At 71.5% G+C, this 227,168-nt stretch carries 213 protein-coding genes (1 of these 213 running past the window's edge); 91 read left to right on the top strand and 122 right to left on the bottom strand.

Going from position 1 to position 227,168, the window contains the following annotated elements:
- The 5 genes in view from M8542_RS24910 to M8542_RS24890 are tightly spaced (each overlapping or abutting the next) and all read left to right on the top strand, a layout consistent with a single transcriptional unit that may run on beyond the window.
- Positions 1-641 carry the end of a sodium:solute symporter family protein gene (locus M8542_RS24910; RefSeq protein ID WP_257922646.1) on the top strand. The gene continues 805 nt to the left of window position 1, outside the view, so only the last 641 of its 1,446 coding nucleotides appear in the window; its start codon lies off the left edge, out of view; the stop codon is at positions 639-641.
- Positions 634-1,578, top strand: a complete 945-nt coding sequence (gene speB / locus M8542_RS24905) for an agmatinase (RefSeq protein ID WP_257922645.1) — start codon at positions 634-636, stop codon at positions 1,576-1,578. Before M8542_RS24910 ends, speB begins: the two co-directional genes overlap by 8 nt.
- On the top strand, positions 1,575-3,218 hold the full coding sequence (locus tag M8542_RS24900) for a thiamine pyrophosphate-binding protein (RefSeq protein WP_257922644.1): 1,644 nt from the start codon (positions 1,575-1,577) through the stop codon (positions 3,216-3,218). Before speB ends, M8542_RS24900 begins: the two co-directional genes overlap by 4 nt.
- Positions 3,215-4,573, top strand: coding sequence for an aminobutyraldehyde dehydrogenase (locus M8542_RS24895; RefSeq protein ID WP_257922643.1), 1,359 nt, complete (start codon positions 3,215-3,217; stop codon positions 4,571-4,573). The genes M8542_RS24900 and M8542_RS24895 overlap by 4 nt, the downstream gene beginning before the upstream one ends.
- Positions 4,570-6,018, top strand: coding sequence for a purine-cytosine permease family protein (locus M8542_RS24890; protein WP_257922642.1), 1,449 nt, complete (start codon positions 4,570-4,572; stop codon positions 6,016-6,018). Before M8542_RS24895 ends, M8542_RS24890 begins: the two co-directional genes overlap by 4 nt.
- 1 nt (position 6,019) lies before the next feature.
- On the opposite strand, the gene M8542_RS24885 is transcribed toward M8542_RS24890, so the two are convergent.
- Genes M8542_RS24885 through dxs form a run of 3 tightly spaced genes read right to left on the bottom strand, consistent with a single transcriptional unit; the run spans position 6,020 to position 10,284 of the window.
- Positions 6,020-7,144, bottom strand: coding sequence for a tetratricopeptide repeat protein (locus tag M8542_RS24885; RefSeq protein ID WP_257922641.1), 1,125 nt, complete (start codon positions 7,142-7,144; stop codon positions 6,020-6,022).
- On the bottom strand, positions 7,141-8,349 hold the full coding sequence (locus M8542_RS24880) for an ATP-binding protein (protein ID WP_257922640.1): 1,209 nt from the start codon (positions 8,347-8,349) through the stop codon (positions 7,141-7,143). Before M8542_RS24880 ends, M8542_RS24885 begins: the two co-directional genes overlap by 4 nt.
- A 9-nt stretch (positions 8,350-8,358) precedes the next feature.
- Positions 8,359-10,284, bottom strand: coding sequence for a 1-deoxy-D-xylulose-5-phosphate synthase (gene dxs / locus M8542_RS24875; RefSeq protein WP_257922639.1), 1,926 nt, complete (start codon positions 10,282-10,284; stop codon positions 8,359-8,361).
- 187 nt (positions 10,285-10,471) lie between these two features.
- Here dxs and M8542_RS24870 point away from each other — a divergent pair, with 187 nt between their 5' ends.
- Positions 10,472-11,941 carry an aldehyde dehydrogenase family protein gene (locus M8542_RS24870; protein WP_257922638.1) on the top strand — a complete coding sequence of 490 codons (1,470 nt, stop codon included), beginning with the start codon at positions 10,472-10,474 and terminating at the stop codon, positions 11,939-11,941.
- An 85-nt stretch (positions 11,942-12,026) separates the two neighbouring features.
- Entirely contained in the window at positions 12,027-12,449 is a 423-nt protein-coding gene (locus M8542_RS24865) for a hypothetical protein (protein ID WP_257922637.1), read from the top strand.
- Between the two features lie 529 nt (positions 12,450-12,978).
- On the opposite strand, the gene M8542_RS24860 is transcribed toward M8542_RS24865, so the two are convergent.
- From M8542_RS24860 to M8542_RS24850, 3 genes are read right to left on the bottom strand one after another with little or no spacing between them, the layout of a single operon-like run.
- Complete coding sequence (locus M8542_RS24860; protein WP_257922636.1) at positions 12,979-13,542, bottom strand: TIGR03086 family metal-binding protein; 564 nt, start codon at positions 13,540-13,542, stop codon at positions 12,979-12,981.
- 34 nt (positions 13,543-13,576) lie between these two features.
- Positions 13,577-14,764 (bottom strand): class I SAM-dependent RNA methyltransferase, encoded by a 1,188-nt coding sequence (locus M8542_RS24855; protein WP_257922635.1) that lies wholly within the window; start codon positions 14,762-14,764, stop codon positions 13,577-13,579.
- Positions 14,761-16,794, bottom strand: a complete 2,034-nt coding sequence (locus tag M8542_RS24850) for an APC family permease (RefSeq protein ID WP_257922634.1) — start codon at positions 16,792-16,794, stop codon at positions 14,761-14,763. Before M8542_RS24850 ends, M8542_RS24855 begins: the two co-directional genes overlap by 4 nt.
- Positions 16,795-16,887: 93 nt before the next feature.
- Here M8542_RS24850 and M8542_RS24845 point away from each other — a divergent pair, with 93 nt between their 5' ends.
- Together M8542_RS24845 and M8542_RS24840 are read left to right on the top strand one after the other, a co-directional pair.
- Positions 16,888-17,553 carry a potassium channel family protein gene (locus tag M8542_RS24845; RefSeq protein ID WP_308210284.1) on the top strand — a complete coding sequence of 222 codons (666 nt, stop codon included), beginning with the start codon at positions 16,888-16,890 and terminating at the stop codon, positions 17,551-17,553.
- Positions 17,550-18,206 (top strand): potassium channel family protein, encoded by a 657-nt coding sequence (locus M8542_RS24840; protein ID WP_257922633.1) that lies wholly within the window; start codon positions 17,550-17,552, stop codon positions 18,204-18,206. The genes M8542_RS24845 and M8542_RS24840 overlap by 4 nt, the downstream gene beginning before the upstream one ends.
- Positions 18,207-18,330: 124 nt before the next feature.
- Here M8542_RS24840 and M8542_RS24835 read toward each other — a convergent pair whose 3' ends face one another.
- Positions 18,331-19,053 (bottom strand): DUF3159 domain-containing protein, encoded by a 723-nt coding sequence (locus M8542_RS24835; protein WP_257922632.1) that lies wholly within the window; start codon positions 19,051-19,053, stop codon positions 18,331-18,333.
- A 9-nt stretch (positions 19,054-19,062) separates the two neighbouring features.
- Complete coding sequence (locus M8542_RS24830) at positions 19,063-19,443, bottom strand: OB-fold nucleic acid binding domain-containing protein (RefSeq protein WP_013224481.1); 381 nt, start codon at positions 19,441-19,443, stop codon at positions 19,063-19,065.
- A 135-nt stretch (positions 19,444-19,578) separates the two neighbouring features.
- Here M8542_RS24830 and M8542_RS24825 point away from each other — a divergent pair, with 135 nt between their 5' ends.
- Positions 19,579-20,262 (top strand): alpha/beta fold hydrolase, encoded by a 684-nt coding sequence (locus M8542_RS24825; protein ID WP_257922715.1) that lies wholly within the window; start codon positions 19,579-19,581, stop codon positions 20,260-20,262.
- A gap of 45 nt (positions 20,263-20,307) precedes the next feature.
- Here M8542_RS24825 and M8542_RS24820 read toward each other — a convergent pair whose 3' ends face one another.
- Positions 20,308-20,973, bottom strand: a complete 666-nt coding sequence (locus tag M8542_RS24820; RefSeq protein ID WP_257922631.1) for a DUF3710 domain-containing protein — start codon at positions 20,971-20,973, stop codon at positions 20,308-20,310.
- On the bottom strand, positions 20,973-21,467 hold the full coding sequence (gene dut, locus M8542_RS24815) for a dUTP diphosphatase (RefSeq protein ID WP_257922630.1): 495 nt from the start codon (positions 21,465-21,467) through the stop codon (positions 20,973-20,975). Before dut ends, M8542_RS24820 begins: the two co-directional genes overlap by 1 nt.
- A 24-nt stretch (positions 21,468-21,491) precedes the next feature.
- On the opposite strand from dut, the gene M8542_RS24810 reads away from it, so the two are divergent.
- Entirely contained in the window at positions 21,492-21,974 is a 483-nt protein-coding gene (locus M8542_RS24810; protein WP_257922629.1) for a DUF3093 domain-containing protein, read from the top strand.
- Positions 21,975-22,111: 137 nt separating this feature from the next.
- On the opposite strand, the gene M8542_RS24805 is transcribed toward M8542_RS24810, so the two are convergent.
- Complete coding sequence (locus tag M8542_RS24805; RefSeq protein WP_257922628.1) at positions 22,112-22,420, bottom strand: DUF4193 domain-containing protein; 309 nt, start codon at positions 22,418-22,420, stop codon at positions 22,112-22,114.
- A gap of 508 nt (positions 22,421-22,928) precedes the next feature.
- Between M8542_RS24805 and cei the strand changes: the two genes are divergently transcribed.
- The gene (gene cei, locus M8542_RS24800) at positions 22,929-23,612 is read left to right on the top strand and encodes an envelope integrity protein Cei (protein WP_257922627.1); all 684 of its coding nucleotides are present in this window, start codon (positions 22,929-22,931) and stop codon (positions 23,610-23,612) included.
- 532 nt (positions 23,613-24,144) lie between these two features.
- On the opposite strand, the gene M8542_RS24790 is transcribed toward cei, so the two are convergent.
- Positions 24,145-24,963, bottom strand: coding sequence for an inositol monophosphatase family protein (locus tag M8542_RS24790; RefSeq protein WP_257922626.1), 819 nt, complete (start codon positions 24,961-24,963; stop codon positions 24,145-24,147).
- 64 nt (positions 24,964-25,027) lie between these two features.
- On the opposite strand from M8542_RS24790, the gene ppgK reads away from it, so the two are divergent.
- A complete protein-coding gene (ppgK, locus tag M8542_RS24785; RefSeq protein ID WP_372508595.1) occupies positions 25,028-25,795 on the top strand; it encodes a polyphosphate--glucose phosphotransferase in 768 nt (255 codons plus the stop codon).
- Positions 25,796-25,992: 197 nt separating this feature from the next.
- Entirely contained in the window at positions 25,993-27,387 is a 1,395-nt protein-coding gene (locus M8542_RS24780) for an RNA polymerase sigma factor (protein ID WP_257922625.1), read from the top strand.
- Between the two features lie 60 nt (positions 27,388-27,447).
- On the opposite strand, the gene M8542_RS24775 is transcribed toward M8542_RS24780, so the two are convergent.
- The 13 genes from M8542_RS24775 to M8542_RS24715 form a co-directional block, all read right to left on the bottom strand.
- Complete coding sequence (locus tag M8542_RS24775) at positions 27,448-28,635, bottom strand: hypothetical protein (RefSeq protein ID WP_257922624.1); 1,188 nt, start codon at positions 28,633-28,635, stop codon at positions 27,448-27,450.
- A 40-nt stretch (positions 28,636-28,675) separates the two neighbouring features.
- The gene (locus tag M8542_RS24770) at positions 28,676-29,068 is read right to left on the bottom strand and encodes a hypothetical protein (protein ID WP_257922623.1); all 393 of its coding nucleotides are present in this window, start codon (positions 29,066-29,068) and stop codon (positions 28,676-28,678) included.
- Between the two features lie 186 nt (positions 29,069-29,254).
- Complete coding sequence (gene glgB / locus M8542_RS24765; RefSeq protein ID WP_257922622.1) at positions 29,255-31,462, bottom strand: 1,4-alpha-glucan branching protein GlgB; 2,208 nt, start codon at positions 31,460-31,462, stop codon at positions 29,255-29,257.
- Positions 31,463-31,466: 4 nt separating this feature from the next.
- Positions 31,467-32,840: a maltokinase N-terminal cap-like domain-containing protein gene (locus tag M8542_RS24760; RefSeq protein ID WP_257922621.1), complete on the bottom strand. Its 1,374-nt coding sequence runs from the start codon at positions 32,838-32,840 to the stop codon at positions 31,467-31,469.
- 5 nt (positions 32,841-32,845) lie between these two features.
- Positions 32,846-34,654, bottom strand: coding sequence for a maltose alpha-D-glucosyltransferase (gene treS / locus M8542_RS24755; protein WP_257922620.1), 1,809 nt, complete (start codon positions 34,652-34,654; stop codon positions 32,846-32,848).
- Positions 34,655-34,692: 38 nt separating this feature from the next.
- Positions 34,693-36,675, bottom strand: coding sequence for an alpha-1,4-glucan--maltose-1-phosphate maltosyltransferase (locus tag M8542_RS24750; protein ID WP_257922619.1), 1,983 nt, complete (start codon positions 36,673-36,675; stop codon positions 34,693-34,695).
- A 249-nt stretch (positions 36,676-36,924) separates the two neighbouring features.
- On the bottom strand, positions 36,925-39,072 hold the full coding sequence (gene glgX, locus M8542_RS24745; protein ID WP_257922618.1) for a glycogen debranching protein GlgX: 2,148 nt from the start codon (positions 39,070-39,072) through the stop codon (positions 36,925-36,927).
- 50 nt (positions 39,073-39,122) lie between these two features.
- Positions 39,123-40,814, bottom strand: a complete 1,692-nt coding sequence (gene treZ, locus M8542_RS24740) for a malto-oligosyltrehalose trehalohydrolase (protein ID WP_257922617.1) — start codon at positions 40,812-40,814, stop codon at positions 39,123-39,125.
- Complete coding sequence (gene treY / locus M8542_RS24735; RefSeq protein ID WP_257922616.1) at positions 40,811-43,087, bottom strand: malto-oligosyltrehalose synthase; 2,277 nt, start codon at positions 43,085-43,087, stop codon at positions 40,811-40,813. The genes treZ and treY overlap by 4 nt, the downstream gene beginning before the upstream one ends.
- Complete coding sequence (gene glgX, locus M8542_RS24730) at positions 43,084-45,204, bottom strand: glycogen debranching protein GlgX (protein ID WP_257922615.1); 2,121 nt, start codon at positions 45,202-45,204, stop codon at positions 43,084-43,086. The genes treY and glgX (M8542_RS24730) overlap by 4 nt, the downstream gene beginning before the upstream one ends.
- 91 nt (positions 45,205-45,295) lie before the next feature.
- Positions 45,296-47,227, bottom strand: a complete 1,932-nt coding sequence (malQ, locus tag M8542_RS24725) for a 4-alpha-glucanotransferase (RefSeq protein WP_257922614.1) — start codon at positions 47,225-47,227, stop codon at positions 45,296-45,298.
- Between the two features lie 882 nt (positions 47,228-48,109).
- Positions 48,110-48,307, bottom strand: coding sequence for a hypothetical protein (locus M8542_RS24720; protein ID WP_257922613.1), 198 nt, complete (start codon positions 48,305-48,307; stop codon positions 48,110-48,112).
- Positions 48,304-48,843, bottom strand: coding sequence for a hypothetical protein (locus M8542_RS24715; RefSeq protein WP_276587014.1), 540 nt, complete (start codon positions 48,841-48,843; stop codon positions 48,304-48,306). Before M8542_RS24715 ends, M8542_RS24720 begins: the two co-directional genes overlap by 4 nt.
- A 145-nt stretch (positions 48,844-48,988) precedes the next feature.
- Between M8542_RS24715 and M8542_RS24710 the strand changes: the two genes are divergently transcribed.
- From M8542_RS24710 to M8542_RS24700, 3 genes are read left to right on the top strand one after another with little or no spacing between them, the layout of a single operon-like run.
- On the top strand, positions 48,989-50,176 hold the full coding sequence (locus M8542_RS24710) for a sensor histidine kinase (RefSeq protein ID WP_257922611.1): 1,188 nt from the start codon (positions 48,989-48,991) through the stop codon (positions 50,174-50,176).
- Positions 50,173-50,856, top strand: a complete 684-nt coding sequence (locus tag M8542_RS24705; RefSeq protein WP_257922610.1) for a response regulator — start codon at positions 50,173-50,175, stop codon at positions 50,854-50,856. Before M8542_RS24710 ends, M8542_RS24705 begins: the two co-directional genes overlap by 4 nt.
- A 41-nt stretch (positions 50,857-50,897) precedes the next feature.
- Positions 50,898-52,349 carry an amino acid permease gene (locus M8542_RS24700; protein ID WP_257922713.1) on the top strand — a complete coding sequence of 484 codons (1,452 nt, stop codon included), beginning with the start codon at positions 50,898-50,900 and terminating at the stop codon, positions 52,347-52,349.
- Here M8542_RS24700 and M8542_RS24695 read toward each other — a convergent pair.
- From M8542_RS24695 to M8542_RS24685, 3 genes are all read right to left on the bottom strand, one after another.
- The gene (locus M8542_RS24695; protein WP_257922609.1) at positions 52,327-53,109 is read right to left on the bottom strand and encodes a DUF6885 family protein; all 783 of its coding nucleotides are present in this window, start codon (positions 53,107-53,109) and stop codon (positions 52,327-52,329) included. The two genes, M8542_RS24700 and M8542_RS24695, sit on opposite strands and share 23 nt — an antisense overlap.
- Positions 53,110-53,158: 49 nt before the next feature.
- On the bottom strand, positions 53,159-54,511 hold the full coding sequence (locus M8542_RS24690; RefSeq protein WP_257922608.1) for a type I glutamate--ammonia ligase: 1,353 nt from the start codon (positions 54,509-54,511) through the stop codon (positions 53,159-53,161).
- Positions 54,512-55,285: 774 nt separating this feature from the next.
- Positions 55,286-56,083: an EamA family transporter gene (locus M8542_RS24685; protein ID WP_257922607.1), complete on the bottom strand. Its 798-nt coding sequence runs from the start codon at positions 56,081-56,083 to the stop codon at positions 55,286-55,288.
- Positions 56,084-56,425: 342 nt separating this feature from the next.
- Between M8542_RS24685 and M8542_RS24680 the strand changes: the two genes are divergently transcribed.
- Positions 56,426-56,605, top strand: coding sequence for a DUF7455 domain-containing protein (locus tag M8542_RS24680; RefSeq protein ID WP_191316871.1), 180 nt, complete (start codon positions 56,426-56,428; stop codon positions 56,603-56,605).
- A gap of 107 nt (positions 56,606-56,712) precedes the next feature.
- On the opposite strand, the gene M8542_RS24675 is transcribed toward M8542_RS24680, so the two are convergent.
- The 5 genes from M8542_RS24675 to M8542_RS24655 form a co-directional block, all read right to left on the bottom strand.
- Positions 56,713-57,894, bottom strand: a complete 1,182-nt coding sequence (locus M8542_RS24675) for an ROK family transcriptional regulator (protein ID WP_257922606.1) — start codon at positions 57,892-57,894, stop codon at positions 56,713-56,715.
- Between the two features lie 11 nt (positions 57,895-57,905).
- Entirely contained in the window at positions 57,906-59,369 is a 1,464-nt protein-coding gene (locus M8542_RS24670; protein ID WP_257922605.1) for a sugar ABC transporter permease, read from the bottom strand.
- A gap of 20 nt (positions 59,370-59,389) precedes the next feature.
- Positions 59,390-60,163, bottom strand: a complete 774-nt coding sequence (locus tag M8542_RS24665) for an ATP-binding cassette domain-containing protein (RefSeq protein ID WP_257922604.1) — start codon at positions 60,161-60,163, stop codon at positions 59,390-59,392.
- An 89-nt stretch (positions 60,164-60,252) separates the two neighbouring features.
- Complete coding sequence (locus tag M8542_RS24660) at positions 60,253-61,392, bottom strand: sugar ABC transporter substrate-binding protein (RefSeq protein WP_257922603.1); 1,140 nt, start codon at positions 61,390-61,392, stop codon at positions 60,253-60,255.
- Between the two features lie 588 nt (positions 61,393-61,980).
- Positions 61,981-63,717, bottom strand: a complete 1,737-nt coding sequence (locus M8542_RS24655) for a DEAD/DEAH box helicase (protein ID WP_257922602.1) — start codon at positions 63,715-63,717, stop codon at positions 61,981-61,983.
- Positions 63,718-63,940: 223 nt separating this feature from the next.
- On the opposite strand from M8542_RS24655, the gene M8542_RS24650 reads away from it, so the two are divergent.
- Positions 63,941-65,086 (top strand): YihY/virulence factor BrkB family protein, encoded by a 1,146-nt coding sequence (locus M8542_RS24650; RefSeq protein ID WP_257922601.1) that lies wholly within the window; start codon positions 63,941-63,943, stop codon positions 65,084-65,086.
- An 88-nt stretch (positions 65,087-65,174) separates the two neighbouring features.
- Positions 65,175-68,321 carry an efflux RND transporter permease subunit gene (locus M8542_RS24645; protein ID WP_257922600.1) on the top strand — a complete coding sequence of 1,049 codons (3,147 nt, stop codon included), beginning with the start codon at positions 65,175-65,177 and terminating at the stop codon, positions 68,319-68,321.
- A gap of 86 nt (positions 68,322-68,407) precedes the next feature.
- On the opposite strand, the gene M8542_RS24640 is transcribed toward M8542_RS24645, so the two are convergent.
- On the bottom strand, positions 68,408-69,244 hold the full coding sequence (locus tag M8542_RS24640) for a hypothetical protein (protein WP_257922599.1): 837 nt from the start codon (positions 69,242-69,244) through the stop codon (positions 68,408-68,410).
- A 166-nt stretch (positions 69,245-69,410) separates the two neighbouring features.
- The gene (locus M8542_RS24635; RefSeq protein ID WP_257922598.1) at positions 69,411-69,653 is read right to left on the bottom strand and encodes a DUF3039 domain-containing protein; all 243 of its coding nucleotides are present in this window, start codon (positions 69,651-69,653) and stop codon (positions 69,411-69,413) included.
- Between the two features lie 67 nt (positions 69,654-69,720).
- On the opposite strand from M8542_RS24635, the gene M8542_RS24630 reads away from it, so the two are divergent.
- The 5 genes from M8542_RS24630 to M8542_RS24610 are packed head-to-tail and all read left to right on the top strand — an operon-like array spanning position 69,721 to position 73,119.
- Positions 69,721-70,509 (top strand): sporulation protein, encoded by a 789-nt coding sequence (locus M8542_RS24630; protein ID WP_257922597.1) that lies wholly within the window; start codon positions 69,721-69,723, stop codon positions 70,507-70,509.
- The gene (locus M8542_RS24625; RefSeq protein WP_257922596.1) at positions 70,509-70,727 is read left to right on the top strand and encodes a hypothetical protein; all 219 of its coding nucleotides are present in this window, start codon (positions 70,509-70,511) and stop codon (positions 70,725-70,727) included. The genes M8542_RS24630 and M8542_RS24625 overlap by 1 nt, the downstream gene beginning before the upstream one ends.
- A complete protein-coding gene (locus tag M8542_RS24620; protein WP_257922595.1) occupies positions 70,724-71,335 on the top strand; it encodes an HD domain-containing protein in 612 nt (203 codons plus the stop codon). Before M8542_RS24625 ends, M8542_RS24620 begins: the two co-directional genes overlap by 4 nt.
- A gap of 9 nt (positions 71,336-71,344) precedes the next feature.
- On the top strand, positions 71,345-72,250 hold the full coding sequence (locus M8542_RS24615; RefSeq protein WP_257922594.1) for a pseudouridine-5'-phosphate glycosidase: 906 nt from the start codon (positions 71,345-71,347) through the stop codon (positions 72,248-72,250).
- Entirely contained in the window at positions 72,247-73,119 is an 873-nt protein-coding gene (locus M8542_RS24610; protein WP_257922593.1) for a carbohydrate kinase family protein, read from the top strand. The genes M8542_RS24615 and M8542_RS24610 overlap by 4 nt, the downstream gene beginning before the upstream one ends.
- Positions 73,120-73,194: 75 nt before the next feature.
- Here the strand turns inward: M8542_RS24610 and M8542_RS24605 are convergent, their stop codons facing one another.
- Together M8542_RS24605 and M8542_RS24600 are read right to left on the bottom strand one after the other, a co-directional pair.
- Entirely contained in the window at positions 73,195-73,509 is a 315-nt protein-coding gene (locus M8542_RS24605) for a DUF3099 domain-containing protein (RefSeq protein WP_257922592.1), read from the bottom strand.
- 38 nt (positions 73,510-73,547) lie between these two features.
- Complete coding sequence (locus tag M8542_RS24600) at positions 73,548-74,813, bottom strand: amidohydrolase (protein WP_257922591.1); 1,266 nt, start codon at positions 74,811-74,813, stop codon at positions 73,548-73,550.
- 28 nt (positions 74,814-74,841) lie between these two features.
- Here M8542_RS24600 and M8542_RS24595 point away from each other — a divergent pair, with 28 nt between their 5' ends.
- The 4 genes from M8542_RS24595 (at position 74,842) to M8542_RS24580 (ending at position 80,345) form a co-directional block, all read left to right on the top strand.
- Positions 74,842-76,344, top strand: coding sequence for a DUF7782 domain-containing protein (locus M8542_RS24595; RefSeq protein WP_257922590.1), 1,503 nt, complete (start codon positions 74,842-74,844; stop codon positions 76,342-76,344).
- The gene (gene dtd / locus M8542_RS24590; protein WP_257922589.1) at positions 76,341-76,766 is read left to right on the top strand and encodes a D-aminoacyl-tRNA deacylase; all 426 of its coding nucleotides are present in this window, start codon (positions 76,341-76,343) and stop codon (positions 76,764-76,766) included. Before M8542_RS24595 ends, dtd begins: the two co-directional genes overlap by 4 nt.
- A 289-nt stretch (positions 76,767-77,055) precedes the next feature.
- Positions 77,056-78,087, top strand: a complete 1,032-nt coding sequence (locus M8542_RS24585) for a sigma-70 family RNA polymerase sigma factor (protein ID WP_257922588.1) — start codon at positions 77,056-77,058, stop codon at positions 78,085-78,087.
- A 584-nt stretch (positions 78,088-78,671) separates the two neighbouring features.
- Entirely contained in the window at positions 78,672-80,345 is a 1,674-nt protein-coding gene (locus M8542_RS24580; protein WP_257922587.1) for a fumarate hydratase, read from the top strand.
- Between the two features lie 57 nt (positions 80,346-80,402).
- On the opposite strand, the gene M8542_RS24575 is transcribed toward M8542_RS24580, so the two are convergent.
- The 13 genes from M8542_RS24575 to M8542_RS24515 form a co-directional block, all read right to left on the bottom strand.
- Complete coding sequence (locus M8542_RS24575; RefSeq protein ID WP_257922586.1) at positions 80,403-81,053, bottom strand: SCO2207 family protein; 651 nt, start codon at positions 81,051-81,053, stop codon at positions 80,403-80,405.
- Between the two features lie 101 nt (positions 81,054-81,154).
- Positions 81,155-82,558 (bottom strand): MFS transporter, encoded by a 1,404-nt coding sequence (locus M8542_RS24570; RefSeq protein WP_257922585.1) that lies wholly within the window; start codon positions 82,556-82,558, stop codon positions 81,155-81,157.
- Between the two features lie 66 nt (positions 82,559-82,624).
- Positions 82,625-83,062, bottom strand: coding sequence for an SRPBCC family protein (locus M8542_RS24565; RefSeq protein ID WP_257922584.1), 438 nt, complete (start codon positions 83,060-83,062; stop codon positions 82,625-82,627).
- A gap of 14 nt (positions 83,063-83,076) precedes the next feature.
- Positions 83,077-83,592, bottom strand: coding sequence for a hypothetical protein (locus M8542_RS24560; RefSeq protein WP_257922583.1), 516 nt, complete (start codon positions 83,590-83,592; stop codon positions 83,077-83,079).
- 231 nt (positions 83,593-83,823) lie between these two features.
- Positions 83,824-84,315, bottom strand: coding sequence for a hypothetical protein (locus tag M8542_RS24555; protein ID WP_257922582.1), 492 nt, complete (start codon positions 84,313-84,315; stop codon positions 83,824-83,826).
- Between the two features lie 36 nt (positions 84,316-84,351).
- Positions 84,352-85,149, bottom strand: a complete 798-nt coding sequence (locus tag M8542_RS24550; RefSeq protein ID WP_257922581.1) for an ABC transporter permease — start codon at positions 85,147-85,149, stop codon at positions 84,352-84,354.
- Positions 85,127-85,978: a 2-aminoethylphosphonate ABC transporter permease subunit gene (locus M8542_RS24545; RefSeq protein WP_257922580.1), complete on the bottom strand. Its 852-nt coding sequence runs from the start codon at positions 85,976-85,978 to the stop codon at positions 85,127-85,129. The genes M8542_RS24550 and M8542_RS24545 overlap by 23 nt, the downstream gene beginning before the upstream one ends.
- Positions 85,975-87,024 (bottom strand): ABC transporter ATP-binding protein, encoded by a 1,050-nt coding sequence (locus M8542_RS24540; protein ID WP_257922579.1) that lies wholly within the window; start codon positions 87,022-87,024, stop codon positions 85,975-85,977. The genes M8542_RS24545 and M8542_RS24540 overlap by 4 nt, the downstream gene beginning before the upstream one ends.
- Positions 87,021-88,028, bottom strand: a complete 1,008-nt coding sequence (locus M8542_RS24535) for a 2-aminoethylphosphonate ABC transporter substrate-binding protein (RefSeq protein ID WP_257922578.1) — start codon at positions 88,026-88,028, stop codon at positions 87,021-87,023. The genes M8542_RS24540 and M8542_RS24535 overlap by 4 nt, the downstream gene beginning before the upstream one ends.
- Positions 88,025-88,672 carry an HAD family hydrolase gene (locus M8542_RS24530; RefSeq protein ID WP_257922712.1) on the bottom strand — a complete coding sequence of 216 codons (648 nt, stop codon included), beginning with the start codon at positions 88,670-88,672 and terminating at the stop codon, positions 88,025-88,027. The genes M8542_RS24535 and M8542_RS24530 overlap by 4 nt, the downstream gene beginning before the upstream one ends.
- A gap of 17 nt (positions 88,673-88,689) precedes the next feature.
- Positions 88,690-89,808 carry a TIGR03364 family FAD-dependent oxidoreductase gene (locus M8542_RS24525; protein WP_257922577.1) on the bottom strand — a complete coding sequence of 373 codons (1,119 nt, stop codon included), beginning with the start codon at positions 89,806-89,808 and terminating at the stop codon, positions 88,690-88,692.
- A 105-nt stretch (positions 89,809-89,913) separates the two neighbouring features.
- A complete protein-coding gene (locus M8542_RS24520; protein WP_257922576.1) occupies positions 89,914-90,294 on the bottom strand; it encodes a DoxX family protein in 381 nt (126 codons plus the stop codon).
- A 57-nt stretch (positions 90,295-90,351) separates the two neighbouring features.
- Complete coding sequence (locus M8542_RS24515) at positions 90,352-91,125, bottom strand: GntR family transcriptional regulator (protein ID WP_257922575.1); 774 nt, start codon at positions 91,123-91,125, stop codon at positions 90,352-90,354.
- Positions 91,126-91,194: 69 nt separating this feature from the next.
- Here M8542_RS24515 and M8542_RS24510 point away from each other — a divergent pair, with 69 nt between their 5' ends.
- Both M8542_RS24510 and M8542_RS24505 read left to right on the top strand, forming a co-directional pair.
- On the top strand, positions 91,195-92,397 hold the full coding sequence (locus M8542_RS24510; protein ID WP_257922574.1) for an APC family permease: 1,203 nt from the start codon (positions 91,195-91,197) through the stop codon (positions 92,395-92,397).
- 125 nt (positions 92,398-92,522) lie between these two features.
- On the top strand, positions 92,523-93,329 hold the full coding sequence (locus tag M8542_RS24505) for a S1 family peptidase (protein ID WP_257922573.1): 807 nt from the start codon (positions 92,523-92,525) through the stop codon (positions 93,327-93,329).
- A gap of 42 nt (positions 93,330-93,371) precedes the next feature.
- Here the strand turns inward: M8542_RS24505 and M8542_RS24500 are convergent, their stop codons facing one another.
- Both M8542_RS24500 and M8542_RS24495 read right to left on the bottom strand, forming a co-directional pair.
- On the bottom strand, positions 93,372-94,472 hold the full coding sequence (locus M8542_RS24500) for an NAD(P)H-dependent flavin oxidoreductase (RefSeq protein WP_257922572.1): 1,101 nt from the start codon (positions 94,470-94,472) through the stop codon (positions 93,372-93,374).
- A gap of 13 nt (positions 94,473-94,485) precedes the next feature.
- Entirely contained in the window at positions 94,486-96,102 is a 1,617-nt protein-coding gene (locus M8542_RS24495; RefSeq protein WP_257922571.1) for an acyl-CoA synthetase, read from the bottom strand.
- A gap of 62 nt (positions 96,103-96,164) precedes the next feature.
- Here M8542_RS24495 and M8542_RS24490 point away from each other — a divergent pair, with 62 nt between their 5' ends.
- The 5 genes from M8542_RS24490 (at position 96,165) to M8542_RS24470 (ending at position 100,952) form a co-directional block, all read left to right on the top strand.
- Positions 96,165-96,953, top strand: coding sequence for a crotonase/enoyl-CoA hydratase family protein (locus M8542_RS24490; protein ID WP_257922570.1), 789 nt, complete (start codon positions 96,165-96,167; stop codon positions 96,951-96,953).
- A 213-nt stretch (positions 96,954-97,166) separates the two neighbouring features.
- Positions 97,167-98,144 (top strand): Zn-ribbon domain-containing OB-fold protein, encoded by a 978-nt coding sequence (locus M8542_RS24485; RefSeq protein WP_257922569.1) that lies wholly within the window; start codon positions 97,167-97,169, stop codon positions 98,142-98,144.
- 7 nt (positions 98,145-98,151) lie between these two features.
- A complete protein-coding gene (locus M8542_RS24480) occupies positions 98,152-99,165 on the top strand; it encodes a thiolase family protein (RefSeq protein ID WP_257922568.1) in 1,014 nt (337 codons plus the stop codon).
- Positions 99,162-100,325, top strand: coding sequence for a thiolase family protein (locus M8542_RS24475; RefSeq protein WP_257922567.1), 1,164 nt, complete (start codon positions 99,162-99,164; stop codon positions 100,323-100,325). Before M8542_RS24480 ends, M8542_RS24475 begins: the two co-directional genes overlap by 4 nt.
- A 15-nt stretch (positions 100,326-100,340) precedes the next feature.
- Positions 100,341-100,952: a TetR/AcrR family transcriptional regulator gene (locus tag M8542_RS24470; protein ID WP_257922566.1), complete on the top strand. Its 612-nt coding sequence runs from the start codon at positions 100,341-100,343 to the stop codon at positions 100,950-100,952.
- Here the strand turns inward: M8542_RS24470 and M8542_RS24465 are convergent.
- Positions 100,927-101,946: a YhjD/YihY/BrkB family envelope integrity protein gene (locus M8542_RS24465; RefSeq protein ID WP_257922565.1), complete on the bottom strand. Its 1,020-nt coding sequence runs from the start codon at positions 101,944-101,946 to the stop codon at positions 100,927-100,929. The two genes, M8542_RS24470 and M8542_RS24465, sit on opposite strands and share 26 nt — an antisense overlap.
- Before the next feature lie 59 nt (positions 101,947-102,005).
- A complete protein-coding gene (locus tag M8542_RS24460; protein ID WP_257922564.1) occupies positions 102,006-102,797 on the bottom strand; it encodes a transglutaminase-like domain-containing protein in 792 nt (263 codons plus the stop codon).
- 35 nt (positions 102,798-102,832) lie between these two features.
- Between M8542_RS24460 and M8542_RS24455 the strand changes: the two genes are divergently transcribed.
- Entirely contained in the window at positions 102,833-103,414 is a 582-nt protein-coding gene (locus M8542_RS24455) for a dienelactone hydrolase family protein (RefSeq protein WP_257922563.1), read from the top strand.
- Here M8542_RS24455 and M8542_RS24450 read toward each other — a convergent pair.
- On the bottom strand, positions 103,386-104,612 hold the full coding sequence (locus M8542_RS24450; RefSeq protein WP_257922562.1) for a cytochrome P450: 1,227 nt from the start codon (positions 104,610-104,612) through the stop codon (positions 103,386-103,388). The two genes, M8542_RS24455 and M8542_RS24450, sit on opposite strands and share 29 nt — an antisense overlap.
- 232 nt (positions 104,613-104,844) lie before the next feature.
- Here M8542_RS24450 and M8542_RS24445 point away from each other — a divergent pair, with 232 nt between their 5' ends.
- From M8542_RS24445 to M8542_RS24430, 4 genes are all read left to right on the top strand, one after another.
- On the top strand, positions 104,845-106,002 hold the full coding sequence (locus tag M8542_RS24445; protein WP_257922561.1) for a steroid 3-ketoacyl-CoA thiolase: 1,158 nt from the start codon (positions 104,845-104,847) through the stop codon (positions 106,000-106,002).
- Between the two features lie 50 nt (positions 106,003-106,052).
- A complete protein-coding gene (locus M8542_RS24440; protein WP_257922560.1) occupies positions 106,053-106,850 on the top strand; it encodes an alpha/beta hydrolase in 798 nt (265 codons plus the stop codon).
- Positions 106,851-107,028: 178 nt separating this feature from the next.
- A complete protein-coding gene (locus M8542_RS24435; protein WP_257922559.1) occupies positions 107,029-108,030 on the top strand; it encodes a hypothetical protein in 1,002 nt (333 codons plus the stop codon).
- Positions 108,031-108,048: 18 nt separating this feature from the next.
- On the top strand, positions 108,049-108,993 hold the full coding sequence (locus tag M8542_RS24430; protein WP_257922558.1) for a TIR domain-containing protein: 945 nt from the start codon (positions 108,049-108,051) through the stop codon (positions 108,991-108,993).
- A 6-nt stretch (positions 108,994-108,999) separates the two neighbouring features.
- On the opposite strand, the gene M8542_RS24425 is transcribed toward M8542_RS24430, so the two are convergent.
- From M8542_RS24425 to M8542_RS24410, 4 genes are read right to left on the bottom strand one after another with little or no spacing between them, the layout of a single operon-like run.
- Positions 109,000-110,202, bottom strand: a complete 1,203-nt coding sequence (locus M8542_RS24425) for a metal-dependent hydrolase family protein (RefSeq protein ID WP_257922557.1) — start codon at positions 110,200-110,202, stop codon at positions 109,000-109,002.
- On the bottom strand, positions 110,199-111,611 hold the full coding sequence (locus tag M8542_RS24420) for a sodium:solute symporter family protein (RefSeq protein WP_257922556.1): 1,413 nt from the start codon (positions 111,609-111,611) through the stop codon (positions 110,199-110,201). Before M8542_RS24420 ends, M8542_RS24425 begins: the two co-directional genes overlap by 4 nt.
- Positions 111,608-111,805 carry a hypothetical protein gene (locus tag M8542_RS24415; RefSeq protein ID WP_257922555.1) on the bottom strand — a complete coding sequence of 66 codons (198 nt, stop codon included), beginning with the start codon at positions 111,803-111,805 and terminating at the stop codon, positions 111,608-111,610. The genes M8542_RS24420 and M8542_RS24415 overlap by 4 nt, the downstream gene beginning before the upstream one ends.
- Positions 111,806-111,810: 5 nt before the next feature.
- The gene (locus M8542_RS24410; protein ID WP_257922554.1) at positions 111,811-113,004 is read right to left on the bottom strand and encodes a M20 metallopeptidase family protein; all 1,194 of its coding nucleotides are present in this window, start codon (positions 113,002-113,004) and stop codon (positions 111,811-111,813) included.
- Between the two features lie 68 nt (positions 113,005-113,072).
- On the opposite strand from M8542_RS24410, the gene M8542_RS24405 reads away from it, so the two are divergent.
- Positions 113,073-114,137 carry an Lrp/AsnC family transcriptional regulator gene (locus tag M8542_RS24405; protein ID WP_257922553.1) on the top strand — a complete coding sequence of 355 codons (1,065 nt, stop codon included), beginning with the start codon at positions 113,073-113,075 and terminating at the stop codon, positions 114,135-114,137.
- 874 nt (positions 114,138-115,011) lie between these two features.
- Here the strand turns inward: M8542_RS24405 and M8542_RS24400 are convergent.
- From M8542_RS24400 to M8542_RS24390, 3 genes are all read right to left on the bottom strand, one after another.
- Positions 115,012-116,481 (bottom strand): DUF1996 domain-containing protein, encoded by a 1,470-nt coding sequence (locus M8542_RS24400; RefSeq protein ID WP_257922552.1) that lies wholly within the window; start codon positions 116,479-116,481, stop codon positions 115,012-115,014.
- Positions 116,482-116,753: 272 nt separating this feature from the next.
- Positions 116,754-117,539 carry a zf-HC2 domain-containing protein gene (locus tag M8542_RS24395; protein WP_257922551.1) on the bottom strand — a complete coding sequence of 262 codons (786 nt, stop codon included), beginning with the start codon at positions 117,537-117,539 and terminating at the stop codon, positions 116,754-116,756.
- Between the two features lie 7 nt (positions 117,540-117,546).
- A complete protein-coding gene (locus M8542_RS24390; RefSeq protein ID WP_257922550.1) occupies positions 117,547-118,110 on the bottom strand; it encodes a sigma-70 family RNA polymerase sigma factor in 564 nt (187 codons plus the stop codon).
- Positions 118,111-118,338: 228 nt separating this feature from the next.
- Here M8542_RS24390 and M8542_RS24385 point away from each other — a divergent pair, with 228 nt between their 5' ends.
- The 5 genes from M8542_RS24385 to M8542_RS24365 are packed head-to-tail and all read left to right on the top strand — an operon-like array spanning position 118,339 to position 121,975.
- Positions 118,339-118,923 carry a hypothetical protein gene (locus tag M8542_RS24385; RefSeq protein WP_257922549.1) on the top strand — a complete coding sequence of 195 codons (585 nt, stop codon included), beginning with the start codon at positions 118,339-118,341 and terminating at the stop codon, positions 118,921-118,923.
- Positions 118,907-119,704, top strand: coding sequence for a DUF4142 domain-containing protein (locus M8542_RS24380; protein WP_257922548.1), 798 nt, complete (start codon positions 118,907-118,909; stop codon positions 119,702-119,704). Before M8542_RS24385 ends, M8542_RS24380 begins: the two co-directional genes overlap by 17 nt.
- Positions 119,697-120,314, top strand: coding sequence for a ferric reductase-like transmembrane domain-containing protein (locus tag M8542_RS24375; protein WP_257922547.1), 618 nt, complete (start codon positions 119,697-119,699; stop codon positions 120,312-120,314). Before M8542_RS24380 ends, M8542_RS24375 begins: the two co-directional genes overlap by 8 nt.
- A gap of 1 nt (position 120,315) precedes the next feature.
- On the top strand, positions 120,316-120,546 hold the full coding sequence (locus M8542_RS24370; protein ID WP_257922546.1) for a ferredoxin: 231 nt from the start codon (positions 120,316-120,318) through the stop codon (positions 120,544-120,546).
- Positions 120,539-121,975 (top strand): NAD(P)/FAD-dependent oxidoreductase, encoded by a 1,437-nt coding sequence (locus M8542_RS24365; RefSeq protein ID WP_257922545.1) that lies wholly within the window; start codon positions 120,539-120,541, stop codon positions 121,973-121,975. Before M8542_RS24370 ends, M8542_RS24365 begins: the two co-directional genes overlap by 8 nt.
- A gap of 385 nt (positions 121,976-122,360) precedes the next feature.
- Here M8542_RS24365 and M8542_RS24360 read toward each other — a convergent pair whose 3' ends face one another.
- A complete protein-coding gene (locus tag M8542_RS24360; protein WP_257922711.1) occupies positions 122,361-123,764 on the bottom strand; it encodes an MFS transporter in 1,404 nt (467 codons plus the stop codon).
- A gap of 114 nt (positions 123,765-123,878) precedes the next feature.
- On the opposite strand from M8542_RS24360, the gene M8542_RS24355 reads away from it, so the two are divergent.
- The 8 genes from M8542_RS24355 to M8542_RS24320 all read left to right on the top strand — a co-directional run bounded on the left by M8542_RS24355 (position 123,879) and on the right by M8542_RS24320 (position 130,979).
- Positions 123,879-124,763: a LysR family transcriptional regulator gene (locus M8542_RS24355; protein ID WP_257922544.1), complete on the top strand. Its 885-nt coding sequence runs from the start codon at positions 123,879-123,881 to the stop codon at positions 124,761-124,763.
- A gap of 176 nt (positions 124,764-124,939) precedes the next feature.
- A complete protein-coding gene (locus tag M8542_RS24350; RefSeq protein ID WP_257922543.1) occupies positions 124,940-125,383 on the top strand; it encodes a helix-turn-helix transcriptional regulator in 444 nt (147 codons plus the stop codon).
- Between the two features lie 10 nt (positions 125,384-125,393).
- Positions 125,394-125,804: a VOC family protein gene (locus M8542_RS24345; protein WP_257922542.1), complete on the top strand. Its 411-nt coding sequence runs from the start codon at positions 125,394-125,396 to the stop codon at positions 125,802-125,804.
- A gap of 10 nt (positions 125,805-125,814) precedes the next feature.
- Positions 125,815-126,060: an AraC family transcriptional regulator gene (locus M8542_RS24340; RefSeq protein ID WP_257922541.1), complete on the top strand. Its 246-nt coding sequence runs from the start codon at positions 125,815-125,817 to the stop codon at positions 126,058-126,060.
- A gap of 16 nt (positions 126,061-126,076) precedes the next feature.
- On the top strand, positions 126,077-128,455 hold the full coding sequence (locus M8542_RS24335; protein ID WP_257922540.1) for an ATP-binding cassette domain-containing protein: 2,379 nt from the start codon (positions 126,077-126,079) through the stop codon (positions 128,453-128,455).
- Between the two features lie 185 nt (positions 128,456-128,640).
- Entirely contained in the window at positions 128,641-129,657 is a 1,017-nt protein-coding gene (locus M8542_RS24330) for a fatty acid desaturase family protein (protein ID WP_257922539.1), read from the top strand.
- Between the two features lie 9 nt (positions 129,658-129,666).
- Complete coding sequence (locus tag M8542_RS24325; protein WP_257922538.1) at positions 129,667-130,728, top strand: MBL fold metallo-hydrolase; 1,062 nt, start codon at positions 129,667-129,669, stop codon at positions 130,726-130,728.
- Positions 130,725-130,979 carry a Smr/MutS family protein gene (locus M8542_RS24320; RefSeq protein ID WP_003092780.1) on the top strand — a complete coding sequence of 85 codons (255 nt, stop codon included), beginning with the start codon at positions 130,725-130,727 and terminating at the stop codon, positions 130,977-130,979. Before M8542_RS24325 ends, M8542_RS24320 begins: the two co-directional genes overlap by 4 nt.
- A gap of 53 nt (positions 130,980-131,032) precedes the next feature.
- On the opposite strand, the gene M8542_RS24315 is transcribed toward M8542_RS24320, so the two are convergent.
- The 8 genes from M8542_RS24315 to M8542_RS24280 all read right to left on the bottom strand — a co-directional run bounded on the left by M8542_RS24315 (position 131,033) and on the right by M8542_RS24280 (position 138,292).
- Complete coding sequence (locus M8542_RS24315; protein ID WP_257922537.1) at positions 131,033-131,260, bottom strand: hypothetical protein; 228 nt, start codon at positions 131,258-131,260, stop codon at positions 131,033-131,035.
- Positions 131,261-131,365: 105 nt separating this feature from the next.
- Entirely contained in the window at positions 131,366-131,965 is a 600-nt protein-coding gene (locus M8542_RS24310; RefSeq protein ID WP_257922536.1) for an Rv1733c family protein, read from the bottom strand.
- 121 nt (positions 131,966-132,086) lie between these two features.
- The gene (locus M8542_RS24305; protein ID WP_257922535.1) at positions 132,087-133,148 is read right to left on the bottom strand and encodes an alpha/beta fold hydrolase; all 1,062 of its coding nucleotides are present in this window, start codon (positions 133,146-133,148) and stop codon (positions 132,087-132,089) included.
- 58 nt (positions 133,149-133,206) lie between these two features.
- Positions 133,207-133,746, bottom strand: a complete 540-nt coding sequence (gene hsaB, locus M8542_RS24300; protein ID WP_257922534.1) for a 3-hydroxy-9,10-secoandrosta-1,3,5(10)-triene-9,17-dione monooxygenase reductase subunit — start codon at positions 133,744-133,746, stop codon at positions 133,207-133,209.
- Positions 133,743-134,654, bottom strand: a complete 912-nt coding sequence (gene hsaC, locus M8542_RS24295) for an iron-dependent extradiol dioxygenase HsaC (RefSeq protein WP_257922533.1) — start codon at positions 134,652-134,654, stop codon at positions 133,743-133,745. Before hsaC ends, hsaB begins: the two co-directional genes overlap by 4 nt.
- The gene (hsaD, locus tag M8542_RS24290) at positions 134,654-135,496 is read right to left on the bottom strand and encodes a 4,5:9,10-diseco-3-hydroxy-5,9,17-trioxoandrosta-1(10),2-diene-4-oate hydrolase (RefSeq protein ID WP_257922532.1); all 843 of its coding nucleotides are present in this window, start codon (positions 135,494-135,496) and stop codon (positions 134,654-134,656) included. Before hsaD ends, hsaC begins: the two co-directional genes overlap by 1 nt.
- A complete protein-coding gene (hsaA, locus tag M8542_RS24285) occupies positions 135,496-136,659 on the bottom strand; it encodes a 3-hydroxy-9,10-secoandrosta-1,3,5(10)-triene-9,17-dione monooxygenase oxygenase subunit (protein WP_257922531.1) in 1,164 nt (387 codons plus the stop codon). The genes hsaD and hsaA overlap by 1 nt, the downstream gene beginning before the upstream one ends.
- A gap of 34 nt (positions 136,660-136,693) precedes the next feature.
- Positions 136,694-138,292: an FAD-binding protein gene (locus M8542_RS24280; RefSeq protein ID WP_257922530.1), complete on the bottom strand. Its 1,599-nt coding sequence runs from the start codon at positions 138,290-138,292 to the stop codon at positions 136,694-136,696.
- Between the two features lie 100 nt (positions 138,293-138,392).
- Between M8542_RS24280 and kstD the strand changes: the two genes are divergently transcribed.
- The 6 genes from kstD to M8542_RS24250 are packed head-to-tail and all read left to right on the top strand — an operon-like array spanning position 138,393 to position 143,814.
- Positions 138,393-140,057 (top strand): 3-oxosteroid 1-dehydrogenase, encoded by a 1,665-nt coding sequence (kstD, locus tag M8542_RS24275; RefSeq protein ID WP_257922529.1) that lies wholly within the window; start codon positions 138,393-138,395, stop codon positions 140,055-140,057.
- Positions 140,054-141,190 (top strand): 3-ketosteroid-9-alpha-monooxygenase, oxygenase component, encoded by a 1,137-nt coding sequence (locus tag M8542_RS24270; RefSeq protein ID WP_257922528.1) that lies wholly within the window; start codon positions 140,054-140,056, stop codon positions 141,188-141,190. The genes kstD and M8542_RS24270 overlap by 4 nt, the downstream gene beginning before the upstream one ends.
- Positions 141,187-141,444, top strand: coding sequence for a hypothetical protein (locus M8542_RS24265; protein WP_257922527.1), 258 nt, complete (start codon positions 141,187-141,189; stop codon positions 141,442-141,444). The genes M8542_RS24270 and M8542_RS24265 overlap by 4 nt, the downstream gene beginning before the upstream one ends.
- On the top strand, positions 141,437-142,465 hold the full coding sequence (locus tag M8542_RS24260) for a ferredoxin--NADP reductase (protein ID WP_257922526.1): 1,029 nt from the start codon (positions 141,437-141,439) through the stop codon (positions 142,463-142,465). The genes M8542_RS24265 and M8542_RS24260 overlap by 8 nt, the downstream gene beginning before the upstream one ends.
- 10 nt (positions 142,466-142,475) lie before the next feature.
- The gene (gene chsH3, locus M8542_RS24255) at positions 142,476-143,324 is read left to right on the top strand and encodes an enoyl-CoA hydratase ChsH3 (RefSeq protein WP_257922525.1); all 849 of its coding nucleotides are present in this window, start codon (positions 142,476-142,478) and stop codon (positions 143,322-143,324) included.
- Positions 143,325-143,358: 34 nt separating this feature from the next.
- Positions 143,359-143,814, top strand: a complete 456-nt coding sequence (locus tag M8542_RS24250; RefSeq protein ID WP_257922524.1) for a riboflavin kinase — start codon at positions 143,359-143,361, stop codon at positions 143,812-143,814.
- A 4-nt stretch (positions 143,815-143,818) separates the two neighbouring features.
- On the opposite strand, the gene M8542_RS24245 is transcribed toward M8542_RS24250, so the two are convergent.
- The 6 genes from M8542_RS24245 to M8542_RS24220 form a co-directional block, all read right to left on the bottom strand.
- Complete coding sequence (locus tag M8542_RS24245; RefSeq protein ID WP_257922523.1) at positions 143,819-144,367, bottom strand: DUF5134 domain-containing protein; 549 nt, start codon at positions 144,365-144,367, stop codon at positions 143,819-143,821.
- 72 nt (positions 144,368-144,439) lie between these two features.
- Positions 144,440-145,615: a lipid-transfer protein gene (locus tag M8542_RS24240; RefSeq protein ID WP_257922522.1), complete on the bottom strand. Its 1,176-nt coding sequence runs from the start codon at positions 145,613-145,615 to the stop codon at positions 144,440-144,442.
- Complete coding sequence (locus M8542_RS24235) at positions 145,612-145,998, bottom strand: MaoC family dehydratase (RefSeq protein ID WP_257922521.1); 387 nt, start codon at positions 145,996-145,998, stop codon at positions 145,612-145,614. Before M8542_RS24235 ends, M8542_RS24240 begins: the two co-directional genes overlap by 4 nt.
- Positions 145,995-146,903 (bottom strand): bifunctional MaoC family dehydratase N-terminal/OB-fold nucleic acid binding domain-containing protein, encoded by a 909-nt coding sequence (locus tag M8542_RS24230; RefSeq protein WP_257922520.1) that lies wholly within the window; start codon positions 146,901-146,903, stop codon positions 145,995-145,997. The genes M8542_RS24235 and M8542_RS24230 overlap by 4 nt, the downstream gene beginning before the upstream one ends.
- Positions 146,900-148,054 (bottom strand): acyl-CoA dehydrogenase family protein, encoded by a 1,155-nt coding sequence (locus M8542_RS24225; protein WP_257922519.1) that lies wholly within the window; start codon positions 148,052-148,054, stop codon positions 146,900-146,902. Before M8542_RS24225 ends, M8542_RS24230 begins: the two co-directional genes overlap by 4 nt.
- Before the next feature lie 4 nt (positions 148,055-148,058).
- On the bottom strand, positions 148,059-149,105 hold the full coding sequence (locus M8542_RS24220) for an acyl-CoA dehydrogenase family protein (protein ID WP_257922518.1): 1,047 nt from the start codon (positions 149,103-149,105) through the stop codon (positions 148,059-148,061).
- 87 nt (positions 149,106-149,192) lie between these two features.
- Here M8542_RS24220 and M8542_RS24215 point away from each other — a divergent pair, with 87 nt between their 5' ends.
- Positions 149,193-150,047, top strand: coding sequence for an alpha/beta fold hydrolase (locus tag M8542_RS24215; RefSeq protein ID WP_257922517.1), 855 nt, complete (start codon positions 149,193-149,195; stop codon positions 150,045-150,047).
- Here the strand turns inward: M8542_RS24215 and M8542_RS24210 are convergent.
- Positions 150,044-151,435 carry a WS/DGAT/MGAT family O-acyltransferase gene (locus M8542_RS24210; protein ID WP_257922516.1) on the bottom strand — a complete coding sequence of 464 codons (1,392 nt, stop codon included), beginning with the start codon at positions 151,433-151,435 and terminating at the stop codon, positions 150,044-150,046. The genes M8542_RS24215 and M8542_RS24210 overlap by 4 nt on opposite strands.
- Positions 151,436-151,500: 65 nt before the next feature.
- Here M8542_RS24210 and M8542_RS24205 point away from each other — a divergent pair, with 65 nt between their 5' ends.
- Positions 151,501-152,733, top strand: coding sequence for an alpha/beta hydrolase (locus tag M8542_RS24205; protein ID WP_257922515.1), 1,233 nt, complete (start codon positions 151,501-151,503; stop codon positions 152,731-152,733).
- Here the strand turns inward: M8542_RS24205 and M8542_RS24200 are convergent.
- From M8542_RS24200 to M8542_RS24190, 3 genes are all read right to left on the bottom strand, one after another.
- Positions 152,727-153,887, bottom strand: a complete 1,161-nt coding sequence (locus tag M8542_RS24200; protein WP_257922514.1) for an SWIM zinc finger family protein — start codon at positions 153,885-153,887, stop codon at positions 152,727-152,729. The two genes, M8542_RS24205 and M8542_RS24200, sit on opposite strands and share 7 nt — an antisense overlap.
- Positions 153,887-156,772, bottom strand: a complete 2,886-nt coding sequence (locus M8542_RS24195; protein ID WP_257922513.1) for a DEAD/DEAH box helicase — start codon at positions 156,770-156,772, stop codon at positions 153,887-153,889. Before M8542_RS24195 ends, M8542_RS24200 begins: the two co-directional genes overlap by 1 nt.
- Before the next feature lie 249 nt (positions 156,773-157,021).
- Positions 157,022-159,085: an acyl-CoA dehydrogenase family protein gene (locus M8542_RS24190; RefSeq protein ID WP_257922512.1), complete on the bottom strand. Its 2,064-nt coding sequence runs from the start codon at positions 159,083-159,085 to the stop codon at positions 157,022-157,024.
- 140 nt (positions 159,086-159,225) lie between these two features.
- On the opposite strand from M8542_RS24190, the gene kstR reads away from it, so the two are divergent.
- Both kstR and M8542_RS24180 read left to right on the top strand, forming a co-directional pair.
- Positions 159,226-159,864 (top strand): cholesterol catabolism transcriptional regulator KstR, encoded by a 639-nt coding sequence (kstR, locus tag M8542_RS24185; protein WP_257922511.1) that lies wholly within the window; start codon positions 159,226-159,228, stop codon positions 159,862-159,864.
- A complete protein-coding gene (locus M8542_RS24180; RefSeq protein WP_257922510.1) occupies positions 159,861-160,553 on the top strand; it encodes a maleylpyruvate isomerase family mycothiol-dependent enzyme in 693 nt (230 codons plus the stop codon). Before kstR ends, M8542_RS24180 begins: the two co-directional genes overlap by 4 nt.
- Here M8542_RS24180 and M8542_RS24175 read toward each other — a convergent pair.
- Complete coding sequence (locus M8542_RS24175; protein ID WP_257922509.1) at positions 160,507-161,337, bottom strand: LLM class F420-dependent oxidoreductase; 831 nt, start codon at positions 161,335-161,337, stop codon at positions 160,507-160,509. The two genes, M8542_RS24180 and M8542_RS24175, sit on opposite strands and share 47 nt — an antisense overlap.
- Positions 161,338-161,414: 77 nt before the next feature.
- Between M8542_RS24175 and M8542_RS24170 the strand changes: the two genes are divergently transcribed.
- Positions 161,415-162,098, top strand: a complete 684-nt coding sequence (locus M8542_RS24170) for a class I SAM-dependent methyltransferase (RefSeq protein ID WP_257922508.1) — start codon at positions 161,415-161,417, stop codon at positions 162,096-162,098.
- An 18-nt stretch (positions 162,099-162,116) separates the two neighbouring features.
- The gene (locus M8542_RS24165; protein WP_257922507.1) at positions 162,117-162,668 is read left to right on the top strand and encodes a hypothetical protein; all 552 of its coding nucleotides are present in this window, start codon (positions 162,117-162,119) and stop codon (positions 162,666-162,668) included.
- A 29-nt stretch (positions 162,669-162,697) separates the two neighbouring features.
- On the opposite strand, the gene icmF is transcribed toward M8542_RS24165, so the two are convergent.
- On the bottom strand, positions 162,698-165,931 hold the full coding sequence (icmF, locus tag M8542_RS24160; protein ID WP_257922506.1) for a fused isobutyryl-CoA mutase/GTPase IcmF: 3,234 nt from the start codon (positions 165,929-165,931) through the stop codon (positions 162,698-162,700).
- 137 nt (positions 165,932-166,068) lie between these two features.
- Between icmF and M8542_RS24155 the strand changes: the two genes are divergently transcribed.
- From M8542_RS24155 to M8542_RS24140, 4 genes are all read left to right on the top strand, one after another.
- Positions 166,069-166,398, top strand: a complete 330-nt coding sequence (locus M8542_RS24155) for an ArsR/SmtB family transcription factor (protein WP_257922505.1) — start codon at positions 166,069-166,071, stop codon at positions 166,396-166,398.
- The gene (locus M8542_RS24150; RefSeq protein ID WP_257922504.1) at positions 166,391-166,828 is read left to right on the top strand and encodes an SRPBCC family protein; all 438 of its coding nucleotides are present in this window, start codon (positions 166,391-166,393) and stop codon (positions 166,826-166,828) included. The genes M8542_RS24155 and M8542_RS24150 overlap by 8 nt, the downstream gene beginning before the upstream one ends.
- Positions 166,825-167,463: a DUF899 domain-containing protein gene (locus M8542_RS24145; RefSeq protein ID WP_257922503.1), complete on the top strand. Its 639-nt coding sequence runs from the start codon at positions 166,825-166,827 to the stop codon at positions 167,461-167,463. Before M8542_RS24150 ends, M8542_RS24145 begins: the two co-directional genes overlap by 4 nt.
- 77 nt (positions 167,464-167,540) lie before the next feature.
- Positions 167,541-168,101 carry a dihydrofolate reductase family protein gene (locus M8542_RS24140; RefSeq protein WP_257922502.1) on the top strand — a complete coding sequence of 187 codons (561 nt, stop codon included), beginning with the start codon at positions 167,541-167,543 and terminating at the stop codon, positions 168,099-168,101.
- A gap of 38 nt (positions 168,102-168,139) precedes the next feature.
- On the opposite strand, the gene M8542_RS24135 is transcribed toward M8542_RS24140, so the two are convergent.
- Genes M8542_RS24135 through M8542_RS24120 form a run of 4 tightly spaced genes read right to left on the bottom strand, consistent with a single transcriptional unit; the run spans position 168,140 to position 173,804 of the window.
- Positions 168,140-168,751, bottom strand: coding sequence for a GTP-binding protein (locus M8542_RS24135; protein WP_257922501.1), 612 nt, complete (start codon positions 168,749-168,751; stop codon positions 168,140-168,142).
- Entirely contained in the window at positions 168,732-169,451 is a 720-nt protein-coding gene (locus M8542_RS24130) for a DUF742 domain-containing protein (protein ID WP_257922500.1), read from the bottom strand. The genes M8542_RS24135 and M8542_RS24130 overlap by 20 nt, the downstream gene beginning before the upstream one ends.
- Positions 169,452-169,458: 7 nt before the next feature.
- On the bottom strand, positions 169,459-169,911 hold the full coding sequence (locus tag M8542_RS24125) for a roadblock/LC7 domain-containing protein (RefSeq protein ID WP_155542171.1): 453 nt from the start codon (positions 169,909-169,911) through the stop codon (positions 169,459-169,461).
- Positions 169,908-173,804, bottom strand: coding sequence for a sensor histidine kinase (locus M8542_RS24120; RefSeq protein ID WP_257922710.1), 3,897 nt, complete (start codon positions 173,802-173,804; stop codon positions 169,908-169,910). The genes M8542_RS24125 and M8542_RS24120 overlap by 4 nt, the downstream gene beginning before the upstream one ends.
- A 1,017-nt stretch (positions 173,805-174,821) precedes the next feature.
- Between M8542_RS24120 and M8542_RS24115 the strand changes: the two genes are divergently transcribed.
- Together M8542_RS24115 and M8542_RS24110 are read left to right on the top strand one after the other, a co-directional pair.
- Positions 174,822-175,277: a DUF485 domain-containing protein gene (locus M8542_RS24115; protein ID WP_257922499.1), complete on the top strand. Its 456-nt coding sequence runs from the start codon at positions 174,822-174,824 to the stop codon at positions 175,275-175,277.
- Entirely contained in the window at positions 175,274-176,866 is a 1,593-nt protein-coding gene (locus M8542_RS24110; RefSeq protein WP_257922498.1) for a monocarboxylic acid transporter, read from the top strand. The genes M8542_RS24115 and M8542_RS24110 overlap by 4 nt, the downstream gene beginning before the upstream one ends.
- Before the next feature lie 33 nt (positions 176,867-176,899).
- Here M8542_RS24110 and M8542_RS24105 read toward each other — a convergent pair whose 3' ends face one another.
- Positions 176,900-177,466, bottom strand: coding sequence for a TetR/AcrR family transcriptional regulator (locus M8542_RS24105; RefSeq protein ID WP_257922497.1), 567 nt, complete (start codon positions 177,464-177,466; stop codon positions 176,900-176,902).
- 135 nt (positions 177,467-177,601) lie between these two features.
- Here M8542_RS24105 and M8542_RS24100 point away from each other — a divergent pair, with 135 nt between their 5' ends.
- Complete coding sequence (locus tag M8542_RS24100) at positions 177,602-179,026, top strand: MFS transporter (RefSeq protein ID WP_257922496.1); 1,425 nt, start codon at positions 177,602-177,604, stop codon at positions 179,024-179,026.
- On the opposite strand, the gene M8542_RS24095 is transcribed toward M8542_RS24100, so the two are convergent.
- From M8542_RS24095 to M8542_RS24075, 5 genes are all read right to left on the bottom strand, one after another.
- Complete coding sequence (locus M8542_RS24095) at positions 179,004-179,348, bottom strand: DUF3817 domain-containing protein (protein WP_257922495.1); 345 nt, start codon at positions 179,346-179,348, stop codon at positions 179,004-179,006. The two genes, M8542_RS24100 and M8542_RS24095, sit on opposite strands and share 23 nt — an antisense overlap.
- A 10-nt stretch (positions 179,349-179,358) precedes the next feature.
- Complete coding sequence (locus tag M8542_RS24090) at positions 179,359-179,757, bottom strand: hypothetical protein (protein WP_372508587.1); 399 nt, start codon at positions 179,755-179,757, stop codon at positions 179,359-179,361.
- A 64-nt stretch (positions 179,758-179,821) separates the two neighbouring features.
- Entirely contained in the window at positions 179,822-180,736 is a 915-nt protein-coding gene (locus tag M8542_RS24085) for a lytic transglycosylase domain-containing protein (RefSeq protein ID WP_257922494.1), read from the bottom strand.
- 122 nt (positions 180,737-180,858) lie between these two features.
- The gene (locus M8542_RS24080) at positions 180,859-181,341 is read right to left on the bottom strand and encodes a helix-turn-helix transcriptional regulator (protein WP_257922493.1); all 483 of its coding nucleotides are present in this window, start codon (positions 181,339-181,341) and stop codon (positions 180,859-180,861) included.
- Positions 181,342-181,701: 360 nt separating this feature from the next.
- Entirely contained in the window at positions 181,702-181,869 is a 168-nt protein-coding gene (locus M8542_RS24075) for a hypothetical protein (protein WP_257922492.1), read from the bottom strand.
- 103 nt (positions 181,870-181,972) lie between these two features.
- Between M8542_RS24075 and M8542_RS24070 the strand changes: the two genes are divergently transcribed.
- Together M8542_RS24070 and M8542_RS24065 are read left to right on the top strand one after the other, a co-directional pair.
- Positions 181,973-182,746, top strand: coding sequence for a crotonase/enoyl-CoA hydratase family protein (locus M8542_RS24070; protein ID WP_257922491.1), 774 nt, complete (start codon positions 181,973-181,975; stop codon positions 182,744-182,746).
- Between the two features lie 204 nt (positions 182,747-182,950).
- On the top strand, positions 182,951-183,481 hold the full coding sequence (locus M8542_RS24065) for a GNAT family N-acetyltransferase (protein WP_257922490.1): 531 nt from the start codon (positions 182,951-182,953) through the stop codon (positions 183,479-183,481).
- Here M8542_RS24065 and M8542_RS24060 read toward each other — a convergent pair.
- Positions 183,478-184,614: a CaiB/BaiF CoA transferase family protein gene (locus tag M8542_RS24060; RefSeq protein WP_257922489.1), complete on the bottom strand. Its 1,137-nt coding sequence runs from the start codon at positions 184,612-184,614 to the stop codon at positions 183,478-183,480. The two genes, M8542_RS24065 and M8542_RS24060, sit on opposite strands and share 4 nt — an antisense overlap.
- 13 nt (positions 184,615-184,627) lie before the next feature.
- Positions 184,628-185,779 (bottom strand): acyl-CoA dehydrogenase family protein, encoded by a 1,152-nt coding sequence (locus M8542_RS24055; RefSeq protein ID WP_257922488.1) that lies wholly within the window; start codon positions 185,777-185,779, stop codon positions 184,628-184,630.
- A 94-nt stretch (positions 185,780-185,873) separates the two neighbouring features.
- Here M8542_RS24055 and M8542_RS24050 point away from each other — a divergent pair, with 94 nt between their 5' ends.
- The 3 genes from M8542_RS24050 to M8542_RS24040 all read left to right on the top strand — a co-directional run bounded on the left by M8542_RS24050 (position 185,874) and on the right by M8542_RS24040 (position 189,272).
- The gene (locus M8542_RS24050; RefSeq protein WP_257922487.1) at positions 185,874-186,491 is read left to right on the top strand and encodes a TetR/AcrR family transcriptional regulator; all 618 of its coding nucleotides are present in this window, start codon (positions 185,874-185,876) and stop codon (positions 186,489-186,491) included.
- 82 nt (positions 186,492-186,573) lie between these two features.
- Positions 186,574-187,569 (top strand): hypothetical protein, encoded by a 996-nt coding sequence (locus M8542_RS24045; protein ID WP_257922486.1) that lies wholly within the window; start codon positions 186,574-186,576, stop codon positions 187,567-187,569.
- Positions 187,570-187,661: 92 nt separating this feature from the next.
- Complete coding sequence (locus tag M8542_RS24040; RefSeq protein ID WP_257922485.1) at positions 187,662-189,272, top strand: succinic semialdehyde dehydrogenase; 1,611 nt, start codon at positions 187,662-187,664, stop codon at positions 189,270-189,272.
- Between the two features lie 99 nt (positions 189,273-189,371).
- Here M8542_RS24040 and M8542_RS24035 read toward each other — a convergent pair whose 3' ends face one another.
- The 7 genes from M8542_RS24035 to M8542_RS24005 form a co-directional block, all read right to left on the bottom strand.
- Positions 189,372-192,386, bottom strand: coding sequence for a helix-turn-helix transcriptional regulator (locus M8542_RS24035; protein ID WP_257922484.1), 3,015 nt, complete (start codon positions 192,384-192,386; stop codon positions 189,372-189,374).
- A gap of 62 nt (positions 192,387-192,448) precedes the next feature.
- Entirely contained in the window at positions 192,449-192,658 is a 210-nt protein-coding gene (locus M8542_RS24030; RefSeq protein WP_257922483.1) for a hypothetical protein, read from the bottom strand.
- A gap of 174 nt (positions 192,659-192,832) precedes the next feature.
- Complete coding sequence (locus M8542_RS24025; protein WP_257922482.1) at positions 192,833-193,036, bottom strand: DUF397 domain-containing protein; 204 nt, start codon at positions 193,034-193,036, stop codon at positions 192,833-192,835.
- 12 nt (positions 193,037-193,048) lie between these two features.
- Positions 193,049-193,951 (bottom strand): helix-turn-helix domain-containing protein, encoded by a 903-nt coding sequence (locus M8542_RS24020; RefSeq protein WP_257922481.1) that lies wholly within the window; start codon positions 193,949-193,951, stop codon positions 193,049-193,051.
- 381 nt (positions 193,952-194,332) lie between these two features.
- Complete coding sequence (locus tag M8542_RS24015) at positions 194,333-195,229, bottom strand: acyl-CoA thioesterase (protein WP_257922480.1); 897 nt, start codon at positions 195,227-195,229, stop codon at positions 194,333-194,335.
- Positions 195,230-195,265: 36 nt separating this feature from the next.
- Complete coding sequence (gene pyk, locus M8542_RS24010; protein WP_257922479.1) at positions 195,266-196,690, bottom strand: pyruvate kinase; 1,425 nt, start codon at positions 196,688-196,690, stop codon at positions 195,266-195,268.
- Positions 196,691-196,782: 92 nt separating this feature from the next.
- Positions 196,783-197,448, bottom strand: a complete 666-nt coding sequence (locus tag M8542_RS24005) for a DUF2461 domain-containing protein (protein WP_257922478.1) — start codon at positions 197,446-197,448, stop codon at positions 196,783-196,785.
- A gap of 64 nt (positions 197,449-197,512) precedes the next feature.
- Here M8542_RS24005 and M8542_RS24000 point away from each other — a divergent pair, with 64 nt between their 5' ends.
- Positions 197,513-197,905 carry a DUF1801 domain-containing protein gene (locus M8542_RS24000; protein ID WP_257922477.1) on the top strand — a complete coding sequence of 131 codons (393 nt, stop codon included), beginning with the start codon at positions 197,513-197,515 and terminating at the stop codon, positions 197,903-197,905.
- A gap of 48 nt (positions 197,906-197,953) precedes the next feature.
- Here the strand turns inward: M8542_RS24000 and M8542_RS23995 are convergent, their stop codons facing one another.
- Positions 197,954-199,177 carry a glycoside hydrolase family 18 protein gene (locus M8542_RS23995; protein WP_257922476.1) on the bottom strand — a complete coding sequence of 408 codons (1,224 nt, stop codon included), beginning with the start codon at positions 199,175-199,177 and terminating at the stop codon, positions 197,954-197,956.
- A gap of 157 nt (positions 199,178-199,334) precedes the next feature.
- On the opposite strand from M8542_RS23995, the gene M8542_RS23990 reads away from it, so the two are divergent.
- Positions 199,335-199,637 carry an ArsR/SmtB family transcription factor gene (locus M8542_RS23990; RefSeq protein ID WP_257922708.1) on the top strand — a complete coding sequence of 101 codons (303 nt, stop codon included), beginning with the start codon at positions 199,335-199,337 and terminating at the stop codon, positions 199,635-199,637.
- Here M8542_RS23990 and M8542_RS23985 read toward each other — a convergent pair.
- Positions 199,634-199,969, bottom strand: a complete 336-nt coding sequence (locus tag M8542_RS23985; protein WP_257922475.1) for a winged helix-turn-helix transcriptional regulator — start codon at positions 199,967-199,969, stop codon at positions 199,634-199,636. The two genes, M8542_RS23990 and M8542_RS23985, sit on opposite strands and share 4 nt — an antisense overlap.
- 67 nt (positions 199,970-200,036) lie before the next feature.
- Between M8542_RS23985 and M8542_RS23980 the strand changes: the two genes are divergently transcribed.
- Positions 200,037-200,516, top strand: coding sequence for a group II truncated hemoglobin (locus tag M8542_RS23980; protein WP_257922474.1), 480 nt, complete (start codon positions 200,037-200,039; stop codon positions 200,514-200,516).
- Positions 200,517-200,550: 34 nt separating this feature from the next.
- On the top strand, positions 200,551-201,987 hold the full coding sequence (locus M8542_RS23975) for an aromatic amino acid ammonia-lyase (protein WP_257922473.1): 1,437 nt from the start codon (positions 200,551-200,553) through the stop codon (positions 201,985-201,987).
- Positions 201,988-202,012: 25 nt separating this feature from the next.
- Here the strand turns inward: M8542_RS23975 and M8542_RS23970 are convergent, their stop codons facing one another.
- Positions 202,013-203,038 (bottom strand): 6-phosphofructokinase, encoded by a 1,026-nt coding sequence (locus tag M8542_RS23970; protein WP_257922472.1) that lies wholly within the window; start codon positions 203,036-203,038, stop codon positions 202,013-202,015.
- A gap of 279 nt (positions 203,039-203,317) precedes the next feature.
- Here M8542_RS23970 and M8542_RS23965 point away from each other — a divergent pair, with 279 nt between their 5' ends.
- Positions 203,318-204,397 (top strand): 3-deoxy-7-phosphoheptulonate synthase, encoded by a 1,080-nt coding sequence (locus tag M8542_RS23965; protein ID WP_257922471.1) that lies wholly within the window; start codon positions 203,318-203,320, stop codon positions 204,395-204,397.
- A gap of 599 nt (positions 204,398-204,996) precedes the next feature.
- On the opposite strand, the gene M8542_RS23960 is transcribed toward M8542_RS23965, so the two are convergent.
- Together M8542_RS23960 and M8542_RS23955 are read right to left on the bottom strand one after the other, a co-directional pair.
- Positions 204,997-205,485, bottom strand: coding sequence for a polyadenylate-specific 3'-exoribonuclease AS (locus M8542_RS23960; RefSeq protein ID WP_257922470.1), 489 nt, complete (start codon positions 205,483-205,485; stop codon positions 204,997-204,999).
- 17 nt (positions 205,486-205,502) lie between these two features.
- Positions 205,503-206,264: a lysophospholipid acyltransferase family protein gene (locus M8542_RS23955; protein ID WP_257922469.1), complete on the bottom strand. Its 762-nt coding sequence runs from the start codon at positions 206,262-206,264 to the stop codon at positions 205,503-205,505.
- A 209-nt stretch (positions 206,265-206,473) separates the two neighbouring features.
- On the opposite strand from M8542_RS23955, the gene M8542_RS23950 reads away from it, so the two are divergent.
- From M8542_RS23950 to M8542_RS23940, 3 genes are read left to right on the top strand one after another with little or no spacing between them, the layout of a single operon-like run.
- Positions 206,474-207,241 carry an alpha/beta hydrolase gene (locus M8542_RS23950; protein WP_257922468.1) on the top strand — a complete coding sequence of 256 codons (768 nt, stop codon included), beginning with the start codon at positions 206,474-206,476 and terminating at the stop codon, positions 207,239-207,241.
- Complete coding sequence (locus M8542_RS23945; protein WP_257922467.1) at positions 207,238-207,756, top strand: hypothetical protein; 519 nt, start codon at positions 207,238-207,240, stop codon at positions 207,754-207,756. The genes M8542_RS23950 and M8542_RS23945 overlap by 4 nt, the downstream gene beginning before the upstream one ends.
- A gap of 10 nt (positions 207,757-207,766) precedes the next feature.
- On the top strand, positions 207,767-208,906 hold the full coding sequence (locus M8542_RS23940) for a glutamate--cysteine ligase (RefSeq protein WP_257922466.1): 1,140 nt from the start codon (positions 207,767-207,769) through the stop codon (positions 208,904-208,906).
- On the opposite strand, the gene M8542_RS23935 is transcribed toward M8542_RS23940, so the two are convergent.
- Positions 208,903-209,745, bottom strand: a complete 843-nt coding sequence (locus M8542_RS23935) for an NUDIX domain-containing protein (protein ID WP_257922465.1) — start codon at positions 209,743-209,745, stop codon at positions 208,903-208,905. The two genes, M8542_RS23940 and M8542_RS23935, sit on opposite strands and share 4 nt — an antisense overlap.
- A 26-nt stretch (positions 209,746-209,771) precedes the next feature.
- On the opposite strand from M8542_RS23935, the gene M8542_RS23930 reads away from it, so the two are divergent.
- On the top strand, positions 209,772-210,248 hold the full coding sequence (locus M8542_RS23930; RefSeq protein ID WP_257922464.1) for an SMI1/KNR4 family protein: 477 nt from the start codon (positions 209,772-209,774) through the stop codon (positions 210,246-210,248).
- A 1-nt stretch (position 210,249) separates the two neighbouring features.
- Here M8542_RS23930 and M8542_RS23925 read toward each other — a convergent pair whose 3' ends face one another.
- The 6 genes from M8542_RS23925 to M8542_RS23900 are packed head-to-tail and all read right to left on the bottom strand — an operon-like array spanning position 210,250 to position 214,457.
- On the bottom strand, positions 210,250-211,188 hold the full coding sequence (locus tag M8542_RS23925) for an ROK family protein (protein ID WP_257922707.1): 939 nt from the start codon (positions 211,186-211,188) through the stop codon (positions 210,250-210,252).
- 15 nt (positions 211,189-211,203) lie between these two features.
- On the bottom strand, positions 211,204-211,647 hold the full coding sequence (locus M8542_RS23920; protein ID WP_257922463.1) for a hypothetical protein: 444 nt from the start codon (positions 211,645-211,647) through the stop codon (positions 211,204-211,206).
- A complete protein-coding gene (locus M8542_RS23915; RefSeq protein WP_257922462.1) occupies positions 211,644-212,771 on the bottom strand; it encodes an ArsA family ATPase in 1,128 nt (375 codons plus the stop codon). Before M8542_RS23915 ends, M8542_RS23920 begins: the two co-directional genes overlap by 4 nt.
- A 4-nt stretch (positions 212,772-212,775) precedes the next feature.
- Positions 212,776-213,210, bottom strand: coding sequence for an SRPBCC family protein (locus M8542_RS23910; protein WP_086678751.1), 435 nt, complete (start codon positions 213,208-213,210; stop codon positions 212,776-212,778).
- A gap of 27 nt (positions 213,211-213,237) precedes the next feature.
- A complete protein-coding gene (locus M8542_RS23905; protein ID WP_257922461.1) occupies positions 213,238-214,032 on the bottom strand; it encodes a metallophosphoesterase family protein in 795 nt (264 codons plus the stop codon).
- A gap of 14 nt (positions 214,033-214,046) precedes the next feature.
- The gene (locus M8542_RS23900; protein WP_257922460.1) at positions 214,047-214,457 is read right to left on the bottom strand and encodes a polyketide cyclase / dehydrase and lipid transport; all 411 of its coding nucleotides are present in this window, start codon (positions 214,455-214,457) and stop codon (positions 214,047-214,049) included.
- 127 nt (positions 214,458-214,584) lie between these two features.
- Here M8542_RS23900 and M8542_RS23895 point away from each other — a divergent pair, with 127 nt between their 5' ends.
- Positions 214,585-216,381 carry an AMP-dependent synthetase/ligase gene (locus M8542_RS23895; protein WP_257922459.1) on the top strand — a complete coding sequence of 599 codons (1,797 nt, stop codon included), beginning with the start codon at positions 214,585-214,587 and terminating at the stop codon, positions 216,379-216,381.
- Between the two features lies 1 nt (position 216,382).
- Here the strand turns inward: M8542_RS23895 and M8542_RS23890 are convergent, their stop codons facing one another.
- The 4 genes from M8542_RS23890 to M8542_RS23875 are packed head-to-tail and all read right to left on the bottom strand — an operon-like array spanning position 216,383 to position 220,846.
- Positions 216,383-217,747, bottom strand: a complete 1,365-nt coding sequence (locus tag M8542_RS23890) for a GH1 family beta-glucosidase (RefSeq protein WP_257922458.1) — start codon at positions 217,745-217,747, stop codon at positions 216,383-216,385.
- Between the two features lie 16 nt (positions 217,748-217,763).
- Entirely contained in the window at positions 217,764-218,648 is an 885-nt protein-coding gene (locus M8542_RS23885) for a carbohydrate ABC transporter permease (RefSeq protein WP_257922457.1), read from the bottom strand.
- Between the two features lie 9 nt (positions 218,649-218,657).
- Positions 218,658-219,578 (bottom strand): carbohydrate ABC transporter permease, encoded by a 921-nt coding sequence (locus M8542_RS23880; RefSeq protein WP_257922456.1) that lies wholly within the window; start codon positions 219,576-219,578, stop codon positions 218,658-218,660.
- A complete protein-coding gene (locus tag M8542_RS23875; protein ID WP_257922455.1) occupies positions 219,578-220,846 on the bottom strand; it encodes an ABC transporter substrate-binding protein in 1,269 nt (422 codons plus the stop codon). Before M8542_RS23875 ends, M8542_RS23880 begins: the two co-directional genes overlap by 1 nt.
- Before the next feature lie 161 nt (positions 220,847-221,007).
- Here M8542_RS23875 and M8542_RS23870 point away from each other — a divergent pair, with 161 nt between their 5' ends.
- Complete coding sequence (locus M8542_RS23870; protein ID WP_257922454.1) at positions 221,008-222,054, top strand: LacI family DNA-binding transcriptional regulator; 1,047 nt, start codon at positions 221,008-221,010, stop codon at positions 222,052-222,054.
- Here M8542_RS23870 and M8542_RS23865 read toward each other — a convergent pair.
- From M8542_RS23865 to M8542_RS23855, 3 genes are all read right to left on the bottom strand, one after another.
- The gene (locus M8542_RS23865) at positions 222,041-223,141 is read right to left on the bottom strand and encodes an FAD-dependent monooxygenase (protein WP_257922453.1); all 1,101 of its coding nucleotides are present in this window, start codon (positions 223,139-223,141) and stop codon (positions 222,041-222,043) included. The two genes, M8542_RS23870 and M8542_RS23865, sit on opposite strands and share 14 nt — an antisense overlap.
- Positions 223,142-223,220: 79 nt before the next feature.
- Complete coding sequence (locus M8542_RS23860; RefSeq protein WP_257922452.1) at positions 223,221-224,189, bottom strand: ferritin-like domain-containing protein; 969 nt, start codon at positions 224,187-224,189, stop codon at positions 223,221-223,223.
- A 116-nt stretch (positions 224,190-224,305) separates the two neighbouring features.
- On the bottom strand, positions 224,306-225,553 hold the full coding sequence (locus M8542_RS23855) for an aspartate aminotransferase type Ic (protein WP_257922451.1): 1,248 nt from the start codon (positions 225,551-225,553) through the stop codon (positions 224,306-224,308).
- Positions 225,554-225,616: 63 nt separating this feature from the next.
- Here M8542_RS23855 and M8542_RS23850 point away from each other — a divergent pair, with 63 nt between their 5' ends.
- A complete protein-coding gene (locus M8542_RS23850) occupies positions 225,617-226,096 on the top strand; it encodes a hypothetical protein (protein WP_257922450.1) in 480 nt (159 codons plus the stop codon).
- A gap of 553 nt (positions 226,097-226,649) precedes the next feature.
- Here the strand turns inward: M8542_RS23850 and M8542_RS23845 are convergent.
- On the bottom strand, positions 226,650-227,168 hold a 519-nt coding region (locus M8542_RS23845; RefSeq protein ID WP_257922449.1), incomplete at its 5' end, for an HNH endonuclease signature motif containing protein.

Here is a 227,168-nt window from a genome sequence, read left to right as displayed (position 1 = left end):
GCCTGGCCGGCGCCCTGATCGGCACCGCGGCGCACACGCTCTACCCGGACCTCGCGAGCGCGCAGGACGCCTTCGCGACGATCGTCGAGCGCCTGCTGCCCACCGGCGTCCGCGGCCTGGTGCTGGCCGCCGCGCTCTCGGCCATGATGTCGACGGCGAGCGGCGCGCTGATCGCCTGCTCCACCACCACGACGTCGGACCTGCTCACCAAGCTGGGCCTGAAGAAGGGCGGCGAAGTCAGCCGCAACCGGATCGCCACGCTGGTACTGGGCCTGCTCGCCATCGGCATCGCGATGATCGTCGACGACGTCGTCAACGCGCTCACCATCGCCTACGACATCCTGGTCGGCGGGCTGCTGGTGGCGATCGTCGGCGCGCTGTTCTGGAAGCGCGGCACGCGGCAGGGCGCGTACGCGTCGATGATCGCCGGCACGGTGTTCGTGATCGCGTTCATGATCATCGACGGCGTCGACGCCAACACCCCGATCTACTGGGGCCTCGGCGCGAGCCTGGTGGTGTACCTCGCCGTCAGCTTCGCCACGCCCCGCACGGCCGACGCGATTCTTTCCCTTTGGACCCGCCGCCTGGCCGGCGAAGACACCACCACCGAGACCCGGGAACAGGAGCCCAGCAGTGCCTAACATCGGACCCCTCGACTCGTCGCGCGTCCCCCGGTTCGCCGGTTTCGCGACCTTCGCGCGGCTGCCGCGCATCGACCAGGTCGAGCACGCGGACGTCGCCGTCGTCGGCGTCCCCTTCGACTCCGGGGTGTCCTACCGGCCCGGCGCGCGGTTCGGCCCGGCGGCGGTGCGCGAGGCGAGCCGGCTGCTGCGGCCGTACCACCCGGAGCTGGATGTCTCGCCGTTCGAGGCGAAGCAGGTCGTCGACGCCGGGGACATCGCGGTCAACCCGTTCAACATCGGCGAAGCGATCGAAACCCTGCAGCAGGAAGCCGAAGCACTGCAGGCGAACGGGACGCGGCTGGTGACCGTCGGCGGCGACCACACCATCGCGCTGCCGCTGCTGCGCGCGGCGGCGAAGCAGCACGGACCCGTGGCCCTGCTGCACTTCGACGCGCACCTCGACACCTGGGACACCTACTTCGGCGAGCCGTACACCCACGGCACCCCGTTCCGCCGCGCGTCCGAGGAAGGCATCCTCGACACGAGCGCGCTGTCGCACGTCGGCACGCGCGGCCCGCTGTACGGCAAGCGTGACCTCGAAGAGGACCGGCGGCTCGGCTTCGGCATCGTCACCTCCGGCGACGTCCTGCGCCGCGGGGTCGCCGAGACCGTCGACGCGCTGCGCCAGCGCATCGGCGACCGGCCGCTGTACGTCTCGGTCGACATCGACGTGCTCGACCCGGCCCACGCGCCCGGCACCGGCACCCCGGAAGCCGGCGGCATGACCAGCCGCGAGCTGCTGGAGATCCTGCGCGGCCTGCGGGACCTCAACCTGGTCGGCGCGGACGTCGTCGAGCTCGCCCCGGCCTACGACCACGCCGAGATCACCGCCATCGCGGCCTCCCACGTCGCCTACGACCTGGTGAGCCTGCTGGCCTTGGAGAAGAACGCATGACCCGCATCGGTGGCGACGTCGTCGTCGAAACCCTCCGGGCGCTGGGCGCCGACACGGTGTTCGGCCTGCCGGGGCAGCACGCGCTGGGCCTGTTCGAGGCGTTGCGGCGGGCCGACGACGTGCGCGTGATCAGCGGGCGCGTCGAGAACAACCTCGCCTTCGCCGCCGACGGGCACGCCCGCGCGCGGCTCGCGGCGGACCCCGACGGCCCGGTGCCGGTGACGCCCCTGATCGTCTCGACCGGCCCGGGTGCGTTGCTGACCTTGGCTTCCCTGCAGGAGTCGCGGGCGGCGTCGGTGCCGGTGCTCGGGATCTCCAGCCAGGTCCCGGTGCCCGGGCTCGGCGGCGGCCGGCACGGCTACCTGCACGAGCTGCCCGACCAGCAGGCGAGCTTCCGCGACGTCGTGAAGTCGGTGCACGTCGTGCGCCGCGCGAGCCAGATTCCTACGGCGTTGCGCGAAGCATGGACGTCGGCTGCGACCGCGCCCTACGGCCCGGTGTGGGTCGAGATCCCCCAGGACGTGCTGCTCGGCCCGGCCGGGATCCCGCCGATCACCTCGGTGTCGGCGACTCCCCCGGTTCTGGAACCGCTGCCCGAGCTGGTCACCGCGGCGGCCGACCTGCTGGCCGCCGCGTCGAACCCGGTGATCCTCACCGGCGGCGGTGCCCTGCGCTCCGGTGCGCACGCCGAGCTGACGGCCCTGGCCGAGGCGTTGCGCGCGCCGGTGGTCTCGACGTTCGGCGGCAAGGGCGTCTTCGGCTGGGACCACGAGCTGTCCGGGCGCTCCTGGATGGAGGACTGGCACACCACGGAGTTCCTCGCGGACGCCGACGTGCTGCTGGTGCTCGGCTCCGGCCTCGGCGAGCTGTCCAGCAACTACCGCGAGTTCGCCCCGCGCGGCCGGGTGATCCAGGTCGAGGCCGACCTCGGCAAGCTGGAGTCGAACTACCCGGCGCTGGGCATCCACGCCGACGTCCGGCGCACGCTGCAGGCGCTGCTGGAGTGGGTGCCGATGCGGGCCTCCGACGGCCGGGCGGAGGCCGCGGTTTCCTCGCTGCTCGCCGCGGTCGAGTCCCGGTTGGACGGTCAGGACCTGGCCGTCGAGCGGAAGCTGATCGACGACATCCGCGGGGCGCTGCCCGAAGGCACGCAGACGTTCTGGGACATGACGATCGCCGCGTACTGGGCCTGGTCGGCGTGGAATCCCGAGGGCGCGCCGATCCACACCGCGCAGGGCGCGGGCGGGCTGGGCTACGGCCTGCCGGGCGCGCTCGGCGGCGCGGTCGCCGGCCGCCCGGCGCTCGCGGTGTCCGGGGACGGCGGCGCGATGTACGGCGTCGCCGAGCTGGCCACCGCGGTGCAGCACGGCCTCGACGTCACCTGGCTGGTCGTCGACGACGGCGGCTACGGCGTCCTGCGCGAGTACCTCACCGGCGCCTTCGGCCACACCACGGCCACCGAGCTGGCCCGGCCCGACTTCGTGGCACTGGCCGAGTCGTTCGGCGTGGCCGCGACACTGTCCACTCCGGACACCGTCGGCGCGGACCTGGCGAAGGCGCTGCGCACGCCGGGGCCGTCCGTGGTCGTCCTGCCCGTCCTGCTGAAGCTGTTCGCGCCGACCCACCTGGAGAAGGCATGACCCGCACGCTCGACCTGACCGACCCGGCGACCGGCGAGGTGTTCGGCACCAGCCCGATCGCCGGGCAGTCCGATGTGGACAACGCGATGGCGGCCGCCGCGCAAGCGTTTGCGGTCTGGCGGCGCACCACTCCGGCCCAGCGGCAGCTGGCGCTGCTGAAGATCGCCGACACCCTGGAAGCGCGGGCCGCGGAGTTCGCGGACCTGGAGGTGCGCGAGACCGGCAAGATCCGCTCGGTCGTCCTCGACGAGGAGATCCCGGAGTCCGTGAGCGCGCTGCGGTTCTTCGCGGGCGCCGCGCGGCAGCTCGAAGGCACCGCCGCCGGGGAGTACGCGCCGGGTCACACGTCGGTGATCCGCCGTGAGCCGGTCGGTGTCTGCGCGCAGATCGCGCCGTGGAACTACCCGCTGATGATGGCGGTCTGGAAGATCTCGCCGGCGCTGGCCGCGGGCAACACCGTGGTGCTCAAGCCGGCCGAGACGACGCCGTCGACGGCCGTGCTGCTGGCCGAGGTCGCGGCCGCGTTCCTGCCGGCGGGCGCGTTCACCGTGCTGACCGGCGACCGCGACACCGGCCGCGCGCTGGTGCGCCACCCGAGCACGGACCTCGTCTCGATCACCGGCTCGACGCGCGCGGGCATCGACGTCGCCACCGTCGCGGCCGCGGACCTCAAGCGCACCCACCTGGAGCTGGGCGGCAACGCGCCGCTGCTGGTGTTCGGAGACGTCGACCTCGACGCGACGGCCGAAGGCATCGTGGGTGCGGCGTTCTACAACGCCGGGCAGGACTGCACCGCGGGCAGCCGGGTGCTGGTGCACGCGTCGATCCACGACGGCTTCGTCGCCGCGCTGGCCAAGGCGGCCGCGGCGCAGACCCCGGGTGTCGACTTCGGGCCGCTGAACAGCGCGGCGCAGTTCTCGCGCGTCGAGGGCCTGATCACGCGGCTGCCGTCGCACGCGCGGATCGAAACCGGCGGGTCGCGGCACGGCTCGGCGGGCTTCTACTTCGCCCCCACCGTGGTCTCGGGGCTGCGGCAGGACGACGAGCTCGTCCAGGAGGAGATCTTCGGGCCGGTCATCACGGTTCAGTCCTTTTCGGACGAAGCCACCGGCGTGGCGCTGGCCAACGGTGTCCCGTACGGGCTGGCGTCGTCGGTGTGGACGAACGACCTCGGCGTCGCCGCGCGGGTGTCGGCCGAGCTGGACTTCGGCTGCGTGTGGGTCAACACGCACGGCCCGCTGGTCGCCGAGATGCCGCACGGCGGGTTCGGCCACTCCGGCCACGGCAAGGACCTTTCGGCGTACGCCTTCGCCGAGTACACGCGCGTCAAGCACGTCATGACGAGGTTCGCATGAGCGCGCGCGTGACGGAGGTCGAGCACAACGGCATCGCCCCGATCCCGCCGGAGGAGCAGACGTCGCGCCCGCGTGACCTGTTCCGGATGGCGTTCGGCGGCGCGAACACGTTCGCCACGATCATCCTGGGCACGCTGCCGATCGCGTACGGGCTGAGCTTCCGCGACGCGGCGCTGGCCACCGCGCTCGGCGTCGTCGTCGGCGGGTTGGTGCTGGCGCCGATGGCGTTGTTCGGGCCGCGCACGCGGACCAACAACGCGGTGTCGTCCGGCGCGCACTTCGGCGTGGTCGGGCGGTGCGTCGGGTCGTTCCTGTCGCTGCTGACGGCGATCACGTTCTTCGCGATCTCGGTCTGGGTCAGCGGCGACGCGGTGGCGGGCGCGGCGCAGCGGCTGTTCGGCTTCGACGGCGGCGCGGTGCTGCGCGGCGTCGCCTACGGCGTCATCGCGATCGCGACGCTCGTGGTCTGCATCTACGGCTACCGGTTCATGCTGCTGGTGAACCGGGTCGCGGTGGTGCTCGGCACGGTGATCATGCTGCTGGGGATCGTGGCCTACGGCGGCTCGTTCGACCCGGGCTACGGCGGCACCGGGACGTACGCGCTGGGCACGTTCTGGCCGACGTTCACCCTGGCGGCGCTGACCGCACTGGCGAACCCGATCAGCTTCGGCGCGTTCCTCGGCGACTGGGCACGCTACATCCCTTCGCGGTTCAGCAAGCGCTCGCTGCTGACCGCGCCGTTCCTGGCCCAGGTGGCGACGCTGCTCCCGTTCGGCTTCGGCATCGCGACCGCGACGCTGGTGGCGGACCCGGCGGACTACATCACCGGCCTGACCGCGATTTCCCCGCTGTGGTACGCGATTCCGCTGATCGTGGTCGCGCTGATCGGCGGCCTGTCGACCGGGACGACGTCGCTCTACGGCACGGGCCTGGACTTCAGCTCGATCTTCCCGCGGCTGTCGCGGGTCCAGGCGACCCTGCTGATCGGGACGCTGAGCGTGGCGTTCATCTTCGTCGGCAACTTCGTGCTGGACATGGTGTCGAGCATCAACGCGTTCGCGACGCTGATCGTGCTGTGCACGTCGCCGTGGATGGTGATCATGATGATCGGCTTCGTGCAGCGGCGCGGCTTCTACGACGTGGCGGACCTGCAGGTGTTCAACGAGGGCCGGCGCGGTGGGCGGTACTGGTTCGCCCGCGGGGTGAACTGGCGCGCGATGGCGGCCTGGATCCCCGCGACGACGCTGGGCCTGCTGTGCGCGAACACGCCGATGATCGCGGGACCGTTGCGCGACATCGCGGGTGGGGTGGACATCAGCCTGCTGGTCACCCTGGCGACCGCGGCGGTGGCGTACCCGGTGCTGGTGAAGCTGTTCCCGGAACCGCCGGAGGTGTTCGCCTCGGCGCCGCTCCCGGTCACCGCCGCGCTCCCGGCCGAAGCCTGAGTCAGCGCCGGAGGCGCTGCGCGAGTTCGAGCCAGGCGTCCCGGCGCAGCAGGGCGGTGCGGTCGCTGAGGTCCTGCAGCTTCCGGCGGGCCACGCCCGCCGCGACGCCGTAGCCGACGAGACCGGCGATCGCCGTCAGGCGGCCGATCGTCGAGCTGGCCCACGGCACGGCCACCGCGAGCAGCCCGCACAGGGCCGCCCAGGCGATCCCGGCGAGGTACGGACGCAGGAGCTCGTCGTGGCGCAGCAACCGCCTCGCGGCGGGACGCATCGCCGGCGGGAACGCGCGGCGAGGCCGGGAAACCAGCACGAACCACGCGGCCGCGACGAGCAGCACCGAGCCGGCCACGCGGACCACCAGGCCGCCGGTGGCCCCGAGCACGGGCGCGGCGGACGCCATGACCAGCGCGCCCGCCAGCATCCCGACCACGACGAAGTGCGTGCGCGCGAACAGAATCCAGGTGGCGAGGGCGAGGTTCCGGGCCGCCACCGCGTCCTGCGGGTCGAGCGTCAGGACCTCGGCGAAGCCGTGGACCGCGCGAACCGCCCGGCGGCAGCGGAGGTCCACCAACGCCTGCAGGCGCAGGGCTTCGGTGTTGTCCGGTTCGAGCGCCAGCGCCGCCCGCACCGGATCCGCGGCGTCCCGGGCGGCCGCGGCGTCCGAGCGGGCCAGCAGCACAGTCGCCTGCGCCAGCAGGGGCCGCGGCGAGCCGGGCGCGAGTTCGCAGGCGCGCCGGGCGTGTTCGAGCGCCCGCGTGCGGACGTCCGGCGGTGTCTGGTCGCCGCCCACGACCAGCGCTCGCGCCAGGCTGCTGTGGGCCTCGACGGTGCCGGGGTCCACGCCGAGTGCCGCTTCGAAGGCCGCGACGGCGGCGCCGGGCCGGTTCAGCGCGGCCAGGATCCAGCCGTGGTGCACGAAGGCTTCGGCGCGCGGAGGCCCGGCGGCGAGAACACGTTCGATCGAAGCCAACGCCGCTTCCTGGGCGCCCGAGCCGTGCTGAGCGAGGGCCAGCAGGTGCCACAGGGCACTCGAGTCCGGGTCCGTGGCCAGGGCCGCGGTCGCCTCCCGGATCGCCCGCTCGAACTGCCGGGCCTGGACGAGGGCGGCCACCCGGCGCGTCGTCACAGCAGTTTCTTCCGCTTGAGGTAGCCGGCCAGCTCGTCGTAGGCGCCGTCGGCGTTCGCGTAGAGCACGACGTTGCGCGCCGCGGCGAACCAAGCCGCGGCGGACGGCCGGATCTCCGGCAGCGCGCCGAGCAGGTCGGCCATCCCGATCTCCCGGGGCACGCCGCTCTCGACCGAGGCCAGCAGGGCGCGCTCGCTCGCGGTCTCGCACAGGTGCGCGAGGTCCGCGCCCGACCAGCCGTCGGTCCGCTTCGCCAGCTGCTTCAGGTCGATCCCCGCCACCGGCCGGTCCCGCAGGTGGTACTCGAGGATCGCGGCCCGGGCGGGCTCGTCGGGCGGCAGCACCAGCAGGGTCCGGTCGAACCGGCCGGGGCGGCGCAACGCGGTGTCGACGTCCCACGGCGCGTTGGTCGCGGCGAGCACGAAGACGCCCTCGTTGTCTTCGGTCACCCCGTCGAGCTCGACCAGCAGCTGGGCGACGACGTTGCGGGCCGCGGCGCCGGCCAGCCGGGACCGCTTCTGCCCGATCGCGTCGAGCTCGTCGAAGAACACCACGCACGGCGCGGCCCGGCGGGCGGCGAGGAAGAGCTCGTGCAGGTTGCGCTCGGAGTTGCCGAGCCACATGTCCAGCACCTCGTCGAGCCCGACCGCGAGGAACCGCGCCCGCAGCTCGCCGGCGACGGCCTTGGCGAGGAACGTCTTCCCGTTGCCGGGCGGGCCGTAGAGCAGCAGGCCGCCCCGCAGGCTCTTGCCGTACAGCTTGCGAAGCTCGGGATTGCGCATCGGCGCCAGGAACGCGGCGTCGAGCCGCTTCTTGACGTCGGTCATCCCGCCGACGTCGGCGAGCGTGACGCGCGGCTGTTCGACGTCGGCGGTGAGCTCGGCCGGCGCCGGCCCGGTCGGCACCGCTTCGGCGCCGTCGACGAAGCGCGGCGAAACGACGTCGGCGACCTGGCTTTCGGCGGCCGCCCAGTCGAAGCCGGGCTTCGGCTCGGCCACCGGCGTTCCGGTCAGCGCCCTGGCCATCAGCTGGGCGGCTTCGGCGTTGCCCGGGTCCTGCCCGAGCAGAGCGCCCAGGTGCGCGACGGCCTCGTCCCGCCCACCGCGTTCGAGGAGCAAGCCGGCCAGGTGCAGCCGGAGCGGAACGTCGCCGGGCGCCGCCGAAACCGCGGCACGCAGGCTGTCGAGCAGGGGGTCGGGAGTCACCCGCCGAGGCTACCGGGGCCCTTCGCCGCGCGAAGCCGATTTCTCCGGCGCCGCTTCCGAAGCCGAGCCGAGGCGGGAAGCCCACTCGGTCACCCGGCGGGCCACGTCCTGTGCCGTCAGGCCGATCCGGCCCAGCACCTCGTCGCGGCTGCCCAGGTCGTGGAACGACTGCGGCACGGCCAGGTCCCGCAACGGCACGTCGCACTCCGCGTCGCGGAAGACCGCCGCCAGCGCCGAGCCGAAGCCGCCGTGGCGGCCGCTGTCCTCCACCGTCACCACCAGCTTGTGCTGGGACGCCAGCGCGACCAGCTCCGCCGGCACCGGCAGCACCCAGCGCGGGTCGACGACCGTCACGCCGATGCCCTGGTCGGCCAGCCGGGCGGCGGCCGCGAGGCCCAGCGTCGCGAACGGGCCGACCGTGACCAGCAGGACGTCGGCGCCCTCCTTCGGGCGGCGCAGCACGTCGACCGTGCCGATCCGCTCGACCGCGGGGACGTCGGCGCCGACCTTGCCCTTCGAGAACCGCAGCGCGGTCGGGCCGTCGGACACCGCCACCGCTTCACGCAGCTCCTCGCGCAGTGTCGCCGGGTCGCGGGGGGCGGCCACGCGCATGCCCGGCACCATGCCCAGCAGCGAGAGGTCCCACATGCCGTGGTGACTGGGCCCGTCCGGGCCGGTGATGCCGGCCCGGTCCAGCACCAGGGTCACCGGCTGGCGGTGCAGCGCGACGTCCATCAGCACCTGGTCGAACGCCCGGTTGAGGAACGTCGAGTAGATCGCGACGACCGGGTGGCGCCCGCCCATCGCCAGCCCGGCGGCCGACGTCACGGCGTGCTGCTCGGCGATGCCGACGTCGTACCAGCGGTCCGGGAAGGCCTCGGCGAACTTGTCGAGCCCGGTCGAGCGCAGCATCGCCGCGGTGATCGCGACGACGTCCTCGCGCTCGGCGCCGATCTTCGCGAGCTCCTCGCCGAAGACGCCGGTCCAGCTCGGGCCCTTGACCGGAGGGAGGCCGGTCTCCGGGTCGATCGGGTCGGTCTGGTGCATCTGGTCGGCCTGGTGGTTGACCGCGGGCGCGTAGCCGTGGCCCTTCTCGGTGACCACGTGCACGATCACCGCGCCGCCGAACGCCTTCGCGCTCTGCAGGGCCTTCTCGAGTGCCACCTGGTCGTGGCCGTCGACCGGGCCGAGGTACTTCAGGCCGAGGTCGGAGAACATCGCCTGCGGGCTCAGGGCGTCCTTCAGCCCGGCCTTCGCGGCGTGCAGCGCGGCGTAGATCGGCTTGCCGACGACCGGGGTGTGCTTGAGGATCTCGCGGCCGCCGTCGAGCAGGCGCTCGTAGCCGGGCTGCAGGCGCAGCGCCGCGAGGTGGTCGGCGAGGCCGCCGATGGTCGGCGAGTAGGAGCGGCCGTTGTCGTTGATGACGATGACGACCGGGCGGTCGCGGTGCGCGGCGATGTTGTTGAGCGCCTCCCAGCACATGCCGCCGGTGAGCGCGCCGTCCCCGACGACGGCGACCGCGTGCCGCTCGCCGCCCTCGAGCGCGAACGCCTTCGCCAGGCCGTCCACATAGGACAGTCCGGACGAGGCGTGGCTGCTCTCGACCCAGTCGTGCTCGCTCTCCGCGCGCGACGGGTACCCGGTGACGCCGCCGGTCTGGCGCAGGCGGTCGAAGCCCTCGGCGCGGCCGGTGACGATCTTGTGCACGTAGGCCTGGTGCCCGACGTCCCAGACGATCGCGTCGCGCGGCGAGTCGAACACGCGGTGCAACGCCAGCGTCAGCTCGACGACGCCGAGGTTGGGCCCCAGGTGCCCGCCCGCGCGGCGGACCTTGTCGACGAGGAAGTCCCGGATCTCGGCGGACAGCTCGCCGAGGTCCTCGACACTCATGCGCTTCAGGTCCGCCGGTCCGTTCACGGACTCCAGCAACGTCACTCGTCTCCACCTCACTAGTTCGCACGCGCCCCGCGTCCGGCCCAGTCTACGGAGGACGGCCACCTCGCTTCCGCCCGCCGCGTCCGGCGTCACAACCGGAGCGCGACCAGGAGTCATCACGCGGGGTGAACATCGTCTCCCCGGCGCGCTGTGGCGGTCACCCCGCGTGGCCGTGAGAATGGGTGCCATGGCGGACTTCTTCATCGGTGGCGAATGGGTCGACGCGGCGGACGGCGCCCGCCGGGAGATCCGCTGCCCGGCCGACGGTTCCCTGGTCGCGACGGTCGCCGAGGGCACGGCGAAGGACACCGAAGCGGCTATCGCGGCGGCGCGGCGGGCGTTCGACAGCGGCCCGTGGCCCGGGACACCCGCGCACCTGCGCGGCGACCTGCTGCTGCGCACCGCGGACCTGCTGGACCGCGACGCCGAGGCGTTCGCCCGCGCCGAGTCGCTCGACACCGGCAAGCGCCTGGTGGAGAGCCGCTACGACATGGCCGACATCGCCGCCTGCCTGCGTTACTTCGGCAAGCTCGCGGCGCAGGAAGCCGGGCGCGTCGTCGACACGGGCAACCCGGACGCGATCAGCCGGATCGTGCACGAGCCGGTCGGGGTCTGCGGGCTGATCACGCCGTGGAACTACCCGCTGCTGCAGACCGTGTGGAAGATCGCGCCGGCGCTGGCCGCGGGCAACACCTTCGTGCTGAAGCCCAGCGAGCTGACGCCACACACGTCGATCCTGTTCCTGAGGCTGCTCACCGAGGCGGGACTGCCCGCCGGCGTCGGGAACCTGGTGCTGGGCGCGGGCGCCGAGGTCGGCGCGCCGCTGGCTTCGCACCCGGACGTCGACCTGGTGTCGTTCACCGGCGGGCTCGCCACCGGACGCGCGATTGCCGCCTCGGCGGCCGCGACGGTCAAGAAAGTGGCCCTGGAGCTGGGCGGGAAGAACCCGAACGTGGTGTTCGCCGACGCCGACTTCGAGACGGCCGTCGACTACGCGCTGACGGCGGTGTTCCTGCACTCCGGGCAGGTGTGCTCGGCGGGCGCGCGGCTGATCGTGCAGCGGGAGTGGCACGACGAGTTCGTCGACGAGCTGGTGCGCCGGGCCGAGCGGATTCGCCTGGGCGGGCCGTTCGACTCCCACGCGGAGACCGGGCCGCTGATCTCGGCGGCGCACCGGGCGAAGGTCGAGGCGTACGTCGCGGCGGCGCTGGCCGAGGGCGCGGTGCTGCGGACCGGTGGCCGGCGCCCGGACGACCCCGCGCTGGCCGACGGCTGCTACTACCTGCCGACCATCCTGGACCAGGTGAAACAGGGCTCGTCGGCGGTCGTCGACGAGTCGTTCGGGCCGGTGCTGACGGTCGAGACGTTCACCGACGAGGACGACGCGGTCCGCATCGCCAACGACACCCACTACGGGCTGGCGGGCGCGGTGTTCACGCAGGACGCCGCGCGGGCCCAGCGGGTGGCCGGCCGGCTGCGGCACGGGACGGTCTGGATCAACGACTTCCACCCGTACCTGCCGCAGGCGGAGTGGGGTGGCTACAAGCAGTCGGGGTTCGGCCGCGAGCTGGGCCCGGCCGGGCTGGCCGAGTACACCGAGACCAAGCACATCTACCAGAACCTGCGGCCGGGGCCGCAGCACTGGTTCGCCGGCTGAGGCCGTCCCCCGATCGGGATCCACCGAACGGCCCAGCGCGGAAAACGCGCTCGGAAAGCCGTTTCCCGCGACTTATGCTGCGTGCGTGCGGCGAGGCTGGCGGATTCCACGAGCGGCGGTGGCGGGGGTCGCGGGCCTCGGGGTGATCGCCGGGCTGACCCTGCGCACGGCGAACTACCCGGGCCTGCTGCCGCCGGGCACCCCGGACCCCGAGCTCGACCTGGGCCTGCGCCTGGTCTGCGCGGCGGCGGTGCTGATCGCGGTCACGTTGGCGTACCTGACGTTCGCCCGCCGCCAGGACGAGCCCCTGGCCCTGGCGTGCCTGCCGGGGCTGGTGGTGACGGGCGTGATCCTGCGGCACCTGGTGGTGACGCTGCCCGGCGTGACACGCCTCCAGCCGGCGGCGAGGGTGGTGCCGGGGGCCGGGTCGTGGGTGCTGCTGGTGTCGGGCGTGGTCATGACGGCGGCCGGGTTGGCCGCGGCTTTCGCGGTGCGCCGAGCCGCTTGACGCGGTTCGCTCCGCTCCGGCCGCCCTCTCGCGGGTTGTGGCGGCCACTCGGACGACATGGATGAGTCATGCCTGTCATCCGGCGACATGAATGAGCTTCATTCACTACGTGCGGGCCGACCACCCTCTTGCCGAGCCCACCTCAGCCACTCCCGCCGGACCCAACCCGCCGCTCCCGCCGAGTGCATCCCAGCCACTCCCGGCGAACCCGCCTCAGCTACTCCCGCCGAGCCCGCTCCCGCCGCTCCCGCCCCACCCACTCCCGCCGAACCCAGCCCACCCGCTCCTGGCAAACCACCCCAGCCGCCCCCGACGAACCCACCTCAGCCGCTCCCGCCGGACCCAACCCAGCCACTCCCGCCGAGTGCATCCCAGCCACTCCCGCCGAACGCACCCCAGCCACTCCCGCCGAGCCCGCTCCCGCCGAGCCCACCCCACCCGCTGCCGCCGGACCCAACCCAGTCCCTCCCACCCAGCCACCTCGGCCACTCTCGCTGAACCCACCCCACCCACTCCCGCCGAACCCACCTCAGCCGCTCACCGCCTTCCGGCCCAGGAACGCCGCCAGCCGATCAGCCGCCGTCGCGTCGGACCCGGCCGCCAGCTCCGGGCCGAACGGCCCGCCCGGCTGCCGCGGTGCCGACCCGAACCGGGCGCGCCATTGCTTCAGCGCCGCCGTCGCCAGGTCCGGGAGCAGGTCCGTCGAAGCACCCGTCGCGTCCGCCAGGTCCCACCCGTGCGCCAGGTACTCGTTCACGCGCATGTGCACCAGGAACACCCCCGGCACCTCGCCGAGCGGAGTCGTCACCGTCCGCTCGGCCAACCCGGGCGCCGCCAGCACCGCACGCGCCGCCGCCACCGACGCGGTGAAGGCCGAAGCCGGCGAAGCACCCAGGTAGTCACCCTCCGGCGCCGGTGGCCCCGTGCCCGCCCAGAACGCCACCTTCGCGTTGCCGTGGGCCAGGTGGTTCACCACCGCACGGACATCCCAGTCCACGCACGCCGTCGGCAGCGCCCACTGGTCTTCGCGCAGCGACGTGACCAGCGAAGTCACCGTCGAAGCGGCGCGGTCGAAGTCTTCGAGAGCAGTCATGCCGACAGTGTGACCGCCACCACCGACAAAAAACTCAGGACAGCAGCGCCACACACTCCACGTGGTGCGTCATCGGGAAGGCGTCGAACGCCCGCAGATCGGTCAGCCCGTACCCGTGCGACGCGAAGAAAGCCACGTCGCGGGCCAGCGCCGCCGGGTCGCACGCCACGTAGACGATCCGGTCCGGCGCACCCGCCACGATCGACTCCACCACCGCGCGGCCGGCGCCCTTGCGCGGCGGGTCCAGCACGACGACGTCGACCGGCTTCTCGGCCTCGGCCAGCGCGTGCTCCACGCGCCCGGCCTGCCACGACACCTGCGGCAGGTCCGCCAGGTTCCGCTCCCCGTCGGCGACCGCGCGGCGCCCGGACTCGATCGCCAGCACCCGGCCCGCCGGGCCCACCTGCGAAGCCAGCACCGAAGCGAACAGCCCGACCCCGGCGTACAGGTCCCACGCGGATCCGCCCGAAGGCGCTTCCGCCCACTCGGCGACGACGCCGGCCAGCGTGGCGGCCGCGGCCGGGTGGACCTGCCAGAAGCCGTGCGCGTCGAGGCGCCAGTCGCGGCCCGCCGCGTGCTGGACGGCCACTCCGCCGGCCAGCTGGCGGGCGCGGACCTTGCCGCGGACCGTCGCCAGCTCGCGGACGTGCGTGGTGCCGTCGCCGTCCTGGGTCACTTCGAGCTCGCTGCCCGGCTTCCAGCGCCGAGCCAGGACGTCGTCGAGCTCACCCGGGACCGCGATCGGGCAGTCCGTCAGGGGCACGACGCGGTGGCTGTGGTGCGCCCGCAGGCCCGCGCGCCCCTCGCGGTCGGCGACCAGCCGGACGCGGCTGCGCCAGTCGAGCGGCCCGCCGTCGAGGGCCTCGACGACGACGTCACGCTCGATCCCCGCGAGCCGCTGCAGCTGTTCCGCCACGACGGCGGCCTTCAGATCTCGTTGGTACGCCGGGGAAGCGTGCTGCCAGTCGCAGCCACCGCAGCCGCCCGGCACCGCGAGCGGGCACGGCGGCTCGACCCGGTGGGCCGACGCCGAAAGCACCTCGATCGCGTCGCCGCGGCAGAACGACCCGCCGTTGTCCTCGGTGACCTCGACCCGCACCTGCTCACCGGGCAGCGCGTGCCGGACGAACACCACCCGGCCGTCGGCGCGCGCGACGCAGTGCCCGCCGTGGGCCACCGCGCCGACCTCGACCTCGAGCACCCGGCCCAGCCAGCTCGTCATTCGGCCGGCTCCTTGGGCTTCGGCGCCGCGGCGGGCTTCCCGTTGGGCGAGAACCCACGCCGGACGTCACCGGCCGCCGGGCGCTCGTTGCGGACGCGCGCGGCCGCCTTCGCCGACGACTCCAGCTGCCACGGCACGCTCGCCACGATCACCCCGGACTGGAACAGCAGCCGGCCCTTGAGCCGCAGCGCGCTCTGGTTGTGCAGCACCTGCTCCCACCAGTGCCCGACCACGTACTCCGGGATGAACACGGTCACGACGTTGCGCGGGTTGTCACCGCGCACGCGCTTCACGTAGTCGAGGACCGGCTTCGTGATCTCGCGGTAGGGCGATTCGACGACCTTGAGCGGCACCTTGAAGTTGTGCGCGTCCCACTCAGCGGTGAGCCTTCGCGTGTCGGCATCGTCCACATTGACCGTCACGGCCTCGAGGACGTCCGGGCGCATCGCCTTGGCGTAGGCCAGCGCGCGCAGCGTCGGGCGGTGCAGTTTGGACACCAGCACGATCGCGTGGTTGCGCGAGGGCAGCACGGTCGGGGTGTCGCCGAGCTCCTTCAGCTCGTCGGCGACGCGGTCGTAGTGCCGCCGGATCGCGGTCATCAGCACGTAGATCGCCACCATCATCGCGATCGCGATCCACGCGCCGAGCAGGAACTTCGTGATCAGCACGATCACCAGCACGGTGCCGGTGCAGGTGAGGCCGATCGCGTTCACCGTCTGCGAGCGCCGCATCCGCCGGCGCACGCCGGGGTCGGTTTCCTTGGCCAGCAACCGGTTCCAGTGCCGGACCATGCCCGTCTGGCTCACCGTGAACGACACGAACACACCCACGATGTAGAGCTGGATGAGCCGGGTCACCTCGGCGTCGAAGGCGATGATCAGCACCAGCGCGAACGCCGCCAGGAACAGGATCCCGTTCGAGAACGCGAGCCGGTCGCCGCGGGTGTGCAGCTGCCGCGGGAGGTAGCGGTCCTGCGCCAGGATCGAGCCGAGCACCGGGAAGCCGTTGAACGCGGTGTTCGCGGCCAGCAGCAGGATGATGCCGGTGACGAACGAGATGTAGTAGAACCCCGCCGGGAAGCTCGCGAACACCGCGTGCGCGATCTGCGCGAGGATCGTCTTCTGCTGGTACCCCGCGGGTGCGCCGGCGAGCTGCTGGGCCGGGTCCTCGGCGAACTTGACGTCGGTGATCACCGCCAGCGTGATGATGCCGATCAGCATGATCACCGCGAGCAGGCCCATCATCAGCAGCGTGGTGGCCGCGTTCTTCGACTTGGGCTTCTGGAACGCCGGGACGCCGTTGCTGATCGCCTCCACACCGGTCAGCGCCGCGGCGCCGGAGGAGAAGGCACGCAGGATGAGGAACGCGTACGCGAAGCCCGCGAAGCTCCCTTCGGCCGTCAGCGAGAACCCGGCGCTCTCGGCCTTCACCTCGGTGCCGGTCATCCACTGCACCAGGCCCCACACGACCATGACCAGAACGCCCAGGATGAAGCCGTATGTCGGAATCGCGAAGGCCTTGCCCGACTCCCGGAGGCCGCGCAGGTTCAGCGACGTCAGCACGACGATGATGACGACCGAGGCCAGCACCTTGTGCTCGGCCACCCACGGCACCGCCGACCCGATGTTGGCCACACCGGACGAAGTGGACACCGCGACCGTCATCACGTAGTCGACGAGCAGCGCGCTCGCCACGGTCAGGCCGAACTTGCCGCCCAGGTTCGTGTTGGCGACCTCGTAGTCGCCGCCACCGCTGGGATAAGCGTGCACGTTCTGCCGGTACGAGGCGACCACGATCAGCATGACCAGGGCGACCATGATGCCGATCCACGGCGCCAGCGCGTACGCGGACAGCCCGGCGACGCTCAGCGTCAGGAAGATCTCTTCCGGTGCGTACGCCACGCTGGAGAGCGCGTCGGACGCGAAGATGGGCAGCGCGATGCGCTTCGGCAGCAGCGTGTGAGAGAGCCTGTCACTGCGGAACGGACGTCCGAGGACCAGGCGTTTCAGCACGGTCGGGAACTTCGACACCACGGAAGCCTAACTGCCGGGGCGCACGGTAGGTTCGGCGCTGGCATGTCGGGGTAGCAACGGACGGGTAACCGCCGAACGAGGAGGCAGGGCGTGCACGTGGTGATCATGGGATGCGGCCGGGTAGGCGCGTCCCTGGCCGCTGCGCTGGAGCGGCTCGGCCACGAGGTGGCCGTCATCGACAAGAACCAGCAGGCCTTCCGCCGGCTGGGCAGCGACTTCCACGGCCAGCAGGTCGTCGGCGTCGGGTTCGACCGCAAGGTGCTGATCGAAGCGGGCATCGAGCGGGCGGGCGCGTTCGCCGCGGTGTCCAGCGGCGACAACTCGAACATCATCTCCGCGCGGGTCGCGCGCGAGAACTTCGGCATCGAGCACGTCGTGGCGCGGATCTACGACCACAAGCGCGCCGCGGTGTACGAGCGGCTGGGCATCCCGACGGTCGCGACCGTGCCGTGGACCACCGACCGCTTCCTGCGGACGCTGCTGCCGGACGGCGTCGCGTCGGCGTGGCGGGACCCGTCGGGCAACGTCGCGCTGCTGCAGCTGCCCCTGCACGAGGGCTGGGTCGGGCACTCGGTGCGGTCCCTGCAGGAGGCGTCCGGCGCGCGGGTGGCGTTCATCATGCGCTTCGGCACGCCGGTGCTGCCGGACACCAAGACCGTGGTCCAGGACGGCGACGACGTGTGGGTGGCGGCGCGCTCGGGCACCGTCAGCGACGTGACCAGCGTGGCCAACCGCGAACCGGAGGACGAGGCATGAGGGTCGCGATTGCCGGCGCGGGCGCGGTCGGCCGCTCGATCGCCAACGAGCTCATCGACGGCAGGCACCAGGTGATGCTGATCGAGCGCGAGGCCGACCAGTTCGAGCCGCACAGCGTCGAGCAGGCGGACTGGGTGCTCGGCGACGCGTGCGAGGTGTCGATCCTGGAGGAGTCCGGGATCGAGCAGTGCGACGTCGTGATCGCCGCGACGGGCGACGACAAGGCCAACCTGGTGGTGTCCCTGCTGGCGAAGACGGAGTTCGCGGTCCGGCGCGTGGTGGCCCGGGTGAACAACCCGGCCAACGAGTGGCTGTTCACCGAGGCCTGGGGCGTGGACGTCGCGGTCTCGACGCCGCGCATGCTGGCGGCGATGGTGGAGGAGGCGGTCAGCGTCGGCGACCTCGTCCGGCTGATGACGTTCCGGCAGAGCAACGCGAACCTGGTCGAGCTGACCCTCCCGGCGGAGACGCCGCTGGCCGGCAAGCCGGTGAGCGACCTGTCGCTGCCTCGGGACGCGGCTCTGGTGACCATCCTGCGGGGTGACCGGGTGATCGTGCCGCAGCCCGAGGACCCGCTCGAGCCCGGCGACGAGCTGCTGTTCGTGGCTACCGCGGACGTGGAACCGGAGATCCGGACCGCGCTGGGGTACTGAGTTCACGAGAGAGGACCCCGGCATGCGTGCCGGGGGCCTTCTTCGTGGGCGAAATTGTCGGTGCCTGCCGGTAACGTGGAAACCGGGGGTCCCCCTACGCGCGCGGGTTGTCGTGCTTCGCGGGTCAGGCTTCGGGGGCCGCGTACTTCTCGCGCAGCCGGGCCTCGACCTCGGCATCGGTCTCCGGCTTGGGCTCGTCCTCGGCCAGCGCCTTCAACCGCTTGTCCGACCGCCGCACGGCCCAGACGACCACCAGCAGGCCCAGCGCGTACAGCGGGTACCCCATGGCGATCTTCGCGAAGGCCAGCCAGCCGGTGTAGTCCTCCTGGTAGAGCCACCGCTGCACGACGAACCGGGCGGCGAAGATCAGCGCCATCGCCAGCGTCGCGACGTCGTAGCCGTAGCGCGACGGCTTGTCCTTGCGCCACGCCTGGCCCGTGCCGTTGAGCATGTTCCAGACCACGCCCGCGATCGGCCAGCGCACCACCACCGACAGCACGAACACGCCGCAGTAGATCAGGCTCGCGTAGATGCCGAAGAGGAAGAACCCCTTCGCCGAGCCCGTCCGGTAGGCGATGAACGCCGCGATCGCGACGCCGAAGAACCCGGAGATCGCCGGCTGCAGCGGCTCCTTGCGGACCAGCCGCAGCACGGTGATCGCCACCGCGCTGCCGATCGACGTCCAGATCGCCGCCGTCAGGCCGAAGAACGAGTTCGCCAGGACGAACACGATCACCGGCAGCGACGAGTAGATGAGCCCGGACACGCCGCCCATCTGCTCGAGCAGGGTCGGCTGCGGCTCTTCTTCGCCGTCGGTCTTCTTCTCGCTCGGGGCGGGTTCAGTCACGATGGGTGATCAACTCACTGGGCTCTGGAGTTCGTAATAGGGGTTGTACAGCACCTTCTGGCCGTCACGCTCGGCCATCCGGCCACGCACCTTGATCGTCCGGCCAGGCTCGATGCCCGGGATCCGGCGGCGGCCGAGCCAGATTAGCGTCACGCCCTGTGTCCCGTCGAACAGCTCGGCCTCCAGCGTGGCGGCCTCGTTCGTGGGGCACAGCTCCACGCTGCGGAGTCTCCCCATCACGGTGACCTCTTCGCCGGAACGGCAGTCGCAGGCCCGCTGCGCGCCCTCGGCGCCGGACCTCATGGACATCTCGTCTGCGTCGAGTTCCTCGACGTCGCTGGTCAGCTTGCGTACCAGCCGGCTGAAGTAGCCGCCGTCTTTGGCGGACATAGGTGCTCCTGTGCTCCGGGGCCCCCGACTAACTGCTTGCGGCCCGAACGATTCCAGCGTACTGCGGTCCCCGCCAGGGAAACGCCTTTGCGCAAAGATCGCAACGTGACGTCCGCAATCGAAGTTCCCGCCGCGGTGCTGCTGCCCGGCACCGGCTCGGACGAGGTGTTCGTCCGGGCCGTCTTCGCCGGCCCGCTGCGCGCCCTCGGTGTCCCGCTCATCGCGCCACCCCCGCCACCCGGCGCGGCCCTCGCCGAGGGCTACCTGGCGACGCTCGACGCGCTGGCGGACGAACACGGCGAACTGCTCGTAGGCGGCATTTCGTTCGGCGCGCACCTCGCCGCGGAGTGGGCGGTCGCCAACCCGGGGCGTTGCGGTGGCCTGCTGGCCGCCCTCCCGGCCTGGAACGGCCTTCCGGGCCCAGCACCCGCATCGCTGGCCGCGACGCTGTCGGCGGATCTGGTGGCCGGTTCCGGCGTCGACGCGGCGCTGGCGCAGACGGCGGGCACCCCGGACTGGCTGCGGGCGGAGCTCGACCGGGCGTGGCGCCGGCACGGCGAGGGCCTGGCCGACGGCCTGCGCGTCGCCGCCGGGCGGCCGGCGCCCACGCTCGGGGAGCTGGCGGCGCTCGACGTCCCGGCCGGGATCGGCACGTGCGCCGACGACCCGATCCACCCGACGAAAGTCGCATCGGAGTGGGCCACGACACTCCCCCGGGCCGCCCTCGGCGAGACGACGCTCACGGCGTTGGGCGCCGATCGGGAGTCCCTCGGCCGGGCGACCGTCCTCGCCTTCCTGAAGGCGCTCCGAACGCCGTGAAGGCCGCCTCGGGAAGTCCCGGGGCGGCCTTCAGGGAACCGAGCGTCAGCCCTGCTCCTGCTGAGCCGCGATGTGCTCGGCGACGGCTTCGGGCAGCGTGATCGTGAGCGGGGTGCGGACCGGCATCGGCGCGTCACCGCGGTCGACGATCGTGCGCCGCACGATCCCGCGCAGCACCTCCACCGCCGCCGCGGCCTCCGACTGCGGCCCGGCGATGACGCCGCGCAGCATCCAGCGCGGCCGGTCGATGCCGACGAAGCGCAGCGAGACGTCGCCGACGATCGCCGAGATCTCCAGGCCCCACACGCCGCGGCCGATGTTGACCTTGGCGCCGTCGGCCCGCAGCTGCTCGGCGAGCTCGGTGCTCACCTCGCGCCAGAGGCCGCCCGAGCGCGGCGCCGCGTAGGCGCTGACGGTGATCTGGCCCTGCTCGGTGACGACGTGCACGGCGCGCACGCCGCCGGTCTCGGGGTCCATCTCGACCTGGACCTGGGACCCGTCGGGCACCGGCACCTTCACCGAGCCGAGGTCGATCCGCGGGACGCCGTCGTCCTCGAAGTCGGCGACGTCGAACGGGCCGTCGGAGACGTCCGAGAGCTCGCCGTCCTCGTCCTCGTATGCGTCGTCCCCGATCGTGTCGTCGGCCTCGGGCGCGGCGTGCCTGCCGTCGGACCCGCCCTCGGTCCGCCGCTTGCGTCCGAAAATCCCCACTACTTCTCCGTTCCTTCCCCCGCGCCGGCACGCGCCGGTGCTCCCAGTGTGGCGTGTCCCCCCGTGGAGCCGTAGCCTCCGTCGCCCCGTTCGGTCGTGTCGAGCTCGGCGACCTCGACGAACTCGGCGTGTTCGACCCGCTGCACGACGAGCTGGGCGATGCGGTCGCCGCGCGTGAGCTTCACCGGGTGCACCGGGTCGTGGTTGATCAGGCAGACCTTGATCTCCCCGCGGTAGCCCGCGTCGATCGTGCCGGGGGTGTTCACCACCGAGAGGCCGACCCGGGCGGCCAGGCCCGACCGCGGGTGGACGAACCCCGCGAACCCGGGTGGGAGCGCGATCGCGACGCCGGTGCCGACCACGCCGCGTTCCCCGGGTTCGAGCACGATATCCGAGGTGGTGACGAGATCGGCGCCCGCGTCGCCCGGCCGGGCGTAGGCGGGCAGCGGGACATCCGGGTCGAGCCGGGAGAGGAGTACCTGAACGCTGGACACGGGCGGCGAGATTACTCTCTACCCGTGGGTGAATCTGCGAAGACGGCCGCGAGTGCCGCGGTCCGGCACTCCGAACGGCTCTACGTCCCGTGGTGGGGGTGGCCGCTGCCGGTGCTGGGCGCGGTCCTGCTGGCGGCCGAGATCGACATGGGCTACCCCGGGGTCCGGGCGTGGCTGCCCTACGTGATCGCGTTGCCGGTGGTCGTGGCGCTGCTGCTCTCGCTGGGCCGGTCGAAGGTGCGGGTCACCGGCGGCGACGAGCCGGAGCTGTGGGTCGGCGACGCGCACCTGCCCCTGCGCTACGTCGGCGAGGTGGCGGTCTTCGACAAGGACGCCAAGCGCAAGGCGCTGGGCCGCGACGGCGACCCGGCCGCCTACGTCCTGCACCGCGGCTGGGTCGGGCCGGTGGTCAAGGTCCGGCTGACCGACGCCGAGGACCCGACGCCGTACTGGCTGTTCAGCACCCGGCACCCCGAGCGGGTCGCCGAGCTGCTCAAGGGCGCCTGAGCGGGACCTGCGGATGTGGAAGGGGGCCGGCCTGCCGGCCGGCCCCCTTGTCCCCAGCGCGCTTCGAGCCCGCCCCTCCTAGCCTCGGGCTCTCTGTCGCGTCTGTTCGTCCCCTGTGTCCGAGAACCCCTGTGCGGTCAGGCGCAGTCGCGGCAGATCAGTCGTCCGCCGCTGTCCTCGGCCAGCCGGCTGCGGTGGTGCACCAGGAAGCACACCGAGCAGGTGAACTCGTCCGCCTGCTTCGGCACCACCTTCACGGTCATGTCCTCACCGGAAAGCCCGGAAAGGTCCGCACCCGGCAGCTCGAAGTTCTCGGCGGTCGCGTCCTCGTCGACGTCGACGACGCCGGACTGGTTTTCGTTGCGCCGGGCCTTGAGCTCCTCCAACGAGTCTTCGGCCAGCTCGTCGGCTTCGCTGCGGCGCGGAGCGTCGTAGTCGGTAGCCATGTTGTCCCTCACCCCTGCGATCAGCTTGTGTAGTCGTTTTCTCCGGACCCCCGGGTGCGCCCGTGAGTCCGCCGTGCCGCTGGTCAACGTTCCAGGGCCCTCGTTTGTGCCCGACGGCCGGAGTGACCGAGGTCTCTCTCTTTTCGCGCCTCTTCCTGCGGCCGGAGCCCGGGAAGGGTAGCTCACGCCCGCGACGGTTCTGCAACGAGTCAGACATTGCCCGGGAATCGTCACCCGACAGGGGGAACCCGCAGGTAAGACGCGTTGTCGTCCATTCGGGTTGCCCACGGGTGGAGAACCTCACGCACGGCCCGTGTCCGCTTGCCCCGGCCGTCCCCGGCGTGGTGCGATCGCCGCACGGGGATCGGTCCCGGAGACCGGCGGGGCGGGGCGAATCGGCGGGGTGACCCGGAACGACGCGCGCCGGTCGGAGCGCCTAGGCTGATCGGCCACGACGGTGCCGGGTTTCGCACCGGCCGGGGTTCGGTGTTCGGGAAGGGACGGGCAGGTGGCGTCGGGGAACGGCATCGGGGACCGTGGGGCGCGGCCGTATCGCAGGCACAAGCCGCTGCCGGCGCTGATCGTGATCGGCGTGCTGGCGCTGGGCGCGATCATCGTCTGGATCAACGCGGCGGTCGGCAAGGGCGACGTCGACGAGGCGGTCAAGTGCGACCCGCCCGCGAGCCCGCCGCCGGGCGTCACGTTCAGCGCGCTCCCCCACAACGCCCTCGACGACCGCGCGCCGGTGCCGCCGGACAAGGTCGCGGTGAAGGTCCTCAACGCCTCCAGCACGCGCGGTCAGGGCGGCATCGCCACCACGGCGCTCAAGGAGCTGGGCTTCACGGGGACCGGCGAGCCGGCCAACGACCCTGCCTACGAAGGCCGCGAGGCCAAGTGCCGCGGCCAGATCCGCTTCGGCGAGAACGGCGTGACGGCCGCGCGGACGCTCAGCCTGGTGGTCCCGTGCGCCGAGCTGGTCCAGGACAACCGCAAGGACGCGAGCGTCGACGTCGTCACCGGCACCCTCTTCGGCGACATCCGGCCGCGGCCGGAGGCCCGGCAGATCCTCACCCAGCTCTCGGACTGGTCGAAGGCCCACCAGGGCGGCGGCTCGAACGAGCAGTCGGCCGGCGCGAAGGCCCCGGTGATCGACCAGACGCTGCTGGCTTCGGCCCGCGACGTCGCCTGCTGACCGCGGCCCGCAACCTGCCCTTCTGCGGACAACCCGCGCGCGTCCGGAGCGGGAGCTCCCCCGCCGGTCACTGCGCCGGCGCTCGGCCGCGGGGCACCTGAAGCTCACGGCGCCGCGCCTGGTGCTGCTGCACGGTCAGTGCGACAGCGCCGACACCTGGCGCCCCGCCCTGGAGCAGCTCGCGGCCGCCGGGATCCCGGCGGCCGCGGTCGATCTGCCCGGCTGCGGACAACCCGCGCGCGTAGGGGCGCCCCCGGATTTCACGTTACCGGAGGGCACCGACAGTTTCGGCCGCCCTCAGACCTCCGCCGCCCGCGCCCTCAGCATCGTCGGGGCCTCGGCCGCCGCTGCCGGCCAGGGATCGCGCACGCTCGCTGACCGGGCCCACCACGCAACCGCGGATCGGGATCTCGACACACTCTCCGCCCCCTCAACGGAGGCGCTCCGCGCCGCAGCGCCTATTCAACGCACCCAATGTGGCCTTCGGTGCGTCAGACGCACCGAAGGCCACATTGGGGCGCTTGAAGCTGGGTCAGACCTCCGCGGCACCGCAGTCGGCCAGCACCTTGCGCAGCGGGTCGGCGATCGACGGCGCCGCCGCGTACGTCGCGTCCGTGCCCAGGTCCGGCGCCGATCCCGGCAGCAGCACCTGTGCGCCCGCCTCCGCCGCGATCAGCGCCCCGGCGGCCCAGTCCCAGCGGTGCAGGCCGTGCTCCGCGTACGCGTCCAGCCAGCCCGCCGCGACCGCGCACAGGTCCAGCGAGGCCGCGCCGTTGCGCCGGATGTCCCGGACCCGGCCCAGCAGCTGCGCCGCGAAGCGCGACTGCCGCGTCCGGCGCTCCGCCGAGTACGCGAAACCGGTCCCGACGAGCGTCAGCTCCAGCCGCGACGGCGCCGAGACCGTCAGCCGGCGGTCGTCCAGGAACGCGCCCTGGCCGCGGGCCGCCGACCAGACGCGGCCGCTCACCGGCTCCACCACCGCGCCCGCCACCGACTCGCCGCCGACCTGCGCGGCCACCGACACCGCGAACCAGGGCAGGCCGTAGAGGAAGTTGACCGTCCCGTCGATCGGGTCGACGACCCAGGTGACGCCGTCACCGGCGGTCCCGCCGCCCTCCTCGCCCAGCACCGGCTCCCCCGGGCGCAGCGCGGCCAGGCGGTCGCGCACGAGCCGCTCCGACTCGTGGTCCACCGCGGTCACGACGTCGGTGTCCGCGGACTTGGTGTCCACGGCCACCGACCGGCCCCGCGCCATGCCCTCCCAGGCCTCCCGGACCAGCTCGGCGGCGTCCGTCGCGACCTGCGTCGCGACGCTTTTCAGCAACGACTCGTCAACTCCCACGTCCGACATGTCACCACATCCGGTTAAAGTCTCCGAGGCAGGCTTCTGAATCGTGCGAGAAGGGACCACGTCCGTGGTGGAGGCGACCCGCCGAGGTTTCGGCATCGACATCGGCGGCAGCGGGATCAAGGGCGCCTTGGTCGACCTGGAAAAGGGCCAGCTCATCGGCGACCGGATCCGGATCGAGACGCCGAAGCCGTCCACGCCGTCGGCGGTGGCGGACGTCGTGCACGACATCGTCACGCAGGCGGCCTGGGACGGCCCGGTCGGCGTGACGCTCCCGGCCGTCGTCAAGAAGGGCGTCGCGCACACCGCGGCCAACATCGACAAGCAGTGGATCGGCACGGACGCCGACGCGCTGTTCGCCAAGCGGATCGGCCGGGGTGTCGACCAGATCGCGATGCTGAACGACGCCGACGCGGCGGGCATGGCCGAGATCCGCTTCGGCGACCCGGTCGCGCGCAAGGGCGTCACCGCGCTGCTCACCTTCGGCACCGGCATCGGCAGCGCGGTGTTCCAGGACGGCAAGCTCGTCCCGAACACCGAGTTCGGCCACCTGGAGATCGACGGCCACGACGCGGAGAAGCGCGCGGCCGCCTCCGTGAAGGACAACGAGGGCCTGTCCTACCCCGAATGGGCCAAGCGCGTGCACCGTTACCTGACCGTGCTCGAAAACCTGATCTGGCCGGACCTGTTCATCGTCGGCGGCGGGGTCAGCAAGAAGGCCGAGAAATGGGTGCCGCTGCTCGACATCCGCACTCCCGTGCTGGTCGCGACGCTGCAGAACAACGCCGGGATCGTCGGCGCCGCGGCCGCCGCGGCGGAGGGCATCGAGCACTAGATCCGGCCTGGATCAGGGCGCGCGGACGGGCCGGAGGGTGATCGCTTCGCGACGCATGCGCGTACCGTCGTTACAATGGAACACGGCCCACGGCTGCGGAGGCCAAAACCGCAGGCCGAGGCGTGATCCCCGAATGTGAGGCAGCAGTGGCACCCGTGCCGTTGCTCGTCATGATCGACCGCTGCGAAAGGGCGTAAGTGGCAGCCGCAAGAACCGCAACCCGAGGCGGGACGAAGACAGCGACCGCAGCCGGCGAGCCGGCCGAAGAGGCAGCCACCGGGACGGCGAAGCCAGCGGCCCGCAAGACCACCACCGCGAAGAAGGCTCCGGCCAAGAAGGCTCCGGCGAAGAAGGCCGCGACCAAGGGCGCCAAGACCGAAGACGGCGACCCGGACGGTCCCGGCGAGATCGACGAAGCCGAACTCGACTCGCCCGACCTGTCGGACCTGGAAGAGGTCGAGGTCGACGTCGTCGACGAAACGGTCAACGACGAGCCGGACTCGGCCGACGACGACGATGACGACGAGGAAGCCGACGAGGAAACGCCGGCGGCCCGCCGTCGCAACGCCGCGGCCGAGAAGAGCAAGAGCGGCTCCGACAACCCGGACTTCGTCTGGGACGAGGAGGAGTCCGAGGCGCTGCGCCAGGCGCGCAAGGACGCCGAGCTCACCGCGTCGGCCGACTCCGTCCGGGCCTACCTCAAGCAGATCGGCAAGGTCGCGCTGCTGAACGCGGAGGAGGAGGTGGAGCTGGCCAAGCGGATCGAGGCCGGGCTCTACGCCGCCGAGCGCGTGCGCACCGCCGAGGAGGAGGGCGAAAAGCTCGTCACGCAGATGCGCCGCGATCTCAAGTGGATCGTGCGCGACGGCGAGCGCGCCAAGAACCACCTGCTCGAGGCGAACCTGCGGCTCGTGGTTTCGCTGGCCAAGCGCTACACCGGCCGTGGCATGGCGTTCCTGGACCTGATCCAGGAGGGCAACCTCGGCCTGATCCGCGCGGTGGAGAAGTTCGACTACACCAAGGGCTACAAGTTCTCGACGTACGCCACGTGGTGGATCCGCCAGGCGATCACCCGCGCGATGGCCGACCAGGCCCGCACCATCCGCATCCCGGTGCACATGGTCGAGGTCATCAACAAGCTCGGCCGCATACAGCGCGAACTCCTGCAGGACCTCGGCCGCGAGCCGACGCCCGAGGAGCTCGCCAAGGAAATGGACATCTCCCCGGAGAAGGTCCTGGAGATCCAGCAGTACGCGCGTGAGCCGATCTCGCTCGACCAGACGATCGGCGACGAGGGCGACTCGCAGCTCGGTGACTTCATCGAGGACTCCGAAGCGGTCGTCGCGGTCGACGCGGTGTCGTTCACGCTGCTGCAGGACCAGCTCCAGTCGGTGCTGCAGACGCTGTCCGAACGCGAGGCGGGCGTGGTCCGGCTGCGGTTCGGCCTCACGGACGGCCAGCCGCGCACGCTCGACGAGATCGGCCAGGTGTACGGGGTGACCCGCGAGCGCATCCGGCAGATCGAGTCGAAGACGATGTCGAAGCTGCGCCACCCGTCGCGGTCCCAGGTGCTGCGCGACTACCTGGACTGAGTTCCTCACGGACAACGAAGAACCCCGCCGCTCCGAGGAGTGGCGGGGTTCTTCGTAAGCTCAGGCCCGGCCGGTGAGCGTCGTCCACGGGACGTGCACCGTGACGCGCTCCCGCAGCTGCTCGTTGATCAGCCACAGCTCCCCGGTCGCCGGCCAGTACGACAGGTTCTGGCTGTTCACCGGGGCCTGGCCGGCCAGGCGGGACGTCGACACCCCGCCGACTCCGCCGTGCAGGCACGACGGGTGGTCGCCCGCCACTCCCGCGTACTCCGGGCACACTCCCGTCAGCACGAAGTAGCCGTTGCGGGACACCGCGCCCTGCATCCCCCACACCGGGGACGAGAATCCCTCGGAAGCGTGCACCTGGCCGTCGGCCGCGAGCTTCAAGCGGCCCGTGGCCGGGTCGAACGGCCAGCGCAGGACCCGGCCGCCCGCTGCCGCCGGGACGTGCTCCGCCGTGACGAACGTGCTGTCGCTGTGGTCGAACGAGAGCGTCGACAGGCACGGGCGCGCGCCGGTCGCCGTCGTGCACGCGCCGCCGCCCGGGTACCAGTACGCGCCCACCTGCGGCATCGCGTAGTCGTAGTACGCCGCGTGGTACTTGCCGTCGCTGCCCAGGCCGACCGTCCCCGCGCTGTCGTCGACCTTCCAGAAGTGCGTCGTGTCGAAGACGCGGATCAGGCCGCCGGTGGTCGCGACGAACAGCAGGTTCCCCTCCCACGTCACACCGTGCCCGTGCCCCGCGACGACCGCGAAGTCGGTGTCGGAGGTGGGTTCCACGAGCAGGACGTGCCGGTAGCCCAGCCCGGAAGCGTCCACAAAGGACAGCCGGACCATGGTGTCGCCGGGGGTGTGCCACGACGTCGCGATGACGCGCTTGCCGCCGACGGTCCCGGTCGCCGGGTCCGCGTCGCCGGAGCCGGTGAGGCCCTGCGGGACCCAGTCGTTGGTCTTGTCGTCGTTCGCGTCCTCCCAGCAGAACCCGGCGGGCTTCAGCGCGGCCGCGAGGTACGTGCCGTGGCACAGCGGGCGCGCCTTGCGGTTGGCGTCGCCCAGGACCGACGTCAGCCCGCGCGGCGGGAGCTTGCGGTCCAACGAGGTGAGCCGGCTGCCGTAGGTGGCGAAGGAGCCGCCCGGGGTCAGCTGGTAGGCGTCGACGCCGGTGAGGCGGGGGAAGTTCGCGGCGGCCTCGGCCGTCGTCGTCAGGCCGAGCAGCAGCAGCGCCACGAGGCCGAGCACAAGTCGCATGCCGGCAGCGTGCCCGGCGCGCGTACACGAGCCGTACAAGTCAGGGGACGGCCAGGCCGCGCTCCCGCAGCGACTCCTCGACGCGCAGCCGTTCGATCTCGCGGTCCATCCCCTCGGGCAGCTCGGCGAGCCGGTGCGGGACGCCGACCTGGCGGCACGCCTGGGTGAGGAGCTCGTCGTAGGCCTGCCGGGTGCCGAGCCGCCGCGCGGCCGGGGTGCCCGAGGGGTACTCGACCAGCAGGCGGTGCACCCGCCGCAGGTCGGCGGCGACGCGCTCGATCGGCGGCCCCACCGGTTGCGGCTTCGCACGCTTCTCGAGGAGCCGGTGGACCAGCTTCGGGACGCGGAGCGCGCACCAGAACAGCACCGTGGGAGCAATGCAGACCACGGCGAACAAGATCAGGTTCCCGAGGACGCCCCCGGCGCCGGCCATGCACCGATGGTAAGCCCGCGACACCCACCCGGCGGAGAGATTTTCCGTGCGGGAACGGGCCGCACGCGTGATTGGCGGGGCATCACGCGTGATTGAGAGGGCATCACGCGTGATCCGGCGGGCATCAGCCCGATGCCCCGCCAATCACGCGTGATGCCTCTCGGAACACGCGTGATGCCTCTTTCGTCACGTCAGGTCGGGGTCCGGGGTTGCTTCCTCGACCAGCCAGAGGACTCCGGCGGGCGGGAGCTGGAGGACCGCGGAGGCCGGCTGGCCGTGCCACGCGTCTTCCGTGGCCTCCACCGCGCCCAGGTTGCCGACGCCCGAGCCGCCGTACGCCTCCGCGTCCGTGTTGACCACCTCGAGCCAGCGACCCGCCGACGGCAGGCCGACCCGGTAGTCGTGGTGCGGCACCCCGGCGAAGTTCGCGACGCACGCCAGCCGCGAGCCGTCCGCGCCGATGCGCAGGAAGCTCAGCACGTTGCCGCTCGAGTCGTTCGCGTCGATCCAGCGGAAGCCGTCCGGTGAGGTGTCCTGGCTGAACAACGCGGGCGTCGAGCGGTAGACCGAGTTCAGCGACCGCAGCAGGTCCTGGACGCCGCGGTGCAGTGGCTCCTCCAGCAGGTGCCAGTCGAGCGAACGCTGCTCCGACCACTCCCCCTCCTGGCCGAACTCGCCGCCCATGAACAGCAGCTGCTTGCCCGGGTGCGCCCACATGAACGCCAGCAGCGAGCGCAGCCCGGCCGCCTTGTTCCAGCTGTCACCCGGCATCCGGCCCCACAGGGATCCCTTGCCGTGCACCACTTCGTCGTGCGACAGCGGCAGGACGAAGTTCTCGCTCCACGCGTACACCAGCGAAAACGTCATCTCGTTGTGGTGGTACGCGCGGTGGATCGGCTCGTGCGACAGGTACCGGAGCGTGTCGTGCATCCAGCCCATGTTCCACTTGAAGCCGAACCCGAGGCCGCCCAAGTGCGTCGGGCGCGTGACTCCGGGCCACGCCGTCGACTCCTCGGCCACCATCACGATGCCCGGGTGTCGCTTGTAGACGGTCGCGTTCAGCTCCTGCAGGAACTTCACCGCGTCGAGGTTTTCGCGGCCGCCGTACTGGTTCGGCAGCCACTCTCCCTCGTTGCGGGAGTAATCCAAATACAACATCGAAGCCACCGCGTCGACGCGCAGGCCGTCGAGGTGGAACTCCTCGATCCAGTACAGCGCGTTCGCGACGAGGAAGTTGCGGACCTCGTTGCGGCCGAAGTCGAACACGAGCGTGCCCCAGTCGGGCTGCTCGCCGCGGCGCGGGTCCGCGTGCTCGTAGAGCGCGGTGCCGTCGAACTTCGCCAGCGCCCAGCTGTCCTTCGGGAAGTGCGCGGGCACCCAGTCGACGAGCACGCCGATCCCCCGCTGGTGCAGGCGGTCCACGAAGTAGCGGAAGTCGTCCGGCGAGCCGAAGCGCGACGTCGGCGCGTAGTACGACGTCACCTGGTAGCCCCACGAGCCACCGAACGGGTGCTCCGACACCGGCAGCAGCTCCACGTGCGTGAACCCGGTCTCGACGAGGTAGTCGCCGAGCTGGTCGGCCAGCTCGCGGTAGTCCAGCCCCGGCCGCCACGACCCGAGGTGCACCTCGTAGACGCTCATCGGCGCCGCGGCCCACTCGGTCGCCTCGCGCTGGGCGACCCACACGCCGTCGTCCCACCTGTGCCCGGACGCGGTGACGACCGAAGCCGTCGCCGGCGGCTGCTCGGTGGCGAACGCCATCGGGTCGGCCTTCTCGTGCCAGTTGCCGTCCGCGCCGAGGATCCGGAACTTGTAGCAGGTGCCCGGGCCGACGCCCGGCACGAACAGCTCCCAGATCCCGGACGAGCCGAGCGAGCGCATCGCGTGCCCGCGCCCGTCCCAGCCGTTGAAGTCGCCGATCACGCGGATGCCGCGGGCGTTGGGCGCCCACACCGCGAACGACGTCCCCTCGACGACGCCGTTCGGCGTCTCGTACGACCGGACGTGCGCGCCCAGCGCCTCCCAGAGCCGCTCGTGCCGGCCTTCGCCGATCAGGTGCAGGTCCAGCTCGCCGACCGTGGGCAGCCAGCGGTACGGGTCGTCGGCGGTGACGGAGTGCCCGTCGTAGTCGATCTCCAGCCGGTAGTCGCCGGGGTGCTCGGGCACTCGGGCGGCGAACAGCGCGTCGATCACCGGCTCCATCGGGTACCGCTCGCCACCCGAAAGCAGCGCGACGGCCTTCGCGCCGGGCAGCAGCGCCCGCGCCGCGAAGCTCTTGCCCACCGCGTGCACGCCCAGCACCGAGTGCGGGTCGTGGTGGGAACCGGCGAGCAGCCGGTCGATGTCCGCGGCCGGCGGGGCCGCGGCCGGGAGGCCTTCCGGAACGGCGTTCACGGCGTCATCCCTCTCCGTCGGTGATCCGGGCGATCGAAGCGAGCGGCACGCCCAGCCAGTCGGGCCGGTTCGCGTGCTCGTAACCCACTTCGTAGACCGCCTTGTCCAGTTCGAAGGCGCGCAGCAGCTCGCCCTGTTCGCGCGGGTCGGCCGCGACCGCCGCGTAGCCCTCGCAGAACGCCGCCCGGTTGCGGTCCGACCACTCCTGGGCCCGCTCGGCCAGCGCCGGTTCGTCCGGCTGGCCGACCAGCAGCTGCTGGGCCGCGTAGTCGAACGACCTCAGCATGCCCGCCACGTCGCGCAACGGCGACCGCAGCGCGTGGCGCTCCTCCACCGGGGCCGCGGGTTCGCCCTCGAAGTCGATCAGCAGCCAGCCGCCGACCGTCCGCAGCACCTGGCCGAGGTGCAGGTCGCCGTGGACGTACTGCATGGTCACCGAGTCGGCGGGCAGCGAGCGCAGCTTCTCGAACGCCGCCCGCAGCGACGGCGCGTGCGCGGTCAGCTCGGGCACCCGGCCGGCGATCGTGTCGAGCCGATCCAGCATCGCCTTCGTCGAGCGTTCCAGCTCGTCGGCGTCGGCGGGCTCGGTGCCCAGCGCCTCGGCCAGGTCCGCGTGCACCTCGGCGACGGCGCGCCCGAGCCGCTCGGCCTCGCCGGCGAAGTCGCCGCCGACCTCGCCGGCGTGCAGCTCCGGCGCGGCCATCAGGTCGCGGACGCTGGTGGTGGCCATCGCCCAGCCGTCGACGGCGTCCGGGACGAACTGCTGGAGCATGCCGACCGTGGTCGGCTCGCCGGCGAGGTCACCGGTGATCGAGCCGAGCACCGGCGCGATGTGCTTGCTGCCGACCCCCTGCAGGGCCCGGTGCAGCAGCAGGTCCTTGTTCTTGCCCGGGGTCAGCTTCCGGAACAGCTTGAGGATGTACTGCCCGCCGTAGACCAGGGAGGTGTTGCTCTGCTCGGACGTGATCGGCCGGGCCCGCAGCCCGGTCTCGAGCTCGGCGCCCGGCTCGTGCTCGAAGCCGAGCGCGCCGACGCGCTCCTCGCGGGCCATCAGGTCCAGCAGCACACCGGTGAGGTCCAGGTCCCCCGACGCCTCATACGCGTTGAGGTCGCCGACAGCGCCGATCCAGCTGCCCGACGAGATCTCCGGCGGGTGCGTCCGCCGGCCCACGAGCAGCTGGTAGGGCTCCCGCCGGTCGTCCTGCTCGACCTCGACGACGACGTGCAGCAGCTGCGGGTCGCCGTCGACCAGCTCGGTCACCCCGAGTGGCCGGACACCGGTCACCGGCCGGTCCTTGCCGGCGAACCAGCGCTGCTCCGGCAGCCAGCGCTTCAGGTCCTCGGTCAGGTCGTCGACCAGCGCACGCGGGTCGGACAAGGAACTCACCTCGCTTCGCCTTCGTCTCCCGGGCTCGTCAGCTGGAACCAGTAGAAGCCGTGCCCCGGCAGCGTCAGCAGGTACGAGAGGTCCCCGATGCTGGGGAACCGCACGCCGCCGGTGAGCTCCACCGGCGTGCACCCGCGGTGCGCGGACAGATCCAGCTCCACCGGTTGCGGGAACCGGGAGAGGTTGTTCACGCAGAGCACGACGTCCTCGCCGCCGTCCGGGCGCCGCCACTGGCGCTTGTAGGCCAGCACGCTCGGGTTGGACCCGCCGAGATCGACGAACTCGCCTTCGGCGAACGCGTGGTGCTCCTTGCGCACCTCGATCATCCGCCGGGTCCAGTTGAGCAGCGAGGAGGCGTTGTTCGACTGCGCCTCGACGTTCAGGCCCTGGTAGCCGTACACCGGGTCCATGATCACCGGCAGGTAGATCCGGCCCGGGTCGCAGCTGGAGAACCCGGCGTTGCGGTCCGGGGTCCACTGCATGGGGGTGCGCACCGCGTCGCGGTCGCCGAGCCAGATGTTGTCTCCCATGCCGATCTCGTCACCGTAGTACAGAACGGGCGAGCCCGGCAGGGACAAGAGCATCGCGGTGAAGAGCTCCTGCTGGTTGCGGTCGTTGTCCAGCAGCGGGGCCAGCCGGCGGCGGATGCCGATGTTGGCCTTCATGCGCGGGTCCTTGGCGTACTCCGCGTACATGTAGTCGCGCTCTTCGTCGGTGACCATCTCGAGGGTCAGCTCGTCGTGGTTGCGCAGGAAGATGCCCCACTGGGTGCCGCTGGGGATCTGCGGGGTCTGGACCAGGATCTCCGAGATCGGGAACCGCGACTCGCGGCGCACGGCCATGAAGATCCGCGGCATCAGCGGGAAGTGGAACGCCATGTGGCACTCGTCGCCGCCGACCGCCGCGTCACCGAAGTACTCGACGACGTCCGAGGGCCACTGGTTCGCCTCGGCCAGCAGGATGCGGCCGGGGTACTCGTCGTCGACGACCTTCCGGCAGCGCTTGAGGAACTCGTGCGTGCGCGGCAGGTTCTCGCAGTTGGTGCCCTCCTGCTCGAACAGGTACGGCACGGCGTCGAGGCGGAAACCGTCGATGCCCAGGTCGAGCCAGAACCGCAGGGTGTCGATCATGGCGTTCTGGACATCGGGGTTTTCGAAGTTCAGGTCGGGCTGGTGGGAGAAGAACCGGTGCCAGTAGAACTGGCCGCGCACCGGGTCGTAGGTCCAGTTCGACGTCTCGGTGTCGACGAAGATGATCCGCGCGTCGGCGTAGCGGGAGTCGTCGTCGCTCCACACGTAGTAGTCGCCGTACGGGCCGTCGGGGTCGTTGCGGGACTGCTGGAACCACGGGTGCGCGTCGGAGGTGTGGTTGAGCACCAGGTCGGTGATGACCCGGATGCCGCGCCGGTGCGCCTCGTTGAGCAGGAACACGAAGTCCTCGACGCTGCCGAACTCCGGCAGCACCGCCCGGAAGTCGCTGATGTCGTACCCGCCGTCGCGCAACGGCGACGCGTAGAACGGCGGCAGCCACAGGCAGTCGACGCCGAGCCAGGCCAGGTAGTCGAGCCGGCCGGCCAGGCCGCGCAGGTCGCCGGTGCCGTCGCCGTTCGAGTCGGCGAAGGCGCGCACCAGCACCTCGTAGAACACCGCGCCCTTGAACCACTCCGGGTTGCTCGGCGCCTGCTGGGCCGAGCGGAAGTCCCCGGCCTGGGGTTCCACGAGCATTCCGTCGGCGGTGATCGCCTCACCGGTGTGCGGGACACCGTCCAGCCCCAACGCCGCGTCGGGCCGGGCCTCTTCCGCCATGTGTTCCACCTCAGTCCCTCGATCCGTTCCTTCCCCTGCTAACCGGCCAGCCGCCGCCGGACCGACACCACGTGCGCCACCGCGCGCCACGGCTCGAGCCGGACGAAGTTCGCCTGTCCCCAGTCCCACGTGTCGCCGGTGACCTCGTCGTGGGCGATCAGCCGCTCGTGCGCCTCGAAGCCCAGCGCCGCCGTGTCGAGCCACAGCGTGCCCTCCTGCGGCCCGTACGGGTCGAGCGTCACCACCGTGACGACGGTGTCGCCGGTGGCCGGGTCCTGTTTGGAGTACGCCAGCAGCGCGTCGTTGTCGACGTGGTGGAAGTGCAGGGTCCGCATCTGCTGCAGCGCGGGGTGCGCGCGGCGGACCGCGTTCAGCTTCGCCAGCCATGGCTCCAGGGAACGCCCTTCGGCCAGCGCGCGCTCGAAGTCACGCGGCCGCAGCTGGTACTTCTCGGAGTCGACGTACTCCTCGCTGCCTTCGCGGACCGGGACGTGCTCGAACAGCTCGTACCCGGAGTAGACGCCCCACGTCGGCGAGATCGTCGCGGCGAGCGCGGCCCGCAGCGCGAACATGCCGGGGCCGCCGCGCTGCAGCGACTCGTGGAGGATGTCCGGGGTGTTGACGAACAGGTTCGGCCGGCCCTGGTTCCAGTGTTCGCGCAGGTCGATGGCGAAGTCGATCAGCTCCTGCTTGCCGGTGCGCCAGGTGAAGTACGTGTAGCTCTGGGTGAACCCGAGCCGCGCGAGACCCCACAGCCGGGCCGGGCGGGTGAACGCCTCGGCCAGGAACAGGACGTCCGGGTGGGCGTCCTTCACCGACTGGATCAGCCAGGCCCAGAAGTCCGGCGGCTTGGTGTGCGGGTTGTCGACCCGGAAGATCTTGACCCCGTGCTCGACCCACACGGTGACGACCCGCAGCATCTCTTCGTAGACGGCCTTCGGGTCGTTGTCGAAGTTGATCGGGTAGATGTCCTGGTACTTCTTCGGCGGGTTCTCGGCGTAGGCGATCGAGCCGTCCGGCCGGGTCGTGAAGAACTCGGGGTGCTTGAGCACCCACGGGTGGTCGGGCGCGGCCTGCAGCGCGAAGTCGAGCGCCACCTCCATGCCCAGCTCCTCCGAGCGGGCGACGAAGGCGTCGAAGTCCTCGAAGGTGCCGAGGTCCGGGTGGATGGCGTCGTGCCCGCCTTCGTCGGCGCCGATGGCCCACGGCGACCCGACGTCGTCCGGCGTCGCGTCGAGGGTGTTGTTGGGACCCTTGCGGTTCACCCGGCCGATCGGGTGGATCGGCGGGAGGTAGACGACGTCGAAGCCCATCTTCGCGACGCGGTCCAGCGCGGCCGCGGCGGTGGTGAAGGTGCCGTGGACGGCCTTGCCCTCGGCGTCGAGGCCGCCGGTCGAGCGGGGGAACAGCTCGTACCAGGAGCCGAACGCGGCGCGGCGGCGGTCGACCCACACCTTGTGCGGCTTGCCCTTGGTGATCAGCTCCCGCACCGGGAACTCGTGCATGAGCTGGCGGACCTCGGGCGAAAGCGCCGGCCCGACGCGCTCGGCGAGGCTGCGCTCCTCATCGCGCAACGCGGTCAGCGCGCCGGTCAGCAGCGCCTTCTCCGCGCGGCGGTCGGGGCGGCGGGAGACGCGCTCCAGCAGCCGCGCACCGTTCTCGAGGTCGTTGGCCAGGTCCTCGGGCCCCTGCCCGGCGGCGACCTTCACCTCGACGGCGTGCTCCCAGGTCGCCCACGGGTCGCCCCACGCGTCGATCCGGTAGGTCCACAGGCCGGTGGTGTCCGGGACGACCACCGCGGCGAACTCGTCGGGGTGGTCGGGGCCGCGCGGGACCATCCGCGTCTGGCGCGTCAGGCGATCTTCGGGACCGCGCCACGCGACTGTGGCCGCGACGGCGTCGTGCCCTTCGCGCCAGACGGTCGCGGTGACCGGGATGTGTTCCCCCACAACGGCTTTGGCCGGGTACCGGCCGCAGCTCACGCTGGGGGAGACGTCGTCGATGCCGAGCCGGCCGGTCATGGGCAACGCCCCTCGGTGTGTTTGGTGGAAGCGCAGGCGTCGTCAGTCTGCCTGACTCGATCAAGCACGATCGAGTCAGGGCTCTCTAGCTCTGTACCCACCCGGGTGCGAGTGAAACGCTTTCCCCGCAACGAATTTCCGGCGGATGTCCGGCAGGTTAAGCACGCGCCGGACCCCGGCACCCGAGCGCCCTGCCGAACACCCGTACCCGAATGGACGACACGCACCCCCCCCGTAGCCGGGTACGCGTCAGTAGGGTTCGGGCGGGTGCTCCACCGACAGACGCGGCGCCCGCAGCAGGAGCAGCGAGCGGGACTGCAGGGTCAGGCGGCTCTTGGCCTCCAGCACGCCCGGGTGGGCCGGGCTGCCGTCGCCGGTGCTCGTGTCGAGCGTCGGCTTGAACGTCTCGCCGTACTCGCGCCCGGGCAGGACCACCTCGGCCGGCGCGTCACCGGCGTGCAGCCAGAGCAGCCAGGAGTGGTCGGACACCAGCTCGCCGTCGCGGTTGCGTGCCTGGCTGTTCGAGCCGTCGATCCACATGCCGAGCGTGTGCCGGTCGGCGAACCAGTCGGTCTCGCCGAACTCCTCGCCGTCCGGGCGGAACCAGACCAGGTCCGGCTTGCCCGTCGGCGTCGTCCGGCCTTCGAAGAACTCCGGCTGCCGCAGCGCCGGGCTGTTCGCCCGCAGCCGCACGACCCGCCGCGCGAAGGTCAGCATGGCCTCCGCTTCGACGTCCTCCGGCGTCCAGTCCAGCCACGACGTCTCGTCGTCGAGGCAGTACGCGTTGTTGTTGCCGTGCTGGGTCCGCCAGAACTCGTCGCCCGCGGTGAGCATCGGGGTGCCGGTGGACAGCAGCAGCGTCGCGAACAGGTTCCGCACCTGCCGCGCGCGCAGCTCCCGGATCGCCGGGTCGTCGGTGACCCCCTCGGCGCCGTGGTTCCACGACCGGTTGTCGTTGCCGCCGTCGCGGTTGTCCTCGCCGTTGGCCTCGTTGTGCTTTTCGTTGTAGGACACCAGGTCCCGCAGCGTGAAGCCGTCGTGGGCGGTGATGAAGTTGATCGACTGCCACGGCCGGCGCAGGTTGTGGTCGTAGAGGTCCGACGAACCGGACAGCCGGTAAGCGAGGTCGCGCACGCCGGTCGCGCCGCGCCAGAAGTCACGCACGGTGTCGCGGTAGCGGCCGTTCCACTCCGCCCACTGCGGGCCGAAGCCGCCGACGCGGTAGCCCTCACCGGTGGCGTCCCACGGCTCGGCGATCAGCTTGCACCGCGACAGCACCGGGTCGGCGGTGATCGCGGTGAGCAGGGTCGAGGCGTCGTCGAACGCTCCCCCGCGCGGCCGCCCGAGGGTGCTGGCCAGGTCGAACCGGAAGCCGTCGACGCCCAGCTCCTGCGTCCAGTACCGCAGCGAGTCGGTGACCAGCCGCACGACGGCCGGCGACCCGGCTTCGAGCGTGTTGCCGCAGCCGGTGATGTCGGCCATGTGGCCGCGCTCGGTGTGCAGGTAGTACGCGGGCGCGTTCAGCCCGCGGAAGCTCAGCGTCGGCCCGTCGGGCCCGCCCTCGCAGGTGTGGTTGAACACGACGTCGACGATCACTTCGATGCCCGCGGCGTGCAGCGCGGCCACCATCAGCCGGAACTCCTCGACCTCGTGGCCGGGCTCGCTGGCGTAGCCGGCGTGCGGCGCGAAGTAGCCGAGCGGCGAGTACCCCCAGTAGTTGTGCCGCCCGTTGCGGACCAGCGACGGCTCGTCGAGGAACGAGTGCACCGGCAGCAGCTCGACGGACGTCACGCCGAGCCGGGTCAGGTACTCGATGGCCACCGGGTGGGCCAGGCCGAGGTAGGTGCCGCGCAGGGCCTCCGGGATGAACGGGTGCTGCTTCGTGAAGCCCTTGACGTGCAGCTCGTAGATCACCGCCTCTTCGAACGGGACCTCCGGTTTGACCCCGGTGTCCGGCCCGCCCGGCGAGGCGACGACCGAGAGCGGCACGCTGCCCAGGGAGTCCACTGTGGACATCGGGCCGCGCTCGGGGTCGCCGGTGAAGCCCTGCGCGGCGGTCAGGTCGGTCAGGCCGCCGGTGATCTGCCGGGCGTAGGGGTCGACGAGCAGCTTGTGCGGGTTGCAGCGCAGACCGCGCGCGGGGTCGTACGGGCCGTGGATCCGGTAGCCGTAGCGCTGCCCCGGCGTCACCCCGGGCACCAGCCCGTGCCAGACGCCGAAGGTGCGCTCGGTGAGCGCGATCCGGCGTTCGGACCCGTCGGCGTCGATCAGGCACAGCTCGACGGCGTCCGCGACGGCGGACGTGATCGCGAACCGCACGCCGCCGGCCTCGGGGTGCGCACCGAGCGGGAAGGGGCGGCCGGCGAGGACGTGGTCGGCGGAGGGTCGTGTGGCCATTCCTGAATCGTCCCAGACGCGGGTCACATCCCGCTCGGCATGCCGTCTCGCTATCGGGAGGCGACCAGGACGAAGGTCTCCGGCGGCAGCTCCCCGGCGGTCGCTCCGCCCCAGGCCAGCAGCACTTCGCCGGCGACACCCGAGGCCACCGGCGCCGTCCCGAAGTTCACGGCCAGCCGCAGCCGGCCGCGCTCGAGGACGAGCAGGTCACCGTCGGTCCGCACGGTCGAGTCCGGGAGCCACGGGTCGGCCAGCTCCGGGTGTTCGCGGCGCAGCCGGATCAGCGTCCGGTACAGCTCCAGGGTCTCCCGGTGCCCGGGCGTGTCCACCTCGGACCAGTCCAGCCGCGACCGCTCGACGGTCGCCGGGTCCATCGGGTCGGGCACGTCGGCCTCGCCCCAGCCGTGCCGGGCGAACTCGCGACGGCGGCCCGTGCGCACCGCCTCGGCCAGCTCGGGGTCCGGGAAGGAGGCGAAGAACTGCCACGGCGTGCTCGCCGCCCACTCCTCCCCCATGAACACCATCGGCGTGAACGGCGAGCAGAACAGGACCGCCGCGCCGCAGGCCAGCCGCCCCGGCGAGACGCTCGCGGAGAGCCGGTCGCCCGTCGCGCGGTTGCCGATCTGGTCGTGGTCCTGCAGGTAGGCGAGGAACCGGTGCCCCGGCACGGTCCGCGTGTCGACCGGCCGGCCGTGCGTGCGCTCCCGGAACGACGACCAGGTCCCGGCGTGGAAGAACACCCCGCGCAGCACCCGCTCGATCGCGTCGGCCGCGGCGAAGTCGGTGTAGTAGCCCGTCTCCTCGCCGGTGAGCTTGACGTGCAGCGCGTGGTGGAAGTCGTCCGACCACTGCGCGTGCAGGCCGTACCCGCCGCGCTCGCGGGGCGTCACCAGCTTCGGGTCGTTGAGGTCGGACTCGGCGATCAGCGTCAACGGCCGGTTCAGCGCCGCCGAGAGCGTGTCGACCTCGAGGGCGAGCTGTTCGAGCAGGTGGGTGGCGCGCCGGTCGAGCAGCGCGTGGACCGCGTCGAGGCGCAGGGCGTCGACGTGGAAGTCGCGGAACCAGCTCAGCGCGTTGTCCACGACGTACCGGCGGACCTCGTCGGAGCCGGCGCCGTCGAGGTTGAGGCCCGGACCCCAGTCGTTCTGCCCGGCGAAGTACGGCCCGAAGCGGTCGAGGTAGGCCCCGGACGGCCCGAGGTGGTTGTAGACGACGTCGAGCACCACGGCCAGACCGCGCGCGTGGGCCGCGTCGACGAACCGCTTGAAGCCGTCCGGCCCGCCGTAGGGCTCGTGGACCGCGCCCCAGAGGACGCCGTCGTAGCCCCAGCCCGCGGTGCCGTCGAAGGAGTTGACCGGCAGCACCTCGACGTGCGTGATGCCCAGCTCGACGAGGTGGTCGAGCCGGTCGACCGCCGCGTCGAAGGTGCCGCCCTCGGTGAACGTGCCGATGTGCAGCTCGTAGACGACCCCGCCCGGGAGCTGACGGCCGTGCCAGGCGTCGTCGGTCCACTCGAACTCGGCGTGGTCGTAGACGCGCGACTCCCGGTGGACGCCGTGCGGCTGCCTTTTCGAGCGCGGGTCGGGCAGGCGGTCGTCGGAGCCGTCGAGGAGGAAGGCGTAGTTGACGCCCTCGGCCTCGGCGTGCCACCAGCCGCCGTCGCCGGCGGTCATCTCGTGCACGCCCGCGTCGACGCTCACCCGGACCCGGCGGGCCGCGGGGGCCCACACGCTGAACCTCATGCGTCTCCTCGCACCAGCAACGCGACGGGGTACCGCTCGAACAGGGTGGCCACGTCCGCGGTGGCTTCGCGGCCGGTCAGGACGTCGGTCCAGACGCCGTCGGGCAGCGGCAGCACGGTGTCGCGCCAGCCACCCGCGGCTTCGAGGCCGACCGGCAGCCGGGTGACCGCGACGGCCAGGTCCGCACCGCGCGTGTAGGCGAGGACGTGCTCGGCGGCCACGCCCTCGGCACGCAGCGGCCGGTAGCCGCGGAACAACCCGGGGTGGTCTTGGCGCAGCCGCAGCGCCTTGTGCACGACCAGCAGCTTCGCCGCGCCCGTGGCGTCGATCCCGGGCTGCTCGCCGTCGGCGATCCGCTTGAGGAGTTCGCGGCGGGTTCCGTAGTCGACCGGGCGGCGGTTGTCCGGGTCGACCAGCGAGAAGTCCCACAGCTCGGTGCCCTGGTAGACGTCCGGGACACCCGGCGCGGTCAGCTGCACCAGCTTCTGGCCGAGGGAGTTCGCGTAGCCGGGCCCGGCGATCCGCGCGACGAACGCCTCGACGTCGGCCGCCAGCTCGGCGTCACCGAGGACGTCCTCCGGCCACGCGGCGACGTCGGCTTCGAACGCCTCGTCGTGGTCGGTCCAGCTGGTCCGGAGCTTGCCCTCCTTGGCCGCCTTGTCGAGGTAGTCGCGCAGCCGCGGCGGCTCGATCGGCCAGGTCGCGACCAGCGTCTGCCAGGCGAGGAGGTTCAGCGACGGCTCGCCGATCCCGCGCCGGGCACTCCAGCGGCGGACGGCGTCGGCGAACTCGCCCGGCAGTTCGGCCAGCACGGCCATCCGCGCGCGGGTGTCCTCCGAGCGCTTGGTGTCGTGCGTGGTCAGCGTGGTCATCGCGGCCGGGTGCCCGGCCTCGCGCCCGGCGGCCAGCCGGTGGAACTCTTCGACGTCGAGGCCGAAGCGGTCCGGGTTGCCGCCGACCTCGTTGAGCGCGGCGAAGCGCGTGTAGCGGTAGAAGGTCGTGTCCTCGGTGCCCTTGGCCACGACCATGCCGGACGTCTGCTGGATGCGCGTCGCCAGTTCGCCGCCGGGCTCGGCGCGGACCTGCGCGTCGAGGGCGTCCAGGGCACTCTCGAGATCCGGGCGCGCGGTCTTCACCCCGGCGATCGCGGTCGCCCAGTTCGCCGCGCCTTCGGGCAGGTAGGAGCGGTAGACGGGGAAGGCGATCATGGTCTCGGCGACGGCCTGGCGGGCCTGCTCGGCGTCGACGTCGCGCAGCAGCGCCGCGATCCGCCGGACCTCGGCGACGAGGATCTTGTCCGTGACCAGCCGCCGCGCCTCGGCCTCGACGCGGTGGTAGCCGGTCTTCACGCCCAGCTCGTTCGCCAGCTCGGTGAAGCCGGGCTCGCCCGCCGGGTCGACGAACACCCCGGCGATCTCACGCAGCGCGTCGTAGCCGGTGGTGCCGTCGACCCGCCAGCTCTGCGGCAGCGGCTCGCCCGGGTGCAGGATCTTCTCCGCCACGATCCACGCGTTCGGCGCGTTCTCCCGCAGCCGCCGGAAGTAGTCGCCCGGGTCGGCCAGGCCGTCGGGGTGATCGACGCGCAGGCCCGTCACGTCACCCTCGGCGACCCAGCGCAGGACCTCGCCGTGCGTCTCGACGAAGACCGTCGGGTCCTCGACGCGGACCGCGGCCAGGTTCGTGATGTCGAAGAACCGGCGGTAGCTCAGCTCCGCGTTGCCGCGGCGCCAGCCGATCAGCCGGTAGTGCTGGCGCTCGTGGACCTCTTGCGGCGTCCCGCCTTCCGTGCCCGGCGCAATCGGGAAGCGGTGGTCGTAGTAGACCAGCTCGTCGTCCTCGACGGTCAGCTCGGCGACGGCGTCGTCGTCGCCGAGCACCGGCAGCAGGATCGGACCACGGGCCCAGTCGACGTCGAAGTAGGCCGCGAACTCGGCGTCGCGGCCGTGCTTCAGGACGTCCCACCAGAAGCGGTTGGCCTTCGGCACCTCGACCGACATGTGGTTCGGCACGATGTCGACGACCAGGCCGAGCCCGAGTTCGCGCAGTTTCGCGCTCAGGTTCTTCCGGGCGTCCTCGCCACCCAGCTCGGGCCGGGCGCGCGTCGGGTCGACGACGTCGTAGCCGTGGGTCGAGCCGGGCGTCGCGTCCAGCACCGGCGACGCGTAGAGCGCGCCGATGCCGAGTTCGCGCAGGTAGCCGGCGATTTCCGCCGCGTCGCTGAAGGTGAACTCCGGGCGCAGCTGCACCCTGTAGGTCGACTCCGGCACGGTCATGCGGGCTCCGTCCGCTGCAGGACGACCAGCGACCGGGCGGGCAGGGTGAACTGGCCGCCGCCTTCGATCGGCTCCGCGCCGGTGGGTGCCACCTCACCGGTCGCGGTGTCGACGACGACGGACCAGGCTTCGCCGTAGCCGTTGCCCGGGAGCTTCGCGTCGATGTCCTCGTAGTGCGCGTTGAAGGCGAGCAGGAACGAGTCGTCCTCGACGTGCATGCCGCGCGGGTCGAGGTCCGGGATCGCCTGGCCGTTGAGGAAGACGACGACCGCCTTGCCGAAGCCGTCGTCCCAGTTCTGCTCGGTCATCTCCTCGCCGGCCGGGGTGAACCAGGCGATGTCGCCGAGCTTGTCGCCCTTGCCGACCGGGCCGCCCTGGAAGAAGCGGCGGCGGCGGAACACCGGGTGCTTGTGCCGGAACGCGCTGAGCCCGGCGGTGAAGCGCACCAGTGCGGCGTTGCCCTCGGCCAGCTCCCAGTCCATCCAGGACAGTTCCGAGTCCTGGCAGTAGACGTTGTTGTTGCCCTGCTGGGTGCGGCCGAACTCGTCGCCGTGCAGGATCATCGGCACGCCCTGCGACAGCAGCATCGTGGCCAGCATGTTGCGCTGCTGGCGGGCTCGCAGCTCGTTGACCTCGGCGTCGTCGGTCTCGCCCTCGACCCCGCAGTTCCACGAGCGGTTGTCGTCGGCGCCGTCGCGGCCGTCCTCACCGTTGGCCTCGTTGTGCTTTTCGTTGTAGGACACCAGGTCCCGCAGCGTGAAGCCGTCGTGCGCGGTGACGAAGTTGATCGACGCGAACGGGCGGCGGCCGTCGTCCTGGTAGAGGTCGGACGAGCCGGTGATCCTGCTCGCGAACTCCCCCAGCGTCGAGGGCTCGCCGCGCCAGAAGTCGCGGACGGTGTCGCGGAACTGCCCGTTCCACTCCGTCCACAGCGGCGGGAAGTTGCCGACCTGGTAGCCACCGGGGCCGACGTCCCACGGCTCGGCGATCAGTTTCACCTGGCTGACGATCGGGTCCTGCTGCACGAGGTCGAAGAACGTCGACAGCCGGTCGACGTCGTAGAACTCGCGGGCCAGGGCGGAGGCGAGGTCGAAGCGGAAGCCGTCGACGTGCATCTCGGTGACCCAGTAGCGCAGCGAGTCCATGATCAGCTGCAGGGTGTGCGGGTTGCGGACGTTGAGGGAGTTCCCGGTGCCGGTGTAGTCCATGTAGTACTCGGGCTCCCCCTCCACCAGCCGGTAGTACGCCTCGTTGTCGATGCCCCGCATCGACAGCGTCGGCCCGAGGTGGTTGCCCTCCGCGGTGTGGTTGTAAACCACGTCCAGGATCACTTCGATGCCGGCCTCGTGGAAGGCCTTCACCATGCCCTTGAACTCCTGGACCTGGCCGCCCTCGCCGGGCATCGCGGCGTAGGAGTCGTGCGGCGCGAAGTAGCCGATGGTGTTGTAGCCCCAGTAGTTCGTGAGGCCCTTCTCTTCGAGGCCGTGGTCGGAGACGAACTGGTGCACCGGCAGCAGCTCGACCGCCGTCACGCCGAGCTTCTGCAGGTGCTCGACGACGACGGGGTGTGCGAGCCCGGCGTAGGTGCCCCGCAGCGGCTCGGGCACGAACGGGTGGTTCACGGTCATGCCCTTGACGTGGGCCTCGTAGATGACCGTCTCGTTGTAGGGCCGCTTGGGCTGGCGGTCGTTGCCCCAGTCGAAGAACGGGTTCGCCACCAGCGAATACGGGACGCGCCCCGCCGAGTCGGCGTCGTTGCGCTCTTCGGGGTCGGCGAACTTGTAGCCGAACAGCGACTCGTCCCACTTCACGCCGTGCGAGACGGCCTTCGCGTACGGGTCGATGAGCAGCTTGTTCGGGTTGCAGCGCAGGCCGCGCTTCGGGTCGTACGGGCCGTGCACCCGGAACCCGTAGCGCTGGCCGGGCTGGACGTTGAGCAGGTAGCCGTGGTGGACGAACCCGTCCACCTCCTCGAGCGCGTACCGCGTCTCCTCGCCCTTGTCGTCGAACAGGCACAGTTCGACCCGCTCCGCCACCTCGGAGAACAGGGCGAAGTTCGTCCCGACTCCGTCGTAGGTGGCGCCGAGCGGGTAGGGCGTTCCGGGCCAGGGCCGCACTGGGGTCTCCTCGAGCTTTACAGGGTGTACCGGGCGCGTCCGCGCTCGCGGACGTGCGTCACTGCGGGGGTCGTACGCCGTGGAGTACCCGTTACCCGGGTAAAGGACGCGCTGCTGCCAGCGGCGCCACCGCGGCGCGCACCCCCTTCGCGGTGAAGAAGCCGTCGACGCTGACGGGAAGGGGAATCCGCCAGTTAGGGTACTGGTCGACCGTCCCGGGCAGATTCGGCTGCCGCACCTGGCCCGCGACGTCGGCCGGCGAGGTCAGCACCAGCCGTGACGCGGCCCGCGCCAGCAGGGTGTGCAACGCGACGACCATGTCGTCGGCCGGAATCCCTTCCCGCACAAGGAGTTCCCGCAGCGCCGCGCGTTCGGCGGCGGCCGCCTCCTCCTCGGCCTCGACCCCGCGGTCGAGCAGGCCCAGCTCGGCCCGGACGCGCACGTGCTCGCCCCGCAGCCAGCCGGAGACCGTCGGCAGGTCGTGGGTGGAGATGCTGGCCATGGCGTCCGGGTCCCAGCCGGCCGGCCGGGTGAACGGCTTGCCGGGCGCGTCCCAGTCGCGTTCGAACCACAGGACGGCCGAGCTGAGCATGCCGCGCTCGTGCATGGTCTCGGTGACGGTCTCCTCGACGGTGCCGAGGTCCTCCCCCACGACGACCGCGCCGGCCCGGTGCGCTTCGAGCGCGAGCACGCCGACCATGGCCTCGGCGTCGTAGTGGACGTAGGTGCCGCGGTGGGCGGGTTCGCCCGGCGGGATCCACCAGAGCCGCCAGAGCCCGGCGATGTGGTCGACGCGGATGCCGTCGGCGTAGCGCAGGACGCCCCGGATGACGTCCCGGAAGGGCGCGTACCCGGCCTCGGCGAGCTTGTCGGGCCGCCACGGCGGCAGGTTCCAGTCCTGGCCCTGCTGGTTGAAGGCGTCCGGCGGCGCGCCGACCCGCACATCGGCGGCGAAGACGTCCCGCGCGGCCCAGGTGTCGGCCCCGCCGGGGTGCACGCCGACGGGCAGGTCGTGCACGATCCCGACGGTCATCCCGGCGTCCTTTGCCGCCTTGCGGGCGGTCTCGAGCTGCTCGCGGCAGAGGTGCTGGAGCCAGGTGTGGAAGCCGACGCGTTCCTCGAGTTCCTGGCGGGCCTTCCCGACCTCGGGGGTGGCGGGGTCCCGCAGCGACTCCGGCCACTCCCGCCAGTCGGCGCCGTGCTGTTCGGCGAGGGCGCTGAACAGGGCGAAGCCGAGCAGATCCGGATCTTCGGGCACCTCCTCGACGCGGTGCGGCCAGAGCAGTTCGAGGGCGGCGCGCTTGGCGGTCCAGACGGCGTCGTAGTCGATGAGCTCGCCATCGCGGTCCGGAGCGAGCGATTCGACGGCTGCCCGGGTGGCGGCGTCGGCGTTGAGGAAGGTCTCGGTGGCGGTGACACGCAGGTAGAGCGGGTTCGCGAAGCGGCGGCTGGCCGGCGAGTACGGCGAGCGTTCGACGGGGTGGGCGGGGCTGAAGGCCTGGACGGGGTTGACGAGCAGCACGCCGGCGTCGAGTTCGGAGGCGGACCGGGCGGCGAAGGTCGCGAGGTCGGCGTAGTCGCCGATGCCCCAGGAGCCGGCCGAGTGCAGGGCGTAGAGCTGCAGCATCCACCCCCAGGCGGGCGGCACGTCGGGCAGCTTCCCGGGAACGACGGCGAGCACGACGTCCTGGTCGGCGGTGACGACCCGGTGCCAGCCGAGCGGCAGATCCCCGGGCAGCTCACGGTCCACGGAACGCCGGCTGCCGTCTTCGAGCACGACCTCGGCGGGCCCGGGCAGGTCCCGGGCGGTCCCCTGCGTGAGAACGATGGTCGGCGGCAGTGCGCCAGCGGGCTCGGGTTCGTGTTCACCGTCGGTATCGACCCCGAACTGCCGCAGGACGGCGGCGACGACATCATCATCGACATCGACCCACTCCTGGTCGGCGTTCTCGTACCGGGTGGCAACGCCGTACCGGTCGGCGAGCAGGTGCAGGGCACTACGGGCGGGGATCTCGTCGGGCACGGCCCCAGCATTCCGGCAGCGGAGGAATCGCGCCATCCGCAGCGAACGACGTCACCCGGCGGCCGCAGAGCGTTCACCGTTCGCCGCTTTGCTCTTCCGGTGGCCTGCCTGCGGGCGGGTTTGTCCGGTTGAGCGCTCTTCCTCCGGCCGCCGGCGCGCCGGTCCCTCCGGCCACCCCGCCCTCCGGCCGGCCCGGCTTCGCGGCCCGGCCGAGGTGGGCCCGGCCACCCCGCTGTGCCCTCGCCCTCCACACAGGCCCGGCTTCGCGGCCCGGCCGCCGCGCTCTCGTCCAGCTCGGTCCCACCAGGCTGATCGTGATTGGTTCCGCCGTGCCCTCCCACGCCACAGGCCGCCTCGTCCAGGCCGGCCATCCGCGCGCCGGCCCACCCAGCAAGCTGACCGCGCGCCGCCCCGCCCACCCCGCTGCGCCCTCTCGCCCCGCAAGCCCGCCTTGTCCGGCCCAGTCGCGGCGCTCTCGCCCAGCCGGCCAGATCAAACTGCCCCGATCCCCTCTCGCCGGCCGCCCAGGCCTTCCCCTGGCCGCCCGGCGCCCTTCCCGCCGCTCCCCGGCCGCTCCGGACTCCTCCCCAGCCGCCCAGGCCTTTCCCGCCTGCCGCCCGAGCCTGTCCGCGCGGCCGCCCGGGCAGCTCCCCCCGGCTGCCTCACCTACCTCTCCCTTCCCCAGCCACCCCAGCCTCTCCGCCCAACCACCCGAGCCACCTCACCCACCTCTCCCTTCCCCAGCCACCCCAGCCTCTCCGCCCAACCACCTCGCACACCCCTCCCATCCCCAGCCGCCCGAGCCTCCGCCCAACCACCCGGACCGCTCCCCGTCCGCCTCACCCACCTCTCCCCGCCCCCGGCCAACCCGGCCGCGCCCCGCTACCCCGACCGCCGCCCCCGGACAAGGAGCAGCACCGCCGCCCCGGCCAGCACCATCACCACACTCGCCGCGATGTGCAGCGAAGCCGGCAGCAGGTGCAGCTGCACGAACCAGCTCGGCGAACCCGCCCCGAGCAGCCGGTTGAGCAACCCACCCGCTCCCTGCACCACCAGCAGGATCCCCAGCAGCTCGATCACCGCCGCACCTCCTCGCGGCGGCTGCCGGACAGCTCCTGCCAGACCGGGCCCGTCACCAGCCAGATCGCCAGCACGGTCCCCAGCCGCGGGAACCACCCCCACAGCGGCGCCACCTGCTCCGGCGTGCCGATCACGATGATCGCCGCCAGCAGGGCCGCCGCCGCCAGGCCGCACGCCAGCACGCACTTGCCGAACTCGCGCCACTCGTGGCTCAGCTTCTCCCGACCCTGCCGCTTCGGCGGCGGTGGCCCGCCCGCGAAGCGGTGCGCGAACCGCACGTCGGCCCAGCGGACCATGCTCGGCCCGAACACCACGCTGAACCCGAGGTACACCGCCGCCAGCCCGTGCGTGAAGTTCGCCTTCGCGCCGCCGCCGAGGTCGATCACCGTCGCCACCAGCACCACCACGTCGATCAGCGGCACCATGGCGAGCAGCACCACCGACGCGCGCCGCGCGCGCAGCCCGTACCGCACCGCGAGCCCCGCCGCGATCAGCACCCAGAACCCGATCTCGCCGCCCGCGATGACGGCGGCCATCGGGTTTTCCGCGAAGAACTTTCCGATCTCGTCCACGTCTCCAGGTTCGGTCACCGGGCGTCGCGGGCGCGTCGTCGGAAGGCAGGACCCCGGGTCATCACTTCGTAGGACGCGCCCCGGTCACCCCGTGTGCTGGGATGGTCACATGCACCTCCCTCGCCTGCGATCACGCCCGGCGTGGCAGCAGGACGCCCTGATCGCCCTGGCCACCTGGCTGGTCGGCTTCCTCGTCTACGCGGCCGGGATCCACCGGATCCTGACCTCCTACGACCACGCCCCCTTGTGGGCGCGGCTGCTGGAGCTCACCGCGCTGTGCGGCCTCGAGCTGCTCCGCCGGTGGGTGCCGGGCGCCCTGCTCCTGGCCACCGCGGTGCTGGCCGTCGACATCTGGCTCAGCCCGTCCCTCCCCGTCCTGATCATCTTCACCGACTTCCTCTACGCGGCAACGCTCTACGGCTCCCGCCGGATGAGCCGCGTGATGATCGGCGTCGCCGGCGCGTCGGTGGTGGTCGTGCTGGCCGCGGTGCTCGTCCTGGGCCAGGAGTGGCGCATGGCGCTGCTGGCCGCGGTCAGCGTGCTGCCGTTCGTCCTCACCCCGGTGTGGTGGGCGGCGAACGTCCGGCAGCAGCGCGACATCGCCGAAACCGAACGGGCGAACGCCGGGCAGCTGGCGAAGATCGCGGAGCTCGACAGGCGGGCGGCGGTGGCCGCCGAACGCGCGCGGATGGCCCGCGACCTGCACGACGTGATCGCCGGGCACCTCTCGGCCATCGCGATCCAGTCGGAGGCGGCGTTGTCGATGCCCGACTCACCGCTGGCGAAGAAGGTGCTGGCGTCGGTGCGGGAAAACAGCGTCAGCGCGCTGGAAGAGATGCGGACGATGATCGGGCTGCTCAAGGCCGAAGGCGCGGCCGCGGAGACCACCGCGCCGGCCCGGCTGGCGGAACTGGCCAGGCTGGTGGAGTCGGCGCGGGCCAGCGGCCTCGACGTCACCATGGGGTCCACAGTGGACGGCTGGGAGAGCATCCCGACGGCGGTCGACCTGACCGCGTACCGGATCGCGCAGGAGGCGCTGACCAACGTGGCGAAGCACGCCCCGGGCGGCCACGTCGACCTCGACGTCCGCTACCTCGACGGCTTCCTCGAGGTCGAGGTCCGCAACGACGTGCAGCCCCACCCCGTCACCCCCGCGGAGGGCTCGGGGACCGGTCTGCTGAACATGCGCGAACGAGCCGACGCGGTCGGCGGCACCGTCACCGCGGGCCCGGCCGGCGAAGGCTGGCTGGTCCGGGCCGAACTGCCGGTCGCCTCCGCGGGCGAGGAGTCCCGATGACGGTCAAGGTCCTGGTCGCCGACGACCACAGCGCCATCCGCGATGGCCTCGTCATGATCCTGAACAACGCCGAGGGCGTCCAGGTCGTCGGCGAGGCCGCCGACGGCGCCGCGGCCGTGCGCCAGGCGCGCGTGCTGCGGCCGGACGTCACGCTGATGGACGTCCGGATGCCGGGCACCGACGGCATCACCGCCACCCGCCAAATGCTCGCCGAAGGGCTGTCCGAAGTCCTCGTGCTCACCACCTTCGACATCGACGAGTACGTCGACGGCGCGTTGCGGGCCGGCGCGGCCGGGTTCCTGCTCAAGTCGGTCGAGGCGGACAGGCTGATCGAGGCCGTCAAGCTGGTCGCGGCCGGCGGGGGCGTGCTCGCCCCGGAGGTCACCCGGCGGGTGCTCACCTCCTTCGCCGCGAACAGCCGCGAGCCGGCGCCCACGGTCCCAGGGCTCGGCGACCTGACCGAGCGCGAGCGCGAGGTCCTCGCCTGCCTCGGCGCGGGCCTGTCGAACGCCCAGATCGGCACCCGCCTGTACATCGGCGAGACGACGGTGAAGACGCACGTCTCGCGCGTGCTCACCAAGCTCGACCTGCGCTCCCGCGTCCAGGCGGCGATCATCGCCCAGGAACACGGCCTGGCCTCGGGCAACGGAGAGGCGGCCGATCTGCGGGAACCTCCGTGACCTTCTAACTTCTCCTCATGGGTGTGCGGAGAACGTTGAACGTGGACGATGTCCTGAAGCGCCAGGACTCGGGGGAGCTCAAACGGCGACTGCGCGGACGCGACCTGGTCGGGTTCGGCGTCGGGATCATCATCGGCACCGGCATCTTCACCCTCGCGGGTGTCGAGGCGAAGACGCACGCCGGGCCGGCGGTGACGTTGTCGTTCGTGCTCGGCGCGGTCGTCGCGGGGCTCGCGGCGCTCTGCTACGCCGAACTCGCTTCGAGCGTCCCGACGGCCGGCAGCGCCTACACCTACGCCTTCGCCACCCTCGGCGAGGTGTTCGCCTGGATCATCGGCTGGGACCTGCTGCTGGAGTTCGCGCTCGGCGCCGCCGTCGTGTCGCGCGGCTGGTCCGGCTACCTCGCGAACCTGCTCGGGCTGTCGCCGGAGTGGTTCGGCGAAGACGCGAAGGTCAACGTCGGCGCGGTGCTCATCATCGCGATCCTGACCGTGGTCGCCGTGCGGGGCATCAAGGAATCGGCCTGGGTGACCAACCTGCTGGTCTGCGTGAAGGTCGCCGTCTGCGTGCTGGTGCTCGCGGTCGGGCTGTTCTTCGTCAAGGGCGCGAACCTGACCCCGTTCATCCCGCCGGCGCAGGCGCCGGCCGGCGGGTCGACCGTGCTGGAGCAGCCGATCGTCCAGGCCGCGCTGGGGCTCGAGCAGTCGGTGTACGGCATCGCCGGCATGGTCACCGCCGCCGCCGTGGTCTTCTTCGCCTACACCGGCTTCGAAGCGCTCGCGAACCTCGGCGAGGAGACGCTCAACCCGCGCAAGGACCTCCGCGTCGGCATCCTCGGCGCGCTCGCCGTGTGCGCGCTGCTCTACATCGGCGTGTCGATCGTGCTGACCGGCATGATCCCCTTCACCGACATCGACACGGGCGCGCCGCTGGCCGACGCGTTCGACCGGGTCGGCCAGCACTGGGTCGGCGCGCTCATCTCGCTCGGCGCGGTGACCGGCCTGACGTCGGTGATGATGGTGGAGCTGGTGACGATCGGGCGCATCGGGTTCGCCATGGGCCGCGACGGCCTGCTGCCGAAGGCGCTGGGCACCGCGCACCCGAAGTGGGGCACCCCGCACCGGATGACCATCGGCGGCGCCGCGCTGATCGCCGTGCTGGCCGCGTTCATCCCGATCTCCGAGCTGGCCGACATGGTGAGCATCGGCGCGCTGTCGGCGATGATCATCGTGGCGGTGGCGGTCCCGGCGCTGCGCCGTCGCCGACCCGACCTGGACCGGCCGTTCAAGGTGCCGTTCTCGCCGGTGGTCCCGATCGTGGCGGCGCTGGCCTGCCTGTACCTGATGCTCAACCTGAACGTGCTGACCTGGATCCGGTTCGCGGCGTGGCTGGTGATCGGCCTGGTGATCTACTTCGTCTACGGCCGCCGGCACTCGCGGTTCGCCCCGGAAAACGCCGGCGACACCGAGGTCAGTCCCAAAAGGACGGAGTGAGGCCGGCGGCGCGGACCGCCTCGTGCGTCACCGCCGTCTGGTCCGCGTCGACGACCACCAGCACGCCGAGCCCGCCCAGCGCCGCCGTCATCCACTCGAGGGGCTGGTCGTGGATCCCGTTGTCCCCCAACGACGGATAGGTGTCCACAACGGACAGCAGCGTGCCCTCGGCACCGATGCGGATACCCGCCGGCAGCACGAAGTGACCGCCGGGCGGGCGCCAGCGGGACGTCCACAGGGGCGGGACGCCGGTGTCCAGGTAGTCGAGCAGCGCGCGCTCGGGGGTGTCGGCGGCGCCGAGCTCGGCGGCGTCGATCCGGGCGATCACCGCGACGCGCGGGACGTCCCACAGCCCGACCAGCAGGTCGAAGAGCGCCTCGGTGGTCCACGCCCCCGTCGCCGGCACGGCCGAGAGGGCGCCGGCCGACAACGTGCCGAGGGCCGCGGCCAACCCGGAAACCCGGGTGCCCGCCGCGGCCGGGTCGTCGACGACCGGCAGCGGCAGCCGGAACCCCGGCCGGCCCGCCTCGCCCGGCGGGCGCACGACGGGTCCGCGGACTGTGCCCGCGGCCGCCGCGACGGCGTCCTGGTCGCGCACGTCGAAGCCCGCCGCCCGCAGTGCCGCGAGCCCGCAGAACGCCGCGGCCAGGCCGTCCTTCTGCGGCAGCTCCGCCTGGGCCAGCGCGGCCAGGCGGGCCCCGCCCGGCAGCCAGCGCACCCCGGACAGGTCGAGCTGCCCGCCGTCGATCCCCGAAGACATCGGTCCCCTCAGCGGTTTCCCGGATTCGTCGGACCCATTGTCCCAGCCTTCAATAACGCCACAGGTGCGCGGCCACGATCTCGTCGGAGGTGCGCTCGGCCGCCCACGCCGCGTCCGACGCCCGGACGGCGCGGAAGGCGCCCAACAGGTCTTCGCCGAGCACGCCGGCGACGCGCGGCGAAGCCAGCAGGGCAGCGTCCTGTTCGGCGGTGTCGGCCGGCAGCCCGCGCACACCGCGCGTCTCCCGCTCACCCTCGGTCCAGCCACCGGGGTCCTCGGCGATCGGCTCGGGCAGCGCGGCCGAGTCCTCGATGCCGGCCATCCCGGCGGCGAGCACGACGGCCAGCGCGAGGTAGGGGTTGGCCGACGCGTCGGACGTCTTGAGCTCGACGTTCGCGTGGTCGGCACCCAGCAACGACGAGCCCGGGACGTACCGCAGCGGCGCTTCGCGGTTCTCGACGCCCCAGAAGGCGTACGCGCCCGCGAAGTAGCCGGGACGCAGGCGCAGGGTCGACGGGACGCTCGGCGCGGTGATCGCGGTCAGCGCCGGCAGGTCGCGCAGCAGCCCGGCGAGGTAGCCGGGTTCGGTGGGCAGGCCGTCTCCGCCGGTGCCGAGGAGGTTGCGGCCCTTGCGGCGGACGGAGGTGTGCAGGTGCCAGCCGTTGCCGGCGGCGCCGAGCCCGATCAGCGGCGCGAAGCTGACGACGAGCCCATGCGCATGCGCGGCGGCGTGGATGGTCTGGCGGGCGAGCAGCTGATCATCGGCGGCGGAGACCGGATCGGTGGCGGCCAGCGACAGCTCGAGCTGCGCGACGCCGTACTCGGCGTGCAGCTGGCCGATCCGGAGGCCGTTGGCGGCGAAGTCGTGCAGGAGAGCGGCGACGAAGCCGTCGAGGCCGATGAGCGCGTGCGGGCTGTAGGCCGGGCCGGGGTGCCCGGGTGTCGACAGGATGTCGACGCTGCCCGCGGGAGCGACGGCGAACTCGAGCTCGTAACCGGCGCGGAACTCGAGCCCCCGCCGAGCACCCTCGGCAACCTGCGCTTCGAGGACGGCGCGCTGGCAGTAGGGCCAGGGCTCGCCTTCGGCGGTGAGCTGCCGGACGGGCGCCCAGGCGAGCGCGGGCTGCCCGGCAAGCCGCTGCAGCCGCTCGACGACGGGAACGAGCCGGACGTCCCCGGACGGCGTGCCGAGGCCGGCGTGCCCGTAGGTGATGGCGTCATGGCTGTCGAAGACGGCGAAGAGCGAGGTGGCCCCGACACCCCGGGTGGCGGCATCGGCAAGGCCCCCGACGGGCACGATCCTCGAGCGCGGAATGCCGTTGTTGTCGGCCCAGGCGAGGTGCACCCCACCCACCCCGGCGGCCGCGAAGTCCTTCGCCGCGGCCGACGCAGCCTTGGTCATGGCCCACCGCCTCCTCCGGCCCCTGAACGACCCGGCCCCCGAAAAAGACCCCACCCATCCCGGGGGACGAGCCCCGCTTCAGCGTATCGGGCGGCACCGACGAAAAGGCCGCGAGAAGGGCCGGTCGAGCCGGATTGTCCACATCACGGCGGCCCTGTGGGTAACTCGGCGGGCGGCCGGTCGGCTCGCCTTTTGTACTGGTGCCGGAGCTGTGGGCGGCACGGGCGGGTGGGTCAGGGCCTGGGGCGGGAACCGGTGACTGGCGGGCCGGGTGGCCGGGTGGCCGGCGGCGAGGCGCCGAGCGACCGACGGCGGGGTGCCGAGTGGTGGGGCCGGAACCGGTGGGCCGAGTAGGCCGGCCAATGGGCGGCAGGCGGACCGGGGCCGGGCAGGCTGGAAACGGGAGGCCAATGAGCCGGGACTGGGTGAACCGGGGGCCGGGCGGCGAGAGCTGGGCTGAGGCCGGGCTGGGAACCGGTGACTGGCGGGCCGGGTGGCCGGCGGCGGGGCGCCGAGCAACCGACGGCGGTGCGCCGAGTGGCGGGGCCGAAACCGGTGGGCCGAGTAGGCCGGCCAATGGGCGGCCGACGGACCGGGGCCGGGCAGGCTGGTAACGGGAGGCCAATGAGCCAGGACTGGGTGAACCGGGGGCTGGGCGGCGGCAGCCGGGCTGGGGCCAGGCCGGGAACCGGTGACTGGCGGGCCGAGCGAGCCGAGCCGGCCGAGACCCGAGCGGGCCGACCCGCAGCCGGCCCACCCAGCCACCCGCAAACCTCACCCAGGCGGCTCAGGAACCACCCCGTCCCGGCTACGCAAAGCCACCCCACCCACAACAGCCAACGTCCCCAGCGTCTCGAAAAGCGACGGCACCTGCCCCAGCAACAAGAACCCCATCACCCCAGCAGTCACCGGGAGCAACGCCAGCAACACCGCGAACCGAGCCTGGCCCAGCCGCCGCAGCACCACCTGGTCCAGTGCGTACGGCACCACCGTCGACAGCACGCCCACGCCGATCCCGAGCAGCAGCATCCGTGGCGAAGACCACACCTCGCCCGTCCCCCACGCCAGTGGGGACAGCACCGCCGTCGCCGCCGTGAAGCCGATTGCCAAGCTGTCCAAACCCGACCGGGACGACGAGGCCACTCGCTTGCCCAGCACGATGTAGCCCGCCCACGCCGCCGCCGCGCCCAACGCGAACAGCACTCCGGTGACCGAGCCCGCCAGCTGGACGTCCGCGATCGCCACCACCCCGCACGCCACCAGGACCACCGCCAGCACGTCCCGCGGTGAGCGGCTGCCGAACGCCGCCACCGCCACCGGGCCGGCGAACTCCAGGGCCACCACCGTGCCCAGCGGGAGCCGGGCGATCGCCTCGTAGAACAGCACGTTCATGCCCGCCGTCACGACGCCGAACGCGATCGCCAGCAGCAAAGCGCGGCCTCGCCACGCCGAACTCGGTGGGCGGCGCCAGGCCAGCAGCACCACCGCCGCGCCCAGGCAGCGCAGCCACGCCACCCCGGCCGGGGTGGCGTGCCCGAAAAGGCCGACCGCGATGGCCGCGCCGGCGTACATCGAAATTCCGCTGAGAACGAACAAGAGCGGAGCGGGTACCCCGGAAACCCGTCGGGGCGTGGTCACCGTACTCACGACTCCATGGTGCCTGACCACGGAAAACGTAACTCTCCGGGTATTCGTCTCCTGCATTGCGGGATCCGGCTACGACATCCGGGGTAAATCGGCGTGACTCAGGTCCCACCGGCGCGGGAACACTTGCGGGCCGCGAAACGTCTGCAAGAGTAGAGATACGAACACCGCGGAGCCGGAGGCGATCGCCGCCACCGGCATCAGTCCCGAAGTGGGCGTAGCTGGATCGATGGCACCGGGCGACCGGTGCCGGGACGGAGGGAGACCCCCATGACATCGCCGACGCTCACCCGCCCCGAACTGACCGCCGCCGACCGCTGTGACCGGTGCGGAGCTGCAGCTCAGGTACGAGCCGTCCTCTCCGGAGGAGGCGAACTGCTCTTCTGCGGGCACCACGCCCGTGAGCACGAGGCCAAGCTCAAGGAACTGTCCGCCGATATCCAGCGGTAACACCCTTACGACGTCGAAAGGCGGCCGGTGCGCACAGGCACCGGCCGCCTTTCTGCATCTTGCAAAGAGCGTGTCCGATATCACGGACGCGAAAACCGGAGAAGAAATCAGACAGAATCCAGCACGACCTCGAACGCCACTTCCGCGGCGCCGAGCAGCGTCCCGTCGGCCCCCAGCGCGGAGCTCACGATCCGCGTGCCGCCGACCGCCCGGCTCACCAGGCTGCGCCGGCGCACCTCGGTGCCCACGTGCCGCAGCACCGCCTCCGGCAGCACCGTGAGCAGGTCGCCGAGGATCACCAGTTGCGGGCCCAGCAGGTTGACCACGTTGATCAGCCCCAGCGTCAGCCACTCGGCGAACTCCGCCAGCCGGGACAGCGCCGCCTCCGGGTTGCGGCCCAGGTCGCGCAGCTCGAACAGGATCGCCCCGCGCGGGGTGTCCTCGGGCAGCCCGAGCGCCCGGCACAACGCCGCTTCGCCGACCTCGGTCTCCCAGCAGCCACTGCTGCCGCAGTAGCAGGCCCGGCCGTCCGGGCGGATCACCATGTGCCCGATCTCGCCGACGTAGCCGGAGCCGCCGCGCAGCGCCGAGCCTTCGGCGATGACCCCGCCGCCGACCCCGACGTCCGCCGAGATGTACACCACATCCGACGCTCCGCGGGCCGCGCCGCGCAGGTGCTCGGCGACCGCGCCGAACTCGGCGTCGTTGCCGACCAGGATCGGGATCTGCAGCACCCCGCCGAGGCGTTCGCCGAGTGCGACGTCGGTCCAGCGCAGGTTCGGGGCCTCGTGCACGTGCCCGTCGGCCCGCCGGACGACGCCGGGCACCGACACCCCGGCCGCCACCGGGGTCACGCCGAGGTCGCCGGCCAGGATGGTCGTCGACTCGATGACGTGCGTGATGACCTCATCCGGCTGGCCCATCCGGCCCCGCAGGTTCCAGCTGTTGCGGCCCAAGATCTGGCCGCCCAGCCCGACCAGGGCGATCGCGACGTGCTCGACCTGCAGGTCGACCGCGAGCACGACCGCCGCGTGCGGCTGGGGCAGGACCAGGAGCGAGGGGCGGCCCGCCCCTCGTCCCGGCCTCGGCACCTTCTCCTCGACGACACCGGCTTCGGCCAGCCCGTCGACGAGGGTCTTGATCGTGCTCCGGTTGAGCCCCAGCTCGGCGGCGAGGGTCGCCCGGGTGCTCGGCCCGCTGACGTGCAGCAAGCGGAGCAGGGTAGTGCGGTTGTGCCGGCGCACCTCGTCCGGTCGAGCAACGGGTGAGCTGGACACGGGCTTTATCATTCCATGCTGGCTCAGCGCGTCGACGCAGCCGCGCGGCGCCGCGACAGCGCGTCCACCGTGGCGGCCAGCAGCAGGACCAGACCGGTGATGATGTTGACCACCGCGGCCGGCTGCTTGAGCAGGCCCAGGCCGTTGATGACCACGGCGATGACCAGGCCACCGACGACCGCGTCCGCCACCCGGCCCTTGCCGCCGAACAGCGACGTGCCGCCGATGACGGCCGCGCCGACCGAGTACAGCAGCGTGTTCAGGCCACCGGACTGCGGGCTGACCGAACCGACCTTCGACGCGGCGACGATGCCGCCGATGGCCGCGACCGCCGAGCCGATGACGAACACGCTCGCCCGGATCTTCGGCACGTCGATACCGGCCCGGCGGGCGGCTTCCTTGTTGCCGCCGACCGCGTAGACGTACCGGCCGTACTTGGTCCGGTTCAGCACGTAGGTCCCGGCCACCAGCAGCACCAGCATGATCGGGATGACGTACGGGATGCCCTCGATCGTGACGACCGTCTTGTTCGGCGAACGGTTGATCGTCAGCAGCCAGGTGCCCAGCGCCGACAGCACGACGAGCGCGCCGACCTTGATCATCACCAGCGCCGTCGGCTGCACGACCAGACCACGCTGAAGCCGCTTGAAGTGGCTGAGCAGCGTGATCACCGCGAAGCCGCCGGCGGCGATCAGGAAGAAGATCCAGCTGCCCAGGATGCTCAGGTTGCCGTTGGAGATCTTGTACAGGATGTCCGAGTTCGTGATGCCGATCGTGCCGCCCTCACCGATGAACTGCAGCAGGACGCCCTGCCACACGATGAACAGCGCGAGCGTCACGACGAAGGACGGCATGCCGATCTTCGAGACGAGGAAGCCGGTGATGCAGCCGATCGCGGTGCCGACGCAGATGGCCAGCAGGATCTCCAGCCAGGCGTTGGCCGGGACACCGATCGCGACGATCAGCAGGCCGACCAGCGACAACGCGGCGCCGGCCCAGATCCGCTGGTAGGCCGACAGCAGCACGGCCACGGCGAGGACCGCGATGAACGTGATGAACACGCCGGTGCCCATGGAGCCCAGCAGGTTGCCCGCGTGCACGTAGTGCAACGCCATCACCGACGCGGCGGTGCCGGAAGCGACACCGGCGGCGAGGTCGATCTCGCCGAGCAGCAGCACGAAGACGATGCCCATCGCGATGATGATCACGCCCGCGCCCTGCGGGAAGACGTTGGCGATGTTCGCCAGGGTGAAGAAGTTGTCCGACAACGCGCTGAACAGGATCACCAGCACGAGCAGGCCGAACAGCGAAGGCAGTGAGCCGAGTTCGCCGGCCCGGATGCGGGCGAAGTAGTCGCGGACGGCTTCGCCGGTTGACATCGATGTCGTGTCGATGCCGAAGTCGGTGATCGCCGCGGTCGGGTTCTGGGTCTGCGCGAGCGCGTCGGCGGGCGTGCCGACCTCGTTCTTGGCAGGGGTTTCAGTCATTTCGGGTTCTTTCTTCCCGCTCACAGGACCACGGCTTCGGGCCGGGCCAAGCCGAGGTCACCGGAGCGACCGGCGGTGATCAGTTCCACGACCTGGCCGTGGGTGACGTCCTTGGTGTGCACCTCGGAGACGAGCCGGCCGAGGTAGAGCACGGCGATGCGGTCGGCGACCTCGAACACGTCGGCCATGTTGTGGCTGATCAGCACGACCCCCAGGCCCTGCTCGGCCAGCCGGCGGACCAGGTCGAGCACCTGCCGGGTCTGCGCGACACCGAGGGCGGCGGTCGGCTCGTCGAGCACGACGACCTTGCTGTTCCACAGCACCGACTTCGCGATGGCGACGGTCTGGCGCTGACCACCGGACAGCGAGGAGACCGGCGTGCGGACGGACTTCACGGTCCGGACCGAGAGGGAGGCCAGCGTCTCGCGGGCGGCCTTCTCCATGCTGGCTTCGTCCAGCTTCCAGCTGCTCCCGCGCTCGCGGCCGAGGAACATGTTCTGGACGATGTCGAGGTTGTCGGCGAGCGCGAGGTCCTGGTAGACGATCTCGATGCCGAGGTCGGCCGCGTCCTTCGGCCCGCGGATGTGGGCGTCCTGCCCGTTGAACCGCACGGCCCCCGAGTCGTACGGGTGGATGCCGGCGATGCACTTGACGAGGGTCGACTTGCCGGCGCCGTTGTCGCCGACCAGTGCGGTGACTTCGCCCGCACGCACGTCGAAGTCCACGTCGTGGAGGACGTGGACGGGGCCGAAGCTCTTGTTCAGGCCCTTGATCTCGAGGATGGGCTCACTCATGGATGGCGTTCTCCTGTATGGGGACCGGGCCGGGACGCGCCGTCGGGGTGCGCGTCCCGGCCCGGCAGTTCTTGATTACTGCGGGCGGCTCAGGAGATGCCGAGCGAGGTGCACTTGGCGGCGAGGTCGCCACCGCAGATCTCGGCGGCCTTCACGTAGCCCTGGGTGACGACGGTCTTGACGTCCTTCTCGAGGATCGTCGTCGGGGTGAGCAGCACGGACTTGATGTCGCGGTTGCCCTTCGGGTCGTGCAGCTTGCCCGTGGCGATGGCGTCGGCGCCCGCGGTGTCGCCCTTGGCGAGGGCGGCGGCCAGCTTGGCGGTGGCCTCGGCCTCTTCCTTGATCGGCTTGAACACGGTCATGTACTGGTCGCCGCGCATGACCGCCATCAGGCCGTCGGCGGTGGCGTCCTGGCCGGTGACCGGGATCTTGCCGTTGAGGCCGTTGCGCTTGAGCACGGTGATGACCGCGCCGGCCAGGCCGTCGTTCGCCGCGACGACGCCGTCGACCTTGCCGCCGTTGGCGGTGAAGATCTGCTCGAACGTCGTGCCGCCGAGCTGGTTGTCCCAGTCGTTGATCGGCTGCTTCTGGATGCGGCGCAGGGTGCCGGCCGAGACCAGCGGCTCGAGGACCTTGTCCTGGCCGTTGGTGAACAGCGTGGCGTTGTTGTCGGTCGGGGCGCCCTCGATCTGGACGAAGCCCGCGCCCGCCTTGCTCTTCAGCGCGTCCGCCATGGCCTGGCCCTGCAGCTGGCCGACCTTCTCGTTGTCGAACGAGACGTAGTAGTTCGCGGAGCCGCCCAGGCTCGGCCGGTCGTAGTCGATGACCGGGATGCCGGCGGTCTTGGCCTTGGCCTCGACCGCGACGCCGACCGCCGGGTCGGACGGGGCGATGATCAGGACCTTGACGCCGGAGCTGATGAAGCCGTCGGCCAGGGTCGAGAACTTCTGGCTGTCACCCTGGGCGTTCTGGATGTCGACCTCGAAGCCCTGGGCCGTCAGCGCGGCCTGGAGCATCGGCTTGTCGAAAGCCTCCCAGCGCGCCGAGGTGGCGGTCTCCGGGAGGATCACGCCGACCTTGCCGCTGGCACCGCCGGCGGCGGCCGGCGCCGAGGAGGAGGCGGAGTTGCTCCCCGAGCCCCCGCTGTCCGAACTGTTGGCACCGCAAGCGGAGAGCACCAGGCCGGCGCTCACCGTGGCGGCGAGGAGGGTAAGGGTTCTGCTGCGCATCCTCGTTCCTTCCGGATCCAAGCATTGGTGACGAGCGGGCCGTCGACGTCGTCTCGGGCCCTGCGGGGCGGTGATCCGGAGGGTCCCGGCGCACCGACGCGCATATGTTGTGGGCGACAACATATGCCGCTGAGCGGCTGCGGGGAAGATAGCTGGATCGATTAAATGACACCAATTGGACACGGTTCGGCAACACAGGCTGGGAGCCGCCCGGAAAGAGTAGATCCGCTGACGATGTGATCGCCAGCACTCACCCTCTGTTACATCCAGGTTTCTTCGCGGCCTGAAGGTACTCCTCGTGGGTGCACTCAGCGCAATCCGTCGGGGAGTGGTGGCGAACCCACGTCCTGGGCCGCTGATTGGTCGCCGACTTGCGAACTTCGGAGCCGAAGGTGCCCGGAGGGCCATCGGGCGGGGGACGCACGGGCAGGCGAGGTGGTGACGGAGGGCGTACGGAAGGTCACCGGCCGGCTGGTACTTACCAGGAACGGACGGTGACCGTGGAGTTCAGCCGGCCGGGCGACCCCCGACGGGCTGTCCGGAGCGCACCAAGGTCACATCGGGGCGCTCGGCCCGGGGGCCCAGGCCTCACCAGGACCGCAGCGTCACGATCCGCTCTTCGAGCTGCTCGACCGTCGCCATCGCGGTCGGCGGCCCACCGCACACGCGCCGCAGCTCGTTGTGGATCGCGCCGTGGGGCTTCTTCGTGCGGTGGTGGTACATCCCCACCAGCGCGTTCAGCTCTTTCCGCAACCCGCCCAGCCGCTCGCTCACCGACTGGGGCCGAGCCGCCGGCGGCGGGGCCTCCTCCTTGGCCGGCTTGCGGCGCTTCTCGTCCGCGACCTGCTCTTCCTGCCGCTTCCGCAGCAGCGCCCGCACCTGGTCGGGCTCCAGCAGGCCCGGCAGCCCGAGGTACTCCTGCTCCTCGTCCGAGCCCGAGAACACCGCCGTGCCGAACGAGTTGCCGTCGTAGATGACCTGGTCGAGCTCCGCCGAGGCGCCCAGCGAGGTGAACGCCTTCTCTTCCTCGCCCGGCTCGTCCTCGGTGCGGTTGGCCTGGGCCAGAAGCTCGTCCTCCCAGCCCTCCTTCTCGCGGTGCGGCTTGCCCAGCACGTGGTCGCGCTGCGCCTCCAGCTCACTGGCCAGCTCCAGCAGCACCGGCACCGACGGCAGGAACACGCTCGCCGTCTCGCCCTTCTTGCGCGCCCGCACGTAGCGGCCGATCGCCTGGGCGAAGAACAGCGGCGTCGACGCGCTCGTCGCGTACACGCCGACCCCCAGCCGCGGGACGTCGACGCCCTCCGAGACCATCCGGACCGCCACGATCCAGCGTTCCTTCGTCTCGGAGAACTCCTTGATCCGGCCCGAGGCCTTCGGGTCGTCCGAAAGCACCAGCGTCGGCATCTCGCCGGAGATGCGCTCCAGGATCTTCGCGTACGCGCGCGCCGACTCCTGGTCGGTCGCGATCACCAGGCCGCCCGCGTCCGGCACCCCCTGGCGGACCTGTGACAACCTCGTGTCGGCCGCCTGCAGCACCGCCGGGATCCACTCGCCCGCCGGGTCGAGCGCCGTGCGCCACGCCCGGGCGTTCTGCTCCGCCGTGAGCGGCTCGCCGAGCCGCGCGGTGAACTCCTCCCCCGCGCTCGTGCGCCAGGAAGCCTCACCCGAGTACGCGAGGAAGACGACCGGCCGGACCACGCCGTCGGCCAGCGCGTCCGCGTAGCCGTACGAGTGGTCGGCCTTGCTGCGCTGGAAGCCGCCCGCGTCCGGCTCGTAGGTGACGAACGGGATGGCCGAGTCGTCGGACCGGAACGGTGTCCCGGTCAGCGACAGCCGCCGCACCGCCGGGGTGAAGGCCTCGCGGATCGCGTCGCCCCAGCTCTTCGCGTCGCCGCCGTGGTGGATCTCGTCGAGGATCACCAGCGTCTTGCGGTTCTCGGTGCGCACCCGGTGCAACGTCGGGTGCGCCGCGACCTGCGCGTACGTCAGCGCGACACCGTTGTAGTCCGAGGACGTGACACCCGTGGTGTTGCGGAAGTTCGAGTCGATCTGGATGCCCGCCATGGCCGCCGACGCGGCCCACTGGTGCTTGAGGTGCTCGGTCGGGGTCACGATGGTGACCGCCTCGATCGTGCGGTCGCTCAGCAGCTCCGCGGCGATCCGCAAGCCGAACACTGTCTTGCCGGCGCCGGGCGTCGCCACCGCGAGGAAGTCCTTCGGCCGCCGCGTCAGGTACTTCGTGAGCGCCCGGCGCTGCCACGCCCGCAGCGGGCGCGCGGTCGAGTCCTTCTCCGCGGGAGGCGCTCCGAGCTGCGTCTCCGTCATGCCGGTCCCCCCTCGCTCAAGTGCTTTGACGTGCGAAAACCCTCACTGTGGTACCGACTGCTGCTGCGTTGGGCGGCCGGCGACTGCGGTGAGGGCACTGGAGCGAGTCTACCGGCCGGGTCCGACAGTTCCGGGCACCGGCACGGGTGATGTCCCCCGACACGCCCGGGCGCAGGCAGGGTGACGAGCCAAATCAGCACGGATGGACCATGCTGGACACGTCATGGGTGAGGTGCAGCCGTCCGCGGCGACGAAGGTGGCCCGCAGGGGGCCGTGGCGTCTCCTCACGCGCACGCTCGCCAAGGCCTGGGAAGGCAACATCTTCTCCGAGGCCGCCGAAGCGGCCTTCTGGCAGACGCTCTCGCTGCCTCCGCTGCTGCTCGGGCTGCTCGGCAGCCTGGGTTTCGTCGGCGAGTGGTTCGGCCAGGACGTCGTCACCCAGGTGCACGACCGGATCATCGGCTTCTGCCGGACCGTCTTCAGCGACAACGCCGTGCACGACATCATCGAGCCGACGGTCAACAGCATCCTCACCGTCGGCAAGGGCGAGATCGTCTCGGTCGGGTTCCTGATCTCCCTGTGGGCGGGTTCGTCGGCGATGTCGTCGTTCGTGGACGCGATCACCGTCGCGCACGACCAGTACGGCGTCCGCAACGACGTCTGGCAGCGGATCTTCGCGCTGCTGCTCTACCTGTGCGGCCTGGTGATCCTCGTCGTCGGGCTGCCGCTGCTGGCGATCGGCCCGGACCTGCTGCCGGAGTTCTTCCCGGCCGACTGGCGCCCGACCGTGACGTCGTGGGTCAGCGCCCTCTACTTCCCGACCCTCGGCGTGATGATCACCCTCGCGCTGACCACGCTGTACAAGCTGGCGCTGCCGCGGAAGCTGCCCTGGCACCGCGGGTTGCCCGGCGCGGTGCTGGCGATGGTCGTGTTCCTGCTCTCCTCGGTCGGCCTGCGCATCTACCTGAACTGGATCACCAAGACCGGCTACACCTACGGCGCGCTGGCCGCGCCGATCGCGTTCCTGCTGCTGATGTTCTTCATCGGGCTGGCCGTGGTCGGCGGGGCGTACTTCAACAGCGCGCTCCAGGAGCTGTGGCCGGCGAAGGCGACGCGGCGGCAGCGGCGCAAGTGGCGGCGGCTGGAGATGGAACGCGCTTCCGAGCGGCTGCGCTCGGAAGAAGGGCGCCGGCTGTGGGAACGCACCACCACGCCGATGAAGCGCCCGCGGCCCGAGGACGTCTCCGGGAACGGCGCGGCACCGTCCGAAGAGGACGAGCCGTCACCGAGCGCGCCGGAACCGGCACCCAGCGCTGCTCAGGGTCGTACGTCCTCCCAAGGGACGACCGGGAATCAACCCACAGACTGAGTCGCTCCTCAGGTCGGACATGGGAGGCTCTGCGGGTCACTGACGCCGGCGTCGGTCGCCGCGTCGTTCCCGAGGGGGTTTCCCAGTCATGTCCGTGCTGGCCAGATTGAGCCTGCGCAACCGAAGCCTGATCGGCCTGCTCGCGCTCGTGGTCGTCGGCTTCGGCGCCTTCGCGCTGCCGCAGATCAAGCAGCAGCTGTTCCCGTCACTGCAGTTCCCGCAGGCCCAGATCGTCACGGCGTACGCGGGGGCGTCGCCGGACGCGGTCGACAAGCAGGTCACCGAGCCGCTCGAAGGCGCCCTGCAGGGGCTCAAGGGCCTGGAAGAGGTCACCTCGACGTCGTCGGACGGCGTGTCGCGCGTCGTCACGCAGTTCGAGTTCGGCACCGACCTCGACGCCGCCGTGCAGCAGATCCAGCAGGTCGTGAACCAGATCCGGCCGCGGCTGCCGCAGAACTCCGAGCCCGCCGTGTCCGCGGGCAGCACCGACGACCTGCCGGTCGTGCTGGTCGCCGCGGGCACCAGCGGGGACCCGCAGGCGCTCGCGCCCGCGCTGACCGACCAGGTCGCGCCGGAGCTGCGCAAGATCGACGGCGTGCGCACGGTCACCGTCACCGGTGTGCAGCAGCCGCGCGTCACGATCACGCTCGACTACGCGAAGCTCGCGGCCGCCGGGGTCGACCCGACGTCGATCGCCACCACGCTGCAGACCGCCGGCGCCGCGGTGCCGGCCGGCACGCTGACCGAAGGCGGCAAGACGCTGTCCGTCCAGGTCGGCGGCGGCCAGACCACTGTGGACACTCTCCGCAACCTCTATCTCACGCCGGGCGCGTCGGCCGCCGGCAACGCCCGCGGGCCCGCCCGGGGACCGGTGAAGCTGGGTGACGTCGCCGACGTCCAGAGCGGGTTCGCGCCGCCGACGTCGATCACCCGCACCAACGGCAAGCCGAGCCTCGGCCTGTCGATCACCATGGTGGACAACGGGAACGCGGTCGCGATCTCCGACGCCGTCCGCGACAAGCTGCCGGACCTGGGCAAGAAGACCGGCGCCGAGATGAGCGTCGTGTTCGACCAGGGCACGCCGGTGAAGGACGCGATCAGCGGCCTGACCACCGAAGGCCTGCTGGGCCTGGCGTTCGCCGTCGTCGTCATCCTGCTGTTCCTGCTGTCGGTGCGCTCGACCCTGGTGACCGCGGTGTCGATCCCGCTGTCGGTGGTGGTCGCGCTGCTGGCACTGTGGACCGGCGACCTGTCGCTCAACCTGCTCACCCTCGGCGCGCTGACGATCGCGATCGGCCGGGTGGTCGACGACTCGATCGTCGTGCTGGAGAACATCAAACGGCACTTGGGTTACGGCGAGGAGAAGCAGCGGGCGGTGCTCGACGGCGTCCGCGAGGTGGCCGGCGCGGTGACGTCGTCCACGCTGACGACGGTCGCGGTGTTCCTGCCGATCGCGTTCGTCGGCGGGTTCGTCGGCGAGCTGTTCTCGCCGTTCGCGATCACCGTGACGGTGGCGCTGCTGGCGTCGCTGCTCGTGTCGCTGACCGTGGTTCCCGTGCTGGCGTACTGGTTCCTGAAGCGGCCGGCCGTCCCGGCAGACGCCATCGAGGCCGAGCGGGCGCGCGAAGCCGCCGTGGAGAAGGAGCGCCGCGGCTTCCTGCAGCGGACCTACCTGCCGGTGATCCGGTTCGCGACCAAGCGGCGGCTGACCGTCGTGGTGCTGGCGCTGCTCATCTTCGCCGGCACGGTCGGCCTCGCGACGCGGCTGAACACGAACTTCCTCGACCAGTCCGGCGGCACCACGCTGAACATGACGCAGAAGCTGCCCGCGGGCACCAGCGTCGAAGCGAAGGAGAAGGCCGCGACCGGGGTCGAGCAGGCGCTCGCCGCGGAGCCCGCGGTGGAGACCTACCAGGTCAGTGTCGGGGGCGGCGGCGCGTTCGGCTTCGGCGGCGGGACCAACACGAGCATCTCGGTCACCGTCGCGAAGGACACCGACCTCGACGCGCTGTCCGACCGGCTGCGCGCGAAGCTGACGTCCCGGCCCGAGCTGGGTGAGGTCAAGATCGGCGCGGACGCGTCCGGCTTCAACTCCGACCAGGTGTCGGTGACGGTGACCGCGCCGTCGGAAGCCGCGCTGAAGCCGGCGTCCGACCAGGTCGTGCGGGCGCTGGGCGGGGTGTCCGGGCTGACCGAGGTGACCAGTGACCTGGCCGTCGGCTCGCCGCGGGTGCAGGTCGAGGTGGACGACGCCGCGGCCGCCGCACACGGGTTGTCGGCGAGCACCATCGGCCAGGTCGCCAACCAGGCGATCGCCGGCCGCACGGTGACGCAGCTGCCGGTCGGCGGCCAGCGCACGGACATCGTGCTGCGGGCCGGCGCCGCGCCGGCGACGGTCGACCAGGTTCGCGGGCTGCCGATTCCGGGCCCGGGCGGCGTCGTCCGGCTCGACGAGGTGGCCAAGGTGTCCACTGTGGACGGCCCGGCGTCGGTGCACCGCACCGGCGGCGACCTGAGCACCACGGTCACGGCCAAGAACACCGGCGACAACCTGAGCAAGACGACCGCGGACATCCAGTCCAAGCTGGACGGTCTGACGTTCACCGGTGGCGCGTCGTACTCGCTCGGCGGCGTGAGCCAGGACCAGCAGGAGGCGTTCTCGAACCTGTTCCTGGCGCTGCTGGCGGCGATCGCGATCGTGTTCCTGATCATGGTGGCGACGTTCCGGAGCCTGATCCAGCCGCTGATCCTGCTGGTGTCGATCCCGTTCGCGGCGACCGGCGCGATCGGGCTGCTGCTGGCGACGGGCACCGCGCTGGGCCTGCCGGCGTTGATCGGGATGCTGATGCTGGTCGGGATCGTGGTGACGAACGCGATCGTGCTCATCGACCTGATCAACCAGTACCGCGCGGAGGGCATGAGCGTCACGGAGGCGGTGACGGAGGGCGGCCGTCGCCGGCTGCGCCCGATCCTGATGACCGCGGCGGCGACGATCTTCGCGCTGGTCCCGATGGCGCTGGGCATCACCGGCCAGGGCGGGTTCATCGGCCAGCCCCTGGCGATCGTGGTGATCGGCGGCCTGGTCAGCTCGACGCTGCTGACGCTGGTCCTGGTCCCGACGCTGTACACGATGGTGGAGACCCGCAAGGAGCGGCGGCGCGCCCGCCGCGAGGCTCGCCGGCACCCGAAGCAGGCCCCGGCGTCGGAGTCCCTGGACCCGGCCCCCACGGCCTGACCCAAGCGGAGCTTTCACGTGAAAGCTCCGCTTGTCCACAACCCCGAGACCCGGCACTTTCCCTACGAAAGTGCCGGGTCTCGGCGTCACTGCTTGAAGCGGTAGGTCATCGAGTCGAAGAGGATGCAGATGCTCGGCGACATCACGATCACCCGCAGCGTGTTGTCCCGCTCGTCGAAGTCGATGCCTTCGACCTCGAAGCTGCCGCTGCAGCCGCTGCGCAACGGCAGCTGAGCCAGCGAAGTGACGTGGCCGGCGACGTCCGAACCGGACAGCGGACCAGCCAGGTCCACCTGCAGCAGCGGTTTCGTGGTGCCGAAGAGGCTGCCATCGGGGTCGTCCGACGCGCAGAGCAGGCGGGTCGCCGTCTGGAAGTCGCAGCCCTGGACGTCGCGGACCTGGTGGTCCAGGCGGATCGTCCCGGCCAGCGGCAGGTTGGCGGCCGGGTCGGTCGCCGCCACGCCGGGCATCGGGTGGACCAGGAGGCGGTCCATCGTGCCCCACTCGCCCGCCACCAGCCAGCGGGCGTCCGGCGAGACCGCGGCGAAGGAGTTGTTGTTCGCTTCCCACGACTCGAGCGCGTGCTTGTAGTTCGCCCAGGAGCCGTCCGGGGCCTGGACGCGGAAGAGCTTCGCGCCCCGGTCGTCACGCTGGTACGGCTCGACGTAGTAGCCCTGGGCCGAGCCCGGGTCGCCGACGTGGTTCCAGCCCTGGGAGTTCAGGTCCGCCGGGATCGTGCCGAGCCCGGTGTAGCGGATGGTGGTGCCCGACGGCCGCACGATCGTCGCGAGGCCCTGGCTTTCGTCGAGGGCCCTGGCGTGGTCGGAGCCGACCTCCGTCCAGCCCGTGACGGCCTGGGCCAGTGCGGGTGAGAACGCGGTCAGCAGGGCGACGGCGGCGACGACGATCCCGGTTCTGCGCATGTGCGACTCCGGTGGGTGAGGGAACCTGGCACGCAGGATTTACCAGGACTCCCGCACCCGACACACCCGCCGAATGAAGGTTTTTCACATTTGTTCGGGAAGCTGTCCGGCGACGGACACGAGAAAGCCCCGGCGAGGTGACCCCGCCGGGGGACTCGGGCCGGGGTCACTCCCCCGGGCGCAGCCCGTCGAAGATCTTCTTGCAGTCCGGGCAGACCGGCGACCCGGGCTTCGGCGACTTCGTCACCGGGAAGACCTCGCCGCAGAGCGCCACCACGTGGTTGCCCATGACCGCGCTCTCGGCGATCTTGTTCTTCTTCACGTAGTGGAACATCTTCGGCGTGTCGTCGTCGGTGGTGTCCGTGCCCTCGGGCGTGGTTTCCGGCTTCGTCAGCGTCTCGGTGCTCACCCGGCCATTGTGCCCGAGTTCCGCCGAACCTTCTGCGACCGCCCCTCGACCTGGCAGGATCTGGCGCATGTTCCAGAAGGTGCTCGCGACGTTCGGCTCGGGCGGCGCGAAGATCGACGCCCGCCTGCTCCAGGCCACCGCCACCCCCGGCAGGCCGCTGCGCGGCGAGGTGCTGCTGGCCGGCGGCGACGTCGACCAGGAGATCAAGGGCCTCGCGGTGACGCTGCTGGCCCGCGTCCAGGTCCCCGGCGAGGACAAGACCGAGGATCTCCCGTTCGGCTCCCAGCACCTGGTCGGCAGCGAGACCATCCGCGCCGGGCAGCAGGTCCGGGTGCCGTTCGAGGTGCCGCTGCCCTGGGAGACGCCGGTGACCAGCGTCTACGGCAAGCCGCTCACCGGCATGGCCGTCGGCGTGCGGGCCGAGCTCGACCTGGCCGCCGCGGTGGCCGACCCGTTCGACGCCGACGCCGTCGCCATCGAGCCGCTCTCCGCGCAGAAGCGGGTCCTCGACGCGCTGAGCCGCATCGGCTTCACCTTCCGCGAAGCGATCCTCGAGCAGGGCCGGATCAACGGCGCCCACCAGCAGCTGCCGTTCTTCCAGGAGGTCCGCTTCGCGCCTTCGCCGCGCTTCGCGAGCGTCTTTTCGCAGGTCGCGGTCACCTTCCTGGCTTCGGCGGAGCGCACCGAGGTCGTCCTCGAGGTCACCAAGCGGGTGCGGGTGAGCAAGACCGGCGGCTTCGGCGGACGCGGGCAGGACTTCCTCGGCATGTTCACGATGAAGCCGGACGTGAACTGGGAGAAGCAGCTCGACGACTGGCTGGACCAGGTCGCCCGGCCCCGCGGCATCTTCGACTGATGGCCGGGCCGCGCGCGGACCGGCCGCACCTGCCCGGCTACGGGATCGCGGCCGGGCCCGCGGGCCTGCTGCCCTGGTCGTGGGCGGAGGAGCGGTTGCGCGCGTCATCGCCGCGGGTTCGGCCGTGTCGATCGCGACCCGAAGACCCGTACGAGCCCGTGATCGGACTGCGCGAGAAGGACTTCACCGGCTCGCCGACGCGCTGGACGTTCCCGTGAAGTGGGCCGAAGCCGTCACCGCGCTCGGCGGCGTGCCCCGGGCGGGACTCGAGGCCCGTTACGCCGAACCACACCGCCGCTACCACACGCTCGACCACGCGGCCGCCGTCGCGCGCGACTCCGCCTGGCTGGCCGAAGGGCTCGGCGACGTCGACCGCGCGATCGTCGCCGTCGCCGCGTGGACGCACGACGTCGTGTACGACGCGAAGCCCGGCGAAGACGAACGCGCGAGCGCCGCCTGGGCCCGCGAAGCACTGGCCGGGGTCGCCGAGACCCACCAGAAGCGCGTCGAAGGCCTGATCCTCGCCACGATCAAGCACGACGCCCCGCCGGACGACCACCTGGCCACCGCGCTGCTCGACGCCGACCTCGCGATCCTCGGCGCTTCCGAAGAGCGCTACTCGGCGTACGCCAAGGCAGTGCGCGAGGAGTACGCGAAGTACCCCGACGACGTCTGGCGCGCGGGGCGCGTCTCGGTCCTGGAGGGGATGCTCGGGCGGGAGCTCTACCGCAGCGAAGCCGCGCGGACACGCTGGGCGAGCGCCGCGGAACGCAACCTGACGGCCGAGCTGACCCACTGGCGCGGCGAGGCTGCCGATCACCGATGATGGCTCCTCGTGACTACCGCACTCTCTCTGCACGAAGAGGTCGCCTCGGCGCTGCGTGACGGGCACCCCGTCGTCGCGCTGGAGAGCACCATCCTGTCCCACGGCCTCCCCGCCGGCCGCAACCTCGACGTCGCCCGCCGCCTCGAGCGCGTCGTGCGCGACGGCGGCGCCGTCCCGGCCACCATCGCGGTGCTCGACGGGCGGGTCGTCGTCGGCCTCTCCCCCGCCGAGCTCGAGCGCGTCTGCGCACCGGACGCCGGGCTGGACAAGCTGTCGCTGCGTGATCTCGGCCCGGCCGTCGGCCTCGGCCGCTCGGGTGCGACGACCGTGGCGAGCACGTCGGCGCTGGCCGCCGCGGCCGGCATCGGGGTGTTCGCCACCGGCGGGCTCGGCGGGGTGCACGTCGGCGCCACGCAGTCGTGGGACGTCTCGGCGGACCTCGGGGTGCTGGCGAAGGTGCCGACCGTGGTCGTCTGCTCCGGCGTGAAGTCGGTGCTCGACATCCCGGCGACGCTCGAAGTGCTGGAGACGAACTCGGTCCCGGTGCTGGGTTACCGCACCGACGACTTCCCGGCGTTCTACCTCCGCTCGTCCGGGCACGCCGTCGGCTGGCGGGTCGACGACCCGAAGCAGGCCGCCGCCGTGGTCGCCGCGCACCGCGCGTACGCGAAGTCCGGGGTGCTGCTGGCGAACCCGATCCCGGAAGCGTCCGAAATGGACAAGGCACTGCACGACCGGCTGCTCGCCGAAGGTCTCGCGCTGGTCGCCGAGCAGGGCGTGCACGGCGCCGACGTCACGCCGGTGCTGCTGGAGCACTTCCACACCGCGAGCGACGGCGTGAGCATCGACGCCAATGAGGCCTTGGTGCTCAACAACGCCAAGCTGGCCACCGAGGTCGCGGTGGCGCTGGCATGAGCGGGATCGTGGTGGTCGGCGACGCGGCCCTCGACGTGATCGCCCGGCACGACAAGCCGCTGCCGCACGGCGGCGACGCCCGCGCGAAGATCCGCTTCACCGGTGGTGGCTCGGGTGCCAACACCGCGTTGTGGCTGCGGTCGCTCGACGCGGAGACGACGCTGGTCGCGCGGATCGGCGACGACCCGGGCGGCCGGCTGATCCGCGCCGAGCTGGAGGCGGCGGGCGTGCGGTGCGCGTTCGCCGTCGACCCCGAGGCGCCGACCTGCTGCGTCGTCGTCATGGTCGACGGGTCCGGGCAGCGGAGCATGCTCGCCGACCGCGGCGCGAACCAGCGCTTCGCGCCCGAGGACGTCACGCCCGAGGCGCTGGCCGGCGCGAGTCACCTGCACCTGTCCGGGTACGTGCTGCTCGACCCGCCTTCGCGCGCCGCCGGGCTGGCGTCGCTGGCCGCCGCGCGCGAAGCGGGGCTGACCACCTCGGTCGACCCGCAGGCGGCCGCGCACATCACCGACCCGGCCGCGTTCCTCGACGACGTCCGCGGCGTCGACCTGCTGATGCCGAACACCGAGGAGCTGGTCGCGCTGACCGGCTCGGCGGACCCGGCCTCGGCGAAGGAGCTGCTCGGCACGGTCGGCGCGGTCGTGGTGACCGCCGGGCTGGACGGCGCGAGCTGGGTCGACGCCGGTGGCGTCACGAGCGTGCCGGCCATCGAGGCGGAGTGCATCGACTCGACGGGTGCCGGGGACGCGTTCGACGCCGGCGTGCTCACCGGCTGGCTGGCGGGTGAGTCCACTGTGGACGTCCTACGGCACGGGACGCGCCTGGGCGCGCTCGCCGTCGGCAAGGTGGGCCCGCAGCCGTCCTGAGGCGGCACTTTCGTAGGGAAAGTGCCGCTTCGGCGGGCCGGAAGCGCAACTTTCCCCACGAAAGTGGCGCTTCGGTCAGCCGTCGATGACGCGGTGGGTGGTGCCTTCGATCGCCTTCGCCTCGCGCTGGTAGCTCGAGACCTTCTCGGCCTTGCGGGGCGGGCGGTCGTTGGCGATGAGCACCGCGATCCACGGCAGCGGCACCGAGATCGCCAGGAACCCCAGCGCCAGCCACCAGACGTGGTAGGTCAGCCCGGCCAGGATCAGACACGGGATGCGGCAGGCCATCATGATCACGTACTTGCGCTTGCGCGCGGCGAACTGCTCTTCGTACGACGGGGCCGCCCCGGTGATCAGCACCGGGTCCGAGTCGTTGGCGGGCGAAGACACTGCACCACCTCCGTGTCCCATCGTCCCACCGGATCCGCTCACGCGTCACCTGGGTGACGAAATCGGCTCACCGCGGCGGCGACCAGGGTCTCGATGCCGGTGCGCAGGGTCGGGTGCAGGATCGGGGCGAAGCGCGGCGAGTGGTTCGACGGGATGTCCCGCTCGAAGCGCCCCTCGGTCATCGCCTTGATCACCGTCTCCGGGTCGAAGCCCCCGACCAGCCAGAACACCGAGGGCGCGCCGGCCGCGCGGCCGAACTCGCTGAAGTCCTCGCTGCCGGTCACCAGCGGCGCCGGCATGGTCACGTCCGCGCCGAAGTGGGCGCGGAAGACCTCGGTGAGCGCGTCGTTGGCGGCTTCGTCGTTCTCCGTGATCGGGTAGGCGCCGGAGCGCTCGATCTCGGGCGGCTTCGGGGCCCCGGCCGTGGCGGCCTCGCCGTGGACGATCCGTTCGACCGCGGCGAGCACGCGTTCGCGGACGGCCTGGTCGAACGACCGGATGTTGACCTCGAGCACGGCGTCGTCGGCGATCACGTTGCTCGCCGTGCCGACGTGCAGCGAACCGACGGTGACCACCGCCGAGTCGGTCGCGGAGATCTCCCGCGAGACGATCGTCTGCAGCTTGAGCACCACGGACGCGGCCAGCACGGCCGGGTCGACGGTGGTCTCCGGGCGCGAGCCGTGCCCGCCGCGGCCGTGCAGGGTGACGCGCAGCGTGTCGGTCGCGGCCATGATCACGCCCGGCCGGGTGAGCACCCAGCCCGCCGGACCGGGGACGAGGTGCTGGCCGAACACGACGTCCGGCGGCCCGGCCAGGTCGTAGAGGCCGTCCCGGACCATCCGGGCCGCGCCGCCCGCGCCCTCCTCCCCCGGCTGGAAGACCACCTGCAGCGTCCCGGCCCACGTGTCGCGGCCCTTCGCGAGCAGCGCCGCCGCGCCGGAGAGCCAGGTGGCGTGCATGTCGTGTCCGCACGCGTGCATGACCGGGACGTCCTTGCCGCGCTCGTCGACACCCCGCGCGGTGCTGGCGTAGGACAGGCCGGTCTTCTCCTCGACCGGCAGCGCGTCGATGTCGGCACGCAGCATGACCGTCGGGCCCTCGCCGTTGCGCAGGACACCCAGCACGCCGGTGCCCGCGATGCCGGTGTGCACCTCGTAGCCGTCCGCTTCGAGCCGCCGGGCCAGCTCGGCCGCCGTCCGGGTTTCGGCGAAGGACAGCTCGGGGTGGCGGTGGAGGTCGATGTACAGCGCTTCGAGCTCGGGCAGCGCCGCGTCGAGCGGGGCGAGGACGCGTTCAAGGGTCACAGGGGCCATCGTGGCAGCATTACCCACCGTGAGCACGCGAAGCGTACTGCCCGACCTGTCCGACGACGTCTGCGCGCGGTTGCGCGAGGCCTTCCGGCGCACCGCCTACGACGCTGACGGCGTGGTGGCCGCCCTCGGCGGAGCCGCGCACGCGGCGCTCGGCCGCGGTGAGCCGGTGCCGGCCGAGCGCGCGAGCCATGACGCGGGTGACCTCGGCGCGCTGATCCGGCTGTTCCTGCTCGGCGGGACCGAGCCGGAGACCGCGGTCAAGGCCGCCTTCGCGCCGCTCTCGCCGGAGGACGCCGTCACCGCCGGTGTGCTGGCGCCGGTCGTGGACGGCTACCGCGCCGCGCTCGACATCCGGCCGCACGGCGACGAAGAGGGCTCGTGGTGGGTCGTCTCCGACCTCGACGCCGACGTGCTCGGCACCACCGTGCCCGAGGACCACGTCCTCGGCGTCGGCCACGCGTCGCTGTCGCTGATCCGCGCGACCAGCCGCCGCCCGGTCGGCACCCTGCTCGACCTGGGCACCGGCAACGGCGTCCAGGCCCTGCACGCGACCCGGCACGCCCAGCGCGTGACGGCCACGGACGTCTCCAGGCGGGCCCTGGCGCTGGCCGCGGCGACGTTCCGGCTGAACGAGCTGGACGTGGAGCTGGTGCGCGGCGAGTGGTTCGGACCGGTGGCGCGGCGGAAGTTCGACCAGGTCGTCTGCAATCCGCCGTTCGTGGTCGGCCCGGCCCGCGTCGACTACACCTACCGCGACTCCGGGCTGGCCGGCGACGACGCGAGCGCGCTCGTCGTGCGGCAGCTGCCCGGGTTCCTCAACGACGGCGGGGTCGGCCAGCTGCTCGCCTCCTGGCTGCACACCGGCAAGGAGGACTGGGCCGACCGGGTGAGCCGCTGGCTGCCCGCCGAGACCGACGCGTGGTTCGTGCAACGCGACGTCGCCGACCCGGCGCTCTACGTCGGCACCTGGCTGCGTGACGCGGGTCTCGACCCTCGCTCGCCCGAGGGCCGCGCAAAGGCGGCCGCGTGGCTCGACTGGTTCGCCGCGAACGACGTCCGCGGCATCGGCTTCGGGTTCGTCACCCTGCGACGAGCGGCCGGCCGCACGCCGACAGTGGTCTGCGAAGACCTGCGGCAGGCCTACGACGACCCGCTCGGGCCGGAGGCGGCGGGCTGGCTGGATCGCGTCGAATGGCTGCGCGAATCGGGAGATTCGTTACTGGATGTCCGTTTTGTGGTCCCGGACACGGTTCTGCTGGAAAGCGTCGAGGAACCCGGTGACGAGGGCTGGACGACGCAGATCCGCCGGCTGCACCGCACCGACGGGCCGGGCTGGCAGCACGAGGTCGACGACCTGGCCGCGCGGCTGCTCGCGGGCTGCCGCGGCGCCCTGGCGCTGGAGGACCTGATCGAGCTCCTCGCGTTCTCGCAAGGGCTCGACGCGGAGGAGCTGGCGGCCACGGCGCTGCCCGTCGTCCGCGAGCTGGTCCGGCACGGGATGCTCGTCCCGGCGGGCCGATGAGGGCGGTCGCCGCGCGCGTCACCCGGGCGGACGTCACCGTCGCGGGTGAGGTCGTCGGCGCGATCGACGAGCCGGGTTTGCTTGTGCTGCTGGGAATCCACGTCGACGACGACACGGCGAAGGCGGCGACCATGGCGCGCAAATTGCACGAACTGCGCGTGCTGCGTGACGAGGAATCATGCGCCACGGCGAATGCCCCGCTGCTCGTGGTGAGCCAGTTCACGCTCTACGGCGACACGAAGAAAGGGCGCCGGCCGTCGTGGACGCAGGCCGCGCGGCCCGAGGTCGCCGAGCCGTTGGTGGACGCCGTCGTGGCCGAGCTGCGCGGCCGCGGCGCCTCCGTGGCAACGGGACGTTTCGGCGCGATGATGGCGGTCTCCAGCGTCAACGACGGGCCGTTCACCGTTCTCGTGGAGGTCTAGACCACCCTGGCCCGGTTCAGTTCCTGACCGGATTCACACGGGATTCTCAGGTTTCCCCGTAACCACGCCTTCTCAGCAAAAGCTCAGCAATGGTCGAGCAACCGGGGCGCGCCGGCAGCCGTCTCCTTTTACAGACGAGCCGGGAACGTTTTGCCCACCCGGAGCGTTGTGCCAGATGTCCAGCCAAGCCGGCCGGACCGGCGTACCGGGATCCACAGGCCCCGGGCCGCGGGAACCCACCGGCGGGACCACCGCAGCAGCACGTTCAGCCCGTGACCGGGGAGGCAGAATGTCAGTCCAGACTCTCGAACGCGAGTCGCGCGGGATTCGCGAGCGCATCCCGGCTCAGGTGTCCGACGAGCCGGCCGTGAGCGTGGGGGCGCTCACCGATGCCGACCTCGACGCCCAGAGCCCCGCCGCCGACCTCGTGCGTGTCTACCTCAACGGCATCGGCAAGACGGCCCTGCTGTCCGCGGCCGACGAGGTCGAGCTCGCCAAGCGCATCGAAGCCGGCGTCTTCGCCCAGCACATGCTGGACACCGGCGAAAACCTCACCCCGAAGCGCCGCAAGGAGCTTTCCGCCCTGGTCCGCGACGGGCACGTGGCGAAGAACCACCTGCTCGAGGCGAACCTGCGGCTGGTCGTGTCGCTCGCCAAGCGCTACACCGGCCGGGGGATGCCGCTGCTCGACCTGATCCAGGAGGGGAACCTGGGTCTGATCCGCGCGGTGGAGAAGTTCGACTACTCCAAGGGGTTCAAGTTCTCGACCTACGCCACCTGGTGGATCCGCCAGGCCATCACCAGGGGGATGGCGGACCAGGGCCGCACCATCCGGCTCCCGGTCCACCTGGTGGAACAGGTCAACAAGCTGGCCCGCATCAAGCGCGACCTGCACCAGCAGCTCGGCCGCGACGCGACGCACGAGGAGCTGGCGGCGGAGTCGGGCATCCCGGCCCACAAGATCTCGGACCTGCTCGACCACTCGCGTGACCCGGTAAGCCTGGACATGCCGGTCGGCACCGAGGAAGACGCCCCGCTGGGCGACTTCATCGAGGACTCCGAGGCCACGGACGCGGAGAGCGCCGTGATCTCGGGCCTGCTGCAGGACGACCTGCGCCGGGTCCTGGCCACGCTGGACGACCGCGAACAGCACGTCATCCGGCTGCGCTACGGCCTCGACGACGGCCAGCCCCGCACGCTCGACCAGATCGGCAAGCACTTCGGGCTCTCCCGCGAGCGCGTGCGTCAGATCGAGCGTGAGGTCATGTCGAAGCTCCGCCAGGGCGAGCGCGCGGACCGCCTCCGCGCCTACGCCAGCTGATCCGCTCCGCGAAGACGGGGCGGGTGCGCACGGTGCGCACCCGCCCCGTCTTTTTTGTGAACGCAGAGCGACGACCAGCGGCGTTGCGGCGCCCGAAAATTTGTCACCAAGAACCTGTTTGACAGCCGACGAGCATGGGTAGCAACCCCGTGGCCGGTACCCGTTCGGCGGCGTTGACTTATGACCTGCGTCACGCCAGCCTCGAAGTACCGCACTGACCTCGCGACCGGATGTGCACGCGTCCGGGAGCCCTCCCCGGGAGGTCGGGTCCGTCGGGGTGGACCCGGCCTCCCGACCAAACTCCCCGAAGCGGCCGGCCCCACTCACCCACTCCCTCACCCAGACCTCCCCCCGCAACCCCGATCCGAAGCCAGAACACGGACGGCGGTGCCGGGTCAAGGCACGCTTTCCCGCCTTGACGCGGTGCCGCCGTCCGTAGTCACAATCGGGCGTCGGGGTGGTGGAACACCGACCGCAGAGCGCACGCCGAGTGTGCTGCCACACAGTGACCGGATGCCTCTGCGGCGCGACCCCCGCCGCTGCGTAGGGTGGGCGGATCCCGGAGCTGGCAAAGGAGCCTGGCAGTGCCGTCCACCACCACGTTTCAGCACACCGAAGTCCTCCCGCTGGGCAAGGACACCACCACCGAGTACCGGCTGGTCACCGCCGAAGGCGTCGAGACCGTCGAAGCCGCCGGGCGGAAGTTCCTGAAGGTCGACCCCGCCGCGCTGACCACCCTCGCGCGCACCGCCATCACCGACATCCAGCACCTGTTGCGCACGTCACACCTGACGCAGCTGCGCGCCATCGTCGACGACCCCGAGGCCTCCGGCAACGACCGGTTCGTCGCGATGGACCTGCTCCGCAACGCCGCCATCTCCGCCGGCGGCGTCCTCCCGATGTGCCAGGACACCGGCACGGCCATCGTCATCGGCAAGCGCTCCGAGGGTGTCCTCACCGGTGGCGACGACGAGCGCGCGCTGTCGCAGGGCATCTTCGACGCCTACCAGCAGCTGAACCTGCGGTACTCGCAGATGGCGCCGGTGAACTTCTGGGACGAGCGCAACACCGGCACGAACCTCCCGGCCCAGGTCGAGCTCTACCACAGAGACAACCCAGCCGGCGAACCCGCAGATCCTTCCTACGAGTTCCTGTTCATGGCCAAGGGCGGCGGCAGCGCCAACAAGACTTTCCTCTACCAGGAGACGAAGGCCGTCCTGAACCCGAAGCGGCTCGCGCGCTTCCTCGACGAGAAGCTGCGCAGCCTCGGCACCGCGGCCTGCCCGCCGTACCACCTGGCGATCGTCGTCGGCGGCATGTCGGCCGAGTTCAACTTGAAAGTCGCGAAGCTCGCTTCGGCCCGTTACCTCGACAACTTGCCGCAGGAGGGTTCCGAGCTGGGGCACGCCTTCCGCGACCAGGACCTCGAGCAGCAGGTCCTCGAAATGACGCGCCAGTTCGGCATCGGCGCGCAGTTCGGCGGCAAGTACTTCTGCCACGACGTCCGCGTCATCCGGCTCCCCCGCCACGGCGCGAGCTGCCCGGTCGGCATCGCGGTGAGCTGCTCCGCCGACCGCCAGGCCAAGGCCAAGATCACCGCGGACGGCGTGTTCATCGAGCAGCTCGAGCGCGACCCGGCCCGCTTCCTGCCCGACGTCACGGAAGAGGACCTCTCCGACGACGTCGTGAGCGTCGACCTCAACCGGCCGATGGCCGAGATCCGAGCCCAGCTTTCGCAGCTGCCGGTGAAGACGCGGCTTTCGCTGACCGGGCCGCTGGTCGTCGCGCGTGACATCGCGCACGCGAAGATCGCCGAGCGCCTCGACGCCGGTGAGGAGATGCCGGAGTACCTGAAGAACCACCCGGTCTACTACGCCGGTCCGGCGAAGACGCCGGAGGGCTACGCGTCCGGTTCGTTCGGCCCGACCACGGCCGGGCGGATGGACTCCTACGTCGCGCAGTTCCAGGCCGCCGGCGGCTCACTCGTCATGCTGGCCAAGGGAAACCGCTCGAAGCAGGTCACCGACGCGTGCTCGGCGCACGGCGGGTTCTACCTCGGCTCGATCGGCGGCCCGGCGGCACGGCTCGCGCAGGACTGCATCAAGCAGGTCGACGTCCTCGAGTACGCCGAGCTCGGCATGGAAGCTGTCTGGAAGATCGAGGTCGAGGACTTCCCGGCCTTCATCGTCATCGACGACAAGGGCAACGACTTCTTCGCCAGCACCGGCGACCCGGTGCTGCAGATCAGCTTCCGTTAGCACGCAAGGGAAAGGGACACCGGCCCGCCGCCGGTGCCCCCTTCCTTCCCTGCTCCCTCAGCCGACGCGCTCGATCCGCGCGCGCCGGATGAGGAACTTTCCGGGCTCCCGAACCTGTTCGAAGGCCGCGTTGTTGAGCAGCGTGCAGCTGCCCGACACCGACGTGACCTCGACCGTGGTGGACTTCGAGTTGTCCAGGTTCGTCACCTTGAGCTTCGTGCCGGCCGGGAACTGGTTGCTCGACGCGGCGGGCGCGCCGCCTTCGCCCGAGAGCGTCACCGTCGAGCCCGGGCAGACGACGTCGCCGACGGCGCCGGTGTCCACTCCGGACTGATCCTGCTGGGCCGGCGCCTGTTGCGCCGGGGCTTGCTGGGCCGGGGCCTGCGCGGCCTGGCCGTTGTTCGCGACGACGTTCGCCGTGCAGCCGGCGACCTGCCGCCGCTGCTGGATCAGGTCGACCACCGCCTGGCGGTTGGCGATCCGCGCGGCCGACTGGGCGTCCGGGGCGGCCTGCTGGCCCGCGATGAAGTTCAGGTTGTTCTGCAGGGCGGTGTCGAGCCCGCCGCAGTTCTCCTTGGGCGCTTCGGCCGCGTTGCCCGCGGGACTGCTCAGCGCGATGGCGGTCGCGGTGACGCCGGCGACCCCCAGCAACGCGGCCAGACCTACGGTCGCCTGCTTGCGGTGCCGACCACTGCTCAACCGGGGCATGGGCCCCTCCTCTCTGATCACCACCTCAACCATGGATACGGCTCGGTAACGGCGGTGGTTCAACGAGAGTTCGAGCAGTTTCGACTTCTTCGACGGGGAACTCAGGAGGTGAGGGCCGGATCGTGGTCCGGACCATTCACCCGGTTGGCGGTCGCCAGCGCCCATCGGCCCGTCGTCACCAGGCCCAGCACGAAGACCAGCACCCCGCAGCCCGCGACGATCAGCCACGCCACCCGGCCGGTCCCCGGCGGCGTCCGCTCGTCCGCCGCGATGATCGCGCCGATCACCGCCACGCCCAGCGAAATCCCGATCTGACGGCTGGTCGACGCGATCGCCGCGGCGAGGCCGGCGCGCTCACGCGGCATCCCGGACACCGCGGCGTTCGTGATCGGCGCGTTGAGCAGGCCGTAGCCGATGCCGAAGATCGCGTACGCCGCCACCACCCACAGGATCGGCGTGTCCGGGCCGATGCCCGCGAGCATGAACCCGGCCGCGCCCATCCCGACGCCGGCCACCAGCAGCGGCAGCCGCGGTCCGCGGGCGTTGACCAGCCGGCCGGACAGCGGCGCGCCCACCGCCGTCAGCACCGCCATCGGCAGGGTCAGCAAACCCGCGTGCAGCACGGAAAAGCCGCGGGTCTCCTGCAAGTAGAGGGTGTTGAGGAAGAGGAAGCCGGACAGCGCCGCGAACCCGGTGACCGCGATGAGCGTCGCGCCCGAGAACGGCACGCTGCGGAAGAACTTCAGCTCCAGCAACGGATCCCGGCGTCGCCGCTCGTAGGGCAACAGGATCGCCAGCGCCGCGGCCGCGACTGCAAAGCACCCGGCCATCACCGCCGTGCCCGAGCTGCGGCCTTCGATGATCCCGTAGGTGAGCGAAGCCAGCAGGACGATCACCAGCAGCTGCCCCACCGGGTCGAGCCGGCGGGGGTGCGGGGCGCGGGACTCCGGCACGAACACGGCCGTCAGCACGATCGCGGCGATGCCGACCGGGACGTTGATCCAGAAGATCGAGCGCCAGCCGGCCCAGCCCACGAGCACGCCGCCGAGCACCGGCCCGACGGCCAGGCTCAGCCCGTTCACCGCCGCCCAGACGCCGATCGCGCGGGTGCGATCACGCGGGTCGGTGAAGACGTTGGCCACGATGGACAGCGCCACCGGGTTGAGCATCGACCCGCCGATCGCCTGCAGCGCGCGAAAGGTGATCAGCAGCCCGACGTTCGGGGCGACCCCGCACAGCAGCGAGCCGATGCTGAACAGCGCGAGACCGGTCTGGAACGTCCGGCGGCGGCCGATCCGGTCCGCGGTCGAGCCCGAGAGCATCAGCAGGCTCGCCAGCACCAGCGTGTAGGCGTCGATGGTCCACTGGAGCCCGGAAACCGACGCGCCGAGGTCGGTGCGGATCGCGGGCAGCGCGAGGTTCACGATGGTGTTGTCGAGCCCGACGATGAACAGGCTCAGGCAGCAGACGGCCAGGACCGCCCGCCGCCGGACCGGCTGCGGCACCGCACCCCCACATTAGTTGCACGGACAATATTAAGCACTGTACAACTAATCCGGGGAGGGTCCTGGTCAGCCCGGGTACAGCTCCGTGAGCCTGGCCAAGGTCTTCTCGATGCCCTGGGCGTTCTTGCGCGGGAACGGGCTCAGGCTGATGGCCAGCGGGAACTTCGCCGTCGACCAGTCGAAGGTCTCGGTGACCTCGGTGCGGCCGTCACCCGCCGGTTCGAGCCGCCAGCGCCAGCGGTGCCCGTTGAAGTGCCGCCAGGCGATCAGGCGGCCCTCCTCGAACTCGACGACGGTGTTGAGGATCTTGTAGGAGGCGCCCATCTTCATGTCCATGCCGAACTTGGCGCCGAGCGTGAGCCGGTCCGGGCCGCCGGACTGAGCGGCCCGGACCGTGCCGGATCCGTCGATGAGCGGGTGCTGGGCCGGATCGGCCAGGAGCCCGAAGATCTTCTCCGGGGTCGCGGCGACGATCGCGGTGCGTGAGACCTGTCGGTTGCCCATCACCCGACCCTAGATCATTTCTGCGTCTTCAACACGACCGTGCGCTGGTCGAGCGGCGCGGCCAGGGCGACCGAGATCACCGGGTACCGGATGTCCATGGTGCACATCTGGCCGGTCTGGGCCTTGGTCTCGCTCAGGTTGACCACCACGTGGTCGCCCGCCTGCTCGGTCGCCTCACCCAAGGCGTGACCACAGCCACCTTCCTGAGCGCGGATGTTGAGGATGGTGCCGCCGTTGGCCGTCCAGACCTCGTGCGGGTAGTTCTTCGGCAACGCGGCCGCGTCGACCTTGTTCGGCGGCACCGGAGTGCTGCCCTCGGGCACGGTGAGCCGCGGTTTGCCCGGCGGGTTCGCCGACGGCGAGGTCGGCAGCACCGATTCACCCGGCGTCGGCGACGTCGAAACGCTGCCGGTGGGCGCCGCGGAGGTGCCTCCCGCGGCGGGCTGGCTGGTGGGCATGTCCTGGCCGGCGCAAGCCGTCGCCATCAAGAGGAACGCCCCTGTCCCGACCACCTTCGCTAAGTACCTCATGTCCCCGAAGACGGAACGCCTCCACCGCGGGGTTGCACGCAAGATCGAAACTTTCCCACCGGCTGCAGCGCCCCAATGTGGCCTTCGGTGCGTCTGACGCACCCAATGTGGCCTTCGGTGCGTCAGACGCAACCAAGGCCACATTGGGGCGCTTCGGACCGGGCCTGGACGTGGTCTGGGAGGGTGTTCCCGGGCAGCCCGGGTGCACCCTCCCAGCGTCGGCGTGGGGCTTCAGCCCTGGCGGAGCACCACCGTGCGCGTCCCCAGTGGCTCGGCGAGGGTCAGCGGGAGGCTGACCTCCTTGATGTAGTCCGGGCACATCTGGCCCTTCTTCGCGGTGAGGACCGCGACCAGCACCACCACCTGCTGCGGCGTCTGGTCGCCGACGTGCGCCGAGACGTGGCGGCAGCCGCCCTCCTCCGCCTGCAGGATCAGCGTCTTGCCGTCGAGGCTGCGGGTCAGGCTGCGTGGGTAGCCCTCGGGCAGCCCGCGCGCGTCGACCTGGGACTCCGCGATCACGTCGTCACCCGGGGCGATGCCCTGCGTCGGGCGGCCGACCGTCTGGGAAGGCGGCGGCGCCACCGGCGGCGGCGATGAGGGAGCCGACGTCGTCGTCGGCGTCTCCGGCCCGGTGCTGCCCGGCGCGGCGGGCGCGGCCGTGTTACTCGCCCCGCAGGCGGTCAACGTGAGCAGCAGCAGGCCCGTACCCAGCAGTGTGCGCATACTCCCCAGACGGACCGGACGCCGGATCGGTTGCACCTACCGATGGGCCGCCCGGCCGCGGACCAGGCCCAGCAGCACGACCCCGGCGAGGGTCACCGCGAGCAGCAGGACCGTCGCCGCGGAGGCGAGGAACACCTGGCCGCGGTCGGTCAGGGCGAAGATGCTCGCCGGGAGCGTGCGCCAGTCCGGCGGGTACAGCATCATCGTCGCGCCCAGCTCACCCATCGACATCGCCAGCGCGAGGCTCGCCGACGCCGTCATCGCCGGAAGCAGCACCGGGACCCGCACCCGCAGCAGCACCCGTGCGGGGGACGCCCCGAGCGACGCCGCGGCCTGCGCGAGCTGCGGGTCGACGCGGGACAGCGCCGCCGAGACCGTGCTGTAGGCGAACGGCAGCAGGATCAGCAGGTGCCCGAGCAGCACGATCCAGCGCGTCCCGTTGAACGCCAGCGGCGGCCGGCTGAAGGCCACCAGCAGCGCCAGCCCCAGCACCACCGACGGCACCGCGATCGGCAGGTGGAACAGCGTGTCGGCGAGCTGCCGCACCCGTTTCGGCGCGGTCTCGGCCGCCAGCGCCGCCCACGTGCCCAGCAGCACCGCCGCCGCGCCAGCGATGACACCCGTCTGGACGCTGACCGACAGGCTCGCGAACGTCTCCCCGGACAACGCGTCGGCGTAGTGCCCGAGGCCGAACCCGCCGGGCAGCACACCCGTCCAGTGCCCGGCGAACGACGCGAGCACGATCATCACCAGCGGCGCCGCCACGACCACGGCGAACACCACGCCGAACACCAGCCACAGCAGCGCCTTGCTACGCCGCGTCCACAGCAGCACCGCGACCCCTCCCCGCCAAGACCCGGTAACTCCCGTACAGCAGCAGCGAAATCGCGACGTCGACCAGCGCGACGACGCTCGCCGCCGGGAAGTCGAACGTCACGATCCCCTTGCCGTAGACCAGCATCGGCAACGTGGTGACACCCTTCGCGCCGAGGAACAGGACGATGCCGAACTCGTTCAGCGCGAGCAGCAGCGTCAGGCACGCCCCGGAGGCCAGCGACGGCAGCGCCGCCGGCAGCACGACCCGCCACAGGACCCGGCCCGGCCGCGCGCCCAGCGACGCCGCGACGTCCAGGTGCACGCCCGGGACCTGGCCGAACGCCGCGAGCGCCGGCCGCATCACGAACGGCGTGTAGAACGTGACCTCGGCCAGCAGCACGCCCCACGGCGAGTACAGGAACCCGCCCGCGCCGAACACGCCCGCGCTGCCGTAGAGGAACGTGAACGCCAGCGCGATGAGGAACGACGGGAACGCGAGCACGGTGTCGACCAGCCGCGACAGCGTCCGCGCGCCGGGGACCGGGACGAACGCGATGATCAGGGCGAGGAACGTCCCGAGCAGGACGCAGCCGGTCGTCGCGCCCAGCGCGAGCAGCACCGTCTGCCAGGCGGCGTCGCGGAACTCCGCCGAGCCGAGCACCTCGGCCCAGACACCCAGGCCGAACCCGGCGTCCGTGGTCAGCGACTGCCCGGCCACCAGCGCGAGCGGGTAGCCGAAGAACACCGCGACGACCGCGAGCGGCGGCAGCAGCCACAGGCCGCGGGTGCGGCGGCCGGCCGGCCGCCGGGGCCGCGTGACGACGGCTTCGAGCGCGAGCCCGCTCATGTGCCGACCCCGACCAGCGGGCAGCCGTCCGGGATCGACACGCCGACCGCGGAGCCGACCGGGAACGCTTCGGGCACCTCAGCCCGGATCGTCGTGCCGGTCGCCAGCACCAGGTCCAGGCGGTAGCCGGTGCCGCGCCACTGCACGGCCCGCACCAGCGCCGGCAGGGTGTCCGCGCCGGGCTCGCCGACGCCGACGCGGTGCGGGCGGACGCCGAGCGCGACCGGCCCCGGGCCGAGCGCCCCGGCCGGCTCGGCGGTCAGCATGCGCTCGCCGAGCCGGACCTTCGCGGGTGTCCCGTCGCTGACGAGGTCGACCGGGATGAGGTTCGCCGCACCGAGGAATCTCGCGGTGAACTCGGACGTGGGGCGCCGGTAGAGCTGCTCACACGGGCCGGCCTCGACCAGCCTCGAGTCGCGCATGAGGGCGATCCGGTCGGCCAGCGCGAGGGCCTCGCCCTGGTCGTGGGTGACGTAGACGAGCGTGGTGTCCGGCAGTTCGGCACGCAGCCGCAGCAGTTCGGCGATCATGTCCTCGCGCAGTGCGGCGTCCAAGGCGGACAGTGGCTCGTCGAGCAGCAGCACGTCGGGCCGGATGGCCAGCGCCCTGGCGAGCGCGACGCGCTGCTGCTGCCCGCCGGACAGCTCGCGCGGGAACCGCCGGGCGTAGGCGCCCATGCCGACGAGGTCCAGGACCTCGGCGACGCGAGACGTCACCTCCGCCCGCGGGGTCCGCCGGGCCTTGAGCCCGAAGGCGACGTTGTCGTCGACGCGCATGTGCGGGAACAAGGCGTAGCTCTGCACGACGACGCCGAGCCCGCGCCGGTGCGGCGGCAGGTCCGTGACGTCCTCGCCGTTCAGGAACACCCGGCCCGCGCTGGGCCGGACGAACCCGGCGAGGGCCTTGAGCGCCGTCGACTTGCCGGAGCCCGACGGCCCCAGCAGCGCGAGGGTCTCGCCGCGCGCCACGGTGAGGTCGAGGGAGTCCAGTGCCGTCGTGCGTCCGAAGTGGACGGAGACGCCGCGGAACTCGACGGCCGCGGTCACCGGCCGACGGCCTTCTTGTACGCGGCCAGGTCGGCGTCGAGCTTGCCGAGCACGGCGGTCCAGTCCGGGGTCCAGATCTCGACGCCGTCGAGCGCGGCCTTGATCTTCGCGGCGTTCGCGCCGGTGGGCGTGACGTCGGCGCGGCCCGGGATGCCGAACGCGTCGGCGGTCTTGGCCTGGGTCTCGGGTGAGAACAGGAAGTCTAGGAGCTTCTTCGCGTCGTCCGGGTGCGGCGCGTTCGTCACGAGCCCGGCGTAGTACGGCAGGGCGAAGGTCGAGCGCTTGCCCTGGGCGTCGGCCGGGAAGAAGACGTCGAAGCCGCCGCTCTTGGCGATCTCGGCCAGGTTCATCTGGACGTCGCCGTTGGCCACCAGCAGCTCGCCCTTGGCCACCTTCGGCTGGAGCTTGCCGGTGGACGACGACGGCCCGGCGTTGTTGGCCTCCAGCTTGCCGAGGTAGTCGAGCGCGCCCTGCTCGCCGAGGACGTGTTGCAGCTGCAGCAGCACCGCGGTGCCGTCGCCGGCCTCGCCGGGCGTCGAGTACTGGACCTTGCCCTTGAGCTTCGGGTCGAGCAGGTCGTCCCAGGTCTTCGGGGTGGCGCCGGGGTGGTGGATGAAGCTGAGGTAGTTGTTCATCATCGCGAAGTAGCGGCCCTGCGCGTCCTTGTCCGACACCTTCTCCGTGCCGGGCGGCGAGTACGGCTGCAGGAGGCTCGCGACGCGCTGGATGAACGGCGGCAGTGTGACGAGGACGTCGGCCTGGGTGTTGGCCTTCTCCTTCTCGACGCGGGAGGCGACCTCGCCGGAGCCGGCGGTGACGGCCTGGACGGTGATCCCGGTCTGCTGCTCGAACTCGGCGAAGCGGGCGGTGTACCAGTCTTCCAGTCCGTCCACTGTGTACACGGTGACGGTCTTGCCGCCTGCGGACGCCGCGCCGGTGCCGCCGCAGGCGGACAGCAGGGCGATCAGCGCCACCGAGAACACGGCGGCCAGGGTCTTCTTCACGGGTTTTCTCCTTCGAGCACGGCGGGGAGTTCGGAGACGGAGGCGAGGACGTGGGTGGCTTCGGTGAAGTCGTCGCGCTCGCCGGCGCCGGTGAGCACGCCCGCGACGACGGACGCCCCGGCGCGACGTCCACAAAGGACGTCGGACGCGGTGTCACCGACGACGGCGATCTGCCGGACGTCGGTGACTTCGAGCCGCAGCGCGGCGGTGAGCACGAGGTCGGGGAACGGGCGGCCGCGGACGCCGTCGCCCGGCGCGAGCGCGAGGTCGGCGAGGTCGCGCCAGCCGAGCGCGTCGAGGATGGCCTGCTGGGTGGTGGGCGCGAAGCCGGTGGTGAAGGCGACCTTGATGCCGTTGTCGCGCAGCCCGCGGATGACGTCTTCGGCGCCGGGGATCGGCTTGCACTCCCCCGCGCGCACCAGGTCGCCATACGCGGCTTCGAACGCGGAGTTCGCCTGCTGCGCCCGGGTTTCGTCGTCGAGCAGGGCCCGGAAGACGGTGATCTTCGACTGCCCCATCGTGTCGATGACGTACTGGAGCATCCCGGGGTACTTTTCGTCGGGCACACCGGCGGTCTCGATGGCGGCGGTGAAGGCCTTCACGACGAGGCCGTCGTCGGCGACGGTCGTGCCGGCCATGTCCATTACGACGAGTTCGGTGGTCACAGGCCCAGCTCCTCGGCGGTGTCTTCGGCGATGGCGGGGGAACAGGTCATGCCGCGCCCACCCGGCCCGGTGACCAGGTAGGCGTGCTCGGCGACGCGCTCGCGGTGCACGATCCGCGTGGGGTCGGTGGTCTGGGCGTAGACCCCGGCCCAGCGGCGGCGGATGCGCGGCAGCGGGCGGCCGAGCAGCGCGCCGGCGACGTCGGTGAGGTGTTCGTAGGGATCTTCGGTGACGTCGAAGGCGAAGGGCTCGTCGTACTCGTGGGTGTCGCCGATGGTGAGGGACCCGTCGAGCCGCTGGACGAGCAGCAGCTGCATGCGGTGTTCGGCGGCGACTTCGTGCTGGGGCTGCCCGGTGTTGAGGGATACGAGGGCTTCGCCGCGGTAGGCCGGGTAGTAGCGGAAGCTGTCCCCGTCGGCGACGCTCGTGGTGAGTTCTTCGCCCAGGGGCTCGGTCTGCGCCATCTGCAGCCGGACCTTGCGCACCGGCGGGTCACCGGCCAGCTCCCGGACGAGCCCGCCGGTCCACGCGCCGGTGCAGAACACGACGACGTCGCCGTCGTGCCGCTCGCCGCGGTCGTCGACGACACCGGTGCCGGTCAGGTGCCGCACCTCGCGGCCCGGGAGCCAGGTGTGGCGGCCGGTCTCGGCGAGTGCGGCACGCAGGGCCGGCTGTGCGGTGCGTGGTTCGACGGCGGCGTCGCGCGCACACCAGAGGGCGGCCTCGAAGTCCCCGCGCAGGGCCGGGTTCAGCTCGCGGGCTTCGGTGGCGTCGAGGAGCTTGTAGCCGCGTCCGGCCGCTTCGGCGCCTTCGCTGACTTCGCGCGCGACGGCGAGTTCGGCTTCGGTCCGGACGACGGTCAGCGAGCCGTTGGCGCGGAAGCCGAGCCCTGGGACGCGCTCGCCGATCCGCTCCCAGAGGGTGCGGGCCCGCTGGGCGGTCTCGAGCTCGACGCCGGACGCGCGGCCGCCGACCCAGACGAGACCGAAGTTCCGCACGGAGGCCCCGCGCGCTTCGGGTTCGCGTTCGAGCTGGACGACGTCGTGGCCGCGCTCGACGGCCTGCCAGGCGTGCAGCGTGCCGAGCACGCCACCGCCCACGATGAGGATTCGCACGGCCCCCACGCTGTCGGCCGCGCGCCAACACTCGCTGGCCCCTCGGCGAACGCGGGGTGAAGCGCCTTCGAATATTGGACCGGATGAGTTACCGTTCCGTTATCTTCACAACCGACCGGCCGCCACGAACACGCAGACGGCGAAGATCAGGGCGTTGATCCCGACGGTCCGCCACTCGGCCGGCTCGTGCCGGACCACCGCCAGCCGCCCGTGCATGGCCATCGCGCCCACCATCACCACCGCCAACCCCGCCGCGGCCCAGCCGGTGAGCACCGGCGCGATCCCCAGCAGCACCGGCAGGATCAGCCCTACCACCGCGAACAGCTCGCAGATCGCGGTGAACCGGACGACCGGCAGCGGGTACGCCGCCGCCCCGGTCTGCCCGGTTTCGAGCAGCCGCTGCCGCGACATCGTCGCCTTCAACGCGCCCGACAGGGCGAAGATCGCGGCCAGCGCCACCTGGCCTGCCCACAGTGCGATGTTCATGACGTCCTCCCGTTGAGTGGTGCGGGAGGAACGAGGACGCCGCGGCGAACGTGACAGTCAGGCGCGACCCAGGCGGGTCATGAAGCTCAGCCGGTCCCCCCGGTACAGCGACCGCACCCGCTCGAACGGCGCCCCGTCCGGCCCCCACGAGATCCGGTGCATCAGCAGCATCGGCAACGCCGGGTTGGTCCCGATCAGCAGAGCCTCGCGCGGGGTCGCCAGCACCGTCTCGACCCGTTCCTCGGCGCCGTCGAACACCACGCCGAGCCGCTCGCTCAGGCACGCGTACAACGACTGCTCGGGGTTGAACACCTCCAGCAGCGTCGGGAACCGCTCCGCCAGGAGATATGTCGACTCCAGCCCGACGCGTTCCTCGTCGGCCAGCAGGACCCGCTCGATGTGGATCACCTCGGCGTCCGAGGTGACCTGCAGGTCGGCGGCCAGCGCGCTGCCGGCCAGGCGCCGCTCCAGCGTGATCACGTTGCGGCCCGGGCGGATGCCCTGGCGCCGCAGCCCTTCGGTGTAACTGACCAGGGCCAGCGGCTGCACGAGCTTCGGGCCGGCGACGTACGTGCCGCTCCCCTGCCGCCGGCTGAGCTTTCCCTCCAGGACCAGCTCCGCGACCGCCTGCCGTACTGTCGCCCGCGAGACCTCGAACCGTTCGCACAGTTCCCGTTCCGTGGGCAGCACCGAGCCTTCACCCAGTTCCGCGATCACCGCCAGCAGTTCGACCTTGACCGCGTAGTAGCGCGGCACCCGGCCGTGTTCGGGAATCCCGTCGAGCACGGGGCCGTCGGCGGACAAGCGGGACTGGCGTGAAGGGGCGGGCACGCACCCGACCTTATTCGTTTCCCGCGGCGCCACGCTGGCCTGTGGCGCGTGACACGGAGGATCACCCGGATGCCCCTCGCTCGCCGGCTCGGCCTCGCCGACGCCGTTTTCCTCGGCCTGGGCTCGATGATCGGGGCCGGCGTGTTCGCCGCGTTCGCGCCGGCGGCGCGCGCCGCGGGGGCCGGGCTGCTGCTCGCGTTGGTGCTCGCGTCCGTCGTCGCGTACTGCAATGCGATGTCTTCGGCACGGCTGGCGGCGATTCACCCGGAATCCGGCGGCACTTACGTTTACGGCCGGGAAAGGCTCGGTGAATTCTGGGGTTATCTGGCCGGCTGGGGATTCATCACCGGAAAGACCGCCAGTTGCGCGGCGATGACGTTGACCGTCGTCGCCTACGCCGCGCCAGGTCTCGGGCAGCCGTGGCGGAGCGCGCTCGCCGTCGCGGTGGTCGCCGCGCTGACCGCGGTCAACTACTTCGGCGTGCACCGCTCCGCGCTGGCGACGCGGGTGATCGTGACGTGCACCCTGCTCGTGCTCACCGCCGCCGCGGTGGCGATGGCCGCGGGTCCGGCCGCCGGCGGGCCGCTGATCGCCTGGCCCGGCGCCGGCGGCGTCCTCGAAGCGGCCGGGCTGCTCTTCTTCGCCTTCGCCGGTTATGCCCGGCTCGCGACGCTCGGCGAGGAGGTCCGCGACCCGGCCCGGACGATCCCGCGGGCCATCCCGCTCGCGCTGGGCCTCACCCTCGTCGTCTACGCCGCGCTCGCGGTGCTGCTGCTCGTCCGGCTCGGGCCGGCCGCGCTCGCCGCGAGCCCCGACCCGATCGCGGCCGCCGTACCGGGATGGCTCGCACCGGTTGTCCGGGTGGGCGCGGCACTGGCGGCGCTCGGCTCGCTGCTCGCGCTGATCCTCGGCGTCTCGCGCACGACGCTGGCGATGAGCCGCGACGGCCACCTCCCCCGGTTCCTCGCCGCCGTGCACCCCCGGTACGCCGTGCCGCACCGGGCCGAGCTCGCCGTCGGGCTCGTCGTCGCCGTGCTCGCCGCCTCGCTCGACCTGCGCGCCGCGATCGGCTTCTCGTCCTTCGCCGTCCTGACGTACTACGCGATCGCCAACGCCGCCGCGCTCACGCTGAAGGGGAAGGCGCGGGCCGTGCTGGGCCTGGCCGGGTGCGTGGTGCTGGCCTTCAGCCTGCCGTGGCCGTCGGTAGTGGCCGGCGTCGTCGCGTTGTCACTGGGCGCTTCGGCCTACGGCGTTCGTCGGATCCGCCGGTGAGAAATCACCCAACCGCCCGAAACATCCGAAGAAAGTCGGTTGTCCGGGTATGTGAGCACCTGGTGTAGTCATGGGGCCGCTGACGGCAACGGCTTCCACTGTGGACACTGGAAGGACTGATCCCCTTGGCTCCCAAGCGCTGGTTCACCCTGCTCAGAAACGCCACCACCGCACTGGCCGCGGTCGCCGCGGCCGCGTCGCTGGCCACCCCGGCGATCGCCACCGCCGCTCAGCCGCCCTCCACCGACGTCGTCGGCGGGACCCGGGCCGCGCAGGGCGAGTTCCCGTTCATGGTGCGGCTGTCGATGGGCTGCGGCGGCGCGCTGTACACCAAGCAGATCGTCCTGACCGCCGCGCACTGCGTGAGCCGGACGGGGTCGAACACCTCGATCACCGCCACCGTCGGCGTGGTCGACCTGAACAGCACGAGCGCGCAGAAGATCCGCTCGACCTACGTCTACCAGTCCCCGACCTACGGCACCTCGACCGGCGGTGACTGGGCCCTGATCAAGCTCGCCAGCCCGGTGAGCGGCCTTTCGACGATGCCGATCGCGACGACGTCGACCTACAACACCGGCACGTTCACCGTGGCCGGCTGGGGCGCGGCCACCGAGGGTGGCTCGCAGCAGCGGTACCTGCTGAAGGCGACCGTCCCGTTCGTGGCCGACTCCACCTGCCAGGCCCAGGGCGGCAGCTACCCCGACCTCATCCCGAGCGCCGAGATCTGCGCCGGCAACCTGACCGCGGGCGGGGTCGACACCTGCCAGGGCGACTCGGGCGGCCCGATGTTCCGCCGGGACAACAACAACGCCTGGATCCAGGTCGGCATCGTCTCCTGGGGTGACGGCTGCGCGCGGCCGCACGCTCCCGGTGTCTACACCGAGGTGAGCACGTTCGCGTCGAAGATCGCCGCGGCCGCCGCCGGTCTGTAACCGTTTCCGCGAAGAGGGGGCCCGCTTCGGCGGGCCCCCTCTTCAGCGCGTCTTGTCCAATCGGGACAGTGCTTCTTCGTAGCCGTTAACCAGGTCCGCGACGACGTCGGCGACCGGCCGGACCCGGTTCATCCGCCCGACGATCTGGCCGACCGGCATCGACACGACACTCGGGTCGTTCGCCGCGTGGATCCGGTTGTGGGCGTGGGAAACCAGCAGGTTCTGCAACGGCATGGGCAACGGCTCGGGCGCGTCGGGCGCGGCCCACGCCTCCGTCCAGCGGGTCTTGAGCAGCCGCGCGGGCTTGCCGGTGTAGATCCGCGTCCGCACGGTGTCCGACGACGTCGCCGCGACGAGCGCCTGCTGCATGGCCACCGACTCGGCCATCGTCTGCAGGTACTCCTCGGTGGCCAGCCACATCGAGCCCATCCAGACGCCGGACGCGCCGAGCGCGAGCGCCGCGGCCATCTGCCTCCCGGACCCGATCCCGCCCGCGGCGAGCACCGGCACGTCGACGGCGTCGACGATCTCCGGCACCAGCACCATGGACGCGATCTCGCCGGTGTGCCCGCCGGCTTCGTACCCTTGCGCGACCACGAAATCGACGCCGTTTTCGACGTGCCGGACCGCGTGCTCGGCCTTGCCCGCGAGCGCCGCGACCGGGACGCCCCGGTCGTGGCACTGGGCGATCACGTCCGCCGGCGGCGAGCCGAGGGCGTTGGCGATCAGCTTGATCGGGTGGTTGAGCGCGACCTCGACGTGTGAGCGGGCGACCGAGTGCAGCCAGCCGAGCACGCCCGCGCGCTCGTCGGTGTCGTCCGGCAACGGCGGCACGGAAAGCTCTTTCAGCACCCGGTCGACGAACGCGCGGTGGCCGTCCGGGATGTGCTTCGAGAGGTCGACCTGGGTGCCCTCGGCCGGGATCTTCGCCGGCATCACGATGTCGACGCCGTAGGGCTTGCCGCCGGTGTTCTCGTCCATCCAGGTGAGCACCCGGTCGAGCTCGGCGGCGTCGTTGAACCGGACGCAGCCGAGCACGCCCAGCCCGCCGGCGCGGCTGAGCGCCGCGGCGACGTGCTCGGACGGCGTGAACCCGATGATCGGCAGGTCGATGCCGAGCCGGTCGCACAGGGGGGTCCGCACTGGTGGTCTCCTCCTAGACGGGCTGAGCCGTGGCCGGCTCGTGGTCGGCGGCGTAGCGCTGGGCCCACGGGTAGTCCGGCTTGCCGCTGGGCGAGCGGCCGATCTCCTCGGCCAGCCAGACGGTGCGCGGCACCTTGTACCCGGCGATCTCGCCGCGGACGTGCTCCTCGAGGGCGGCGAGGTCGGGTTCGGCGCCCTCGCGCAGCTGGACGACGGCGGCGACCCGCTGGCCGAGCCGCTCGTCTGGCACGCCGATGACGAGCGCGTCGAAGACGTCGGGGTGGGACTTGAGGGCCCCCTCGACCTCCTCGGGGTAGACCTTCTCGCCGCCGGTGTTGACGCACTGGGAGCCGCGGCCGAGCAACGTGACCGTGCCGTCCTCCTCGTAGCGGGCGTAGTCGCCCGGCACGACGTAGCGGACGCCGTCGATGTCGACGAAGATCTTCTTGCTCTTCTCGGGGTCGCCGTAGTAGCCGAGCGGGACGTGCCCGCGGCGGCCGATCAGCCCGATGGCGCCGGGTTTCTGGTCGACGAGATGGCCGTCGTCGTCGAGCAGGATGGCGTCCTTGCCGAAGTTGACCCGCGGGCCGGCGCTGTGGTCGGAGCCCTTGGCCACCATGCCGATGCCGGTGAAACCGCTTTCGGACGAGCCGATCGCGTCGGTGATCACGGCGTTCGGCACGAGCTCGACGAACTCCTGCTTGACCGACTGCGAGAACAACGCGGCGTGGCTCGAGACGGCGACGACCGACGATGCGTCGTAATCGCCCTCGCGGAACGCTTCGATCAGCGGCCGCGCCATCGCGTCGCCGACGATCGTGAGGACCTGGACCTTGTGCTCCTGCACGGCTTTCCAGATCTCGTGGGCGTCGAAACGCGGCACGAACACCACCGGGCTGCCGGTGAACAGCGCGCCGAAGGCGGCCCACTGCGCGGCGCCGTGGATGAGTGGCGCGGCGGGCAGGCGCGTCAGGCTGCCGGACTTGCCCTGCTCGGCGAGCGTCCACTCGTCGGGGACGTACTCGCCGGTGACGAAGTTGATGCCGCCGCCGAGCGCGCGCCAGATGTCCTCGTGGCGCCAGAGGACGCCCTTCGGGTAGCCGGTGGTGCCGCCGGTGTAGAGGATGTAGAGGTCGTCGTTGCTGCGCTCGTCGAAGTCGCGCTCGGGGCTCTGGTCCGCGAGGGCGGCCTCGTAGTCGACACCGCCGTAGCTCGCGAAGTCGCCGTCACTGCCGTCGTCGACAACGACAACGTGTTTCAGTTTCGGCGCTTCGGGCAGGACAGCTCTGACTTTGTCGGCGTAACCGCGCTCGTGCACGAGGGCGACCAGGTCCGCGTCGTTGAAGAGGTAGACCAGCTCGCCGTGCACGTAGCGGTAGTTGACGTTGACGGCGATCGCGCGCAGCTTGTACGCCGCGATCATCGCCTCCAGGGCCTCGATCGAGTTGCGGGAATAGACCCCGATGTGGGACCCGCGTCCCACGCCGTGCGCGGCGAGGTGGTGGGCGAGCCGGTTGGCCCGCGCCTCCAGTTCGGCGAAGGTGACCTGCCGGTCGCCGCACACGACCGCGACGCGCTCCGGCACGGCGTCGACGGCGTGCTCCAGAAGATCCGCGATGTTGAGTGCCACGCCCTCAAAGTAGAACATGTTATCGTTCTGGGCAATGGCACTGCTTCTCCTGGAGGTATTCGGTGGGTGAACCGCACGCGCTGGTTTCGCAGGAGGGGCAGACCCTCGTCGTCACGATGAACCGGCCCGAGGCCCGCAACGCGATCACCGGCGAGATGATGTCGATCATGGTCGACGCCTGGGACCGCGTGGACTCGGACGACTCGATTCGCAGCTGCGTCCTGACCGGCGCGGGCGGGGCGTTCTGCGCGGGCGCGGACCTGAAGTCGATGTCGCGGAACTCGCCGTCGGAATCGTTCTCTTCCGGTCGCTTCGACCCCTCGCGCATCCCGGGCCTCCTGAAGGGCCGTCGCCTGACGAAGCCGCTGATCGCGGCGGTCGAGGGGCCGGCGATCGCCGGCGGGACCGAGATCCTGCAGGGGACGGACATCCGGGTGGCGGGTGCTTCGGCGCGGTTCGGGGTCTCCGAAGCCCGCTGGGGGTTGTTCCCGATGGGCGGGTCGGCGGTGCGGCTGCCACGTCAGATCCCGTACACGATCGCGGCGGACCTCCTGCTCACGGGCCGTCACCTCTCCGCCGTGGAAGCTTTGGCGATCGGCCTGATCGGCCACGTGGTGCCCGACGGCGAGGCCCTCTCCCGCGCCCTGGAGCTGGCTTCCCTGGTGAACGCGAACGGCCCGGTCGCGGTCCGGGCGATCCTGCGGACGATCCGCGACACCGAGGGCCTCCACGAGGAGGAGGCCTTCAAGCTCGACTCGCAGTACGGCATCGAGGTCTTCGCATCAGAGGACGCCAAGGAAGGCCCGCGCGCGTTCAGCGAGAAGCGCAAGCCGGAGTTCCGCGGCCACTGACCGTGCAGCAAGGGTCGACACGCGTGATCAGAGGGTCGACACGCGTGATTCGAGGGTCGACACGGCAGGTCCGCCGTGTCGACCCTTCAATCACGCGTGTCGACCTCCCCATCACGCGTGTCGACCCTTCCGTCATAGGCCTGGTCTAGAACGTGTTACATCCGCTGCGAGCTGGATCTTGCCGCCAGAACGAGAACATGTTTCACTCAAGGTGTGACCGAGACACCACTGGCGGCACCCCTCAACGTCGGCTTCGACTACACGCGCTCCACCGGGCCCGTCCTGGGCCGGTTCGTGAACGCGCTTCGTGAGCGCCGCATCGAAGGCATCCGGGGCAGTGACGGGCGTGTGCACGTCCCGCCCCTCGAGTACGACCCCGGGACCGCCGAACAGCTCGGCGAGTTCGTCCCCGTGGCCGACGAGGGCACCGTCGTCTCCTGGTCGTGGTGTGCCGACCCGCTCGACGGGCAGCCGCTGAACCGGCCCTTCGCCTGGGCGCTGGTCAAGCTCGACGGCGCCGACACCGCGCTGCTCCACGCGGTCGACGCCGGCGATCCCGGCAAGATCCACAGTGGCCAGCGCGTGCGCGTCAAGTGGGCGGACGAGACCGTCGGGCACATCCGGGACATCGCCTACTTCCTCCCGGTCGACGCCGAGGACACGACGCCCACCGAGCCCGCGCCCCCGGTCGCCGAGCGCGAGGAAGGCGCCCCGGTCAGCGTCGTCATCACGCCCGTGCACCTGAAGTACCTGCACTCGGCCTCCCCCGAGGAGAGCCGCTACCTGCGCGGGCTCGCCGAAGGCAAGCTCATCGGCCAGCGCTGCCCCGCCTGCGAAAAGGTCTACATCCCGCCGCGCGGCTCGTGCCCGACCGACGGCGTCCCCACCACCGAAGAGGTCGAACTCCCCGACACCGGGATCGTGACGACGTTCTGCATCGTCAACGTCCCGTTCCTCGGCCAGCGCCTCAAGCCGCCGTACGTCGCCGCGTACATCCTGCTCGACGGGGCCGACATCGCCTTCCTCCACCTCGTCCTCGGCTGCGACGCCCAGGACGTCAAGATGGGCATGCGGGTGCGCGCGGCCTGGAAACCCCGCGACGAGTGGTGGACGTCGCTGGAGAACATCAGCCACTTCGAGCCGACCGGCGAGCCGGACGCGGCCTACGAAACCTTCGCCCACCACCTGTGAGGTCCTGATGCCAGACGTCGCCATCGCGGGCTTCGCCAAGGCGCCCAACGTCCGGGAGACCGAGGGCACCACCAACGGCGTGGAAATGCTCGTCCCGATCTTCGCCGAGGTCTTCGAGAAGACCGGGCTGACCAAACAGGACATCGGCTTCTGGTGCTCCGGCTCGTCGGACTACCTCGCCGGCCGCGCCTTCTCCTTCATCGCCGCGGTCGACGCGATCGGCGCGTTCCCGCCGATCCACGAGTCGCACGTCGAGATGGACGCCGCCTGGGCGCTCTACGAAGCCTGGCTGAAGATCAAGATGGGCGAGGTCGAAACCGCGCTCGTCTACGGCTTCGGCAAGTCCAGCGCCGGGCAGCTGCGCCGCGTGCTCGCCCTGCAGCTCGACCCGTACGTCGTCGCTCCCTTGTGGCCGGACTCGGTGTCGATCGCCGGGATCCAGGCCAGGATGGGCCTCGAAGCCGGGCTCTGGTCCGAAAAGGACCTCGCCGAGGTCGCCGCGCGCGGCACGGACCGGGACGTCAGCGAGCTGCTCGACACGCCCTACCTCGCGGATCCGCTGCGCCGGCACGACATCGCGCCGGTGACCGACGGCGCCGCCGTGATCGTCCTGTCCACTGTGGACCGCGCCAAGGACATCGTCGAGCGCCCCGCGGTGATCGGCGGCATCGAGCACCGCGTCGACTCCCCCGTGCTCGGCGCCCGCGACCTCACCCGCAGCCCGTCCACCGAGATCGCCGCGCGGGCCCTCGACCTCGACGGCGTCGACCTCGCCGAGCTGCACGCGCCGTTCACGCACCAGGAGCTGATCCTGCGGACGGCGTTGAAGCTCGAGGACGACGTCAAGATCAACCCGTCGGGTGGGGCGCTGGCCGCCAACCCGATGTTCTCCGCCGGACTCGCCCGCATCGGCGAGGCGGCGGCCCGGATCCACAGCGGCGAATCCCGCAAGGCCGTGGCGCACGCGACGAGCGGCCCGGCCCTGCAACAGAACCTGGTGACCGTGCTGGAGGCCCGATGACCAAGCAGCTCACCGCCGTGCTCGGCACCGGCCAGACGCACCACCGCGCCAAGCGGCAGGACGTCTCGATGCCGGGCCTGCTGCGCGAGGCGATCGACCGCGCGATGACCGACGCCCAGGTCGGCTGGGCCGATATCGACGCCGTCGTGCTCGGCAAGGCGCCGGACCTGTTCGAGGGCGTCATGATGCCCGAGCTGTTCCTCGCCGACGCACTGGGCGCGACCGGGAAACCGCTGCTGCGCGTGCACACCGCCGGGTCGGTCGGCGGGTCGACGGCGCTGGTCGCGACGTCGCTGATCCAGTCCGGCGTGCACCGCCGCGTGCTCACCGTGGCCTACGAGAAGCAGTCCGAGTCGAACGCGATGTGGGGCCTGTCGATCCTGCCGCCGTTCCAGATGCCGGTCGGCGCCGGCGCGGGCGGCTACTTCGCGCCGCACGTCCGGTCCTACATCCGCCGTTCGGGCGCGCCCGAGCACGTCGGCGCGATCGTCGCGGCGAAGGACCGGCGCAACGGCGCCCTCAACCCGTTCGCCCACCTCCAGCAGGCCGACATCACCGTCGAATCGGTGCGGAAGTCGCAGATGCTGTGGGACCCGATCCGCTACGACGAGACGTGCCCGTCGTCCGACGGCGCGTGCGCGATGGTGCTCGGCGACGAGGCCGCCGGGGACGCCGTCGAGGGCGGCGCGGCGTGGGTCCACGCGACGGCGATGCGCACCGAGCCGACCACGTTCGCCGGCCGCGACCAGGTGAACCCCCAGGCCGGGCGCGACGCCGCGGCCGCGCTCTGGGCCGAGGCCGGGATCACGGACCCGATGTCCGAAGTGGACGTCGCCGAGATCTACGTGCCGTTCTCGTGGTTCGAGCCGATGTGGCTGGAGAACCTCGGCTTCGCGCCCGAGGGCGAGGGCTGGAAGGTCACCGAGGCCGGCGAGACGGCGATCGGCGGCCGGCTGCCGGTCAACCCGTCCGGCGGGGTGCTGTCGTCCAACCCGATCGGCGCGTCCGGCATGCTCCGCTTCTCCGAGGCGGCGAAGCAGGTCATGGGCCGGGCCGGGGACTACCAGGTGGACGGCGCGCGCATCGCGGTCGGACACGCCTACGGCGGCGGGTCGCAGTACTTCTCGATGTGGGTGGTCGGCGCGGACAAGCCGCGTTGATACGCTCGACCCACCATGCCCAGACTCGCTGACCACGAACAACGCCGCCGCCAGATCGCCGAAGCGGTCTGGCGGATCGCGAGCGCGCGTGGGCTGGAAGACGTGTCCCTGCGCAAGGTCGCGGCCGAAGCCGGGGTCTCGCTGCGGCTGGTCCAGTACTACTTCGGCACCCGCGACGACCTGCTGCTCGGCGCGCTGGAGATCCTCAACGCCGACGCCGGGGAGAGCATCCGCGCGGGTCTCGGCCCGGAGGAGGACGCGACCCCGCGCGAGATCCTGCGCGCGATGCTCGTCGGGATGCTGCCGGTCGACGACGAACGCCGCACGCGTTACCTCGTGCACCTCGCCTACTTCGTCCGGTCCCTTTCGGACCCCGGGCTCGCGTCGGCGTTCAGCGCCGCGCCGCCCGAGCTGGAACGGCTGACCGCCGACCTGCTCGGCTGGGGCCGCGACCGCGGCGAGGTGGCCGCCGACCTGGAGCTGCTGCCCGAAGCCGAGCTGCTGCTGTCCAGCGTCGACGGGCTGCAGACCAGCATCATCCTGGGCCAGCGGACGCCGGAAGCGGCGATCGCGCTGATCGACCACCAGCTCGCGCGGCTGTTCAGCCTCGCGAACGTCGCCACTTGAGGGCCAGCAGCGTCCCCAGCACGCCGGTGACGACGCCGACCGTGGCCGGCACGGCGATCGGCGGGTCGACCACGACCACCGGCTTGAGCTCGACCGGCGCCGGTGGCTGCACCGGCCGCGGCGGCGCGTCGGAGCCGGTCGCCGTCCACGCCGTGACGTAGACGAGCAGCCGCGCCACGAGCGAGATGAAGAAGATGAGGCCGATGATCGAGCCGAACGCGATGCCGGTCGGCGAGTCGCCGATCAACCTCAGGTAGAAGCCCCCGGCCAGCTTGAGCACCTCGAACCCGACGGCCAGGGCGATCGCGCCGCGGACCGCGCTGCGCACGCCGACCTTCTGCCGCGGCAGCCGGGTGAGCACCCACAGGAACACCAGCCAGTCGGCGGCCAGCGACAGCGGCACCGAGGAAGCGGAGACGAGCTGGTGGCCCCAGCTCGTGTCGTCCAGCCCGGCCAGGCGCAGCAGGTAGCTGCCGAGCGCGGTCCCGGAGATGGTGAGCGTGAAGGACACCAGCAGCGCCGCGCTCAAGCCGACCAGGGCGAGCAGGTCGACGGCGATCAGCCGCAGCAGCGGCTGGTCGGAGCGGTTCTGCCCCCACAGCGCGGTCAGCGAGTCCCGCAGCGCGTTCATCCAGTTCCAGCCCGAGTAGAGGCCGATGACCAGACCGAACGCGCCGACGCTGGTCCGCTGCTTGACGAACCCGGTGAGCAGGTCCGTGGCCTTGGTCCCCAGACCGCCGGGCAGGGTGGAGACGATCGCGTGGACCATCGTGTCGAGCAGGTGCGGCTGGCTGGCCAGCACGAACCCCGCCACCGACGACGTCACCATCAGCAGCGGCACGAGCGAGAGCAGGCTGAAGTAGGTGATGGAGGCGATGTAGTGGTAGCCGCCGGCGTCGATGTAGCGGTCGGCGGCGCGGGCGATGTGGTCCAGCCACCGGTACCGGGCGCGCGCCCGGGCCCAGGGGCCCGGCGCCTTGGGGGAACTCTTCACGGACACTGTCTACCCAGGAAGGCGCGTCTTTGCGCAGGCAACACGCGGTCGGACCAAGCTCAGCCCAGGATCACCGCTTCGGTGCCGTCGTCCACGGGCAGCGCGGCGTCCGTCGTCGCGAACACGGTGCTGCCCAGGAAGTCCAGCTCGCTGCCGAGGGTGGCGAGGAACGAGGTGTCGGCGGCGTCGCGCCCGGTGGAGATCCGGAGCATGGTCTGCCGCGGCGCCAGGCGGGTGGCGTCGAAGACCTGCCAGTGCCCGTCGACGCCGGCCTCGAAGACGGCGTGGAAGTCCATCGGGGACAGTCCGGGCGCGTAGACGCCGACGTAGCGCGCGGGGATGTCGAGGAAGCGGCAGAGGGTGACGCAGACGTGCGCGAAGTCGCGGCAGACGCCCTCCCCGGCCAGGAGCGTGTCGATCGCGTCGTCGGTCGCGCGGCTCGCACCGACCACATAGGACAGTCGCTCGTGGACGTGCCGGACGACGGCGTCGACTTTCGCCTTGTCCCCCTTGGCCTTGACGGCCTGGGGCGGGACGAGCCCGGCGACCCGGTCGGACGGGCAGTACCGGCTCGGCCGGGTGAACACGGCGACGTCGGCGAGGGTGACCGGCTCCGGTTCGGGGTCGGTCAGCGCCCGCTCGGCGTGGTAGGTGACGCGGTGTTCGCCCTTGGGCAGCGCGAAGACCTCGGCGCGGGTGCCGTGCGCGAACTCGACGAGCTCGGACTCGCCGTGCCAGGACACGGTGAGCTCTTCGGTGTCCGCGTGCGCGGCGGCGACCGAGATCGCCGCGGGTCCGGGCCGGGTGACCCGGAAGGAGAACTCGACGTCGACGGTCGCTCGCGGGGCCATCGGGCCATGATGCCACCGTTTGGCAGAATCGCCGGGTGGCCGACATCGTGGTGTTCCATTCCGTCCTGGGGCTCCGGCCCGCCGAACTCGAGTTCGCCGAGCGCCTGCGGGAGGCCGGGCACCGCGTCACCACCCCGGACCTCTACGACGGCCGCACGACGCCGGCCATCGACGAAGGCTTCGCGCTGATGCGGGCCGTCGGCTGGGAAACCATCTCCGGACGGGCCCTCGACGCGGTGCGCGACCTCCCCGCGGCGACCGTGCTCGTGGGCGTGTCGATGGGCGCGGGTGTCGTCGAAGACGTGCTGCCGCGGCGGCCGGACGCCGCCGCGGCCGTGCTGCTGCACGCGGTGGGGAACCTGCCCACCGGCCTCCGCGCCGGGTTCCCGGTGCAGGTGCACGTGGCCGACCCCGACCCGACCACGCCGCCGGCCCAGCTCGCGGCGTGGCAAGCGGCCGCGACCCGGTCGGGCGCCGACGCCGAGGTGTTCCGCTACCCCGGCGCCGGCCACTTCTACCTCGACGCGCACGGCCCCGAACACGACGCGCCGGCGGCCGAACTGACCCGGGAGCGCGTCGCGGAGTTCCTCAGGCGTACCGAACCGGGTAGTGCTTGATCCCGTTGAGCCAGCTCGACCGCAGCCGCACCGGGGCCTCCGCTTCGGTGATGCCCGGCATCACGTCCGCGATCGCGTTGAAGATCAGGTCGATCTCCAGGCGGGCCAGGTTGGCGCCGATGCAGTAGTGCGAACCCGTGCCGCCGAAGCCGACGTGCGGGTTGTCCTCGCGGAGGATGTCGAACTTCTCCGCGTCTTCGAACACCTCGGGGTCGAAGTTCGCGGAGCTGTAGAACATGCCGACGCGGTCGCCCTTGCGGATCCGCGCGCCGCCCAGCTCGGTGTCGCGGGTGGCGGTGCGCTGGAAGGCGACCACCGGGGTGGCCCAGCGGACGATCTCGTCGGGCGCGGTCTTGGGCCGCTGGTCCTTGAAGACCTCCCACTGGTCCGGGTGGTCGAGGAACGCCTTCATGCCGTGGGTGATGGCGTTGCGCGTGGTCTCGTTGCCGGCGACGGCGAGCAGGATGACGAAGAAGCCGAACTCGTCCGAGCCGAGGGCCTCACCGTCGACGTCGGCCTGGATCAGCTTCGTGACGATGTCGTCCATCGGGCACTTGCGGCGGTCCTCGGCCATGTTCCAGGCGTAGCCGATGAGCTGCGCGGAAGCCTCCAGGGGCTCGACCTCGTACTCGGGGTCGTCGTAGGCGACCATCTGGTTGGACCAGTCGAAGATCTTGAGCCGGTCCTCCTGCGGGATGCCGATCAGCTCGGCGATCGCCTGCAGCGGCAGCTCGCACGCGACGTCGGTGACGAAGTCGCCGGTGCCCTTCTTGCGGGCCTCGTGCACGATCCGCTCCGCGCGGTCGCGCAGGGTGTCCTCGAGCTTCGCGATCGAGCGCGGGGTGAAGCCCTTCGACACGATCCGCCGCAGCTTGGTGTGCTGCGGGGCGTCCATGTTGAGCAGGACGAGGCGGTTCGCGTTGAGGTTGTCCTCGGTCATGCTCTCGTCGAAGCGGATGATCGCGGTCTTCTCGCTGGAGGAGTAGAGCGTGCTGTCGCGCGAGACCTCCTTGACGTCCGCGTGGCGCGAGACGACCCAGTAGCCGTCGTCGCGGAACCCCGCGGTGTTGTGCTTCTGGGGGTTCCACCACACGGGAGCCGTCCGCCGGAGCTCGGCGAACTCGTCCACCGGGAGCCGTTGGGCGTAGAGGTCCGGGTCCGTGAAGTCGAAACCGGCGGGGATGAGCGGAGCGGCCACGTTGCCTCCCACGGTTCGCCTTTGAAACACGTTCTACCTGGATTGAAGCATACGGTGTTAACTAACGGAAGAGGGTTTAGTGAAACCCGTTTACTTGACCGATGATGGCAGGTGAGCGCACGCTCACCCCGTGAAGATCAAGATCGCGCGGATCCTGGGGCGACTTGCCTAGAACGATAACTTGTTCTAGTTTTTGGGTCACTGGATCAAGTTTCCCGACGAAAGGGACGACATGGGCGTGCCGGTCATCGTCGAAGCCGTGCGGACCCCGATCGGCAAGCGGGGCGGGCTGCTGGCCGGCCTGCACGCGGCCGAGCTGCTGGGCGCCGCGCAGCTGGCCCTGCTCGACCGCGCGGGCGTCGACCCGGCGCTGGTCGAGCAGCTCATCGGCGGCTGCGTCACGCAGGCCGGCGAGCAGTCGAACAACGTCACGCGCACGGCGTGGCTGCACGCGGGCCTGCCCGAGACGGCGGGCGCGACGACGATCGACGCCCAGTGCGGCTCGGCCCAGCAGGCCACGCACCTGGTGGCGGGTCTGATCGCGGCGGACGCCATCGAGGTGGGCGTCGCGTGCGGGGTCGAGGCGATGAGCCGGGTCCCGCTGGGCGCGAACCGGGCCGGCGCGTCCCCGCGGCCGGCGTCGTGGTCGATCGACCTGCCGAACCAGTACGGCGCGGCGGAGCGCATCGCCGTGCGGCGGGGTCTCACGCGCGCGGACGTCGACGCGTTCGGCGCCGCGTCGCAGCAGAAGGCGGCGGCCGCGTGGGAGGCCGGGCACTTCGACCGCGAAGTGGTGCCGGTGAAGGCGCCGGTGCTGTCCGAAGCCCACGAGCCGACCGGCGAGACGCGCTTGGTCGGCCGCGACCAGGGCCTGCGCGAGACGACCGTGGAAGGCCTCGCGCGGCTGAAGCCGGTGGTGGAGGACGGGATCCACACGGCGGGCACGTCGTCCCAGATCTCCGACGGCGCGGCGGCGCTGCTGCTGATGTCGTCGGAGCGGGCTGCCGCGCTGGGCTTGCGCCCGCGGGCCCGGATCGTGGCGCAGGCGCTGGTGGGCGCGGAGCCGTACTACCACCTGGACGGCCCGATCCGCGCGACGGAGCGGGTGCTCGCCCGCGCCGGGATGACGATCGCCGACCCGGACCTGTTCGAGGTCAACGAGGCGTTCGCGTCGGTGGCGCTGTCCTGGCAGCGGACCCTGGCCCCGGACGAGTCCCGGGTGAACGTCAACGGCGGCGCGATCGCGCTGGGTCACCCGGTGGGCAGCACGGGAGCGCGCCTGCTGACGACGGCGTTGCACGAGCTGGAACGCCGCGACGCGTCGACGGCGCTGGTGACGATGTGCGCGGGCGGCGCGCTGGCGACGGCGTCGATCATCGAGCGCCTTTAGGCCGCGACCACCGCGCTGCCGGGTCGGCCGGTTGTGCTTCACTTCGGGGCATGATCTCGGAAAGCCGTTGCCCGGTGGAAAACGGTGAGCTCCTCGTTCGCCGAGGTGGCGAGGGACCGGTGCTGCTGCTGATCTCCGGCGGCACCGGAGCGGGCGACGCCTACCGCGCGCTGGCGAAGCAGCTGTACGCGGACTTCACCGTGATCACCTACGACCGGCGCGGGCACTTCGCCAGCACGGACACCACGACCGGCCCGGTCCCGGTGTCCTTGCAGGCAGAAGACGCGCTGGCGGTGCTCACGCACGCGACCGACGGCCCGGCGCTGGTGTTCGGCTCGAGCGCGGGCGCGCTGATCGGCCTCGAGCTGGTGGCCCGCCACCCGGACAGCGTGACGACGCTGGTCGCGCACGAACCCCCGGCGGTGCACCTGATGCCGGACGCGGGCGCCTGGCTCGAAGCGGCAGCGGACCAGGTCCGGCTGGCCCGTTCGGGTGAGCTGATGACGGCGGTGACCCGGTTCGCGGACGCGATCGCGGGCGCGGCCCTGCCGGACCTGCCGACGATCCGCCTCCCGCACGAGGAGGACTGGGTGCGGTTGTTCGACCGCGAGCTGACCGAGTTCTTCGACTACCTGCCGGACCTGCGCGCACTGCGTCGCGCGAGCACGGAGATCTTCCCGGTGGCGGGTGAGGGCAGCCGGGGGCACTACCACTACCAGCCGGCGAAGATCCTGGCGCTGGAGCTGGGGCTGCCGTTCACGGAGCTGCCGGGGGCGCATTTGGCGCCCCAGCGAAACCCGGCGAAGTTCGCGGCGGCGTTGAAGGACCTGTTGAGCCCGGAACTCTGACCTCAGGCCGGAAAGGCCAAAAAGAGGACAGATTCGCGACAAATTTTGCCAACCCATCCCGCGTTTCCAACAAAACGGCCACAGCTGGATCTAGTACCGGCACCCCGCGCGACGATGATCGATTTTCGCACGTATGCTCGCGGGCCGGTAGATCAGTGACCGAGGTGGAGGATCGCCGATGGCCGAATCCGAACTGGCCCGCGACGCGGTGTCCGTACTGTCGCAATACCTCCAGCGGAAGTCCGCCGATGGCCCTGCCGCGTACAACGCTGCCCTAGAAGGCCTTCTCACCCAGGTACAGGCACGGTTTTCCGAACCGTTCCTCGCCGAAGTGTTTGCTCGGTTCACCGAACGGCCGACAGGCTCGGTCGAGACGGGTGCGATGCGGCTGTACCTCAGCCAGGAGATTTCTCGGGACGGAGACTTCGCCCGACAACTGAAGTCCGTGCTCGGCGGCCGGAAGGCAAGCAAGGTGAAGGCTTCACGAAAAGGGATCCGCTGGGCGGCGGCAGTCGTGGGCGTTACAGTGCTGCTGGCCGCCGTATTCGTCGCCGCCCGGGTGACCCAAGCGTCGGACCAGACGAACATCGCCGCACCCACGACTGTCACTCTCGCACCGGCGACAGGCACGCCGACGTCCACGAGCGCTTCGCCTACCCCCACCACGGAGTCCAACCCGGACACCAGCTCCGTCGCGGCAGGTCCGGCCGTTGCGGGCGACGGCAGCAGCGTGCCCAAAGGCGCGCCGGTATCCCTGCTCGATCTGCCGCTCACTAACAACGAGTGGCACGCCCAGCACGGCGATCACGACGTGCAACTGACGCAGTATCCGAATTCCCTTTGGAACATGCTGGCGACGTGCAACAGCGGCGCATACCGTGGCGAACAGCAGTTCCGCCTGAAGAACTTCACTCGGCTGGAAGTCAAAGCAGTGGGCACCGATTCGACCGCTTCCCCGGACCTCGCTGTGAAGTTCGAAGTCTTCCTGAACGACGACGGGGTCAACCCGAAACAGACGCTCGTGGTGAACCCCGGGGAGAAGAAACCGTTCACCCTCGATCTTCCGGAGAACGTTTTTGCACTGAAGCTGCGAACGTCTTTCACCGTTCCCACAGGACGGCCCTGCCGGAGCGGCAACGCAGTCTGGGGTTCCCCCCACGTCGTCGCCGCCGGGCGCTGACGATACACGAACGGAGGCTTGACCATCGATACTGTCTTCATCAACTTCCGGGCCGGCGACGCACAGGACACCGCTGTGCTGATTGATCAGAATCTGTGCCGGGTGTTCGGTTCCGACAGGGTTTTCCGTTCGAGCCGGGCGATTCCCATGGGAGTCGCGTTCGACCCCGTGCTGATCGGAGCCGTGTCGGGGTGCTCGGTGCTCCTCGCAGTGATCGGGCCGAACTGGCTGAAGCCCGACAACGAAGGCAGACGACGGATCGACGCACCCGCCGACTGGGTACGGACGGAGATCGAGCTGGCGATCGCGGGCAACAAACCGATCGTTCCGGTCCTGGTCGGAGACACGGCGCTGCCGACCGCGGATGACTTGCCTCGGACCATCGCCGATCTGGCCCGCCGGCAGTACCTGCGCCTACACCACCGAACAGCGGACTACGACCTGAAACACCTCGCGGACTCGGTTCGGGAGTACGTCCGACCGAGGTGGACCCCGCTGCCCGAGGCCCCCGACTCGGTCCTCGTGGCTACGCTGCCTGCCATCAGCCGAACGTCTGATGTCCGCGTCAGCCCCGCCACCATCGACAACCGGCTCTTCAGCGACAGCATCATCCACCGCTGCCGCGACTTCGCGCAGAGCCCTCGGGGCTCGATCAGCTTCAACCTCGGCCGCAGCTACCGCCGGTTCGAGTCGATCGTCGGCGTCCTCGACGACGCGGTCGACGCAGACCAGGTCGGAGTCTTCCGCGTTCTCCTGGACGGGCGACCCAGCGCAGAAGTGACAGTCAAGCAAGGACAGTCCCAGGTGCTCAGGGCGGACGTCACCGACGTGCTGAGGTTGGAGATGCAGTCATACCGCCCGGGTACGACCGAAAGCCCCCTGCTTGCCGGCGTCCGGATGGCGGGCGGGCTGTCGAACTACCTACCGGAACTGGGCTGGGGAAATCCGGCAGTGCACTCTTGACCCCGATCAGACCACCCGCACCCCGTCCTTCCAAACCTCCCGGATGTTCGAAGCCAACCCCGGGAAGTCGTACGGATCCCCGGCCACCACGACAAGATCGGCCCGCAGCCCCGGCTCGATCCGCCCCAGCTCGCCGTCCAGGCCCATCAGCCGCGCCGCCGATGACGTCGTCGCCTCCAGCACGTCCGCCGGTGTCATGCCGCACGCCGCCATCAGGGCCAGCTCCTCCAGGTTCGTTCCGTGCGGCCCGACCCCGCTGTCCGTCCCCATCGCGATCCGGACCCCCGCCGCGTACGCGCGCCGCACCGAATCCCGGTGGACCTCCACCACCTCCCGCGCCTTCGCGACAACCGAAGAAGGCAGGTCGACCCCGGCGTCGGCCGCCCGCACGACATTGACCGGGGCGATCAGCGTCGGGACCAGCCACGTGCCGTGGCCGAGCATCAGCTCGATCGCCTCGTCGTCCAGGTAGATGCCGTGCTCGATCGAACGCACGCCCGCCCGGACCGCGTTCTTGATGCCCGCGGATCCCTGCGCGTGCGCCATCACCGGGCGGCCCTGCATCGCCGCCTCCGCGACCAGGACCTCCAGCTCCTCCGGCGTGTACTGCGAATGCCTCGGGTCGTCACGCGGCGACAGCACACCGCCCGTCGTGCACACCTTCAGCACGTCCGCGCCGGCTCGCAGCAGCGTGCGGGCCACCCGGCGGATCTCGTCCGGGCCGTCGGCCGTCGCGTCCGGGCGGCCCGGGTGCGGCACCAGTAGCGGGACGCAGATGCTCGACGGGTTCCAGCTGTCGCCGTGCCCGCCGGTCTGACTGATCAGCCCGATCGAGATCTGCAGCCGCGGCCCCGGGATCAGCCCGTCGTCCACCGCCTGCTTGATGCCGAGGTCCGCGCCGGAGGCGTCGCGCACCGTCGTGATGCCCAGCCCGAGCGTCGCCCACAGGTTCCGCGCGGCCTCGTAGAACTGGTAGGAGAACGGCTTCTGCACCCGCGACAGCAGCCCGATCTCCGACACCGTGACGTGCACGTGGCAGTCGAACAGCCCGGGCAGCAGCACCGCGCCTTCGCAGTCGACGCTCTCCTCGCCGTCCAGGCCCGTGCCGACCTCGACGATCCGGCCGTGCTCGACGACGACGTCCGCCGCCGCCGGCTCGGACCCGGTGCCGTCGAACACCGAACCGCCGGTGAACACCGTGCGAGTCACACCGCCTCCTTGGGGGAAACCTGGCGCTGCACGGCAGCGGCCAGCGCGAGCACGACGACGTTCACGCCGAGCCCGATGAGACCGACGTTGACCGTGCCGGCGAAGTGAGTGTCCACAAAGGTCAGCCAGATGACGACGAGCTCGCCGGCGATCAGCCCGGCGAACACCGGGACCTTGCCGACGGGCACCCGCCGCAGGAAGCCCAGCAGGTTCGCCGGGGCCAGCTGGACCGACCCCGAATAGGTGAGCAACAGCAGGTTGGCCAGCAGGTCCGGCCGGAAGATGCCGAGCACGAGGGCAAGAGTACTCGCGAGCACAACCGTGCCGTGGTTGATCCAGAACTGCTTGCGGCCGCTGCGCACGCGGACTATGTTGCGCGCCACCAGCGACGAGATCCCGATCAGGATCCCGGCGGCCGGGACCATCGCGGTGGCCGTCGCGGCGACCACGACGATCCCGGTCACCCAGCCCGGCAATGCGTCTTTCGACAGCGTCAGCAGTACGCCGTTCGGATCACTGCCCTTGGGCACGACGATGATCGCCGCGAAGCCGATCAGCATGGGCAGCAGCAGGCACAGCTCGTACACCGGCATCCAGGTGTAGTTGCGCCGCAGCACCTTCGGGTCGCGCGCCGACATCAGCGCCGGCCACGAGTGCGGCAGCGTCATCAGCCCGACGCCGATGGCGCTGACCAGCATGCTCGTCACGAACCAGACGTGATCATTGGCTCCACTGTGGACGATCAGCTTCTCGGGGTGCAGCTGCTCGATCTTGTGGAACACCGCGGGGATGCCGCCCGCGAAGTGCGTCGGCACCGCGATGATGAGCACCACCAGGGCGACCAGCATGATGCCGTCCTTGAAGTAGGACGTCGCCGCGACGCCGCGCAGCCCGGCCCACAGCACGAACGCGACGATCAGCACGCTGCCGGTCACCATGCTCAGCGTCCCCGACGCGCTGTCGCCGGTGACCAGCCGGACGATCAGCCCCAGCCCGGTGATCTGCAGCTGCAGGTAGGGCAGCACGAACACGACGCCGAGCACCGCCGACACCGTCCCGAGCGCCCGGCTGGAGTAGCGGTCCTCGAGGAAGTCGCCCTGGGTGAGGTAGCCGCGGTCCTTGCCCATCGTCCACAGGCGTTTCGCGAGGAAGAACAGCACTACGTAGGCGATCGGCACGTACGGCAGCGCGTACATCGCCGCGACGCCGCCGGAGAACGCGAGACCGGCCATGCCGAGGAAGGTGAAGGTGGTGAACACCTCGCCGGCCTGCAGGAACCACATGGTCAGCGCGCCGAAGCGGCGGCCGCCGACGGTCCATTCGGCCAGGTCGGCGACGGGCTTGCGCCGGCCGACGAAACCGAGGACACCGATCAGGAGGATGCCGACGAGGGTGAAGGTGAGGATCACGACTCCTCCTCCCGTCCGCGCAGCAGACGTTCGGACAGCAGCAGCGCCGGGGTGAACATGAGGCACCAGAACGCGCCCCAGACGATCATCCGCGGCAGCCCGAGCCACAGCCCGGTGGTGTTCACGAACGGCAGGAACGGCATCAGGACCAGCGCGAGCACCGGGAGCAGCGGGGGCCAGTGGTAGCTGCGCACGTGCCTCACCTGGCCAGGAGCGCGAGGCGGCGGACGGCGAGCTCGGCCAGCAGCGCGGCGCCGTCGCCGAGCACGCTGTCGTCGAAGCGGGCGCGCGGCGAATGGTTGTCCGCCGCGGTGGCCGGATCGGTCGGGCACGCGCCGAGGAACAGGTACGCGCCGGGAACGCGTTCGAGCACGCGGGAGAAGTCCTCCGAGCCGGTGATCGGATCGGCCATCTCGGTGAACCGCTCCTCGCCGAAGACGTCACGGATCGTGTCGGCGACGAAGCCGTACGCGCCGGCGTCGTTGACCGTCGCCGGGTATTCGGGCTCGTAGGTGACTTCGACGTCGAGCCCGTGCGCCTGGGCGATGCCCTGGCACACCTGGACGGCCCGCTCCCCCACCTTCGCCGCGACCTCCGGGGAGAACGAGCGGAGGGTGGCTTCGAACACCGCGTCGTCCGGGATGATGTTGCGGCGCGTGCCGGCGTGGAACGAGCCGACGGTGACCACTACCGGGTCGAAGACGTCGAAGGTGCGCGTCACCATCGTCTGCAGCGCGGTGACCATCTCGCAGGCGGCCGGGATCGGGTCGCGCGCGTCGTGCGGGGACGAGCCGTGGCCGCCCGCGCCGAGCACCCGGACCTCGAGGGCGCCCGACGCCGCCATGAGCGTGCCGGGGCGGGCGGTGAACTGGCCCTTCGCGTAGCTCGCGGCCGAGACGTGCAGGCCGTAGGCGGCGTCGACGTGCTTGCCCGACGCGGTCAGGACGCCTTCGTCGATCATGCGGCCGGCGCCGTCCCAGCCTTCTTCGCCGGGCTGGAACATGAAGACGACGTCGCCGGGCAGCTCGTCCTGGCGGGCGGCGAGCAGGCGGGCCGCGCCGACCAGGCCCGCGGTGTGCAGGTCGTGGCCACAGGCGTGCATGGCGCCGTCGAGGGTGGAGCTGAAGTCTTCGCCGCTGGCTTCGGTGACGGGGAGGGCGTCCATGTCACCGCGGAGGAGGACGGTGCCACCGGGCTTGCCGCCGCGCAGGACTCCCGTGATCGACGAGAGGTTCTTGCCGAGGCTGACTTCGAGGGGCAGGCCGTCCAGTGCGGCGAGCACGCGCTCCTGGGTGCGCGGCAGGTGCAGGCCGATTTCGGGGATCCGGTGCAGGTCGCGGCGGAGGGCGACCAGGTCGTCGAGCAGGGCGGCGGCGTCCGAGCGCAGGGTCATCCGCAGATCATGCGAGAGTCGAGCACAATGGCCGGGGAAAAACACCGAAACCACCGTTGTGAGTGTCGATGAGCGAAGAATCCGCCATGTTGACCGAGCAGGACCTCAAACTGGTCGACGCGCTCCAGGCGGCGCCGCGGGCGTCGTGGTCGACGCTCGGCCGGGCGCTCGGCCTGGGCGCGGTGACCGTCGCCCGGCACTGGGACACGCTGGTCGAACGCGGCGACGCGTGGCTCACCGCGTACATCGGCGGGGAACTGACCGCGCAGCTGGCGCTGGCATTCGTCGAGCTCGACTGCGTGCCCGGGGCCGCGTTGCGGGTGGCCGACGCGCTGGCGGCCGACGTGCACGTGGTCACCGTCGAGCACCTCGCCGGGCCGTGCGACCTGCTGGCCCACGTCGTCGCACCGACGGTGCGCGACCTGGGCACGCACGTGCTCGAGCGGGTGGCGGCGGTGCCCGGGGTGACGCGGGCACGCACGGTGCTGTCGCCGCGGATGTTCACCGAGGGCAGCCGGTGGCGCGTGCGCGCGATCTCGCCGGGACAGCGGGAGGCGTTGTCGGCGAAGCCGGCGAAGAACCGCGCTCCCCTGCGTTTCGACGACGCCGACCGGGCGCTGGTGCTGGCCCTCGGGGCGGACGCACGCGCGTCGGCGGCGTCACTGGCGGCGGAGCTCGGCGTCGGCGCGACGACCGTCCGGCGCCGGCTGGACGCACTGCTGGCCCGCGGCGCGATCCGGGTGCGGTGCGAGATCGCGCGGTCGGTGTCGCCCGCGCCGGTGACGGTGACGCTGTGGCTGCGCGTCCCCCCGGACAAGCTCGAGACGACGGCGCGGTCGCTGGCGATGCTGCCCGAGGTCCGGATGTGCGCGGCGCTGTCGGGGGCGGCGAACCTGATGCTGGTGGTGTGGCTGCCCGCGCACCAGGAGACGGTGGCGCTGGAGGCGGTGCTGGCGGCGAAGCTGCCGTGGCTGGAGATCACCGGCCGCGCGGTGACGCTGCGGAGCGTCAAGCTGATGGGCCGTCTGCTCGACGCGGCGGGGCGCGGGATCGGCCGGGTGCCACTGGACTTCTGGGCCGCGGTCCCCGTACCGGAGCACGGGGACCGCGGCGAAGGCCGGCCCGGGGGATGAGGGGGGTTAGGTGGAGGGAAGCATCCACCGGACCGGGGTCTCTTTTATTGGGGCGCTTCAGGGCTTCGGCCTCAGGGCTTCGGGGTTTTGGGCTTCGTGGCTTTGGCTGAAGCGGGCACCGGCCCGGCGGCCGAGGGGCGGTCGCCGGGCGGGGAGTCTGAGGATCTCGCGTGACCGTGGACGTGAGTCGCGTGACGGAGGCCGGAACTGGCGTGATTGCGGGCGGATCTCGTGTGATTGGACCCGGATCTCGCGTGATCGGAGCCGGATCTCGCGTGTCTTAGCGGTCGGCTCGTGTGCTTGGAGGGTCGGCTCGCGTATCTGGAAGGTCGACTCGCGTGCCTGGAGAGTCGGCTCGCGTGCTTAGAGAGTCGGCTCGCGTGTCTAGAGAGTCGGCTCGCGTGCTTAGAGAGTCGGCTCGCGTGTCTAGAGGGTCGGCTCGCGTGCCTGGAAGGTCGGCTTGTGTCTGGTGGGGCTTCTCGTGTGTCTGGTGGGGCATCTCGTGTGATTGAGGGGGCATCGGGCGTGGAGGAGGAGTTCCGGCGCGGTGGACTTCGGGGGGTGAGGTGGAGGGAAGCGTCCACCGGCCGGAACTCGCGGGCGGGAGGCTCCCGCCGGTTTCCTCCTTCGCTGACCCGGCTTCGCCGGATCGGTGTGGGTGAAGAATCCCGGCCCGGGGGACATGGGGGGGTGAGGTGGAGGGAAGTGTCCACCGGGCCGGGGCTCGGGGCGCGGGACGGGGGTCCCGCGGTTTCTTCGGGTGGTGCACCGGCCCGGCGGACTCGGGGGGTGAGGTGGAGGGAAGTGTCCGCCGGGCCGGGGTGGGGTGGCCGGATGAACCGTGCCCGCCGGACGGGCACGGTTCACCGGACTGCTATTCCGCGCAGGCCTTACCGGAGTTCACGCAGTTGACCAGGCGACCCATGATCTTCTTGCTCATCACGTTCGCGAAGTCGTCGTGGTCCGACCGCGGGTTGTGCTTTTCCTGGGCGAACGCGTCCACTTTGTACTGGCCGTTCTGCTGGACGTCCTGCGGGACGTCGTAGACCAGCGTCACCTGCAGCTGCGGCACGTTCTTGAAACCCTTGGGGCACTTGCCCTGCTGGTTCGCGAACACGATGTGCGTGCGGTGGTTCGCGCTGTCGGTGTTCTTGCCGTCCCAGCAGTTCGGGAAGGCGTGGATGCGCTCGACCTTGCTGCCGGCCGGGCAGATCGGGTAGAGGTCGGTCAGCCGGTCCTCGAACCCGGTGCAGGTCCAGCTGGGCCGGGCGTTGGCCGGGCCGTTGGTGCTCTGCTTGGCGTCACCGTAGAGGATCTTCAGGCCGAGCGGCATCGCGACGACCTGGTTCGCGCCGCCACCGATGAACTTCAGCGTCGCCGACTCGGGCTCGATGATCTCGCCGTCGTTGTCGCCGACCTCTTCGTTCGCGCCCTCCGGGCCGCCGAGCTCCTGGTCGGCCGGCGGCGCGGCCGCCGAGCTGTTCTGGTTGCCGCCGTTGTTGTTCTGGCCGCCGTTGTTGTTCTGGCCGCCGTTCTTCCCGCCACGACGGCGGTCCTGGGCCTGCTGCTGGTCCTGCTGGTCCTGACCGTCCTGCTGCTGGGCGTTCTGGTCACCGCCGCGGCCCGCGCCGCCACCGGTGTTGCGCCGCTTCTGCTGCTGGCCGTTCTGGTCCTGCGCGTTCTGGTCCTGGTCCTGCGTGTTCTGATCGGCGTTCTGGTCGTCCTGGTTCTGCGCGTCCTGGTCGTCCTGGCCCTGACCGGCGTCCTGCGCGTCCTTGGCGTCCTGGGCGCTCTTGTCCTGCTGGACGTCGCCGGTCTTGCCCTTCTGCTTCTGCTGCGCCTGCTGGTTTTCGTTGTCGTTCGCCGCGTTGTCTTCGCGGTCGATCCGGATCACCGGCCAGAAGTAGGCCGACTGGTCACCGTTCTTGCAGGTGGTGTCGCCGGCGAGGAGGCTCTTCAGGCTCGAGTCGGCGTCCGTGGTCACGTTGCCGACGTAGTCGTGCAGGTGCTGGGCGCCGTTCTTGATCCCGGGCTGCGCGATGAAGTTGTCCGGGTTGTGGTGCGCGCCGTCCGCGTTCGTTCCACAGTCGACGGTGAAGGATCCCTGCGCGCCCTTCTTCTGCAGCGCCGCGTTGACGTTGTTGCCGGCGGGAACCTTGTTGATGTCGATGAAGAACGACGGGTCCGCGGGGTCCGCGCTCGCCTCGCCCGTGCGGCCCGTGGTGACCGCGACGGCGAGTGCGCCGACGGCGATCGCCAGGCCGATCGCGCCCATCGCGATCTTGGTTCGGCGCGCGACGCGATGTTTGCCCGTCACGGGGGACCGAGAATGGTTCCGGGCCATAGACTAGTTCACCTCGTTCGTTATTCCGGGCACGCCGAACTCGCGGTGGCCCGGGCAAGAACTACCGTTGTTTTGAGGTCGAGATCGCACGGAACCGGTTCGGGGATGCTTGCGGTTCCGGCTGTCGGGACGCATCGGGGGATGCATTGGGGGATACGGACCCCAGCGCCGCGAGGTTCAAAAGCGACCGGCCCGTTATCTGTTCGTTATCCACCGGAACGCAACCGGGCAGCATTCACCCAGGTCAGGGCATCGGGGGTGGAAAAAAGATCTCAGCGCTGCACGACGACGAGCACCGCGCCGTCGTCACCACGCACCTCGAAGCGGGCGATCTGGTCCATCGCCATCGAGATGGTTCCGTGCAGCCGCAACGGTTCCGACGAGCCGGGAATGCCGAACCCCTTGGGCGGCACGGTCCAGCTCGACACCACGCTCTCGTCGCCGGCCGAGGAGACGGCGACCAGCCGGCACTTGAGCGGCCCGACGATCCCGCGCAGCTCGAGTTCGACGTTGCTGCCCCACTCCACCGGTGAGACGGTGACGAGCGCGCTGACGGCGGACCCGCCGCTGCCGCGGCCGTAGGTCTGGCCGCCGCCGGGCTGTCCCGGGGCGCCGGCGCCCGGCGGCGGGGTCGACGTCGCGGGGACGCTCGTGGCCGGCGCGGGCTTGTTCGGCGCGGAAAGGGAGGCGGGCGGGACGGCGTCGGCCGGTCGCACCGCGAGGGTGACGAGCGGACCGGCCACGACGAGGGCGGCGGCCGCGGCGCCGGCGATGAGGCCGAGCCGCTTGCGGCGGCGGCGCTTGACGGCGGCCTCTTCCATCAGGCCGCGCAGCACGCGGGGCCCGGGCGCCAGGGTGCGCGGGCTCGGCGCCGGCATCGGCGGCTCGGGCCAGCTGCGCTTCACCATGTCGAGGACGTCGGGCAGCTGGTAGAGCTCGATCAGGTCGAGCTGGCAGTTCGGGCAGTCCATGAGGTGCGCTTCGAACTGGGTGCTCTCGGCCTCGCTGAGGACGCCGAGCACGTACGCGGCGACGTCGGTGTGTGCGGACCCGGCCACCCTCAGTTCACCCCCGCTCACGCAGGGACCGGCGCAGGGCGCGGACGGCGTGGTGGATGCGGGACTTGATGGTGCCCGGGGGCACGCCGAGGGTCGCCGCGACCTCGTTCACCGTCCGATCGCGCAGGTAGGTCTGCTGGATGGCCTCCCGCTGCTCGGGCGAAAGGCCCTGCAGCGCCTCGTAAACGATCATCGCGGCGAGCGTCCGGTCCGATTCGTCGGACACCGCGATCGCGTCGGATTCGATCTCCTCGAGCTCCTGGGGCCGGACACTGCGGCTGCGCCAGCCGTCGATGACGATCCGCCGGGCCACCGTGAACAACCAGGCACGCAGCATCTCCGGCTGGCGGTCGAGCTTGTCCGCGTTCCGCCACGCCTTGATCAGGGTCTCCTGCACGACGTCTTCGGCCCACTGCCGGTCGTGGCCGGTCAGCCGCAGCGCGAACGCCATCAGGGACCCGCCGAACTCCTGGTAGAGCGCCTTCGCCAGGTCATCGGAGGCGTCGTCGGACCCGACAGCCACTTCCTGATGATCTTCGACGGGTCTCAGCGCTCGAGTGTGCCGTCCCACGCGGGACATCTTGGTGCGCCGGACGGCCTACGTCCAGTGGCAAATGAAGGCGAAACTTTTTTGAACCGTTTCCGGACCGTGTCCGTATCCCCTACCGAAGACCCCGACAAGGCGTTGTCCCCCGCAACGCTCCGCATCCACCCCGGACCCGGTGTCCACAGTGGATCTTTCGCGCGCATTTTCGCCTCACCCCAGGCAACTGCGCGTAGTCATGCCCACGGAGGAGCAGTGATCCGCATTCCCCGAACGGTGGTCCCCGCCGCCGTGTGCCTCACCGCACTCGCCCTGCTCACCGCCTGCACCGCCGGCGCGGCCACCACCTCGGGTGGGTACGCCGGCGCGCAGATGCCCGGTATGCAGCAGCAAGCACCGATGACCCTCGCGATGCCGCAGCCGATCACGGCCAACCCGAACGACCCGATGAAGAGCCAGCTCAGGGCCGCGAAGACCTTCGACCTCGGCCTGCTGCTCGTCGACGGGACCGGGTACACGATCTACCGCTACGACCGCGACACGACCGACCCCTCGCGCTCGAACTGCAACGACGCCTGCGCGGCCAAGTGGATCCCGGTCAAGACCGGCGGCCCCGCCCCGGTCGACGTCGACCAGTCGCTGATCGGGCAGATCACCCGCGACGACGGCACCCAGCAGGTCACCCTGGCCGGCTGGCCGCTGTACCACTACGCCGGCGACAGCGAGCCGGCCGACACGTCCGGCCAGGGCGCCGACCAGGCGTGGTACCCGATCGCGCCGGACGGCAAGAAGATCACGATCACCCAGGACCAGTGGAGGGAAAATGCTTTCGGCCTCTGAGCTCGCGGGGCTGGAGTTCGACCCCCCGTCCTCCCTCGACCGCTCCCGTCCGGCGGTCCGGATCCTGTTCGTGCTGGTCGCGGTGCTGACGCTGCTCGCCGCGGTGTCCCCGACCTCGATCGCCCAGACGACCGCGGTCTCCGACACCGACGCGGTTCTGCTCACCAAGGTCCGCCAGGCGGGCCTGTGGGAGATGCCCTCGGGCATGATGGCGATGCAGAAGGGCAGCCCGAAGGTCCAGGCGGTCGGCTTCGCGATCATGATGGACCACGGCCGTCTCGACGTCGCGACGCGCGCGTTGTCGCAGAAGCTGAACTCGCCGGTGCCCGACCAGCCTTCGGACGAACAACGCGGCTGGCTGCTCGAAGAGATGAACGCGCCCCCGGGCGCGTCCTTCGACGCCGTCTTCGCCAACCGGCTGCGCGCGGCCCACGGCCAGGTCTTCGCCATCCTCGCGCAGCTGCGTGCCGGCACCCGCAACGACGACGTGCGGGCGTTCGCGACCGTCGGCAACCAGGCCGTGCTGCGGCACATGACGATGCTCGAGAGCACCGGCATGGTCGACTACTCCGCGCTTCCCGCGCCGGCCGTCTCCACCACGGCCGCGCCCGTCGGGCAGCCGCTCGGCCTCGACCCGTCCCAGATCGCCGTGGTGGCGGCACTGTTCCTCCTGGTCGGCGGCGGCCTGTTCTACGTGCTGCGCCAGATCAAGGGCAACCGTGGCCGCGCCCGCGCGACGCGCCGGCCGGCCACCGTCAGAACCGGGGGTAGCCATGGTTGAGACCTGGCACGACGCGACGATCTTCCTCACGCAGCAGTTCCAGCCGAAGACCGACCCGGCGGCCCGCGGCCTCGCGGCCTTCGCCGCCCGGGCGTCCTACGCCGCGATGATGCTGACGCTCACCTGGGGTGTGCTCACCGCCACCGGCTGGGTGCGCTCGGTCACCGGCCGCAAGGCGCTGCGCAGCACGCACCTGGTGCTGGCGACCGGAACGCTGATCTTCGGCGTCATCCACGCGCTGGGCTTCTTCTACCTGACGATCCAGCCCTACAGCCTGCAGTACCTGTTCCTCCCCTTCCTGTCGGGCCAGGAGACCCGGCACAGCATCGGCATCGTCGGCCTGGAGGTCATGCTGGCCATCGCGTTCACCGCGGGCCTGCAGCGGTTCACCTCCTACCGCCGCTGGCTGTGGCTGCACCGCTGCGCCTACCCGGCCGTCGCGCTGACCGCGCTGCACGCGTGGTTCGGTTCGATCGCCAACGGCCATCTCGCGGTGGTCTGGCTGGGCGGCATCACGCTGCTCGTCCCGGCGGTCACGGTGTCGCTGCTGCGGTTCATGCCCGCGCGGACCCTGGAGCGCATCGGACTCGTGGAAGAGCAGGTGGCCTGACATGCCCTTCCGGTTACCCGGTGGCGGACCCCGGATCAGCGTCGACAACGACCGGTGCGAGCTCTACGGCATCTGCGCCATGGAGGCGCCGGACGTGTTCGACCTCGGCCAGGACGGCCGCCTGCGCTTCCACACGCGGCTGCTGGACGAAACCACGATGGAACAGGCGAAGATGGCGGCCCGCTGCTGCCCGATGCAGGCGGTCGTGATGAGAGGAGAGCTCGATGGCTGACGGCGACCGGATCGTCATCGTCGGCGCGGGTGTCGCCGGGCTGCGGGCCGCGGAACGGCTGCGCGAGCAGAACTTCGACGGCGAGATCGTCCTCATCGGCGACGAGGCGCGGCGGCCCTACCACCGGCCGATGGTCTCCAAGGCGCTGGTGATGGGCACCGAACGGCCCAGCGACGTAGGCCTTTCGCACTACCTGCCGGACCTCGACGTGCACTGGCGCCTCGGCGCGCGGGTCACGCACCTCGACACCACCGAGCGGGTCGTGCACCTGCCCGGCGGCGAGTCCCTCTGGTACGACGGCCTGATCGCCGCGACCGGCGTCTACCCGCGGCACCTGCCCGGGTCGCCGCGGCACGACCCGCGCGTGCGGATCCTGCGCACGGTCGAGGACTCGATGGCGGTGCGGCGCTGCCTGCACGCCAGCAAGAAGCCTGCCGTCGTGATCGGCGCCGGCCTGATCGGCAACGAGTTCGCCGCGAGCATGCGGCACATCGGCCGGGACGTCACCCTGGTCGGGCACGCGAAGGCGCCGCTGCACCGCTTCGGCGACCGCGTCTCCAGCGGCATCGTCGAAGCGCACCACGAGCACCGCGCGAAGCTGGCGATGAAGAGCGAAGTGCGGCACTGGATCAGCACGAAGGACACCGTCGGGCTGCACCTGACGAACAACCAGCTGCTGGTCGCCAGCGTCGTCGTGCTCGCCATCGGCAGCGTCCCGTCGGTCGACTGGATGCGCGGCTCCGGCCTCGACATCAGCGACGGCGTGCTCTGCGACTCCAAGCTGTTCGCCGAGGGCGCTTCCGACGTCGTCATCGCCGGGGACATCGCGCGCTGGCCGAACCTGCGGTTCGACGAGACCCCGCGCCGCGTCGAGCACTGGATCAACGCCGTCGAGTCGGCCCGGCACGCGGCGGACAACCTGCTGATGGGCCAGGCCGGCGCCAAGCCGTTCACCCCGCTCCCCCGCGCCTGGTCGACGCTGTACGACACGCGGCTGCAGATGTGCGGGATGCCTTCGCTGGCCGAGGACACCGTGACGCTGGCGGACGGCATCACCGGCTTCATCCGCGACGGCCAGCTCGTCGGCATCTCTTCGTGGGACAAGCCGCGGGCGATGCTCGACTGGATGGCCGAGCTCGACCGCCGGCTGCCCGCGCCCGACTACGTGCCCGAGCCGGAGCCCGCGCCCGTCGCGGAGGTCCCCGAGGTCCCGGTCGTCGAGCCGTCGTTGGCCGCGCTGGCCGCCGACGTCCCGACGGAGTTCGACAGCGGGTTCGACCACCAGGCCTTCGAGCGGGAGTTCGAGAGCGAGTTCGCCAACGACATCCCGACGACGGCGTTCCCCGCGCAGGCCCCGCCCACGACGGCGTTCGCGGCGCAGCCCGGTGGGGCGGCGCCGCCGACCATGGCCATCCCGATGGGGAGGTAACGAAAGCCGGGGCGGGGCTGCGCGCGGCGGCCCCCGTCCCTTCGCCGGTCACCACACCCCCTCCGCGGCTGGGCGGTGTGGTGACCGGCCCCCTTTGAAACAGCGTCCCCCTGCCCGCCTCGCGTGCGCACCAAGCGAGCGTCCGGCGGGCCTGGAGAGGGCCTTCCCGAGGGACCCGACACCCCCGGGAAGGCCTTCTTCCGGCACACCGGGCGGGGGCCCGGGGTCGAGCGTCGTGGTGGTGCCCGCACTGTCGCGGCGTAACGCCGTGGCGGCCTTTCCGGTGGATGGGTATGCCGCCGGAAAGACCGCCACGGCGGAGTACGGATCGGGGTTGCAACCGGCGAGGGCCGCCCCGGGGGCACGGGAACCCCCGGGGCGGCCTTCATCTCGTCCGGGACCACCGCGACTCCCCCACCACGAGCGCGCCGAGCACCAGCACGGCCACGCCGACCACCCGCAGCCCCGCGTCCGCGCCTTCGACGAACGCGGCGACGACGTCGTGCGTGGCCGTTGTCCTCGCGAGCGCTTCGGCCACCGTGTGCGCCCCACCGGCGTCCGGCGGGAGCGCGTCGGCGAACTTCGCGGTCATGACCGTGCCGATCACGGCGACGCCGAGCGCGCTGCCGAACTCCCGGGTGGTGGCCTGCAGCCCGGTGCCGACCCCCGCCTGGGCCGGCGGCAGCGAACCCGCGATGACGCCGGAGAGCGTCGGCAGCGCCAGCGTCACACCGATCCCGGTGACCACGAGCCACGCCGCGTAGGCCGCGTACGACGTCTGGGTGTCGCTTGTGGACAGTCCGAGCAGGCCGCCGCCGACGAACGCGAAGGCGAGCGCCACGGTGGCGTCGAGGCCGATCCGCCGGGTCAGCACGCCGACGTGGCGGCCGCCGAGGATGATCGGCAGGGTCAGCGGGACGATGCCGAGGCCGGTGCCCAGGACGCCGAACCCCTTGGCGTACTGGAGGAACGACGCGTTGACGTAGAACAACGCGAACATGCCGAAGAAGACGGCCGTCATGCCCAGGCAGGCGCTGCGCAGGCCGGGGATCCGGAACAGCCGCGGGTCCAGCAGCGGATGGCCGGCCTTCAGCTCCCGGAGGGTCCAGGCGACGAAGAGGACCACGGCGCAGGCGAACGCGGTCAGGACGAACGTGCTCCCCCAGCCGGCCTCCGGCGCCTGGATGATCCCGGCGAGCAGCGCGACCGACGCGCCGACCAGCAGGACCGCGGCCACGGGGTCGAGCCGCCGGTCGTGCCGGGACGACACCGGCGCGGTCCGCGCGACCAGCGCGACCAGGGCGAGCGCGAGCGGCACGGCCGCGGCGAACAGCCAGCGCCACGAGCCGGCGGTCAGGACCAGCCCGCCGCCGACGTTGCCGGCGACCCCGCCGATGCCGGTCATCGACGCCCAGGCGGCGATGGTCGCGGGTTTGCGCTCGGCCGGGACGGCGTGCAGCAGCACGGCCAGGGAGTTGGGCAGCACGGCGGCCGCCCCGACGCCGGTGAGCGCCCGGCCGGCCAGCAGCGTGCCGACGTCGGGCGCCAGCGCCGACACCAGCGCGCCGGCGGCGAACAGCCCGAGCCCGCCGAGCAGGACCCCCTTGCGGCCGAAGCGGTCGCCCGCGGCCCCGCCGGGGATGACCAGGCAGGCGAACACGAGCACGTAGGTGTCGACGAGCCAGACCAGCGCCGGCGCGGACGGGTGCAGCGCGCTCGCGGCGAGCATCGGGACGGCGAGGTTGACCGCCGCGACCATCCCGACGACGAGCACGACGCACGCGCACATCAGCGTCAGCAGGCCGCCGGTTCGTTGCTTGAGGTGCATGGGACCGACGGTATGGACCGGCACGCGTGTCGTACCACGCAACTTCGGCAAGAGTGGTTTGCGTACGATGCAACTATGTCCGACCAGCTCGACCTCAACCTCCTGCGCGTGTTCGACGCGCTGCTGCGGGACGGGAGCGTGACCGCGGCGGCCGAGCGCCTGCACCTGTCCATCCCGGCGACGAGCCGGGCGCTGGGCCGGCTGCGGCGGGCGATGGGCGACCCGATCCTCGTGCGCGCCGGGCGCGGGATGGCGCCGACGCCGTTCGCGCTCCGCACCGCGCCCCGGGTCCGGTCGCTGCTGGAGGAGGCGGCGGCGCTGGTCAACGCCGAGTTCTCGCTGGCCGGGCTCGAGCGCGCGTTCACGATCCGGATCAACGACGGCGTCGCGGCGACCCTGGCGACGGCGGCGGTCGAGGCGACGTCCGCGGCCGCACCCGGCGTCACGCTGCGGTTCGTTTCGGAGGGGACCGAAAGTTCGGAGGCCCTCCGCGACGGGTCGGTGGACCTCGACATCGGCGCCGGCGAGCCGAGCGCCCCGGACATCCACACGGCGGAGCTGTACCGCGAGCGCCTGGTCGGCGTCGTCCGCGCGGACAGCCCGCTGGGCCGCCGCCCGACGATGGCCGGGCTGTGCCGCCACCCGCACGTCTCGGCGTCCCGCCGCGGCCGGGCCCGCGGCCCGCTGGACGAAGCCCTGGCGGCGGCGGGCCTGCGCCGCCACGTCGCGGCGGTCGTGCCGACGTCGGCGCTGGCGCTGCTGCTGGTGGCGTCGAGCGGCTACGTCGGCCTGGTCCCCCAGCGCCTGGCCGAGGAACACGGCACGGCGCTGGGCCTGCGCTGGTTCCCGGTGCCGGCGAAGCTGCCGGAGGTGGCGGTGCGCCTGTCGTGGCACGCCCGCCTGGACGCGGACCCGGCCCAACGCTGGCTCCGCGACACGATCCGCACGGCTCTCCACTGACCGTGTCGACCCTCCCATCACGAGTGATGCCTCTCCAATCACGCCCGGTGCCGCCCCGAGCACGCCGCCGCCGTGCGGGAACAGCCGACACGCGTGATTCCGGCGCCGACACGCGTGATCCGAGGGACGACACGAAGGCCTCCGCCGGAGCCTCCGGATGTGGCACGATCGACGGCGTGACCAGCACCGCCGCCACAGCGCAGTACCTGCGGGACCTCGCGTTGCTGCGCCGTGTCCGCGACCGGATCGACCGGGAGTACGCGCAGCCGCTCGACGTCGAGGCGCTCGCCCGGGGTGTCAACATGTCCGCCGGGCACCTCAGCCGGCAGTTCCGCAAAGCCTACGGAGAGTCACCGTATTCGTACCTGATGACCCGGCGGATCGAGCGGGCCATGGCGCTGCTGCGCACCGGCGAGCTGAGTGTCACCGAGGTCTGCTTCACCGTCGGGTTCTCGTCGCTCGGCACCTTCAGCACGCGGTTCGCCGAGCTGGTCGGCGTGCCGCCGAGCGTCTACCGCGAGGAGCAGGCGCAAGCCACCGCCGGGATGGTGCCGTGCGTGGCCAAGCAGGTCACCAGACCGATCAGGAATAAAGAAGCGCGGCCCTCGGCAACCACATAGGGTCACGACCATGGACGTCACCATTCACTCGAGCTTCCTGCCGCACACCGACCCGGAAGCGTCGCTCGCCTTCTACCGCGACCTGCTCGGCTTCGAGGTCCGGATGAACGTCAAGTACGGCGACATGGCCTGGATCACCGTGGGCCCGCCGAACCAGCCCGACACCGCGATCGTGCTGGCGCCGGCGACCGCCACCCCCGGCCTCACCGACGACGAGCGCCGATCGATCAACGAGATGATGGCCAAGGGCACCTACGCCGGCATCAACCTCGCGACCAAGGACCTCGACGCGCTCTTCGCCAAGCTCGAGGCGGGCAACGCCGAGGTCGTCCAGGAGCCGGTCGAGCAGCCCTACGGCGTGCGCGACTGCTCCTTCCGCGATCCGGCGGGCAACCTGCTGCGCATCCAAGAGCTGCGCTGAGGGGCACCCCATGTGCATCGGCCTGACTGCCGCCGCCCACGAGCACTTCCGCGAGCTGACGCTGTTGCGCCGCGTCCGCGACCACATCGACCGGAACCACGCCTGCCCCCTCGACCTCGACGCCCTGGCGCAGACCGTGAACCTGCCGACGCCCCGGTTCGTCGACCGTTTCATGCAGGCGTACGGGCTTTCCCCGCAGGACTACCACCGCCGCGCCCGCGTTCCCGCCGAACACCTCATCCCCGAACCACGCTGAACCGCTGGAGACACCGATGACCAAGCCCACGAGGAAGTCCGCGCCCCACGTCGCCGACAGCCACGACCTGATCCGCGTCCACGGCGCGCGCGTGAACAACCTCAAGGACGTCAGCGTCGAGCTGCCCAAGCGGCGCCTGACGGTGTTCACCGGTGTCTCCGGCTCGGGCAAGAGCTCGCTCGTGTTCAGCACGATCGCCGCCGAGTCGCAGCGGCTGATCAACGAGACCTACAGCACCTTCGTGCAGGGGTTCATGCCGACACTGGCGCGGCCCGACGTCGACGTGCTCGACGGGATCACCACCGCGATCATCGTCGACCAGGAGCGGATGGGCTCGAACCCGCACTCCACCGTCGGCACGGCGACCGACGCGAACGCGATGCTGCGCATCCTCTTCAGCCGGCTCGGGCAGCCGCACATCGGCTCGCCGCAGGCGTTCTCGTTCAACGTCGCGTCGATCAGCGGCGCGGGCGCGGTCACCATCGAGAAGGCCGGGCGGCAGATCAAGGAGCGCCGCAGCTTCAGCATCACCGGCGGCATGTGCCCGCGCTGCGAAGGCCGCGGCAAGGTCAACGACATCGACCTCACCGCGTTGTTCGACGAGAACAAGTCGCTCAACGAGGGCGCGATCACGATCCCGGGCTACAGCATGGAAGGCTGGTACGGCCGCATCTTCCGCGGCTCCGGCTTCTTCGACCCGGACAAGCCGATCAAGAAGTTCACCAAGAAGCAGTTCGCCGACCTGGTCTACAAGGAGCCGACCAAGATCAAGGTCGAGGGCATCAACCTCACGTACTCGGGGCTCGTGCCGGCGATCCAGAAGTCCTTCCTGGCCAAGGACGTCGACGCGATGCAGCCGCACATCCGCGCGTTCGTCGAGCGGGCCGTCACGTTCACGACGTGCCCGGACTGCGACGGCACGCGGCTGTCCGAAGAGGCTCGGTCGTCGAAGATCGACGGCATCAGCATCGCCGACGCGTGCGCGATGCAGATCAGCGACCTCGCCGGCTGGGCGGGCAAGCTGGCCGAGCCGTCGGTCGCGCCGCTGCTGGACGCGCTCAAGCGCACCCTGGACTCCTTCGTCGAGATCGGCCTCGGCTACCTCTCGCTCGACCGTCCATCCGGGACGCTGTCGGGTGGGGAAGCCCAGCGCACCAAGATGATCCGCCACCTGGGGTCGTCGCTGACCGACGTCACCTACGTCTTCGACGAGCCGACGATCGGCCTGCACCCGCACGACATCCAGCGCATGAACGACCTGCTGCTGCAGCTGCGCGACAAGGGCAACACGGTGCTGGTGGTCGAGCACAAGCCGGAGGCGATCGCGATCGCCGACCACGTCGTCGACCTCGGCCCGCACGCGGGCTCCGACGGCGGCGAGGTCGTGTTCGAGGGCACTGTGGACGGTCTGCGCAAGAGCAAGACGTTGACCGGGCGGCACTTGGACGACCGCGCGGCGCTGAAGTCCTCAGTGCGCTCGCCGTCGGGTTTCCTGGAGGTGCGCGGCGCTTCGACGCACAACCTGCAGGACGTCGACGTCGACATCCCGCTCGGCGTGCTGACGGTCGTGACCGGGGTGGCGGGCTCGGGCAAGAGCTCGCTGATCCACGGCTCGGTGTCCGGCACCGAAGGTGTGGTGACGGTGGACCAGACCGGCATCCGCGGCTCGCGGCGCAGCAACCCGGCGACCTACACGGGGTTGCTGGAGCCGATCCGCAAGGCGTTCGCCAAGGCCAACGGTGTCAAGCCGGCGCTGTTCAGCGCGAACTCCGAGGGCGCGTGCCCGAACTGCAACGGCGCGGGTGTCATCTACACCGACCTCGGGATCATGGCGGGCACGGCGACACCGTGCGAGGTGTGCGAGGGCAAGCGCTTCAACGCCGAGGTGCTGGAGTACACCTTCGGCGGCCGCGACATCAGCGAGGTGCTGGGGATGTCGGTGGCCTCGGCACTCGAGTTCTTCTCATCCGGCGACGCCGCCCTGCCGGCGGCCCACAAGATCCTGACGCACCTGTCCGACGTCGGCCTCGGGTACCTGACGCTGGGCCAGCCGCTCACGACGTTGTCGGGTGGCGAGCGCCAGCGGATCAAGCTGGCGACGCACATGGCGGAGAAGGGCGGGGTGTACGTCCTCGACGAGCCGACGGCGGGCCTGCACCTGGCCGACGTCGAGCAGCTGCTGGGCCTGCTGGACCGGCTGGTGGACTCGGGCAAGTCGGTGATCGTGATCGAGCACCACCAGGCGGTGATGGCCCACGCGGACTGGCTGATCGACCTGGGCCCCGGCGCCGGCCACGACGGCGGCCGGATCGTCTTCGAGGGCACGCCGGCGGAGCTGGTGAAGGCGCGGAAGAAGACCCTCACGGGGCAGCACCTCGCGGAGTACGTCGGCTGAGTCCCAAGCGCCCCAATGTGGCGTTGGTTGCGTCCAACGCACCGAACGCCACATTGGGTGCGCTGGACGCACCGAACGCCACATTGGGGCGCTGTATACCAGGGTGAGCGGTAGGGCTGGCCCCCGGAAAGTGCCGGAGGCGCGCAGGATTCCGGGTGGTCGCGCGACCGCGAAGACTCGGGCTCGTGACCTCCACAGAAATCAGCACCGGCAGTGACTTCGCCCGGCTGAGCCACCGCATCTCCGCCGCCGGCCTGATGGTGCGCCGGCCCGGTTACTACACCGCCCGGATCTCCGTTGTCGGCGGGCTGTTCGCCGCCGGGTGGGTGGCCTTCGCCTTCCTCGGGAACTCGTGGTGGCAGCTGGCCATCGCCGCGTTCCAGGCCGTCATGTTCGGGCAGATCGCGCTGCTCTCCCACGATCTCGCGCACAAGCAGGTGTTCCGGCGGCGCCGGCCCACCGAAACCGCCGGGCTGATCGCCGGCAACCTCGGTGTCGGGATGAGCTACGGCTGGTGGATGGACAAGCACACCCGCCACCACGCCAACCCGAACCACGAGGAGCTCGATCCCGACGTCGATCCCGACATCCTCGTCTGGTCGAAGGACCAGGCCCGCGCCAGCCGCGGCGTCCCGCGGTTCATCGGCCGCTACCAGGCCTTCCTCTTCTTCCCGCTGCTGACGCTCGAAGGCCTCAACCTGCACTGGTCCGGCATCCGCGCCGTCCGCAAGCCGGGGCTGCGGCGCCGCGGGACCGAAGCCGCGTTGCTCGCGGTGCACTACGCGCTCTACTTCAGCGCGCTGATCACCGTCCTCTCCCCCGGCATGGCGCTGCTGTTCTTCGCCGTCCACCAAGGACTCTGGGGTGTCTACATGGGATCGATCTTCGCGCCCAACCACAAGGGCATGCCGACGCTGACCGGGCGCCCCGAGCTCGACTTCCTCCGCAAGCAGGTGCTGACCTCGCGCAACGTCCGCGGCGGCCTCGTCACCGACGTCGCGCTCGGCGGCCTCAACTACCAGATCGAGCACCACCTGTTCCCCAGCATGCCGTCGCCGCACCTGCGGCGGGCGCAGCCGATCGTCCAGGCGTACTGCGCCGAGCTCGGCATCCCCTACCGGCAGACGAGCCTCGTCGAGTCCTACCGGCAGGCGCTCACCCACCTGCATGAAGCTGGGGCGCCTCTCAGGAACCGTTCGTAGACTCGGGGCATGAGGAAGACGATCGCGGCATTGCTGGACTTCCCGGCGGCGTTCGGCGCAAAGGCCGCCGGGGCGCGGGCCGAGCGGGTCCGCTCGTCGCCGCAGTTCGACGGGAAGGTGTTCCGCAACACCGCGCCCCGGGTCCCGATGACGGCTTCGTCGATGCGGACCATCTTCCGCGAGATGTTCTTCGGCGAGCACCGCGAGCTGCGCAAACCCGCCCACGCGGTGCCGCTGGTGACGTCGGCGCCGGTCGAGTCGGCCGAGGGCCTGCACCTGACCTGGTACGGCCACGCCTCGACGCTGGTGGAGCTCGACGGCGCCCGCGTGCTGCTGGACCCGGTGTGGAGCGACCGGGTCTCCCCCGCCGCGTTCGCCGGCCCGCGGCGGCTGCACGAGCCGCCGGTGCCCCTGAGCGGCCTCGGCCGGATCGACGCCGTCGTCATCTCCCACGACCACTACGACCACCTCGACCTGGCCACGATCCGTGAGCTGGTGTCCTCGACCCGGGCGCCATTCCTGGTGCCGCTCGGCGTCGGCGCGCACCTGGAACGCTGGCGCGTGCCGGCCGACCGGATCGTCGAGCTCGACTGGCACGAAGAGGCGACGGTGGCGGGCGTCCGCTTCGTCGCGACACCGGCCCAGCACTTCTCCGGCCGCGGCATCTCGAACGACAGCACGCTGTGGACGTCGTGGGCGATGCTGGGCCCGGCGCACCGGGTGTTCTACAGCGGCGACACGGGGTATTTCGACGGTTTCGCGAAAATTGGCGCCGAGCTCGGGCCGTTCGACGCCGCCCTCATCCAGATCGGCGCGTACGCCCCGCAGTGGCCGGACATCCACATGACACCGGAGGAAGGCGTCGCGGCGGGCCTCGACGTCCGGGCGAAGCTGCTGGTCCCGGTCCACTGGGCGACGTTCCAGCTGGCGATGCACCCCTGGGGCGAGCCGGCGGACCGCGTCTGGCGGGAGGCGAAGGCGGCGGACCTGGCGCTGGCGATCCCCCGGCCGGGCGAGCGCATGGACGTCGCGGAGCCGCCGGCGGTCGACGGGTGGTGGCAGGCGCTGTGAAGCTGAAGCTGGACCTCCACGACATCTACAACCGCGGCGGGGAGATCGACCGGGCGCTGCGGGCCATCATCGACGAGGCGGTCGCCAAGAAGGCGCCGCTCGTCGAGATCATCCCCGGCAAGGGCTCCGGTCAGCTGAAGAAGCACGTCCTGCGGTTCCTCGAGCGCAAGGACGTCAAGGCGCTCTACCACCGGGTCGAGAAGGACAAGGACAACTTCGGCCGGGTCTTCGTGCACTTCCGGTGGAAATGATCAGCCCGCGGTCGCGGTGAGTTGCCACACTGTGTCCTCGGCCCGATTGTCCGTCAGGCCGTCCACCGCTGTCCGTCCCAGCGCCAGATTCCGCCGTTGACGCGGAATTCCTCCGGAACGCCCCAGACGGGCGTGACGGTGGTCGTCGTCCGCTTGCCGATGATCGCGACCGTGATCCATCCCGGAAGCCAAATCCCGCAAGTGACCAGCGTAATCAGGAGATGGATCAGGTGCAGAGCCGCCGGCAGCGGCTCGCGGGTCTTGACGGAGCGCTGAATCACGCCGGTGCTCCAGCGCGGACAGCTGCGTTCAGCTTCTCGTACACGTTCGACGTATCGGTCGATCGGGTGGCAACGTTGCTCGGTTCGGCCGGTTTTCCGTCCTGATCAGAACCGGCTGTCGTGGCGGGCTTCGGCCCAGGCGCGGTCCCACGCCGACGCGTGGAGGCGGCCCACCGCGAACCGGCCGATGCCGTACAGCCCGGCCAACGCGCCGGTGATCGCCACCCACAGCAGGATCGCCGCGAAGACGCCGTCCGCCGCCGAGGTCGACGGCGAAAGCGGCTCGTTCGTCAGCTCGCCGCGCTGGTCCAGCCAGATCGAGACGTGCGTGCCGGCCGGGCTGCCCGCGTCGGCGAGGACGTCGCCGGTGTGGCGGGCGCCGCGTGCGTCGAACCAGGCGGCCTGGACCGTGGTCTGGTCGGCCGGGGCGCCGGCGCCGTCGGTGCTGTAGGTCTGGTTGGGGGCAGCGGCCAGCGAAACCGCCGTCGTCTGGTGGCGTGTGGTGCGTTCCTGCTCGGCGCGGACCGTCTGCGAGGCGTAGGTCTCGGAGCCGAACGCCGCGGCGAACGGCAGCGCCAGCAGCGCGCCGGCGAACACCAGGAGCAGCAGGGTCGCCTCGACCCGGTCGCCCAACCTGGTCAGCGGGTTCCGGCCGGGGTGCAACCGGCGCCGGAACCGGGCGATCCGTCCGCTGGGCCCACGCATGCGCGACTCACTCCTCCCAGAAAAACTTCATCTCGATAACAGTGTGCGCGCGACCTCTCGACTTTCTCTCGCGAATGGGATGCGGCCCACTAGTGAAACCGTGCACAACCACCCGGTCGCGCTAACTCGCCGCGATCGCCGACCACAGCGCGTGAGCAATTTGCCGCCCGCAGACGTCGGTGTGGCCGTGGACGTACCGGTCGGCCAGCAGGTTGTGCGGGACACCCGCCCGCCACCGGTAAGTCCCACCCACCGGCAACAGCTCCGCCGCGACCGCCTCGGCGGTCCGCTGCGCGCCGTAGCGGCCGATCGCGCCGAAGCCGTCGGACCCGGCGATCCGGGACGCGATCGCGAACGCGACGTCGACGGCGACGTCGTGCGCGGAGTGGGTGACGAGGATCGGCCCGGTCACCACCCCCTCGGCCACGACCCGGCGGAACGATCCGGCGAAGCCGTCGTCAGAGAACACCGCCTGCAGCAGGGTCAGCGTGGCCAGCGACCCGGCCGGGCAGGCGTTCGCCGCGGCCGTGACGAGCCGGCCGCCGAAGCTGTGGCCGACGAGGTGGAGCTTCGGCCCGGCCAAGGTCGCCAGCAGCGGCGCGAGCCCGTGCACGCCGATGAGGCCCGCGCGGGCCTTCATCTCGTAGTAGGCGAGGAAGTCGAGCAGGTGCGCGGCCGCGTCGACGCCGAGGCGATCCATCACCGTGCCGCCGGGAAGGGTGAACAGCTGCGTCGACGCGTCTTCGGGGTCGTCGGCGCCGCGGGCGGCGGCCGAGAGCAGCGCGGCGGCGAACGCCGTGCGCGCGGTCGCGCGGGCGGTCAGCGCCGGGACGAGGTCGGCGGCAGCGTCGATGGTCAGCCGCTGCTCGGGCACGAGGTCCCGCAGCAGGTCCAGCCGTTCGGCCAGACCGCCCTCGGCGAGCTTGCGCGACGGCCACAGCACGCAGGCGAACGCGAGCCGGCGGCCCGGCCGGTCGCCGGAAACCGCACGCACCGACCCGGCCAGCGCCGAATAGAGCAGCCGCGCGACGAGGTGGTCGTCGTTCCAGCCGTGGGTCAGGACGACGAGGTCGGTGACCGCCGGATCGGCCGCGAGCGCCCGCACGGCCGCGCCGCGGTCGCCGACGAGTGCGCCGGTCCGGTCGAACTCCACCTCGGCGGCCGGGAAACCGGACAGCAGCACGGAAGTCCTCCTCGGGCGACGACTCCCGGGAAGTCGCCCGCGGCACCCCGCCCGTTACTCAAAGCCAATCGTCGGGACGCGGCCAGGGCATCAACGCCGCCAGCGCGTCACGCGCCGGCTCCGTCACCGCGTAGCGCCCCCGGTGGAACAGCAGTGGCCGCGCGTCCGAAGGCGCACCCAGCGCCGTCACCCGGCCGATCACCACGTAGTGGTCACCGGCCTCGTGCACGGCTTCCAGCGCGCAGTCGATCCACGTCAGCGCACCGTCGAGCAGCGGGGCCCCGGACGGCGCCGGTGTCCAGCCGACCCGGGCGAACTTGTCCTCGCCGCGGGCGCCGAACACCGCGCTGACCTCCTGCTGGTCCTCGGCCAGGACGTTGACGGCGAACCGGCCCGCCGCCGCCAGCACCGGCCACGTGCGCGAGGTGCGCGCCGGGCAGAACAGCACCAGCGGCGGGTCCAGCGACAGCGCCGCGAACGACTGGCACGCGAACCCGGCCAGGGTGTCCCCGTCGCGGCCGGTGACCACCGTGACGCCCGTGCAGAAGTGCCCGAGCACACTGCGGAAGCCGGCCTGGTCGACCGCCACCGCGGTCATGCGCCCGGGGGCCGGGCGCCGACCGAGAAGTCGTGGCCCCACAGGGAAACCGCGGTGCTCTCGCGGGCGATCCAGTTGTCGTCGTCGACCTGGCGGCCCTCGCAGCCGAACTCGACGTCGAAGCCGCCGGGGGTCTTCATGTAGAACGACAGCATCAGGTCGTTGACGTGCCTGCCGAGCGTGGCCGACATCGGCACCTTCCGGCGGATCGCGCGGTCGAGGCAGAGCCCGACGTCGTCGGTGTTCTCCACCTCGACCATCAGGTGCACGATCCCGGACGGCGTCGGCATCGGCAGGAACGCCAGGCTGTGGTGGCGCGGGTTGCAGCCGAAGAACCGCAGCCACGCGGGCGGGCCGTCGGCGGGCCGGCCGAGCATCTGCGGTGGCAGGCGCATCGAGTCGCGCAGCCGGAAGCCGAGGACGTCACGGTAGAACCGCAGCGACGCCTCGTCGTCCTTTGTAGACAAAACGACGTGACCGAGGCCCTGCTCTCCGGTGACGAACTTGTGCCCGTACGGGCTCACCACGCGCCGGTGCTGCAGCGCGACGCCGTGGAACACCTCCTGGGTGTTGCCCGACGGGTCGTCGAAGCTGATCAGCTCGTCGACACGGCGGTCGGCCAGCTCGTCGGGCGTGCCCTCCTTGTACGGCACCGAAGCACTGTCCAAACGCGACCGGATTTCGGCGAGTTCGCCGGCATTGGCCGCCTCCCAGCCGGTGACGGCCAGCCGGTCCGCGGACCCGGGCGAGATGACCAGGCGCGCCGGGAAGTCGTCCATGCGCAGGTAGAGCGCGTCCGGGTCGGTCCCGCTGCCTTCGACCATGCCGAGCACCTTGAGCCCGTACTCGCGCCACGCGGCCATGTCGGTGGCTTCGATGCGGAGGTAGCCCAGTGACCGGATGCCCATCAGGAACTCCCGAGGAAGTCGAGGGCCAGCCGGTTGAACTCGTCGAACTTCTCCAGCTGGGCCCAGTGCCCGCAGCCGCCGAAGACGTGCAGCTGCGCGCGCGGAATCGTCTTCAGGGCCACCAAAGCGCCATCGAGGGGGTTGACGCGGTCCTCGCGGCCCCAGATCAGGAGCACGCGCTGGCGCAGCCGGTGGGCTTCGCGCCAGAGCATGCCTTCTTCGTAGGTTTCGGGGTGGGCGAACGACATCCCCATCGCCCGCATCGCGGCGAGCGACTCCGGGGTGTTCGCCGCGGCGAAGCGCTCGTCGATCAGCTCGTCGGTGATCAGCCCCTGGTCGTGGACCATGATCCGCAGGAACGCTTCCATCCGCTCCCGCGAAGGCTTGGCGCCGAACTTGCCGAGGTTCTTGACGCCCTCGGTGGGATCGGGCGCGAAGAGGTTGACGCTCAGCCCGCCCGGCCCCATCAGCACCAGCCGGCCGGCGCGCTTGCCGTGGTTCAGGGCGAACCGCACCGCCGCGCCGCCACCGAGCGAGTTGCCGACGAAGTGGGCGCGGTCGATCCCCAAAGCGTCCATGAGCCCGAGAACGGCGTCCGCGCTGTGCCGGAAGTACTGCGGGTGCTCGGTCGGCTTGTCGGAGCGGCCGAAGCCGGGCTGGTCGACGGCGATCGTGCGGTAGTGCTTGGCGAACTCCGGCAGGTTGCGCCCGAAGTTGCTCCACGCCGACGCGCCGGGCCCGCCGCCGTGCAGCAGGATCACCGTCTCGGCGTGTTCCACGCCGGCTTCGTGGTAGTGGAGCCGGAGCCCGCCCGCCTGGACGTACTTCCCTTCCGGGGCCATCAGTACATCCCGTTCTCGACCGTCTGGCCGAACGCGCCGGTGCCGAACATGACGTACGCGCGCTCGGCGTCGTTGGCCGCGTGGACGCGGCCCGCGTGCGCGTCGCGCCAGAAGCGCTGGATCGGCGTGCCGCGCTGGATCGCGCGGCCGCCGGAGTTCTCGAAGAGCCGGTCGATCGCGGCGATCGCGCGTTCGGTGCCGCGCACCTGGTCGCGCCGGACGCGCAGGCGCAGGTCGCTCGGCAGCCGCTCCTCGCGCTTGGCCAGCTCGTAAAGCTCGTCGATGTTGCGGGTCAGCTGCAGCCAGGCGGCGTCGATCTCGCTGGCCGCCTCGGCGATCCGCACCTTGGCGAACGGGTCCTCTTTGGACTGTTCGCCGGCGTACGCGGCCCGCACCCGCTTGCGCTGGTGCTCGACGTGCGCGTCGTAGGCGCCCTGCGCCATCCCGACGATCGGCGCGGTGATCGTCGTCGGGTGCACCGAACCGTAGGGCAGCCGGTACAGCGGGCCGGGGTTGACGGCCTGGCCCGGCGTCTTGCACTTCGACGTCGCGATGAAGCTCAGCGCCCGGTGCTGCGGCACGAAGACGTCCTCGACGACGACGTCGTTCGAGCCGGTGCCGCGCAGGCCGACGGTGTCCCAGACGTCCACGATGGAGTAGTCCGCCGCGGGCACCAGGTAGGTGCAGAAGTCGACCGGCTTGCCGTCCTTGAACGCGGGCCCCCCGAGCAGCGCCCACGTGCAGTGGTCACAGCCGGAGGAGAAGCTCCAATGGCCGGACAGCCGGTAGCCGCCCTCGACGACTTCGGCCTTGCCCATCGGCGCGTACGACGAGGAGATCCGCACGTCCTCGTCGGCTCCCCAGACCTCCTGCTGCGCCTGCGCGTCGAACAGCGCCACGTGCCACGGGTGGACGCCGAGGATGGAGGCGACCCAGCCGGTGGACCCGCACGCGCTCGCGATCAGCTTGGCCGCGGTGTAGAAGCTCACCGGGTCCGTTTCCAGGCCGCCGTACGACTTCGGCTGCAGCATCTTGAAGAACCCGGTCTCCTGCAGGGCCTTGACGGACTCCTCGGGGACGCGGCGCGCGTCCTCGGTGTCCTGGGTCCGTTCCCGCAGGACCGGCAGGAGGTCCCGGACCCCGGCGATCACCTGCTCGCTCATGCGCAGTCCTCTCTCGTTTCGCTACTCCCCAAGACTAGAACACGTTCTCGTTTTTGTCGAGAACACCCTGCGCCAGGGCACTGTTGATCCCCGCCCTGCGGCCGGAAAACACGCAGTCGGCCAGGGACAGCCCGCTCACGTACGACCTGGAACAGATTCCCACCGCGGTGCGGCCGGCGGCGTACAGCCCGGGTATCGGCGCCCCCGCCGTGCTCCGGACCGCGCCGGTGTCCTCGTCGACGACCAGGCCGCCGAGGGTCAGCATCGGCGTCGGGTACCCGAGGTTGGGCCGCACCGAGATGTCGATGAGCGAGAACGGCGGGTTCTCCAGCCGCCGCCGGAACTCCTCGGGCTTGCCGGCCGGATCCGACGCGCCGTGGTACGCCTCGACGCTCGCGCGGAGCCCCTGCGGGTCGACGCCGGCCTTGCGCGCGGCCTCTTCGACCGTCGCACCGATGACCCGGCCGCGACGCAGCAGGTACCGCAGCTGGAGCCATTGGAACCACTGGCTTTGTTTCCGGCCGTCCCTCCGGGCCTCCGCGACGATCGGCGCGTCGACGAGCAGCCAGCCCGTGCTCTCGTGCTCTTCGATCAGCTTCTCACCGACGGCGGCGCCGTACCGGGACTCGTCGATGACCCGCCGGCCCCCGGCGTCGACGATGATCCCGCCGAGGAACGCGCTGGGCGGCGTGACGAACCGCCAGGCCGAGATCCGGCCCATTTCCCCGGTCGCACCGCCGGCCTCGACGCCGAGCCGGATCCCCGAGCCGTCGTCCGCGGACGTGCCGAGCGCGAGCCCGCCGCGGTAGGCCGGTGCGTGTTCGCGCACCAGTTCGCGGTTCGCGATGAAGCCACCCGCGGCGAGCACGACCCCGCGCCGGGCGGTGATCCGCAGCTCGCGGCCGTGCGCGCGCTCGAAGCGTTCGACGCGCCGGTGCAGCGACTTGCGCAGCGAGGGCAGGTAGATCCCGGGTTTGGCGGCGTACCGGGCGAGCCGCCGATGCCGCGCTTTGACTCCCGCGGGCGCGTTCTGCAGCGTGTCGGCGACGAGCCCGGTGACGCGGCCGTCGTCCTGGACCAGGCCGCGGACGTGCGTCTGGGTCAGCACCCGGATTCCCCGGTCGCGCACCGCCTTCGCGAGGCGCGTCATCAGCATCTTCCCCGAGGTCCCGGGCCCTTTGACGCGGTGACCGCGCGGGGCGGGCTTCGCCGCGTCGCGGAACCCGCCGGCGGCCTCGCTGCCGGAGTAGTAGAGGTAGTGGGCGTCGCTCGGGTACGAGGTCTTGTACGGGCAGAGGCTGCCTTCGAACGGCACGCCGTTGCCTTCCAGCCAGGTGATCATCTCGCGGCTGCCCTCGCAGAACCGGCGCAGCGTTTCGTCGGCGACGACGTCCCCGGCTTCGAGCTTCAAGTAGGCGTACATCGCGTCGACGGAGTCGTCGACGCCGGCGTCGAGCTGCTGGGCGGTGCCCCCGCCCGCGTAGACCACGCCCCCGCTGACCGCGCTCGCGCCGCCACCGGCGAACCGTTCGACGATGATGACTTCGGCGCCCGCGTCGGCCGCTTCGAGGGCGGCGCAGGCGCCGGCCGCCCCGAACCCCACGATGACCACGTCCGCGACGAGTTCGTCCATGGTCGCTACCCTAGAACTGAAACACGTTCTCGTCTATGGTGAGCGAAAGCGGCTCTCAACTGGATACTCTTCTTGTGGAACACGTTACAAGTGAGGTGGCATGACGGAGCAGTTCGACGTCGTCGTCGTCGGCAGTGGCGCCGCCGGGATGACCGCCGCGCTGGCCGCGGCCCACCACGGCCTGAGCGTCGTCGTCCTCGAAAAAGCGCCCTGCTTCGGCGGCTCGACCGCCCGCTCCGGCGGCGGGGTCTGGCTGCCGGGCAACCACGCGCTGCGCGCCGCCGGGATCGACGAACCACCCGAGCGGGCGCACGAGTACCTGGCCTCGATCGTCGGCGACGTCGTCCCGGCCGTCCGGCGAGACACGTTCCTCGACCACGGCCCCGAGGTCCTGAAGTTCGTCTGCGACCACACGCCGCTGCGGTTCCGCTGGGTCCGCGACTACAGCGACTACCACCCCGAGGCCCCCGGCGGGCGCTCCGGCGGCCGCTCGGTCGAGCCGATGGCCTTCGACGGCAAGCTGCTCGGCGCCGAGCTGGCCCACCTCGAACCGCCCTACAGCGCGCCCCCGCTCGGCGTGCCGATCACCCAGGCCGACTACCGCTGGCTGAGCCTCCTGGCCCGGCACCCGCGCGGGGTCGTCCGGATGCTGTCGCTGGGTGTCCAGTGGCTCGTCGGTCGCGTGCGCGGGCAGCGCCTGCTGAGCATGGGGCAAGCGCTTGCGGCCGGCCTGCGGGTGGGCCTGACCAGGGCCGGCGTCGACGTCCGGCTGAACACGCCGCTGGTCGATCTCCAGGTCGAGGGCGACCGCGTCACCGGCGTCGTCACCGCGGACGGCGTCGTCGGGGCCCGGCGCGGGGTCATCCTCGCCAGCGGCGGCTTCGAGCAGAACCTCGAGATGCGCGAGAAGTACCAGCGCGCCCCGATCGGCATCGACTGGACCGTCGGCGCGGCCGCCAACACCGGCGACGGCATCACCGCCGGCCTCAAGCTCGGCGCCGCGCTCGACCTGATGGACGACGCCTGGTGGGGGCCGTCGCTGCCGCTCACCGGCGGGCCGTGGTTCGCCCTCGCCGAGCGGTCGCGGCCACGCAGCATCATGGTCGACACGCGCGGCGAGCGGTTCGTCAACGAGTCGGCGCCCTACGTCGAGGCCGTGCACGCGATGTACGGCGCCGGGGACGGCCCGGGCGAGCACATCCCCACCTGGCTGGTGTTCGACCAGCGCTACAAGGACCGGTACATGTTCACCGGGGTCGGCCCGCGTCAACCGCTGCCCGGCCGCTGGTTCAAGGCCGGGATCGCGGTGAAGTCGTCGACCCTGGCCGGCTTGGCCGAGAAGATGGCCGTTCCGGCGGACGGCCTGGAGGCCACGGTGACGCGTTTCAACGGCTTCGCCCGCAACGGCGTCGACGAAGACTTCCAGCGCGGGGTCAGCAAGTACGACCACTACTACGGCGATCCGCGCAACAAGCCCAACCCCAGCCTCGGCCCGCTCGACAAGGCGCCGTACTACGCGGTGAAGATCGTGCCGGGCGACCTCGGCACCAAGGGCGGGCTGCGGACCGACGAGCAGGCGCGAGTCCTGCGGGAGGACGGCTCGGTCGTGCCGGGCCTGTCCGCCGCGGGCAACGTCAGCGCGGCCGTGATGGGCCGGACGTACGCCGGGCCGGGCGCGACCATCGGCCCGGCCATGGTGTTCGGCTACCTTGCGGCGACGCGGCTGGCGCACGAAGATCAAGGGACCACGGGAGGCGAGCGATGACGCAGGAGTCCGTACGCACGATCTACGCCGGTGAGCCGCCGACCCGGTTCGCGCGGGGCTGGCACTGCCTCGGCCTGGCCGAGAACTTCCGCGACGGGAAGCCGCACGCCGTCACGGCGTTCGGCACCAAGCTGGTGGTGTTCGCCGACTCGCACGGAGCGTTGAACGTCCTCGACGGCTACTGCCGGCACATGGGTGGCGATCTCACCCAGGGCAGCGTCAAGGGTGACGAAGTCGCGTGCCCGTTCCACGACTGGCGCTGGAACGGCAAGGGCAAGTGCGTCTCGATCCCCTACGCCAAGCGGGTTCCGCTGCGTGCGCGGACGCGGTCGTGGACGGCGTCGGAGCAGAACGGCCAGCTGATGGTCTGGCACGACCCGGAGGGCAACCCGCCGCCGGAAGAGCTGGCCATCCCCCGGATCGAGGCCGCCGACAGTCCCGAGTGGAGCAACTGGACCTGGGACTCGATCTTCATTGACGGCTCGAACTGCCGCGAGATCATCGACAACGTCGTCGACATGGCGCACTTCTTCTACATCCACTACGCGTACCCGACGTACTTCAAGAACGTCTTCGAAGGCCACATCGCCACCCAGTACCTCAACACCAAGGGCCGCCCGGACATGGGCATGGCGTCCAACTACGGCGGCGAGGACAACCTGCTGCGGTCGGAGGCGTCGTACTTCGGCCCGTCCTACATGATCAACAAGCTGGTGAACTCGTTCCAGGGCTACGAGATCGAGAGCGTGCTCATCAACTGCCACTACCCGGTGACACCGACGTCGTTCGTGCTGCAGTACGGGATGAAGGTCAAGAAGCAGCACGGCCTGACCGACGAGCACGCCGACAAGATCGCGGCGAAGCTGGCCAAGGGCATCGGCGCCGGGTTCCTGCAGGACGTCGAGATCTGGAAGCACAAGACGCAGATCGACAACCCGCTGCTGTGCGAAGAGGACGGTCCGGTCTACCAGCTTCGCCGCTGGTACCAGCAGTTCTACGTCGACGCCGCGGACGTCACCGAGGACATGACGCGCCGCTTCGAGTTCGAAGTGGACACTTCGAAGGCGAATGAGGCGTGGGCGGCGGAGGTGGCGGAGAACCTGGCCCGCCAGAAGACCGAGGCGGAAGTGTGACGACCGCCGAGCAGACGGAGTTCCTGTCGGGCGGGCTGCGGCCGCACGAGTGCCGCGCCTGCGGGACGTGCGTGCTGGTGAAGAAGAACAGCATCCAGCACACGAGCATCCAGTGGACGTCCCGGCCCGCCGACAGCTGCCCGGTGTTCGCGGACGCGGACGGCCCGTCGGCGCTGCTCGACACGTGCCCGAAGCTGGCGGACAGCATCGGCGACGCGGTGCGCGACGGCGAGCTGGCGGTGGCCGATGGGTGAGCGGGTCTACACGCTGACGGTCGCCGACGTCGTCGTCGAGACGCCGGACGCGCGGTCGGTGGTCTTCGAGATCCCGCCCGAGCATTCCGACGCGTTTTCCTACACGGCAGGCCAGTTCCTGACTTTGCGGATCCCCAGCGAGCAGACCGGTTCGGTGGCGCGGTGCTACTCGCTCTCGAGCGCGCCGCACGAGAACCGCGTGCAGGTGACGGTCAAGCGCACCGACGGCGGGTACGGGTCGAGCTGGGTCTGCGCGTCGCTGAAGCCGGGCATGGCGATCGACGTGCTGGCGCCGGCCGGGGTGTTCTGCCCGACGTCGGTCGACGAGGACTTCCTGTTGTTCGCCGGCGGCAGCGGCATCACGCCGGTGATGGCGATCCTCAAGACGGCCCTCGAAACCGGCTCCGGCCGGGTCGTGCTCGTCTACGCGAACCGCGACGAGAGTTCGGTGATCTTCGCGGGCGAGCTGGCTTCGCTGGCGAAGCGGTACGGCGACCGGCTGGTCGTCGTGCACTGGCTGGAGAGCGTCCAAGGGCTCCCCGACGTCTCGCAGTTGCGGGGGCTGGCTTCGGCGTACACGTCGCACGAGGCGTTCCTGTGCGGGCCGGCGCCGTTCATGGCGGCCGCGCGGGAGGCGCTCGGGCAGCTCGGGGTGCCGCGGGACCGGGTGCACGTCGAGAAGTTCACGTCGCTGACCGGGAACCCGTTCGAAGCCACGGTCGTCGAGGAGGAGCCTTCGGACGAAGCGCCCGCGTCGCTGACCGTGACCCTCGACGGCGAGACGCGGGAGATGGCTTGGCCGCGGCAGCGCAAGCTGCTGGACCACCTGCTGGACGCGGGCCTGGACGCGCCGTACTCGTGCCGCGAGGGACAGTGCAGTGCGTGCGCGTGCCGGATCGTCTCCGGTGAGGTGAAGATGCTGCACAACGAGGTCCTGGACGCCGAGGACATCGCGGACGGCATCGTGCTGGCCTGCCAGTCGCTGCCGGTCACCGACGACGTCTCGATCAGCTACGAATAGGAGTCCCCGCGTGCCCATCGATCCCGCGGTCGCCATCGGCGCCGAGATCGGCGAGGTGAACTTCGCCTGGACGTCGTCGGACGTGCTGCTCTACCACCTGGCGCTGGGCGCGGGCCCGGACGAGCTGCGCTACACCTACGAGCAGGACCTCGTGGTGTTGCCGACGTTCGCGACGGTCGCGGCCAACCTGCGTGTGTTCGACCCGCCGGCGGTGTCGTTCCCCGGCGTCGAGATCGACCTGGCGAAGGTGCTGCACGGCAAGCAGGAGATCACCCTGCACCGGCCGATTCCGACGTCGGGCAAGGCGGTGGCGCGGTCGCGGATCGCGGACGTCTTCGACAAGGGCAAGGCGGCGGTGGTCGTCCAGGAGGTCACGGTCACGTCGTCGGCCGGCGATCCTTTGTGGACGGCCCGGTCGAGCATCTTCGCCCGCGGTGAGGGCGGTTTCGGGGGCTCGCGGGGGCCGTCGGACCGGATCGAGTGGCCGACCCGCTCGCCCGACGCCGTCCTGGCCGTGCCGACGTTGCCCCAGCAGGCGTTGCTGTACCGGCTGTGCGGCGACCGGAACCCGCTGCACGCGGACCCGGCCTTCGCCCGCGCGGCCGGGTTCGACCGGCCGATCCTGCACGGGCTGTGCACGTACGGGATCGTGGCGCGGGTGCTGGTCGACGAGTTCCTGGCCGGCGACCCGGCACGGGTGGCGTCGTTCGCGACGAAGTTCGCCGGGGTGGTGTTCCCGGGCGAGACGCTGCGCGTCCGGGTGTGGCGCGAGGCCGACCGGTTGCTGGTGACGACGTCGGCCGTCGAGCGCGACGACGCCCCGGTGCTGACGGACACCGTGCTGGTGCCCACTTCGTGAGAAGGCCCCGGCTGTGGCCCGCTAACGTGGTGGGGTGACTTCGGAATACTTCGTGGTGCGCGGCGCGGTGGAGCACGGCGACGAGCGGGGCCGTGAGCTGGGCTTCCCGACGGCGAACATCGCCCTGCGCGACCAGGCCGGCTCGGTCGGCGACGGGGTGTGGGCCGGCTGGGTCCGCCGCGCCGACGGCACCCACGTCCCGGCGGCGATCTCGGTCGGCCGCCGGCCGACGTACTACGGTGCGGACGGCTACCGCCTGCTGGAGGCCCACCTGCTGGACTTCGCCGGCGACCTGTACGACGAGACGCTGGTGGTCTGGCTCGGCTCCCACCTGCGCGACCAGGAGGCGTACGCGTCGGCGGAGGACCTGATCACGGCGTTGAAGAGCGACATCGCGGCGGCGACCCAGTGGGCGGCGGCCCATCCGGCCGCGGCGCTGCCGGCCGTCGAAGAAAGCGCACCCGGCGAGGTCCGCCGGCTCGTCGGCTGAACCGTCACAAAGCCGACGCCAGCAGCAGGTACCCCATCCCGGCTCCCATCACCGCGCGGCACACCGCCCGCGAAGCCTGCCCGGGCGCGGTCCCGGCAGCCACCGCCGGCCCCCGCACCACGAGCACTCCCACCCGCGCCGCGTCCAGCACGAAGTACGCCGCCACGGCCACCGCCACCAGCGGCAACGCCAGGCGGGCCTCCGACATCGTCAGCCACGGTTCGTGACTCATCCCGGCGTGGGGCATCGCCGTCACCATGTAGAGCATCGCCACCGCCGACAGCGCGTGGTGGGCGCAGCCCGCGCCGCCGCGCCACCAGGCCACCGCGAACCAGCCCGCCGTCAGCACCAGCACCGCCTGCCAGCCCGCCGCCGGGATCGGGCCGCCCACCGGGGAGAGCATCGCCACCATCGCGACGACCAGCAGTAACTCCGCCAGGTCGCCGTGGCGGACCCGCGGCCCCAGCCGGGCGTAGTCGAGCCGGACCAGCCGCAGCACGCACGGCAGCGCCAGCGCCGCGAACACCGCGGTCAGCGCCCACTGCACCAGCATCGCGAGGCGGCCTCACTCTCCGTCGTGGGTGGTCTCTCCACCGTGACACCCACGCCGGTCGCGCACCAGCCGTCAATGAGGTGAAGCCGTCAGGACCAGCCCGCTCGTCGGCACCCCGGTGCCGGCCGTGACCAGCACCCGGGTCGCGCCGGCGACCTGGTTGACCGCCGTGCCGCGCAGCTGCCGGACACCCTCCGCGATGCCGTTCATCCCGTGGATGTACGCCTCGCCGAGCTGGCCGCCGTGCGGGTTGAGCGGCAACACCCCGTCGAGCTCCAGCGCGCCGTCGGCGATGAAGTCCTTCGCCTCGCCGCGGCCGCAGAAGCCCAGCTCTTCCAGCTGCATCAGGACATACGGCGTGAAGTGGTCGTACAGCACCGCGACGTCCACATCGGACGGCGCCAGCCCGGACTGCGCCCACAGCTGCCGCCCGACGACCCCCATCTCCGGCAACGCGGCCAGATCGTCGCGGTAGTAGCTGGTCATCACGTACTGGTCCGGCCCGCTCCCCTGCGCCGCCGCCGCGATCACCGCCGGCGGCTTCGCGAGGTCACGTGCCCGCTCGACGCTGGTCACGACCAGCGCCACGCCGCCGTCGCTCTCCTGGCAGCAGTCGAGCAGGTGCAGGGGCTCGGCCACCCACCGCGACGACTGGTGCTCTTCCAGGGTGATCGGCCGCCCGTGGAACCACGCGTTCGGGTTGGTGGCCGCGTGCTTGCGGTCGATGACCGCGACCCGCCCGAAGTCCTCGCTGGTGGCGCCGTAGTCGTGCAGGTAGCGCTGCGCGACCATGGCGACCGTCGCCGCCGGGGTCGCGATGCCCATCGGGTAGTGGAACGCGTTGTCGACGCCGGAGGAGTTGACCTGCCCGGCCGCGGCCGCGGACACCTGACCGAACCGCATCCCGGAGCGTTCGTTGAACGCCCGGTACGCGACGACGACGTCCGCGACGCCGGTCGCCACGGCCATCGCGGCCTGCTGCACGGTCGCCGCCGCGGCGCCCCCGCCGTAGTGGATCCGGCTGAAGAACTTCAGCTCCGGAATGCCCAGCTCCCGCGCGACCGCGATCTCGGCGTTGCCGTCCATGGTGAACGACACCAGGCCGTCCACATCGGACGGTTTCAGCCCGGCGTCGGCGAGTGCGTGGGAGATGCATTCGGCCGCCAGCCGCAGTTCGCTGCGTCCGGAGTCCTTCGAGAACTCCGTCGCGCCGATCCCGGCGATGGCCGCCTGGCCCGAAAGCGTCACGGCAACGTCACCTCCACGGTCCCGGCGACGTGCTCGCCGAGCGAGTCCACTCCGGACACCGACACGACGACGTCGTTGCCGTCGCGGGAGACGACCCGGCCGGTGAACGTCAGCGTGTCGTAGGCGTAGCAGGGCACGCCGAGCCGGATCTTGATCGACCGGATCAGCGCCTCGGGCCCGGCCCACGCCGACACGAACCGCTGCACCAGGCCGGTGTCGGTGAGGATGTTGAGGAAGATGTCCTTCGACCCGCGCGCCACCGCCGAGTCGCGGTCGTGGTGCACGTCCTGGAAGTCGCGGGTGGCGAGCGCGGTGCTGACCACGAACGTCGGTGTCGCCTCGATCGTCAGTGGCGGCAGTTCGGTTCCCTCGGCGACGGTCATCGGGCCACCTTCCACGCGGGCAGCGTCAGGTCGTCGTCGACGCGGACGAACGCCGCGACCACCGGCAGTCCGATGTGGACCTCTTCGGGTGCGGCGTCGAGCAGTTCGGCCAGCACGCGGACCCCTTCTTCCAGCTCCACCAGCGCCACGACGAACGGCATTTCCTTGCCCGGCACGGGCGGGTGGTGGTGCACGACGTAGGAGAAGACGGTCCCGCGGCCGCTCGCCACCACGTAGTCCGGCTTCGTGTCCAGGTCGCCGTCGGGCGGCATCGGCCCGGGCGGGTGCCGCAGGGTCTCGCCCCAGCGCTGGATCCGCAGCTCCCCCTCGCGGAGTCCGTCCCAGAAGAACTCCGTGTCGCGGCTGATCACCGGGCGCAGCACCGGCGCGGGCGGGGGTTTCGGCGCGGGCGGGCGGAACTTGAGGACGCGGAACATCATCTCCGCGACGGGCTCGTCCTCGACGTACCAGGTCATCCGCGTGGTGACGAACCAGCCTTCGCCGAGTGCCGTCTTCTTCGGCCCCACCACGCTTTCGAGGGCCGTCCGCGCCTCGACCTGCTCGCCGGGCCGCAGGTAGCGGTGGTAGGTCTGCTCGGAGTTCGTCGCGACGACGGAGGTGAACCCGGCCTCGTCGAGCAGCTCCATCATCAGGCCGAGCGGGTCGTCGGTGCCACGCGGCACGTTCAGGCCGCCCATCGTCCACACCTGCGCCATCGCGGGCGGCGCGACGAGTCCCTTGTGGACGCTCCGGGCGGCGAACTCCGGGTCGGTGTAGACGGGGTTGGTGTCCCCGATCGCTTCGACCCAGTTGTTCACCATCGCCTGGTTCACCGGGTCGCGCGCCAGGCGTGGCGCGCACTCGCCGCGTGCGGCGATCTCCCGGGCGGTTTCCTCAATGGTCATCGCGGCACCCTCGGCAGGCCCAGGCCGATCGAAGCGATCAGCTCCCGTTGGATTTCACTGACTCCGCCGCCGAACGTCAGCACGATGTTCCGCTTGGCGGCGACGTCCAGCCATTCGGCCAGCTCGGCGGTGTCCGGATCGGCGAGGTCGCCGTGGCGGGCGACGAGCTCTTCGAGGAGCCGGCCGATCCGCTGGATGACCTCGGAGCTGAACACCTTGGTCGCCGACGCGTCGGCGACGGCCACCGGCGCGCTCGCCGAGGACACCGCGACCTGCCAGTTCAGCAGCTCGTTGACCCGCGTCACGGCCAGCGTCTCGGCGAGCACGGCCCGCACGTCGGCGTGGTCGAGCAGGTCGTGGGCGGCGGCCCAGGCCCGCACGCGGTCGTGCAGGCCGCCGATCCGCCCGGCCGGGCCGAGCATCACGCGCTCGTGGTTGAGCTGCGTGGTGATCAGCCGCCAGCCCTCGTTCTCCTTGCCCACCAAGCGGTTCACCGGCACGCGAACGTCCGAATAGTACGTCGCGTTGACGTGGTGGGCGCCGTCGCAGGTGATGATCGGCGTCCACGAATAACCGGGGTCGCTCGTGTCCATGATGAGGATCGAGATGCCCTTGTGGCGTGGCGCGTCCGGCGCGGTCCGCACGGCGAGCCAGATGTAGTCGGCGTCGTGGCCGCCGGTGGTGAAGATCTTCTGGCCGTTGACGACGTACTCGTCGCCGTCGCGCACCGCCGTGGTCCGCAGCGCCGCGAGGTCGGTGCCCGCCTCCGGCTCGGTGTAGCCGATGGCGAAGTGGATCTCGCCGGCCAGGATCTTGGGCAGGAAGAACGCCTTCTGCTCGTCGGTGCCGAACTGCTGCAGGGTCGGCCCGACCGTCTGCAGCGTCACCGACGGCAGCTGGACGTCGGCGCGCGCGGCCTCGTCGACGAACAGGTGCTGCTCGATCCCGCCGAAGCCCTGCCCGCCGTACTCCTCCGGCCAGCCGACGCCGAGCCGGCCGTCGCGGCCCATCCGGGCGACGATCTCGCGGAACACCGGCCCGTGCCGCTCACGCAGCATCGCCCGGCGCTCCTCGGGGCTGATCAGCCCGGCGAAGTACGCGCGCAGTTCGGCACGCAGGTCCTTCTGCGCCGCGGTCAGTTCGACGTGCATCCGCTCACCGCATCCCTTCGCCGAGCTTGCCGAGCCGGTGCCCGGCGCCGCCGAGGGCCCGGACGAGGTCCTTGACCGCCGACGAATACCGGTGCAGCGGGTAGGTTTCGTCGACACCGACGCCGCCGTGCAGGTGGTGGCAGGTCGCCAGCGCTCGCGGCGCCTGGGCGGCGAGCCAGTAGGCGGCGATGTCGAGTTCGGCGTCCGCGTCGAGGCCGGCCGACAGCCGCCAGATCGCCGACGTGACGGCGAGGTGGACGGTCCGCGCGGCGACGTAGACGTCGGCGATCTGCCCGGCGACGGCCTGGAACGTCGCCAGCGGCCGGCCGAACTGGGTGCGTTCGCCCACGTGCTTCACCGTCAACGCCAGCGCGCCGGCCAGGAGCCCGTCGCCGACCGCCAGCGCGCCCGCGAGCGCGAACCGGTGCAGCGCCGCGACGGCGCCCCGGTCGAACAGGAGGTCGGCCTCCTCGACGGCGACGTTCTCGAGCCGCACCGTGCACTCCGGAGTGCCCGCGGAGTTCGGCGTCGGCACCAGCGTGACGCCGTCGGCACGCGGGTCGACGAGGTAGACGGCGGTGCCGTGCGGGGTCGACACCGGGGTCAGGATCCGGGTGGCCTCGCTCGCGTACGGGACGGCGGTCTTCACGCCGGTGAGCAGCCACTTACCGCCCTCGGCGCGGGCGGTCGCGGCCGGCTCGCCGGTGAGTGGCGCCGACGGCTCGTGCAGGGCCGCGGTCAGCACGGCCTCGCCCGCGGCCACCGGCGGCAGGAGCTGCGCGCGCTGGGCGGGGGTGCCGAGCGTCTCGACCGGCAGGACCCCCAGCGCCAGGGCGGCGTAGGCGGGCACCGGCGCGGCGGCGCGGCCGACCTCGGTGAGGACCTGCGCGATCTCCGCGATGCCCAGCCCGTCGCCTTCCAGGTCCGGGGGCAGCGCGAGAGCCAGCAGGCCCGAAGCCGCCAAAGCTCGCCACGGGTCGTCGTCGGTGGCCAAGACCTTCGCGGCGAGGGCGGCGATCTCGGTCTGCGTATCGTCAAGGGTGAAGTCCACGCCTGTCCTCCGGATCGGCGCAATACTGAAACCTGTTCTAGTCTTAACCGGAAGAGGGCAGCACGGCAACCCCCTGCGGAGGAGTGGATGGCGGTGACCGACCCGGCCGGCGGCCGGCGGCGGTTGATCACCGTGCCGCCGACCGCCGGCGTGCCCGACCCGGTGCCACTCGAGCTGCCCGGCCGCGGCCGGACCGTGGTCACCGACGTCGGCCCGCGCGACGCGCCCGCGCTCGTCCTCCTGCACTCCGTGGCCTGCACGGGCTTGCTGACCTGGTATCCGGCCCTCGAAGGGCTGGCGCGCCACCACCGCGTCGTCGTGTTCGACCAGCGCTGGCACGGCCGCGGCATCCGCTCGCCGGAGTTCCGGCTCGCCGACTGCGCCGAAGACGTCACGGCGGTCGCGGACGCGCTCGGCCTCGACCGGTTCGCCCTGGCCGGCTACTCGATGGGCGGCATGGTGGGCCAGCTCGTCGCCCACGCCGAACCAGAACGTGTTACCGGTCTGGTGCTGTGTTCGACCGCGAGCAACTTCCGCCGCGGCCTGCGGCAGCGCGTCGCGCTCGACGTCTTCGGCCGGACGCTGCGGCAGCTGCGCGAGCGGGTGAAGCTCCCGGTCGTGCCCGGCGAGCCACGCCGCCGCGTCGAGGACGCCCGGTGGGGACTGCGCGAGTTCCGCTCGACCACGCCGTGGGAGATCGCCGTCGCCGTCGACGAGATCGGCCGGTTCGACTCGACGCGCTGGCTGTCTTCCCTGCACCTGCCTGCCGCGGTCGTGGTGACCACCCGGGACCGGTTCATCGCGCCCGGGCACCAGCGGTCACTCGCCCACCGGATCCCCGGCGCGGCGACCTACGAGGTGGCGGCCGGGCACGCCGCCTGCGTCCTCGCCGCCGACCGATGGGTGCCGGCGTTCCTGGCGGCGGTCGCCTCGGTGCACTAGGCGGCGGGCGCGGCCTTCAGCAGCTCGGACAGCGCCTCCGGGAGCGCGTCGGCGAGCGGCCACAGGTCCTTGACCAGCTCCTTCGCCCCCAGCAGGCCGACGTGCACCTTCCCGGCGTTCGACAGGACCGTGACATTCAGCCCGGCGCCGTGGAAGACCGGCCCGAGCGGGTAGAGCCCGGTGATCCGCGCGCCGAGCAGGTACAGCGGCATCGGCGGGCCGGGGACGTTCGAGACGACCAGGTTGTGCACCACCGGGTGCTTTTCGGCCAGCCGCAGCGCCGAGTACGCGCGCACGGCGAGGCCGAACGCCGTCGCGGCGGAGAACTGCGCCCAGTCCTGCAGCATGTCGGCGTCGATGTCGTAGTGGTGGTCCTTCGAGAGCCGGTTGGCCTCGGCCAGGAAGAACACGCGGGCGGCCGGGTCGGCCAGGTGCGTCGGCAAGGACGCGAAGAAGGCCGACACCTTGTTGCTGCCGTGGTCGCGTTCGGTCCGGTCGTGCACCGAGACCGGGACGGTCGCCACCAGCGGGTCGTCCGGCAGGTCGCCGCGCGCGTCGAGGAAGGTCCGCAGCGCGCCGGCGACCAGCGCGAGCACGACGTCGTTCACCGTGACCCCGAAGGCGTTCTTCACGGCCTTGACCTCGTCGAGGTCGAGCTGGGCGAAGGCAACGCTGCGGTGGCCGGTGATCGTGCCGTTCAACGACGTCCTCGGCGCGGTGAACGGCACCGGCATCCCCTTGCCCCGCAGGGCTTTCCCGAGCCAGCGCGGGACCAGGCCCAGCAGGTCGGGCAGCAGGCGCGCGACCTCGATCGGCCGTCTCGCGACACTCTCGACGCCGGTGCGGAGCAGGTTCAGCGCCGAGGGCATCGCGAGGTTGCCCGGCTCGTCGACCTCCGGCGCCGGGGCGTCGGGCTCGACCCCGGCGAGGTAGGTGATCAGGCTCGCGCCGCTCACGCCGTCGACGCTCGCGTGGTGCATCTTGAGCAGCACGGCGATCTGGCCGTCGGCCAGGCCCTCGATGACGTAGAGCTGCCACAGCGGGTGCGCGCGGTCGAGCTGCTGACCGGCGATGTGCGCGCACAGCTCGGCCAGCTCGACACGGTCGCCGGGCGCGGGCACGCCGATGCGGTGCACGTGGTGGTCGAGGTCGAAGTCCTCGTCTTCGATCCACACGGGATGCCCGACGTTCCAGAGCGGATTGTGGAGTTTGCGGCGGAATGCCGGGATCTTCCGGACTCGTTCGTCGAGCTTTTCCTCGAGTTTCGCGAAGGTGTAGCCGCCGGGGACGGTCGAGCCGTCGAGGACGAGCAGCCCGCAGACGTGCAGGACCTGGGCCGGCGTCTCGAGGTAGAGGAAGCTCGCGTCGAGGCCGCTCAGTCTCTGCATGGCGATCAGCGTAAGCCACTTCCGGTGAGCGGCGCGTCGACCTACTCGCCGGTATCATCGCGGTGGTGCAGCCGAACTTCCTGATCCGTCGCGCGGTCCAGCTCGGCCTCACGGCGAACGCGCTCCGCCCCTCGCGGGCCCGGTCCACCACGATCCCGGTGTTCTTTGCCGGCTGGCTGACCGGGGAGCTCGCGCCGCAGCTGCTGGCGTTGACGGCGGTGGACTCCCTGGCCCACGTGGCACGCCACGGCGTGCGCGACCGTTCGACGCAGGCGGGGCTCGCGATGGCCGCCGCGTCGGCCGCCGGGCTGGGCGCGCTGATCCGCACGGGCCACGGTGCCCGCGAGGAGATCGAGCACGCGCTCACCGAAGCGCTGGGCGAGGACTACGCGGCCGACCTGGGCCGCTCCGACCTGGGGCTGCCGTGGGGCGAGCTGGCGTTGCCGTTCCGGATGGGCGCGCCGGACGTCCGGGTCGACCGCAACATCGCCTACGCCCCCGGTGGCAAGCGGTTCCTGCTCGACGTCTACCGGCCTTCGACGCCGGTTTCGGGCGCCCCGGTGCTGCTGCAGGTGCACGGTGGCGCGTGGATGATCGGCAACAAGGAGGAGCAGGGCCGGCCGCTGATGCGCTACCTGGCCCGCCGCGGCTGGGTGTGCGTCGCGATCAACTACCCGCTCTCACCGGCCCACCACTGGCCGGCGCACATCATCGCCGCGAAGCAGGCGCTGGCGTGGGTCCGGTCCGAGATCGCCGGCTACGGCGGCGATCCGCGGTTCGTGGCGGTGACGGGCGGCTCGGCGGGCGGGCACCTGTCGGCGCTGCTGGCGCTGTCGCAGAACGACCCGGCGCTGCAGCCGGAGTTCGAGGACGTGGACACGAGCGTCCAGGCGTGCGTGCCGCACTACGGCGTCTACGACTTCGCGGCGACGTCGGGCTCCCGGGCGAGCCAGTACCGCCTGGAGAGCCTGATCGCGCGCCGGGTGTTCGCGCCGGACCACGACCCGGTCAACCACCTCGACGACTACGTCGCGGCGTCCCCGCTGGACCGGATTTCCTCGGACGCGCCGCCGTTCTTCGTGATCCACGGCCGGGCCGACTCGCTGGTGCCGGTGCGCGAGGCCCGCGAGTTCGTCCGGCGGCTGCGGGAGAAGTCGCGGCAGCCGGTGGCTTACGCCGAGCTGGCCGGGGCCCAGCACGCTTTCGACGTGTTCACGTCCGTGCGGAGCGCGCACGTGGTGCGCGGGGTGGCGCGGTTCCTGGACTACACGTACAACGCCTGGAAGGCCGGTCAGTAGGCGAGGTCCACCGGGCTGGCCGAGGGTGGGCCGTCGAGGCGCCACTCCGCGCCCGAGCGGATGAAGCGGTACCAGCGGGCGTCGCGGCCGTAGCGCAGCTGGAGCCCGCCTTGGGTCAGGCGGTTGCGCCAGGCTTTCGGCGTGCCCGGGAGGCCCGCGTCGGCCAGGACCGCCTCGGCCTCGGCGAGCGGGCCCCGGCCCGGCTGCCACGCTTCCTTCAGCGCGGCAAGGCCGCCGCGGCCGGCTTCGCGCCAGGCCTCCGCCCAGCGGACCAGGTCTCGCGGGGCGACGCCGGCCGCCGTCGCCAGGGCCGCGATCTCCAGGGCCGACCGACCCGCCGCGCGGCGGGACAGGTCTTCCTCGAACGTCAGCTCCACCGCCGTCACGCCGCCGACCAGCAGGTCCCGGGCCAACGATGCCGCGTCGGCCGCCAGGCCGGACAAGGCCGCCGCCGTCCAGCCCGTGCTCGGCGGCGGGTCCAGGTCCAGGACTGCCGGGGGCCCGGCCGTCCGCGGTGGCGGGGGCAACGCCGGGATCGCGCCCGGACGGCGTGCGAAGGCCGCGCGCGGGGTGAGGCCCTCGTCGCCGCGCTTCGGCAGCTTCGGGCGTTCGCCCCGCGTCGGGGACCGGCGGGCGCGCAGCTCGGCCAGCACGTCCGCGCGCGGGCGGCCGCGCAGCAGGAACAGCGTGAACGGGTCGCGGTCCACCTCGTCGGCGACCAGGTAGTACACCGCCGCGACGTGCTTGCACGGGTTGGCCGAGTCCGGGCACGAACACCGCGGCCGCAGGTCACCCGGGCCGGGCAGCAGGTCGGCGCCGGCCTCGCGGGCCTGCTCGGCGAGCGCGGCCGGCAGTTCGCCGTCGAGCAACGCGGCCGCGTGCCCGAGCCGGGTGCCGACCACGCCGAGGAGCGTGTCCCACTCGCCTTCGGTGAAGGTGCGCATGGCGATCGTCACCTTGTAGGGCGTCGGACGGCTGCCGCGCACCCGCGCGGTGACCTCCCCGCCGCCGACGTGCAGCTCGCTGACGGTGCCCTTGCGCGCGTACGTCCGCCCGCGGGGCAGCCGGTTCGGGTCGAGCTTCGCCCGCTGCTCCAGCGCGTCGACCCAAGCTCGGCCCCACCACGTGGCGCCGAAGTTCCGGCGGGGCGGCATCACCCGCTCCCGAGCCGGACGAGGTCGGCGAGCTCGTCGTCGGAGAGCTCGGTGATCCAGTCCTCCCCCGCGCCGACGATCGACTCGGCGAGCCCGCGCTTCTTCTCCAGCACCTGCGCGATCCGCTCCTCGAGGGTGCCCTCGGCGATCAGCCGGTGCACCTGGACGGGCCGGTCCTGGCCGATGCGGTACGCGCGGTCGGTGGCCTGGTCCTCCACCGCCGGGTTCCACCAGCGGTCGTAGTGGATCACGTGGGTGGCCCGGGTCAGGTTGAGCCCGACGCCGCCCGCCTTCAGCGACAGCAGGAAGACGGGGATTTCGCCGGCCTGGAACCGGTCGACCATGTCCTGGCGTTTCGCCGGCGAGCTCTCGCCGGAGAGCAGCTCGGTGGGCAGGCCTCGGTCGATGAGCCGGCGTTCCAGGAGCCGGCAGAGCTGGACGTACTGGCTGAAGACGAGCACGCTCTCGCCCTCGTCGAGGATCACGTCGAGGAGCTCCTCGAACGCGGCGAGCTTGCCGGAGCGGCCGGTGAGCGCGCCGTGCGGCTCCTTGAGGAACTGCGCCGGGTGGTTGCAGATCTGCTTGAGCTCGGTGAGCAGCTGCAGGACCTGGCCGCGCCGCTTGATGCCGTGGCTCTCGCGGATCTCGGCGAGGTTCTCGCGCACGACCGCTTCGTAGAGGGTCGTCTGCTCGGCGGTGAGCGGGACGAACCGGTCGGTCTCGGTCTTGGGTGGCAGCTCAGGGGCGATGTCCGGGTCGGACTTGCGCCGCCGCAGGAGGAACGGCCGCACGGTGGCGGCGAGCCGTTCGGTGACCGCCTTGTCGCGGTCGCGCTCGATCGGGCGCGCGACGGTGCGGCGGAAGCGGTCGAGCGGTCCGAGCAGACCGGGTGTGGTCCAGTCCACAATGGACCACAGCTCGGTGAGCCGGTTTTCGACCGGGGTGCCGGTGAGCGCGACCTTGGCCCGCGCGGGGATCTTCCGGAGTTCCTTGGCGGTGGCGGACAGGGGGTTCTTGACGTGCTGCGCCTCGTCGGCGGCGAGGAGTCCCCAGTCCACTTCGGACAGGGTCTCGCGATCGCGGCGGAGGACGCCGTAGGTGGCCAGGACGACTTCGTCGGGCGCGAGGTCGTCGAGGTGCCGGCTGCCGCCGTGGAACCGCCGGACGGGGATGTGGGGCGCGAAGCGGGCGAACTCGCGCTCCCAGTTGCCGAGCAGGGAGGTGGGGCAGATGACCAGCGTCGGCCCAGCGGTCGACGACGGTTCGCGGGCTGCGGCCATCGGCTCGGCGAGGTTCGTCGGCTCGGCCTGGTCGGTGGCCGATTCCTCTGCCGGCACCAGCCGCAGGTTGCCGCCGACCGGCGACTCCGCGAAGTCCGCCACAGCCGCACCGGCTCGGGCCGCCGCCTGGCGGTGCAGGTGCAGCGCGATCAGCTGGATCGTCTTGCCCAGGCCCATGTCGTCGGCGAGGCAAGCCCCCAGCCCCAGGCCCGTCATCGTCGCCAGCCAGGCCAGGCCCGCCTGCTGGTACGGCCGCAGCGTCGCCCGCAGGCCCGGCGGTGGGGGCACCGCCGCGCCGTCGCGGTCCCGGATGCGCGCGGCCAGCCCGCCCAGCGCCGGCGGGGCCGCGAACTCCACGCGTTCGCCGTCCAGCTCCAGCTCACCGGTCAGCGCCGCGGCCAGAGCCTCGCCCGCCTCCAGCTTGCGGGTGCGGCCGCGGACCCGGGCCAGCAGCTGCGGATCCACCCGGACCCACTGCCCGCGCAGCCTCACCAGCGGCCGCTTCGCCTCGGCCAGCGCCGCGACCTCGGCCGGCGTCAGCTCCTCGCCGCCCAGGCTGAGCTGCCAGCGGAACTCCAGCAGGCTCCGCAGCGCGAACTCCGCCTCCGTGACACTCGCCGGCGCCTGCGTCGCGCTCGCCTTCGCCTTCACCTCGCCCGCGAACAGCCCCTTCGACCAGAGCACCTCGATGCCCGCGCCGCCGAGCTCGCGGCTGCCGTCGGTGAGGAGGCCGACCACGTCGTCGTCGGTCAGCGGCAGCTCCGCCGGCGACGGCTGGGCCAGCACCCGCTCCAGCGGCGCCCACGCCCGCGCGCCCCGGCGCAGGCCGAGCAGCAGCTGGGTCTCGACCTGGTCGCCGAGCCGGTTCAGCACCGCGTCCGGCGCGTCCCACAGCGTCGACGCCTCCACCACCAGGCTCGGCTCCACGACGCTGCGCACCGCCAGCACCCCGGCGAACGTGTCGTCGTCCCGGCCCTCGACCCGCAGCAGCACCTGCACGCCGCGCGGCTCGCGGGCCTCCAGCTCCGCGAGCCAGGCCGCGCCGTCCGGGCCGAGCAACGCCGGTTCGCGGGCCGCGAACGCCGGATCACCCGCGCCGACCGGCGCCGCCGGGCTGCGGACCAGCAGGTCCGCCGTCGCGTCCCAGAGCGCCCGGACGAGCGAATCCGGCGAGTGCAGCCGGATGCGTTTCAGCCCGGTCAACGGCAGCGCGTATGCCTCCGGCGGCAAGGCGCCGGCCAGGCCGCGCAGCAGCTCTTCGTCGGCGGCGTCGAGCGGGCCGATCCGCCAGGCCGCAGCCCCGCCGGGCGAGGAGGCCGGCCGCAGCCGCCCCCGCGCGACGAGGTTCACCCCCGCGTTGACGGCGGCCGACCACGCCGCCACGGCCGGGCTCGCCGCCTCCCCCACCGCGAGCAGCCGGGGCAGCGCGCGCTCGAGCGGGACCAGCTCCGCGTCCACCTTCGTGCGCGCGAACTTCGCGCCCCGGGGCAGCACGAGCTCGATCGTGGTCCCGCCGGCCACGTCTTCGCCCCACAAGGCCAGCACGCCCTCCCGCGGGGGATCCGCGGGGAGGTAGGTGGCCTGGGTGTCTGCGCTGAACTCCACGACCGCAACGCTAGAACACGCCACCGACAGTTTCGGCCCCGGCGGCGCGAACGGTCCTTTCGCGCCGCCCGCGAACCCGGCCCACCCGTGCTCCGGGCCGCGACTCGCGTGATCAGAGACGGGACTCGCGTGATCGAAGCCGGAACTCGCGTGATTGGAGACGGAACTCGTGTGATCAGACGGGCATCTCGCGTGATTGGAAGGGCATCTCGTGTGATTGGGGAGGCATCACGTGTGTTTGGCGGGGCATCAGCCGCGTGGGAGGCCGAGGAGGCGTTCGGCGGTGAGGGAAAGCAGGACTTGGGTTGTGCCGCCTGCGATGGACAGGCAGCGGGTCAGCAGGAACTCGTGCTGGGCCGCGTTGTCCGCGAGCAGCGCGCCCGCGCCGGCCAGCTCCACCGCGTACTCCGCGACGTCCTGCCGGTGCCGCACGCCCAGCAGCTTCCGCACGCTCGACTCCGCGCCCGGGTCCTGCCCCTCCAGCCGGCGCAGCGCCGCCCGCAGGTCCAGCACGGACCCCGCGACCCCGAACGCCACCAGTGACCCGAGCCGGTCGAGCGCGACGTCGTCCAGCACCGAAGCGTCCACAGTGGACACCAAGGCCTGGACGCTCTCCCCCACCGCCGAACCGCTCCCGATGGCGACCCGCTCGTTCGCCAGGGTCGTGCGCGCCAGCCGCCAGCCGCCGCCCGGAACGCCGACCACGTCCGCGTCCGGCACGAACACGTCGTCGAGGAACACCTCGTTGAACACGGCCTCGCCGGTGATCTCCCGCAGCGGCCGCGTCGTGATGCCCTCGGCGCGCATGTCCACCAGGAAGTACGTGATGCCCTTGTGCTTCGGGACGGCGGGATCGGTGCGGGCCAGGCAGATCGCCCAGTCGGCTTCGCGCGCGAGCGACGTCCACACCTTCTGCCCGCTCAGCCGCCAGCCGCCCTCGACGCGCCGGGCCGCGGTCCGCAACGCCGCCAGGTCCGAGCCCGCCCCGGGCTCGCTGAACAGCTGGCACCAGGTGATCTCACCGCGCAGGGTGGGCCGGGCGAACCGCCGGCGCTGCTCGTCGTCGCCGTGCTCGAGGATCGTCGGCACCGCCCAGGCGCCGATCACCAGGTCGGGCCGGCGGACCCCGGCGGCCGTCAGCGCGGCGTCGATCCGCAGCTGCCCGGCCGCGTCCGCGCCTCGCCCGAACGGCGCCGGCCAGTGCGGCGTCAGCAGTCCGGCGTCGGCCAGTGCGACGCGCTGCGCGGCGCCGGAAAGCCCGGCGATCCGCGCGGCTTCCTCCCGCAGCGCGGGGTCTTCGCCGACGTCGACGCTCAGCGTCGGCTCGGTCCCGGCGAGGGCCAGCGAAGCCGCCTGCCGCCGCCACGGCGAAGTACCGCCGAGCCACTGCCGCAGCGCCAGGGCCCGGCGCAGGTAGAGGTGCGCGTCGTGCTCCCAGGTGAACCCGATCCCGCCGAGCACCTGGACGCAGTCCTTGGCGTTGGCCACCGCGGCGTCGAGGGCCACGACGGCCGCGCTCGCCACCGACAGGGGGTGCCGTCCGGACGCCGCGTCCCAGGCCAGCGCTTCGGCCGCCTCGGCGCGGCAGAGCATCTCCGCGCACAGGTGCTTGACGGCCTGGAACCCGCCGATCGGCTTGCCGAACTGCTCGCGGACCTTCGCGTACTCGACGGCGACGGTCAGGCAGCGGCGCGCCACGCCCGCGGCTTCCGCGGCGGCCAGCGTCGCCGCCGCCTCGGGGACCGAAGGCAGGCTGAGGACGTCGTCGGCGCGCACACCCGAGAACCGGATCCGCGCCAGCGGCCGCGAGAAGTCGAACGGTGCCAGCGGCTCGACGCGCACCCCGGGCGTGCCCGGCGCGAGCAGCACGTGCCCGCCCTCGACCGGCACGAGCAGCCAGGAACCCGGGCCGGCGCCGGGCACCGGCCCGCTGACGCCGTCCTCGAGCGACGGCGCGTCCAGCAGGACCGCCATCGTGGCCTCGCCCTCGGCGAGCGCCGGGAGCAGCTCCTTCGCCGCGGCGACCTCGGCCAGCAGCAGGCCGCCGAGCGCGGTGCCGAGCACCGGACCGGGAACGAGTTCTTCGGCGGCCGCGGCCAGCCCGGCGGCGAGGTCGGCGACCGTGCCGTCGGCGCCGCCGAGGGCGGGCGGCAGCGCGACGCCGAACAGCCCGAGCCCGGCGAAGCCCGCGGGAAGGCCCGCGTGACCACCGGTTTCCGCCGCGCGCACCGCCTCGCGGGGGTGGTGCGCGGCGGACCAGGCGTGGATCGCCTCGGCCAGCGCGGCCTGTTCCTCGGTGAGCGCGACCGGCATCGGGCCTCCTCGCGGTACGGGACACTACTCGCGAGTGTAGAACGTGTTACAGTTTTTCGGCCAGTGGGTCACTGGTTGAACGTTTCGCCAGGACAGGTACTCTACGTCGTGAACTGGAACAAGTTCCGAAGGACGGGGGAATGCCGATGCCCGGCAAAGCCAAAGCGCCGGCGAAGGCACGCGGTAACGGCCTGAGCGCGATCGGCGCGGACGAGCTCGGCTCGGCCGCCCAGCGCGACCGGCGGCGCCGGATCATCGACGCGACCCTCGCCCTGGCCTCCAAGGGCGGCTACGACGCCGTGCAGATGCGGGCGGTCGCGGAGAAGGCCGACGTCGCCCTCGGCACGCTCTACCGGTACTTCCCGTCGAAGATCCACCTGCTGGTCTCCGGGCTGGCGCGCGAGTTCGAGCGCGCGCAGGAGAAGCTGGAACGCTCGGCCATCCCCGGCGAGACCCCGGCCGAGCGGTTGATGTTCGTGCTCGGCCGCAACACCCGGCTCATGCAGCGCGACCCGCACCTGACCGAGGCGATGGTCCGCGCGTTCATGTTCGCCGACACCTCCGCGGCCGCCGAGGTCGAGCAGGTCGGCCGGCTGATGGAGAACATGTTCGCTCAGGCGATGGGCATCTCCGAGCCGACCGAGGCCGACCGCGACATCTTCCACGTCGTCGCGGACGTCTGGATGGCGAACCTGGTGGCCTGGGTGACGCGGCGCGCCTCGGCGGCCGACGTCGCCAACCGCCTCGAGCTGTCGGTGCACCTGCTGCTCGACAAGTGATCCCGGCAGCGGCGGTCGCCGAGGCCCACAGCCGGCTGCACCGCGCGCTCGAGCCGTTGACCGACGAGCAGGTCCGCGCCGCGTCCCCGCTGCCCGGCTGGACGCGCGGGCACGTGCTCGCCCACGTCACCGACGCCGGACGCGCGCTCGCCGACCTGGTCGAGAACGCCCTGCGCGGCGTGCTGATCCCGCTCTACGACCCGAAGACGCACGACCGGGACGCCATCATCGAGGCCACCGCGGGCCGCACCGCCGAAGCACACCGGCGAGACCTGCTCCGGCACTCCGTCCGCCTCGAAGACGCGTGGGCCCGCGTGACGGACTGGGACCAGCACGTCGACTACCGCGACGGCAAGCTCTCCAGCACCGTCTTCGCGCGCTGGCGCGAAGTCTGGATCCACGCCGTCGACCTCGACGTCGGCATCGGCGTCACCGACTGGCCCGGCGACTTCTGCCATCACGCCGTGGACTTCCTGCAGGACCGGCTGCCGGCCGGGCTGGCGATCCAAGCCGGCGAGCATCGCTGGGGCTCCGGCCGCACCGAGGTGACCGGATCCGTGCGTGCTCTCGCGGCCTGGCTTTCCGGGCGGACCACCGGCGCTGGGCTCGCCGGCGACCTCCCGGAGCTGGGGCCGTGGCCCGTCACCGGTGGGCGGCGGCCACCTCGGCCAGCTCGTCCAGCGCCTTGAGCGTCTCCGCCTCCGGCAGCGTCTCCAGCAGGAACGTGTACCGCTCGACGCCCGCTTCGCGGAAGCCGTCGATGATCTTCGCGCGGGTGTCGCCGCCGAAGACCGCGAACTCCACTTCCGGACGACCCTGGTCGGCGAGCCAGCCTCGGACTCGCTTGGCCTCGTCGAAGTGCGTGTGGCCGCGAAGCAGCCAGCCGTCGCCGTAGCGGGCCAAGCGGTTCAGGGCCGCTTCGCTCTCGCCGCCGATGTAGATGGGCGGGTGCGGCTTGCGCACCGGCTTCGGCCAGGCGTAGATCGGGTCGAAGTCGACGTGCTTGCCGTGGAACTCGGCCTCGTCCTTCGTCCAGATCTCCTTCAGCGCCCCCAGCTGCTCGTCGATCAGCGCGCCGCGGGTCTTCGGGTCCGTGCCGTGGTTGCGCATCTCCTCGCGGTTCCAGCCGACGCCGACGCCGAACAGCGCGCGCCCCTCGGAAACCACGTCGAGCGAGGCGACCTCCTTGGCCGTGTGGATCAGGTCACGCTGGATCAGCAGCGCGATCCCGGTGCCCAGCAGCAGCTCCGACGTCGCGGTGGCCGCGGCGGTCAGCGCCACGAACGGGTCGAGCGTGCGCTTGTACTTCTCCGGCAGGTCACCCCCACCCGGGTACGGGCTCTCCCGGCTCACGGGGATGTGCGAGTGCTCGGCCAGCCACAGCGAGTCGAACCCGCGTTCCTCCAGTGCCGCGCCCAGCACGTCCGGCCGGATGCCCTCGTCGGTCACGAACGTCGAAATCCCGAACTTCATACCCTCAGACCTACCACCAAGTTGACAACCGGTGCACGATGGAGTCATCTCATCATACGTTGAATAAGGGGGTAGTCATGACCGTACCGGACGTCGACTTCGAAGAGCTCTACCAGGGCACCACCCCGATGGGCAGCAAGATGCCGTGGGACATCGGCGCGCCGCAGCCCGCCGTCGTCGCGCTGGCCGACGCCGGCGAGTTCACCGGCGAGGTGCTCGACATCGGCTGCGGCCTCGGCGACAACTCGGCGTTCCTCGCGTCGCGGGGGCTGAGCGTCACCGGGCTGGACGGCGCGCCGACGGCCCTCGAGCAGGCCCGCGCCCGCACGCCGGAGGTCACCTTCGCGCTCGCCGACGCGACGAAGCTCGAAGGCTACGAGAACCGCTTCGACACGGTCCTCGACAGCGCGCTCTACCACTGCCTCGACGAGGACCAGCGGCACCAGTACCTCGCCGCGCTCACCCGGGCGACGCGGCCGGGCGCCCGGCTGCACTTGTTCGCGTTCTCGCCGCACGTGCCGGACGCCTTCCCGGCGCCGTACCTGATCAGCGAGGCCAACCTGCGCGAGACCATCGGCAAGGACTGGACGATCGAATCGCTGGAGCCGGCGGTCTACACGACGTCGATGACACCCGAAGAGCTGCGGCAGAGCGTCCGGACGATGCTGGACGTGGACCCCGAGGGGCTGGCGCGGCTGAGCACCGACGCGGACGGCCGGGTGCTCGTCCCGGTGTGGCAGCTGAAGGCGGTCCGCCGCTGAGCTGGCTACGCTGCCCGGATGACCTCGGCGAGCACTGCCACCGTGCGGCGCTTGGCCGGCTTGCTCGTCAAGACCGGCTCACCGGCGCAGGACGAGCAGCTCGCCGAGGCCGCCCGGCTCGACCACCGGGTCCGCGCGGCGGAGCTGCCGGAAGGCCTGGTGCCCAACTGGCTCGTCGAGGTCGTGCCGGCGCTGGCGACCGGTCCGCTCGCGACCGGCTGGACGGCGGGGCTGAGCCCGGCGCGGACCCGCGCCGAGCTCGCCGCCGGCCGGCCGGTCCCGGAGATCGCGCTGCGGCACGCGCTCGCCTCGGCCGAGCTTCCCCTGCCCGGCGCCGGGGCGCCGAGCGCCGCCGCCGAGCTCGTCGCCAAGGACCTGCGCGCCGAGCTGGACCTCCCGCAGCCGGCCGCCGACCGGGTCGCCACGCGCTTCGTCAGCACGTACCTGCTGCTGAGCTTCGCCACCACGGCCGCGCGGGAGTTCACGCCCGAGACCGTGGCCGAAGCGGCCCGGGAGCTGGCGCAGGATGAATCCGGCATCGCCCGCTTCGTGGCCGCGTTCTGGGCCTGATCCTCGAGTCCTCGGCCGGCCGTGACCGGTTAGACGTTGCGGCGGTACTGGCCCCCCACCTCGAAGAACGCCTCGGTGATCTGGCCGAGCGAGCAGACTCGCGCCGCGTCCATCAGCACGCCGAACAAGTTGCCGCCGCGGGTGGCCGCTTCGCGCAACGCCTTCAGCGCCTGCTGGGCCTCTTCGTGGTTGCGGTGCTGGAAGTCCGCCAGCCGGTCCAGCTGCGACTTCTTCTCCTCGTCCGTGGCCCGCGCGAGCTCGACCTCGATCTCGTCCTCGCCCGAACGGGGGTTGCGGAAGGTGTTGACGCCGATGATCGGCAGCGAGCCGTCGTGCTTCTTGCGCTCGTACAGGATGGACTCGTCCTGGATCTTGCCGCGCTGGTAACCCGTCTCCATCGCGCCGAGCACGCCGCCGCGCTCGCTGATCCGGTCGAACTCCAGCAGCACGGCCTCTTCGACCAGGTCGGTCAGCTCGTCGATGACGAACGAGCCCTGCAGCGGGTTCTCGTTCTTCGACAGGCCCCACTCCTTGTTGATGATCATCTGGATGGCCATCGCGCGGCGCACCGACGACTCCGACGGCGTCGTGATCGCCTCGTCGAACGCGTTGGTGTGCAGGGAGTTCGCGTTGTCGTACAGCGCGCACAGCGCCTGCAGCGTGGTGCGGATGTCGTTGAAGCTCATCTCCTGCGCGTGCAGCGACCGGCCCGAGGTCTGCACGTGGTACTTGAGCTTCTGCGACCGCTCGTTCGCGCCGTAGCGCTCGCGCATGGCCACGGCCCAGATCCGCCGCGCCACCCGGCCGAGCACCGAGTACTCCGCGTCCATGCCGTTGGAGAAGAAGAACGACAGGTTCGGCGCGAAGTCGTCGATGTCCATGCCACGCGCCAGGTACGACTCGACGTAGGTGAACCCGTTGGACAGCGTGAAGGCCAGCTGCGAGATCGGGTTCGCCCCGGCCTCGGCGATGTGGTAACCCGAAATCGAGACCGAGTAGAAGTTGCGGACGCCGTGCTCGATGAACCACTCCTGGATGTCGGCCATCATCCGCAGGCTGAACTCCGTGGAGAAGATGCAGGTGTTCTGCCCCTGGTCCTCCTTGAGGATGTCCGCCTGGACCGTGCCGCGGACATTGCGAAGCGCCCACTCGCGCAGCTCGGCGGCCTCGGCGTCGGACGGCTCGCGGCCGTGCTCGTCGCGGAAGTCCGAAAGCTTCTGGTCGATCGCGGTGTTGAGGAAGAAGGCCAGGATCGTCGGCGCCGGGCCGTTGATGGTCATCGACACCGACGTGTTCGGCGCGGTCAGGTCGAAGCCGTCGTAGAGGACCTTCATGTCCTCCAGCGACGCGATCGAGACACCCGACGTGCCGACCTTGCCGTAGATGTCCGGGCGCGTGTCGGGGTCGTGGCCGTAGAGGGTCACCGAGTCGAACGCCGTCGAGAGGCGCTTGGCCTCGGAGTCGGCCGAGAGCAGCTTGAACCGGCGGTTGGTGCGGAACGCGTCGCCCTCGCCGGCGAACATGCGCGCCGGGTCTTCGCCCTCGCGCTTGAACGGGAAAACACCCGCGGTGTACGGGAAGTAGCCCGGCAGGTTCTCGCGGCGCAGGAACGACAGCAGCTCGCCGGACTCGGCGTACCGCGGCAGGGCGACCCGCGGGATCCGGTTGCCGGACAACGTGTCGCGCCACAGCTGCGTGCGCAGCTCCTTGTCGCGGATCTTCACGACCAGCTCGTCCTGGCGGTACTCCTCGGCCAGCTCGCGGAAGCGCGAGAGGAGCTTCGTCGACTCGCCGTCCACATCGGACTCGGCCGCGGCGAGCAGCCCGTCGAGCGCGTCGGTCGAGGCGTCCACCTTGGACAGTTCGCCCTGCGCCAGCGCCAGTGCTTCGCGCTTGCGGACCGCGGCGACCTGCGCGTCGGTCTTCGCGTGGTAACCCCGCACGGTTTCGGAGATGTCGGCCAGGTAGCGGGCCCGGGTGCCCGGGATGACCGTCGACGCGTCGGTCGAGACCTTGCCCTCGATCCGGGGCAGCGTGCCGGCCGAGACGGTCAGCCCGCGCTCGGCGAGCATGCCGCGCAGGTGCTGGTACAGCGCGGTGACGCCGTCGTCGTTGAACTTCGCCGCGCTCGTGCCGTACACCGGCATGTCGTCGGGGCCGGAGTCGAACGCCTCGCGGTTGCGCACCAGCTGGCGCGCGACGTCGCGGCGGGCGTCGTCGGCGCCGCGGCGCTCGAACTTGTTGATCGCGACGACGTCGGCGAAGTCGAGCATGTCGATCTTCTCCAGCTGCGACGCGGCGCCGAACTCCGGCGTCATCACGTACAGCGAGTTGTCGACGAAGTCGACGATGCCGGCGTCGCCCTGGCCGATGCCCGGCGTCTCGACGATCACCAGGTCGTACCCGGCGGCCTTGCAGGCCAGGATGGCTTCGCTGAGCCCGGCCGGGATCTCGCCGGACGTCGTGCGCGTGGCCAGCGAGCGGAAGTACACCGGCGAGCCGTCGAGGCAGTTCATCCGGATGCGGTCGCCGAGCAGCGCGCCGCCGCCCTTGCGCCGCGACGGGTCGACGGCGAGCACCGCGATCCGCAGCTTGTCCTCCTGGTCGAGGCGGAAGCGGCGGATCAGCTCGTCGGTGAGCGACGACTTGCCCGAGCCGCCGGTGCCGGTGATGCCCAGGACCGGCACCTCCCGCTTCCCCGCGGCTTCGGTGATGCCGGTGAGCAGCTCGGCGGGCAGCTTCTCCGCCTGCAGCTGGGTGACGACGCGCGAGAGCGCGGCGACGTCGCCGGAGAGCACCTTGTCCAGCGCCGGGGCTTCGGCCGCGAGGTCGACGTCGCAGGCCTTGATCATCGAGTTGATCATGCCCGGCAGGCCCATCTCGTAGCCGTCCTCCGGCGAGAAGATGCGGGCGACGCCGCGCGAGTGCAGCAGCTCGATCTCCTCGCGCACGATCACCCCGCCCCCGCCGCCGAAGACCTTGATGTGCCCGGCGCCGCGCTCGCGCAGCAGCTCGACCAGGTAGGAGAAGTACTCGACGTGCCCACCCTGGTAGGCCGAGATGGCGACCCCCTGGACGTCCTCGGCGATGGCCGCGGTGGCGACCTCGTCGACCGACCGGTTGTGCCCGAGGTGGACGACCTCCGCGCCCTGCGACTGCAGAATCCGCCGCATGATGTTGATCGACGCGTCGTGGCCGTCGAAGAGGCTCGACGACGTGACGAACCGGACGGGGTGCACGGGGCGGTACAGCTCGCTGCTCATCCCTCCAAAATACTTTGACTTCCTACTATTGGAAACCCGAGGACCCGTGACGCGGATCTCAGGGCCACCGAGGAGAACTTGACACTGCCCTGTTCGGCGCTATGTTTAACGCATCCGTTAATTAACAAGGTGCTGAAATGACGACTGACCAGCTGAGCCGCACGTTCGCCGCCCTCGCCGACCCCACCCGGCGCGCCATCCTCACCCGGCTGTCGGCCGGCGAAGCGACGGTGAACGAGCTGGCCGAGCCCTTCCCGATGAGCCTGCCCGCGGTTTCGCGGCACCTGAAGGTGCTCGAACAGGCCGGGCTGATCACCCGCGGCCGCACCCGCCAGTGGCGGCCCTGCCGGCTGGAGGCGAAACCCCTCGAAGACGTCTCGGACTGGGTCGGCGCCTACCGCCGGTTCTGGGACGGCGGGTTCGACCGCCTCGAGGAGCACCTGAAGGGCCTGACCGGCGATGCCTGAGCTGGCGATCACCCGCGTGTTCGACGCCCCGCGTGAGCTCGTCTTCGCCGCCTGGACCGAGCCGGACCAGCTGGCGAGCTGGCTCGGCCCGGCCGGCTTCACCGGCTGCGCCGTCACCCTCGACACCCGCGAAGGCGGCCGCTGGCGGGCCTGCATCCGCTCCGCCGAAGGCGAAGAGCACTGGATGTCCGGCGTCTACCGCGAGCTGGCCGCTCCCGAACGGCTCGAGTTCACCTTCGCCTGGGACGACGCGGCCTTCGAGACGCTGGTGCGCATCGGGTTCACCGACCTCGACGGCAAGACCGAGATGACGTTCGTCCAGACCGGCTTCCCGGAGGTCGCCGAGCGCGACAACCACGACGAAGGCTGGGCCTCCTGCTTCGACGACCTGACCCGCTACGTCCGCACCCGAGGAGAGGAAAACCGATGACCGCGATCGTCTCCGCCGAAGAGTGGCAGGCCGCGCGCGACGCGCTGCTGGTCAAGGAGAAAGCGCACATGAAGGCGGCCGACCGCCTCGCCGCCGAACGCCGCCGGCTGCCGATGGTCCGCTTCGCCGCGGACTACCGCTTCGAGGGCGCCGACGGGCCGGTGACCCTGCTCGACCTCTTCGACGGCCGCCGCCAGCTGATCGTCTACCACTTCATGCTGCACCCGGGCGACGAGGCCGGCTGCCCGGGCTGCTCCCTGATCGTCGACAACCTGCCGCACCTGGCCCACCTGCACGCCCGCGACGTCACGCTCGAGGTCGTCGCGCCCGCGACGCTCGCCGAGATCGAGCGGTACAAGGCGCGGATGGGCTGGGACGTGCCGTGGGTGTCCGCGCACGGCAGCGCGTTCACCGAGGACTGCGGCGTCGGCGCGGGCTTCGGCGTGAGCGTGTTCCTGCGCGAGGGCGACGACGTGTTCCGCACGTACTTCACCACCGGGCGCGGCGGCGAGATGTTCCTCGCCTCGCACCGCTACCTCGACGTCACGCCGCTGGGCCGCCAGGAGGCGTGGGAAGAGGACAGCCGCGGCGAGGACGCGCCGGGCGCCTGGTGGCGCCGCCACGACGAATACTGAAAAGTTTCCGTGGACCGTGTCCGGTCCGCGCGGGCGGCTCCGACCTCCTCGCGAAACCACCGCACGAGGAGACTGCCATGCGCGAAATCGTCTATTTGGTCCACACGTCGCTCGACGGCTGCGTCGAGGGCCCGAACGGGGAGTTCGACTGGGCCTTCATGGGCCCGGAACTGTCGGAACACTCGCTCGAGCTGACCGCGAACAGCGGCGAGTTCGCCTACGGGCGGAAGGTCTGGGACATGATGTCGTCCTACTGGCCGGACGCCCTGACCACCGCGGACGACCCGCACGACATCGCCTTCGCGCCGGTCTGGCACCAGACGCCGAAGATCGTGTTCTCGCGGACGCTGGAGAAGGCGGACTGGAACACGCGGGTCGTCGGCGGCGACCTGACCGAGGCCGTCACCGCGCTCAAGGCGGAACCCGGCGGCAACGTGCTGCTGATGGGCGGCGGCGAGCTGGCCGCGGCGCTGACCGCCGAAGGGCTGATCGACGAGTACCAGGTGTTCGTGCACCCGGTGGTCCTGGGCGGCGCGAAACGGCCGTTCGCCGAGGGCACGGCCCGGCTCGGCCTCGAACTCGTCGAATCGCGCGTGTTCGACGGCCGGATCGTGCTGCTGCGGTACCGCCGGGCGTGACTCGCCGGGCCCGGGGCGCTCCCCCGGGCCCTCGCGGGTCAGCGGGACTTGGCGGCCCGCAGCGCGATCCACTGGCGCATCGCGTACTCGACCAGCGTGATCAGCGTCTGCTTCGTCGACTCGCGGTCCCGGGCGTCGCAGCGGACGATCGGGATGTTCGGGTCGATCGACAGGGCCTCGCGCACGTCGTTGATGTCGTGCTCCAACACGCCGTCGAACGTGTTGATGCCGACGATGTACGGCAGACCGCGGTCTTCGAAGAAGTCGATCGGCGCGAACGAGTCGGCGAGCCGGCGGGTGTCGGCCAGCACGACCGCGCCGATGGCGCCGCGGACCAGGTCGTCCCACATGAACCAGAACCGCTGCTGCCCGGGCGTGCCGAACAGGTAGAGGATCAGGTCCGCGTCGAGCGAGACGCGGCCGAAGTCCATCGCCACCGTGGTCGTCGCCTTGCCCGGCGTGTGGTCGAGGTTGTCGACGCCGACGCTCGCGTCGGTCATCATCGCCTCGGTGGTGAGCGGCACGATCTCCGACACCGACCCGACGAACGTGGTCTTGCCCGCGCCGAAGCCGCCCGCCACCACGATCTTGGCGGATGTCATGGTCGGGGGCGCGGTGTCCCGCGGTGCCTTAAAGCCGACGGAGTCCACTCAAAACCCTTTCCATCAACACCAGATGTGCCTCGGCGCCGTCATTGCCCGTAATCGTCTTGTGCACCGTGACCAGCCCCGCGTCGGCCGCGTCGCTGATCAGCACCCGGGCCACCCCCAGCGGCACCCGCAGCGCCGAAACGATCTCGGCGACCGAACGGGGGGTCCGGCACTCTTCCATGATCGAGACGCACTCGATCTGCTCCGCGGCCACCTCGGGGAAGCCACCGGTGGCAGCGTAGTCCTTCGCGGAGATCAGTGTCTCCAGCTCCAGGGCGTAGTTCGCCCGCGTGCGGCCGCCGGTCAGCGCGTAGGGCCGGACGATGGCCGTCAGCTCCTCCGGCGCGGGCGGCTGTTCGAACACCGCGGGCATGACGAACTCGCCGCTGGGCGGGCCCGGGTCGAACAAACCACCTGGTCTGGGGGCGTCCCCGTCGGTACTGCCGGGTGGAGAGACTAAAGAGGTCACTCGATCTCCTTGGTCGGCCGACGGCGCTGGCGCCGGCGGTTCCGCGGCCGCGTGCGCACCGGCGGCCGGGGGTGGCGGGGACTCCTTGTTCTTCTTGCGCTTCCGGCGGGCACGGCCGGAATCCAGGGTGAACCCGTTGAGGACGTCGGCGAACGTGCCGTCGTCCCCTGCGCCGGAGGCGTTGTACGCCGCCTCCGGTGGTTCACCGAAAGATCCGGACCCCGTGCTCATCGCGCCATCATCCCACCGGTTCGCCGATCAGCGACCCACCCGAGCCCTGGAGCTGAGCGCGCAGCTCCGGGGTCAGGATCTGGCCGACCCGATCGACGAGCATCGTCATCTCGTAGGCGACCTGGCCGATGTCGCAGTTCGGGGCAGCGAGCACGGCCAGGCAGGACCCGTCGCTGATCGACATCAGCACCATGATCCCCAGTTCCATCTCGACGACGGTCTCGTTGACCGCGCCGGCCTCGAAGCACCGGGCGGCGCCCTGGGTGAGGCTGACCAGGCCGGAGGCCACGGCGGCGAGCTGGTCGGCCCGGTCCAGCGGGAGCCGGTTCGACGCGCTCAGCAGCAGCCCGTCCGCCGAGACGACCACGGCGTGCGCCACGCCGGGCACCCGCTCCGCGAAGTCGTTGATCAGCCAGCCGAACTGGTTCTGCGGCGGCTGTGCGCTACTCGGCGAGGTCATTCACCCTCCATGGTCTCGTGGTTGCTGTCGGCCCGCGCGGTGCGGTGGCGTCCGCGCTCGATGCCCTGCTGGAAGCTCCGCAGGCGGCCGCGCACGTCGTGTGCGTCCCGTTGTGGTCGGGGGGCCGTGGCCCCGGTGGGCGGTCCGGCGCTGCCCGGGAGCAGCTGCTCCCCGCGACGGCGCCGGGGCAATCCTGCCGAAGTGAATGTGGCGGGTGTCGACTGGGACACCGCTTGCACCGCCCGCCAGCCGTCATCGGTGCCGAAGTTCCACTCGGCGGTGGCTTCGACGGCGGCCTCTTCCCGGCGCGGAGCCGGGGCTTCGGGTGTCTCGGCCGGCGCCGCGGGCTGCCGGGAGGGCAGGGCACCCGGCCGCCCCGCGGCCTGCTGCCCGGACTCCTGGAACCGCGACGGCAGCGGCTGAGCCACGGTCTCGTCGAAGACCGACGGCCGCGTGGTCTCGGCCTCGGCCGGCTGGGCGCCCGGCGCGGGCCGCTGTCCTGGCTGGGGCAGCCCGTTCGGCGGTGCGGCGGGACCACGCGGAGTCGGCTGCGGGAGTGGAGGGGCGCCGGCCTGTCCCCGCTGCGGGAGGGCATCCGGCTGCGCACCGGCCTCGGTGCCCTGCGGAAGCACACCGCTCGCCGCGGGTACCTGCGGTCCGCGCTGCGGCAGACCTTCCGGCTGCGCACCGCCCTCGGCACCCTGCCCGCGCTGCGGCAGACCCTCCGGCCGCCCACCAGCCTCGGCACCCTGCCCACGCTGCGGCAGACCCTCCGGCCGCCCACCAGCCTCGGCACCCTGCGGAAGCACACCGCTCGCCGCAGGCAACTGCTGTCCACGCTGCGGCAGACCTTCCGGCTGCGCACCACCCTCGGCACCCTGCCCACGCTGCGGCAGACCCTCCGCCTGCCCACCAGCCTCGGCACCCTGCGGCAACACACCATTCGCCGCGGGACCCTGCTGCCGTGTCCCCTCCGCCTGCGGTCCGGCCGGCGGCTGCTGCCCCCGCTTCGGCAGGCCCTCGGGCTGCGGCGACTGGCCGGCCTGCTGCGCCGCCGCCTGGCGGGCCTGCTGGCGGCCGCGGGTCACGCCCTGCTGGAAGCTGCTCAGGCGGCCGCGGACGTCCGCCGGGTCGCGGACCGGGAGGTCCGGCTTCGGCGGGGCCGGGGTTGCCGGGGCCGGCGGGGTCGGGGTGGCGCTGCCCGGCATGAGCTGCTCGCCGCGACGGCGGCGGGGCAGTCCCTTTTCGGTGAACGCCGTCGGCTCGACCTTCGTGACCGCCTGGACCGTGCGGAAGTTCTCGTCGCTCGCGAAGTCCCAGCTGCGGGCCTCGCCCGGCGCCGCTTCTTCCGCGGCGGCCGGCTCGGCGGCCGGGGCAGCCGCCGCGGAGGAAGCGGCGGCCGGCTTGTCCTCGCGGAACCACGCCGAGAGCATCTCGTCGAAGATCGGCGTCGTCTCCGAGCGGTCCGCCGCCGGAGCCGGCTCCGGGGTGGGCGCCGCGGCCGGTTCCGGCTGGGCGGTCGCCTGGCGCCACCAGTCGCTGAGCGTCGTCTCGTTGGCGGAGAACAGGTCCTTGCCCGCCGGCAGGTCGCCGGACCGGGGCGGGTCCGGCACCGGCAGCACCGCGGGCACGGGCGGGAGCGTCGGGCGCGGCGGCGGGACGTCTTCGTCCTTCGGCAGCGGCGCGAACAGGGCCGTCCCGGAGATCTCGAGGTCCGACGGCGGGCGGACGGCGGGGCCGTGCCCGTTGGACAACCCGGCGAGGTCGCTCGCCGACGGCCAGCGCTCCTCCCCCATCGCCGGCTGCTGCGGCACCAGCGGCCGCGGCCGGGACGTGCCGTTGACCTGGCGACGAGGCAGCTGGTTGCCCGCCGCGGGGCTCGTCGGGTGCTGCTGCGGCGCGCCGATCGGGCCGGTCACCGGCCCGTCGGTCACCGGCATCACCAGGTCCGCCGGGACGACGACGGTGGCGCGGACGCCGACGATGTCCTTGCCGCCGTGCAGCGACACCCCGATCCGGTGCCGGCTGGCCAGCCGGCCGACGACGAACAGGCCCATCCGGCGCGAGGTGGCCAGGTCGACCGACCCGGCCTCGGTCAGCCGGGTGTTCGCCTCGGCGACCTCGGCCTCGTTCATGCCGATGCCCTTGTCGAGGATGTCGATGTCGAGCGAGCCGTCCTCGCCCAGCCGCGAGGCCACCGTCACCGACGTCTCCGGAGCGGAGAACGCGGTGGCGTTGTCCAGCAGCTCGGCGACCAGGCGCATCAGGTCGCTCGCGGCGTAGCCGACGATCCGCGCCGGGGGCGGCGGCTGGACCTGGACCCGCTGGTACTGCTCGATCTCCGAGACCGCGGCCCGCAGCATGTCGGTGGTGCCGACCGGCTTCCCCGACCGGCGGCCCGGCTCCGCGCCCGAGAGCACCATCAGGTTCTCGTTGTTGCGCCGCATCCGGGTGGCGAGGTGGTCGAGCTGGAACAGCGTCGCCAGCTGGTCGGCGTCCTCTTCGTCGCGCTCCAGCTGCTCGATCAGCTGCAGCTGCCGCTGCACCAGGCTTTGGCTGCGCCGGGAGAGGTTGACGAACACGCTGCCGTAGCCGGTGCGCATCGCGGCCTGCTCGGTCGCCAGCCGCAGCGCCTGGTGGTGCACCTTGTCGAAGGCCCGCGCCACTTCGCCGACCTCGTCGTCGGTCCCCACCGGCACCGGCACGACGGCCGTGCTCTGCGCGCGGCCCTCCTGGATGTTGCGGACCGCCTCCGGCAGCGCGGTCTCGGCGACGTCGAGGGCGCTGCGCCGCAGCACTTTCAGCGAGCGCAGCAGCTGGCGGGTGATGAGGAAGACGACGGCGACGGCGAGCACCATGGCGGCGAACAGCAGCACCGCGAGCAGGCCCGCGCCGCTGCTGGCCTCGTCGACCAGCTGCGTCGAGGTGGCCGACGCCGACGCGCCGAGCCGGTCGGCGACCTGGCCGATCTGGGTGCGCATCGCGGTGGACGCGGTGTTCCAGTCGGTCGCCGACAGCGCGCGGAACGCGTCGTCGACCGTGTTTCCCTGCGCGTTCAGCACGGACTCGACCATCCGGGCCCGGCTCTGCGCCTGGGCGCCTTCGGCGATCGCGGCGAAGTCGCGCTGGAGCGTGTCGCCCGCCGCGGAGCGGAAGTCGACGAGCCGGTCGCCCAGCCGCAGCTCGGCGGCGCGCAGGGTGGCCAGCTCACTCGGCGACAGCGCGCTGCGGGCGATGCCGTAGGAGACCAACGCCTGGCTGAGCGACACCTGCTCGCCCGCGACGAGCAGCTCGTGCAGCCCGGCGGGGGTGCCGCCGAGCGTGCCGTCACCCGCGCCCGCGGTGGCCGAGGTGTCGAGGCCGATCAGCGAACCGGTGATGCCGGAGTACGCGGTGACGGCCTGGGCCGGGTCGAGCTGGCCGCCGTCGACCTGACGGCGGAGGAAGCCGAGGTTGTTCACCTGCGCGGTCGCCGCGCCGGCGGCGCCGGCCACACCGGGCTCCGCGTCGGACGCGCGGGACTGCGCCGCGGTGAACGGGCCGACCGCGGTGTCGGTCGCCTTGCGGGCCGCGGCCAGCTCGGGCGTGCCGCCGACGGTGCCCTCGGTGAGCATCGCCGCGGTGACCGTGCGCTCCTGTTGCAAGGCACTGGTGAGCGCGCGGGTCTGGCCGCCGAGCGCGACGAGCCGGTCGAGCCGCTGGTACTCGTCCGAGCGGCCGACCTGGCCGGCGATCGTCGCGATGCCCAGCACCATGGCGAGCACGATGGGCACGACGGTGACGGCCGAAAGCTTGACGGGGAGACTCCAGTCGCGCCAGCGCACCAGCGCGCGCCACACGTCCTTCCCCTTGGACCGCCGGGGCGCTCGGCCGAGCAGCTCCCCCACGGGCACCTGACCTTCTCCTGCAACGGTCACGTGTGCGACTCCCTGTCCGGCGTCATGGATCCGCGTCGACGACGCGGCGCCCCGGCTCGCGGCGGGCAGTGCGTCCCCGTTCGGTTCTGCACCGCCGCGCGCACCCGGCGCCCTCGCTCGTCCCCGGTCGCCCGGCCGGCCGCGCTCCCCTGCTCGGGCAGGCACCGTCCCGTCGTCCCATGCAAGGGACTGTGCACGTGCACGGCGCAAGTTGCGTTCTGCACGGTCGTCGAGATCAACTTTATCGGTGCCAATCGATCGCTGCGGTCAGCTGGGCGAAAGAATCGTACCCCCGATGCCCTGCCGGTCAATTCTGTTCCCCGTTCGGTCGCTGACCTGCGAAAAGTGGTTTCGCGGCCGAGAAGGGGCGACGCCATTCTGCCTCGCCGCCCCCGAAGAGGGAATTCCGGTTACCGGACGCGGCGCCCGCGAGCATCCGGCCGTCACCCGATTAGCCCACCGAGCGCAACCCTATCCCTCTGTCGATCTACACTCCGTACCCCCATCGGGTGGGTCAAGTCTCAAGGTGTGCCCGATGTTGTGGCGTTGCGTCCGGCCGTGACCCGACCTGGTGATTTCTTTCGGGACCCGGCGCTGACCAGTGGATCTTCGCCGCCACGCCCGCACCTGGCGGACCCTCGCCAGCGGTACGGAAGGCTACTTCGACTACCCCGGGTGACGAACGATCACCCGCGTCCAGCATGATTACCCCGTTCGCCGCAGCGGCCGCCGAACGCGACAACGTCGCGTCACAATTCTTCTCATCATTACGGGTGATCTGCCCGTGATCTTGTAGCGATCGCGCATTCGACGCTTTCGACAGGAAAACGAATACCGCGCCTTCCGGCACCCCGGACGGCCCGGCCGCCTGCCGACTCCGCCGGACGGCCTAGTTACGATGTTCGCCTCGCAGTCCGCAAGGGCGGCCCGGTCCCCTGCCCGCAGGCGCCGGAGCCCGCCGCCACGCCAGGCTTTCCGCCCGGAGGCAAACCCATGTACGACGTCGCGCGCCCCGCGGCGGGCAACCCCATGGAGGAGACCGGCCAGATGCCGGCCCTGTTCACCGGGGACCGCCCGTCCGAACCCCCGCCCGGCCAGCACCGCCCGCCCCGCCGGCCCGTCCCCCGCACGGGCCCCGACTACGCCGCGATCCAGGCCAGCCGCGAGTTCGTCGCGCTGCGCCGGCGGTTCCGGGCGTTCGTCTTCCCGATGAGCTTCGCCTTCTTCGCCTGGTACATGACGTACGTGCTGCTGGCCGCCTACGCGCACGACTTCATGAGCCAGAAGGTGTTCGGCCAGGTCAACGTCGGCATCCTGCTCGGCATCGGGCAGTTCGCGAGCACCGCGCTGGTCACCTGGCTCTACCTGCGCTACGCGCGCAACCAGGTCGACCCGCGGGTCGCCGAGCTGCGGGCCCGCGAGGGCCTGCCGGAAGGGACCCGCCGATGACCGCGCTCGCCGCCGAAGGGGCGCCCGCCAGCAACCCCCTCGTCAACACGGTCGTGTTCGCCCTGTTCGTGGCGATCACGCTGTACGTCGTCTACCGGGCCAGCTCCCGGAACTCCTCGACGTCGGACTACTACGCCGCGGGCAGCGCCTTCACCGGCCGCCAGAACGGCATCGCGCTCTCGGGCGACTTCCTGTCGGCGGCCTCGTTCCTCGGCATCGCCGGCGCCATCGCGATGCACGGCTACGACGGCTTCCTCTACTCGATCGGCTTCCTCGTCGCCTGGCTGGTCGACCTGCTGCTGATCGCCGAGCTGCTGCGCAACACCGGCCGCTTCACGATGGGCGACGTGCTGAGCTTCCGGATGAAGCAGCGCCCGGTCCGCGCGGCGGCGGCGACGTCGACGCTGGTGATCTCCTTCTTCTACATGCTGGCGCAGATGGCCGGCGCCGGCGGCCTGGTGGCCCTGCTGCTGAACGTGCACTCCAAGCTCGGCCAGGCGCTGGTGATCGGCGTCGTCGGCCTGGTCATGGTGCTGTACGTGCTGGTCGGCGGGATGAAGGGCACCACGTGGGTGCAGATCATCAAGGCGACCATCCTGCTGCTGTGCGGTGCGCTGCTCACGGTGTTCCTGTTCGGCAAGTTCGGCTTCTCGTTCTCGAACCTGCTGTCCTCGGCGGCGGAGAACAGCCCGCTCGGCGACAAGCTCCTCGAGCCGGGCGGCTCGTACGGCAAGAACAGCACCACCAAGCTCGACTTCGTGTCGCTCGCCCTCGCACTGGTGCTGGGCGCGGCGGCGCTGCCCCACGTGCTGATGCGCTTCTACACGGTGCCGAACTCCCGCGAGGCGCGGCGAAGCGTCGTCTGGGCGACGGCCTGCATGTTCCTGTTCTACCTGTGCACGCTGGTGATCGGCTTCGGCGCGGCCGCGCTGGTCGGCGCGGACGAGATCAAGGCCGCGCCCGGCGGGGAAAACTCGGCGGCGCCGCTGCTGGCCCTGCACGTGGGCGGCACACTGCTGCTGGGCATCATCGCCGCGGTCGCCTTCGCGACGATCCTCGCGGTGGTGGCCGGGCTGACGATCACCGCGTCGGCCTCCTTCGCCCACGACGTCTACGCGAACATCTTCAAGCGCGGCAAGGCGGAGCCGGCGGACGAGGTCCGGGTGGCGCGCCTGACCGCGATCGCGGTCGGGGCGCTGGCCATCGTCGGCGGCGTGCTGGCGAACGGGCAGAACATCGCGTTCCTGGTGGCGCTGGCCTTCGCCGTGGCCGCCTCGGCGAACCTGTCGACGTTGCTGTACTCGCTGTTCTGGAAGCGGTTCAACACCACCGGCACGCTGTGGGGCATCTACGGCGGGCTGATCGCCAGCCTGGTGCTGGTGCTCTTCTCGCCGGTCGTCTCGGGCGCCCCGGACGCGATCTTCAAGAGCATCGACTTCGCCTGGTTCCCGCTGAAGAACCCGGGCCTGGTCTCGATCCCGTTCTCGTTCCTGTGCGGGTTCGTCGGCACCCTCGTGGGCAAGCCGAAGGCGGACGCCGACAAGCACGCCGAGATGGAGGTCCGGTCCCTCACCGGGATCGGCAGCTGACCCTCCAGCGTTGAAAGACGGGGACGGCCTGCGTCACGCGCGCAGGCCGTCCAGGATCACGCTCAGCACCAGCTTTCCCTCGTCCGGGCTGCAGTTGCGCACCGCCATCCCCGCGCCGTGCCCCAGCCGCAGCACGTCGACGCCGCTGATGTCCGCGCGCACGAGCCCGGCCTCCTGCGCCGAGCCCACCAGCATCCCGGTCGCTTCCCGCAGCCGCGTCTGGCAGTAGTGGAACGTCTCGGACCCGGAGTCGATCGACTCCTTGAGGATCGTGGCCAGCTTGTGCCGCTCGACGACCCACCGGACCTGCTCGTTCAGCCACGCCTCGAGCGCCTCCCACGGCGGCAGCTCGGCGTTCAGCGCGGCCGCGCGGTCGGCCAGCTCCTCGATCTCATTGCGGTAGACCGTCTCGATCAGCTTCTCCCGCGTCGGGAAGTGGCGGTACAACGTGCCCGCTCCCACGCCGGCCCGCTTCGCGATGTCGTCCAGCGGCACGTCGGCGCCCTGCTCGGCGAACAGCTCCTTGGCCGTCGCGACGATGCGCTCGTAGTTGCGCCGCGCGTCCGCCCGCATCGGCCGCTCCGTGTCCCCGCCCGGCATCCCGGCCTCCTCACCACTTAACCGGAGAGATTCTCCGAATTCACTTGCGCATCCGGAGACGCTCTCCATATTATCGCGTCGTACCAAGTGGAGAAACTCTCCACTTACCTTCGCGCTCCTTTGGGGGAGTATCTCTTGTCCCAGCAAACGATCCATCGTGCGGTCGAGCCTGCCCCGGCGCGCCGCAGCGGGCTGGTCCTGGCGATCATCCTCACCTGCCAGCTCATGCTCATCCTGGACGCGACCGTCATGAACGTCGCGCTTCCGCGCATCCAGGCCGACCTCGGGTTCTCCCCCACCGGCCTGTCCTGGGTGATGACCGCCTACAGCCTGGTCTTCGGCGGCCTGCTGCTGCTCGGCGGCCGGGCCGGCGACCTCTTCGGCCGGCGGCGGGTGTTCGTCGCGGGCACCGCCCTGTTCACCCTCGCGTCCCTGGCCGGCGGGCTCGCCGACTCGGCCGCGCTGCTCATCGCCGCGCGTGCCCTGCAGGGGGTCGGCGCCGCGATGGCCGGCCCGAGCACCCTGGCGCTGGTCGCGACGACGTTCACTGAGGCCAAGGCCCGCATCCGGGCGCTGGCGCTGTTCTCCGCCATGTCCAGCGGCGGGTTCGCCATCGGCCTGATCGTCGGCGGCCTGCTCACCGAGTGGATCTCGTGGCGGGCGGCGTTGTTCATCAACGTGCCGTTCGGCCTGGCGATCATCCTGCTCGCGCCGCGGTTCGTGCCCGAACCCGAGCGTCGGCCCGCGCACCTGGACCTGCCCGGCGCGATCACCGGCACCTTCGGCGTCGGCTCGCTCGTGTTCGCCTTCACCCACGCCGCGTCCGACGGCTGGGGCAACCCGGTCACGCTCGGCTCACTCGCCGGCGGCCTGGCGCTGCTGGCGGCGTTCGTCGCCATCGAAGCCCGCACGGCGATGCCGCTGGTCCCGCTGCGGCTGTTCGCCGACCGCGACCGCAGCGCGGCCTACGTCAACTTCTTCCTCGGCCCGATGGCGATGATGTCGATGTTCTTCTTCCTCACGCAGTTCATGCAGGACATCCGGCACTTCGCGGCGCTGGCCACCGGGTTCGCGTTCCTGCCGATGGCGGCGCTGATCTTCACGACGAGCCGGCTCGTGCCGCGGCTGCTGCCCCGCTACGGCCCGAAGCCGCTGGCCGTCACCGGCACCCTGCTGATGCTCGGCGGTGTCGGCTGGCTCGCGTTGCTCACCACCGACAGCGCGTACTTCCCGGCGTTGTTCGGGCCGCTGCTGCTGATGGGCCTGGGCGGCGGGCTGGCGTTCGCGCCGCTCAACGTCATCGTGATGGCCACGGTGCCGACCGAGGACGCGGGCGCGGCGGGCGGCGTGCTGCAGACGATGCAGCAGGTCGGCAGCACGCTGGGCCTGGGCGTGCTGATCACGGTGTTCGGCTCGGTGACCCGCTCGTCGACGGCGACGGGCGCCGCGCTCACGGTCGACGGGATGACCGCCGCGTTCGCCACGGCCGCGGTGTTCGCGGCGGGCACGGTCCTGGTGGCGCTGACGTTCCGCCGGGCTACAGCTTCTGCCCGGCCTTGACCCGGTGCGTCACCCGGCGCTCGACGAGGAACGAGACGAACGGGACGCAGCCGGCCAGCAGCACGAGCACGGTGCCCTTGATCGACCAGCGGGCCTTGATCGCCAGGTCGATGGTCAGCACCAGGTAGATCATGTAGAGGACGCCGTGGATCGGCGAGTAGACCGCCGACGGCGTCGGGTTGCCGAAGCCGTAGCGCAGCACCATCACGAAGCACAGGCCGAGCAGGCCGACGCCGGTGACGTAGGCGGCGGTGCGGAACCGGACCAGGGGGCCGGACAGCGGCACCGCGGTCTGCGCGGCGCCTTCGGTGCTGGTGGTCATCGGGTCATCCTTACTCGGCGGCCTGCTGGTCGCGGGCGTTGAGCTCGCGCAGGTAACGGTTGTACGCGGCCAGCTCCTCGTCCTCGTCCGTGACGTGCGCGTCGGGACGCGGGCGAGGGGCGGGCACCTCGGCGACCGGGGCGGGCTTCGGCTTCTCGTCCGCGGTGCCGTCGGCTTCGGCCTTCTGCCGGAGCTTGCGGATCCGGTAGAACATGAACGCGGGGAAGAGCCCGAACAGCGGCCACTGCAGGACGTAGCCGAGGTTCTGGAAGGTGCCGTTCGCCGAGGTGAAGCGGTCCCACTGCCACCAGGCGAGCCCGCAGCAGACGAGCAGGCTCACCAGGCAGGTCGCGACGATCGCGATCCGCCGCCCCCAGGGGGACGCGGCCGGTGACGGGGAGGCTGGCACGCCTCGACGCTAGCACTGGCCCGCTGAGCCACGACGGCCGACCGAGCAGCGGGTGTCCCGGCTCTCAGCCCTGTTTGCGGACGGACTGCGCACCCTTCGCATACCCGTCAGCCAAGCCGAACACCTTCTGCGCGTACTCCGTCGAGTTGTTGTACGACAGGATTCCCGCCCACCAGCCCGACGGGCTCGCCATGTCGCGGCCGCCGGCGCACAGGTACCGGGCCGCGCCCAGGGCGGCGTCGTCGATCTGCTGGGGGTCGCCGAGGCCGTCACCGTTGCCGTCCGAGGCCCACTTGCGCCACGTGCTCGGGATGAACTGCATCGGGCCCACCGCGCGGTCGACGGCCGCGTCACCGTCGTAGCGGCCGCCGTCGGTGTCGCCGATCGCCTGGACGCCGGCCGAGCCGTCCAGCGGGACGCCGATGATCGGCTTCGACGGGCGGCCGTCCGCGCCGAGCACCGCGCCGGCGTACTGGCCGTGGTTGGACTCGATCCGGCCGATGCCCGCGAGCGTGGCCCACGAGATCTGGCACTTCGGCTGGTCCGCGCGCATCGCCAGCTCGGCGTTGCCGTAGGCCTGCAGGGCCCGCGCCGGCACGTTCGTGACCGCGGCGACCTGGCTCGCCCACTGCGAGAGCGTCGCCGGGCCGGTGCTGCGGGCCTGCTGGGGGGACGTCTGCTGCTCGGCCCCGCCGGCCACCGCGCCACCGGCCGGGGCGATCGACCCCGGGCGGACGTCGGCGGCCTTGACCTGCAAGGCGGGGATTTCGGTCGTCGTGGGACTCGCTTCGGGCGTCGACGCGCGCGTCACGAGCCAGACGCCGCCGCCGGCCACGGCCAGCACGGCGACGACCACGACCAGCCGGGTGAGCACCGCGAAACTCGCGGAGCGCGGCGCCGGTGCCGGTGCGGCGGGGGCGGCTTCGTCGACTTCGGCGTCGATCGGGTCGTCCTCGGTCTTTCCGGTCCTGGTGCGCACGAAACTCCGGTCCTCCAACGTGGTGTCGACGAACTGTCAACGAGCCCGCGCAGGTTAGCGTTACGCGGGCCGCCGACATCGTCACACCACGCCGGTTCACCCGGCCGTGTCGAAGCGTCTCGTCAGGCGGACTTCTGCTGCCGCGCGAGCCGCGCCACGCACCAGGCCGGGGCGCTGCCGCGGCGCAGGTGCTGCAGGACGGTCATCGGCCCGAGCCGGCGGCTCAGGTCGGACGGCGCGAGCCCGGCCGCCCGGTAGTCGAGGGCCCGCTGGTCGAGCGGGCTGAGCCCGGCGTCCCACCACTCCTCGGCCTCGGCGACGCCGCCGACCATCTGCCACCAGCCCGCGGCGGCGGTGAGGAGCTCTTCGGGGACGTCCGGCAGCCGGCGGCGCATCGCGTCGAGGTAGCCGGGGTCGGCCGACTCGACCGGGACGAACCGCTGCTGCCCGGTCCGCGCACGCTGGCCGGGGATGCCCGGGGCCTGCGCCGGAGCGTCGGCCAGCCACGCGGAAGCGATGCGGTCGACCTCCTGCTCTTCGGGAGTCCGCTCGCGCTCGGCTGCCCACTGCCGGATCAGCGCGTCCACTCCGGGATCTCCGGTCATCCCTGCCTCCTTGTAGGTCCCCGACGGACAGGCCCTGACACCTGTCCCACGCGGTGGCGCCGCACGCGCCAACCTGCACCTTGCTGAGTGGAAACTGCCTGCGTACCGGGGGTCTCCGAGGGGGAGGGCGAACCACCCGATCACGCAATGTGAGCACCGTAGGGCCGGGGTGGTCTCCTTCGCCAGACCCCGGCCCCCACGAATTCGCCGACCTGCGCGTTTTCAGCCGCAATCCACCCGGATGGTCGAGCGTTGGGTCCGAAATCCGAGATTCGTGACACTCAGTGATTTACCGTCCGCTAACACGCACGGTGACCACCGGCGTCGCCCGATGCGGTGCCGGTGAGCGGGTCTTCGGGGTCAGGAGAAGAGCGTCCGGAAGAACGTGACGATGGCTTCGGCGCCGTCCTTGAGCCAGCCGAGGACGCGGTGCACGAAGTCGGCCGACTGGTGGGGCTGGGTGATCAGGAAGAACAGCACGAGGGCGACCACGCCCACGATGAGCACCTTCTTCATCCCGCTCGACATGCGCTTCCTCCCCGGTCCGCCGTCCCCGTCCTGGGAGTGGCCACGCCAATACTCTAGGGAAGCATTGCCCGGAAGACACCCCGATCAACCCCCTAGGAGCGCCATGTCCCGGAACGTGCTGGTCGAGCGGGACGGCCCGGTGACGACGATCACCCTCGACCGGCCGGACGCCCGCAACGCCGTCGACGGCCCGACCGCGGCCGAGCTGGCCGACGCGTTCCGGGCGTTCGACGCGGACGACGACGCGGCCGTCGCGGTGCTCACCGGGTCGGGTGGCGCGTTCTGCGCGGGCGCCGACCTGAAGGCCATCGGCACCGACCGGATGAACCGCACTCACCCGGACGGGGACGGCCCGATGGGGCCCACCCGGATGACGCTCGGCAAACCGGTGATCGCGGCGGTGCACGGCCACGCCGTCGCGGGCGGGCTCGAGCTGGCGCTGTGGTGCGACCTGCGGGTCGCGGACGCGACGGCGGTGTTCGGGGTGTTCTGCCGCCGCTGGGGCGTCCCGCTGATCGACGGCGGCACGGTGCGGCTGCCGCGGCTGATCGGCCAGTCGCGGGCGATGGACCTGATCCTGACCGGCCGTCCGGTCGACGCCGAGGAGGCGCTTTCCCTCGGTCTCGCGAACCGCCTGGTCCCGGCCGGGGAAGCGGTTGCGGCGGCGCAGGAGCTGGCCCGCCAGATCGCGGCGTTCCCGCAGGTCTGCCTGCGCGGCGACCGATCCTCGGCGCTCGGCCAGTGGGGCAAGTCCGAAGAGGACGCGCTGACGGCCGAGTTCGCCGCCGCGATGGCCACCGGGGTCCTGGCCGCGGAAGCGGCCGACGGCGCGGCCCGCTTCACCGGCGGCGAGGGCCGCCACGGCACATTCACGTGATCAGAACGCCATCACCCGTGATGGGGAAGCCGACACGCGTGATTGAGGGGTCGACACGGCGAAGCGGGGTGCCCGCGTCGTGTCGACCCTGCAATCACGCGTGTCGACCCTCTGATCACGCGTGTCGGCTCCCGGATCACGGGTGATGCCTCGACCGAGTGGAATCCCGCTCGATTCCGGTCAAGCGGCCGATAAGGTCTCCCGATGGACGACGATGTCGACAGAGTCGTGCTCCGGCCCGTGGCCGAGGACGATCTCGAGCTGCTCGACCAGCTGACCAACGATCCCGTCGCGGCCGGGGAGCACCAGTGGTTCGGGTGGCACGATCCCGGCTACCTGCGCCGCCGGTGGCACGAGACGGGCATGCTCACCACCGACTCCGGCATGCTCGTGCCGACGCTCGGCGGGCGCGTCCTCGGCCTGGTCTCCTGGCACCGCAGCCGCACCGGGCCGACGTCCTTCTGCTGGAACATGGGCCTCGTCCTGGCGCCCGAAGCCCGCGGCCACGGTTACGGCACCGAGGCCCAGCGCCTGCTCGTCGAATACCTCTTCGCGCACACCCAGCTCCACCGGGTCGAAGCGACGACCGAGATCGACAACCGCGCCGAACAGCGCTCGCTCGAGAAGGCCGGCTTCACCCGCGAAGGAGTCCTTCGCGGCTACGCCTTCCGGGACGGCGAGTGGCGCGACAGCGTCGTCTACTCGGTCGTGCGCTCCGACTTCGACAAGAACTAGGCGATCACCCCACCCGACCGCAGGACGTCGAGGTCCGTGACGCCCAGTTCGGCGAGCACGGCCTCGGTGTCGGATCCCTTGGCACGCGGTGCTTCCGGCGTCGACGGCGGTGTCCGGTCGAACCGCGGCGCCGGCGCCGGCTGGACCGTGCCGCCGATGTCGACGAACGTTCCGCGCGCCGCGTTGTGCGGGTGCGAAGCGGCTTCGAACGGCGAGAGCACCGGCGTCAGGCAGGCGTCGGTGCCTTCGGCGCGGGCGACGAGGTCGTCGCGGGTGTGCTTGGCGATCGCGCCCGCCACGATCTCGCGCAGCCGGGGCCACTGCGTCTTGTCGACGTGCAGCGGCAGCTCCGCCGGGTCGAGCTCGAGGACCTTCACCAGGTCGCCCCAGAACCGCATCTCGATCGCGCCGACGGCGACGTACTTGCCGTCCGCGGTCTCGTAGGTGTCGTAGAACGGGGCGCCGCCGTCCAGCATGTTCTCGCCGCGCTCCTCGGACCACAGCCCGGCCGCCTTGATGCCGTGCAGGCTCGTGGTGAGCAGGGCCGCGCCGTCGACCATCGACGCGTCGACGACCTGCCCGCGGCCGGAGGTGTTCCGTTCGTACAACGCGGCCAGGATGCCCATGGCCAGCAGCAGCCCGCCGCCGCCGAAGTCGCCGACGAGGTTGAGCGGCGGCACCGGCCGCTCGCCCGCGCGCCCGATCGGCTCGAGCGCGCCGGCGATCCCGATGTAGTTGATGTCGTGCCCGGCGGCCGTCGCGAGCGGGCCGTCCTGGCCCCAGCCCGTCATCCGGCCGTAGACCAGCCGCGGGTTGCGGGCGTGCACGACGTCGGGGCCGAGCCCGATCCGTTCGGCGACCCCCGGGCGGAAGGGCTCGACGAGGACGTCGGCCGTGTCGCACAGCTTCAGCACCAGCTCGATGCCCTCGGGCGTCTTGGTGTTGATGCCGACCGACCGGCGGCCCCGGGCGAGCGGGTCGTCCGGGATGCCGAGCACGTCCTGCCCCGGCGTCGCGCGGTCGACGCGGACGACATCGGCGCCGAGGTCGGAGAGGATCATCGTGGCGAACGGCCCGGGCGCGAGGCCGGCGAGCTCCACCACCTTCAGGCCGCTGAGCGGACCGGCTTTCATGATCGAGGTCCTTTCAGAGCGAGCGGGAGATGATTTCCTTCATGATCTCGCTGGTGCCGCCGAAGATCCGGGAGATCCGGACGTCGGCCCAGGCGCGCGCGATCGGGTACTCGGTCATGTAGCCGTAGCCGCCGAAGAGCTGCACGCAGTCGTCGATGACCTTGTTGACGCGCTCGGTCGTCCACAGCTTCGCCATCGCCGCGCCCTGGACGTCCAGTTCACCGCGCAGGTGGCGTTCGATGCACTGGTCGAGGAAAGCGCGCGACACCGCCGCTTCGGTGGCCGCCTCGGCGAGGGTGAACTTCGTGTTCTGGAAGTTGAAGATCGGCCGGCCGAACGCCGTGCGCTCCTTGGTGTACTCGAGCGTGAGGTCGACCGCGGCCTCCAGGCCGGCCACCGCGGTGACGGCGATGATCAGCCGTTCCTGCGGCAGCTGCATCATCAGCTGGAAGAAGCCCTGGCCCTCGGCGTCGCCGAGGAGGTTGGCGGCCGGCACGCGGACGTCGTCGAAGAACAGCTCGGCGGTGTCCTGGCCCTTGAGGCCGACCTTGTCGAGGACGCGGCCGCGGCGGAAGCCCGGCGTGTCGGTTTCGACCACGATCAGCGAGACGCCCTGCGCGCCCGCGTCCGGGTCGGTCTTCACCGCGACGACGACCAGGCCGGCGTGGAACCCGTTGGTGATGAACGTCTTCGCGCCGTTGATCACGTAGTGGTCGCCGTCGCGCACCGCGCGGGTCTTGATCCCCTGCAGGTCCGAGCCGGTGCCGGGTTCGGTCATCGCGACCGCGCCGACCAGCTCGCCGCTGGCCATCTTGGGCAGCCACTCGCGCTTCTTCTCTTCCGAGGCGTAGGCGAGCAGGTAGTGCGCGACGATTCCGTTGTGGACGGTCACGCCCCACGCGCTGTCGCCGGCGCGGGCCTGCTCCTCGTAGAGCACGGCTTCGTGGGCGAACGTGCCGCCGCCTCCGCCGTACTCCTCGGGGATGGACAGGCAGAGCAGGCCGACCTCGCCGGCCTTGGTCCAGAACTCGCGGTCGACCTTCTTGTCGGCGGCCCAGCGTTCCTGGTGCGGGACGGCCTCCTTCTGCAGGAACGACCGCGACAGCTCGCGGAGGTCTTCGAGCTCGGTCGTGCTCCAGGAGCTCTTCGGGAGTTGCAGCGGCACGGGACCCTCCTGCTGGAAAACATGACGAACAGCATGTAAGTTCTCTTCGGAATGTACATCCGTACCGGCCTGTAGGTAAAGCAGGGAGGCCGAAGTGACGTCGACGGCGCACCGGACCCAGGCGCAGCGGCGCGAGCAGACCCGCACGGCGTTGCTCGACGCCACCATCGACTGCCTGGTGGACCTCGGTTACGCGCGCACCTCGGTGCAGGAGATCTGCGCCCGCGCCGGCGTGTCGAAGGGCGCGGTGCAGCACCACTTCACCGCGAAGGCCGAGCTGATGGCGGCCGCGGTCGAGCACCTGACGACGAAGCTGCGGCGCCAGCTCGCCGCGTCGCTGGACGAGCTGCCCAGCGGCGGCACCGGCGTCGCCGCGGCGATCGACCTGCTGTGGACCGGCTACTCCGGCACGCTCTCGACCGCCGTCACCGAGCTGTGGGTCGCCGCGCGCACCGACCCCGAGCTGCGCGCGGCCATCCGCCCGGTCGACCGCGCGCTCGGCCGGGCCACGCTCGAGCACGTCACCCAGGTCGCGGGCGAGCTCCCGCCCGAACGCGCCGAGATGCTGTTCTGGCTCACCGTGAACCTGACCCGCGGGCTGGCGCTGGACGCCGAGCTCGGCGGTGACCCGAACCGGCGCCGGCAGCTGCTGGAGGAGTGGAAGCGGATCGCGGTCCTGCTCTACCAGGACGCAGCCGCTGCGCCAAGCTGACCAGCGGCCCCCGCAAGGGCTGGAATACCCCTTATCCGCCCGGCGGATTCGTGGTCCAATCCCCCGAAAGAGGGGAGCCCCGATGACCGCCGCTCCGTACCAGAATCCCTACGGCCCTCCCCCGGCGCGGCCGCCGGCGGACCCGGGCGCGTTGTTCCGGTTGCTCGCCGCGATCCTCGGTGTCCTCGCCGCGGTGCTCGTGCTGGCGGGCTCGTTCCTGCCGCAGACGTCGTTCGAGCAGGTCGTGAGCGGCAAGACCGAGAGCAAGCAGACGATCAGCGCCTGGTCGCGCTCGTTCGACGTCGATCCCGGGCCCGAAGCCCGCGCGTTCTACGACAAGACTCACGTCGCGCGGTACGGCATCCCGCTCGCCGCCGCCTCGGTGGTGCTGCTGGCCGGGGCCGGGCTGGCGTTCGCCGGCGCGCGTCGCTCGGCCGGCGCCGGAGTGCGCTCGGGTGCGCGGACGGCACTCGTCGCCGGGGCGGCCGGGGCGGCCGCGGCGGTGTGGATGCTCGGCATGGACGTCTCGGCGACGCTGAGCTACGAGTCCGAGGACGGGACGATCAAGTCGCACTACGCGACCGGCCTGGGCTTCTGGCTGCTGCTCGGCGGCGGGGCCGTCGCCGTGCTGGCCCTGCTGTTCGCGGTGCTGTCCGGGCGGCGGGCGCCCACCGCGGCGCCGGCCGGGCCGCCGGGGCCCTACCAGCAGCAGTCGCGGCCGTACCCGGTGCCACCGCAGCAGTTCCCGCCGGGCGGGTACCCGGGCGGGTCGCAGTTCCCGACGCCGCCACGGGGTGGGCCGGCTTACCGCGCGCCGCAGTCACAGCCGTTCCCCGCGCAGCCGCAGTCACAACCGTTTCCCGCGCAGCCCCAACCCCAGCCGGCCGGCGAGCCGCAGCCGCTCGCGAGCCGGCCCTACGGTGACGCGCCCGCGCCGGAGGAAGAGCCGGCGCCCGGCACGTTGTCGTCCCGGCTCGAAGACCCGTACGGCGGCGCGACCCAGGCCCACCCGCCGCCGAAGCAGGAGCCGACCGAGCCGACCTACCAGCTCCCGCCGCTGAACCCACCCAATACGTGAAACTTATTCATATCAGGCTGGACATCTGACGTACCGACGGTATGGTGTACTCGTCGGTAACCCCTGCGCGGACTCCGCGGAACGGAGACGTCATGACCAGCACGACCCCCGCGAACGCGGTCGAAGCCACGCCCCTCCCGCCGACTGTCGGCGGTGTGGCCGGGGCGCCCGGCTCGGCGCGGGCGGCCGAGCTCGTCGCCCGGGTGGCCGGCGGCGCGGACTCGGCGCCGATCCGGATGCACGCGCCCTTCACCGGGCAGCCGATCGCGACCCTGCCCCAGGCCACCGACGCCGACGTCCGCGCGGTGTTCGGCAGCGCCCGCACCGCCCAGCGCGCCTGGGCGGAACGGTCGCCCGCCGAGCGCGCCCGCGTCCTCACCCGCCTGCACGACCTCGTGCTGGCCCGCCAGGACGAGGTGCTCGACCTGGTCCAGGTCGAGGCCGGCAAAGCGCGGCTCGACGCGTTCGACGAGGTCAGCGCGACCGCGCTGGTCGCGGCCTACTACGGCAAACACGCCGCGAAGATCCTCGCCCCGCGCCGCGTCGCCGGCGTCATCCCCGGGCTGACCCGCGCCGGCGAGATCCGGCACCCCAAGGGCGTCGTCGGGATCATCTCGCCGTGGAACTACCCCCTCGCGCTCACCGCGATGGACGTCTTCCCGGCGCTGGCCGCCGGCAACGCCGTGGTGCAGAAGCCCGACAACCAGACCGCCCTTTCGGCGCTGTGGCTGCACGAGCTCGCCGAGGAGGCCGGGCTGCCGGCCGGGACCTGGCAGATCGTGCTGGGCCGCGGCTCGAAGATCGGCAATGCGCTGGTCGAGGAGTCCGACTACCTCTGCTTCACCGGCTCCACGCCGACCGGCAAGGAGCTGGCCGGGCAGGTGGCGAAGCGGCTGACGTCGTACTCGCTGGAGCTGGGCGGCAAGAACCCGATGATCGTGCTGCCCGACGCCGACATCGCGAAGGCCGCGACCGGCGCGGTGACCGCGTGCTTCTCGTCGGCGGGCCAGCTGTGCGTGTCGGTCGAACGGATCTACGTCCACGAGGACATCCGCGAGGAGTTCACCCGGGCGTTCGTCGCCCGCACCGCCGCGGTGAAGCTCGGCGGCGCGCTGGACTACCAGGCCCAGATGGGCTCGCTGACGTCGCGGGACCAGCTCGCGACGGTGTCCGCGCACGTCGAGGACGCCCGCGCGAAGGGCGCGTCGGTGCTCACCGGCGGCCGCGCGCGGCCCGACCTCGGCCCGCTGTTCTACGAGCCGACCGTGCTTTCCGGCGTCACGCCCGAGATGACGCCGTTCGCGGAGGAGACGTTCGGGCCGGTGGTCTCGATCTACGGCTACACCGACGTCACCGAAGCGATCGACCGCGCCAACGACACGCCGTTCGGGCTCAACGCCAGCGTCTGGTCGCGCAACGGCCACGCGGGCTGGGAAGTCGCGGCACGCCTCAAGGCCGGGACGGTCAACGTCAACGAGGGCTACGCGGCGACGTTCGGCAGCGTCGGCGTCCCGATGGGCGGCATGAAAGACTCGGGCGTCGGCCGCCGCAACGGCGCCGAAGGCCTCCTGAAGTACACGGAGTCCCAGTCGATCGCCCTCCAGCGCGGCCTGGCCCTCCGCCCACCCCGCCGAGTCCCGGGTTCGGTGTGGTCCCGCGGCATGACATTCGGCCTCAAAGCCCTCCGCCGCCTCCCTCGCTGACCCGTAACTCGCGTGATCCGGGCCGGAACTCGCGTGATTGGAGCCGTGACGGCTCCAATCACGCGAGTTCCGGCTCAATCACACGAGTCACGGCTTCGATCACGCGGTGGGGGCGGTGAGGAGGCCTCGGTCGTAGGCGATGGCCACTGCTTCCGCGCGGCGGCTCGCGCCCAGTTTGGCCATCACGCGGGACAAGTGGACGCTCACCGTTTTTTCGCTGATGTACAGCTCTTCGCCGACCTGGCGGTTCGTGCGGCCCAGCGCGACGCGCTCCAGGACGTCTCGCTCACGGTCGGTCAGCGGGTCCGCCACCGTACGGGCCGGGGCCGCCGGCTCGACGCCGTCGAGCTCGACGCGCGCGCGGTGCGCCAGGTCGCGGACGGCGTCGCGCAGCGGGATCGCGCCCAGGCGGACCGCGACCGCGTGCGCCGCCTCGAGCGCGGTGGCCGCGGAAGCGTCGGCGGCCAGCAGTGCTTCGGCTTCGTGCCAGCGGCAGATCGCCTGCTCGTACACGGCGCCGTAGCCGAACGCCTCGGCCGCGGCCGCCCACTTCGCCGCGTCGCCCCGGCCGGACAGGCAGGACGCCGCGGCTTCCAGCCGCGCCAGCCACGCCCGGCCCTCCGGCCCGAGCGTCCCCGACCGCGGCTGCCCGACGACCGAGCACATCCGGCCGTGGGCCAGCAGCCGCTCCCCCGCCGCCACCGCGGCGCCGACGGCGGTCTGGTCGCCGTGGACCCGGGCGTCGGCGGCCAGCGCCGCCGCGGCGGACACGCCCAGCGTGGCCACCCGGATGCCGGCCAGCAGGCCGGGTTCGATCCGCTCCAGCCAGCCGACGAGGTCTTCCGCGCGGCGCACCGCTTCGGCGTGCTCGCCCCGCCAGTACGCCGCCTGGATCCCGGCGTCCCCGATGGACAGCGGGATCTGCATGTCCGCCGTCCAGTGCTGCCGCAGCCCGGAAACCAGCTTCGCGGCTTCGTCGAACCGGCCGCGCGCGACGACGAACAACGACCAGATGCCCAGGATCCGCGCGGCGACCGCACTCGACACCCCGCGCCCGGCGCGGCTGGCGCTCTCGTCCGGCCAGTCGCCGATCAGGTACCGCAGCATCAGCTGCCGCGCCCGCAGCTCGATCCCGAACGAGCTCCAGCTCAGCCCGGTCTCCTCGGCGCGGGCGACGCCGCTCGTCACGTGCTCCAGCGCCTCGGCGAACTCGCCCTCGTCGTCGTGGCTCAGCGCCAGGAAGTACGTCGCGCGGATCTCGGTGTTCGGCCCGCCGGCCTCGCGCGCCTTCCGCTGGGCCTTGCGCAGCCAGTCGCGCGCCTCGGCCGGGTGCCCCGCGGAGTCGGCCAGCGTGCCCAGGGTGACCAGCGCCGACGCCTCCGCGTTCGCCGCGCCGACGGCCTGCGCGTCGGAAACCGCCGTGCGCGCGCTTTCCAGCGCCGCCTCCGGCTGGTCGATCAGCCGCAGGAACCCGGCCCGGCTCGCCAGCACCCAGGCACGGGTGCCGCTCGGTTCGGTGTCCTTCACCAGGTCCCAGGCCCGGTCGATGGCCGCGGTCGCCTCGTCGAGCGTGCCTTCGAGGGCGAGCAGCGCTTCGGCCAGCCGGCGCCACGTCTTCGCGGCGCGGTCGCTCGACGTCTCCGGCGTCAGCGCCTGCGTGGCCGACCGGGCGAACGCCGCCGCGCGCTCGGGCTCGCCGGACGTGCCCGCGAAGTAGGACGCCTCGTGCAGCAGCCGCAGCTCGTCGAAGCCCTCGGGCCGGTCCGCCGGCGCGACGGCGTCCCAAATGGACAGTGCCTGCTCGACGTGCCCGAGCGCCGAACCGGGCGCGCCGAGCTTCTCGGCTTCGTCCATCGCGCGCAGGAACGCCGGCAGCGCGGTGACCAGGTCGCTGCTCTGCATCGAGTGGTAGGCCAGCTTCGCGTCGTGCCCGCGGCCCTGCGGCCGCGCCTTGATCCGGGCCGCGTACGCCGCGTGCGTGCGCGACCGCTCCCCGGGCAGCAGGTCGCCGTACACCGCTTCCTGCAGCAACGCGTGCCGGAACGTGTAGGAGCCGTCCGAGAGCACCACGAGCACGTGGTGCTGGACGGCCTCGCGCAGTGCTTCGTCGAGTTCGAGCTCGCCCAGCCCGGAGACGTCCGCGAGCGCGGCGTGCATCACCGGCTCGTTGGCCACCGACAGCACGCGGACCACCCGGCGGGCGTCCGGCGACAGGCGCTCGAGCCGGGACAGCAGCACCTCGGCGAGCCCGGCGGGCAGGTCGTTGCACTCGGTCTTGGTGGCGAGCAGCTCCTCGGCGAAGAACGGGTTGCCCTGCGACCGGTCGACGATGTCGGCCACGACGTCCGCCGGCATCGGCTGGTCGGCCAGCGCCGCGACGAACTTGCGGGCGTCGGCGGCGCCGAAGGGGTGGAGGTCGACGCGCTCGACCGTGGCGAGCCGGACCAGCTCCGAGAGCAGGCCGCGCAGCGGGTGGCGCCGGTGGACGTCTTCCTCGCGGTAGCTCCCGACGACCAGCAGCCGCTGCGCCCGCAGCCGGCTGAGCAGGAAGGAGAGCAGGTTCCGGGTCGAGGCGTCGGCCCAGTGCAGGTCCTCCAGCAGCAACACCACCGGCCGCGACTCGGCGACCTCGGTCAGCACCCCCAGTACCGCGTCGAACAACTGCAGCTGACCGAGGTCCTGCTCGGGTCGCGGCCGGACCATCGTCTCCCGGTCGTGGGAGGTCATCGGCGGGTGTTCGGCCGCGCGCGGCTCCTCGAACCCCTGCCCCTGCGGCAGCAGCCGGCCGAGCGCGGGCCGCGCCCGCACGGCGGCGGCGACCGCCGGATCCGAGGCGCTCCCCAGCGGGGCCAGCGCCTCGGCGAACGGAAGATAAGGAAGACCACCCTCGCGGACGTCGATGCAGCGGCCGGTGAGCACCAGCCCACCGCACGCCTCGACGTGCTCACCGAGTGCGGTCAGCAGCCGGGTCTTGCCGACCCCGGCGTCCCCCGAGAGCAGCACCGCGCCGGCTTCGCCACGTTCAGCCCTGGCGAAGGCAGCGCGGAGCCGCCGCATCTCGTGGGTACGGGCGACGAGCGGGATTCCGGAGCCGAGTCGGGGCACAAGGTGCATTGTTGCCTACCCCACCGACAGTTTCCGACCGCTTATCGCCTTCGACACCATCTCGCCGCCCCTTACCGGGCGGTCTCACCGACGCTCGCGGTCTCCCGCGAGGCTTCCCGGCGCTCCTGCGCCGGTACGGTGACGTCGGCCCGAGCGGCCCGCACGTGGCGGACGGCGCCGCGGGCGCGGGCGGCCCAGGCGCTGCGCCCGGCCTTCCGCAGTTCTTCGGCCCGGTAGGCCGCTTCGGCCCGGACCGCGTCCAGCAGCAGATCGCTGTGCATCGTGTTCCCCTTGTTCCCGAGTTCTCCGGTTTGGTAGCACTCAGGTTCGTCCTGAGGGCAGGCCTCAGGCATCGGGTGATCACGCAGCTCTGGACGCGAAAGACCCCTTACTCCCGGTCGAGCCCAGCTCGGCGGGGGTAAGGGGTCTTCGAATGGCGCCTTGTTCCTGATAGCTCAGTCGCGCGCCGGGCCGCCGGTCCGCACCGCGGCCAGCAGCCCCTGCCAACCCGACGCGGGCAGGCGGAACGCACCCCCTTCGGGGTCCTTCGAGTCGCGCACCGCGGCGCCGCCGGCGACGAAGGCGACCTCGACGCAGTCGTTGCCGCCACCGCTGTGGCTGCTCTTGCGCCACCGCGCCCCGGACAGTTCTGCTTCCATCGTCCCCACTCCTTACTGTGTCCTCGGTTCCAGATGGTGCACTGGAGCCGGCACGGCCGCCTGTTCGGCGAACCGTCCGGCCGCCTCGGCGATCAGCTCCACCGAGTCGTCCGGTTTCAGTGCGGCCGCGCGCAGATGGTCGAACATCAGCCCGTAGCGCCGGACGTCTGTGGGTTCCTCCAGGTACAGGCCGCTCGACGTGCTGTCGTCGACGTAGACGACGTCCGGGTCGGCCTGCTCGGGGAAGCCCATGATCAGGAACGGGCCCTCCATGCCGGGGTGGGCGCCGGCCCCGAACGGCACGACCTGGATGGTCACGTTCGGTTTCTCGGCGACCGCGACCATGCGGTAGAGCTGCTCGGCCATCACCTCGGGGCCGTCGACGACGCGCCGCAGCACGGCTTCGTCCATCACCGCCCAGTACTCCGGCGGCGGGTTGTCGGACAGCAGCTCCTGGCGGGCCATCCGGGCCGCGACGCGGCGGCGGATCTCGGCGTCCTCGGCGTCCGGCCGCAGCGCCCGGATCACGGCGCGGGCGTACCGCTCGGTCTGCAGCAGCCCGGGCACCAGCAGCGCCTGGAACGCGCGCAGCGAGCTGGCGTCGGCCTCCAGCCCGACGAACGTGCCGGTGAAGACCTCGTTGTAGGCGTGCCACCAGCCGCGCTTGCGGGCCTCCCTGGCCAGCTGGACGAGCGCCTCCTGCTCGTCGCCGGTGATGCCGTAGAGGGCCAGCATGTCCCGCGCGTCACGCGGGGTCACCCCGACGTGGCCGGTCTCGATGCGGCTGATCTTCGAGGCCGAGCACTCGAGCTTTTCGCCCACCTCGTCGATCGTGAGGTCCGCGGCTTCGCGCAGCCGGCGCAGCTCGCCCGCGAGCCTCCGGCGGCGAACCGTGGGGCTCTGTCCCCTTGCCATCGCGCACCTCCGGATGTCGACGGCGTCGTAGCCGTTCGCTTGCTCCCAGTATCTAACAGGGGCGTTCGAGTAATCGCACGGTACCTATTACCGCCACGCCGTCCGCGGCGTATCTGCAATTTGCAGAATGCTTCTGTATGCTCGCACCCTGCGCTGCGGCAGGACGCGGCAAGGGCGGGCGGGGCTTCGGCCTCCCGCGTCGCCGGAGGCCTGTGAGCAGGGTAATCGATGACCCGGCGGTGCGCCGCGCGGTCATCGGGAGAAGAGGTCCGGGGCCGCCCCCCGATCGGTCCCGGCCCTCTTCCGCCGACCTGATGCCCTATTGGCAGATTGATTATTCGGCCCATTCGTCGCCCGTAAGGGTGATTTCGGGCGAACTTTTCAGAGCACCCGCAGGAGTCCTTCTTGGACGACCGTGGCGATCAGCGTGCCGTCCTCGCCGAAGAACCGGCCCGTGGCGAGCCCACGCGCCCCGGAGGCGGTCGGGGACGCGCTGTCGTAGAGGAACCACTCGTCGGCCCGGAACGGCCGGTGGAACCAGAGCGCGTGGTCGAGGCTCGCGCCGAGCACCTTGTCGGTGTCCCAGTAGACGCCGTGGCGCGCGAGCACCGAGTCCAGCAGCGTCATGTCCGAGGCGTAGGTCAGCACGCAGACGTGCAGCAGCTGCTGGTCCGGCAGCTTCCCGTCAGCGCGCATCCACACCTGGTTGCGCGCCGGCCGCTCCCCCGTCTCGCGGGTGACCCACGGCGGCTCGTTGACGTAGCGCACGTCGATCGGCCGCGGCCGGCTGTGCGCGCCGATCGCGTAGCCCTCGGCGCGCTCCATCAGCGTCGGCAGCGTGTCCGGCGCCGGGACGCCCTCGGGCATCTCTTCGGCGTGCTCGATGCCCGGCTCGTCCTTCTGGAACGACGCCGAGAGCGAGAAGATCGCCTTGCCGTGCTGGATCGCGATCACCCGGCGGGTGGTGAACGAACGGCCGTCGCGGATCCGGTCGACCTCGTAGATGATCGGCACGCTCGGGTCGCCGCCGCGGATGAAGTACGCGTGCAGCGAGTGGACCCGGCGTTCGTCGGGGACCGTGCGGCCGGCCGCGACCAGCGCCTGGCCCGCGACCTGCCCGCCGAACACCCGCACCGGCGAGTGGGCGGGCGAGACGCCGCGGAAGATGTTCTCCTCGATCTTCTCGAGGTCCAGCAGCGCGATCAGGCGGTCGAGCACGGGCTGGCCGCCACCGGGGATCTCCAGTTCGGTGGCGGCCGTCCTGGCCATTTCAGTCATGGCCAGACCCTATGCGCTGCGGGGGCGGGACGTCCCTTATGCGTGGTCGTCTTCACCGAGGCGGTGCACGTGGATGAGGTTGGTCGAGCCCACGGTGCCCGGCGGGGAGCCGGCCACGATGACCACCAGGTCGCCCTTCTGGTACTTGCCCATCTCGAGCATCGCGTGGTCGACCTGCTGGATCATCTGGTCGGTCGAGTCGACGCGCGGCACGATGTGGGTGTTGGTGCCCCACGTCATCGACAGCTGGCTGCGCACGCAGTCTTCCGGCGTGAACGCCAGCAGCGGCAGCCGCGTGTGCAGCCGCGCCAGGCGGCGCACCGTGTCGCCGGACTGCGTGAAAGCGACCAGGGCCTTGGCGTTGAGGCGCTCGCCGATGTCGCGGGCGGCGTAGGAGATCACGCCGCGCTTGGTGCGCGGGACGTGCGTCAGCGGCGGGACGACCGGCGAGTCGGTCTCGACCGCCTCGACGATCCGGGCCATGGTCTGCACGGTCTCGATCGGGTACCGGCCGACGCTGGTCTCGCCGGACAGCATGACCGCGTCGGTGCCGTCGAGCACCGCGTTCGCGACGTCGGAGGCCTCGGCGCGGGTCGGCCGGGAGTTGTTGATCATCGACTCGAGCATCTGCGTCGCGACGATGACCGGCTTCGCGTTCTCGCGGCAGATCTGGATGGCGCGCTTCTGCACCAGCGGGACCTGCTCGAGCGGCAGCTCGACGCCCAGGTCGCCGCGGGCGACCATCACCGCGTCGAAGGCCAGCACGATGGCTTCGAGGTTGTAAACGGCTTCGGGCTTCTCGATCTTGGCGACGACCGGCAGGCGCCCCTTGCCGACGCGGTCCATCACCTGGTGGACCAGGTCGATGTCGGCCGGCGAACGGACGAAGGACAGGGCGACGAAGTCCACGCCCAGCTCGAGGGCGAACTCGAGGTCCTCGATGTCCTTCTCGGACAGCGCCGGCACGGAGACGTCCATGCCGGGCAGCGAGACGCCCTTGTTGTTGCTGACGGGACCGCCCTCGGTCACCTCGCAGACCACGTCCTGACCCTCGACGCCCTTGACCACCAGGCCGACCTTGCCGTCGTCGACGAGCAGGCGGTCACCGGGCTTGGCGTCCCGGGCGAGGCCCTTGTAGGTCGTCGAGACCCGGTCGTGGGTGCCCGCGACGTCCTCGACGGTGATCCGGACGACGTCGCCGTTGTGCCACTCGACCGGGCCACCGGCGAACGTGCCGAGGCGGATCTTCGGGCCCTGCAGGTCGGCGAGGACGCCGACCGCCCGCCCGCTCTCCGCGGCGGCGGTCCGGATGAGGTCGTAGACCTCCTTGTGGTCGCCGTGGCTGCCGTGGCTGAAGTTCATCCTGGCCACGTCCATGCCTGCGTCGACGAGGGCCCGCATCTTCTCCGGCGTAGCGGTGGCGGGGCCCATGGTACAAACGATCTTCGCGCGTCGGCTCACGTTCGCACAGCGTAGTCCCTTGCCGGGCGTTCGTCTGTACCGATCCCGAAAAGTTCAGAAAAACTGTTCAGAAACCTGTCCTGTCCAGCTGGTCACCGCCGGGGCAGCTCGCTGGGCCCGACGCGGTCGCGCGCCCACTCGTTGAACTCGCGCACCTGCCGCCACGCCTTCTTCACCCGATCGAGCGCGCCTCGTTCGTGCAGGACGTCGTCCGGCTCCCAGACCCGCACCGCGTACACCGAGCGGTAACGCAGCAGGTCGAGGCGGGGGTGGTCGGCGTCGAAGCCGCGCGGCTTCGACTTGAGGCGGTCGCCGCGGACCTCCCAGCCGGTCTTCTCGAGCTTCTTGAGGATCTTCTCGAGCGCTTCGCCGTGCAGCTCGGTGTCGACGGCCTTGCGGAACCGCGCGATCTGGTCGGAGGCCAGGTAGAAACAGCCGCCGCCGACGCGCAGGCCCTCCGGGCCCACCTCGACGTAGTACGCGCCGCCCCCGCGGCCCTGCTCGATCACGCCGCCGCAGTGGGTCTTGTACGGCGTCTTGTCCTTGGCGAACCGGACGTCCCGGTAGGGGCGGAACACCTTGGGGTCGCCGAAGCCGTCGGAGAACTCCGGCGCCAGCTCCGCGAGCAACGCCTCCATCGGGGCTCGGACGTCGGCCTTGTAGGTCTCGACGTGGTCGTCCCAGTAGGGCTTCGAGTTGTCCTCCACGAGGCCGTCGAAGAAGTCGACGGCGTACTCGCCGAATCCGCTGAACTTCACGGGGTGGACCCTAATCGCGCGCACCGACGAGAAATGTCGGTGCCCCGGCGTAGCGTGCCGGGGCATGACGCACGAGGAGTACTTCGCGGCGCTCGCCGAGCCACGGCAGGGCGAGCTGCGGGCGCTGCACGCGCTGATCCGCGAGGCGGCGCCGGACCTGGCGCCGACGATGGTGTCCGGCCTGCCCGGCTACGGCCACTACCGCTACCGGTACGCCTCGGGCCGGGAAGGTGAGGCCGCGACCGTGTCGCTGGCGAGCCGCAAGAACGGCATCTCGCTGTACGTCTCGTGCGTGGCCGGCGACCGGTACCTGCCGGAGCTGTTCGCCGACCGGCTGCCCGGGGCGTCGGTCGGCCGGAGCTGCGTCCGGTTCAAGCGGCTGTCCGATGTGGACATCGGGGTGCTCCGCGAGCTGCTGCGCGCCGCGGCGGAAACCCCGCCCGCGGGAGTGGTGTGAAACCCGGTGCGGCCGGCACGCCGCGCGCGGCCGGCCGCACCGGGAGTCCTACTTGGCCACGGCGGTGATCAGCTCGCCGTCGGTCGTGTCACCGGACAGCTCCCAGAACATGGCGCCGCCGAGACCCTGCTGCTTCGCGTAGCCGACCTTGCCCCCGATGGTCGAGGGGGTGTCGTAGCTCCACCAGTTGCTGCCGCACTTCGCGTACGCCGTCCCGGCGACCGTGCCGGTCGAGGGGCAGGACGTCTTGAGCACCTTGTAGTCCTCGATGCCCTGCTCGTACTTGCCCGGCGCCGGGCCGGTCGCGGTGCCGCCGGGGGCGTCCTGCGTGACGCCGGTCCAGCCGCGGCCGTAGAAGCCGATGCCCAGCAGCAGCTTGTTCGACGGCACGCCCTTGCCCTTGAGCTTCTGGATCGCGGCGTCGGAGTAGAAGCCCGGGGTCGGGATGCCGCTGAAGTTCGTCAGCGGCGAGTGCGGGGCCGTCGGGCCCTGCGCGGCCCAGGCGCCGAAGTAGTCGTAGGTCATCACGTTGTACCAGTCGACGTACTGGGCGGCGCCGGCGTAGTCGGCGGCGTCGATCTTGCCGCCGTCGGTGCCGTCGGCGGTGATCGCCGAGGTGACCAGCTGGGAGCCGAACTTGGCCCGCAGGGCGCCCATCAGGTTCTTGTAGGCCGCCGCGCCGCTGGTGTCACAGCTCAGGCCGCACGCGTTGGGGTACTCCCAGTCGATGTCGATGCCGTCGAAGACGCCGGCCCAGCGCGGGTCGTTGACGAGGTTGTAGCAGGAGTCCGCGAACGCGGCGGGGTTCTGCGCGGCCTGGCCGAAACCACCCGACCAGGTCCAGCCGCCGAACGACCAGATCACCTTGAGCCCGGGGTGCTTCGCCTTGAGCTTCTTGAGCTGGTTGAAGCTGCCGGCGAGGGGCTGGTCCCAGGTGTCGGCGACGCCGTCGACGCTGCCCGCGGCGTCGTAGGTCTTCTGGTAGTCGGCGTAGGCGTCGCCGATCGCGCAGCCGCCGTTCGTGACGTTGCCGAACGCGTAGTTGATGTGGGTCAGCTTGCTCGCGGAACCGGACGTCTCGATGTTCTTGACGTGGTAGTTGCGGTCGTAGACCCCCCATTCGGTGAAGTAGCCGACGACCTTGCCGACGGAGGCCTGGGTCGCGGCGGGCGCGGCGGTGGCGGCCGGGGCCGCGGCGGCGCCCGCCACCAGGCCCGCGGCGGCCGCCACGGTCAGCAGCGCCGAGAAGCTCTTCCTGCGAAAACGGGACACGCCTTCTCCCTCCGGAGAATTACTCACGGCCTCGTTGCCGGAGTGGTGGGGACCACACCACCGTAAGTGGACTAGACCATTAGGTCAATGGTTCAGACCAAGTGGCCGCGCGCATGCCTTGACAGGAATATGCCGCGCGGAGCACATTTCAGGGGTGATGCAGACGTTCGAGGTGCTGGCCGAGCCGCGCCGCCGCACGATCCTGGACCTCCTGCGCGACGGCGAGCGGTCGGTGGGCGAGCTGGTCGACGAGCTCGCCCTGAGCCAGCCCGCGGTGTCCAAGCACCTGCGGGTGCTGCGGGAGGCGGGCCTGGTGACGGTCCGGGTGGCGGCCCAGCGCCGCTGCTACGCGCTGCGGCCGGCGCCGCTGGCCGAAGTGGACGCCTGGCTGGCGCCGTACCGCGCCTTCTGGTCGGACCGGCTCGACGCGCTGGAGCGCAGGCTGGACGAAACGTCCTAGTCCGCCGGCTCGAACTCGATCCCGGCGGCGGCCGCGCGGCGCTCGCCCCACTCGTACAGCGCCGTCAGCGCCGGGCGGAGCTCCTCCCCCACGTCGGTGAGGTGGTACTCGACGTGCGGGACGCGGCCGTCGAGCTCCACGCGGCGGACGATCCCGTCCGCGGCCAGCTCGCGCAGCTGCTGGGTCAGCATCTTCTCGCTCACCCCCGGCATCCGGCGCCGCAGCTCGCCGTAGCGGTGCGCGCCCTCCTTCAGGTGCGCCAGGATCACCGGCTTCCACTTGCCGCCGATCAGGTCGACCGCCAGCTCGACCGCGCAGTGGTACCGCTTCATCCTGATCTCCCTACGCACCGGAAAGTACGTGGTTGCCCGGCCGGCGCACCCCTGGTTGCCTGATCCGGTGATCGTGCCAGAACAGACCACCCCCACCCTCTACGACTGGGCCGGCGGCCACGAAGCGCTCGTGAAGCTGCTGACGATCTTCTACGGCCACGTCCTCGAAGACCCGCTGCTCGAACCCGTCTTCCGCGGCATGGACCCGGAGCACCCGAAGCACGTCGCGGTGTGGCTCGGCGAGGTCTTCGGCGGCCCGGCCGAGTACTCCGCGAGCCACGGCGGCCACGCCCACATGGTCGGGCGCCACCTCGGGCGTGGCATCACCGAAGCGCAGCGCCGCCGCTGGGTGACCCTGCTGCTCGACGCCGCCGACGAGGCCGACCTGCCCGCCGACCCCGAGTTCCGCGCCGCGTTCGCCGGCTACCTCGAGTGGGGCAGCCGCCTCGCCGTCCTCTTCTCCGCATCCGGCGCGGAGCCGAACCCGCACGAACCGGTGCCGCACTGGGACTGGCCGATGCCGCCCTGGCAGCCACCCGCGTCCTAGCCGCATAGTGAGGGCAGCCGGAAGGAGGCTGCCCGTGATCAGGCTGGACGGCCGGACCCTGCGCTGCGCCGACGTCGTGACCGCGGCGCGCACCGAAGGGCCGCTGGGCATCGACGTCTCGATCGCCGCGATGCGGGCCGCCGAGCACGCGTGGAAGCTCGCCGACGAGCTGAGCACGCGGCGGCGGGTCTACGGCCGGACCACCGGCGTCGGGGCCAACAAGGACGACACCGTCGAGAGCTCGACCGAGCACGGGCTGCGGCTGCTGCGCAGCCACGCGGGCGGCAGCGGCGAGGAGATGCCGCCCGCCCAGGTGCGCGCGATGATGCTGATCCGGCTCAACCAGCTGCTGGCCGGGCGGTCCGGGATCAGCCCGGAGCTGATCGCCACCCTCGCCGACGCCGTCCGCGCCGGCGCGCGGCCGCTGGTGCACCGGCTGGGCGCGATCGGCACCGGCGACCTCGCGCCGCTGGCCGAGACCGCGCTGGCGCTCACCGGCGAACGGCCGTGGGTCACCGGGGACGTGCCGCCGGTGCCGGTACGCGCGGGTGACGCGCTGGCGTTCATGAGCAGCAACGCCGCCACCCTCGCCGAAGCGACCCTCGCCGCGATGCGCCTGGACACGCTGACCCGGGCGAGCCACGCCGTCGCGGCGCTGACGTACGTCGCCCTCGACGGCAACCCCGAGGCGTACGCGACGCCGGTGCACGAAGCGCGTCCCCACGCCGGGCAGGTCGCGTGCGCCGCGGAAATGCGGCGGCTGCTGGGCATGCACCAGACGCCGAAGCCGGGCCGGCGCATCCAGGACCCGTTCGGGCTGCGCGCGTTCCCGCAGGTCCAGGGCCCGGCGCTGGACGCGATCCACTACCTGCGCGACGTCCTCGCCGTGGAAATCAACGCCAGCACGGAAAACCCGATGATCTCGACCGTCCATGGCGACGCCTACCACCACGCGCACTTCCACACCGCGTACGTGTCGACGGCGCTGGACCAGGCGCGGGCGACCGTGCACCAGGTGGCGGAGCTGTCGGTGGCGCGGCTCGGCGACCTGGTGGAGCCCGAGTTCACCGGGCTGCGGCCGTTCCTCGCGGCGGGCCCGGCGGGCAGCTCGGGCGTGATGATCCTGGAGTACGTCGCGCACGACGCGCTCACGGAGCTGCGGCAGGCGGCGCTCCCGGCGACCCTCGGCACGGCCGTCGTCTCCCGCGGGATCGAGGACCACGCGAGCTTCTCGACGCAGGCGGCGCGGGCGGCGACCGCGGCTTGCCAGGCCTACCAGCAGGTCCTGGCCTGCGAGCTGGTCGCGGCCGTGCGGGCGCTGAGGATGCGCGAAGCGGATCTGGTGGACCTGCCGGTGCGGGACGCGTTCGAAGCGGCGTCGGAGGTGCTGGACACGAGCGTCGACGACCGCCCGCTCACCGACGACATCGCCGCCGCGGTCGGCGTCCTGGACGCACTGGCCCGGATCTGACGCCGACCGCGGTGGCGGGGAAAACTCAGCCGAAGAAGACTTCGGCTTCCTGGTAGCGCTCGGCCGGGACCGTCTTCAGCTCGGCCGTCGCCTCGGACAGCTTCACGCGGACGATGTCGGTGCCCTTCAGCGCCACCATCACGCCGAAGTCGCCGTCGGCCACCGCGTCCACCGCGTGCAGACCGAAGCGGGTCGCCAGGACGCGGTCGTACGCCGTCGGGGTGCCGCCGCGCTGGACGTGGCCCAGGACCACCGCGCGGGACTCCTTGCCGGTGCGGTGGGCGATCTCGTCGGCCAGCCAGGTGCCGATGCCGCCGAGGCGGACGTGCCCGAAGGCGTCCTTCTCGCCGGTGAGCAGCCGCTCCTCGCCGCCCTCGGGCAGCGCGCCCTCGGCGACGACGATGATCGGCGCGTACTCCTTCTCGAAGCGGCTCTCGACGTAGGAGACGACCTGGTCGACGTTGAAGTGCTTCTCCGGCACCAGGATCACGCTCGCGCCGCCGGCCAGGCCGGAGTGCAGCGCGATCCAGCCGGCGTGCCGGCCCATGACCTCGACGACCAGCGCGCGGTGGTGCGACTCGGCCGTGGTGTGCAGCCGGTCGATCGCCTCGGTCGCGATGGAGACCGCGGTGTCGAAGCCGAAGGTGTAGTCGGTGGCGCCCAGGTCGTTGTCGATCGTCTTGGGCACGCCCACGACGCCGATGCCGTCGTCGGTCAGCCGCTTCGCGACGCCGAGGGTGTCCTCGCCGCCGATCGCGATCAGCGCGTCGACGCCCTGGTCGGCCAGCACCTGCTTGATCTTCTCGACGCCGCCGTCGACCTTGTACGGATTGGTGCGCGACGAGCGCAGGATGGTGCCGCCGCGGGTCAGGATGTCCTCGACGTCCTTGAGGCCGAGCGGGCGGCTGTCGCCGGTGAGCGGGCCGTTCCAGCCGTTGCGGAAGCCCACGAAGTCCCAGCCGTGCACCTCGATGCCCTTACGCACCACGCCGCGGATGACCGCGTTGAGCCCCGGGCAGTCGCCGCCGCCGGTCAGCACACCGACACGCATGAGAAGCCTCCGTCTGTTCTCTGGAGATGGCAGTCACAGTTCGTCGGTCGCCAGCGTAGCGGCTCGCGTCTTGATCGGTGCAGCCCGTACCACCTGCCGAATCGGTCCGCGTTCGAGGTGTGCTACGTTGACCGCATGCAGCGCTATTTCTGGTTTACGAAGCCGGCCCCGGGTGGGCACGGCGGCGTGAACCTGCGCTGACCACCACCCCGAGCCGGATCTCCGAACCGGCTCGGCGACTTCCCGCGGGTCGGTGTCCACCAGGAAGGACCACCCGCGATGACCCTCTCAGCCGGACCCGCCGCCATCGGTGACCTCGACGCCGCGCGCACGACGTCGATCAGTCCGCTCATTTCGCCCGCCCTGCTGCGGGAAGACCATCCGGTCGACGCCGCCGTCGCCAAAGTCGTGCGGCAGGGCCGTGCCGAGACGGTCGACATCCTCGACGGCCGGGACGACCGGCTGCTCGTGGTCGTCGGCCCGTGCTCGGTGCACGACACCGACGCCGCGCTCGACTACGCCGCCCGGCTGGCCGCGAAGGCCGACGCACTGCGCGACGACCTGCACATCGTGATGCGCGTGTACTTCGAGAAGCCGCGCACCACGCTGGGCTGGAAGGGCCTGATCAACGACCCGGACCTCGACGGCACGTTCGCCGTCAACAAGGGCCTGCGGATGGCGCGCAAGCTGCTGCTCGACGTCTCCGCGCTCGGCCTCCCGGTCGGCTGCGAGTTCCTGGACCCGATCACGCCGCAGTTCATCGCGGACATCGTCACGTGGGGTTCGATCGGCGCGCGGACCGCGGCGAGCCAGGTGCACCGCCAGCTGTGCAGCGCCCTGTCGATGCCGGTGGGCATCAAGAACTCGACCGAGGGCGACGTCCAGGTGGCGGTGGACGCGACCCGCGCGGCCGCGGCGAGCCACGTGTTCCCGGGCATCAACACCGACGGCCTGGCGGCCCTGCTGACGACGGCGGGCAACCCGGACTGCCACGTGATCCTGCGCGGCCACAACGGCGGCCCGAACTACGACGCCTCGACGGTGGCGGACACCTTGGCGCGGCTGGCGAAGTCGGGCCTGCCGGAGCGGGTCATCATCGACGCTTCGCACGGCAACAGCGGCAAGGACCACGTGCGGCAGGCTTCGGTCGTCCGTGAACTGGCTGAGCGGATCGGTTCCGGCGAGCGCATCACCGGGCTGATGATGGAGAGCTTCCTGGCGGCGGGGCGGCAGGACCTCGATCTGGGCCACTCGGAGAAGCTGACCTACGGCCAGTCGATCACCGACGCCTGCTTGGCGTGGGACGACACCGCGCCGCTGCTGGACGAGCTGGCCGCGGCGGTGCGAGCGCGCCGCTGACCTGGGGTTTGTGGCCGGTCGGGGCGCCCACGTCCCGACCGGTCGCCCCGACCGTCACGACCTGCGCCGGAGGAATGCCCGGATGACCTCCGCGAAGTCCCGGAGCCCCTCAGCGCTGCCGGTCTTCCGGACGATATACACGCACACAGCCATGGCTGCGATGAAGCAAAAAGCAAAGGTGACGCCAACGGTCGTCAGGGAGCTCCCCAGCATGAGGCGCGACTCCTCGTCAGTACGCTGCAAGCGCCCTCGCGGCGCTCGCGTATAGCCCGAGCGGTGCTGGTCAAGACGGCTCCTCGTTGACCTGTCCGGGTCTGGTGCGTTGCTGACAACCGGAAGCGTACATGCGGCGCCGGCGAACGGCCGGGACGACACGGCGCCGCTGCGGTCTGGCGGTCCCCGATTTCACGTTACCGGGGACCCCCGACAATTCCGGCCGGGGTCGCCGCCGAGCCCGACCGATGCGGCCGCCCCTTGTGCGGGTCGGCCACACGACAGACCTGAGAGCCGGAGCCGCCGGATCAGCAGCCGTGCCGGGGCGGACCCGGCCGCACGACAGGTCGAAGCGCGGCGAGCCGTCCGAGGCGGCCACCGCGCGGTCAGCGGCGGTGGAAGTACTCCTCGATGATCTCCCAGCGCGCGAGGTTGTGCTTCGCGTCCGCGAGGGCGTCGTGCTGGTCGGTCGGCGCCGACGGCAGCTTCGGCTTGCCCGCGTCCTCCCAGCGCTGGCGCAGGTCGCGGGTGAAGCGCGGCAGCTGCCGCGGCAGGGCCGGCATCGGGCCCCACAGCTGGGCGAGCGCGACGTGGTCGTACGCGGCGAACCACGCCCACAGCTCGATGCCGCCCGGCGGCTTGCCGAAGAACTCCAGCAGGTCGGCGCGGATCTTCTCGCGGCTGCGCCACGCCTTGTCGGCCGGTGAGGGCAGCTTGTCCAGAACGTTGTCCCGCACCCACTGACCCGCGCGGGCGGGGTCGAACTCGGTCGAGACCGCGTAGAACTCGCGGCCCCGTTCGTCAACGACACCGATGGACACCAGATCGATGGTCACGCCGTCTTCGATGAATTCGGTGTCGTAGAAAAAACGCACTGGTGAACAGTAGTGGGTCAGCCGACCTTGCTCTCGGGCACCCGGGCCGCGTCCGAAGCGGTCGGCTGAGCCGGCACCTTCGGCTTCACGCCCGAAGCCTCGGCGGCCAGCAGTTCCTTGGCCTTGGCCGCGTAGATGTCGACGTACTCCTGGCCGGAGAGCTCCATCAGCGCGTACATGATCTCGTCGGTGATGGACCGCTCGATGAACCGGTCACCCGCCAGCCCTTCGTACCGCGAGAAGTCCAGCGGCTTGCCGAAGCGGACCTCGAGGCGGCGCGGCCACCACATCTTGGAGCCGATGGGGTTGACCTTGTCGGTGCCGATCATCGCCACCGGGACGACGACGCCGCCGGACTCCAGCGCGATCCGGGCGACGCCGGTCTTGCCCTTGTAGAGGCGGCCGTCCGGGGAGCGGGTGCCCTCGGGGTAGATGCCGAGCAGGTGACCGGCCTTGACCAGGCGCGTCGCGGTGTCGAGCGCGGCCTGGGCGGCGTTGCCGCCGGAGCGGTCGATCGGGAACTGGCCGACGCCGGTGAAGAACCACTTCTTGAGCAGGCCCTTGAAGCCCGGTTCGGTGAAGTACTCGGACTTCGCCGGGAAGGTGACCTTGCGCTTGACCCGCAGCGGCATGAAGAACGAGTCGGCGACCGCCAGGTGGTTGCCGGCCAGGATCGCCCCGCCGCTCTCCGGGATGTTCTCCGCGCCGACGACCTTGGTCGGCCACAGCGTCTTGAGCAGCGGTCCGATGAATACCCACTTCATGAGCCAGTACAGCACCGGTGCCTCAGTCCTCCATCGCAGCTCAGCCCCATTCACCCGCGCCGGACAGCCTACGAACCCGGGTGGCCGCCGCACAACGGAGACCACCCGGTTACCACGCGGGCGCGATCGATCTCACAGGTAATTCCGGGACCGGGGACTGCCCCACAAGCCCCGCCGGGCGTGAGAGCATGGACGGATCCACCGCTCACACGGAAGGCGATCGCATGGGCGTGCTCGCCGGCGCGGAACCGTTCGGCCACACCGGTTCGGCCGAAACCGGGTTCCTGCTCTGCCACGGGTTCACCGGCACCCCGGCGAGCATGCGGGCCTGGGGTGATCACCTGGCCGGCGCCGGGTTCACGGTGCGCTGCCCGCTGCTGCCCGGCCACGGCACCCGCTGGCAGGACCTCAACCGCACGTCGTGGGAAGACTGGTACGGCGCCGTCCGCGAAGCGCTGCTCGCGCTGCTCTCGACGTGCAAGACGGTGTTCGTCGGCGGCCTCTCGATGGGCGGCACGCTGACCCTGCGCCTGGCCGAGGAGTTCGGCGACCGGATCGCCGGGATCGTCCTGGTCAACCCGTCGGTGACGCGGCTGAAGTGGGACACGAAGCTGCTGCCGGTGCTGGGGAAGATCGTGCCGTCGGTGCCGGCGATCGCGAACGACATCAAGAAGCCGGGCGAGACCGAGCTGGCCTACCCGCGCACGCCGGTGCGGGCCGCCGCGAGCCTTGCGAAGCTGTGGACGGTCGTGCGCGCGGACCTGGCGAAAGTGACCCAGCCGGTGCTGCTGCTGCACTCGTCGGTCGACCACGTCGTCGAGCCGGAGAACTCCCGGCTCGTGCTCGACGGGATTTCGAGCGCCGACGTCACCGAGGTCGTGCTCGAGAACAGCTACCACGTCGCGACGCAGGACAACGACGCCGAGGTCATCTTCACGCGTAGCGTCGAGTTCGCGAAGGCGCACGCCGCCCAGCCGGAGGAGACCGCATGAGCCGGGGGAAGGACGGGCCGGAGGACGTCGACGCGACGTTCGCCGAAATCGTCGCCGACCTGCGGGCCGACGGCTTCGGGCTGCCCGAAGCCGACACAGCGGACACCGCCGACACCACCGGGACGGCGGTGAGCACCGAGGGCGAGTCCCGCAAGACGCCGGACCGGCCGGCCGAGCCGCCCGCCGCGGACAACCCGCCCGAACCCGGCTGGCGCTCCGGGGGCACGTCGTGGGACGCGACGATGTTCTCCGACGACCCGGCCGGCGACGACGAGCACTACATCCCGCCGGAGCCGCCGCCGTTGCCGCGGCCGAAGATGGGCGCGTTCCTCATCCTGCTGCTGTTCCTGGCCGGGTTGTTCCTGCTGATCCTGCCCGGCGCGATCGGCGTGGGCCCGACGGTGGCGACACCGCTGGGCATCCTCGCGCTCGCGACGTCGATCGCGCTGCTGCTGCTCCGCGTGCGCCAGGGGCCGCCGCCCGGCGCCGACCCCAGCAACGGCGCCCAGGTCTGAACCAGGCGCGATGAACATCGAGTTCAGCCCTTCGCGGCGATCGACCGTCGGCGCGGAGTGGGAGCTCGGCCTGGTCGACCGCCGCAGCGGCGAGCTGTCCTCGGTCGCCGAGCGGATCCTCGAGGCGGTGCGCCCGGACGGCGCGGCCGAGCACCCGAAGATCAAGCAGGAGCTGCTGCTCAACACCATCGAGGTCATCACCGGCGTCTGCGACACGATCGCCGAGGCCAAGGCCGACCTGGCCGGATCGCTCGACGTGCTGCACGGCGTCGCGGACCCGCTCGGCGTCGAGATGTTCTCGGCCGGCACGCACCCGTTTTCGAACTGGTACCAGCAGAAGGTCACCGACAAGGAGCGCTACGCGAAGCTGATCGACCGGACGCAGTGGTGGGGCCGGCAGATGCTGATCTACGGCGTGCACGTCCACGTCGGGGTCGACCACCGCGACAAGGTCCTGCCGATCCTCGACGCGCTGCTGAACTACGCGCCGCACCTGCAGGCGCTCTCGGCGTCTTCGCCGTACTGGGGCGCCGAGGACACCGGGTACGCGTCGAACCGGGCGCTGATGTTCCAGCAGCTGCCGACGGCCGGGCTGCCGTTCCAGTTCCGGAAGTGGGCCGAGCTGGAGAGCTACACCGAGGACATGTTCACCACCGGCGTGATCGACCACTTTTCGGAGATCCGCTGGGACATCCGGCCGGCCCCGCACCTGGGCACGATCGAGATGCGCGTCTGCGACGGGCTGCCGACGCTGGAGGAGGTCGGCGCGATCGCGGCGCTGACGCAGTGCCTGGTCGACGACTTCAGCGAGCGCCTCGACGACGGCGAGATCCTCCCGACGCTGCCGCCGTGGCACGTCCAGGAGAACAAGTGGCGCGCGGCCCGCTACGGCACCGACGCGATCATCATCCTGGACGCGGCCGGGCGCGAAAGGCTGGTCACCGACGACGTCGCCGACCTGCTGGACCGGCTGGAGCCGGTGGCGCGGCGGCTGGACTGCGTGGCCGAGCTGCGCGACGTCGAGACGATCCTGGAGTACGGGCCGAGCTACCGGCGGCAGCGCGCGGTCGCCGAGTCGCACAAGGGCAGCCTCAAGGCGGTCATGGCGTCGCTGGTCGCCGAGATGCGCGACGGGATCGTGAAGGGCTAAAGCTCGTCGAGCTGGCTGCGCAGCGTCCCGGGGCCGAGGATCGACGCACCAAGGGCTTCGACGCGCCTTCTCAGCTCCCGATCAGCCGTCGCGACGAGGGTCTTTCCGGTCTGCTGCGCGACGACCTCGACGATCTTCGAGTCGCCGTCGGTGTCCGCGGCGACGACCTCGACGCCCTCGGTTCCGGTGACGTGCTTGGCCTTGCCCTCGACGACCAGGACGATCCGGGGCCACCAGGTGATCGCGGCGTCGCCGGGGTCGGGCACGCCGGCCTCGGCGAGCTTCGCGAGCTGGTCCCGCAGGCGCTCGGCGGCGCCGTGCCGATCCCGCCACCAGCCATCGGGCCGCGAGCCGACGACGTTGGCGGCGTCGACGACGAGGACCAGCTCCTGCCCGACGCGGTCGCGCAGGTCCGGCCAGGCGGCGGCGAAGTCGCGGTGCAGCCGGTAGGACGGCACGTCGTCGGGGTCCACCCAGCGCACCTCCGCACTTTCGGTGTTGGCGACCCGCGCCTCGGCCCCGTCGGCCAGGGCGAGGATGGTGGTGTAGCTCCACTCCCCATGGTCCACCACGGAGGCGGAGACCGCGCGGAAGGACTCGGCGGGGAGAGAGGCTTCTTCGAACGCCTCGCGCGCGGCGGCTCCTCGCGCGGTCTCGCCGGCCTCGATGGCACCACCGGGCAGCGCCCAGGTGCGGCCGTGGTGCACCCACCAGGCCCGCCGTTGCAGGAGGACCCCGCGCGCGGGGTCGACGAGCAGCAGCCCGGCGGCACCGTAGCGGCCCCAGTGCAGGTGCCCGCAGGAGCAGCGGACGAAGACACTGGCGGAGGGGACACTCACCCGGCCAGCCTGTCACACTCTCGCGGGTGACCCGGTTCGATCAGCTCAAGCCCACGTTCTGGGACCGCGGCCCCGGCGAGCCGCTGTCCGCCCGCGAGTTCGCGCACGCCGGCCGTGAGCTGGGCGTCCGGCTGCCGATCGAGCTGGGCGAGCTGCTGGGCCTGCGCAACGGCGGCACGGTGGCCGGTGCTTTCGACGCCTTCCCGACGAGCAAGCCGACGTCGTACAGCGACACCCACGTGCCGTTCGACCAGCTGCTCGGCGTGGGCGGGCGGTTGTCGATCCTGGATTCGCCGTACCTGAGCACCGAGTGGGACCTGCCTCGCCGGCTGGTCGTGTTGTCCGGCGACGGGCACACCTGGGTCGCACTGGACTACCGGCGATCTTCGGAGCCATCCGTGGGGTGGTTCGACGTGGAGCTGGAGTCGGAACTGGCGCTGGCGCCGACGTTCCGGGCGTTCGTCGAGGGGCTGGTGCCGTCGGGGAGCTTTCCTGAGGAGTGAGTCAGACCGGGGTCTTCGCCGCCTCGAGGGCCAGCGCCGCCGCGCCCACGATCGCCGTGTCATCACCCAGGTGCGCGGTCCGGATCCGGGCCAGCGGCCGGTGCCGAGCCCCCGTGATCGCCCCGGCGTAGTGCTCCCGAGCCTCGTCCAGGAAAAGCGGCGCGGACTCCGAAACTCCCCCACCGATCACGATGATCTCCGGATCGAACACGTCCGCCACCAGCGCCAGGCCCTCACCCAGCCACTTGGCCAGCTCGGCCATCGCCAGCTGCGCGATCGGGTCACCATCACGGGCCGCGCCGGCCACCCGGCGGCCGGTCACCGAACCCGGATCCCCCGCCACCTGCGGGGCCAGCACCGTCGACCGCCCCGGGTGCCGCGCGAGCAGCTCCACCGCCGTCGCCGCCAACGCCGTTCCGCTGCAGTAACGCTCCCAGCACCCGTACTTGCCGCACGGACACGGCCGGCCGCCGCGGACCACCGTCAGGTGCCCCAGCTCGGGCGCCACACCGTACGCACCGCGGAACAGCTTGCCGTCCAGCAGGAGTCCGGCGCCGATGCCCGTGCCCAGCGCCACCAGCGCCGCCACGTGGGCACCCCGAGCCGCGCCGAAGCGGTGCTCGCCCACCATCGCCGCGTTGACGTCGTGCTCCAGCAGCACCGACAGGCCGACGCGCTTCTCGATCCGGTCGGCGACCGGCGCGCCACGCCACGCCAGGTGCGGCGCGAACATCACCGACCGGCGGTCGCGGGCCACGAACCCGGCCACGGCCAGGCCCACCCCGGCCACTTCGTGCCGGTTGCGCAGGTCCTCGATGACGCCCGCGATGGCGTCCTCGAGGGCGCCCTCTTCACTCGGCGTCGCGACGCGTGCCGTGTCGAGCAGGGAGCCGCGCTCGTCGACCACGCCGGCCCGGACGCTCGTCCCGCCGACGTCCACCCCTATCGTCCGCACTCAGTTCTCCCACTCGTCGCGCCTGCGGACGGCGATGTGCTGCACCCGGACCGACACCGAGGCGTCCGCCGGGGGCCGCGGCGCGGGCCGGAACCCGGGCATGTGCACGCCCTCGTCCGGTTCCCAGCGGTCCGCGAGCACCGCTCGGAGCAACGCCACGAGCTGGGCCAGCTGTTCCAGCAAGCGGGCCGCGAACTGTGTCGATGCGCTCTCGGCGGGAAAGATTGCCTCGAGCGGTGGACGCTCACCACGCACCACGGCGACGATCGCACACAGCGGGCACCACCCGCACGCCGAACCGTCGGGTTTCGCCTGGTCAGGGTCCCCGTGGCCGGCGGCCACGACACCCTCCAGCCACGGCGCCGCCTTCTCGACGACCATCTCCACGAGCAGGCGGATCTCCTCCGCGAGCCGCGGCCCGGCCGCCTCGTCCTCTTCGCTCACCCGCGTCCCCGGTTCCCGGCCAGGCTCACGACCAGGCCGTCGGCGTCGGATTCCGCACCGGTGATCCGGCACGGCCGCAGCGACTCCGGCAGGGCGATGAGCCTGCGGAAGCCGTCCACGGTGATCGCCAGGTCGTCGTCGACGCGGGCGAGGTCGACCTCGGCGTCCCGCGAGAGCGGGATCGCGATGCGCAGCGTGTACCCGTCCGGCGCCGGCCGCACGCGCAGCAGCGGCGTGACGGGCGTCCCGTCGCCGGCCAGCGGGTCGCGGTCGCGGTAGAGCTCAGTGGCGATCTCCAGCAGCGCGGGCAGCCCGACCGGCTCGACGGCCCGGTGCTCGACGCGCGACACCGCCTCGAACCCGGCTTTCGAGAGCTCCGCCAGCACGGCGTCCTGCTGCGTGCGGCGGGTGCGCAGCCACGACGCCGCGCCACCGCGCCAGAACCCGGGCGCGGGCATCAGCCGGTTGGCGATCAGGCCGTCGACGGCGATCCCGCGCAGGGCCAGGGAGCTGAGCGTGCGCCGCGCCTCGGCGACGACCACCCGCTCGGGCGTCAGGACCAGCCGGACGGTGGTCACCGACGGTTCGGTGAGCAGTGCGCGCAGGCCGTCGAGGTGGGTGCCGAGCCGGCGCACGGAGTCGGTGACGCGGCGGCCGAACACCCGGGCCAGGTATCCCGAGACGGCCTCGGGCAGGGCGAGCAGCCGCAGCGTCTCGGCGGTCGGGCCGCAGTCGACGACGATGGTCTCCCACGGCCCTTCTTCGGCTAGCCGGCGGACTTCGGTGAGCGCGAGCAGCTCGTCGACACCGGGCAGCACGGTCAGCTCTTCGGCGTCCAGGGTGTCGAGCCCCGCGCCGGACAGCGCGGTCTGCAGCTCGGCCCGCAGGCGGTGCCACGTGGTGTCCACCAGCGTCCGCGAGTCGATCTGCACCGCCGACAGCAGAGCGTCCACTTCGGACGGTTCGGCGCCGAGGCTGTGCCCGAAGGCGTCGCCGAGCGAGTGCGCCGGGTCGGTGGAGACGACGAGGGTCTTCCTGCCGCGGGCGGCCAGGGCGGCGCCGGTGGCCGCGGCCAGCGTGGTCTTCCCGACACCCCCCTTGCCGGTGAACAGCAGGATCCGCACGCGGCTACCCCTCGGCCCGCTTCTTGAGCTCCTTCAACGCGGTGTCCATGACCATCTTCTCGGCCTTGCGGCGCAGCAGCCCGATCATCGGCAGCGCCAGCTCGACCGACAGCGTGTACGTCACGCGGGTGCGGCCGCCGAGGTCCTCCAGCGCGTACCGGCCGTTCTGGGCCTTCTGCATCTGGCCCTTGACCAGGTGCCAGCTCACGCCGAGGCCGTCGCCGTCCCAGTCGTACTCGAGCGTGTAGACGTCCTTGATCGGGCCCGCGTCGAGGGTGAGCTTGACCTGCTTGGCCCGCCCGTCACCGTCGGTGTCGAGGACCTCGGTCTGCCGGACGGCCTTGGCCCATTCCGGGTACGCGGGGAAGTCGGCGATCACGGCCATCACCCGGCTGGGCTCGGCGTCGACCTCGATGGACTGTGTGGACTGCTCGGCCATGGGACGAAGCGTAGCCGCCGCGGTCGGTCACCAGCGCAGCACGTAGGGCTGCCCGGTCTCCTTGAAGTGACCGACGTTACGGCACTCGGTCAGCCCGACCCGGGCACGGGCCGCCAGGGGCTGGTGGACGTGGCCGAACACCGCCCAGCGCGGCCGCTGGGCGCGGATGAGGTCGAGCAGCGCCGTCGACCCGATCTCGCCGCGGCGCGCGACGACGTCGTAGACCAGCTCCGGCAGCGCCGGCGGGCCGTGCGTGCAGAGGACGTCGACCTCGGTGAGCGCGGCCACACTGGCGTCGTAGTCCTCGCGATCCCGCAGGTAGGGACGCCAGGCGGCGCCCTTGCGACGACGCGGGACGACGCCGTCGGGCAGCAGCGCGCCGCCGACGAACCCGAACCGCAGGCCGCCGATCTCGGCCACCTCGCCGTCGAGGACCTGGATGCCCTCGCCGACGAACTCGGGCCACAGCGCCGGGGTGTCGACGTTGCCCGGGGTGGCGTAGGTGGGCGCGGTCATCGCCGCGAACAGGGCCGCGTACTGGGTGCGGATGGCCTCGTCGACGGCTGCGGCCGGGTCTTCGAGGCTCGCCCAGAGCGTCCGCGAGAAGGCAACGGTTTCGTCACGGGTGCCCTCGCGGCGCAGCCGGGCGAACTCGCCGACCTTCTCGGCGCCGAACAGGGCGCCCATGATGCCCTTCTCGTGGTCGCGGTAGTCGACGAAGTCGATCAGGTCGCCGAGCACCACCAGGGCGTCGGCCCCGTCTCCGGCGCGCTTGAGCGCGTCGACATTGCCGTGCACGTCCGAGACGACGTGTACCCGCACCCCTGGTCCCCCTTCTAGCTTTCGAAGCGCGGAGGCACTCCGGGCTCGCGCCCGTCCTCCAGGATCTCCTTCAGCCCGAGCGCGATCTCCTTGGCCGCGCGGGCCCGCCGGTCGAACTCCCGGCGCAGGTCGCGTGGCGCCAGCTCCCGGGGCGTCCCGGCCGCGTCGGCGGGGGTCGCCCGCAGGAAGTAGTGCAGCAGGGTGCCGTCGAGGACCGGCTCGAGCCAGACCTCCATCGTACCGACGAGCGCGCCGCGCACGGTCCAGCGCAGGCCCTTGTCGCCGCGGTCGGTGTAGACCTCGAGCACCAGGTCGGGCCAGTAGCGCCGCCAGGACGCCGGCTCGGCGAACACCGCGGCCACGGTGGCCGGGGATGTGGCGAGGAACGTCTCGTCGACGATGTCGAGTGAGGGTGGCGCGTTCACGTGCGAAGAATGTCACGCCCTCGCCGTGCGACGGCGATCAGCATGGTCTTAAGGTGCTCACCACGCTAAGTTGACTGGCGGGTAACAGCGGTGTCGCCTGCCGCACGCGTTGAACACGGAGGTCCACGTGCGCGAATACAGCGCTCCCGCCGGGAAGCCGGTGGCCGACGACGAGAACATGTCCGACGTCGTCTGGGCGAACGCCGAGCGGTTCTCCGACGTGGTGAGCTTCCGCCGCCAGGTCGAGGGCAGCTGGCTGGACGTCACCGCGAAGGAGTTCGCCGCCCAGGTGCTCGCCGTGGCCAAGGGCATGGCGAAGGCCGGGATCGGCCGCGGCGACCGCGTCGCGATCATGTCGAAGACCCGCTACGAGTGGACGCTGATCGACTTCGCGATCTGGGCCGCGGGCGCGGTGACGGTGCCGATCTACGACACCTCGTCCCCCGAACAGGTGCACTGGATCCTCTCCGACTCGGCCGCGAAGGGCGTGTTCGTCGAGACCAACGGCCACGCCGCGGCGGTCGAGGAGATCCGAGACCGGCTCACCGAGCTGGACCACACGTGGCAGATCGAGGGTGACTCCCCCGCCGTCGAGGAGCTGGCCGCGATCGGCGCTTCGCTGTCCGACGACGAGCTGCACGAGCGCCGCCGCGAGGTCAGCGCCGACGAGCTCGCCACGATCGTCTACACCTCGGGCACCACCGGCCGCCCCAAGGGCGTCGAGCTGACCCACCGCAACCTCCTGGCGGAGATCCGCGCCGACATCGAGGCGTTCCCGCAGCTGATGGAGCAGGGCAACTCGCTGCTGTGCTTCCTGCCGCTGGCGCACGTGCTGGCCCGCGCGATCGCCGTCACGGCGCTGACCGCCCGCGTCACCCTCGGGCACACCCCGGACGTCAAGAACCTGGTCGCCGACCTGGGCACCTTCCGGCCGACGTTCGTGGTCGCCGTGCCGCGCGTGTTCGAGAAGGTCTACAACTCGGCGAAGCAGAAGGCCCACGGCGACGGCAAGGGCAAGATCTTCGACGCCGCCGAGGCGGTCGCGGTCGAGTACAGCCAGGCGCAGGACAACGGCGGCGCCGGGTTCGGCCTGAAGGCCAAGCACCTGGTGTTCGACAAGCTCGTCTACGGCAAGCTGCGCGCGGCCCTCGGCGGCCGCTGCGTCGCGGCGGTGTCCGGCGGCGCGCCGCTGGGCGCCCGGCTGGCGCACTTCTTCCGCGGCATCGGCGTCCCGGTGTTCGAGGGCTACGGCCTCACCGAGACGTCCGCGGCGGCGAACGTCAACACCCAGACGGCGTTCCGCGTCGGCACGGTCGGCAAGCCGGTCAACGGCACGTCGGTCCGCATCGCCGACGACGGCGAGGTGATGCTCAAGGGCGACGTCGTGTTCCGGGCGTACTACAACAACCCCCAGGCGACGGCCGAGGCGCTGACCGACGGCTGGTTCCACACGGGCGACCTGGGCGAGCTGGACTCCGACGGGTTCCTGAAGATCACCGGCCGCAAGAAGGAGATCATCGTGACGGCGGGCGGCAAGAACGTCGCCCCGTCCGGCCTCGAGGACACCATCAAGGCGGCCCCGCTGGTCAGCCAGGCGATGGTGGTCGGCGACCAGCGCCCGTTCATCGCGGCGCTGGTGACGGTGGACGAGGAGTACTTCCCGGCGTGGAAGTCCCAGCACGGCAAGCCCGCGGCCGCCACGGTGGCGGAGCTGGCTTCGGACGCCGACCTGCTCGCCGAGATCCAGGCCGCGGTCGACGAGGCGAACAAGATGGTGTCCAAGGCCGAGGCGATCAAGAAGTTCACCGTGCTGGCCAACGACTTCACCGAGGCCGGCGGGGAGATCACGCCGAGCCTGAAGCTCAAGCGCAACGTGGTCACCAAGAACTACGCCAACGACATCGAGGGGCTGTACAAGAAGTAGGTCAGCCGAGCCGCTGGGCCGCGATGAAGTCGCGGTACCAGCGGTAACTCGCCCGCGGCGTCCGCGCCTGCGTCGCGTAGTCCACGTGGATCAGCCCGAACCGGTGCTTGTACCCGTGCGCCCATTCGAAGTTGTCCAGCAGTGACCAGCAGAAGTAACCGCGCAGGTCGACGCCCGCCATCGCCGCCGTTCGCGCCGCCTCGATGTGCTCGCTCAGGAACGTGATGCGCTCGTAGTCCGCGAAGTCGCTTCGGTCCGGGTAGACACAGCCGTTCTCGGTGACGTATAGCGGAGGCAGCGCCGGGTAGCGGTTGTGCAGGCCCACCAGCGCTTCGGTGAGGCCCTCCGGCTCGACCGGCCAGCCCATCCCCGTGCGCGGGACGTCCGGCAGCCGCGAAGTGTCCACGCCGATGTCGGCCACGGTCCGCAGCGCCGGCTCCGGCTCGCGGTGCGGTGCGTCGGCGACGTGCACGCGGTAGTAGTAGTTCACGCCCAGGTAGTCGAGCGGGACGCCGATCGTCTCCAGGTCGCCGTCGCGGCGGAACGCGAACTCCGAGACGCCGTCGAACATCGCCGCCAGGCCCGGCGCGTACCGGCCGCCGAACAGCGGGTCGGTGAACTGCCGGCGCAGCAGTGTGTCCTGCCGCGCGGCCGCCGCGGCGTCGGCGGCCGAGTCGGTCACCGGCACCGCCGGCGACTGGTTGAGCACGATCCCGAACTGGTGCTGCGGGGTCGCCCGCGCCCGCATCGCCTGGACGGCCAGGCCGTGCCCGAGCAGCAGGTGGTGCGCGGCGGCCAGCGCGCCGTCGCCCTCCTTCGCGCCCGGCGCGTGCCGGCCTTCGCCGTAACCCGCGACCGCGCACGGGTACGGCTCGTTCAGCGTCGTCCAGTGGTCGACGACGTCGCCGAGGCGCTCGTGCACCAGCGCGGCGTACTCGGCGAACCGCGCCGCCGTGTCGCGGGACCGCCAGCCGCCGTTGTCCTCCAGGGCCTGGGGCAGGTCCCAGTGGTAGAGCGTCAGGAACGGCTCGATCCCCCGCTCCCGCAGCCCCTCGACGAGCCGCCGGTAGAAGTCGAGGCCGCGCGGCTCGGCCCGGCCGCTGCCGGACGGCTGGATCCGCGGCCACGACACCGAAAACCGGTAGGAGTCGACGCCGAGGTCGCCCAGCAGGCCGAGGTCGGCGGGCCAGCGGTGGTAGTGGTCGGCGGCGGGCTCGCCGGTGTCGCCCCCGGCGACCGCGCCGGGGACCGCGGCGAAGGTGTCCCAAATGGACGGTCCGCGGCCGTCGGTGGTCGTCGCGCCCTCGATCTGGAACGCCGAGGTGGCGACACCCCAGCGGAAACCGGGTGGGAAGCTGGCAGTCACGGTGCTCTCCGGGAGGTCAGCCCTTGAGCGCGCCCTGCATGATGCCGCCGACGATCTGGCGGCCGAACAGCAGGAACACGAGCAGGACGGGGACGGTGCCGATGGTGGCGGCGGTGAGGACGAGCGTGTAGTCGGTGGTGTAGCCACTGGCCAAGGTGGACAGTGCGGTTTGGACGGTCGGGTTCTCCGGCACCAGCACGACCAGCGGCCAGAAGAAGTCGTTCCACGCCTGCATGAACGTGAACAGGCCGAGCACCGCCGCGGCCGGCCGGGCCGCGGGCAGCGCGACGTGCCAGAACAGCCGCAGCGAGCCGCAGCCGTCCATCCGGCCGGCTTCCAGCAGCTCCAGCGGCAGCGCGCGGTCGAAGTACTGGCGCATGAAGAACACGCCGAACGCGGTGACCAGGCCGGGCACGATCACCGCCTGCAGCTGCCCGGCCCACCCGAAGTCGGCCATCATCATGTAGAGCGGCACGACCCCCAGCTCGGTCGGGATCGCCTGCGTGGCGACCACGAGCAGCAACAGGAACGTCCGGCCGCGGAAGCGCATCTTGGCGAAGGCGAACCCGGCCAGCGTCGAGAACAGCACCACCGAAACGGTGATCGTGCCCGCGACGATCAGCGAGTTCCCGAGCGCCAGCGCGAAGTCCGTCTCGTCGAAGACGCGCGCGATGTTCTCGAACAGGTGCCCGCCGGGCACGAGCACCGGCGGCACGCTGCCGACCGCTTCCGTCGTCTGCGAGGAGACGACGAACGACCAGTACACGGGGAACGCCGAGCCGGCCAGGACCGCGATCAGCGCGGCGTAGGTCCACGGGCTCGTGGCCCGCCGGACCAGCCGCCGCGCCCGGCCGGGCGGGCTCGGCGCCGCGGCGGGCGCCGAGGTCAGCACGGTGGTCATGTCCGCTCCTCAGTCCGTTTGGATGCGCCGGGTCACCAGGTACGACAGACCCGCGACGAGCATCGTGGCCACGGCCAGGATCAGCGCGATCGCCGAGCTGTAGCCGAAGTCGTACTTGGTGAAGCCCTGTTCGTAGAGGTAGAGCGCGGCGGTCTGGAACTGGCGGTCCGAGCCGCCGGTGGCCGCCGCGGTGCCGGGGTTGAACAGCAGCGGCTCGGCGAGCAGCCGCATGTTCCCGGTCGTCGCGATCACCGTGGAGAAGATGATCTGCGGCCGCAGCAGCGGCACGGTGATCCGCCAGAACTGCTGCCACCCCTTCGCGCCGTCGAGCGTGGCGGCCTCGTACATCGTCGAGGGGATCGCCTGCATCGACGCCAGGAAGATCAGCGCGTGGTACCCGGTCCAGCGCCACACCACCATCGCCGCGATGGCGGTGTGCGAGCTTGCCGTGCCGGCCTGCCAATCGACGTGGCCGCCGCCGAACCAGCTCAGCACCCAGTTCACCAGGCCGAAGTCCCGGCCGAACAGCTGCGCGAAGATGATCGTCACCGCCGCCACCGAGGTGATGTTCGGCAGGATCATCCCCATCCGGAACAGCGTCCGGCCGCGCAGCCGGCGGTTGAGCAGGTGCGCGACGCCCAGCGCGAACAGGATCTGCGGGATCGTGGTCAGCAGCCACAGGCTGACCGTGTTCCCCATCGAGTTCCAGAAGTACGGGTCGTGGAACAGCAGCTGCTCGTAGTTGCCGAAGCCGATGAACTTCGCGTTCTCGGCGTCGATCAGGTTGCGCTTCTGCAGCGACACCCAGGCGGTGTAGAGCAGCGGGAACAGCCCGAAGACGCCGAAGATCAGGAAGTACGGGCTGATGAAGCCGAACGGTGACAGCTTGACGTCCCACTTGTGCCGCCGGTCGGCGAAGGTCAAACTCATCAGCTCTGCAGCTTCGCGACGTCACCGACCAGCTGCTGCCACGCCGCCGCGCCGTCCTGCTTGCCCTGTTCGACGCGCTGCATCGCGTTGCCGAACTCCGTCTGGACGTCACCGGCCTTGGGGCCCTGGTACTGCGGGTTCAGCTTCTTCGCGGCGTCGGTGAAGAGCTTGCCGACCGGCGCGTTGTTGAAGAACGGGTTGGTGTAGCCGGTGATCTTCGGGTCGTCGTAGAGCGACGGCGTCGACGGCAGCAGGCCCTGGCTGGTGAACACCTTCGCCTGCTGCTCGGGCGCGGTCAGCCAGGCGGCGAGCTCGGCGGCTTCCTTGGTGTGCTTGCCCTGCTTGGGCACGGTCAGGTACGAGCCGCCCCAGTTGCCGCCCCCGCCGGGCACGGCCGCGACGTCCCACTTGCCCGCGGTGTCGGGCGCCTGGTCCTTGATCTTGGTCATCATCCAGGCGGGGCAGGTGACGGTGGCGAACTGGCTCTGGGTGAAGCCGGTGTTCCAGGTCGGCGTGCTGTAGAGCAGGCCGGCGCTCAGGTTGGCCTTGACGGCGTCGACGACCTGGTTCCAGCCGGTGCGCAGCGCCGGGTTGCTGTCGACGACGAGCTTGTCGCTCTGGTCGTAGTAGCCGACCGGGGCCTGGCCGAAGATCGCGTTGAGCACGGTCGGGCCGCCGTCCATGAACTTGACGCCGTTCGGGGCCTTGGCCTGGAAGCGCTTGCCGGCGTCGAAGAACGCCTGCCAGGTCGGCCAGAGCGCGGAGACGGCGTCGCGGTCGGCGGGCAGCCCGGCGGCCTGGAACAGGTCGCGGCGGTAGCAGATGGCCAGGCCGCCGACGTCGGTGCCGTAGCCGATCTGCTGGCCGCCCTTGCCCAGCGAGGCCGACCACTTCCAGCCCAGCCAGCGGTCCTTGAGCTTGTCGCCGCCGACGGTGTTGAGGTCGACGAACTTGTCCGGCGTCGCCTTGAACTGGGCGACGTAGCCGGTGTCGATGGCTTCGATGTCCGCGGCGCCACCGCCGGTGGCCAGGTGCGCGGCGAGGTTCTTGTGGTGGTCGGAGTAGGACGCGGTCCGCTCGTTGATCTCGATGCCGGGGTGCGCGGCCTGGTACTCCTTGATCAGGTCGGTGTAGCCGAAGTTGCCGAAGAGGCCGAGGCTCAGCTTGACCTTGCCGCCGCCGGCGTCACTGCTCCCGCAGGCGCTCAAGACGGTGACAGCGGCACAGACGAGCGCCAGGACGAGGCGCGGTGTCGTTTTCGGGCGCATGAGATCTCCGTTGTTCTACGGGCCGGTCGGAAAACGCGGGACCTATGAGAGCGCTCCCAGCCACCATTCGTCAAGTAACGAATACATAACACGACCTGGCATTTACGCAGCCAGAGATCATGTGCTACAGATGTAACCGGTTACAGGATCGGAGGTCGGCCATGGTCACGGCTCGCGAGGTCGCGCAGCTCTGCGGGGTCTCGGTCGCCACCGTGTCGCGGGTGTTCAACCGGCCCGCCACGGTCAGCGCGACGACCCGCGAACGCGTCGAGCGGGTGGCCCGCGAACTCGACTTCTCCCCCAACGAGTCCGCGCGGGCGCTCTCGCGGCAGCAGTCGACGATGGTCGGGCTGGTCTGGGACACCGACCACCGGCGGCCCGGCTGGCGGCACCCGTTCCTGCAGGACCTGTTGCTGGGCCTCAAGTCCGCGCTCAGCTCGCACGGCTACCACCTGCTGCTGCTCGCCACGAGCGACGACGCGCGCCACCGCAACCCGGGCGTGTCGCTGGCCGACCCGGTCGCCTACGTCGGCATGACCCGGCGCCACCATCTGGCCGGGCTCGTGCTGATCGACAGCGGGACCGACGCCGACGCGTTCACCACGTTCGCCCAGTCCGGGCTGCCGTGCGTCGCGCTGGACGTGGCCTTGTCCGGCCCGCGGGCGACCTACGTGACCTCGGACAACGCCGCCGGCGCCGCCGAAGCCGTCCGGCACCTGGCGGGGCTGGGCCACGCCCGGATCGCGACGATCACCGGCCCGCGCGGCAACGCCCCGGCGGCCGCCCGCACCGACGGCTACCTGCGCGGGCTGGCCGAAGCGGGCCTGCCGGCCCGCGACGACTACGTGGTCACCGGCGACTTCTACCGCGAGAGCGGGTTCGTCGGGATGCGGCGGCTGCTGGCGCGCAAGGACCCGCCGACGGCGGTGTTCGCGGCCAGCGACGAGATGGCGGTCGGCGCGCTGCTGGCGGCCCGCGCGGCCGGGCTGCGGGTGCCGGCCGACCTGGCGGTGGTCGGCTTCGACGACATCGAGGTGGCGTCCCTGGTCGACCCCGCGCTGACCACGGTGGCGCAGGACAAGCCGGGCTTCGGCACGGCGGCGGCGGGCGCGCTGCTGGCGATGATCGAGCACGCGACGGCGCCGGAACCGGTGCGGCTGCCGACGAAACTGGTGGTCCGCGACTCGTGCGGCGCTACCGCGCGGTGATCTTCGCGTCCCAGTCGATGTGGTGCGCGTAGACCCAGCCCGGCTTCTCGCCGACGTCCTGACCCGAACTCGACGCGACCAGCTTCTCGACGCGCTCGCGCCGAAGTCCTTCGTACGCCGCGAAAGCCGATGCCCGGTCCGGCAGGTCGCGCAGGCACTGCGCGAGCACGACGCTGTCCTCGATCGCCATCGACGCACCCTGCGCGTCGGCCGGGGCCGCGGCGTGCGCGGCGTCGCCGACGAGCACCATTTCCGGCGTCGACCAGAGCCGCGTCCGCGGGACGTCGTAGGAGTGGCCGCCGAACACCTCGTCACCGGTCGCCGCGATGATGTCCGCGCAGGGCAACGGTTCCCCGGCGAACGCCGCCTGCGCGAACTCGCGCCACCCTGCGGGGGTCACCGCCGCGATCGCCTCGCGGGAGCGCTCGGCGTCGGGGATGCGGGCGAACCAGAACGTCGCGCCGTCCGGGGCGGTCGTGAACCCGAAGGCCGCTTTGCTGCCGCGGACCATGCGGTAGATCCCGGCCGCCGGCGGCAGCCCCGTCGCACGCGTGTACCCCCAGACGATGGTCTGTCCGGTGTAGCGCGGTGCGTCGGCGTCCGGGTCGATCAGCTTCCGGACCATCGAGTGCAACCCGTCCGCGCCGACCACCACGTCACCTGTTTCGGTGGTGCCGTCGGCGAATTCGGCCGCGATGCCGGTACCGTCCGGCTTCGCGCCGACCAGACGCCGGCCGCGTTCGATCGGGACGCCCCGGCGCGTGGCTTCGACCTGCAGGACGCGGTAGAGCGCCGCGCGGGTCATCGTGCGTGGCCCGTCGGTGCCGAACTCGCGCCGCCCCACGGTTTCCCCGTTCGCGGCAACCAGCTCGACGCCGTGGGCGGCAAACGAACTGTCGATCACCGGACCGTCGGCGCCGATCGCGCGCAGGGCGTCCATGCCGTTGTGCATGATCGTGAGGAACGCGCCGATGTCGTCCCCGCCGGCCGGGTAGGCCTCGAAGACGACCGGGTCGTGCCCGGCCCGCTTCAACGCCATCGCCGTGACCGTGCCGGAGATCCCGCCACCCGCGACCAGTACTCGCACCGTGCTCCCCCCAGAAGACTCCACCGTGAACTCCGCGTGCCGCCGAGCACGACGTTACCGTGACGGCGGCACGCGGCGCTCACTCCTTGGCGCCACTGGCGGCGATGTCGCCGTTGAGGCCGCGGGGGAAGAAGCCGCCCGAGTTCACCTTGTCCGGGTTGAGGTAGGCGATGTTGAGCACGCGGTCGGCCGAGCGCCCGAACGCGATGCCGTTGGCGTCCGCGGGGACGAGGTTCGCCTTGCCGTCCTTGAGCACGCCTTCGTCGTCGTCGGCCTTGCCGTCGAGGCTGTCGCGGGCGTCGGAGATCTTGTTCGTGACGTCGCCGAGGCCGCGTTCGAACAGCTGCCCACGCACGATGCCCGCGTGGTAGGCCTCGACCGCGAGGATGCCCGCCGCCGCGTCGAGGAACGTCTTGTTGTTGACCAGCGGCGCGGCGCCCTTGTAGGCGGACACGCCGACGTCCTCGAACAGGAACGCGGCGAGCAGGAAGTTGTTCTCGCTGGCGAACGGGTCGAAGGTCTGGCCCTGCTTGATCAGCCCCGCGGCCTGCATGGCGGCGGTGAAGCTGTTCTGGAAGTCGATCTCGGGCTGCGCGACGGCGGCTTTGTCGAGCGCCTTGCGCAGGAAGGTCACGTGGGCGACCTCGTCACCGGCGATCTCCTGGACGATCTGCTTGGTGTGCTCGCTCTTGAACTTCACGGCGTGCCCGCCGGAGACCTTGCCGAGGTTGCCGACGCCGTTGACGTACTTCTCGTTCAGCCCGTAGCCGTAGACGGCGAAGGAGTACAGGTTCGCCTCGAGGTACTCCAGGTTGAGGGCGAAGTTCAGCACCGCGGCGTCGCTGGCGGCGGCGTCCTGCGCGTTCTGCTGCGGGTACTGCGAAGTCGCGCCCGCCGAGCCGAGGCCCAGCGACAGCGCGGTGCCGAGCGCACCGGCGCCCGCGACGCCGAGCCCCGCCGCTCCCGCAGCCTTGAGGAAGCGGCGGCGGTCGGTCGCGTTCTCCGCGCTGCGCTCGATGAGCTGCTCTGTGTAGCGTTTTCCGAACACCGGGGGACGTCCTCTCGTGACGAGTTCGTCCACCTCACCCAACGGTGATACGTACCTGGACGGCCCCCGGCTCGGTCAAATCGGGAAAAAGTTCTTCCCGATTCTGTTCGTGCAGGTCAGGCGCGTTCGGCGGCGGCCAGCCGGACGCACACCGCGAGCGCGCGGACGGCCTCCTCGACGACGTCGAGCGTCGGGAAGGTCGGCGCGATCCGGATCACGGCGTCGTCCGGGTCGCTGCCGTGCGGGTGGGTCGCCCCGGCGGGGGTCAGCGCGACCCCGGCCTCCTTGGCCAGGCGCACGACCTCCTTCGCGGTGCCCTTGGGCACGGTCAGCGACACGAAGTACCCGCCGGTCGGCTTGGTCCAGGTCGCCAGGCCGGAGTCGCCCAGCTCCTCGGTGAGGATGCGGTCGACGGCCGCGAACTTCGGCCCGATGATCTCGGCGTGCTTGCGCATGTGGGCGCGGACGCCGTCCTCGTCCTTCAGGAAGAGGGCGTGACGCAGCTGGTTGACCTTGTCGGGGCCGATGGTGCGCTTGCCGATGTTGCCGACCCACCAGGCGAGGTTGGCCTCGGAGGCGCCGAAGAAGCCGACGCCGGCGCCGGCGTAGGTGATCTTGGAGGTGGAGCCGAAGACGAACACGCGGTCGCCGTTCCCGGCCTCGGTGGCGAGGGCGAGGACGTCGGCCAGGGCCGGCTCGTCTTCGGTCAGGTGGTGCACGGCGTAGGCGTTGTCCCAGAAGATCCGGAAGTCGGGCGCCGCGGTGCGCATGGTGGCGAGCCGCCGGACAACGTCGTCACTGAACGTGACGCCGGTGGGGTTGCTGTACTTGGGGACGCACCAGATGCCCTTGATGGCAGAGTCTTCGGCGACCAGCGTCTCGACGGCGTCCATGTCCGGCCCCTGGGCGGTCATCGGGACCGGGACGAGCTCGATGCCGAAGCGCTCGGTGAGGGCGAAGTGCCGGTCGTAGCCCGGAACGGGCGCGAGGAACTTGAGGGTGGGCTCGTCGGCCCAGCGACGCTCGGCCCCGGGCAACTTGGAGAGCAGCGCCTGGACAACGGCGTCGTGCATCAGCTCGAGGCTGGAGTTGCCGGCGGCGAGCAGCTGCCCGGCCGGGACCTGCAGCGCGCCCGCGAAGATGCGGCGCAGCTCGGGCAGGCCCTTGAGGCCGCCGTAGTTGCGGACGTCGGTGCCGTCCTCGGCCTTGAAGGCGCCATCGCCGGGGAGGTCGAGCAGGCCGTTCGCGAGGTCGAGCTGCTCCGGGGAGGGCTTGCCGCGGGTGATGTCGAGGGAGAGGCCGCGGTCGACCAGGGCCGCGTAGTCGCGGCGGGCGGAGTCGACGTCGACGGAAGCAGTGGTCATGGCGTCAACGCTAACCCCGGCGTCGATACCATTTCGGGCCGGGTCCTGGCTAGGGTGGTTGGTGTGCACCTGGTAGTCCACGCCGACCAGCGACAGTTCTCTTTGCGCGACTCGGGTTCCCGGCTGAACGGAAGCGACTGGACGGCCCTGGCCGTGGAATCTCACCGGATCGGGCCAGAGCCGGGCGGGATAGCGGTGGCCACGGCACGTTCGGACCTGGTCGAGTCGTCGGTGACACTGCTCCCGGCGGCACCCGGGTTGATTTTGGACGCGGAACACGTGGTGGAAGCAGATCTTCCGGTTCCCAGCGGGAAGATCGTGATTTCCGGGCCCGCGGACTATCCGTCGCAGGAAAAGTTCTTTTCGGTGTTGCCGGGGTTGTACCGGGCGCGGGTTTCGTATGTGCCGGCTGGGCCGCCTTCGGTCGACTGGAACGACCACGAGTACGGGGAGCATTACCGGTACGTGGTGGAGCTGTGGCCGGTCGCGGCTTCGGCCGGGGTCGAGGTGCTGCGGCAGGGTGCTTCTGTTTGGGATGGGTAGGCCGCTTCGGGTTCGGCGGGGCGCGTTTCGGCTGGTTTGGGCAGTGATCGGCCGCGCCTGAGATGGCTGCCTGGCCGCGGTCATGGCCGGTCCAACGGGGCCTGGTGTGGTGGCTGGTGGACATTGAAGTTGGTTGCCGGTGCGGGTGGGCGCCGAGATGGGGTGTGGCCCGGTGCGGTGGCTGGCGGGCGCTGGGGTTGAGTGGGCGCTGGTTTGGTGGCGTGGCCCGGTGCGGTGGTTGGTGGGCGCTGGGGTTGGGTGGGCGCTGGTTTGGTGGCGTGGCCCGGTGCGGTGGTTGGGGGGCGCTGGGGTTGGGTGGGCGCTGGTTTGGTGGCGTGGCCCGGTGCGGTGGTTGGTGGGCGCTGGGGTTGGGTGGGCGCTGGTTTGGTGGCGTGGCCCGGTGTGGTGGTTGGGTTAGGTGCCGGGGTGGCGTTCTTGCGAGTGAGCGGTGGTGCGATCTTGCGATGGACGTGGGCGGGCTGCGTGTGTTGATTTGAGCGCGTGGGTGTAGGCCCGTAGCCGGTTGGCTGCGGGCCTGTCCCGTGTTCGGTTGTCAGGCTGCGGTGGGTATGGGTTGGTGGAGGTTGTTGCGCCGGGGTTGCCGGCGCTTGTCCAACCAGACCGGCGGTAGGAACTCTGGAAGCCCATCGGCCGCGATGCGGACTTCCCAGCCGGAGCGGTGCAGGAGCCGGTGGTGGTGAGCGCACATCAACGCCAGATTGTTCAGGTCGGTGGGGCCGCCGTCGGCCCAGTGCCGGATGTGGTGACCCTGGCAATGCCGTGGTGGGCGGTGGCAGCCGGGGAAGGCGCAGCCGCGGTCACGCAGGTAGAGGGCGTTGCGGAGGTTGGTGGGGATCAGGCGACGGGCGCGGCCCAGGTCCAGCGGGGCGCTGGCGCTGTCCAGGACGGCGGGGATGAGTTTGCAGTCGCAGGCGTGGATCCGGGCTTCGGCCGCGCTCATCGTGCCGGTGTCACCCAGCAGGGCGGTGCCGAGGCCGGAGGTCAGGTTCTGCAGGGGGATGGTGACCATGACGTGGGCTCGTTCGCCGGCTTGGGTGGGCAGGTCGGGGGT

Source organism: Amycolatopsis iheyensis (assembly GCF_024703995.1).
Classification (GTDB): domain Bacteria; phylum Actinomycetota; class Actinomycetes; order Mycobacteriales; family Pseudonocardiaceae; genus Amycolatopsis; species Amycolatopsis iheyensis.
Note: the sequence above shows the minus strand (reverse complement) of the source record. Positions and strands in the feature narration are given on the sequence as shown.

What these genes read in the sequence shown, in the direction of transcription:
- M8542_RS24900 (WP_257922644.1), top strand. Translation starts at nt 1,575, where the DNA reads ATGACCCGCATCGGTGGCGACGTCGTCGTCGAAACCCTCCGGGCGCTG.
- M8542_RS24895 (WP_257922643.1), top strand. Translation starts at nt 3,215, where the DNA reads ATGACCCGCACGCTCGACCTGACCGACCCGGCGACCGGCGAGGTGTTC.
- M8542_RS24890 (WP_257922642.1), top strand. Translation starts at nt 4,570, where the DNA reads ATGAGCGCGCGCGTGACGGAGGTCGAGCACAACGGCATCGCCCCGATC.
- M8542_RS24870 (WP_257922638.1), top strand. Translation starts at nt 10,472, where the DNA reads ATGGCGGACTTCTTCATCGGTGGCGAATGGGTCGACGCGGCGGACGGC.
- M8542_RS24860 (WP_257922636.1), bottom strand. Translation starts at nt 13,542, where the DNA reads ATGACTGCTCTCGAAGACTTCGACCGCGCCGCTTCGACGGTGACTTCG.
- M8542_RS24855 (WP_257922635.1), bottom strand. Translation starts at nt 14,764, where the DNA reads ATGACGAGCTGGCTGGGCCGGGTGCTCGAGGTCGAGGTCGGCGCGGTG.
- M8542_RS24840 (WP_257922633.1), top strand. Translation starts at nt 17,550, where the DNA reads ATGAGGGTCGCGATTGCCGGCGCGGGCGCGGTCGGCCGCTCGATCGCC.
- M8542_RS24830 (WP_013224481.1), bottom strand. Translation starts at nt 19,443, where the DNA reads ATGTCCGCCAAAGACGGCGGCTACTTCAGCCGGCTGGTACGCAAGCTG.
- M8542_RS24805 (WP_257922628.1), bottom strand. Translation starts at nt 22,420, where the DNA reads ATGGCTACCGACTACGACGCTCCGCGCCGCAGCGAAGCCGACGAGCTG.
- M8542_RS24790 (WP_257922626.1), bottom strand. Translation starts at nt 24,963, where the DNA reads ATGTCGGACGTGGGAGTTGACGAGTCGTTGCTGAAAAGCGTCGCGACG.
- M8542_RS24775 (WP_257922624.1), bottom strand. Translation starts at nt 28,635, where the DNA reads ATGCGACTTGTGCTCGGCCTCGTGGCGCTGCTGCTGCTCGGCCTGACG.
- M8542_RS24770 (WP_257922623.1), bottom strand. Translation starts at nt 29,068, where the DNA reads ATGGCCGGCGCCGGGGGCGTCCTCGGGAACCTGATCTTGTTCGCCGTG.
- treS (WP_257922620.1), bottom strand. Translation starts at nt 34,654, where the DNA reads ATGGCGGAAGAGGCCCGGCCCGACGCGGCGTTGGGGCTGGACGGTGTC.
- M8542_RS24750 (WP_257922619.1), bottom strand. Translation starts at nt 36,675, where the DNA reads ATGACCGGCCGGCTCGGCATCGACGACGTCTCCCCCAGCGTGAGCTGC.
- glgX (WP_257922618.1), bottom strand. Translation starts at nt 39,072, where the DNA reads ATGGCCACACGACCCTCCGCCGACCACGTCCTCGCCGGCCGCCCCTTC.
- treZ (WP_257922617.1), bottom strand. Translation starts at nt 40,814, where the DNA reads ATGAGGTTCAGCGTGTGGGCCCCCGCGGCCCGCCGGGTCCGGGTGAGC.
- treY (WP_257922616.1), bottom strand. Translation starts at nt 43,087, where the DNA reads ATGACCGTGCCGGAGTCGACCTACAGGGTGCAGCTGCGCCCGGAGTTC.
- M8542_RS24715 (WP_276587014.1), bottom strand. Translation starts at nt 48,843, where the DNA reads ATGGCCGCCGTCATCGCGGGCGGCGAGATCGGGTTCTGGGTGCTGATC.
- M8542_RS24710 (WP_257922611.1), top strand. Translation starts at nt 48,989, where the DNA reads ATGCACCTCCCTCGCCTGCGATCACGCCCGGCGTGGCAGCAGGACGCC.
- M8542_RS24705 (WP_257922610.1), top strand. Translation starts at nt 50,173, where the DNA reads ATGACGGTCAAGGTCCTGGTCGCCGACGACCACAGCGCCATCCGCGAT.
- M8542_RS24695 (WP_257922609.1), bottom strand. Translation starts at nt 53,109, where the DNA reads ATGTCTTCGGGGATCGACGGCGGGCAGCTCGACCTGTCCGGGGTGCGC.
- M8542_RS24690 (WP_257922608.1), bottom strand. Translation starts at nt 54,511, where the DNA reads ATGACCAAGGCTGCGTCGGCCGCGGCGAAGGACTTCGCGGCCGCCGGG.
- M8542_RS24685 (WP_257922607.1), bottom strand. Translation starts at nt 56,083, where the DNA reads ATGTACGCCGGCGCGGCCATCGCGGTCGGCCTTTTCGGGCACGCCACC.
- M8542_RS24680 (WP_191316871.1), top strand. Translation starts at nt 56,426, where the DNA reads ATGACATCGCCGACGCTCACCCGCCCCGAACTGACCGCCGCCGACCGC.
- M8542_RS24675 (WP_257922606.1), bottom strand. Translation starts at nt 57,894, where the DNA reads ATGATAAAGCCCGTGTCCAGCTCACCCGTTGCTCGACCGGACGAGGTG.
- M8542_RS24670 (WP_257922605.1), bottom strand. Translation starts at nt 59,369, where the DNA reads ATGACTGAAACCCCTGCCAAGAACGAGGTCGGCACGCCCGCCGACGCG.
- M8542_RS24665 (WP_257922604.1), bottom strand. Translation starts at nt 60,163, where the DNA reads ATGAGTGAGCCCATCCTCGAGATCAAGGGCCTGAACAAGAGCTTCGGC.
- M8542_RS24660 (WP_257922603.1), bottom strand. Translation starts at nt 61,392, where the DNA reads ATGCGCAGCAGAACCCTTACCCTCCTCGCCGCCACGGTGAGCGCCGGC.
- M8542_RS24655 (WP_257922602.1), bottom strand. Translation starts at nt 63,717, where the DNA reads ATGACGGAGACGCAGCTCGGAGCGCCTCCCGCGGAGAAGGACTCGACC.
- M8542_RS24650 (WP_257922601.1), top strand. Translation starts at nt 63,941, where the DNA reads ATGGGTGAGGTGCAGCCGTCCGCGGCGACGAAGGTGGCCCGCAGGGGG.
- M8542_RS24645 (WP_257922600.1), top strand. Translation starts at nt 65,175, where the DNA reads ATGTCCGTGCTGGCCAGATTGAGCCTGCGCAACCGAAGCCTGATCGGC.
- M8542_RS24640 (WP_257922599.1), bottom strand. Translation starts at nt 69,244, where the DNA reads ATGCGCAGAACCGGGATCGTCGTCGCCGCCGTCGCCCTGCTGACCGCG.
- M8542_RS24630 (WP_257922597.1), top strand. Translation starts at nt 69,721, where the DNA reads ATGTTCCAGAAGGTGCTCGCGACGTTCGGCTCGGGCGGCGCGAAGATC.
- M8542_RS24625 (WP_257922596.1), top strand. Translation starts at nt 70,509, where the DNA reads ATGGCCGGGCCGCGCGCGGACCGGCCGCACCTGCCCGGCTACGGGATC.
- M8542_RS24610 (WP_257922593.1), top strand. Translation starts at nt 72,247, where the DNA reads ATGAGCGGGATCGTGGTGGTCGGCGACGCGGCCCTCGACGTGATCGCC.
- dtd (WP_257922589.1), top strand. Translation starts at nt 76,341, where the DNA reads ATGAGGGCGGTCGCCGCGCGCGTCACCCGGGCGGACGTCACCGTCGCG.
- M8542_RS24585 (WP_257922588.1), top strand. Translation starts at nt 77,056, where the DNA reads ATGTCAGTCCAGACTCTCGAACGCGAGTCGCGCGGGATTCGCGAGCGC.
- M8542_RS24575 (WP_257922586.1), bottom strand. Translation starts at nt 81,053, where the DNA reads ATGCCCCGGTTGAGCAGTGGTCGGCACCGCAAGCAGGCGACCGTAGGT.
- M8542_RS24565 (WP_257922584.1), bottom strand. Translation starts at nt 83,062, where the DNA reads ATGGGCAACCGACAGGTCTCACGCACCGCGATCGTCGCCGCGACCCCG.
- M8542_RS24560 (WP_257922583.1), bottom strand. Translation starts at nt 83,592, where the DNA reads ATGAGGTACTTAGCGAAGGTGGTCGGGACAGGGGCGTTCCTCTTGATG.
- M8542_RS24555 (WP_257922582.1), bottom strand. Translation starts at nt 84,315, where the DNA reads ATGCGCACACTGCTGGGTACGGGCCTGCTGCTGCTCACGTTGACCGCC.
- M8542_RS24545 (WP_257922580.1), bottom strand. Translation starts at nt 85,978, where the DNA reads ATGAGCGGGCTCGCGCTCGAAGCCGTCGTCACGCGGCCCCGGCGGCCG.
- M8542_RS24530 (WP_257922712.1), bottom strand. Translation starts at nt 88,672, where the DNA reads ATGGACATGGCCGGCACGACCGTCGCCGACGACGGCCTCGTCGTGAAG.
- M8542_RS24520 (WP_257922576.1), bottom strand. Translation starts at nt 90,294, where the DNA reads ATGAACATCGCACTGTGGGCAGGCCAGGTGGCGCTGGCCGCGATCTTC.
- M8542_RS24510 (WP_257922574.1), top strand. Translation starts at nt 91,195, where the DNA reads ATGCCCCTCGCTCGCCGGCTCGGCCTCGCCGACGCCGTTTTCCTCGGC.
- M8542_RS24480 (WP_257922568.1), top strand. Translation starts at nt 98,152, where the DNA reads ATGCCAGACGTCGCCATCGCGGGCTTCGCCAAGGCGCCCAACGTCCGG.
- M8542_RS24475 (WP_257922567.1), top strand. Translation starts at nt 99,162, where the DNA reads ATGACCAAGCAGCTCACCGCCGTGCTCGGCACCGGCCAGACGCACCAC.
- M8542_RS24470 (WP_257922566.1), top strand. Translation starts at nt 100,341, where the DNA reads ATGCCCAGACTCGCTGACCACGAACAACGCCGCCGCCAGATCGCCGAA.
- M8542_RS24460 (WP_257922564.1), bottom strand. Translation starts at nt 102,797, where the DNA reads ATGGCCCCGCGAGCGACCGTCGACGTCGAGTTCTCCTTCCGGGTCACC.
- M8542_RS24445 (WP_257922561.1), top strand. Translation starts at nt 104,845, where the DNA reads ATGGGCGTGCCGGTCATCGTCGAAGCCGTGCGGACCCCGATCGGCAAG.
- M8542_RS24440 (WP_257922560.1), top strand. Translation starts at nt 106,053, where the DNA reads ATGATCTCGGAAAGCCGTTGCCCGGTGGAAAACGGTGAGCTCCTCGTT.
- M8542_RS24435 (WP_257922559.1), top strand. Translation starts at nt 107,029, where the DNA reads ATGGCCGAATCCGAACTGGCCCGCGACGCGGTGTCCGTACTGTCGCAA.
- M8542_RS24410 (WP_257922554.1), bottom strand. Translation starts at nt 113,004, where the DNA reads ATGACCCTGCGCTCGGACGCCGCCGCCCTGCTCGACGACCTGGTCGCC.
- M8542_RS24405 (WP_257922553.1), top strand. Translation starts at nt 113,073, where the DNA reads ATGAGCGAAGAATCCGCCATGTTGACCGAGCAGGACCTCAAACTGGTC.
- M8542_RS24400 (WP_257922552.1), bottom strand. Translation starts at nt 116,481, where the DNA reads ATGGCCCGGAACCATTCTCGGTCCCCCGTGACGGGCAAACATCGCGTC.
- M8542_RS24380 (WP_257922548.1), top strand. Translation starts at nt 118,907, where the DNA reads ATGCTTTCGGCCTCTGAGCTCGCGGGGCTGGAGTTCGACCCCCCGTCC.
- M8542_RS24375 (WP_257922547.1), top strand. Translation starts at nt 119,697, where the DNA reads ATGGTTGAGACCTGGCACGACGCGACGATCTTCCTCACGCAGCAGTTC.
- M8542_RS24370 (WP_257922546.1), top strand. Translation starts at nt 120,316, where the DNA reads ATGCCCTTCCGGTTACCCGGTGGCGGACCCCGGATCAGCGTCGACAAC.
- M8542_RS24365 (WP_257922545.1), top strand. Translation starts at nt 120,539, where the DNA reads ATGGCTGACGGCGACCGGATCGTCATCGTCGGCGCGGGTGTCGCCGGG.
- M8542_RS24360 (WP_257922711.1), bottom strand. Translation starts at nt 123,764, where the DNA reads ATGTGCGCGTGCGTCGTGCTCGTCGTCGGGATGGTCGCGGCGGTCAAC.
- M8542_RS24355 (WP_257922544.1), top strand. Translation starts at nt 123,879, where the DNA reads ATGTCCGACCAGCTCGACCTCAACCTCCTGCGCGTGTTCGACGCGCTG.
- M8542_RS24345 (WP_257922542.1), top strand. Translation starts at nt 125,394, where the DNA reads ATGGACGTCACCATTCACTCGAGCTTCCTGCCGCACACCGACCCGGAA.
- M8542_RS24340 (WP_257922541.1), top strand. Translation starts at nt 125,815, where the DNA reads ATGTGCATCGGCCTGACTGCCGCCGCCCACGAGCACTTCCGCGAGCTG.
- M8542_RS24335 (WP_257922540.1), top strand. Translation starts at nt 126,077, where the DNA reads ATGACCAAGCCCACGAGGAAGTCCGCGCCCCACGTCGCCGACAGCCAC.
- M8542_RS24325 (WP_257922538.1), top strand. Translation starts at nt 129,667, where the DNA reads ATGAGGAAGACGATCGCGGCATTGCTGGACTTCCCGGCGGCGTTCGGC.
- M8542_RS24310 (WP_257922536.1), bottom strand. Translation starts at nt 131,965, where the DNA reads ATGCGTGGGCCCAGCGGACGGATCGCCCGGTTCCGGCGCCGGTTGCAC.
- hsaB (WP_257922534.1), bottom strand. Translation starts at nt 133,746, where the DNA reads ATGACCGCGGTGGCGGTCGACCAGGCCGGCTTCCGCAGTGTGCTCGGG.
- hsaC (WP_257922533.1), bottom strand. Translation starts at nt 134,654, where the DNA reads ATGGGCATCCGGTCACTGGGCTACCTCCGCATCGAAGCCACCGACATG.
- hsaD (WP_257922532.1), bottom strand. Translation starts at nt 135,496, where the DNA reads ATGGCCCCGGAAGGGAAGTACGTCCAGGCGGGCGGGCTCCGGCTCCAC.
- hsaA (WP_257922531.1), bottom strand. Translation starts at nt 136,659, where the DNA reads ATGAGCGAGCAGGTGATCGCCGGGGTCCGGGACCTCCTGCCGGTCCTG.
- M8542_RS24280 (WP_257922530.1), bottom strand. Translation starts at nt 138,292, where the DNA reads ATGGACGAACTCGTCGCGGACGTGGTCATCGTGGGGTTCGGGGCGGCC.
- kstD (WP_257922529.1), top strand. Translation starts at nt 138,393, where the DNA reads ATGACGGAGCAGTTCGACGTCGTCGTCGTCGGCAGTGGCGCCGCCGGG.
- M8542_RS24270 (WP_257922528.1), top strand. Translation starts at nt 140,054, where the DNA reads ATGACGCAGGAGTCCGTACGCACGATCTACGCCGGTGAGCCGCCGACC.
- M8542_RS24260 (WP_257922526.1), top strand. Translation starts at nt 141,437, where the DNA reads ATGGGTGAGCGGGTCTACACGCTGACGGTCGCCGACGTCGTCGTCGAG.
- M8542_RS24245 (WP_257922523.1), bottom strand. Translation starts at nt 144,367, where the DNA reads ATGCTGGTGCAGTGGGCGCTGACCGCGGTGTTCGCGGCGCTGGCGCTG.
- M8542_RS24235 (WP_257922521.1), bottom strand. Translation starts at nt 145,998, where the DNA reads ATGACCGTCGCCGAGGGAACCGAACTGCCGCCACTGACGATCGAGGCG.
- M8542_RS24230 (WP_257922520.1), bottom strand. Translation starts at nt 146,903, where the DNA reads ATGACCATTGAGGAAACCGCCCGGGAGATCGCCGCACGCGGCGAGTGC.
- M8542_RS24225 (WP_257922519.1), bottom strand. Translation starts at nt 148,054, where the DNA reads ATGCACGTCGAACTGACCGCGGCGCAGAAGGACCTGCGTGCCGAACTG.
- M8542_RS24215 (WP_257922517.1), top strand. Translation starts at nt 149,193, where the DNA reads ATGGCGGTGACCGACCCGGCCGGCGGCCGGCGGCGGTTGATCACCGTG.
- M8542_RS24210 (WP_257922516.1), bottom strand. Translation starts at nt 151,435, where the DNA reads ATGCAGAGACTGAGCGGCCTCGACGCGAGCTTCCTCTACCTCGAGACG.
- M8542_RS24200 (WP_257922514.1), bottom strand. Translation starts at nt 153,887, where the DNA reads ATGCCGCCCCGCCGGAACTTCGGCGCCACGTGGTGGGGCCGAGCTTGG.
- M8542_RS24190 (WP_257922512.1), bottom strand. Translation starts at nt 159,085, where the DNA reads ATGCCGGTCGCGCTCACCGAGGAACAGGCCGCGCTGGCCGAGGCGATC.
- kstR (WP_257922511.1), top strand. Translation starts at nt 159,226, where the DNA reads ATGCCGATGCCCGGCAAAGCCAAAGCGCCGGCGAAGGCACGCGGTAAC.
- M8542_RS24175 (WP_257922509.1), bottom strand. Translation starts at nt 161,337, where the DNA reads ATGAAGTTCGGGATTTCGACGTTCGTGACCGACGAGGGCATCCGGCCG.
- M8542_RS24170 (WP_257922508.1), top strand. Translation starts at nt 161,415, where the DNA reads ATGACCGTACCGGACGTCGACTTCGAAGAGCTCTACCAGGGCACCACC.
- M8542_RS24165 (WP_257922507.1), top strand. Translation starts at nt 162,117, where the DNA reads ATGACCTCGGCGAGCACTGCCACCGTGCGGCGCTTGGCCGGCTTGCTC.
- icmF (WP_257922506.1), bottom strand. Translation starts at nt 165,931, where the DNA reads ATGAGCAGCGAGCTGTACCGCCCCGTGCACCCCGTCCGGTTCGTCACG.
- M8542_RS24155 (WP_257922505.1), top strand. Translation starts at nt 166,069, where the DNA reads ATGACGACTGACCAGCTGAGCCGCACGTTCGCCGCCCTCGCCGACCCC.
- M8542_RS24150 (WP_257922504.1), top strand. Translation starts at nt 166,391, where the DNA reads ATGCCTGAGCTGGCGATCACCCGCGTGTTCGACGCCCCGCGTGAGCTC.
- M8542_RS24145 (WP_257922503.1), top strand. Translation starts at nt 166,825, where the DNA reads ATGACCGCGATCGTCTCCGCCGAAGAGTGGCAGGCCGCGCGCGACGCG.
- M8542_RS24140 (WP_257922502.1), top strand. Translation starts at nt 167,541, where the DNA reads ATGCGCGAAATCGTCTATTTGGTCCACACGTCGCTCGACGGCTGCGTC.
- M8542_RS24130 (WP_257922500.1), bottom strand. Translation starts at nt 169,451, where the DNA reads ATGAGCACGGGGTCCGGATCTTTCGGTGAACCACCGGAGGCGGCGTAC.
- M8542_RS24125 (WP_155542171.1), bottom strand. Translation starts at nt 169,911, where the DNA reads ATGACCTCGCCGAGTAGCGCACAGCCGCCGCAGAACCAGTTCGGCTGG.
- M8542_RS24115 (WP_257922499.1), top strand. Translation starts at nt 174,822, where the DNA reads ATGTACGACGTCGCGCGCCCCGCGGCGGGCAACCCCATGGAGGAGACC.
- M8542_RS24110 (WP_257922498.1), top strand. Translation starts at nt 175,274, where the DNA reads ATGACCGCGCTCGCCGCCGAAGGGGCGCCCGCCAGCAACCCCCTCGTC.
- M8542_RS24105 (WP_257922497.1), bottom strand. Translation starts at nt 177,466, where the DNA reads ATGCCGGGCGGGGACACGGAGCGGCCGATGCGGGCGGACGCGCGGCGC.
- M8542_RS24095 (WP_257922495.1), bottom strand. Translation starts at nt 179,348, where the DNA reads ATGACCACCAGCACCGAAGGCGCCGCGCAGACCGCGGTGCCGCTGTCC.
- M8542_RS24080 (WP_257922493.1), bottom strand. Translation starts at nt 181,341, where the DNA reads ATGACCGGAGATCCCGGAGTGGACGCGCTGATCCGGCAGTGGGCAGCC.
- M8542_RS24075 (WP_257922492.1), bottom strand. Translation starts at nt 181,869, where the DNA reads ATGTCGAGCGGGATGAAGAAGGTGCTCATCGTGGGCGTGGTCGCCCTC.
- M8542_RS24070 (WP_257922491.1), top strand. Translation starts at nt 181,973, where the DNA reads ATGTCCCGGAACGTGCTGGTCGAGCGGGACGGCCCGGTGACGACGATC.
- M8542_RS24065 (WP_257922490.1), top strand. Translation starts at nt 182,951, where the DNA reads ATGGACGACGATGTCGACAGAGTCGTGCTCCGGCCCGTGGCCGAGGAC.
- M8542_RS24060 (WP_257922489.1), bottom strand. Translation starts at nt 184,614, where the DNA reads ATGAAAGCCGGTCCGCTCAGCGGCCTGAAGGTGGTGGAGCTCGCCGGC.
- M8542_RS24045 (WP_257922486.1), top strand. Translation starts at nt 186,574, where the DNA reads ATGACCGCCGCTCCGTACCAGAATCCCTACGGCCCTCCCCCGGCGCGG.
- M8542_RS24040 (WP_257922485.1), top strand. Translation starts at nt 187,662, where the DNA reads ATGACCAGCACGACCCCCGCGAACGCGGTCGAAGCCACGCCCCTCCCG.
- M8542_RS24035 (WP_257922484.1), bottom strand. Translation starts at nt 192,386, where the DNA reads ATGCACCTTGTGCCCCGACTCGGCTCCGGAATCCCGCTCGTCGCCCGT.
- M8542_RS24030 (WP_257922483.1), bottom strand. Translation starts at nt 192,658, where the DNA reads ATGCACAGCGATCTGCTGCTGGACGCGGTCCGGGCCGAAGCGGCCTAC.
- M8542_RS24025 (WP_257922482.1), bottom strand. Translation starts at nt 193,036, where the DNA reads ATGGAAGCAGAACTGTCCGGGGCGCGGTGGCGCAAGAGCAGCCACAGC.
- M8542_RS24020 (WP_257922481.1), bottom strand. Translation starts at nt 193,951, where the DNA reads ATGGCAAGGGGACAGAGCCCCACGGTTCGCCGCCGGAGGCTCGCGGGC.
- M8542_RS24015 (WP_257922480.1), bottom strand. Translation starts at nt 195,229, where the DNA reads ATGACTGAAATGGCCAGGACGGCCGCCACCGAACTGGAGATCCCCGGT.
- M8542_RS24000 (WP_257922477.1), top strand. Translation starts at nt 197,513, where the DNA reads ATGACGCACGAGGAGTACTTCGCGGCGCTCGCCGAGCCACGGCAGGGC.
- M8542_RS23990 (WP_257922708.1), top strand. Translation starts at nt 199,335, where the DNA reads ATGCAGACGTTCGAGGTGCTGGCCGAGCCGCGCCGCCGCACGATCCTG.
- M8542_RS23985 (WP_257922475.1), bottom strand. Translation starts at nt 199,969, where the DNA reads ATGAAGCGGTACCACTGCGCGGTCGAGCTGGCGGTCGACCTGATCGGC.
- M8542_RS23970 (WP_257922472.1), bottom strand. Translation starts at nt 203,038, where the DNA reads ATGCGTGTCGGTGTGCTGACCGGCGGCGGCGACTGCCCGGGGCTCAAC.
- M8542_RS23965 (WP_257922471.1), top strand. Translation starts at nt 203,318, where the DNA reads ATGACCCTCTCAGCCGGACCCGCCGCCATCGGTGACCTCGACGCCGCG.
- M8542_RS23950 (WP_257922468.1), top strand. Translation starts at nt 206,474, where the DNA reads ATGGGCGTGCTCGCCGGCGCGGAACCGTTCGGCCACACCGGTTCGGCC.
- M8542_RS23945 (WP_257922467.1), top strand. Translation starts at nt 207,238, where the DNA reads ATGAGCCGGGGGAAGGACGGGCCGGAGGACGTCGACGCGACGTTCGCC.
- M8542_RS23940 (WP_257922466.1), top strand. Translation starts at nt 207,767, where the DNA reads ATGAACATCGAGTTCAGCCCTTCGCGGCGATCGACCGTCGGCGCGGAG.
- M8542_RS23910 (WP_086678751.1), bottom strand. Translation starts at nt 213,210, where the DNA reads ATGGCCGAGCAGTCCACACAGTCCATCGAGGTCGACGCCGAGCCCAGC.
- M8542_RS23885 (WP_257922457.1), bottom strand. Translation starts at nt 218,648, where the DNA reads ATGACCACCGTGCTGACCTCGGCGCCCGCCGCGGCGCCGAGCCCGCCC.
- M8542_RS23880 (WP_257922456.1), bottom strand. Translation starts at nt 219,578, where the DNA reads ATGAGTTTGACCTTCGCCGACCGGCGGCACAAGTGGGACGTCAAGCTG.
- M8542_RS23875 (WP_257922455.1), bottom strand. Translation starts at nt 220,846, where the DNA reads ATGCGCCCGAAAACGACACCGCGCCTCGTCCTGGCGCTCGTCTGTGCC.
- M8542_RS23870 (WP_257922454.1), top strand. Translation starts at nt 221,008, where the DNA reads ATGGTCACGGCTCGCGAGGTCGCGCAGCTCTGCGGGGTCTCGGTCGCC.
- M8542_RS23855 (WP_257922451.1), bottom strand. Translation starts at nt 225,553, where the DNA reads ATGACCACTGCTTCCGTCGACGTCGACTCCGCCCGCCGCGACTACGCG.